We start from the raw sequence: 230686 nt of genomic DNA, 5'->3' as shown, positions 1-230686 counted from the left end.
CAGTAGGGGATACTTTAACCTTGTCACGAGATCCAGCTCATAAAGCATTAGCTGGTTTTAAAAAAATCCAACAACAAGTGTATGCTGGTTTATTTCCGGTAAGTGCAGATGACTATGAGGCATTTCGAGATGCTCTCGGTAAGCTTAGCCTTAATGATGCTTCTTTTGTTTATGAGGCAGAAAGTTCAAGTGCACTTGGTTTTGGGTTTCGATGTGGTTTTCTTGGTCTTCTCCATATGGAAATAATTCAGGAGCGTCTTAAGCGAGAATATGCTCTCGACCTTATTATTACTATCCCAACGGTGATTTATGAAATTTTGACAACAAATAACATGAAGTTATATATAGATAATCCTTCAAAGCTACCAGTCTTGAATTCTATTTATGAATTTCACGAACCTATCGCAGAATGTAATATATTGTTACCTAAGATTTATTTGGGAAACATAATCACCCTATGTATTGAAAAGAGGGGTATTCAGACAAACATGATATATCATGGAGATTATGTAGCCTTGACATATGAAATCCCGATGGCAGAAGTAGTAGTCGATTTTTTTGATCGATTACAATCTATTTCGAGTGGGTATGCATCATTGGATTATAGATTCAAACGTTTTCAAAATGCCAATATGGTGAGAGTGGATATTTTGATTAATGGAAAACAAGTTGATGCGTTATCGCTAATCTCTCATAGAGATAAAGCGGTTATCCGTGGAAAAGAATTTGTTGACAAGCTCCAAGGAATAATTCCTCGACAGCAGTTTGATATTACTATCCAAGCAGCTATTGGTAAGCATATTATTTCTCGCTCGACTATTAAACAACTACGCAAAAATGTTCTAGCAAAATGTTATGGTGGAGATGTAAGTCGCAAGAAAAAACTTATAAAGAAACAAAAAGAAGGAAAAAAACGTATGAAAAAAATTGGTGATATAAATCTTCCAAAAGAAGCATTTTTGATAATGCTGAATGCAGGTAATAATAAAAAATAAGTTTTAGGAGCTGACATGGCTAATATATTTACTTTAATGTTAGCAATTGCGACATTTAGTAGCGGCATTCTTTGGTGTTTATTTAAAGTTAAAGAAAAGTTGATTAATCCATTCCTAAACCAAAAAGTCGCGATGAGGCAAAAACAATATGTCATAAATGAAATTTCGAAGAATAATAACACACTTTATATGGATCGTAATCTAATGCGGCTTCAGAGTTGTGCTTCAATCTTTCCTGTATTATGCATAATTTTTTTAGTCCGTTCATTTATTTTAGAACCATTTCAAATTCCTTCATCTTCAATGAAGCCAACATTATTAGTTGGTGATTTTATTTTAGTAAAAAAATTTGCCTATGGTGTGAAAAATCCTATCACGCAAACAACTTTAATGAAAACTAGTTATCCTAAACGCGGTGATTTAGTTTTGTTTAAATACCCCCTCAACCCCAAGTTAGATTATATTAAACGTGTCGTAGGATTGCCAGGTGATCATATTATTTATGATTATGTTAATAAGCATTTAATAATATATCCTTATACTGATAATAGTGTAATGAAATTAAAAAAATCACTAAAAATTACTTATAATGAACTTCATTTTGATAATTTTGATAAAAGTTTAGATTTAAATAATATTCAAAAAAAGAGAACTGATTGCCTGCAGGTTTTTCTTGACAATGAAACAAACATTCCCTCATTAGATCAGACAAAGAATAAAGAATCTTTAGGTGATGTAATCCATGAAATTTTAACCGTAAAAGGAAAACAAGATAATATAAAAAGTTATTATCAACAGCCTGGTTATTGCTTGGGAGAATGGGTAGTTCCCGAGAAATCATATTTTATGATGGGGGACAATCGAGATTGTAGTGCTGATAGTCGTTTTTGGGGATTTGTTCCCGAGAAAAATTTGGTAGGAAAAGCAACAATGATTTGGATGAGTCTGGATAAAGAAGAAGGAGAATGGCCTATAGGAGTTCGTCTCAATCGCATTGGAGCTGTTCATTAATCAGTTTTTCAAACATTATATTGTTTGGTTAATTATAGAATAGTTTCTATATAAAAATGATTTCTTCTTCTTGAAGAAGAGTACAAAACTTCTTTAAAAATTTATGTATTGCGGTTTTTTAAAGATATTTTTATTTATCAGTAAGTTATTGGTAACGCATGAATTCTATTTCAATAAATACGCTTCAAAAAAATCTAGGTTATTTTTTTCAACATCAAGAATTATTATTCCAAGCTTTAACGCATCGTAGTGCTAGCAGCAAACATAATGAGCGACTAGAATTTTTAGGTGACTCTATACTCAGTTATGTTATCGCAAATGATTTGTATCAACGTTTTCCTCGAGTCGATGAAGGAGATATGAGCCGAATGCGAGCAACGCTCGTCCGTGGTTATACTCTTGCAGAATTAGCACGTGAGTTTAATGTGGGCGATTATTTACGACTTGGGCTTGGAGAATTAAAAAGCGGTGGTTTTCGTCGTGAATCTATTTTAGCTAATACAGTAGAAGCATTGATTGGTAGTATATTTTTGGATAGTAATATACAAACTGTCGAAAAGTTGATTCTTGAATGGTATTGTTTCCGATTGGATAAAATTAGTCCTGGTAATAAACAAAAAGATCCGAAAACTCGACTGCAGGAATATTTGCAAGGATGTCATGCACCTTTACCAACCTATCATGTTGTTGAAGTAGAAGGTGAAGCTCACAAGCAAAATTTTACTATACATTGTCAGGTGGTAAGTCTTCCTTATCCCGTAATCGGTAATGGATCAAGTCGTCGTAAGGCCGAGCAAGCCGCAGCAGAACAAACTCTTAAGTTGCTGGAGATCACATGAGTGAAAAACATAAGACTTATTGTGGTTATGTTTCTATAGTAGGTCGTACAAATGTTGGAAAATCGACTCTACTAAATAAGTTGGTCAAGAAAAAGATATCGATTACTTCGCGAAAACCATTTACTACGCGTGAGTTAGTCATAGGTATTCAAACAGAAGGTATATATCAAATTGTTTATGTAGATACACCAGGATTGTATGTTGAAAAAATACAGACAATTAATAAATTAATCGATAAGTGCACTAGTAGCAATGCAACTTATAATGTAGAATTAGTAATTTTTGTAGTAGATTGTATAAATTGGACATCAGAAGATGAAATGGTTTTAAAAGCACTAAATCAGATTCACCGTCCAGTTATCTTAGCGATTAACAAAATAGATAATTTAGAAAAAAAAGAGTCTTTGTTACCATATATATCTTTTCTTAGTCAAAAAATGTCGTTCTATGGTATATTGCCTATATCAGCCAAAAACGATATGTATATTGATGCTGTAGGAAAGATTGTACGCAAAACTTTGCCGGAATCCATACATTATTTTCCAGCAGGTTATGTAACTAACCGTTCTAAAAAATTCTTAGTTTCGGAAACCATACGTGAAAAACTTATGCGTTTACTTGGCGATGAGCTTCCTTATTCCATTACGGTAGAGGTATCAGATGTTACTAGCAATAATTGCGGCGATTATAAAATTCACGGATTGGTCTGGGTGGCGCACAATAGGCAAAAAAAAATAATTATTGGCAATAAAGGAAAAAAAATTAAAAGAATTGGCATTGAAGCTCGAAAAGACATAGAAATTATTTTTAATAAGCGCGTGCATCTTAAATTATGGATAAAAGTTAAACCAGTTATCTTATCTGATAAGAATAACTACAATAATTTTAAACATATTAATAAGTTGTATGTAAGCACAGAAGACTATTTAAAAAATAACTTATTAACAAACGAAAACGTTTCATATTCTTGAGGATATGAAACGTTATTCAGTCCCAGTTTCCATTTATTCTTTTATGAAAAAGTTTAATTAAAAATCTTTTATTATAAGTTTTAGTCAATTTTGGGTTTAAAAAAATAGAAATATATTTTCATGATATTTCTTTTCAGTGAAGTGTAGTTTTACTGACTAATTTTTTTATTTTCAGTAAACCTTTAAGAGTTAGTCTTATTGTAAAACAGAGATGTTAATTATAAGTAATTTTATTAAAAGTATTAATTTATTATATAAATGTTGTTTTTTTATTATTTAAATCTTCTAAAGTGTTTATTCGTTATTTTACACTAAATATCTTAATAGGAATTCAAATTAAATTATATCGATTAAATATGAAGATAGTTTTATATTTTCTACTCTCAAGAGTTTTTTTATTCATTATGCTTTTAAAGCATACCCTTTTGTGTTGAGAGTATGTTTTAAATTTGAATTTAAGATCGTGTGAACTTTTAACAGAAATGATTCGATCAGATAAATTTTATTAGATAAAAAATATCGTTAAATTTAACTGTTAATATCATAAAATTTTGATTTTTATCAGATGTTGATAACTAATTAAGATCTTTATATTAAAATTTTACATAAAAAGTTTTAGTTTAATAGTCATTAAGACTTATTGATTATGGTTTTAATGTTTTTATGATGTTTTATAGGCTTATCAGAAATAACTTAACGTCTTACTTTAAGAGTAGTATTACTTTTTAAGGTTTATAGAAACTTGTAAAGGTCTATTTTAGCTATAAGTAAATACTATTATTTTAACATGAAATATTTTATTTGTCGAGATAATAATTATCATTATTTCTGACTAGAAGGAATAAGTGTATTAAATTTTTGAGATTAGACCTTAATCAGTTAAGAGACGTGATTTTAATTTTCTTAAATTTAGTGGTATAATAAATTGATATTAACATGTGCTTTAAATTAGAAATTGATATTTTATTAAGCTTTTAAAGCAAAGTTATTACTTAATATTTTTTGGTTGCGGCCATTAAGGCCGCCATACTTATTAATAAAATTGATATACTATCAAAATATAAATCTATTTCTTCTTAGGCAGGTTATTTAATAAAGTATTACACTTCGACGGTTTTTAGCATAAGAAGATTCTTCATGTCCTATTGCAAGTTGTTTGTCTTTACCGTAAGAAATAATAGTCATTCTATCTTCGGATATACCTTGAGTTTGTAGGTACATTTTCACGGCATTAGCACGGCGTTCACCCAGAGCGATATTATATTCTGGGGTGCCTCGTTCATCTGTATGACCTTCAATGGTTATTGTACAATTTGGTTTCGTTCGAAGAAAGTCAGCATGCATGTCAAGAATATGAGTATCTTCAGGTCGAATATCATATTTATTAAATTCGAAATAAACGATGTTATTTTTCTGAACATCTTGTTTTTGAAGAAAAGCATCTTGATCGGAAATACTGGTAATAGCATTTTCTTCTCTATTTATATTGCTTTCTATTTCTAATTTATCTTCATTGTTTACATTTTTATAAGAACTACATGCAGCAATAGCCATGACAGGTAGTACCATTATTATTTTTTTTAGAACTTTTTTTAATTGCATATCATATTCCTTTTATTTTTTGTTATATCTATATTATAGATAAGGTCAACAGACAGGGAATTTAGCTTGCCCACCACATTTTTATCAAAAGATGAGTTTTAAAACTACCATTAGTACAGAAACAACATGTAATACGGAATGTGATTCTTGTGATGAAATGGTGTAGATTACTAATGTATCGTTTAGAGTAACGCTAATTATTTCATACAGGAATGTGTTAGTTAATATCTAGATTGATCGTGTGTGTAGATTTAGTTTACTTTTGTGTAATTTGTAATAAGTTCTGCTAACTATAACTAGAAACATACTGTCTGCACTGATTTTTTTTTGCATCTTGATTGTGGTATCAACCTCAAAAAAAGATATTGTATCTATTGTTGTATTTGTAAAGATGCATGTTGCAAACTTATGAGCATTTTTCTTGCTCGGGAGTATAAACCAGTTTCAGGCTATCGAAAAAAAAATCAAGTCGGCTCCGTATTATTGTTGCGTTCTTCGGTTAATTGATTAATCTTCCGTAAGGAAATATCTCCATTATATACAAATGAAGACTTCCTGTCTTCGATAAAGAAAAAGCTAGTTTTTTTTATTAGAAGACCAAGTTGGTGCAATCGTTAATTCAGACAAACGATATATGAAAATTGGATTGTAATCATCGTAATCTAAAACATGTAATTCATAAAAGGATGCTCCTGTGTTTTTTTTACAATGTAAGTTGTATGGGTGTAAATAGTTCCTCTGTTGTTGATATTAAATAGGTTTTTCAAAATTTTCATTATTTCTGGCATAAATAGCATAACGTCGCCATTTTTCTTTAAAGTTAAAATTAATTTTGGATTTAAGACAGTTTCTTGATTACTATGTAGTTTTTTTCAAGAAAAACGAATTCGATTTCAACAACATAACAAATATGCAACATCAGTGCTGAACGAGTGTTTAGATCGTGTATGTGACGTGTAGGTCACATCACTAGCAATAATATAAAGTAGCGTCTTTAGAAAAACTTTTCTAGTCTAGCCCAATTAAATGGTACGATATCTATGAATCTTTCTTTATCTGATTTTTTAGTAATTTTAACACTTATGTTTTTCATGTCGTATAGAATTCCATAAAATAAAGGATATTAATCCTATTCTCAATATCTAAGTTATTTCTTTTCCTCAACACTGATTTTATGGATATAGGCATTATTGTAGTATAATAAAATTTATAAGTTAAATAATACTAGATTATTTAATTTGGATAAAAATTCAAGTTTGATTTTTGAAAAAAACCTTATATAGTCTAGATCGTTTAAGTATTTGTGTTGTGATTTTCTTTAACTATACTGAAGATATTGTTGTTTCACATAACATTCTTTCGTTAGAGATGAAATTAATTAATGCCAGAATACGATTAAAGAACAATATAACTTAACGCGCTTTCAGGCTTTTCTATGATCACTATTATCATCATAGAGCTTTACTGTCTATTTTGAAAATCTGTTTTTTATGAATACTAATTTGTAAGATTAATGAGATTGCTAAATTCAATCTTCTGTTTTCCCAAAAAAAAATAGCATGAAAGAGAGTGTCAATGATGTTGAATCATATTATTATAATTTTTTGTATAGATTAATAAATTCTTGTTTTTTTAAATAGATTCTTGTTATCAGTATAAGATTTTTTTAATAGATTCATTTGCATGTTGATTATACTTTTTTGTTTTTTTTAAGATGATGAAGCGATTTCGTTATTTGTTTTAGGGTTAGTTTTTTTTGTTTTTTTTATTAAGGAAGAAGCAGTTGTTTATTACCACTTTTTTATTATCTCTTTTAAAGATAAATTAGTTTCAACTCATTCATAGTTACTTTTTTTTATGATGATAAAATATTCTATAACGTTTTTTTGTTCAGAATTAATTTTCTTGGATTTCAAAAGGAGTCGTTGCTTAACATATCATTAATGATTGTTATAAGCGCTTTCATTGTTGATTAATAATTTTAATTCTACTAATCGATTGATTTTAAATAATTTTTGTGTTGATTCTTTAAGTCGGTTTTAAAATGTTTTATGTAAATTTTATAAGTAGCACTGTAGATTTATATAATAATTCAAAGAAGTTAAAGATAAACTCTCAAAGAGAGCATATTACTATGAAGCTCGTAAAGTTTTACAGGAACTTACTATAAAATTGATTATCAATAAGATTTCATTGGATTTAAGTATACTTTATGAAAAAGCTTTTAGATAGAAGCGTTTAATAAAATTAGCATATTTCGTCTTAATATAATAATTTTAGTATATTAATTATGTCATCATAGATGATGCAACCCTATTCTTGTTTATAGAAAAATTATTTTTTTTCGAAGAAACTTCATTGGATATTTTATATTGTTTGTAACAAAGAGATTACATTCATCAATTTTATTAGTTTTTGTAACAACATAAGAATGTTGTCATTAAAAATAATTTTTGTATTTTTATTTTAGTCAAGTACGAGGATATTATTTTGAATTATAATAACATGTCTTTCCATTATAACATTAATCCGAAAGTATTGAAATTAAAATGTATATATTTAAAACAAACAAGATGGATATATGGTTTTAGTATTTTTTTTGATTGAGAAGATGTTGTGATTATTATTTGTTTATATTGATTTTGCATATTTTCTATAAAAAAGTTTAATAGAATAATTGATGTCATCCATTAGTGTTGAAACAGACATAAATATACAGATTAGTATGATTAGTGAAGTAATTGCGGTTGTTTTTTTTCTCGAGACTAACATTTTTTTTAAAATCAGTTTTTTATTTGAAACATCTTGCTAAAGTGAACAATAAATTTTATCGAATGGTGTTAATGGTGTTATTAAACCTTAATATGGCTCTGAATTTTTTCACGTACTCAATGTATTAAAATAAGTGTCTATTGTAGGAAAAAAGTAATACGTATCTTAATGATAAGGGTAGAACAATGTAAACTTAAACACATAAAAATCTTTTACATCTAATTGCTTTTTTTCAAAAAAAAAGAGTAAAGAGCATCTATTAAATAGTTCTTTCTGTTATCTGATCAAAATTAGAATATACTAATTTTTAATTAAAAATTTTATTAATCAGTGATTAAAAATTTTGCTAGATAGTTTTTTTTAAAATAAAAAAATGTTTATTTTGTCACTATTTTGAGGGTTTAATCAGGAAAAAGAAATAAAATTAATTTTAGATTTCTTCTAAAAAAAATATTTTTTTTTAAAAAGATAAATAACCTTTCTTTTAATACAATCAAACATTCTCTATTTTTATAGAAAATATTTTTTTACATAAAAATTTTTTTATGTACTCACATATGTATAATAGTCGAAATTGAGACAAGAAAAGACTCATAATTATTTATTTATATGCTTGATAAGCATATGTGTAGGAATATTAATAAAATAATTTTATAAGAGTATTGTATCTAATTTTAAATATTTACAGTATATAGAGATATTTTAAAACAAACTGTATAAATTAATCGAATGAAAAAATATCTTTTTCTGAAAGATTTCATTGTGTGTTATTATTGTTAATATTTATTTCCAAGTAACACTGACTCTAGAGTGACAAGAATCATGTCGTTAAAAGTGCTTTGACGATCATCATGACTTAAAGATTCCCCTCTGCGAATGTGATCTGACACAGTACAGATTGCCAAGACACGAGCACCAAATTCCGCTGCAACTCCATAGAGCCCTGCTGCTTCCATATCTACGCCAAGAATTCCATATTTCTCTAAAAGATCAAATATTTCAGGATGTGGTGCATAAAAAAGATCAGCAGAAAAAATGTTTCCAACATGTACTGGAATATTTAAGGCTTTAGCAGAATTAACTGCATTACGTAGTAAGTTAAAATCTGCAATGGCAGCTAAATCATTATCTTTAAAGCGAATACGGTTAACTTTAGAATCAGTACTTGCACCCATTCCGATAACAATATCGCGCATACGAATATCCTGTCGAATAGCTCCGCAAGAACCAACGCGAATAATCTGTGTGACTCCAAAATCAGTAATTAGTTCTTTTGCATAAATTGAACAAGATGGGATTCCCATTCCGTGTCCCATAACCGAGATTGGAAAGTTTTTATACTTCCCTGTATAGGCTAACATGCCGCGAACTCGATTTACTTCTCTTGCTTCAGAAAGAAAGGTATTAGCAATATATTGTGCTCTCAATGGATCTCCAGGCATTAGCACTACTTCTGCAAAATCACCTTTCTCAGCGTTGATATGCGGTGTTGACATAATTTAATATTCCTTGTGTAGTGAATAATTTACTACTATATCTTTAATGCAGAATGTGATCAATTAAACCTAATATTTATATTATTTACGAGCACGAATTATTGATTGAGTATTAAAAAATCGCTGTTCCGTATTCCATTGGAGAGAGGGAAAAGTAACGTGATACTGTTTGCCCAATATCAGCAAAGGTGCTACGATGACCGTAAAAACCTGGAAGAATTTTATCTCCATAAATCAAAATTGGAACGTGTTCACGAGTATGATCAGTTCCTTTCCATGTAGGATCACATCCATGATCGGCTGTGAGGATCATAATATCATTCCCTGTTAGTTGAGACATTAATTCCGGCAAACGACGATCAAAAAGTTCTAATGCATTCGCGTATCCGGAAACATCTCGTCGATGACCATAATCAGAATCAAAGTTAATAAAATTAGTAAATATAAGGGTGTTCTGTCCTGCAGAGTTTATTTCTTCAATTGTTGCATCAAATAAGGCGTCTAATCCGCTAGCTTTAACTTTCTTGCTAATAGCAACTTTATCATAAATATCGCTAGTTTTACCGATAGAAACGACTGTTCCACCTTTTTCTTCAACCAACTTTTGCAAAACTGTTACTGATGGAAGTGATATGATCAAGTCGCGTCGGTTGCCAGTTCGAATAAAATTTCCTTGTTTCTCCCCAATAAAAGGTCTAGCAATAACGCGTCCGATATTGTACCCTCCCTCGATTAATATTTCACGTGCAATCTGACATAATGAATACAGTCGTTTAAGTAAAAATGTTTCTTCGTGACACGCTATTTGAAAGACCGAGTCTGCTGATGTATAAAAAATTGGTTTTCCAGTGCGCATATGTTCCTCTCCCAGTCTATCGAGTATTAAAGATCCTGAAGCGTGGCAATTTCCCAAAAAACCTGGAAGGTTAGCGTGAGATATTAATGCACTTAAAAGCTCTGGTGGAAAAGTATTTTTTTGCGATGGAAAATAATCCCAGTCGAATAGTACTGGAACACCCGCAATTTCCCAATGCCCTGATAGCGTATCTTTTCCAAAAGAAATTGTACTAGCATACGCATAAGCGCCAATAATTTTTGCTTGTATATCTAGCCCGGGGGGGAATCGTCCGCTAGATTGTTCCGCGGCTTTCCCCAAACCAAGACGAGTTAGATTAGGAAGATTCAATTCTCCTTCTCGTTCTTGAATGGCAGCGCTCTGATGACAGAATTCAGCAATATGCCCTAACGTATTTGCTCCTTCATCCCCAAACCGATTAGCGTCTTTTGACGCTCCGATACCAAAAGAATCTAGCACTATGATAAATGCACGTTGCATTTTTTTCTCCAGTTTGAGATAGCATATCTGTCTCTGCGTAATATCAGACGAATAACTGTTTTAAATTGTAGAGTAGGATATGGCTTGCATAGAAGAAAGAGTAGATAAAAACATACGCTTTCTTTAACTTACGGCATGAAGATACTTAGGTCAAAACTTATTTTTTTTTAAGAGTTAATTATCTATTTTTATTTACATAAACAATTATCAGATTGTTTTATCCAGATATTGTATATTAAAGTATTAAATATTTTTTCTCATTGTCTCTTGCAGGTTGTAAATCTTTAAATTTTAAACTTATCTCAACAGCAATTGAATTGCTATTTATTATACCTAATATTAACTATGACAAATGATTAATTTATTAACTATACTAGGAACAACGGAAATTGTTGTGGAATGATTATATTAAGTCTTGATATTAGGTTGTATTTCATCTACAAATAAACATTTGTAATTGAAAAAATGTTAAAACTTGTCATTGTATAAATAAATTAATTTATACAATTAGTTTTTTAGTGGTATAACATCTAAATTTGTTAAATTATAAATTTAGATAGAAAAGTATTAAAAATTTTTATAGCTGCAATGCTTGATGTTAGTGAGTCGATTGATAGAATTTATTTTTTTAGGCAGATCTATCTAACTTTAAGGAAATTAAAACTTATATTAGTGGTTATAAAAATAAGGTATCACAGCATACGATCCAACTAAAAATATTGTATAGTTTATATAATATTAAATAAGCTAGAAAACATTTTAATAATTCTTTTAATGTCGATGCGAGCATTAATTTGATATGCTTTGTGACTCCCAGGATAATACTATATTAATTTACTCGATAAATATTTTTTTGGACGGTTTTAATAACTTATTAACGTGTGTACTATACCTAATATAGTAAGCTTGGATGTTGAAAATTATGTAGGCGAGTACTGTCTAGATATAAGTTATTCAGGTTATATAATTGATCATATGTATATTTGATCATATTAAGAAATGAATGGGATGAAATCTGTATATAGTTCTTTTAGACTTTTAACATCTTTTTATTAAAATTACCGGTATTATTTTTTGCACTCTCTCAATTGAGATATTAGATTTTTAACTTTAAATATTTAAGATTTATTTTTATTTCAACCAAAAAGCCTAACAGGTTTATAAGTATTAATGTTTAGTTTTTTTTATAAGTATTATTTTATATCTTAAGGTAAGAAAATGTAACAAATATTTTAAAAATAAAGTACATAACAAAATTGTTATATAATATATCGGTACTTTGTCTTTTTATTCTAATGCTGCTTGAACAAAATGAGATATTTCTCATCCAAAATACTTGAGGGTAAAGAATGGATATTGAGTTAATTAGAATATACGGATAATTGATTTTTTCTATTCTTTATTAAATATGTTGATATGTTGTCAATGTTTACTTAATATAACTATATTATTAATTAAATAATTTAGAAAAAACTATTCATATTATTTATTGTAAATCTTAAGAGATTAAGTAGTGTGGCGTTATACAGATGTATATCCGCAGGTAATCTAGAAGTATATTCTTGTCATAAAATTTTTTATTACATCATAAATAAAACGTTTTTCCTGATTCTATTCATGGATAGAATATAACCTTTTTTATTATATTTATTAAATATTTTTATTTTGTTCTTTATACTTGTTCTGTTTTTTTTAGTAAGGATAGAATAGATAGTAATCTAGATCTTTTGTTTGTGTTAAAATAAAATCAATATAAATAGTTATACTGTTTGTTAATACATTAATGGGCGTATTAAGTCATCTTCATTTATAGTTAGAGATGCTTAATAAGATTGGTTTATATATCGTTACAATAAACTAATGCGATGAAGATATATTGTGGGTTTAACAATTTTTAACGCTTTTCGTTAGTTATAAATTTAGTAATAATAACACATATAACATTTTAAACTTAAATGGCAAGATATTCCTCAGACTAAAATTAAAAGTCTCTGCAAACTATGTTTTTTTAATCCTAGTCTTAATTAAGAAGATTTTATTATTTAATATCAAATTATACTTAATATTAAAATTCCATTTGTAGGCTTTTATAGTTTTTAAATGTTAGTTATGATTTTTTATTTTTATAGAGACAAAAAAAACAGTTTTTAGAAAAAAAGATGACAGATAAAATATTTTTTTTAATATAAAGTTAGCGTGATTTTCGAGCTTTTAAGACTTTAAATTGAAAATAAAAATTTAAAAAAATAATACTTTATGTTTTTTTATTAAAATCTTTAAATCAAATTGTATCATAATTATGATGTAATAACAGTGAAATGAGAATAAATTATCTCATTTTAACAGAAATAAAGTTATATAAGAACATAAATAATTCGATTTTCGTTATTCATTTGATCATGATGAGTTTGTTATTAAGTTTAATTTGTAAGAAAATTAGTTATTACGTCAATCCATCTTTATTGTGAGATTGAATAAGAGATAAAGAAAATAGTAATAGCAGGTTAAACAATTTTTTTTACTAGTGATTATAATAAACTAATTAGTCAATTTCAGCAAAAAAGTGGTTAGGTTTTTTAGAAAAAAAAGGAACTTATTTTTATAGATCTACTATAATGTTTTTAGCTAAATAAATTATATAAATGAGATTACTGTGCTAGATAAGATAAAGGTAACTTTACAATATTACTTATTTCCTAAGCTTTGGTTGACAGAGTTAGCTGGTTGGATTGCTAAGTGCCAGGGTGGTTTTTTTACTAGAGCAATCATTACGTTATTTATACGTTGGTATAGAATAAATATGCAAGAAGTGCAGGAACAAAAACTTGTCAACTATAAAACGTTTAATGATTTTTTTGTTCGTACGCTACGACATGAGGCTCGTTCTATTAATGCTGATCCATCGACACTAGTATGTCCGGCTGATGGTATCATTTCTCAATATGGTATGATTGAAGATGGGAGGATATTTCAGGCAAAAGGACACCAATATACTTTAGAAGCGCTTATGGCGTGTAATCAACCTATGCTTAATAAATTTCAAAATGGTAGTTTTGTTATCACTTATATTTCTCCCAGTGATTATCATCGTGTCCATATGCCTTGTAATGCACTATTACGTGAAATGTTATACGTGCCGGGTACACTATTTTCGCTGAATCCCCTCATGTCAGCAAATGTTCCTAATTTGTTTGCACGAAATGAAAGACTTATTTGTTTCTTTGATACCGAATTTAGTTTCATGGTACAGATCTTAATTGGGGCAACGATTGTTGGAAGTATTGAAACAGTATGGGGAGGGACCATTACTCCACCTCGCCAGGGAATTCTCAAGCACTGGAATTATCCTCAGGCAGGTGAACGGGGTGCGATCATACTATTAAAAGGGGAGGAAATGGGACGATTTAAACTTGGTTCTACTGTAATTAATTTGTTTGAAGGTAAGAGTGTAATATTAGAGAAAAATTTGCATCTTAACTGCGTTAGTCGTGTTGGTCAGCCTTTAGCTCGTGGCATCAAAAAAAACAATATCCCCCTGATGTGAGCGTTTTCCGGTGAATTTTAGAGTTTTCATTTTGCGTCTAATTATAATTTGCTTTCTTCTATTTCTGGTGTCTCCACTACTTTTTGCTAGCACTCTACCTAATGAGGAACAGATTAAACAAGAACTTCAGTATATACAGGAAAATAAAAATATACAAAGTCAAGAAGCAATCATTAAAATATTACAATCAGTGTTAAAGATTATTGATAAAGGAAAAGAATCCATCGTTAAAATAAGTGAATATCATAAAGCTATTGATGATTTTCCGGCGCTTACTCAACAGCTGCGAGATGAAAAAGATATTGAATTAGAAAAACCTATTCTATTTGGTAATAAATTGAATAGTAATGAATTAAATCAGCAACTGTTAAGAACAAATAGCCAGCTTATGGATGTATCTGCTCAATTAAAAAAACAAAAAGATTTAGTGCGATCTATTAGTAATTCACTAAGCTTATTACCCCAAAAACAAACTGATGCACGAAGGTCTCTCAACCATGTTGAGAAACATCTTCAGTTGCTTGGAACGAGTATGCCAAGTTCACTGTTAGAACAGGTTCAATCTACGGCATTACAAGCAGAAGAAGTAGCGTGTCGTCTGAAAGTTGAGGAATTAGATTTAGCTCAGTTAAGCGCAAATAACCGACAAGAGCTATCCCGTCTACGTGCTGAAGTACTAAAAATAAAGCATAATCGTGTCGATAAAGAGCAACAATTGCTCCGCCACCGCTTGAATGTTTTACACAAGCAAGAAGCTGAGCAGGCAATTGAGCAGACGGAGATATTTGTAGAGCAAATCGGAAAATTACCTAAGTCAATTGCTATTCAGTTACACAGTAATCGAGCATTATCAGCCGAGTTGAGTCAACAGGCCGAACGAATGGATATTATTACTGTGCAGCAGCGAAAAGCTGCTTCACAAAGTTTACAAGTATATCAAACACTTACAACGTTATTAGAACAGGCAAAATGGTTAGATGCATCACCAGCACTAGGAGAAGCTTTGCGTGCTCAAGTATCTAGATTACCAGAAATGCCAAAACCACAGCAACTCGATAGCGATATGGCTCAACTTCGTGTTCAACGCTTATATTTTGAAGAATTAATGAATAAGCTACCGAAGCTACGTAAAGTAACTCAGAACAATGTCTTAACTATGACACCACTTCAAAATCGGATTCTTGAAGAACAGATTACTACTCAACGAAAGCTTCTGAATGCACTCTTAACCGGATGTAATATGCAAATTCTTGAGTTAACTAAGCTAAAAGTGGCTAATAGTCAATTAGAGGATGCGATGAGAGAAATTCAAACAGCAGCTCATCGTTATCTTTTTTGGGTGGCAGATATTAGTCCTATTACACTTTCTTATCCATTGGATGTTGGAGTTGATCTGAGAAAAATGGTGACACAGGATACTTTTAATCAGTTGACTCAGGCATTTGGGATGATGCTGACTAGTCGTCAAACGTTAATTCCGATTTTCGGAGCATTTTTTTTAATCAGTTTTAGTCTTAGTTCACGGCGACATTATTATACTTTTTTAAGTAGATCCGGCTTCCGGGTTGGGAAAGTTAATCAAGATCATTTTTCTTTAACTCTTTACAATGTTTTTTGGTCAGTATTAGTTGCTTTACCACTTCCTATTCTTTGGGCTGTTTTAGGGTATGGATTGTGTCATGCCTGGCCATATCCAGTAGCTGTTGCTATCGGAGAAGGTGTCAGCGCGACAATGCCTATTTTGTGGATATTTATTATCTGTGCTCACTTTGCTTCTCCTCAGGGGTTATTTATTGTTCATTTTGGATGGTCTAAGCCGCAAGTTAAGCATGCTTTCCGTTATTATACTTTATCCGTAGGAATGATTGTGCCATTGATTATGGCTCTTGTTTCTTTTAATCATTATAGTGAAAAAGACTTTTCAGGCACTCTAAGCCGATTATGTTTTTTATTACTGTGTGCATGTTTAGCGTTGGTTACTAGTAGCCTAAAGCGTGCTGGTCTACCATTATATTTAGATAAGCATGGAATAGGGGAGAATCTTATAAATCGTTCATTGTGGAATCTAATGATATTTGCTCCTATCCTTGCTGCTGTTGCGGCGTGTTTAGGTCACTTAGCTACGGCTCAAGCTTTATTAGCTAGACTAGAAACATCGTTATTAATTTGGTTTTTATTATTAATAATTTATCATGTTATTCGTAGATGGATGTTTATTCAGCGACGGCGTATTGCTTTTGAGAGAGCCAAACAGCGACGCGCTGAAATACTAGCTCAGCGTGCACGTAATGAAGAAGGTTTATCGCAATCACAATTAAATGAAGTGGCCGCTGAAGTAGATGAAAAGGTCTTAGACCTTGATACAATCAGTGCACAATCTTTACATTTAGTCCGATCAATTTTAACGTTAATCGCGCTTTTATCTGTAATTTTATTATGGTCAGAACTACATTCTGCATTTGCATTTTTAGAAAACATTACCTTGTGGGATGTAACGTCAACTAATCAGGGAATCGATAGTATTCAACCAATTACTTTAGGTGCAGTATTTATCGCTGTCCTTGTTTTTATTATTACTACTCAGATGGTGCGAAATCTACCGGCATTGCTGGAATTAGCATTACTACAGCATTTAGATTTAACTCCTGGAACTGGTTATGCGATAACCACCCTCACTAAATATGGATTGATGCTTTTAGGATGGTTAATTGGTTTTTCCATGATTGGAATAGAGTGGTCAAAACTACAATGGTTGGTAGCAGCTTTAGGCGTTGGATTAGGGTTTGGTTTACAGGAGATTTTTGCTAATTTTATTTCAGGTTTGATCATTCTTTTTGAAAAACCAATTCGTATTGGAGATACAGTTACAATTCGTAATCTAACGGGTAATATTACCAAGATTAATACCCGCGCTACAACGATCACTGATTGGGATCGAAAAGAAATCATTGTTCCTAATAAAGCTTTTATTACGGAACAGTTTGTTAATTGGTCGTTATCAGATACTGTCACACGAGTAGTCTTAAGTGTACCCGCGCCTGTAGGCGCTAATATTAAAGAGGTAACTGAGATATTGGTGCAGGCAGCACGTCGTTGTCCCCTCGTTCTGGAATTACCTTCACCTGAAGCTTTTTTGGTTGATTTGCAACAAGGTTTACCGTTATTTGAGCTGCGTATGCATGCAGCAGAAATGGGGCATCGTATGCCGTTGCGACATCAAGTTCATGCATTAATTTTAGAAGGTTACCATACTCATGGTATGGTATTACCTTTTCCACCCTTTCAATTTCGAAATGATCAAATGCAAAATAATCACACATTTGGACAATGTATTAAAGAAAGATCTAGTTTTATTTGATTTTTTATTTTTTCTTCAATACAATCGATTTTTATTGCATATCTATAAAGTAGTTGTCTTTTTTTTTGAAACATGATTCATGAGTTACTCTATTGTATTAAATAGATTGATGATTAGTAATTTTAAATTATAGTATATTTAATGTTTTTGCTTTTCTTATTTTTATAATCAATGGTTATTTAATAATTATTGTGTAAAGTTAGTGTTTTTTTAAAAAATCTTGCATTAAATGTATTTTTTTATAAATTATTTAATATGAATGAAGTTTGATTTTTATATATTATTAACTTTAATTATCAATTTATGTTTCTATGATGACATCTAATCATATAGAATATTAATGTAAGTTGTTAAAAAAAATAAAATTTTTTATGAAAATTTTTCATAAAAATTTGAGTTAAACATAATATATAGTTCGATAAGTTTGATTTCAAGATAAAGAATATGAGTATTTTAATGAATAATGATTTATTTAAAATGTTCACGCAACGTAGTAATATTTTCTTCTTGTTCGACTGTTTATACATGCTTTATAGATTTTGTTTACTTAAATCATACTACGATTTAAACTTTTTATTTTAATATTAGTCTTTTCAATAATTTTTTCTTGCTTTATAAAAAATATAATAGATAAGCTAAATTATTATATGTATATAATTAATAAGTTTATACAACTTAGAGAATTTAATTTTATCTATCAATGTTGATAATAATATTTAAAGAATGATTAATGATCAAGCAATAAAATATCTAGCATTTATTGTAAAGATACATTTAATTTTTTATTTAAAAAAATATAATTTAATTATTGATGATATCAAAAGACACTTTGATAAAAATACTAAAATATAAAAAAAATTATTAGAGACTTAATTTGTAGTAATAGGGAAGAAATCTAGATTGTTTCTTTTTTTTCTTTTTAGTTGTGCGTGTAGTTGTTGTACATATTGAATTTATTATAAATAGACAAGAATATAGTTTTTATCGAAGTATTTAGAATTTTTGATAGAACGTGTATTTTTTTAAAACATCATTTAAAAAAAATAATAACTTAAATGATTTTAATCAATAATTTTACTTTCAACCATGTATTTCTAGTTTCTTGATTATTAGCTTTTTTAATTATTATAAATTTTTCTAATATATCTTTCCAATATTATATATTTCATATATCAAATCTTAAGAATAACTCTAGATAAGTGGAAGATATATGAAATGGTTATTATAGAATTTAAAGTTCTTCTAATGAATTAAAACCATAATAGATCAGTGTGGGGATTAGGTCTAGCACATCTGGTGTAATTGTAAGACAATAAGCTTTATTGACTCTTCTACTTTGTAGATTAGAGGTTTCATAATCTATGTTATGGGCTGCTAGCCAGCATGCGCGGCGGGCAATAGCTGATCCAGAATCAACTAAAATAGTTCCTTTCTTTAATACCATTTGAAGTTCCATCTTGAGAAGTGGAAAATGAGTACAGCCAAGTACGATGGTATCAGGTGGTTTTTTTGCAGATATCCAAGGGTTTAAAATATTACGTAGAGCTGATAGTGGAACTAATTTACCATGTAATTTAGCTTCTGTGATTTTGACTAATTCAGCTGTTCCTAATTGTAAAATTTGACAATGGCTGGCATATTTTTTTATTAAGTTATGGGTATAATTGCTTTTTATTGTGGCGTTAGTTGCTAATAATCCTATATGGCCGTTATGTGTAAGCTGCACTGCTGTTTTGATTGCTGGCACTACGCCTATAATTGGGCAGGAAAAAGTTTTTCGTAAGATTGATAATGCAATGGTGCTGGCTGTATTACACGCAAGAATGACTAAGTCAATTTTATGGTGTGTCCAAATTTTATTGATAATCCATAGGACTCTTTTTACAATAAATGCTTCTGGCTTTTCTCCATAAGGGAAAGCTATGTTATCAAATAGATAAATGTAACAGGCTCTAGGTAATCTCTTTTTCACTTCATTGTATATGGACAACCCTCCTACACCAGAGTCAGCAATAAGAATCGTAGGATTTATTTTTTCTTTGTGATTAGACAGCATCATAGTTAGTTGATTGTATTTTAATCTGCTTATCTATTCATGATTTTATGTTTTTTCTATCATATTTAAAATCTTGATTAAAATTATCAGAGTAGAATTTATTCGTGTTTATTGTAAGTTATAAAAAATAATTTTTAATATTGTATTTTTGGATTAATAAAAAAATCATTTTAATAATTCTCTTGAGGATTTTCCATTTGTTTGACGCAATGATTTTATTGAATGTTCTATTTGTCACTTTACTCTCGAATAGAGTGCGATGAATTGGAACTTCAATCTTCAGAAAATTTTATTATAAAAAATTTAATAAGAATATTAAACTAATAACTAATTATTTTAATATTAAATTTTATAGTTGCTAACTAGTATGAAATTGTTCATATTGTATTGAAATATATTGATATGATTGTTTTTTTTTGCGAATTCATGCAACAAAAAAAATATATTCTTAATTTATCTTGATGTTAATTTTTTTTAATAGTTTATGATGCCGTGAATATTGTAAGTTTACTAATAATTTACATAAACAGTCTTGTATGGTATGATTCTAAAAAATAGTTATTTTTTTTATATTTAAGATAATAATCTGACCTTACAATAAATAATTAAACTATATACTACAATATTTTAATTAAGACGGTAAGATGTTTTTTTATTTATTTATTTATTTTGTATGCAAGTTTTTTATTTTATTATTATTTTTTTTGTGTAAAAACGTAGAGGTGATAAACCTTAGATTTATTGTTTAATAAAATAATGAAATTACATTTTTACTAATTATTAGTTTATATATAAAGATATTTATCTTATTTCAGTAACTGAGTATATTGTTTTTTTAATTTTTTAATTATGAATCAATTTCCATATTAATAATTTATATTTTTATATTATCTAAGGTATTAACATTATTATTAATTAACATGAAATTAAAATATAGATATTAAGCACAAGAAAATTAAAGACATTCTTTATATTTTTTTTTAAAATGTCTATAAAAATCAATATAATTCTAGAAAATTTATTAATTAAAATAATGATGTTTTTGTTGTAATAACTAAAAATACTAAAATTTTTATAAAAATTATATGGAAGTATATAATCTTGTCTTGATGCAGTGTCAAAAAAATCTGCTATTAATAATATTAATTAGCATTTTGTAAAAAAATCAGTTTATTTAATAAAATTAAATATTTTGTATCGAATCATATAAAAGTAAGTCAACCTGTATTTTGTTACCTTATTTCATAAAAATAGATCATTAAAAAATGAAAGAAACTTTAAACAATTGGCAACCAAGCGCAACTGTTTTTAATTTATTAAAACGTGCTGAAATTCTTAAAAAAATTCGACAGTTTTTTAATACAAGAGGATTTTTGGAAGTAGAGACTCCATCTTTAAGCCAAAAAACAGTGACTGATATTCATCTTGTACCCTTTAAGACTGCTTTTACATATCCTGGTATGCTCAAGGATAACAGTATAGCTCTTTATTTAACACCCAGTCCTGAATATCATATGAAGCGCTTATTAGCTGCTGGAAGCGGGCCTATTTTCCAGCTGTCTCGTAGTTTTCGAAATGAAGAAGCAGGTCGTTATCATAATCCCGAATTTACCATGCTAGAGTGGTATCGCCCTAATTATGATATGTACCAGATGATGAGCGAAGTAGATGAAATGTTACAAAACATTTGTGATTGTGATTCTGCTGAAATGTTTTCTTACCAAGAAGTGTTTATTCATCATGTGGGAATTAATCCTTTATCGGTTAAAAAAAAAGTGTTATACAAAGTAGCACTTGAATTAGGTCTTTCTTTATGTGTTTCCTCGGAAGACGAATGTTCTACTCTCGTAGAGTTACTATTTTCGATAGGAGTAGCTCCAAATCTTGGGAAAGACAAGCCAGCATTCATTTATCATTTCCCGGCAGATCAAGCTTCATTAGCTAAAATTAATTCTCGAGATCATCGTGTTGCAGAGCGTTTTGAGGTGTATTTTAAAGGTATTGAGCTTGCAAACGGTTTTCGTGAATTAACCAATGCACAAGAGCAGCGTAAACGTTTTGAACAAGATAACCTCAATCGTTTAAAAATGAATCTTGTAGAACAGCCTATTGATGAACTGTTTCTAACAGCGTTAGATAGAGGAATTCCAGAATGTTCCGGAGTTTCATTGGGAGTTGATCGTCTAGTTATGTTACTGTTAAAAGCCGAATCTTTAAGTAATGTTATTGCCTTTTCTATAGATCGTGCTTAAGGAGATCTTGTTCTTAATAAATATCTCTGACTTGATGAAAATATTTAATTTCGGATATTTTTTTGTTATACAACATGATATTTACTTTAAAATATTAAAAATAAGTTTTATTCACACATGAAAATTAAAATAATAAATAAATTGTAACTATAATAAGGTGCTATAGGAAAATAAAACTTACTTAGAGATGGTCTTATTGATTTTTTTAAATTTATGAAATTACATTTATGTAAACGCATTTAAAAAAAAGATTTAATATAGAGAAAATCGATTGTCTGTATTTTCGTGGTTCTCTAATAATCAGTCTATTAAAACATTTGCTAAATGTTTTTTATAAAAGGAAGTCATTATGGTTTTTTCTGATAGATCTCAATTATTTTCTCCTCAAATAGGTAATTAGAAATGTTGCCGCTCATAATCAAATATGGTGATATATTAAAAAAACAAGAATCTCTTGAATTAAGTTTAATATAAACTTGAATCCTTGATTTAGAATTAACAATGCTATAGATTGTATATAAAATGTTTTGATCTTTAATCAACTAAATAAAAAACATTATATCAATTATATAGTATATTTAATATTGTTAAATTAATGGTATTTTTTTAATTTAGTATAAATTCTGTAAGTTGATTTTTTTTATTTCAAAAAATTTAAATATATTTTTTTTAAAAAAAATATATTTCATAACTTATTTAAAGAATTTATAATAACTAATATGTTTAGGTTAATTATGTGAGAATTTTAATGGTGAGTTGTTTGATTGTTTAGCATTACTAAAAAGGTAGAATTTTAGTTTCAAATCCATTTGAAAAAAAATTCAAAATGGTATAAAAAATGTTTATCAAACAGTAACAGTCAGAAAATAATAGATGCAATAAAATAAAGTCTTTTTTTTTGTATTCTAGACACAAAAACGCACAATATTGATCAATTAAATTTTAAGATAAAAATATACTTAAAATACTTGAATTGATTACGAAATGTAATATTATTAAAATAATAAGAATTAATTTTTCATATTTTAAGAGACTAACTAAAGGATCCAAGTATTTTAAAAAAAAATAAAAATTACTTTAATAATCTTAAGTTTTATTTTTTTTTGATACTAAAAATCCCTAGATTATAAGTTGTTTTTAGCAATAATACAACTATATGTAAATAAGATAGTTGTTGGGTGATTTTTAATGAATACTTTTGAAGTAGTCATGAAAGCATTGTTTTATGATTTTGGAAAAATATGATGCTTAATTACTTTAAGTATAAAAACTAAAATAACTTTGAAAAAAAATAATGAAAAATAAATAAAAAGATTTGACTTTATAAAAAAAAGTACTAATATTTACCCTATTAGATCGAATAAAAATTAAATATGTATAAAAAATTTTAAAGTTTTCAATAAAAAAATAAAATTTAGTTATTATATAACGAAGTTTATTTAATAAACTAAGCTCTTTAACAATTCGGAACAAGCTGCATAACAACAATTTTGTTTAAAACAAGTACAGATTGAATTATAATATTCATAATCTTTATGTATATGTTTTAATGAAAACAGCTTAGGGTTGTAAGGTTAAGTGATTAAGCGTACACGGTGAATGCCTAGGCAGTCAGAGGCGAAGAAGGACGTGCTAATCTGCGAAAAGCGTCGGTAAGCTGATACGAAGCATTACTAGCCGGCGATTTCCGAATGGGGAAACCCGATGCATATTTGCATCATTACTAAGTGAATTAATAGTTTAGTAAAGCAAACCAAGGGAACTGAAACATCTTATTACCTTGAGGAAAAGAAATCAACCGAGATTCCCCCAGTAGTGGCGAGCGAAGAGGGAGTAGCCCAGAGCCTTAATCAGTTTTCTCATTAGGAGAACGGTCTGGAAAGTCCGGCAATAAAGGGTGATAGCCCCGTATCTAAAAATGGTTTTTCTGTGAGCTCAATGAGTAAAACGGGACACGTGGTATCCTGTTTGAATATGGGGGGACCATCCTCCAAGGCTAAATACTCCTGACTGACCGATAGTGAACTAGTACCGTAAGGGAAAGGCGAAAAGAACCCCGGTGAGGGGAGTGAAATAGATCCTGAAACCGTGTACGTACAAGCAGTGGAAGCACAATTAATGTGTGACTGCGTACCTTTTGTATAATGGGTCAGCGACTTATATTCCGTAGCAAGGTTAACTGTATAGGGGAGCCGAAGGGAAACCGAGTCTTAACTGGGCGTTAAGTTGCGGGATATAGACCCGAAACCCGGTGATCTAACTATGAGCAGGTTGAAGGTTAGATAACACTAACTGGAGGACCGAACCGACTAATGTTGAAAAATTAGCGGATGACTTGTGGTTAGGGGTGAAAGGCCAATCAAACCGGGAGATAGCTGGTTCTCCCCGAAAGCTATTTAGGTAGCGCCTCGTAAATTCATCTATGGGGGTAGAGCTCTGTTTCGGCTAGGGATCCATCCCGGATTACCAATCCGATGCAAACTGCAAATACCATAGAATGTTATTACGGGAGACACACGGCGGGTGCTAACGTTCGTCGTGAAGAGGGAAACAACCCAGACCGCCAGCTAAGGTCCCAAAATCATGGTTCAGTGGGAAACGATGTGGGAAGGCTAAAACAGCCAGGATGTTGGCTTAGAAGCAGCCATCATTTAAAGAAAGCGTAATAGCTCACTGGTCGAGTCAGCCTGCGCGGAAAATGTAACGGGGCTAAATCATGTACCGAAGCTGCGGCAGCGGACGCATCACTTAAAAAGTGCTCATTTTATATAACTTATAAATGCATCAAGTGTTTTTAAGTGATGCGTCCGCTGGGTAGGGGAGCGTTCTGTAAGCCTGAAAAGGTGGTTTGTGAAGACCACTGGAGGTATCAGAAGTGCGAATGCTGACATAAGTAACGATAAAGCAGGTGAAAAACCTGCTCGCCAGAAGACTAAGGGTTCCTGTTCAACGTTAATCGAAGCAGGGTAAGTCGACCCCTAAGGTGAGGCCGAAAGGCGTAGTCGATGGGAAACAGGTTAATATTCCTGTACTGGGTGTAGCTGCGAAGGGGGGACGAAGAAAGCTAGGTTCGCCAGGCGACGGTCGTCCTGGTTTAAACGTGAAAGTGAAAAAGTAGGTAAATCCGCTTTTTATAACACTGAGGCGCTATGACGAATCACAGTAGTGATGAAGGAATTAATGCTAGGCTTCCAAGAAAAGCCTCTAAGCTCCAGGTTACACTAAATCGTACCTCAAACCGACACAGGTAGTCAGGTAGAGAATACCTAGGCGCTTGAGAGAACTCGGGTGAAGGAACTAGGCAAAATAGTGCCGTAACTTCGGGAGAAGGCACGCTGGCGTGTAAGTAAAAGGTTTTACACCTCAAGCTGAAGCCAGTCGCAGATACCAGCTGGCTGCAACTGTTTATTAAAAACACAGCACTGTGCAAACACGAAAGTGGACGTATACGGTGTGACGCCTGCCCGGTGCCGGAAGGTTAATTGATGGAGTTAACCGTGAGGAGAAGCTCTTGATCGAAGCCCCGGTAAACGGCGGCCGTAACTATAACGGTCCTAAGGTAGCGAAATTCCTTGTCGGGTAAGTTCCGACCTGCACGAATGGCGTAATGATGGCCAGGCTGTCTCCACCCGAGACTCAGTGAAATTGAACTCGCCGTGAAGATGCGGCGTACCCGCGGTAAGACGGAAAGACCCCGTGAACCTTTACTATAGCTTGACACTGAACATTGAGTTTTAATGTGTAGGATAGGTGGGAGGCTGTGAAGTGTAGGTGCTAGCTTGCATGGAGCCTACCTTGAAATACCACCCTTTAATGCTTATTGTTCTAACTCAGACTCGTTATCCGGGTCGAAGACAGTGTCTGGTGGGTAGTTTGACTGGGGCGGTCTCCTCCTAAAGAGTAACGGAGGAGCACAAAGGTTAGCTAATCACGGTCGGACATCGTGAGGTTAGTGTAAAGGCATAAGCTAGCTTAACTGCGAGAGTGACAGCTCGAGCAGATGCGAAAGCAGGTCTTAGTGATCCGGTGGTTCTGTATGGAAAGGCCATCGCTCAACGAATAAAAGGTACTCCGGGGATAACAGGCTGATTCCGCCCAAGAGTTCATATCGACGGCGGTGTTTGGCACCTCGATGTCGGCTCATCACATCCTGGGGCTGAAGTAGGTCCCAAGGGTATGGCTGTTCGCCATTTAAAGTGGTACGCGAGCTGGGTTTAGAACGTCGTGAGACAGTTCGGTCCCTATCTGCCGTGGGCGTTGGAAGATTGAGAGGAGCTGCTCCTAGTACGAGAGGACCGGAGTGGACGCACCTCTGGTGTTCGGGTTGTCATGCCAATGGCATTGCCCGGTAGCTATGTGCGGAAAAGATAACCGCTGAAAGCATCTAAGCAGGAAACTTGCCTCAAGATAAGTCTTCCCTGAGGCTATTAAGCTTCCTGAAGGGACGTTAAAGACTATGACGTTGATAGGTCGGGTGTGTAAGCGTTGTAAGGCGTTGAGCTAACCGATACTAATGACCCGTGAGACTTAACCTTACAACACCTAAGTTGTTTAAAATAAAGTTAATAGTAAAATTGTATAAGCAACGTTCCGGATAAAAAAATTTTAATAATAGGATCAAATATCCAATTTTCTTTAATTTATAATAAATGTTATAATATTTTATAATATTGTTAGTAAAACTAATCAAAAAACTAGATTTTTTATTACTTTAAATTTTAAAAAACCATACAATAAGTTCATAAACATTTCTATAAAGTACATAGAATATTTTAATAAAATTTATTTTTTTAATGGATGGATTATAAATTTCTCAGTCATTTTTTATTATAAAGATTTTATCATAGTTAACAAATTTGTATGAAAAAAAACAGTGTATCAAAATACGATGATTTTGGTAACCTAGTTTCATCAAAATATAGTGCATCAATACAAGGGCGATTTAGTGTTGCTCCTATGCTAAATTGGACTGATCGTCATTGTCGCTTTTTTTTACGATTATTTAGCCGTCAAGCCTTGTTGTATACAGAAATGTTAAGTGCGAATACTTTGTTATTAAGTAAAAATGATCATTTAGTTTATAATAATGAAGAACATCCAATTTCTTTGCAGGTTGGTAGTAGAGAGCCAAAAATATTAGCCCGTTGTGCTAAATTAGCAGAAGAAAGAGGTTATGATGAAATTAATCTTAACGTTGGCTGTCCATCAAATCGAATGAAAAAAGGTTTTTTCGGCGCCTATTTAATGAACGAAAAGGAGCAGGTTGCCAATTGTGTTTCCGCTATGCGTGAAGCAGTGAATTTGCCGATTACAGTAAAAACTCGTATTGGTATTGATGAGAACGATAGTTATTCTTTTTTATCTGAATTTGTTGATACGGTTTCAACGAAAGGTGGTTGTAAAACCTTTGTAATTCATGCTAGAAAAGCATATCTTAATGGTTTTAGTCCCAAAAAAAATAGAGAGATTCCACCATTAAATTACGAGCGGGTTTATAAATTAAAACAAGATTTCCCGTCAATTAGGTTTGTGCTAAATGGTGGAATTGTCAACTTATACGATGCATTACAACACTTAAGAAAATGTGATGGTGTTATGATAGGTCGCGAAGTTTATAGAAATCCTTCTATATTAATGAAGGTTGATAGTATTTTTTTTGGAAAACTTGATCCTGTAACAAATAGAAAAGAAATTTTTGAAAAAATCTTGCCTTATATTGATAACGAACTATCTCAAGGAACATCATTAAATCATATAACTCGTCATATGTTGGGATTATTTCAGGGATTACCTGGGGCTGGACATTGGCGTCGGTATTTGAGTGAGCATGCTCATCGTCCTGGTGCGGGAATTAATATTTTAGTTCAGGCATTATCAGAGCAGTTATTAATCTAATAATAGTTTTATTATAAATATAAAGAAATAAACAAAGTGCAATTTAAAATCTAAATAAAAAGGTATTATATGAATTTAATTTGATCAATTATTATATATTAAATATTTGTTTTATTATTTAATATATACTTGTATTTTAGATAGAATAATTTAATAAAAAATAACTTTTTTAAAGTTAATATTAAAATAAAGTACATTTTTTAATTTCACGAAACTTGCAGATGTAGATATAAATTATAATGTGGTATTTTTTTATTTTTTAAGTCAGTACTAACTGAAGCACTTTCTTCATTAAAATCAAAATAATGTCTTAAATACTAAAAAAATAAGATATCATTTAAGTAAATGATATAAATTTATAAAAATGTCACCTATTAATTTAAATAAAGTATTTTTTTAAATTACGATATTCGATAAATATTTTATATATTTAAGGAAAATCAGTAAAAGAATTATTATTCAGAATAACCTAAAATATGAAAAAAACATATTTTGTTTGTCATTTAATAATAATTTAGTTTCCGATTTGGTTATATTTTTAACGGATATTTATTCTTATAAAAGAGCTAGATCGATTTTTTTAAAGTATCACAAAAGATTTTCATGATCCTTTTTTTACTTGAAAATAAAGATTTATTATGAAATATGTTTATTTTTTTTCAGTAAAAAATATTTTGCAGGAATTTTCTATAATTTTTATATAGATATATAATATTATATATGAAATAAGTTTTAAAAAAATGTACTATATTATATAGATACTATAATTTTGATTTATTTATTAATCGATATCATCGCACATATCTATATATATATTGTTTTTAACAATATTTTAATAAAAATAAATAGCAAATTATATTCATTAGAACTTTAATATAAAAAATATGTTCTATAAATTTTATTATTAAAATAATGTTTTAACAAAAAGTTTTTATAAATAATTTTTCTCAAGACATGTTTTAATAATACATATCTAAATATGTATTGAAATGTTTTTTTAATTTTTTCGATAATGTTACTTTATTAAAAGTATTATTGCTTTATTGAAAAATTGTATTATAGGAACTTGCTTATAAAAAGTAAAAGCAGTTTCAATAAAATTGAAAATTAAAATCTATTTAATTTGACTATCTTTAAAAAAAAAGAAAAACCTTTATTTATCTAAAATTTACTGATTTTCGTTTTAACTTCAATTTTTTTATTTTACCTTATCATAAACATTTAAATTTTACTTTCATTTTTATAATAATAAAAATTATTTCATTAATTTAAAAATTATATATTATATATAATAGTATATAATTTTATTATTTATGTGATATGAAGCATTAAGAGTACACTATTTAATATATTTTTATAGTTATAAAACAAATGGTTTATAAAACATGCCATTTAAAAATAACCATCTAATTTATATTATATAATATGTGGATATTATGAGAGAATGTCTGTTATTTAAAATAATATATATTTAAAATATTAAGTAATAGTTATTTTTTATATAATAAATTCACTTGTATACTTAGAATTTCTAGTTTCTAAATTTTAATTTTTATGCTTGAAATTCATTAACTATTTTTTCTTATAAATAAGAATTTGTGATTTATGTTTGAAATTACTTTAATTAAAAATCGTCTTCAAGATTTATTGCACAAAACAAGTTTTTTGAGGGGGTACTTTTGACTATAATCTTAAAAAAGAAGATTTAGAAGAAACACGTATTGAGTTAAAACAACCTAACATTTGGAATATACCAGAACGTGCGAAAAAAATAAGAAAAAAACTTTCGTCGTTAGAGGAGATTATTAATACTATTGATCAGTTAACTCAGGGTTTAGATGATCTTAATATTTTGTTAAAAATAGTAACTCATGAAGATGATAAAGAGAGTTTACTGTTTATTAACACTGAATTAGATGAGTTAGAAGCGATATTAAATAAGCTAGAATATCGGCGTATGTTTTCTGGTAAATATGATGGTGCCGATTGTTATGTTGATATTCAGGCTGGGTCGGGGGGGAAAGACGCACAAGATTGGGCAAATATGTTGCTTAGAATGTATTTACGATGGGCAGTATCTCATAAATTTAAAGTTCATATTATCGAAGAATCTGAGGGGGAAAGTGTAGGCCTTAAATCTGCAACGATCAAGATTACCGGAAATTATGCTTATGGTTGGTTACGGACTGAAACTGGCGTTCATCGCCTGGTAAGAAAGAGTCCTTTTGATTCTACTAGACGACGTCATACTTCATTTAGTTCTACGTTTGTTTATCCGGTTGTAGAAGATGATATTGACATCGATATTTCTTTAGGAGATCTCCGTATTGATGTTTATCGAGCTTCTGGTGCAGGAGGGCAACACATTAATCGAACTGAATCCGCAGTACGTATTACTCATTTACCTACTAATATTGTAACGCAATGTCAAAATGATCGTTCGCAGCATAAAAACAAAGATCAGGCAATGAAACAATTAAAAGCTAAGTTATATGAATTCGAATTGAAGAAAAAAAATTTAGAAAAAAAAGTTTTAGAAGATACTAAATCTGATATTAGCTGGGGAAGGCATATTCGATCATACATATTAGATGATTCGCGAATTAAAGATCTGCGAACTGGTATCGAAACGCTTAAAACACAATCTGTTCTTGACGGAGATTTAGATCAATTTCTTGAAGCGAGTCTTAAGTTAGGGTTATAACAATATTTATAACGTTATAGCAAATTTACTATAAATTATAATTATAACAATTAGCAAAGTTATTATTAAATAATGTTTATTATTAGTTTTTTTAAATAAATAAAGATAATATTTGGTTTTTACATATGTTTATATTATATGTAATAATAATTATAATGTATATTATACATAAAAATTTTAAATATTTTTTCTAAAATCACCGATATAATAAAATGTTTCAAAAAAAAATAATATAATTTTTATATTTGTTTTATTTAAAATAAGTAAAAAATAGAATTATTCTAATTTAGAAATACTAAAAACTGAAGGTATTGCTATCTTTGGATAATATAGTTTTATTTTCGCTTCATATTAAAGATAAAATAGATCTTTTCCTAGTTAAAGTGAAATTAATATAAATAAAAATATTAATAATTAGGATCTTATCTATAGTTAATGTTATTAGAAATCACTTATTTTTAGAATGTGATTGATAAAAGACCTACATTTACAAATTTAAAAAAAATAAATATGATTAGAATACTTATTAGTATTTAACTAAAATACTAGTAATAAAGTTATTAAAAAAAACAAATTGCATCTGAATATTATAAGTTTTTTAAAAGTATTCTATTATTAATATAATTGCATTCATATAACAAAACAATTATAAGTTTTTATTCGTAATAAATGGTATTCAATTTTTTAGAGTGCATTAGCTAAGATACAAAAATCCTTTATGCTGACGTTCTCTGCTCGTATTGTTGGATCAATACCTAAATGTATCAATTCTCGTGAATTAAAAAATTCATTTAAACTATTTCGCAATGTTTTACGGCGTTTATTGAAGGCTGCTTTAGTTAAAATAGCAAGTTTTTCTACATTATGCACATGAAATGGTGGTTTGGTGTGAGGTGTTAATCGTATTAACGCGGAATCTACTTTTGGTTTTGGATAAAATGAATGAGGAGAAACTTCTATTAATTGAATTATATGAGCGTGATACTGTGCCATGATGCTTAATCGTCCATATGACTTGCTATTTGGATGAGCTAATAATCGTTTAACTACTTCTTTTTGTAGCATGAAATGCATATCCTGAACAATATGAATATAGTTAAAAAGATAAAAAATAAGTGTTGTAGAAATATTATAAGGTAGATTACCAAAGATCCGTAACGATTTTTTTTCTTCGGAAGCTAGAGTAGAAAAACAAACTTTCATTACATCTTTTTGAATAATTCTTAATTTAGAAGACAAACAAGGATTATGAATAAGGCGGTTACATAAATCACGGTCGATTTCAATAACAGTCATTTTGTTTACATACTTTATGATTTTTTCTGTCATGGAACCAAGACCGGGTCCAATCTCTACTATTGCGTGATTAATTTGTGGATTTATAGCGGAAATAATGTTGTTAATAACAAAAAAATCATGTAAAAAATGCTGACCAAAACGTTTTCTTGCGATATGTCTTTTTTGACATACAGAAAGATTATTTATAGTCATGATGTATCATCTCTATAGCATATGTAAGTGCTTTTTTAATACTATTAGCCTTTGCTTGACCGGAACCGGCAAGCTCTATTGCTGTGCCATGATCGACAGAAGTACGAATAAATGGGAGTCCTAAAGTGATATTTGCGGCACGCCCAAATCCATGGTACTTTAATACAGGTAATCCTTGATCATGATACATGGCCAATATAACATCTGATTTTCGTAAATATTTTTTTTGAAATAACGTGTCTGCAGGAAGTGGACCTACTAAATTATAACCACTTTTACGTAGAGCATCTAAAGTTGGAATTATCACATCTATTTCTTCTTTTCCAAGATAGCCCCCTTCACCGGCATGGGGATTAAGACCACAGACGTAGATACATGGTACAGTTATACCGAATTTTTTTTTCATACCCTGTGCTAAAATTGTTATAGTATCTTTTAGTGAATTTCTGGTAATGGCTGAAGATACTTTTAATAAGGGTAAATGGGTAGTAGCCAATGCAACGCGTAGTAGTTTAGTAGCTAGCAGCATCACGACCTTATTACATCCACTACGTTGAGAAAAATATTCTGTATGACCACTAAATGCTAATCCACTTGTATTAATAATACCTTTATTTACTGGTCCTGTAACTAAAGCGGAGAATTCACCATTTAAACATCCATCATGTGCACGTTCTAAAGTTTTTATAACGTAATCACTGTTTAATGCGTTTAATGTTCCACTGACAACTGGTTTTTCTGTTAAAACTGGAAGTATTGAAAGTTCTCCTGATGGTCTTAAAGTAGGCGCTTGTGTTGAGCAATAAGGTCGAAGCCGAAGCGGTAAATAGAGTTGTCTCGCTCGCGCTTCAAGCATAAAAGGATCAGCGCAGATAACTAGCTCTACGGGCCATGTTTCTTGTGCGAGCACAGATACAATATCAGGACCTATTCCGGCTGGTTCACCTGGAGTAATAACAATTCGATGATAATTAATCATAGGTATTAAATATTTTCACGTAAGTAGAAGTAAGTTTTTCTTGTATCCATTTTTTTTCTTCTTGATTAAACTTTTGATTAAAAAGTATATGATAAGCGTCTTCTTTTAAGATAGTGTTAGTATAGTCTGTTTTTTTGCTTTTCGTAAACTGAATCAAATGCCATCCAGAAGGGGAGTGTATTGGTGTACTAATCTCCCCTTCTTTTAAGGATGTTAATGTATCTCGAAAAATTGGTCCTAAGGAATCTATAGGAATCCAACCGAGGTCTCCTCCTTTATATGCTGTTCCTAGATCTTCAGATGTTTTCTTTGCAGCAGTGGAAAAACTAAGAGTTCCATTATTTATTTGTTCTCTAATATTAAGAAGAATCATCTGAGCTTCTTCATTAGTTCTCAAAACTGAATTACGCAACAAAATATGCCGTAAGTGGTTTTCTTTGGTTACTAGTTTTTGGTTATTATTGTAGATATCATTTATTTTAAGTAAATGATATCCAATAATAGAACGAATCGGACCTATAATCTTTCCTTTTGGATATCTTTCCACTTCTAACTTAAATAATAATGGGATTTCTTCTATTTTTTTCCAACCTGCTTGATTACCTTGAATTAATTTAAATTTTTTAATGTCACTGTTTGAAACATTAAATAAATTCTCGTTTTTTTGACTATTTTTAATAATGAAAGCAGCTATTTCTTTTGCTTTTTCTAGTTGCTCTTGTGTTGGTTTTTTTTCTAAAGGGATAATGATATGACTAAGATTAAATATTTTTCTGTTGTTGCTGTGAGAAATAGTTTGTTGGACTACTGTATCTACTTCTTCTGGAACTATCTTAATGCGATGTTTGACAGAAGCTTTGCGAATAACATCAATTAGGATCTCTTTGCGAATTATTGCGCGATATGCATCTTTATCTATACTATGATAATAGGAGAATTGATCGTATAGTTGAGAAACTGAAATATGGTGTTGAGAAGCAATATTTTCTATAACCTGATCTACATCTTCGTCACTGATAGTTATATGCTCACGTTTAGCAAGTTGCAAGAAAATTTTTTCTAAAATTAACTTATTAAGAATTTTGTGGTATAAATCTGAGGTTTCTTTTAAGTATTGATTTGTTTTTTTGTCAACTTTTTCCATTTGGAATAGTATCTTGTTTATTTCACTTACGAGGATAACGTCTGTCTCTACTACAGCAGCGATTCTATCGATAAGCTGAGGTGCTGCAATTAGATCGTTTGTAAAAAAAATCAAGCTAAAGATAAACGTTTTCCATTTTTTCATAAATTTTTTATCATTTTTTTCCGTAACGCGCAGATTAATTATTATTTAATAACAAATTCTAGATTTAGAATGCTTTTTGATATGGCAATTTTCCAGAAATTAACATTTTTTGATTTCCTAAGTGATCATTGTTATGTAAGTTTCGCAATGAAATATTAAAAGATAATTTATTATCGTATTGTCTAGCTCTATTGTTTTCTATGCAGCTGGAAATTTTCTTTTCATATCCTACATTAATTCCCCAGCAGCAACTTTTATATTCTAGTCCGACAAGTTTATTTGTTAATTGATTTCTATTTGTGTTGTAATAATATGAATAACATAGTGACCACTGGTTTGTAAGCAACCAATTTCCTGTTATTCCTAGTTGTGAAATGTTTTTTTGATCAATGAGGTTAATCTGAGTAGATAGAGCTTGCTTAGTGTATTGGGGATTGGAGTAACGATAATTTATCTGAAAGATATGATTGTTATCTTTACGATATTCTAGGACGGCATTACCCAATGTTATGCAGTTCAAATGGGAATGATACTGGAAACCACCACGAATTCCCCAATGATTTTTGAGATGCAAGTAACTTTCTCCCACTAATAGAAGATTGTGATTTTTACACTGATCTATGTTTTCGATTATATCCGCAAGGCTAGTTTTTGAAAAGTAGTAAATTTGACCTAGATGAGCGCTAAACTGCTGAATAGACTTTTTGTTATAAATGCGAGTGCTAACACCTGTCACTAGTTGGTTAGCGGGCGATATGTAGTCTAGACCGGTGTAAATATATTCTCGGAAAAGACTGGAGTAGTCAGTATATAAAAGATAAATAGAGTCATAATGCTGGATGTTACTTTGGTTTTTGTAGGGTGTAAATAGGTATTGAAAGCGTGTTTCTAGTGTTTGAGTATAGCTTGGTAAATAACTTATTTTTCGTTGAAAATGCATTTTTTTATTAATTGAAAACATAGGTAAAAGACGAAATACAGATTTTTGTAAAAAATATTGTTTGCCAATTTGCGCATTATATTGTTCTATGTTTGTTTGTTGATAATGCGTAGCCATTAATTTAAATTGGCTATCTAAGTTGTATCTGTCATTTCTTAAAGAGAAGCCGATTGATGGTTCTAAATGTAATCGTATTGCTTTAGAATAACTATTATTATCATAAATAAATTTAGTTGCCTGATGATATAATTTGAAGTTAATCGGTTTAAATTCGTGCTTATGGTATGTTACAGATAATTGTGGAGCAGTATGATAAGTTCTATTCTTACTGGTTAAAAAGATCGGAAATCGTTGATATGATAAAGACGTGTTCCAGTTTTTATTAAAATAGCCAACACTAAACTTCTGGTTAGTGTGCTGGGTTGTAGTAGTAATAGATTTTAAATCTAAATCATCGAAATTTTCTAAATTACTATTTTTTTTGTAATCGACATCAAGTCGCCAAGTTTGATTTATGACGCCTTGGTATTGACAAGACAGTAACCAGCGATTAGTGTCGATTTCTTGCATTTTTTTATAAACGAGGGTTCGAGGAAAATAGACACATTCTATGAATCCCTCACCAAGTAATGTAAGATAATGAAATTCAGTTTGAATATGTATTTCTCCGTTTCTTATACAAGTTGGAATGATTGTAATGTCATAATTAGGTGCCAGATTTAGGTAGTAGGGTATACTGAATTCAAAGCCGTTATTATTGCCGTATTTAATGTGAGGCATCAAAAATCCGGAGCGTCTTTTTTCACCTATTGGTATTTGTAAATATGGACTATATAATACTGGTATTTTACCAACTTTAAATCGTGCATTCCATACTTCAGCGATTTGCTTATCATGATTTAGGATAACCTTTGATCCTACTATGCTCCAGCTATCATCTCCTGGTAAACATAAAGTAAAACTACTGTTTTTTAATAGAGAATAGCGGTTATTTTGACGCTGTTTTATACTGTCCCCTTTACCTCGCCCTTGTCGACCTACTAACTGGTAACTACCGTGATAAAAATCTATATCTTTAGTTTTAAGATTAGACCAAGCTTTAAACCCTTGTAGTTTGACTTCGTTACTAAAATATTCAACGTTTCCTATAGCACTAAGTATAAAGAAAGGTTTTTTATTTTCTTCTTGTTCTTGTCTTAGATAGACCTTATCTGCTTTTAGCGTACTATTGCCATATTGAATATTTACTTTCCCGCTAAAAAGCGCATATTTTGGGTAATCACCTATGACCTGTGTGGATTGAATATATAACGGAAGGGCATGTGTATCTAGGTTCATTAGTGGTTTATTGTAAATGGGTATACCTAATAGGCATTGACTTTCTGAATTAGCAAGAATGTTCTGACTATAAAGTAAGGAGCCGATAAGACTGGTTATTAATATTAGTAAACGTTTTTTCATAAGCTCTGCTAGCTATCTATCCTGTGATTCAAATATCGATCGCATAGTAACTGGGCAGAGACTATATTACTCATAAGTATTTTGCCACTATTAAATTATAGTTTTGTGCTGTACATCATTAGGTATACCCTTAAATGAAGGGTATTATAAAGTTATTTTATCTATGGGATAAACAATTGAGAAGTATATGCATTATTATGGGAGAATTTTTTGTCTTATGTTGGGTCTTTCGACAGGAGCTGGTTTATGGGCGGTATTACTAGGTCTTTTGATAGGATATATAGTTGATAAAGTGGGTGAAACCAGTGTTAGTGGGTCTGGTTATTTTTCTAATCAACAAACTCGGCAAAGTATCTTTTTTCGAACAACGTTTCAAGTGATGGGGCATTTAAGTAAATCTAAAGGGAGGGTCACTAAAGCTGATATTATTAACGCGAATAAGTTAATGCAGCGCATGCAGTTAAATGTTGAATTAAAAAATGAAGGGCAGAAAGCATTCCGAGAAGGAAAAAATAGCAATTTCCCTTTACGCATTCGATTACGTGAGTTTCGTCAGGCTTGTTTTGGTCGTTTTGACTTGATTCGCATGTTCGTAGAGATTCAAATCCAATCGGCTTTCGCGGATGGTTTTCTACATCCAAATGAAAGACGGGTATTATACGTAATTGCTGAAGAGTTAGGTATTAGTAGAAGTCAATTTGATAACTTCCTTAGTATGATGGAAAGTGATGCAAAGTTTAGGGGAAATGCAGAGTTTAACCAGAGTGGTTATAGCTCGAAAGAACGGCCTAATGAACCAACTTTAGCCGATGCTTATAAGGTGCTTGGAGTTAGCTCTCATGATGATGGTCCGACGATTAAGCGTGCATATCGGAAATTAATGAACGAGCATCATCCAGATAAACTTCTGGCAAAAGGTTTTCCACCAGAGATGATGGAGATGGCTAAACAGAAAACTCAAGCAATTCAGAAAGCCTATGATTTTTTAAGAGAAGAAAAATTTCGATAAGTCTATGTAGATTTATACATCTGTGCTGTAGTTGAGTATTGTTTTATGATCTTAAAACTTAGTATTTTTTTTTGATTAACTATTAATTTAAAAAATAGGGATGTTGCTTCTTAGTAGAGAGTAGCTATGTTGTATAAATTATAAAGTTAGTATATTTATCAAATACAGTGATGTTGTAAAAAGTCAAAAATTACTATAATTTTGATTTGTTAATTTACGTGATTATATAACGTTATATATTCTTCTTATAGAATTTTAAGTCTGAAATAGTCAGTATTTTTTGTATTTTAGTTATCTATTAAAGCATTGATTAATAAAAAGTTTATATAAAATATTATAGTTGCGTTATTTTATTTTTTTTAAAAATAAAAAATTTTATTTTATTAATGTAACTACATTTTTTTGATTATTAGTTTTACATAAAGAGCATTTTCATTGTAGAGTAAAGTGTTTTAGTAACTAAAAATAGTAAACAAAAATTATTCATAATTTATTAATACTAATTGAATTACATGTATCATGTAAATAATTAATTTTCCATTAATTTAGTTATTTTTTTAGTTGATGTTATGGAGGGATTTTATGTTAAATAACCGAGCTTTTAGCGTACTGCATAAGATATATTGCCAATAATTTTGTATATAGAAAGAATTAGAAAAGTGAATAAAATAAAATTTTTTTAATTAAGATATCTATCTCTAAACAGATATAGATAAAATTTTATGGATTAATGGATTTTATCAAATCCATTTTAAAATGTCATTTTTTTAATCTAACTGAATAATAAATATAAGAAAATTAAGAAATACAAAATAATAGTATTGGTGATACTGGTCGTTGCCCTCAAGCTTAAACGTAAGGATAAAGTATTCTTATGGTTTCATTTTAGTCAAGTAATAAAGAAAATATTTATTAGATTAAAATCTTAAATATTTAATGAGATAAAACTAGAAAGATTTATTAGGAATACCGTAATAATTATTAAGATTTCATTTATTAAAATAAATATATTTTAATCTAAGGTAATTAATTTTGCCTAATGTTAGAGTAGCCAAATTTATATTTTTAATATATCAATAAAATACTATTTTTTACTTTATAATAGAATCAATTTAGTTAATGAAAAATTTTTTTATCATTTTTTATATTAATTATAAAAAACTAAAAATTCTGATTTATAAAAAAAACAAACATACAAGTTTTAGTAGAATTGTCAATTGTGTCCCCGACAGGAGTTGAACCTGTGACTAACCCTTAGGAGTGGTTTGTTATATCCGTTTAACTACGGAGACATATTATAAATGCTTTATACTGCATACAGATTTAATCTAAATTTATAAATATTTGTTTATTCTGAAAGAAAGTAATTAACTTCATATCAAAAAATTCTTAATTTAAAGAGTATTTTTTTAAGACTACTCTAGATTCACTTAAATAAGATTTTGTTAAATTTGATTTTAATTATTATGAATATAACATTTTTAACTTGAAAAGTTGAAAACTTGAAAAGTTGAGAATAATTATATTTTTTCTAAAGAGCTTCTAGAGTAGAATATAGTTTTTTAGATTATTTAGTATCAAAATAAGAAATATTTTTGAAATATTACTTAATTTTTTAGATAATAACACTAGTTTGTTATAGTGCTAATTTATATAGAACAATAAAACTATTTTTAAATTTTTATCGAAACTGTTTTATAGAGTGATAAATAGTTTTATACATATTGTTAAAGACTAAAGAAAAACTGTATTGATACAATATTGCACATTATATAGCTGGAATTAACTTATTACTATTTGTTTATTTGATGATTTACTAGATCAATATAAGAAAGTAGCATTATTATTAATAGTTTAAGTAATCAATAATAATAGATTATTTTTATGTCTAAATAAAGTTATTTATCATATAAATTTAATTTATATAACACAGACTTCTTCTAATAATCTAGATTGTTAGTCTTTTTAATCTTTCAGGATTTACATGCTCTATACTTTAAATTATATAGCAATATACTTTATAACTTAAAATAAATTCTTGATTAATTTTTCTTTTTATTTTTGGAATTTTTATATAAAAAAGAAGAAATATGCATATTATAAGAAATAATGTTATTTAAACAATAAACTTAAAATACGTTTATTCTATACATGGAATATTACTTGAATATTTTTTTATTAATAATTATATTATCAGATATATAATTATTTTCTGAGATAATAAAGTCTCAAAATTAGAATATCGAAGCAATTTTGATTTACGCTGTAATTCTTTTCTAAATAAAAATTTTAAATAACAATGTTTAACTATAATATTAGTTCTTCTTCAAGCAAGAATAACTTATTACTCTTGAAGAGATCGTGAAGATAAATTATTAAGAAAAGTATAAGTAGTAAAATTTTTAATATTTTTATAAAAATAAATTTATTAATTAATATTATTTACTTTTTCAAGTTTAAAAATATTCCTCTAAGTGTGGGTTGTATTGAATAGATCATTTTATTTCCGTTATTCCTGTTATGAATAATACTTGCAGAATGCAATAAAGTCTGTTGTAATTTTAGTAGAGTTTATAAGGATCTAGTATCATGAAAGATATTGGTAGTTATCTATTTTAAATATTTAAAAAGAATATAGTGAAAAAATATTTCCAATAGATTGTGTAGTAAGAACATCCTTTAATTTACCTGTAACAGTTTTCTATAATTTTTTGAATTTCAATATATAATTCTCCTCTGGAGATAAGAAAGAAATAGCAAGATAACTCCTAGAGAAAATGCATTAAATAATAAAATTTCCATCTACTAACTGCGAAATGGTGATGATCTATATTCATACCTATTACCATCTGAGTGAATAGTGTAACTAATTTTACCAATAAAAACAGTTTGGTTTAATCTCAAGTGTTTAGGGGGAGATTTTATCTGTCGACTAAAATTCTAAATAAGATAACTTGGTTGACAATGATATTACATATGTGTAAAAGATTATTATAGTTGACACCTCAACATAATATACATATATAAATTAACTACACTAAAGACTGTAAGGTTAAATAAGAATAATAATAGCCTTTAGTAAATTCTCATACTAAATATCGTCATTGCTTTTTTTCGTTAGTATTCGTTATTAACATGAATATGTATCTACTTGAGATGGCATGTTTGTAGAATCAGTATTAACTTAAAATTCTGAATTTAATTTTTCTCACTAAAATTAGGTTTAGCTGCGTATTGCGGGAAAGATAATTTTATTGTTCTTAGTGGTCGATATAAAATCAGAGAACTTAAGAGGTGTTCAATTTTACCAAGAATAAAGACAATGTATCAACTTTGATTCTTCGCTTTCCCATGTGAGCAGTCAATGAATATTAGAATATAATTTTTATTAAAAATAGTATCAGAACAATGTCGTTTCTCAGTTTTCTGACTGGTTGTTTTACCGAATAAATTTGAGTCTCCTGACTACCATAACTCTTATGAGGAGGTATAATAAGGTTATAGGCCTTTAGAGATTAGTGTAGTATTGTATAGATTATCGAACATGTCGATTTTTTTTAAACACTATCAATTAATCTTTAATTTATTTTTTTTGTGTGTTTTTATGATCTAATGTATTCTAAAACTTTAATAATAAAAATATTTTGCAAATATTTGATCTGTATAAAATACGATTTTAAAATCATGATGAGTATAAAATTTAGTGATGGTTTAAAAAAAATGTTTGACTTGTTTTGAAGTAGTTTTTATGTTCCACTACTTTTATTTATTATTTGGATTTTATGAATAAGTTAATTCTTGTTATTGATTAATAGGTTAATATTTTATTTTTAGTTTAACTGAGCGGTAATGTAATGATAAATATAACTTTATAGTCAAATCGCTTCAGACGGATAAAGTAACTTTACTCATAAATTATTTTTTATTTATTAATATTAATAATGTTTATATTTTAAGAAAGTTTTTTATTAATCTAAATATAAATTGTGTCTATTTATAACTTTTATAAATTGAGATTAATTTCAATATTTTATTGAAGATGCTGTATGTTATATCTATAAGTTAATATTTTGTGATATTGTAGAGCGATAATGTTTTTAACTTGTATTTAAATAAGAATATTATTCTTTAATGAATTTTACATTGGTACGTCAAAACATATGGTATTGATTTACTTGCTCATGTAAAATATTAATCGATTAAAATAAACAAATTCATAAAATTTATTTACAACAAATAAAAATTACATTAGAAACAATAACATCTAAATATCTAATGTGTTTGTTTCTGAATATTCTATGTTTTTACTTAGACCTTTATTGAAAGATACCTTCATATAGATAATTATCTTTTTAAGAATTTTTATGTTTGTTATATTACTGAAGGTTGTAAAAGTTACAAACTGCTGAGGAATAATCCATGGGCAATGATTGCAGAGATATGACAAATATGCTATATTTAAACGGATAGTTATATAAAGATATTTGGATATAAAAATAATTAACTGTATTTTTTTTGTATTAAAAAATAGTTTAGGTTAAAAAGTTTTTTTAAAAACTAATATTATTTAATAACTTACCTTGAAAAGTAGATAAAAATCTAGATTATAAAATTTTTTAAAAAATTTTATTATCCTAAATAATTTAATTTTTTAATTTAAACATGTTACCATACATTACTAATGTCTACATTACAATATAAAATTTAACATCAATAAATATTTTGAATAAAACCTATTAAATTTGTGAGGTTTGATAATCAATTCCATGGATGTTATATATGTTATAAATAAACTGCTTTCGTTCTTGTATTTAACCCTCCAGATCAGTACACTTTTGTCTCATCTTAGACAATATGTTTTTTTTGCATTCCTTGCTTCCATTGGATGTGTGTTATCTATAATTAGTAGGCTAAATAATCCATAAGGAGCAATTCTATGCGTAATTACGAAATCGTTTTTATGGTGCATCCTGATCAAAGTGATCAAGTATTTAGTATGATTGAACATTATCGTAATTTAATTGCTAGTGATAAAGGTGAAATTTATAGATTAGAAGATTGGGGTCGGCGTCAGTTAGCTTATCCTATTAAGAAACTACATAAAGCTCATTATGTTTTATTAAATATAGCAGCATCGCAGTCAATAATTGATAAACTAGAAACAGCTTTTCGTTTTAATGACGCGATAATTCGTAGCATGATTATGCGTGTTAAACATGCTATAAGAGAAGCTTCACCCATGGTTAAAGTTAAAGATGAACGACGTGATCGTCGTGAAGATTTTAACGCTGAAACAAATGAAAATTCCAACATTAGGGATTTTAAATAAATATCCATGATGAAAGAAAATTGTTTAACTTTATCGGGTATTGTATACAAACAACCTATTATTAAAGTTAGTCCATCTGGAATTTTTCATTACCATTTTATTCTTGATCATTGTTCCATACAACGGGAAGCTGGTTTTTATCGAAAAGCATGGTGTCGACTCTCTGTAATAATAAGTGGTAAAGAATCATTGAAAATTACATCGAATATAATCAATAAGGCGAAGATCACTGTACGCGGCTTTATTAGTTGTCATCAAGGGCGTAATGGTCTTAATAAAATAGTTCTACACGCCAAGACTGTTGATTCAATATATTCTGGAGATTAATGTTATGGCACGTTATTTCCGTCGTCGTAAATTTTGCCGTTTTACAGCGGAGAAGGTTGTTGAGATAGATTATAAAGACATCTCTACGCTCAAAAATTATATTAGTGAAAATGCTAAAATTGTTCCAAGTCGTATTACTGGAACTCGTGCAAAGTACCAACGACAACTAGCACGTGCGATTAAACGAGCGCGCTATCTTGCGCTTTTGCCTTATACGGATTGTCATCAATAATAGGAATGTATCATATACAATCTTTTTAAGAGGCGCAGGTAATGCAGATTATTTTACTTGATAAAATTGAAAATTTGGGTTCTTTGGGCGATCAAGTCAACGTTAAAGCAGGTTATGCTCGTAACTATCTAGTTCCAAAAGGAAAAGCGGTACTGGCCACGAAAAAAAATATAGAGCATTTTGAAGCGTATCGTGTTAAACTTGACGCTGAGAAAGCTGAAATGCAGGCTATTGCTGAAACTCGCGCTAAAAAAATTAACAAACTTCAGATAATCACAATTTCATCTAAATCAGGAGAAGCAGGTAAACTTTTTGGATCTGTGGGGGCGCGCGATATTGCTCATGCTATTACTCTTGCGGGTGTTAATGTAGAAAAAAATGAAGTTCGACTCCCCCACGGTCTTATACGCATGCTCGGAACACATGAGGTAAAGATCCAACTTCATAGCGATGTTTTTTCTACAATAAATGTAGTGATAGTTCCAGAATTGTAAGTTTAAATGTATTAAAAAAGTTAAGAGTGTACAGTTCTACTAGAAGTTTTAGTGATATTTTTTTTGTTTTTAAAGTAATTTTTACATAAAGAAGATCCAAAAAAATAAAATTGATATTTAGCAACTTTTTAAAAGATTAAGATTAAATAAAATTTTACTTTTATAACGGTATAATTGCATGTTTATTTTGCTTACTTTTAGTAGAACCATTATTAATTACTATTTTTATGTTTAAATTGATGTATATAGCTATTGAATATTAATAAAATACTATTAATTATTCAGTTTTTTTGAATTACAAAACAAATATTATATTAACATGATTATTTTCGAAAGATTAAATTGTTATTTGGCGAGGTTGTTAAAGAAATAGAAAATTGATTTGTTCAAAGAAATAAAACATTTAAAATATGGTAGTTATTTTAAAATAAAAAAATTGTTTATATATTAATTGTAAGAATTTTGACATTTTAAAATTTACTATGTTAGTAAAAAAACTGTATTATTTTAATAATATGAATTCAATAATTAATAATTAAATATTATTTTTTTTGTAAAAAATATTATTAATAATTATTTAATCTATTTGATTTGATTAATATTATATTTGAAATAATTAAGATAATAGAATTTTTATAAACATGCAATTACCATATTAGAATTTGAGTTACTACTATATAAAAAAATAAACCTTAAAAATATGATTTATATATGTATTATAGTTTTTTATTAAAAAGGTTTTTAATTATAAAAATCCGGATTATTCCGTATTTTTTATATTTTTTTTTTGATATCATTAAAAAATATCTAAAAACATTAAATTTAATAAATTGATTAGTCGCATACTAAGATTGTGGTATTTTTTTTATATATTGTATGTGTTTTTTCAACTTGTGTTAAATGTACAAGCTTTACAGCCAATAAGTTATTATTAATTTGAAATAACTAACAAATTTAGTTAAATCGTTAATGACTAATTAATTCGCAATTATGCGTATTTCGACAACAAATGCCCCTGAGTTACAAAGAGAAATAAATATATTAATTTAAATCAGGACTGATGATGAGATACCATATAAGCAATAAAAACTAAATATTTTTAATTTAATGTATGGATATCTTAAATATTATTATATTAACATTTATTAATAAAATTATATCGCATAATTTTATTTATTGATAAGATTTCTTTTGATCTATCAGATATATTTGAACCAACCTAATCATTAATTAATAAGTTTGTTTAAATGTCTAAAAAAGATAGATATTGCAAATATCACAAGTAATAACTATTTGAATCTGAATTTATCATAACTCTCTCAACAAAAATTAAAATTAATAATATTCATAAAAAGATAAATCAATATTTTAAATTTAATACAACAATTAACAATTTTTTCGGTTTTCTTAAATAGGATTTTCTAGCAATCAATAAAATTGGTTTGCAACGGTAATAGTATTATAGGTTCCGAATAAAGATCTAGAGTTTATAACTAATTTTTAGTCAAGAGATTATATTTATCAGTATATGTTTTTATACAAAATACCCTTCAATAGGATAAAGGTATAATTCAATTAGCTATTGAGGCCGTTTTTTTACTATTACCCCTTGATGCAGAGCCGTATGACCCCATCTTAAGTTGCATCCAACGTTATTAAATCTGGGATATGGGTAAGCAGAAACAACTTGAAAAAGATAATTTTTAACCACATATTCAGGTTTACGACCACAATGAAATCAAACTTTATAGTGGAGAGGTCTAGATGGGAAAAATTATTGGTATCGACTTGGGTACGACCAACTCCTGTGTTGCAATTATTGAAGGTAACAAACCTCGTGTACTTGAAAACAGTGAAGGAGATCGTACGACTCCTTCTATCATTGCTTATACGCAGGATGGTGAAATTTTAGTTGGGCAACCAGCTAAACGTCAGTCCGTTACTAATCCAAAGAATACATTGTTTGCAATAAAACGTTTAATTGGTCGTCGTTATCAGGATCAAGAAGTACAGCGTGATGTTAGTATTATGCCTTATACAATCATTTCAGCTGATAATGGAGATGCTTGGTTAGATGTTAAAGGTCAGAAAATGGCGCCGCCACAGATTTCTGCAGAAATTTTAAAGAAAATGAAAAAAACTGCAGAGGCTTATCTAGGAGAATCAGTTACCGAAGCAGTAGTCACTGTTCCTGCTTATTTTAATGATACGCAACGTCAGGCGACTAAAGATGCTGGACGTATAGCTGGCCTAGATGTTAAGCGTATTATCAATGAACCAACTGCAGCCGCATTAGCTTACGGTTTGGATAAAGAAACAGGTAATCGTACGATTGCGGTGTATGATTTAGGTGGTGGGACTTTTGATATCTCTATTATCGAGATCGATGATGTGGATGGTGAAAAAACTTTTGAAGTTTTAGCAACTAACGGTGATACCCACTTAGGGGGGGAAGATTTTGATAGCCGTCTTATTAACTATTTAGTTGACGAGTTTAAAAAAGATCAGGGAATTGATTTACGCAATGATCCTTTGGCGATGCAACGTTTAAAAGAGACAGCTGAAAAAGCTAAGATTGAGCTATCTTCTACGCAGCAAACTGATGTAAATTTACCTTATATCACAGCTGATAGCTCGGGTCCTAAACACATGAATATAAAAGTTACTCGAGCTAAACTTGAGTCACTAGTAGAAGATTTAGTAAATCGTACTTTAGAACCGTTAAAAGTTGCTTTAAAGGATGCTAGCCTCTCTGTTGCTGAGATTAAGGACGTTATCCTAGTTGGTGGACAAACTCGTATGCCTTTAGTGCAGAAAAAAGTCACTGACTTTTTTAGAAAAGCTCCGCGAAAAGATGTTAATCCAGACGAAGCAGTAGCTATTGGTGCTGCAGTTCAGGGTGGTGTTTTAGCTGGAGATGTGAAAGATGTGTTATTATTGGACGTTACTCCTCTATCATTAGGAATTGAAACCATGGGTGGTGTAATGACACCACTAATCACCAAAAATACTACGATTCCAACAAAGCACAGTCAAGTGTTCTCTACTGCAGAAGATAATCAATCTGCTGTGACTATCCATGTTTTGCAAGGAGAACGTAAGCGTTCTTCTGACAACAAATCTCTTGGTCAGTTTAACCTCGATGGAATTTTACCAGCAATGCGAGGTACACCACAGATTGAAGTTACATTTGATATTGATGCAGATGGTATTCTCCATGTTTCTGCAAAAGATAAACAAAGTGGTCGAGAACAGAACATTACCATCAAAGCTTCTTCGGGTCTTAATGAAGACGAAATAAAGAAAATGGTTAAAGAAGCAGAAGCTAATGCTGTATCTGATCGCAAATTTGAAGAGTTAGTACAGACGCGTAATCAGGCTGATCACATATTGCATAGTACCCGTAAACAGTTAGAAGATATAGGTGATAAATTATCTTCTGAAAATAAGGCCGCTGTTGAAAATGCGATAAAAAATCTTCATATTGCGTTGAAGGACGAAAATAAATCTGATATTGAAACTAAAATGCAAGATCTTGTTCAGGTGTCGGCTAAACTGCTTGTAGAAGAATCTCCGAAGAAAGATCAGCAGGTATATGAACAAAGTACAACAGGTGGTAATGCTAAAGACGATGATGTGGTTGATGCTGAGTTTGAAGAAGTTAAAGATAAAAAATAATCGGCCTTAACAGAAAGCATAAATTTCAGAAAACTCTGATTCTTGTGGAAAGACCTGTAAAGTAGGAAGAGACAATAATGGCAAAATTAGACTACTACGAGATTTTAGGTATTCCTAAGGATGCGGAAGAGCGTGAAATCAAAAATGCCTATAAACGTCTCGCAATGAAATTTCACCCGGATCGCAATCCGGGAAATGCTGAAGCTGAAGCAAAATTTAAAGAGATTAAAGGAGCTTATGAAGTTCTAGCTGATCCAAAAAAACGAGCAGCATATGATAAGTATGGTCATTCAGCATTTGAACAGCGATGTATGGGTGAAGGGGGAGGATTTGGTGGGGGTTCTAGTACCGCAGATTTTAGTGATCTTTTTGGAGATGTATTTGGTGATATTTTCGGGAGTAATCGGCGTCAACGTAATCGTGGTGCGGACTTGTGCTACAAAATAGAACTTTCTCTTGAGGAAGCGGTTCGTGGTGTTACGCGACAAATCCGGATCCCAGTACTTATCATTTGTGATGCTTGCAAGGGTAACGGTACGAAACCAGGGACAGCGCCTATTACTTGTTCGACTTGTAATGGGCAAGGGCAACTTCAGATACGTCAGGGTTTCTTTGCAGTACAGCAGACATGTCCTAATTGTAAAGGCAATGGAAAAATAATTAAATATCCCTGCGAAAAATGTAAAGGTCATGGTCGAGTAGAGCATGCTAAAGCATTAATGGTGAAAATTCCTAGTGGTGTAGATACAAGCGATCGTATTCGCTTGTCAGGAAAGGGAGAAGAAGGAGAACATGGCTCTCCGTCAGGAGATCTTTATGTGCAAATTCAAGTACGTAAACATCCTATTTTTGAACGTGAAGAAAATAACTTATATTGCGAAGTTCCCATTAATTTTGCTATGGCAGCACTTGGAGGTGAAATAGAAGTACCAACTCTCAATGGTAAAATAAAACTAAAAATACCTACAGAAACTCAAACTGGAAAGCTTTTCCGGATGCGTGGTAAAGGAGTAAAATCAGTTCGTGGGGGGGCATATGGAGATCTTCTTTGCCGTGTTGTTGTAGAAACACCTGTAAATCTCAATTTAAACCAAAAAAAACTTCTTTCTGAATTGGAAGAAAGCTTCGGTAAAACTACTGGGAAACAAAATAGTCCACGTTCACAAAGTTTTATTGATGGTGTAAAAAAATTTTTTGAAGATTTAACCCGTTAAAGAGGGTTTTAGCGGGTATTTTTTTTAGTAGTTATTATCAACTTTTGGGTGCTTAATGTAAATGATTTTTTTATTGTCATGAATTTTTTAGTTTATTTTTATATAACGCACAATATAATATAATTATATTGATTTATATATTAATTATATAAAATTTTTATAAAATTTAGATGTTTCTTTAAATTTAATATTGATTGAGATTCAATCTTATTTTTTTACTATTTTTTAGTAAAAACAAGAGTATTTTTTATGTTTTTGATAAAGTTTTATTTTTTTTATTAAAAATAAATATTATTTTTTCTATAATTTTACATAGTGTTATTCTATAACATTAGATTATATTTAACGTTTTGTATTTTTTCTAAATAAAGATCTTATAAAAAATAATTTTTCTACAATAAGAAAACTATTATTCAATATTATTTTTTTTATTGCGATACATTTAAAAAATGTTATATAAAGAAGTCTAAGCTAGTTTTGTTATATTCTCTCAGTGTAGTTTAAATACTATAGTTTTTGATTAGATTAAGATAGAGATGTTTTATTTTTTTTTACAATATAATAAATTTTATAAAAATTAAAAGTTAATATGCTAATAAAAGTAAAATGAAAGAGCATTTCAAGTTAATATTGATAGTTACTTTGTTTAAAGTATATGGCTAAGTTTTATTTAGTTATAAGTAAAATGAATTTATATTATTAAATAAATACCATGTAACACCTTTATTAAGAATTTATTGTTAGGGTTATGAATAAATAAATTTCAATTAACTATATTGTTTGATTATTGTATAAGCATAAGGTTTGTTTTTTTTTAGGTTTTTATTAAATGATCTATATTTTTGTTAAAAAAACATTATTTAATTTTATTAAATATATTTGTTTGATCTTAGTATCTAAGAATCACGAAAAAGTAAAAATCATTTTTTTGTTTAAAATATTTGTAATAGATAAATGATTTATGTTAAAAGTAACAAAGTGCTTATATGTAAATAGTGATATCTTATGGTTTTTTTTAATAAGTTGTTTTTTTATATTACAGATTGTCTTTTTCATTGATAATGTAAAAAAATTTAATGTCGTGATAAAGTAAATATTAGCAAGAAGATAATCTTATTTAAAGTTTAAAAAAACTTTAATAAACATGTATTTCATCAGAAATAATTTTATTATAACTATATAAGTAAATTATGTAGTGATTACCTATTAAATAGGAATTTTTAAATAACTTTAATCACTTCTTTATAATTAGAAACAAGAAAAAGATAAAAATAATTAATAATAAAAAAAAGATATATCTTATTGTGTATTATTTATCATTAAGTAAATCGTTAACATAAATTTAGATTTTTTTTTAAAACTATTAGTAAAAGCAGTATGTTATACTTATAAAGTATAAAGAGATATTTCTCCAAAACAATAAGCTTGAATTTTTCCTTTTTGTTCTAACAAGAGAGCTCCTTTTGTATTAATGCCACGAGCGACTCCATAAATTCGTTGTTTACCTTGTAATAGTATTACTTGTCTATCAGATAAGTGATCTAATGGTTTCCATCGGTTAAAAAATGGAGCGAATCCATTTTCTTCGAATTCTTGTAATGCCCTTCGTAACGTGCAGATCAATGTAGCTGCCAGCATATTACGATCAATCTTAATCCCTGTTTCGTTTAAATTAATCCAATTTTGGCTAATTTTAATTCCAACACTTTCAGGCATAGTTAAATTAATTCCAACTCCGATTACAGCATGAGAGTAACCTCCTGCATTACTGGAAGTTTCTACAAGAATTCCTGCTAGTTTAGAATTATTTAAATAGAGATCATTCGGCCATTTAATGCGCACTCTTATAGCTCCTATGTTTTGCAATAACTCTGCTATTGCAATAGCAATTATAAGATTTAACCCTCTGAGCATAAGGCTTTTTTTTAGATGCCAATATAAAGAAAAATATAGGTTATAACCAAATGGTGATATCCATGTTCTCCCGCGTTGTCCGCGTCCTTTAGTCTGAAATTCTGCTAGGCAAGCATCTCCACTTTGTATGGTTCCAATACGTTTAATAAAATACTGATTTGTAGAATCAACAATTGAAAGAACTTTTATCTGACCTTCAGGTAAGTAAGTATGAATTATGCTTTCATTTAGTAACTGTAAAGAAGTTGATAAAAGATACCCTTTATTGGGTATGATCAAGACATCTAATCCCCAGTTGCGTATTACTTGAATGTATTGTTCAAGAACAATGTAGGTTTTTCCTAAAATTAAAGTAAACTCTTTAGGGGAATGAATGTTACCATCAGCTAATAAACTGATCAGTTTTATCGGAATAATAACATCTTTCATATTATTTCTGCTATTCCATCTACTTCACCCAAGGGTCCAATAAATCGGACCTCAGGTTCAAGTAAGATCGCAAATTTTTTTTCAACTTTTTTACGTATATAACGTGCCAGAGTGGTGATATCTTTGCTCGTTGCATTATTAAAATTAATTAAAATAAGTGCCTGTTTATCATATGTTGCTGCTCCTCCAATGCGATATCCTTTAAGTCCACATTGATCAATCAACCAACCTGCGGCTAGTTTTATTTTACCTTCTGGTTGAAGGTAGTTGGGTGCATCAGGATATTCTTTTAACAGTTGTTTTGCTTTTCCGGCATTGATAATAGGGTTTTTAAAAAAACTTCCCGCATTTCCTGTGAGAACTGGATCTGGTAATGTTGTACGACGTATCATACAAATAGTGTCATAAATAAGTTGAGGAGTGGCGTGTTGAGGATGTATTTTTTTTAGAACACCATAAGTCAATGTAGGATTCCAGGATTTTAAAAGTTGAAAGCCAACTCTAACAATAGCGTGATTATCACGTAAGGTGTGTTTAAAAATGCTGTCTCGATAACCAAATTGACATTCATTGGTATTTAAACGTAGTAAAGTTCCGGTTTTTAAGTGTAGAACATCTACATAGTTGCAAAACTGACAAAATTCTACTCCATACGCTCCAATATTATGAATAGGAGCAGCTCCAACGCATCCAGGTATTAATGCAAGGTTTTCTAAGCCTGGTATTTTTTTTGAAAGACAGGTTCGTACTAAATTATCCCAAATCTCTCCTGCACCAACATGTAAATTCCAAGCTTGGTGTTGTTCTTCTATTTCTATGCCCGCAATACGGTTAAGCAATACGATTCCAGTATAATTTTCAAGAAATAATACATTAGTTCCTCTACCTAGCATTAATGTTGGTGTAGATTGATTTTCAGCGTTTTTCCAAACTTTGTATAGTTCGGCTTCGTTATGTACTTCGACTATATGTCGTGCGCTTATATTAATAGAAAAGCTATTCAAGGGTTTTAAATTTTTGGTGTTTGTCATGATCATTACATAGTCTATTATATTTTTTTATCTTTAATTTTTTAGAACATCTGTAATTGTAAAAAAATGTTACGTTATATCAATTAATGCTATAAGTGATTTACTTAAGTAAAGGATACTTAACAACATGTATAAGTGCTTGTAATCAAATTTATTGTTGTCAGAATGAAAATGTTTTTTAAATCCCTAAACAATCATCTAATTTTGATAGAGTTTTTTTGACTTATCGCGATAAGTTTAAATTGCTATATCTTTATCGTGTGTAGAGGGGAAAATTGATAATATATTTTTATATAATCTTAAAGTGACATATAGTCGTTTTTTTTTGATTAAGATAGACCTAAAATAGATATCGTATTTTGGGATTTCTTATTTATTTTAATGAACTGATCTTTTAATAATTATTTTGAATAACTTGAATTGTAAATCAAGCTTAATTAAATGGTGCATTGTTTTATGGAAAAGATATTAGTGTCCATAAAACCTATTTTTTTAAGAATGTTATTTCGTGGGTTTTTATTGTCAAAAAGTTATATGTAGATAATAATTAAGATTGATTAGAAGATAAATATTATTTTATAAAAGTTTTTTACATACACTAATTTTTAGGTAATTATATATTAATAGCTTAATTGTCAACTTAATCTTTTAAAAAATTATATAATTAAAGTTTAAAATAAAAAAGGTTTTTTAGAATTTTTTAAATAAAATAACTATGGAATGGTTCCATTTAAACAAATAGCTTTATTAAGTTTTTTTATCATAAATAATTATTAAAAATAAAATAGTATCTTCTTGTGTTTAATCATATATGGTTATTATTATTAATTTTAAGTGATTAAAAATTTTTAATAATTATTAGATTAAAAAAACATATCATTGTTAATTTTTTTTGATGAAATCAGATATTTTAATTAGGTTATGCAGAAAATGTTTATGATAAAGAAGTTAATTTTCACTAAGAACAAAAATGTATTGATTAGTTAATAAAAAAATTTTAATAAAAGTATGGAAAAACTTAATAAAAATTGAACCTTAACATGAGATATATAGAGTAAGATTTAGGAATGATTAAGAAAGATTATGGATGAGTTGTTTTTTTTGATATTACTTTTAGTAAGCAACTAAATTTATTCTTTTATAATCACCATAAATAGAATCCCGAATTTATTAAAGTTTTTTTTAAATTTACTTTAGATTAAAATTTAAAATATATAATCTTATTAAAACAGACATAAAATAAATAGTGATAATATTTAAAATATGTGTCAAGTTTTTTTTATTTCATTGTTTAAATAACAGATTTTTATTGATAATTTGAATAAGATTATTGAGTGTTATTTAATAGGATTTAAATGTAATTTATAGGGATATTGAAATCAACTTAGTTAGTTGGCATTTTTTTAAAAAAATTAAGATCATATTACAATAGGTATATTTTTATATATAAAGTATTTTTTTATACAAAAATATGATCCTATCTAAAATAGATTATATTAATAATAACAAAGATTTTACCTAAAAATATTTTTATAAAGAAAAATGTTAATCTTTATAAGAAAGTATTTCAATTTGACACTTCGATTTTCAAAGTAATGACATAATAATATTTAACATTTTATTTTATTAGAAAATTCATTTTTAAACAAGATGGTCTGATAGAAAAAATTTAAGACACGAAAAGAAACTTAAAATTATAATAATCAATTTATATTAGGTGGCTGTTTGATTAAGAGTAAGATTTTTATTTATTTGATTAATTAAATAGTTGCTACTTCTATGTTTCTATCAAAGCAAAGAAACATGAAATACTATTGATTTACTAATACAGCAATTATTAATGGAGTTTTATGTAACATAATGCCGAATGATAAAGAATTTAAAAAACTGCGTTGTCGTGTTGTCAGGAGACTTAAGTATTATCAAAATATAGTTCTAGCTTTTAGCGGCGGCTTAGATTCATCGGTCTTGCTAGATCTCTTAGTTTATATTAGAGAGGAAACACGTATATTGAGATCTCATGAAAGACGCAGATTGCGTGCAGTTCATGTGCATCATGGTTTAAGTCAAAACGCTGATCAGTGGGTAAATCACTGTAAACAAGAATGTTATTTACGTAACATTCCTTTTAGTACAATATTTATTGCTATAAATAAAAAATCGGAGGGAATTGAATCAACTGGGAGACGATTACGTTATCAAGCGTTAGTATCAACATTAACTCAAGACGAAATTCTAGTAACAGCTCACCATAAAAATGATCAAGCAGAGACACTCTTGCTGGCTTTAAAACGTGGTAGTGGACCAGCAGGTTTAGCTGGAATAGCAGGGGATACATCGTGTTTCAGTTACCGTCTTGTTCGACCATTGTTGGATGTTACTCGAATAGAACTAGAAATATATGCTAAGAGACGTAGATTGCATTGGATCGAAGATAATACTAATACCGATGCTCGGTTTGATCGAAATTTTTTACGTTTACATATTTTTCCATTATTACAAAAACGATGGCCGGCATTTTCTTGTAGCGTAGCGAGAAGTGCTCAGCTTTGTTCAGAGCAAGAAGAACTAATTGATGAGTTGCTTGAAGAAACGCTAAATCAAATCATAGATCAAGATAAATCATTACATGTAAACACATTAAAAGAAATGAGTAAAAATAAGCGTATGGCTTTATTGCGGCGCTGGTTAGTGAGTCTTGGAGCAAGAATGCCTGCGCGAGAAAAATTATTACGGATTTGGAAAGAAGTAGGACTTAGTCGTCAAGATTCTCGTGGAGAAATGAAATTAGAACATCAATATGTCAAACGTTTTCGAAATCGCTTATATCTCGTTCCATTTTTACTTTCTCCACCTGAGGATACATTTATCCTATATTGGAATAGCAACATTAAATCTCTCGTATTGCCTAGAGATTTAGGATGTCTTTATCGAACTTCAATAACTACTAAACAGCAAGAACAAAAAAATACTGGTATAAATTTTTCTTTAAATCTGAATACTATTCAGAGTCGGATAAATGATAGTAGTGGTGCACTATTTCCGTTTTCTATCGTTCGAGCACCTATCTTTAGTGAGAGTATATCGGTACGGTTTGGTTCTGTAGATGGCCTTTTGTATATTGTAGGGCGCTGCCGAGGACGTAAATTAAAAAAAATATGGCAAGAGCTTTCTGTTCCACCCTGGTGGAGAAAAAGAATTCCATTGCTTTTTTATAACGATCAACTCATTTCTGCAATAGGGGTTTTTGTAACATGCTTTGGAAAAGCAGAAGAAAAAAATAAAGCATGGAATATTGTTTGGGAAAGAGAAAGTAATAATGCGATAACTAACATTATGTTAAAAAACGAGATTTTTCAAGATTCTTGTAATGAAAGAACAGATACCATAGATGAGCAGTTTTCTGATTTACTGTTTGATTGAAAATAGTATTCTGAATTATTTGATTTTTATTTTTTAGATATTTTTTTAAAGTTCGTTAGTGATTTTTATTTATTGTAATATTTAATATTGATAGATAATAATTAACCTTGACAAACCTTTATCTTTATTGAGTAATAGAGAGTTATCTATATTTAGATAAAATTAAATATTAATTCTTTTAAAATGCTTATTTTTTTCTATAAAATCTATTTAAAAAAAATAAAGAGTAGAATTTAAATTCTATTTAAGGTTGGTATAAATTGGTCGTTACATGCAAATCTTTCTAAGATATTGAAAAAATGTTTTTTTTTAAAACGTAAGGATTAGATATCTTTATCTTCGCATTAATTGTGTTTGTTTAATGTAGAATTTTAACAAATTTATGTTAAAACATTGTTTAATATATTTTTATATAAAAAATATATCATATTAAATGATAAGGATGTTTAATTAAAATATAGATGTCGTATGCTACTAATTCTGATTTTTTTTATAAATAAAAAATTTAATATAAGTTCTTTTAGATTAAAAATACCTCAATCAGAAAAAAAATTGTTTTTTTTATTTGACATAATATGGTGATTGAGTAAATAAATTCAATAAAACATTTTTTTTGCTTGATTTAAATTATTCTATTTATTGAATTTTAATAAAAATATAAATTTTATATTAAAATGTTATTTTTGTTGTATAAATTTAAAATAATCAAAAATTTTTAATAAAAGAAAAATAAAAAATAGGATAAAGTAGTTTTATAAAAAATATTATGATATAAGCTATATAAAAACGATTTTATATAAAAATTAGGATACAATCCGACATAAAGATTTTTAGATAAGTAAAAATTTAATTAACTAATTTTGTTGTATTTATAAAAAATAAAGATAAAATAATTTTATTAAAAAATAATAAATATATATTTATGTTTTTAACTAAAAATTCTTAAAAAAAAATAGTATTTTAGTTTGTGTTTTAATGTATAAAAAAAAGATTTGTATATGTTAATAAGTAAATTGTTGAAATTAATAATTAACCATATTGGTAACTAACACTTTGCATATATCTACCGCCCTAAGATTTATAAGTACCTTATCTTTAATAAGATAATTCATGATAAAGAATAGATGAAAATTACTTTATAATATATAGCAAAAGCTAAATTTGAAAGATAAGAATATAAGTATGGGTGAACAAGATGATTTAACCACCCTCTCTACGCGTTTCAGGGGGTTTTATCCAGTTGTTGTTGACGTGGAAACAGCAGGTTTTAACTCATCAACTGATGCTCTTTTAGAAATTGCCGCCATGACTTTAAAAATGGATAAGAATGGATGGTTGCAAGTTGATTCTTCTTTGCATTTTCATATCATCCCTTTTCCTGGAGGAAAGATACAACCAGAATCGTTAGCATTTAATGGAATTCAACCAGATAATCCTTTACGTGGTGCTATAGAGGAATCTAAAGCCTTAGATAAAATTTTTAAAACAGTGCGTAAAGGGATGAGAGATAATAATTGTAAGCGCGCGATTATTGTCGCGCATAATGCTGCTTTCGACCATGCTTTTTTGATGGCGGCAGCTTCTCGTTCGGGTTTTAAAAAAACTCCATTCCATCCTTTTGCCACTTTTGATACGGTGTCGTTAAGTGGGTTAGTGCTAGGTCATACTGTATTAGCTAAAGCGTGCGTCATAGCCGGTCTTACATTTGACAATGAACAAGCTCATTCTGCTTTATATGATACAGAACGTACAGCGACTCTTTTTTGTTCATTAGTTAACCGTTGGAAAAGTTTAGGTGGATGGCCCCTTGAAGTGCTTGCGTCAACTAATAATAAAAAAGAAGATACTATTAATTTATAATATTATGGTAAATAAAATATTATTAAATAGATACTTGAATTATCTATATTTTTTAAATACATATTATCAAAGATAATTACTACATATTTTAAATACAAAATGATTATTATATAATCAATAGTTTAGTTAATACTATGATTGTATTTATGACGATTTTTTATAAAATGAAAAGATGAATCTCTATACTAATTAAAATTCTAGAAAATATAAAATATATTTTTTCATTAGATACGACACAAGGTGTTTATCTTTTTTTTATATACATAAAACTCTCTAATTAGAGTGATTATTCTTTTTTTTAATGTTTTTTTAAAAGTTAATAAAAAGATAATATATGTTATTTGCTAAATATTATAAATAGAGCATCTTTTATTCTTTTGTTGAGATTTATATCCTTCCATAAGAAAGTTATAAAAATAAAATTAAATGACTACCATTCAAAAGATTTTAGTTGTAATAAAACTAATTTTTATGATATTTTTTCATTTCCCTCATCTATATTTTATTTTTAAGCGTATTTTATTTAAATAATAATTTTCTGTCCAATACTCTTTTTAGAGTAGAAAGACAAAAAGCATTAGATGTTAGTTATAGACATTAAAAGCGTACGTCCAAAAAGTCTATGACTTGTATCGCCTAATATTAACTAGTGTAAATTAGTTATTATCGATTTCGAGGGTGTAGTTTTATTTTAAAGCATATTTAAGTGCAGTTTGTTGAACAAGTATTTGTAGTTCACCACTTTTATATAAATTAACAATTATATCACATCCTCCAACAAGCTCGCTATCAATCCATAATTGAGGAAATGTTGGCCATTTAGAAAATTCTGGTAGTTTCAAGCGGATCTCTGGATTGATTAATATATTAACGTAAGCAAAACGCTTACCACATAAAGCTAATGTTTGTACAGCCTGTGCAGAAAAACTGCAACTTGGTAATTTTGGAGAACCTTTCATATATAGAAGAATAGGATTTTGGATGATTTGTTGCTGAATTGTTTCTAAAGTTGTACTCATTTTTTTATATGTCGCTTTTTTTAAATCAGTTAGGGATTTTTAAAGGTGATGTTGAATGATCTTTTTTTTGTTTCTTAATTTGAGTTATAGAATATTTAAATATTCTAAATAATCAACTAGTTTTTTTTGATCTTTTATTACGAATATCAAGATTTTTATTTAAAATTAATTTATATTTCCTGATTGTAGGTGCAATATGAATTTCTGTTTAATTAAAGATTTAATCTTTACCCTTATAAATATTAAAATTTTTTCATCTTTTTAAATATCTATAACATACATATTAGTACGTTGTTAAATAAGTTATAAAATTATACTTTTGACATTTTTTTATATTATAGATAATGTTTTTTGTTAAAAGAATTATTTTTTTTTATAATATTTTTTATATAAAAATATAATTATATTACCTATATCATATTCATGAAATAGTTTTTAACTACCATATTGTTGTAATTATTAGTTTTGAAAATTTTATGTATTTTTAATAAAATTAAAACTGTTTATTTATAGCAAATTGCTTGTTTTTTCCAAAAATTACATTTTCTATTAAAATAGAAAATATATGGTTTTATTAAATTTAATATAATACTTACGAGTATTTTGCAAGGCTTTTAGTCATTTTTGCAATCATATACCAAAAATAATGTGTTAAAATAAAACTACAGTTTTATTGTCTATCACTTAATAGATTAAATTTACTTAAAATTTAAGAAATATCAAGAATATAATATCTAAGTCGACAATAGTTTCATTAGTACTAGGTAGAATAAGATGAATAAATAGGTTTGGATTTTTTTTCACTCAGAAATAGTAGAGATAATCATTTAGTTTCAGATTAGCACTTAATTAGATATTTAAAAAAAACGTACAATAAAGATGGGGTTTATAAAAAAGTTTAAAAACCTTTAAGATGTTTACTAATTCGTAATAATGGTATTTTAATAAAAATTTTTGATAAAGAGCAAAGTCTACAAAATTAAATTTGGAGATGAGTTAAAGTTATTAACATGTTAAATAAATTTAAGAAGATGGCACGATAAATAAATATTTATTATAAAGCCAGAGACTTTATACAGGTGATCTAATTTTTATTAACCACCAACATAGTAGTTTTTACGTATTCAATAAAGCAGGGACATAAGTAAACATTTTATCTTCCCATCGTAATAATGTCATTTTTTTTCCCCAGCAGCAACCTGTATCAAGTCCGTAGATATTTGTTGGTGTTCCGCGACCCATCAGCGAAGCCCAATGACCAAAAATAATATTATAGTTCCCTAAGATTTCTGGTCTTATTAGTTTAAACCAAGGAAATAGGTTTGATGGAGCTTCCCTTGGTATCCCTTTATAGGACATTTCTAGTTGACCATCAAGAAAACAGTAGCGAATGCGAGTGAAAGCATTGGCGATGAATCGTAGGCGTTCTAATCCACTTAACTTTTCGCTCCACTGATTTGGTGTGTCACCATACATAGCTTGCAAAAAAAGATGATAGTCGTCACTTTTTAACATTGTTTCTAATTCATGTGCACATCGTCGGGCAATGGAAATGTCCCATTGAGGGGTTATGCCAGCATGAGTCATAATTATATATTTTTCTTCATCTATTTGTAACATCGGTTGATTTCGAAGCCAGTGTATTAATTTATCGATGTCAGTTGATACTAGAATATTAGGGTTAATAAGAGTTGTCTCATGATTTTGATTCGCACAATAATATAGGGACAAAAAATGAAGATCGTGATTACCTAAAACTAATCGCACACTTTTTCTAATAGAATATAGTAAGCGTATTACTTTTATTGAATTTATTTTTCGTGAAATTAAATCTCCAGTTACCCATAGCGTATCTATTTCAGGGTTGAAACTAACCTGATCTAAAATCATGTTGAATTCATTATAACAGCCATGAATATCACCAATTAAATAAGTAGACATAAGAAGAGTGTACCTATTTTATAATTTAACTATAGATTTATAAAAGAAACAATAAGAAATATAAAAATTATAGCAACTACTTTTATAAAAAAGTAACTTGCTTTTGACAAGTAATAGACATTATATATTCTTATATAAGAACTTTTTAAATATTGGTTTTTACAAGAATTAGTATCTGATTTCTTATTTTAAAAAACGATAAAAACCTCTATATAATTACAAAAAAATAGTTAGGATGAAAGATATCTATTGAAATTAACAAATGCAAATTTGTACAAAATTTTTTTTATTTAGCACTTTCTTGCTTCAATTAAGTCGAGTTTATAGTTATTTAATGTATTTTAAATTATTGATATTTGTATTTTTAATAATATACAAATTATAAATATAGTTATATTTTATAGTTTAATATAAGGTTTTTTCTTTAACTTTAGAAGTGGATTCTACAATAATAGTTATTTTGTAAAAATAAACAACTTAGAAAAGAAACTCATCGAAGATTTAAATGAATAAACACAAATTATATTAAAAATAAATTATTGAATTTTTTAGTTTCAATATTCTTAAGATGTTATTTATGTAGAGGTTATGGTAAAGCAACCCCCACATTTTGATCATAACAAGAAAACTTTTCTAGATCCTCAGGTGTATCTATATTACTATTTGGTATATTATTTATTACTGTTACATAAATCTTTTCTCCGTGCCATAAAACACGAAGTTGTTCTAGAAGTTCAATGTTTTCTAATGGACTAGTAGACCAACTAATATACTGTCGCAAAAAAGCAGCACGATAACCATAAAGCCCAATGTGCCTGAGTAAATTATATGAAAAATGTTCGCGTTCTGGGTAAAATCTTTCTCGACGCCAAGGAATATATGCTCTGGAGAAATACAGGGCATGATTTTTTGAGTTAATAACAACTTTTACTACATTAGGGTTGTATGCTTCTTCTTTAGTCGTAATAGGTGAAGCTAACGTAACCATATCAGCTTTATTTCTATCTACATCACGTGCTATTTGATGGATAATTTTTGGAATAATAAAAGGTTCATCACCCTGTACATTGACGATGATCTGATCGTTGGAAAAATGATAACGTTCAACAACTTCATATATTCTCTCAGTACCAGATTGATGATCTAATCGAGTTAAGCATACTTCTCCTCCAGCACGTTCAACAGTTTCTGCTATCGATTGATGATCCGTAGCAACAATAACACGATCAGCTCCAGAAGCTTGTGCTTGTTCCATCACTCGAACAACCATAGGTTTCCCGTTTATATCAGCTAAAGGTTTCCCTGGAAAGCGACATGCAGCAAAGCGAGAAGGTATAATGGCGATAAAATTCATGAATGTATCTCATTTGTAAAGATTTATATGAACTTGACCGTTTAATAAAGTAACTACAATCTTATATAATTTATAAGAAGTGTTATAAAACAAGTAGCATAAATTTTTAATTTGTTTAAGTTTGATTTACCGTGAAAGAACGAAATAACGAATATCTTAATAAGATATACTCTTATTAGATAGATGTTCGATGGAATATAAAATATCCGAAATAATATCATAATGCTATAAAACAAAAAATATTTAATATTAAAAAAAATTAAACTTATTAAGAGTTGAAAAGAATGTGTTTTTTTGTTTTATCTAGCTGTTTGTTATAAGGGTAATTATATTTATTTTATATAGATTGAAATTTATTATAATAATATTTTTTTTATAATTTATTATTAATAATAAATTTGCGTTAAGCGTTTTCGTAAATTGATAATACTATTTTGTTATGATAGTATATTTTTCACACTAAAATATTTTTTTAATTGTAATTAAAATTACAATATTAAGCTCAATGAATTATTTACAAGGCAATTTTGAAGTATTCTTTTTTTTTATATTTAGTTTTTTAATATTTTATTTTTTCTAATTATTTTAATATTAAAAAATATTATTTGTTCTTATCTGAAAGAATAATCGATTTTTTAAATTATTTTTTATCGTGAATATTTTTATATGATCTATTATAGATAATAATAGAAAATTATCGGTTAGTACAGTATTGATTGTATTTAATGATTATAGTTTATACAGGTTGTAATAATTTTATTAAACTTATCATAAATACTTTTAATATATTAAAATATTTTGTATCATTGTTTTAAATCAGGGATATTATATTTCACCAAAATAATACACTCAGTGTATTTTCTATAAATAAAAAACATTAAATCAGCATTTTGATCTACTTTACTCATTAAATGTATTTTATTTATTGTCTTTGCTTTAAAAAGTAAATGTAAGAAAAACTAATATTTTAATTAGAAGCAATTAGTATCTACAATATATATATCTAACATTGCTTCATATAAATATCTACTTTTATTTGATATTATTTTAATATTTATCTCTATTAAATATAAATTGAGATCAACAAGAACGATTTATTTATAATACTAAATTATGTTACAATATATTCAAGGATTTTTCTTAAAAATAGATTAAATATTAAATAAGAAATGTACGATATCACCATCATTTATTATATATTCTTTCCCCTCCAAGCGCATTTTACCAAATTCTTTTGCCCCCTTTTCTCCTTTATAAATAATAAAATCAGAAAAAGAAATAATCTGAGCACGGATAAAGCCTTTTTCGAAATCAGTGTGTATTTTTCCTGCTGCTTGCAATGCGGTAGAGCTAATTGGAATAGTCCAGGCTCGAACCTCTTTAATTCCTGCTGTGAAATAGGTTTGTAGTCTAAGAAGTTTGTAACCAGCTCGAATTAAGTGTTCTAAACCACTTTTTTTAAGACCGAGTTCTTTTATAAATTCTTTTCGTTCTTTTTCTTCAAATTCAGCAATCTCAGATTCAATTTGAGCAGATATCACAATTATTGCTGCATTTTCATGTGCTGCAATCGTCCGTACTTCATCAAGATAGGGATTGTTGATGTAATCATAACTGTTGACGTTTGCTAAATACATCGTCGGTTTCAACGTCAAGAGGTTGAGAAAAGATATGGCATTTCTTTCTTTAGAAGACAAATCAAGCGTACGAAGAGCTCTAGAATTATTTAAGTGAAAAAGGCATTTCTCTAACGCTAATATTTTTACATTGATATCACTCTCTCGAGCCTTGGTTTTCTTCATCCGAAAAATAGCACGCTCACATGATTCTATATCAGATAAAGCTAGTTCGGTGTTGATAATGTTAATATCTTCTGTAGGGCAAATTTTATTGGAGACATGAATAATTTCCTTATTTTCAAAACAACGGACAACATGACACAAAGCGTCGGTCTCACGAATATTAGCTAAAAATTTATTACCTAAACCTTCTCCATGAGAAGCACCTTTAACTAAACCAGCGATATCAAAAAATTTCATGGTTGTTAAAACTGTACGCTTAGGTTGGACGATTTTTTCTAATTGTTCAATGCGTTGATCAGGTACAGGAACAATGCCGACATTTGGTTCGATCGTGCAAAATGGGAAATTAGCTGTCGCAACCTTCGTGTGTGTTAACGCGTTAAATAAGGTCGATTTTCCTACGTTAGGTAATCCAACAATACCGCATTTGAATCCCATGTTTTACCTTAAAATATTAATGTTATTAAAATATTTGTAGTTATAATACTTTATTAAAGTAGTTTAGATAAAATATATGTGTAGGCTTATCGCGAAGATATCAATAGCGGGCGATAAGCATGTAAGCGATTCATGGCCTTCATTAGATTTTGAAGTATAAGAATTTTAGTGCAAATTATCGCTTCATCAATAACTCCATTAATTATTTGACGTTCTAGTTTAGGTGGTTTCTCAAGCACAAAACGTATGACTTTGTTTTTTTGATCTGGTCGACCAATTCCAATCCGTAAACGGTAAAATAGATTATTCCCATTTAGAGAAGAGATGATATCTTTAATACCATTATGACCGTTATGGCTACCTCCTAATTTCAAAGAGGCGCGACCAGGTAATAAATCAAGCTCATCATGTGCAACTAAAATATATTCCGGATCTATATGGTAAAATCTAGCTATAGCCGCTACTGATTTTCCGCTCAAATTCATAAAAGTCGTAGGTAGTAACAAGCGGATATTTTGATTAATTAACGTGATTTGAGTCGTATAACCATAGAATTTTTTTTCTTTTTTTAATGTTTTACCGTACTGTTTAGCTAGTAACTCTAAATACCAAGCACCAGCATTATGTCGGGTTGTTTTGTATATATCTTGTGGATTAGATAATCCTACAATTAACTTTATTGTCATATTTAATTTTTTAGTGTGCGATATGAAGCTTTTCTATATCTTTTGTTTACTAAAACGAAATAAATAGAAAAAATTCTATATTATTAAAACGTAATTATAGTTTATATATTTTAGGATTGAAGTTATTTAATATTTCTTTTATTTTAAAGTTAAAAATAGATTTGCGTAATAAAAAATATTTAAACAAAGCGTTTAAAACGTTCTATTATCAATAGATAAGCAATTTTTTATTAAAAGAAAAATTGAGATTACATAGTGATATTTTAACTATGTAATTGTAAGTTTTTTATTATGAACATGTATAGGTTTTTTTATTTCCTTCTTTGAGATGTTTTATGTTGTGAATTTTATGAACGTTTTGATCTAATTTAAGATGATCACCTCATTATAAGGTGAATTAAAATATTTTAATTTAATCATATTAAGATGATTTATATTTTAATAAAAAATAGTGATAAACGTTCTCATTTATTAGAAAAACTTCTAATTGTTTATATTATTATTAAATAATAATTTTATTAATTATGTATTTATAAATGTATTATAAAAAAAGTTTAACCTAATAATATTATAGCATTTAATTCTATATTTAAAAACCTCTTTAATAAAAAAATGCTTATTTTATTACATATAATTATAGAGTATTTGCTGCATACAATATATCCTTATTTTGGGAATGTATTGCGTTTAATTAAATTGATAAGGTTGAATTAATTAGAATCTCCACTCTAATAGATTAATAATAACGAGAGTTGTAATGGATCATCCGAGTACTAAATTTGTAGCTTAACGATTTTATATGTTTTACCAAACAATCTTTTTTGTAAAAAATAAGGATAAGTGTTGTAAGAATATATGTTTAAAGATTGATGTTGATTGAATTTTATTATAAATACATTAAATTTTGAAGTTAAAACTTTAAGATAAGTTGAGATTTGCAAATATATTATGATATAACAATATCGAATATATTATAATCTGTAATTAATTTTTAAAAGTATAAACTTATGATAAAATAATCATCACTACTTAATAAATTAAGATTGGATTTACTAGTCTAGTTGTGATAGTGCGAAGAATGATACTAAAATTATCGATATATAAATTTAGGTTATAAAAAACATAAGTTAAAATTATCCAAAGAATTTAAAATAGTGATTTTTTAAACAAAAAAAAACACAGTAAAAATTATTAATTCTTCTTTATAATATTAATATGCATAAAATGCAATATTATGTTTTTTTTATTGTGTAGTTTCAATTTGAAAGAGATTTCAAGATAATATAATAAAAAATTATGTGTTGATTAGAGTATTTCTTAGAAACTAAAAAAATATTTTTTTATTTAAACGTTTGTTATAAAAGTATATTTTCTATTCCTAGTTTAAGGTAACAACTAGTTAAAATCAGCACAACAACATAACAATTTAACAAAAATCTATAATTAAAAAATTAGTTATAATTAAAATAGTTTATTTTTGATTAAAATAGTTTAATAAATGTGACTAATAACTGTTAAGTAAGTATTATCATAATTAATTAATTATAATAAAGTTTTTCCGCACCATCTTCTAGAGTATCTTACCCATCTTAACTTTTTTAAAAGAAAAAAATCTTTTGTTAATCAGGACTATTTAAAATGAGTCACCCAATTGTATTTAGTGGTATGCAGCCATCTGGAAAACTCACTATTGGAAATTATATTGGTGCATTACGTCAATGGGTGAAGATACAAGATGAATATAATTGTTTCTATTCTATTGTTGATCTGCACGCTATTACGGCTTATCAAATTCCTAACAAATTAAGTCAGGCAACGTTAGATACGACAGCTATTTATCTAGCGTGCGGAATTGATCCCAGTAAAAGTGTAGTTTTCGTTCAATCACATGTGCCTGAGCATACTCAACTTAGCTGGTTGCTCAATTGTTATACTTATGTTAGTGAGCTTAACCGAATGACTCAATTTAAATATAAATCAGCTTGTCATACTGCTAATATTAATGCTGGTTTATTTGATTATCCAGTATTGATGGCGGCAGATATTTTGCTTTATCAAACCAATCAAGTCCCGGTGGGAGAAGATCAGAAACAGCATCTTGAGCTAAGCCAGGATATTGCTAAACGATTTAATTCGCTTTATGGAAATATTTTTACTATTCCGCAACCATGTATTCCTACATCCGGTGCACGAATAATGTCATTGCTAGATCCATTAAAAAAGATGTCTAAATCTGATAATAACAGCAATAATCTTATTCTTCTTTTAGAAGAACGTAAGTCTATCTTTAAAAAGATTAAACAGGCCGTAACTGATTCTGATGTACCAGCAATAGTGCAGTATGATCCTGTTGCGAAACCAGGAATATCAAATTTGCTAAACATTTTATCAGGTATAACAGGTTCTTCAGTAGAAAGATTAGAACAGGAATTTGCTGGAAAAATGTATTACTATCTAAAATCTGTTGTAGCTGATACATTATGGGAGATGCTAAGTGGACTACAGGCCCGTTACTACATATTTCGTGATGATGAAGCATATTTACGTAATATATTACAAGATGGAGCGGAGAAAGCTAGAGTTAAAGCGAGTATAACTTTGAAAAAAGTCTATGAAGTTATCGGTTTTATTTCTAATAAAATATAATTTTTTTGTTCTGTAATATTTATATATTTTATTAGCGAGATATATACACCGTTTCTTTAGATAAGTAAAAACTTTGGTGTGTTGTTTTAGCTTTATCGTAAAATTACAAAAGTAATAACCATGCCTGGTTGAACATAATAGTGCTTATATTATCTCTGATATTTTTTAAAAAAATTAATAAAATTGTTTATATAATTATTATTAACGTTGTAATTTTAATATTGTATTTAATTATATTATTAAATAATATTTAATTGTTTTAATTATAATTAATGTTAAAATAATTTAGAAAAAATCGATTTCATTTAGATGAAATTCAATTTTTTTATAATTAAGAAGTATGTTAATAGTTTATTTTTAATAATGTATTTAAAATAAATTAACTATGATTTATTTTTTAAAGATGAGCTCAATGTGGTTGTTTTTAATGTAAACTCAAACACAGTTTTTTTACTGACCTATGCTTCGATTGCTATCGTGCTAGATGAAAAAATATTTATAGGGTTAGATCCTAAAATGTTGATATGAAGAACTTGATATGAAATAAAAAGCATGCACTCATAATGAAAGAACAAACAGATTTATTAAACCATAAATCTATAGATTGATAAGAAATGCATTAAAAAGTACAATATAAAAATACAGATTATTCTAGTGTAGATCTCGAGATCTAATGAGATATTTTAGATATTCTTTACAACTAATACATAAATATTTTTATGGCTTAGTGATGTTGTGAACATCGATATAACCAGCTTAAAACTGTACAATAACAAAATTTTTTTAATCAAAAATTGTAATATTTTTGATAAAATTCATTTAATTTTTTTTAAATTTTTATAAAAAATTGAGAAGAAAATTATGGATTTTAACATCAGTTGTATAATTAATCTATAGCCTTATCAAACCAATCTTCTTTTTTGTTGGGTTTTAAGCTTGTATATAAATTAAATTAAACTGTTTATAGAGACGTTCTGCAAGAATTTTTTATTCTTCCGCTCTAGAATAGGAGCAATCTTATATCATTAATAAAAGTCATAAATCTTACCGTTAACAATTATTTTGACTATTTTACGGTATTCATTAAGAAGATTCTAAATACAACAACAATTGTTACATACACTGTGATAAAATTTAATTACATTATTTATATGTTTTCAACATACATATTATGAGTTAATAAAGCAACTTTATTAAAGATTTAAGTTATTTTAAGGGGTTGTACCCAGGCTAGTTTATTTTTAAAAAAATGGAATATAATACTATTCATGGTAATAGTAGTTTTATAAAGTTTCAGTTCTGATCATCTAATTAGGGATGATTAGAGGATAAATATACATAACAGACGAAAATATTTTTTTATTTAAGAGATTAGTTCGAATAAGGATTTTTAATAGAAAAAATTAGATTAATATAGATCTTTTAAAAGTAAAAATTTATTTCATTTATTTAAAAATAATAGAATGTTCTATAATATGAATTCGTAATTACTAAACATGAAGATATTTTTTTAATTAAAAATATTCATAGAATGCTCTTTAAATGATAAAAAAATATTTTCTTAAATAAAATCTTGGTGATTCTAAAATATAAAAAAAATAAACCCTTTAAATATGTTAAATAATATATTATTATTTTTAGTTAAGTAAAACCGATAGTCATAAAAAAGATAAAAAACGCCGGGATTAAACGTTTCCGGCGTAGGGCAAGATTAATTATTTATTTAACAATAAACGTGCTTGTTTTATAATGTTTTCTATTGTAAAACCAAATATTTCAAATAATTTTTCTGCTGGTGCTGATTCACCAAAGCTATTCATACCTATGATCTTTCCATCAAATCCAACATATTTATGCCAAAAATCAGCGATGCCAGCTTCGATCGCAATCCGGAATTTTACTGCTTTCGGTAGCACTAATTCACGATAAGTAGCGTCTTGTGCATCAAAAATATCGGTAGAGGGCATAGATACAACTCGTATTTTATAACCTTCAGTCTGTAATTGTTTATGGGCCTTTACCGCTAGCTCTACTTCCGATCCGGTCGCAATCAAGATTAGCTCTGGTTTATTTCCGAAGCAATCTTTTAAAACATATCCGCCTTTGGTTATATTCTCCAACTGTTCTTCTGTTCGATCTTGTTGTTTTAGGTTTTGACGAGATAAAATAAGCGCAGTAGGACCATTGGTTTTTTCAATCGCGTTTTTCCAGGAAACCGCAGTTTCTACTTGATCACATGGACGCCAAACACTTATATTTGGTATTAAGCGCAAGCTAGCTAACTGTTCTATCGGTTGATGAGTCGGTCCGTCTTCACCTAAACCAATAGAATCGTGAGTATAAATCATAATATGGCGGGTTTTCATTAACGCAGCCATACGTACTGCATTACGTGCATAATCAACAAACATTAAAAATGTAGCGGTATAAGGTAAAAAACCACCATAATGAGCTATCCCGTTAGCGATAGCGGTCATAGCAAATTCGCGTACCCCATAATGAATGTAATTACCATCTTTATTATCAGAAATAGATGTAGATCTCGAAGAAATTGTTAAATTACTTGGTGATAGATCTGCAGATCCACCTATTAGTTCTGGTAGAATAGTACAAAAGGAATTTAGTGTATTTTGACTAGCTTTTCGGGTCGCAATATTTTGCGGTTGATCTTGGAATCTTTTGATGATACCTTGAATTTCCATCTTCCAATTTAAGGGTAATTCATTTTTTATACGGCGTTTAAACTCACTTGCCATTTTTGGAAAATCTTTTTCGTACGCACTAAATCTATCATTCCAAATCTTTTCTTTCTTTTCCCCTGCTTCTGTAGCATCCCAATGTTGGTAGATTTCATCTGTAATGATGAATGGTTCATCATTCCATCCTAGTGCTTTTCGGGTAGCGGTAATCTCGTCTTTTCCTAAAGGGGCGCCATGAGCCAAACAGGTTCCAGCTTTCGTTGGCGCACCAAACGCGATGATTGTTTTACATATTAATAGGGATGGTTTATCAGGAAATAAGAGTGTTTGCTCAATGGCTTCTTTAATAGAATGACTATCATGACCATTTACATCGCGTATAACATGCCAGCCATAAGATTCAAAGCGCGTAGCAGTATTATCATTAAACCAACCTTTTATGTTACCGTCAATAGAGATACCATTATCGTCATAGAAGGCTGTTAATTTTCCTAACTTCATTGTCCCTGCGAGAGAACAAGCTTCATGCGAAATGCCTTCCATCATGCAGCCATCACCAAGAAAAACATAGGTGTTGTGATTAATAATCTCATGACCTTCACGGTTAAATTGTGCAGCTAGTGTCCGCTCACTAATAGCGAACCCCACTGCATTAGCAAGTCCTTGTCCCAAAGGGCCTGTGGTGGTTTCTACTCCAGGGGTATAACCATACTCAGGATGTCCCGGTGTTTTAGAATATAACTGACGAAATTTTTTTAAGTCTTCTATTGACAGATTATATCCAGTAAGATGTAACAAGCTGTATAGCAGCATGGATCCGTGACCATTGGAGAGTACAAAGCGATCTCGATTAACCCATGTTGGATTAGATGGATTATGATTCATATAATTTCGCCAAAGAACTTCCGCAATATCCGCCATGCCCATTGGCGCGCCTGGATGACCAGAATTAGCTTTTTCTACAGCATCCATACTTAACACACGAATAGTATTAGCTAATATTTGTTTTGATAGCATTCTATGCTCCAGAGGTTACAGGTTTTTTGCTATAAGATTTTCTAAGCTTTCTTGGTCAATTGCGAATTGGCGAATACCTTCTGCGACTTTTTCGACGGCCATGGCATCTTGGTTATGCTCCCATCGGAATTCTGATTCAGACATTGGTGATGGTTGATGAAGACTCTTAGGTAAAGGAGATAGTTTACGCTCAACGTTTCCGAATGTATTTTGTAATAAATTCAGAAGAGGAGGAGTGATCGTCAAACAATCGCAACCAGAAAGAGCTAAAATTTGATCTATGTTGCGAAAGCTAGCACCCATGACAACTGTTTGGTAACAGTGTTGTTTATAATAATTATAGATTTTTTTTAAAGACATCACCCCTGGATCTTCGTTTACCATATAAGGTTTAAGAGATTTTCGTTGACTGTACCAATCATAAATTCGACCTACAAAAGGTGAAATTAAATAAACTTTAGCTTCTGCACAAATACGGGCTTGGGCGAAAGAGAAAACTAGAGTTAAATTGCAATTGATGCCTTCTTTTTCTAGTTCTTCAGCTGCTTTAACACCTTCCCAGGTTGCAGCTATTTTTATCAAAATTCGAGCTTTATCGATTTTTTGATCTCGATATAAAGAAATCAATTTTCTGGCTTTAGCTACGCAAAGGTTTCGGTTGAACGAAAGGCGTGCGTCTACCTCGGTAGAAACGCGACCTGGTATGTTTTTTAAAAGTTCTACACCGATATTAACTGCTAAGTGGTCAGAAGCGTTAACAAGTTGGGTGTTATGTGTTCCACCTTGTTTTTTAGCATATTTTATTGCGGACTCAAAAAGATTTTTGTAACAACTTAAGTTAGCGGCTTTTAAAATTAGAGAGGGGTTAGTAGTCGCATCTTGTGGAGCATAATGGCGGATAGATTCGATATCTCCACTGTCAGCCACGACACTGGTAAATTGTTTTAAACCTTCTAATTGGTTCATTGATTTATTTCCTTAAATAAAAAAAACTGTTACATGTATAAGTAAAGTTTGTTATTAATAATTATATTATATTAAGCAAGACTTATCATTGATGTAGGAATTTTAATTTTATTTAAAATGATCTATTCATCTGTTGTACGAATTACTTTATCTTATTTTAATTACTTCAATAACAAATAACCTGTTTAAATATTTATTTATTATAATATATTATATCATATATTGTATGTTGTATAATTTATATAAATTGTTTAAGCTGTTTTTTTTAATGTCTATATTTACCAGATAATATATATTTTGATAATGGAATGTGGTGAAAAAATTTCTAAAATTTGAATTTTTATTAAGATAATAAAATTTTATCACTATAATCATGATAGGTATTGATGATGATTAATCATTAATTGTTACATTGGTTTCTGTTATTAATATTATACATGTTTATCTGTGTTTGCAGGTTTTTAGATTATTTTTACCTAGTGTTATGATATTAATCATAATATACAAAATTACTATAGTTGTATCTATAGAGGCATTTTTTCCAAAATAATAAAAATATATTTTTATCTATTAGAGATCTTATTATAGAAAGATGTTGTAATAAAAACGAGATAAAAAATCTCATTAAAATTTTGATCTAACTATTTTGTATTAAAACTAGATTAAATTGGATACATTTCAGGGAGTAGCTAAAGATAAGATTTTTTTTTATTGTTATAATGACTGGTTTTTTTCAATGAAAGATGGATGTTTCTAGTTGTTATTAACTGCAGTTACTTAGAACAGAAAGTATAGAAATAAAGTTTATTAGATTAATGGGGGGGGGAGGATAAATCTTTAAAAAAATAGCCAGTATGTATTATATTTGTTAATATCAATGATTAATAAAAAATAATTTTCTAGAAAAATAAAGATTAGATTAGTACTACAAATAAAAGACTATTCCTAAGAAATGAAAAATCAATTGATTTCTTTGATAGGTTTTTAAAAACTTATGAACATTAGGGCGTTATAGATATTATTTATTATTTAATTTTAGTGATAAATGAGAAGATTTATTTAAAGTAGATGTTTTTTTTGATCAAGAATTTTTAATCAATCCTAAAAAAAATAGGTAAGTATAATTTTAATTAAAAATGTAAAATACATATTTTTAGTTGAAAACCCTTATTGATATTTGGGGAAATTGTAGTTTTAATTACATTTTAATGTAATTGACGTGAATTAATTTTTACTAGCAAAAGAACAGTTAAAATATAATTTTGTGTGATAACCTCAAGAAAGTTTTTCCTTGACGGTAGAATTAAAATAATAATTTTAAACATGTCCATAGTGTAACAATACAGGTTGTTATCCTAGTGACATGTAGATAATTAATCTATATAGATATATCTAATTTTTTAGATAAAACGAGTAATAGAGGTTCATTTCGTTAGTTAAAAATTTCAATTTGCTCATAATGTAATTTGCTGTTAAAGAATTTATGTTTCTATTAATTTTCAAAAAACATATTTGTATAAATAATATTAGTTTTTATACCAAATATATGTTGACCATAAGATTCGATTGTATACTATATTTATTTTTATTCTTTTATCGATCGAATTAAATATATGTACAAACTGTCACTATTTATGGTGTTGTATTGTAGTTAAGAAGATTTCTGTCTTAAACTTTAATTTTTAATGTTGCTAGATCTGTAAATCATAGTAGTATAATAAAATCTAATAATATTATAGGTGTTGAATAAATTAAATAAATAAATGCTGGAGGATATAAGTGCGATCGCTTGTTTATTCTATAGAGCCTTCTTTTCTTTTAAATTATCTAAGGCCTTTTCCCATTTTCACTGCAAAACATAGTTTCATCGGAGGTCTTATGATGGCAAGTAAATTTAGCATAGGGCAGCAAGTTCGGCATAAATTATTAGGATACCTTGGAGTGATTATTGATGTAGATCCGGAGTATTCGTTAGATAAGCCTTCCTTGGATGATATCGCGGCTGATAATAGCCTTCGAAGCTCTCCATGGTATCATGTGGTGATGGAAGATGAGGAGGGAAAACCAGTTCATACCTATCTAGCTGAAGCCCAGATAGCTTATGAAGCTTTCTCAGTTCATCCTGAACAGCAGACATTAGATGAGTTAGCTGAATCTATTCAGTTACAGCTACAAGCGCCACGCTTACGAAACTAAATAACATGCTGCGCGATGGCGCGCAGTTTATTTTTTTTATTAAAATTTTTTATAGAATAAAATTAATATTTAATTAAATTAATTTAATTAAAGTTAAATCAAAATCTGAATGTTTTTTTAATTAAAGGAATTTAGAGAAAAAGTATTAATTACATTTTTAAATTTCTATTTTTATTAAAAATATCTTGTTTTTTTAGACTACTTCTAATATTACTATTTTTATTATTAATTACCATGAACTTAATTTTTTATACATTATAATTAGTGATCATATATTGTTTTGATGGTATTGTTTTTAAGTTAAGTGTTGCAATTAACTAGTTATGCAAGTTCACTAATTGGTAGTTTTTATTTTAAAATTTGTATTTGCATTAAAGTTGTGCATCTAATTATGTTAACCAATATTATTAAATTATATTTATTTTTTAATAAAGAATTGAGTCTATTGTAAAAGATGAATTGTTTGTTAACTAGAGATATAGTGTTAGTCTATCATATAATATGGTATTGAGTCATCTCTATTACAATACTACATAAGTATTCATTAGTTTTAATAGAAGATTGTTAGTTCTATTTTACCTCTCTATTTTATAAACTTAAGGCGTGTATTTAAGTGGTAATTTTTAACTAACATTATTTTTTTTCTTTATAGTTAAAAAATTTACATTAATATTATAATTCACATAATTCTTTTTTTTTTAATTCATTATTCTATAAAAGATTGTTTCTGTATTACTTGGATTATTCTTATATATAAAGAATTTATGAGCGCATCAAAGATATCACTAACCTATATGTTTATATTTTATTGTTTTTTAAATAGAATTTTCTTTATTCATATATTCAAGTTAGAGTTTTATAACTTTAGTGTAATATTTTCGATGAAATGTTCAGAGTAGATATTTTTAGAAAAAAAATAATGTATTTATATCGTGAAAAAATTTTTCAATATAATCGATCTACCATGTAGGTATCTTGGTTTAACGTTTGAAGTTATAAGTAATTTGTTTATTAAATAACATATTTTTTTAAATTAAGGTATGTTAGGTGTTAATGTGTGAGATTTTATTTAAGGTCATATCTATAGATGTTATCATTTTTATTTGTCATTATAGATTTATCAAATTTAGTTATCCTTGTCATGGGATATTAGTGGTTCATATTTTTTGCTTTATATTACATTGAATTAGATTTTTTTTGATATGATGTTTTATAATAGTTAGAAACTGAGGACTTTAGAAATTGAATAAGATAAAAAATCTTACTATGTTAATTAAGTGAAAAATTTATATTACAGGTTAGAGAATTGATAAAATAATTCTTTTTAACAAAACCCTAAAATACTAAATACAAAATTATTCAATAAAATCATAATGATTAGGGTCGTAAAAATAAATATTTATTTAAAATATATTTTTCTTAAATAGGTCAATAACAATTAATGTTTTGTTTTTAATGCAGATTGAAAAAGGGTAGGTTAATATTTTTTTTAAAGATTCAGTATACTTTTCACAAATGGAATAGTTAACTTGCGTTTAGCGCAAATAGAAGCATGGTCAAGTTGTTCTAGCGCTACCGATAAGGTTCGCATATCTCTTTGCAATCTCTTTAACAGAAAACAACTAACATCTTCTGTTAACTCAAATCCGCGTAATTTTGCTCGCATTTGTAACGCATATCCCTTACCTTCATCGGATAAAGGGTTCAGACGGTAAATTTGTCCCCAATCTAAACGAGATGCTAAATCTGGTAAGTGTAGATTTAATTGTCGAGGAGGGCAGTTACCGCTAATAATAAATCTTGTATAACCAGTTTCTTGAATTCGATTATAGAGATTAAAAATGGCTATTTCCCATGGTAAATCTCCAGCGATATATTCTATATTGTCAATAGTGACAAGAGCTAGTTGCTCCATGCCTTCCAATACTTCCGGGACAAGCCAAGTGCGTTTATCCAGAGGTACATACCCGACGGCTTTATCTTGAGAAGAAAGTTTTGAACATGCAGCATGTAGTAAATGAGTTCGTCCACCTCCTTTACATGACCAAAAATAAAGATAGCTCCCGTGTTTATCGCCAAGTATATCTTGCAGTGCGGACAATAATACATCATTATTGCCGGGATAAAAGCTGGAAAAAGTTTTGTGGTCAGGTAAGTAGAGTGGTAAAGAAAGCTGCATCGGTGTGTTCAAAGATACCTCTTGCTTTCCAAAAGATATAACAGTAAGTTATTTAGAATAAACATACGCGTTAAAACTACATGATATAGATCGTGTGTAGGGGTGACGTTTTTATATACTAGTGTAGTTTTAGATTTCATTAAGATATAGTGATAAGCAGAGTATGAGCATTATGATTTATTTAACCTTAATGTTAAAATCTGGAGCTATTAGTTGTAATACATAAAATGTAGTGATTCTTAAATAAAAGAAATATTTACTTTTATATTAGCAGTTTAAATAGACATTTTAGTAATATTATTGCATAACTACACGTTTAGTAAATAAATATTTTGCATGGATAAGAGTATGATAAGATATTTTGCAAAATAAGATTCTGTGTAGTATTTTAAATACGATTGTTATATTTACTTTTAATGCGCCATGTAAATAGATCAAAATATTTATATCAGTATTTTAACATAATCATTATTTTTTTAATATAAAATTTATAATGATTTTTTTTTAACTTGTATTTCGAAGTAATAAGAATATCTTAATCATTTAAATTTAATTTTTATGTTAAAATATAAATATGATGTTGGTGTTGGTGTTGGTGTTTCTTGACCATTGAGCATTAGTTGTAAATTATTTTAATCATAAATCCAATTATAGAATCTTGCTTCAAAATCATTGAAAGCTTCAATTATCATGAAGTACTCAAGAAATAAATAACTTTCTATAGAGATTGAGAGTCTTTAAGTTAAAAAAAGATTTTTTTATATTGAGCTGTTAATTTAGTGTTTTATAAAAACTATGGTTTAATCTGCTTTTATATAGCAGTAATTATCAGTAAGTCTATTCTAATTAATTTCCGGGTAATATTAAAAAAATATTTTTTGTTATATGAGTAATAATGGATTATAAATACAAGAGTAATTAAATGTTTGTTGTTTTTGCTCAATAAATAGGTTTATATTTCTGCTCATAATTATTTAATTTAAAGTGTACGTATTAACAAAAAGAATAATCTCCAAACTTAAAAAATTAATACTGTTACCATACACTTAGACTAAGTTAGTAAAAAAACTTAAATAGTAGATTCAGGGTATACTAAACTAATCATTTTTTTATAAATTTCTTTTATTTAGTGACAATCCAAGTTTATTTTAATATTTCACGCATGGAATGTTGCTGTAAAAAAAAATAAAAAAATTTAAAATAAGTACATTTGTTATGAGTTTTTCGTTAAAAATAAAATATAAAATTTATTAACATTATACTATGATGGTTAGTTTTTTATAAAAATATTACTTGTTTAATAGCTACACCTTAAAGTTATTAAATTTTTACATTTTTCTTATTTTGCAGGATCATCTTTTAGTTATGTTTAAAAAATTTCGTGGCATATTTTCTAACGACTTATCCATTGATCTAGGTACTGCAAATACTCTAATTTATGTTAAAGGGCAAGGAATTGTCTTGAATGAACCATCTGTTGTTGCTATTCGTCAAGATCGTGCTGGTTCACCTAAAAGCGTTGCAGCTGTAGGCTACGAAGCAAAACAAATGTTAGGACGAACTCCTGGGAATATCGCAGCGATTCGACCGATGAAGGATGGTGTTATCGCAGATTTTTTTGTCACTGAAAAAATGTTGCAGCATTTTATCAAACAAGTTCACAGTAATAGTTTCATGCGGCCAAGTCCACGTGTTCTTGTCTGTGTTCCAGTAGGAGCAACGCAGGTAGAGCGTCGTGCAATTCGGGAGTCTGCACAGGGTGCAGGTGCTCGCGAGGTGTTTTTAATTGAAGAACCTATGGCTTCTGCTATAGGTGCTGGTCTTCCAGTTTCTGAAGCTACGGGATCGATGGTAGTTGATATAGGAGGTGGAACTACTGAAGTCGCTGTTATTTCGCTTAACGGCGTAGTGTATTCATCTTCCGTACGTATTGGTGGTGATCGTTTCGATGAAGCTATTATTAACTATGTTCGTCGTAATTATGGATCTCTCATTGGAGAAGCTACAGCAGAACGGATTAAACATGGTATTGCTTCCGCATATCCAGAGGATGAAGTAAGAGAGATTGAAGTACGTGGTCGTAACTTAGCTGAAGGTGTACCTCGTGGTTTTACATTAAATTCACATGAAATTCAGGAAGCCTTGCAGGAAGCATTAACGGGTATTGTAAGTGCAGTAATGGTGGCATTAGAACAGTGTCCTCCAGAGTTAGCTTCTGACATTTCAGAGCGTGGTATGGTGCTTACCGGAGGTGGTGCGTTATTGCGCAATCTCGATTGCCTCTTGTTAGAAGAAACAGGTATTCCAGTTGTTGTAGCGGAAGATCCATTGACTTGTGTTGCTCGAGGAGGAGGTAAGGCACTAGAAATGATTGATATGCACGGTGGCGATTTATTTAGTGAAGAATAAGAAACTCTTCTTATAAAAGAGGTACTTCCTGTTTGAATACAGAAATAGAAAATCTATGATATACCTCTTTTTTTTAAGGAAAAGCATATTATGAAGCCAATGTTCCTCAGACCTCCGTCATTGCAACTAAGGTTTTTTTTAGCAGTCATGGTAGCTATTACTACCATTATTGCTGATAGCCACTTAGAGGTGTTTATCACACTTCGATCCTATATGGATACGGCTATTAGTCCTTTTTATTTCTTATCAAATACTCCACGTCAAATATTTAATCATTTGTCGAAAATAATAATACCACCTTTTAGGTTAGTTTTAGAAAACGAAGCATTACGTCAGGAGTTGCTAATAAAAAATAGTGATCAGCTATTGTTTGGGCAATATAAGAAAGAAAACGCTCGACTACGTCAGTTGTTGAATTCGCCTTTGAAAACGAATGAAAAAAAGATAGTTGCCCAAGTTATTTCAATTACTAATCACCCCCATAAGGAACAAATAGTCATTGATAAGGGTGTCGATAATGGTGTATATATCGGTCAGCCAGTTATTAGTGATAAAGGCGTTATAGGACAAGTAATTTCTACAAGCAAGTTTACCAGTCGTGTACTTCTAATATGCGATCATTCCCATGCACTTCCTATTCAGGTGCTTCGCAACAATATACGAGTGATTGTTTCGGGTAATAGTTGTAGAGATAATCTACAATTAGAGCGATTACCAATCAACACAGATATTCGTATTGGTGATTTACTTGTGACCTCTGGATTGGGTGGACGTTTTCCAGAAGGATATCCAGTAGCAGTGGTATCTTCAGTTAATATTGACTCTCAACGTGCCTACATGCTTGTTCGAGCTCGCCCTACTGCTGATTTGCGGCGATTGCATTATTTACTATTATTGTGGGATGATAAAATGTGTGATAAAACACATGAATCTTCTGATGTAGTAAATAGGGTGGCAAATAAGAGATTAATGCAAATAATATCTCACTTGCTAGTTTCTAATATGACAAACCATACCACTGCTTAACTTATAAGAAGATCGTTAAATCGTGCGAAGAAATAAGTTTGTTCAAACATTAATTTATTAAAGAAATAAAAAGATAAATATTTTTTATATAAAAGATTAATAGGTAACTTTCTTTAAAAGAAACGATTTTTTATCGCTCTTCATGAATGAGAAAGGGACACTTCTTCTATTTTCAGAAAAAAAAGAATTAAGATGCCAATAGTTTAATTTTTAAAGATCTACTATTCTGAATATGATCGAATAGTTATGAGACAACATAAATGAACGAGTATCACCGTGATAGCGGCTGGACTATTTGGTTTTCATTCCTTGTAGGGATGATTTTACAAATTATTCCTTGGCCTTTTCAAATATGCTTCTTCCTTCCTTTTTGGACAAAGTTGTTGCTTATTTATTGGATTACGGTTTTGCCTCATAGAGTCAACATTAATGCGGCATTTATTCTTGGCTTGATAACAGATATAATATTTGGTATTACAATAGGAATACACGCATTGGCGTTTACTATTCTTTCCTATTTAGCATTATTAAAATTTCACTTATTTCGAAACCTAACTCTTTGGCAACAATCACTTTTAGTATTAATGTTTTCATTAATAACAGATATAATCATATTTTGGGCGCAATTTTTAATAATGAATGTTGAATTTTCTTCGGAAACATTTTGGAATAGTGTAATAGATGGCATATGGTGGTCGTGGATATTTTTAACAATGCAGAAAATACGGCGTAAATTAAGCATGAAATGATTAGATGATGTTTTCTTTAAAAACATTAAATGGTTTTTTTAAAAAAATAATTTTATAAAAATTGATACGTTTGTTGGCTCTATACTGGTATTGTTAGTAATTTTATTTAAATTAATTAATTAAACATTATGTTTCATGTAGAGTTATATGTTTATCTATTAAGAACTTAGAGTTAGAAAGTGATTGTTATACAATACAAATAAATGATTAATTTAATTTTTTATTCCTTGTTGATTTTAAAAAGTTAATTTTAGAAAAATTAGTGTAGTCTATTAATATAGAGAATATTATTTTTCTTCATTTAAGTGTGTAAATATTCAAGATGTATTTTTGTCTTTCAGAATTCTTCTAAATTATAATTTTTTAAAACATTAATGCCTATTAAGTCAAGATAATAAGACGAAAGTAATCGTCATAGTTTTTGCACTTAGTCTAATTAGATATGAGTTTAAAGTTTTTGTGGGAATTTTCTTTCATTTAAAATGGAATAAAATGAATGTATTAACGTTTTAACAAAATACTAAAATATTGTTTTTTGTTAATTTGTTATGTATATCAATATATTTTATCATAACTTGTTTATTAAATATTTAGTTTATTAATGTATATGTCACCAGTTATAAACATTGCTATAAAAAATGAATTGCTTTTATGAGCACAGTTATTGCGCTAATAAAATTAACCATGAATTAATATTCAATATTATTTAGTTTGATTTAGAAAGAAAAGCATAAATATCTATATTAACGGTATACGAGACAATTAATTTACATAATATGTAAAATTGAAAATCAAGATTTTACAATATATTAATATTTTAATTACCATTAAAATGGTCGTAATTTAATTATTTAATTTTTTTATAAAAATTAAGTAATTAAATTTATATATTATTTAATATAATAGGGCATGTTTTTTTATTTTTTAAATAACTTGGTACCATAAGAATAAAAAACTCTTACATAGATATTTATTTTTAAAAATAATTATTAATGTTTTTTATGGATATCACTTTTAATCTTCTCTTAAATTGTAGTGTATAAAATATTTCTTTAAATATTTTATGTTTATATAGTATTGTTTTTAATAGGTATTATATTACTTTTTAAGTAGAAAACTCATCAATATTAAGAATCTTTTGAGAAAAATATAGAAAACACAATGACAGATTACCGTATTATTAACAGATTTTTATGAGAAAACATGTGTTATTAACATAATATTTTCTACTTCTTTTAAATCTCTATCTAATGATAGTAGATTAGAACATTTATATTTGAAAAATAAAAAATCATTATTAGATGTGAAAACTCTCTTCGAGTGGCGATAAATAAGATAAAAAAGGGCTATCATAGAGCAGTAAAATATAAAAATTGTTATAAATCATATTTTAAAATATATTATTATTTTTTAATAATTTTAATAAAAAAGATTAATTTTATAATTAATAACGCTCTATTTAACAACATAAAAATTGAATAAGATAAGTTTATAGTAATTCTATATAATATTTAGATATGGATAGATATTAATCTATTTTTTTAATTTATAAAAAAAATGGTATTGTTGTTAACAAATTACAATATAGGTTCAGATAGTACAATATATTTATTTTTTATTCTTTTAGAAAGCATTAATTGTAGTGTTTTCCATACAGATTCTACAGTTAAGTTTCTCATGTTGCCATCTTCTGCAATTAAAGATTTCTGATAACGTCCATAACTACCTATAAGTCTTGGGTCAGTTGGGCCGTATAATGTTAAATTTGGGCAATTTAAAGCTCCGGCGAGATGACTAAGACCTGTATCTACGGATACAATTGCTTCTGCATTTGCTAATTGAGCAGCCAGTTCAGTTAAAGATAAAAAGGGGAGCACGTTTGCTGAAATTACGCCTTCAATTAAGCGTTGTGCACGAAAACGTTCATGTATTGTTCCCCAAGGTAATTTAATGCGATATCCGGCATCAGAAATAATCTTAATGAGAGAACGCCAATTTTTTTCTGGCCAATGTTTACTAAAACGTGTAGTAGAATGAAGAAAAATTATGTACGCTTTTTCATCACATTTTGTCGTAAATTGTTTAGAAATAGCATAATCAATGGGTGTGTTAGGTAGTGGATAGTTTAAGCTAGAAGAGAAAAGTTGACGTATTCGTTTGATAGCGTGTTGTTGTTTTTTTATAGAATGGCGTTTATGATAAAAAATACTGGCAAGACCTTCTCTAGCGCTTTTATAGTCCATGCCGTGTTTTTCTCCAAAAGCTATATGAGTAATAAAAGCAGCACTTTTTATGAGACCTTGGGCATCAATAATTACGTCATAATGATTACTTTGTATTTTATTTTTAAAGTTATAGCGTTCTTGGCGTGTATTTTTACTAAACCAGCTTCTTCTCCATCGGCGATTAGCTATAGAGATTACTCGACGTACGGCTGGATGCCATTTAGGAATTTCAGAAAAGTTTTCTTCTACAACCCAGTCATAACTAGCCCACGGCATTACATGCGACGCATCTGTTAGAGCAGGTAATGTATGCAAAATATCGCCCATGGAAGATATTTTAACAATAAGAACTTGCATCAACTCGATTCTTTTAAGAGACAAGTAAAGAGCTAAGAGTCCTGAAAACTTGATCAGGTTTAATTGCAATCAAGCTTTGATGATAGTCTTTTTTTTTGTTACCTTGACGAATTTTATGATAACCCCTTACTGGGCGAATTACTCGAGCCTGATGCGATAGTGGCGGAGTAAAATTTGGGCTAGTTGGGCCGTATAATGCGACAAGTGGACGAGATAAGGCACTAGCTATATGCATTAAACCAGAATCGTTGCTAACTACTGCGTGGCACGCAGCAATTAAACTAATGACTTCTTCCAGGGAAGTTGTTCCCATTAAATTATGGCAGTATTTTTGTATATCTTCAGTGAGAGAAAACCTGATCTCTTTACCTGTAGCTCGGTTTTTTATAGACCCAAAAAGTGCTATCTGATAACCACAGTGAATTAATTTTTTAGCTAAAGTAGCATAATGATAATCTGGCCAGCATTTAGCTAAACTAAATTCAGCGCCTGGACAAAAACCGATAAGTGGGTATGGATTTTTTAGAAAAAATGTTTTTAATGCCAACTCTTTGTCTTCATTACTAACCATAATGCGTGGCCAGAGTAAAGGGTTTGGTAACTCAGAAGCATCTCGTATTTTTTTGTTTTCAAATGCTAGAGCTGCATAACGTTGAACCATAAGGGGAAAAGCTTTTTTGTCTAGTTTACGTAAATCATTGATAATCCCATAACGCATTTCTCCTCGCCAGGCTGTTCTTTGAGGTATATTAGCAAAAAACGGTATTATTGCTGATTTAAACGAATTAGGAAGAACTATCGCTTGTTGATAGGTCTCTTTTCTAAGAGATTTTCCTAGTCTATAACGTTTATCTAACGCAAGAGTGCCATGATTTAATGGGATTTCGAATATTTGATTAATTTCAGGCATATGTTTCAGTAAAGGAAGAGACCATTTAGGAGCCATCACATCTATTTTAACGGTGTCGTAATATTGGACTAGATAACGATATAAGCTCTGGGACATCATCATGTCACCGATCCAAGATGGACCTATTATTAGTATTTTCAAAGTGTTTTATATGCTTCTTTTAGAAAAAATAATTTTTATCTAACCAGTTTAAATATTCAAGGATTCCATCGTCAATGTTTTTTATGGTTTTTTTATAGCCAGCAATGCGTAGTTGGGTTAAATCTGCTTGAGTATAGAATTGGTAATTTCTTTTAATTGTTTTTGGAAACGGAATATATTCTAATTGTTCTTTTTTATGATAATTTAATACCATATTTGCAATTTTTTTAAAGGATACAGCTTGGCCTGTGCCACAATTAAAGATCCCGGAGATATTTTTTTGCCAGCACCATAGATTTATTGCAACAATATCATTTATGTAAATAAAATCGCGCTTAAAATTTTCGCTATTTGTAAATAATCTTGGAGTTTGTCCACTTTTAATTTGATCATTTAACTGAAAAATGATACTTGCCATTTTTTCTTTATGTGACTCACCTGGACCGTAAACATTGAAGTAACGTAAACCACATACTTGCGATTTTATTTTTGGAAGCAGCATTCTTACATGCTGATCAAGCAAAAACTTTGAATAACCATATATATTTAAAGGTTTTTCATTTTCTGTGTTTTCAATAAAATTGTTTGTTCTTTGCCCATAAGTTGCGGCAGAAGAAGCGTAAATAAAAGGAATAGTATTTTTAATGGAGTAGTGTAGAACTTCCTTAGAATATTGATAATTATTATACATCATATACTTACAATCCAATTCAGTAGTAGAAGAGCAGGCTCCTTCATGAAATATCGCGTTGATGTTGTTAAATCCATCCTTTGAAAGCAAAAAAGAAAGAAAGTCTTGTTTATCTAAATAATCAGATATTTTTAAATCGATGAGATTATTATATTTATTATTTTTATTAAGATTATCTACGACTAAAATATTTTTATAACCAATTTTATTTAATCCTTTGATAATATTACTTCCGATAAAACCAGCTCCACCGGTAACAATTATCATAAATTATCCTTGATATTATGTTATGTTAAAAAATAATATTGATCCGATTAAAATAATACTAGGATTATTATTTTAAATTTTATAATTTCTATTAATTAAAAAGATGTTTATCTCTTATTATATTTTAGTATGTAACATGCTTGTAATAATAAAGTTATTCTAAAATGATTCTGAGTGGTCGTTTTTTATAGTTGCCAATATACTAATGTAAGATATAGTCTTAGACATTTTTTATTTATAAAATAAATTCAGTTAAAAAATTGATTAATTGCTAGATAACTTATAACTAAATTTAAATAATTAGATGAATTTGAATTTAAACTTTATCTATTAATAGTAACCATACTTTCTATTGAGATATTTTGATGTTATGTTGTTCGACAGTTATTTTTTATTAAAAATAATGATGTACTGTTAAATATGGTTTAATTAGTTTTGAATTCTAAACATAGCTGTTACAAACAATGCTTTTAATTAAATTTTCGTTTTTATCTTTCTTTTTCTTTTAAAATTTTGATATAGCTGTGATTTTTTTTAGGTTTTTATGTTTAATCTGATTAGACTAACTGGAATGTATATAATAATTATGTTTATAAGATAACCTTATATTAATGTTTCTATTGCTAGTTATGTCAACTATATGAAATAGATTGCTAGAAAGATAGTTTAAGTAAACTTACTTTATAAGCTTTTTTGTAAAAAATACATAATTAATATTAATATAGGTTAATATTTTCTTTGTAAAGCTTGAAAATATAAAAAAGTAACTTCTTCATAAGAAACAATTAAATTTTTAATTCATTATTAAAAATAACAAAAATAAAAAATAATTAAATGAATACAAATAAATATAAAATATTTAATTAATATGATTAATGCCACTGTTAAGCATGCTTGCTATTGCAGTATGGTATACGTATAGTCAATTTTTTTAAATGAACAAAGTTTTATAAGTGTTTTATTCTAATAGAATCCCCATAAAAAAATTGGAATAAGTATAAGAAAAAAATAGAAATAGAAACTTTAAATCAAGATGAAAAGATATATTTTCTAGATTTTTATCTCTTCATATATTTTATGGAGGAGATTAGAAATTTTTGATGAGGGTAAAATAAAATAATCATAAAATATAATAAATATCAAGTTGCTGTATTTTTTTTGAGTATAAGAAGAAAGAAATGATTATAAAGTTCTATGTTATATAATGTATTATAATTGTTAAAGCATTTGGAAAAGTTTTGGTAGGAGGGGGTAAAAAGATAAAATTATATTTTATTTAAAATTGAATAAAAATGATTAAATTAATTTGTTAATTATCAAAAGTTATTTTTTTATTAAAATTTTTATATATACAATATATGTACATTTATTACGATTTGTTTGTGTTCAGCAAACGTTTAATATTTTCTATAAAAGCTTATAAAGCGATTAGATCATTTTAATAAAATGTCAGTTATTGATAGTATTTTTTCAAATTTCTATTAATAGATAGTTTGAAATAAAAAAAAGAAATAAATTAAAAACCAATTTTACTATATTGGTATATAATAAAGACTAATAATAAACATTAGTTATAAAATATAAATTATTATGATTGTTTTTCTCTACTCTCAATAAAGTGATACACCTTTTTGAGGTTTAGATACGTTTTTTAATATAATTCAAGTTTCTAAAAAGATAATATCAAACATATAAGACATACAGTTGTCTATTCTTATAGACGTTTTTTATAAAACGGATGCATAACTTTTATATTTTTTATTTATGCTTTTTATAAAATATTTGCTTTATTTAGTTTAATATGAATTGTCGATATGGTAATTCTTAATAGTTTGGTTATTACTTCCTAGGAAGAAATTAAATAATTAATTTTTAATATAGTTTGCTTCTTTTTTCTTGATCAACTCAAATAACCGTCGATTTTCAGGTATATCAAGTCCGTGTATACATGCACGTTGAAGTATATAACCTGTAATATAATCTATTTCCGATTTTCTTTTAGCTTGAATGTCTTGTAACATTGAAGAGATATTATTTTTAGTTCTGAGTATTATTTGTTTAACATATAATAAAAGACATTGATCATAAATTTGATGACCTTCATATGTCATTACTAGTGCTATTTCGTAACAAATTAATTTGATTTTCTGTAGGTAGTGTATTAACTCTCCGTTTCTACAACTATAAACGGTAGTAAGAGGGTTTATTACAGCGTTTACAGCGAGTTTCATCCAAATTGAAGCCATTACATCCTGATGCCATATGACTGGAGGAAGAGCTGTATGTAATACTTTTGCTATTGCGCTACTTTGTTGCGCTTGATTATTACCCGGACCAATACGAGTTATACCTCTAGAGACATAGTAGATTTTCTCTTCTTTACTATAAGCGGCGTGTGTTGTATTCCCGATAATCAGTGGTTGAGTTAGTGCAGGAAGCTCTTCTTGAGTTCCAAATCCGTTATGTAGTAGAATGATGCCGCAATCAGTTCGCAATTGCGGCAGTAATCCTTGAACTCCAACAGATACTTGCCATGCTTTTAATGTGACGATTAATAAATCACTTTTTGCTAAATGACTGGAATTGTTAGCTGAAAATTGTAAATGATTTTCATTTCCGATTAAATCAATTAGTACTATATTAAGTTGCGATTTGTTTGTTTTCAACCAGCCTTGGATATTATGTCCATGAAAGCCAAGTGCTGTAAGCCAAATTTGTCCCAACGCGCCACAACCTAAAACGGTAATGTTCATTTTTTTAATCTAAAATTATTTATTAATGTAAATATAATATACTTAAAATTCAAATTTACATAGCAAATTTATAGCTTGATTAATACCAGATAAGGCTTCTAGATATAGTTTAGATATTAAACAATAACGAAATGTTAAAGTTGTTAAAGAATCAAAAATACCGATATCGTATTTGATTTGTAAACGAGGAGAGAGATATCCTCGCACTACAAGTTGAGTATTGTTTCCAAATCCTTGAGTATCAATTTCTAGATTGTTTACTCCCAATGTTTTTCCAACTTTATTAATAATTTTAGCACCTTTCATAATACCCATAGAGATTAATATAGATGTAATGATATTGCTATCAGATCCAGGAGAATTAATCTTCTGTCCAAGAAGTAAATAAGAGAGAGCTTCTTGATGGGATGTCAAAGGTTGAGTAAAAACTTTTATCTTGAGTTGATCAACCACTCCACTTACCTTAATTCCCACGGTGATATTGTCTTCTGTAAAATCTGGGTTACGAATAGCTTCAATATTTAAATAAGGTTGAGTAAGTGGTCCCGAAAAAACTAATTGACCTTTGTTAACAATAAAATCCTGACCGTATGCGTGGAAACGACCGGAAGGAATATCGATACATCCATTTACTCCAATTTCTTCTATATCTTTTTTTATATGTAAATTTCCTGTTAGAACAGATTTTAATCCAAACGCATCAAGATTAACATCTTGACCAAGGTGAATTACCAAATTTAAATTATTCGGTATTAGGGAAGTATTTGTGGTATTGAGAAGTGGTTGTAAATTTTTGTCTAAAAGTACTTGATCTTTAGAAATGCTGATCTCGTTTTTTTTGATATCTAGCATTTTAATATGTCCGCAGGGAATATCAATTTTTCCTTTGCAGTGAAAAACTTTCTGTTTGATATGAAAAATGAGGTCTGGTGATATATCTAGGTATGTTGTTGGAAGCGGGGTAATACGTATTCTTTTACCTTGTGCATGCACACGCATATACCAGTCCTCCATTGTTTGCCAGTTAGCTGTACCTATTAGCTTGATTTGACCATGATTTGTACTTATAACTCCTTTTAAATCGGAAGAGTTTCCATTAAATTCCAATAAGAGTTGACTATCTATCATAGAAAAAGGAATAGTGTTTCTTTTAATAACGAAGTGTTTTAGTTTTAATTTTCCATAAAGTTGGGGTATATTGAGGTTGCCTCCTAATTGGAGCGTAGCATTTATTAATCCAGTAATATTTTCATGACTTGATAGAAGTGGATTAAATATTGTTAAGGAAAGATTTTTAATGTTTATTTTACCTGATAGCCTTTGGTTTCTATATAATTCTGTGAGTTGGATATAACCGTTTAGCAGACCTTGATTATGGATTTTAAGACACCAGTTTAGACGTGTTTTCTGTTTATCTAGCGAAGTATAAAATATGAGTGATTTACAACTTAAGACAGATAAAATTTTATTGTTTGTGGCATCGCTGAATGATGTAGAGTTTTTTGTTATTGCAAATTCATGTTTTGATATATTGCGACCTTGACTCCAATTTCTATTAGTTAGGTAATTAAATAATATTTTAATTTTGGTATTAAAAAAAATAAGTGATTTTAAAATGGGGAAATCAAAATGATCAAGTATATCGATTGTGTGCTTTTTGTTCAGAATGTTAATATTATTTCCAATATACAATTGAACATGCATGTTGTGTAAAAAACAGTGTGGTCTAACTATTAAATTTTGGTTGTCCGTTAAGTGATCTAGAGTTATGGAACGTTGTAATGGTGATTTGCAAAGATGCACATTAAAGCAATTGTGATTTATAGTACTACTCCAATATCCACTTTTTCGATCGAAGCTTCCTTTGAGTTGGAATTGATCAGCTAGGTATTCAGTGTTTATTGCTATTTTAAGTGTATGTTGTTTTTCATTACCGAATGCGTTTAAAATAAATTTTGAAATTAATAATGTAGTTCCGTGTTTTAGTTGATCCATAGCTAAATTTAAGTTTCCTTGAAAAATATCATTTAAAAGAAAGCTTCCATTTAACACTATGTGAGAAAGACTAAATTGTTTAAATTTTAGTGTATTTGCTTTGATATTAATGAGTAACTGTGGCGATTGAATGTTACCTCTTAATCTTATATTCCCTCTAAGTTGTCCTTCTAGCCCAGGAAAATAACTGTGTAGTAGGGGAGCGTCAAAAATGGTGTTTAACGAGAATTCATGGCTTAACTTTCCTGTAATTATTAGCTTGTTTGTTTCTGTTAATAAAATAAGTTGTGGTATTTTCCAATGATTATCGGAGTTAGTTTGAATCGATCCTTTAAGTGTTAACATGTGATGAGGAGTTTGAGTGTATAGTTCTAATTCTGGAAATGCTAATTTCCATCGATCATTATTTATTATACCTTTACTGGTTATTTTTCCCCCTATTTTTTCAGGCCAATTTGGCCATTGATGATTGGGATTAATACCGCTAAACAATATTTTACTATGCCATTTAAAAGTATGTAGCCAGTTTATTGCTATACTTAAATCGATTTCACCAAGTAAGCTTGATATGTTAAGGTTAGACAGCTCAAAACTATTGGTATTACCTGTGGCATGCATTCTTATATTTGTTGTGGGAAGGTTTTTTCCGCTGAATGCTGCTGTGAGTGCGAATCGGTAATTTTGTGGTTTTCCTGCTAGGTCTAATTTTAGATTGTGTAGTTGATGTTCAGCATTTCCAATCAAAGGCCATTGTAGAGATTGACTACTACATGTTAGTATAAATGGAGTCCCTATTTTCATCAATTGTGCTTTGAGAGATACATGCGCAGTGAGTGGACCAGATAATGTAATTTCAGCGTGAAGTTCATCACGTAAATTACCATTTATGGTGAGTTTAATTTTTTCATCTACTAAATCTAAATTTTTTAAAGCAACTTTTAGGGTTATTGTTACAGGCCATTGTCCCTTTAAGCTAATGTGTCCGCTAGCACTTATTAAACCTAAAGATGAATCAATATTAAGAAGTGTTAATTCAGCATTTTGATCATAAATGTTTCCTTGAATGCGTAATTGATTGATAGTTAAATCGCTGGATTCCCTGATTAGGAAAATATTTTCTATATCAATGTTTTCGAGAATTATATTACACGGTAATGTAAATGATGGTAACGATGATAATAATGGCTTTGAAAAACAAGCGTTTAATTTCTCCGATAATGTTTCTTTAGAATGTAGTGCTAATTTTTGAAGCTTGTATTTATTCTCTTTATTATAAATATTATTTCGTATGAAATCATTGAGAAAAGATTTTTTTAAAAATGCTTGTATTGTCGGTGGAATTGTAATTAAAAAAGAAGAAATATGTGTTGGATGAACTATTAATTTTTTGTCTTCGAATGACAGACCTGTTGTAATTTTTTTTAGAGCAAAATGGATGTTATCTGTATGAACTTGAATATTCTTTATTATCAAGCGTTCTAATGGTACCTGCTTTATTATGGATAAAATTTTTTTATTGTGTATATGTGAGAAGGTTAAAGAATTAATTTTTTTCATATCCAAATTAACAATAACATCTTCTAGTAATAAATTGTTTATAGATAATTTATTCTGACGAAAATAGCTAGAATTTAGTTTTAAATGACATTTTTCAGCAAAGAGAGTGATCCCAGGCATCTGATAGCGTAGTTGTTGTATTGTCAGATTGCGCCAGTTTCCACTAAAGGATCCAATTTCTAATCCAGGAACCCATTTTTTTACACCGTTTATCAATAAATGTAGACCGTCAGTAGTACTGATTAGATATACTAATACGCTGAATGTCATGATAATAAGAAAAAGAATATAAAAAAAAATTTTCTTAAAAATTCTCATAATTGTTGGTCTAAACCAATATAAAATTGCACATTTTGATCATTGGAAGCCTGAATGGGGCTAGCTATATCGAATTTAATAAAACCTATAGGTGATTGCCAGCGTAGTCCAATTCCGGCACTACGGTTAATTTTACTATCTTTAAGCTTATTCATAGCTTGACCTCCATCAATAAACACTGCTCCCCACCATTGATCGATAATTCTATATTGGTATTCTAACGATCCAGTTGCCAGTTTATACCCTCCTGTTAGTTTTCCAGAATCATCTTGGGGTGACAGTGATTTATATTTATAGCCCCGAATGCTTCGATCTCCTCCTGCAAAAAAGCGAAGTGATGGTGGAATACGTTGAAAATCATTAGTTTTGATCCAACCAAAATTCCACTTGGCAATTAAGCGATGTTTTTCGACCAATGTTCTAATCCAAATATTCTGAGTTTGTAGGATAATAAAATCGACATCTGAACCCCAGAGTTTTTTCGAAATATCGAGAGAATAGTATTGACTGTCGCCCCACTTTGAAATTAGCTCACCATGTTGGCGTATACGGTTAACACTGATACCGGGATATATTAATATGTTTTTATTAGTGATTCCAGGTTGTGAAAAGTGTCCTTTTCTCCAATGTAGATTTATAGCTTTTTTCCAACCATTAGACGTTTTCCAAAAACGTGACATATGTAGTTTTATTTCATGAATTTTAGTGTTATTGAGATCCTCTCGTTTAAATTGGCCATTAAAGTGATAATATTGATGAAGAGGGGATTTAAGTTTTGGGACTTTATAAATAATGTTAGCTGATTGCTTTGCTGCTGATAGATTTATATTTGTTTGAAAACTTTGTCCATGAGAGTTGAGATAAGGTTTATTCCAAGTATTTTTTACTCGAGTTTCTATGTTTGTTTCGTAGCCTATGCTAGACTCTATTCTGTTGCGAGGGGATGGTGTAACAATTATATCTAGCAATAATGTTTTTTTTTCTTTAGTGTCTAATAAGATCGGTGAGATTACTACAGAATTAAACCAGTTGGTAGATAGCAGTAATCTATGAAGTTTCTCTAATAATTCAGTGCTATAGTATTCTAGTGTTTTTATTTTGGTAATGTTATGTAAATATTCTTTACGGATGTTTGTGTTCCGAAAACGTATTTTTCGAATACGATAACGTTGACCACTATTAAAATCAATATCCCAATAAGCTTGGAGGCGTTCTGGGGATATACATAATTGGTGTTTTTTAAAGGTAGCATCGAAATATCCTTTTTGTATTGCTAAACTAGATAGACCGCTTTTAAAATGATCGTATGTATTGTGATTTAGTATGGTCCCGAGTTTAGGTGTGTTATTTTTAACCCAGAGTTGGTAATCCTTATCCTGTCGAGCTTCGCCCCGTAAGATAACATTAACATTCGCAATTCTAATCGGTATACCAGGTGATACGTGAACAATTAAAATTCTATTAGTGTTTTTTAGCGATGGTTGAAATTTAAAATCAATCGAAGAAGAATAGTAACCGAGTGCTTGTAGGTTTTCTCTCAGTATGCGTTCTACCTGTTTTTTTAGATTATTCGGATTGTCGCTTATTTTATTTCCTTGTAGAATAGAAATATTAGAATTTATTTTATGTTGAATTTCGTCGCTGAGCCCTTCTAATTTTAATTTTATATGAGGGGAAGTGTAAGCTGGAGATAAATATAATAATATACAGAAAAATAAACATGTTCGATTATGCCATATATTCACATTAATGCCTTTTATATCAAAAACGTTTTAAAATATACGATTTAAATTTGTTCTATAAATTGATTTTTTAATAGTTAAGAATTCACAATACTATTATTATTGATTTAATATTAGATTTCGTAGAAAAGTACAAGTTATAGTGTTCTATTAAAGGGGTTCTGGTGTGTTAATAAAGAAAACTTTGTTAAAAATGGATTTGGTAAATCAAACATTTTTTAATATTATAGAGAATAACATCAGAGTGTCATTCTTTTCAGTTAGTTTAAAAAATCCGATAGAAATTTAATTTTTTAACTTATTAGATTATATTTGTGGTTAAAAACACAATATAGTAAATTTATATTTATTTTAACGAAGTTGATTTATTAAAAAATCTTGATGGAAATATGAAGACAAAGTTTTTTCGTATGTTTTATGTTTTTAAATTTTTTAATAATTAAAGATATAATAATATTACTAAATATTTTTATTATAAGTAAGACTTAATACGAATACCATAGGTTTAGTTGAACCATTAAGATATTCGGTTATTAATAGCGATGTTTTTTTCTTTATTTTGTTGGAATGACGTAAGTTTACTAGTTATTGTATACATGTAATTGATTGGATGACAGACATCATTAAATTGCGAAATAGAAAAATATTTTTGGTTAAATTGTGTAAGATTTAGATGTAAAAATTAATTTTGGAGAATAAAAGAATATATTTAAATGTATTTTATACATCTTTTTATGGGATAAGAATATATTTTAATAAAAAAAATAATAAAAAGATTGCTGTTTAAAGAAAAATAGTTTAAATTTTTTATTTAAGATTAAATAATACGTTTTTGTTAAAAATAAATTTTTAAATAATTTAAAATTTTGTATTAAAACTTTTTATGCGGGAATAGCTCAGTGGTAGAGCACAACCTTGCCAAGGTTGGGGTCGCGAGTTCGAGCCTCGTTTCCCGCTTAAAAGTAAAATTAAAATTTTTTTATAAGTTTTACATTAAAAATCATAAAAATAAGTAAAATATTATTTCTCAAGATAAATACACTTTAATTATTTTGTAGGAAACAAAGTTAATTAAGTTGATAATTTGAAGAACAATATGTTTTTTACATTCAAAAAAAAATATGTACATGTTTTAATTTATGATTTAATATCATATTAATCAGAAAGTTAAGATTTTTTTTGAAGAAATTTTATAATCCTTATTGATTAATTTTTGAATAATTTGTAATAGTTTACATGGAATACTTATTCAAAATATATTAACTTAATAAAATTAAAAACAAAGTTTATTTACATTTTTTAATTTGCAGGAACACATGAAAAATTGGTTCTAGTTGGATTCTTGCTCTAATCTTTTCGTTTTAATTTTTTATTAGGGTGTAAATCCTATTATTAGATGAGACTTAATGTTTAAATATTTGTTATTTAGAAATTAACAGTTCGCGGACTGCGTGGAAAAGGAATTACATCACGAACATTTTTCATCCCTGTTACATATATTATTAAGCGTTCTAAACCTAGTCCAAAACCCGAATGCGAGACAGTTCCATATCGACGCAGATCGCGATACCACCAGTAATCTTCTTGGTTTAATCCTTTTTCTTCCAGACGTTTATCTAGGTAATCTAAGCGTTCTTCACGCTGTGATCCACCAATGATTTCACCAATTCCTGGAGCAAGAATATCCATAGCTGCGACAGTTTTCCCATCTTCATTTATACGCATATAAAATGCTTTAAGATCTTTTGGATAGTTTTTGATTACCACTGGCGCTTTAAAACACACTTCTGATAAATAGCGTTCATGTTCTCCAGATAAATCTCCTCCCCACAAAGGTGAAAGTTCAAATTTTTGATCGCAGTTTTTTAAGAGTTGTATAGCTTCGCTGTAGTCAATTTGAATTAAATCTGTATTAATGAATCGTTCAAGACGCTTAATTGCTTGTTTGTCGATCGTTTGACTAAGGAATTGCATTTCTTTTTCGCATTCGGTTAATACCGATTGAAAAAGGTATTTAAGCATACTTTTTGATAAATCAATTATATCGGTGAGATTAGCGAATGCGAATTCGACTTCAACCATCCAAAATTCAGCAAGATGACGACTAGTGTTGGAATTCTCAGCTCGGAAAATTGGGCCAAAAGTATAAACTTTTGATAGAGCGCAAGCATAACTTTCAGCATTGAGCTGTCCTGATACTGTTAAAAACGTTTCTTTTCCAAAGAAATCTTGATGAAAATCACATTTTCCGTCAGGGGTTTGAGGGGGTGTTTTTAAATCAAGAGTTGATACTCGGAACATGTCGCCTGTTCCTTCACTATTAGAAGCGGTAATTAAAGGAGTTGATACCCAGAAAAAACCTTTTTCATTCATAAAACGGTGAATAGATTGTGCTAAAGTATGACGAATTCTAGTAACAGCTCCTATAAGATTTGTGCGAGGCCGAAGATGAGCTACGTCTCGTAAATGTTCAAGACTATGACGCTTAGGGGCTATAGGGTAACTATTGGGATCTTCTACCCACCCGAGTACTTTAATGGTTTTTACTTGAATTTCATAATTCTGATTTTTACCAATAGAATTAATAAGTTGACCACTTATAGACACGGAGCAACCAGCAGTTAATCGTAATACTTCATCATGATAATTTAGTAAGGTATTATTTGCAACGGCTTGTAAAGCATCAAAGCAAGAGCCGTCATAAATCGTGAGAAAGGAGATCCCAGCCTTAGAATCTCTGCGCGTACGAATCCACCCTTGCACAGTTACTTCACTTTCAGTAGGCACGCGTCCTTTAAAAACATCTAATACTGTGGCTGTATTCATGTAATATACTCTTAATTTTTCAATTAATAAAATATTGCATTATGCATCATGAGTTAATCTTTAAGTTTTTATTTTTTTTATGTTTTTTTTAAATATATTAGAGCATAAAAACTGTATTACTTTTTGTGTTTCGAAAGCGTGCTGATTTTATTTATATATATAAATACAGAAATATTATGTTTAATATTTTAAATAATTGAATTTATTAATAAAATTATATAAAATTAGTTTTTAATTTTAAGTTTTATTAAAATATATTTATGATATTATCTGCTACTTAAATCGCGGTTTTCTTAATTGATAAAATGAATTTAAAAGCGTTAGTAGTAAAGAATATTAACTTTTTTCAATTTCATTTGCAATTGGTAAATGTGAGATAATAGGAAAAGTGTTTAACTAACATTAAATTCTAAAAAATAAATTTGATAAGAAAATCATATACTATATTTTTTGTTTGATTTGATTAAATATCAAAATGAAGCATAAATATGATTAATGAAATTTATGTGTTTATCTGAAGATGACAAATAAAATTATGCTATATATTTAAATATATCTTTTTATTAGATTATAGCTAATACCATAGATCATCATGCCTACAATTGTTTTTTTAGATATATAATATTTGCCCATTAATTACATAGATCTAGAGATATAGACAATACGTCGAAGTATTAATTTATAGATTACTTAATAATGTCTATGACTTGTATATTATTTTATGTAAAGTCTTTTGCTTTTCTGTGATAATTTTTGTTAAATAAAATTTGGATACCAAAGAAAACTATATTTAGTTTAATTTAGATATTGATGAAATTATTCATAATTTGAAAAAAGTTTTATAATTAAGAAAAGTGGTAACAAAACGAATTTAGTAAAAAAATGAGCTCTTCTTGAAATCTTAACTAACAAAAAATCATATAATATTCAATAATTACTTGTGGTCAAGTATTAAATAAAATTTGTTTAAATTTAGTTAGATAGTTCTAAATTTCTAGATTAAAGAAGTTTTCTAATAGAATTTATAATTATTTCTTTAATTTTATTGCAACAAATGCTATTTCTTTACATTATGAATGTTTTTTTGCATTGTTTTAACGAAAATCAATTTTTTATATATGGAGGGTTCAATGGCTAAAGAAGAAAATATTGAAATGCAAGGTACTGTAATAGATACGTTACCTAACACCATGTTTCGGGTAGAACTGGAAAATGGACATATAGTCACTGCACATATATCTGGTAAAATGAGAAAAAATTATATTCGCATCTTAACTAGCGATAAAGTAACTGTTGAGTTGACTCCGTATGATTTAAGTAAAGGGCGTATTGTATTCCGAAGTCGTTAAGAGAATGTAATTTTAGGTCTTAATAGAATCTTAAAAAGAAATGTTGTTTATATTATTGCATAATTATTTCCTTTACTATTTTTATAAAGATATTTTCTATCACGATATATAAATTAGGAAATAATGATGTAAATTAGGGTTTTGTGATATTATATTGTTAATTATCATTATAAAATTTTTATATAGAAAAGATATCTTCTTTATACAATAAAAAAACACTATTATTGCGTATGTTTTTTTATTAATTAATCAAATATCTTGCTTGATGTTTATTTTTAAAAATTAGGGAGAAATGTGTTAGTTGTATAGCTTGCTTTAGTAATCGATATGTTGTTTAATAACAAAACCGTTACAAACTAGTAACAAGAAAGATTTTCTTAATAAACTTAAGCAATGCAAAATATGGATTTTAGGTAGCATTGCACATTAGAATAGATTACTTTTTATTTAAAAAAATGAGTACGTTTTAAATCTTTTTCTATATACCACTTATGATAGATAATGTAGAAATAGATTCTATATTTGTTAAGTTATTAAATTGAAAGATATAGATGTTTTAGTATTGAGGGAAGATTTTATTTTTTTTCTAGATGTTCATATTTTATTAATTTAAGATAAACATACTTTTTCTGAATTTTATTGAAAAGTGAAGTGACATATTATCTTGTTTATGTAATATTTAATCTTTAGTGTTTTATGTGTAGTTTATTTTTTTTAGTTTAATGTATTTATATATAATATTAATTATATGTTAAGTTTATTTTTAAAAAATTGTTTCTTTTAAAAAAAAGAAGGAGAGATTAACTAGTTTAGGTAAAGTTGTAAGTAGATATAGATAAACTATATTTATCTTATTAAGATAGAAGTAAATTAGGGATAAATAATTCTTTGTTTAATAAAAAACATTGCTGACAAGTTATATTAAATTAATTATAATAAAAATTATATTTTTTATTATAAGATAATAATCAAATTAACAACTAATTTATTAAAATTAGCATGGTTAAGAAATAAAGATATCAATTGTTGCTCGTAATTATAATTCAATTTTTTAATAGTATAAAATTGAATTATAATTTTTGTGTTTATACGATACAGATTTAATTATTAACATTTAAAACAATATTTATATCTTCATATAAAGATATAGCTTTTTAATAAAATGTCAAAAAACAAATAATATTTTTTTAAAAAAAATCAAAATCTTTCTACGAGTGTCTTTATGTTAAAGATCACATACAACATGTTATGTTTGATCTTTATTTTTCTTATTATGCAAAATTGCGATTAAACAAAAAGAGTATGTGCTAATAAATAAGGTTAACTGAACAGTTAAAAAGAGTTTTATTCATAAGAATGATGTTTAAATGAAAACAATGGGCTAAAGTAAAATCTTTATTATTAAAAACTATTCTAGTTTCTTAAATTTTATTGAATGAATCTTTTTTTTATAGTTTTTATTTTTAGAGATTACCTCTTCTTTATTTTTTTAAGTTGAGAGTATTTTTTTAAGATTCGGTTTTTTCTTTTTTTTCGGTTTAACTTATTTTTTTCTTTCTAAAGCAATTTTAACTAGTATTGAAAAAATATCAGGATTTAGTGATGCGGAACCAATGAGAGCACCATCGACATCTGGCTGATTAAAGAGTGCAGCAGCATTGTCAATGTTTACTGATCCTCCATATTGAATAATAACTTGTTTTGCACTTTCTGAATCATATTCATTAATATAACTACGAATAAATTCATGGATTTTTTGAGCTTGACTTGGTAGTGCAGCTTTACCAGTTCCAATAGCCCAAATAGGCTCATAGGCAATAACAGAATTTTGAAATGCTGTGATACCAACTTTATTGATTATTGCATCAATTTGATTAATACAAATTTTTTGAGTTTGTCCCGATCTTCTTTCCTCTTCACTTTCACCTATACATAATACTGGAATTAAACCACTTTTTTTTAATACCGCAAATTTTTCGGCAATAAGTTCATTATTTTCTTTATGATAAAGACGGCGTTCAGAGTGACCAATGATACTATATTTAGCGCCAATATCTTTAAGCATTTTAGGGGAGATATCACCAGTATAAGCCCCGGAGGTGTGGATGTCGATGTTTTGCGCACATAGCGCAATGTTGGTATCTTTCAGATAGTGCTGTGTAAGGTGAAGATAAGGGAGTGGTGGTGCAACTGCTACATCACAATTAATAGTGTTATTTATTTTACTGCGTAACATGAGTGCGCGATTATTGATTATTTCTTTAGTACCATTAAGCTTCCAATTACCGATTATTAAATAGTTTCGCATTTTTATTCCCTGTGTTTAAAGAGAGCCTAATTGTTAATCAGGTCTTATGTGATTGAATTTTAAAAAAAACGCCTATATGTTTATATTTTTTTTGTATACAGTAATTGATTGATTAACTTGTTTGCAAAACAATATATTTAATTATGAACTTATTGTTTAGTGGTAGTTTATAGTAAAATAGAAAAAAAAATAAAATGAAAAGTAGTGTGGTCAAAAAAAATAGTTAACGATCAATACAAAAAAAAAGAATTGTGACCGAAAGAGCTATTTTATTCTACAAAATAGAATAGCGCTTAAAAACCCGGAATGGTAGACTTGATGATTTAAAATTGAGTTCTTATTATTTAACTTTCATTTTTAAATGAAACTGTTATTAAAATCTTGAAAGAAAAATTAGTTTATAAGCTATTTTTTATAATTAGTAATGGAGTTAAAGTTTTTTCTGATATAAACAGGCTGTGTTTTTAACACACGTCTTTTTAGACGTTGTTGTCGATAAAAAATGTATTTGTTATATAAAACAACATTAGTTGATTGTAAGTTTAATAACTTATTGACGTTTTTGATTTTATTAAATCATCAAGTGTTAAAGACATTATTTTTATTATGTAAATAATTTAAGAGTTATGATAACTTGTGGGGAGCTAAGATAGGTAGTCTAAAGTTATTTACTAAATTTATATATTTACCTACAAGAAAATGTTTGATCATTACATGTATAATAATAAAAATCATACTATATTTGTAATATACACGTTGTGTGTTTTCATGTTAGAGAAGTATATGAAAGCACTTAACTGTTAAATTACTTGATTGTTTTTATGGAATGATCTTTCCTGCTAATGAGCAATCTGGAGAATAGTAAAATTCACAATAAGATTTTAACTTTTTATACAGGATGAACTGCTGTTTATTTAAGTAGCAGTACGTTGAAAAATAAGGCAAGTAAAAAGTGAAATATTTTTTTTTGAAATAGAATATAGAAAGTAATCAAGTCCAGCGTTGTAAAAAAATAACTTAAATGGAGAAATTTAGTTTTTGTTATAATTAGGCTGAACTATCGTTGATAACGGTACTATATTTATTATTCTTTTTTATCATAGTTTTGTGAATATCAAGACATCTAAAAGATATGAATTTTTTTAGGTAATTAAAAAATGTTTTTAAGCTAAGTTTTACATATAAAAATAAAGAGCTAAATTTCTATGGTGATACTATAAAAAATGGAGAGGCTTTCTAATAGAAAGCTTAAAACAAGTGATTTTAACAATATTGACGAGCGTTAAAATTTATTTTTTACATAAATAAAGAGATATAATTATTAAAGTTTTATAAAGTGAATATATATGATTAAAAAAATCACTTTATGGTTTGTCTTTAATGTGTTTTTAGTTTATAAGAGAATTACATGTTTTGCAAGTGTTTTAAGCGAAACCCCATTATCCATAGTGCACTAAAATATACTACTCCGCTAACAATAATGATACCGATGAGTTGCAATTGTTGTTGCCATCTTTCTCCGATAGATAGGAGGTGATTAGTTCTAAAAATGAGGAGCCCGATGAGTACCGATCCCATGATAATAACAGCCAGTAATACCCGGAAAAAAAAACCAATCCATCCTGGTTGCGGCTTAAATAGTTTTTTTCGGCGTAATTGCCAATATAAAAGAATGGAATTTAGACAAGAAGATAGTCCAATAGATAAAGATAAACCGACATGTTTTAGTGGAATAACAAACATTAAATTCATTAATTGGGTGGTAAAAAGTGTAATGATTGCCATGCGTAGAGGTGTTTTCATATCTCGGCGGGAATAGAATGCAGGTACAAGAACTTTTCCTAAAATTAAGCCGACCAATCCGACCGAATAAGCGAGTAAAGCTTTTTGAGTCATGAGGGTATCAAATTCAGAGAATTTACCATATTGGAATAATAAAACAGTTAATGGATAAGAAAGAATTGCTAATCCTAAGGCACTAGGAAGTGCCAGTATTAAGCATGCTCGCAAAGCCCAGTCTAATAGTCGAGAATATTTATCGTGATCATTATCATGAATGCTGCGTGATAGAGAAGGAAGTAAAATAGTTCCTAGAGTTGCACCAAGCACTCCAGAAGGAAATTCCATAAGACGATCGGCATAATACATCCAAGAAACAGAACCGGAGAGTAGAAAAGAAGAAAACAGTGTATTGATTATGATCGATATTTGACTGACTACCCCTCCTAAGATAGTTGGTCCCATCTTTCGAAATACGTGATAAATGTCTGGTTCGAAAAATTTTATTCTGGGGAAGATTAACATATTAATTTTTTTTAAAAATGGTATTTGATAACTTAATTGTAGGATACCTCCAACTACGACCGCCCATCCTAATGCCATGATTGGTGGATGAAAGAGTGGTGTTCCCAAGATTAAAAATCCTAACATGCTTATGTTAAGCAATGCTGGTGTGAATGCTGGCACCAAGAATTGGTTCCAAGTATTAAGAACTGAGCTTGCTAATGATGTGAGAGATACAAAGAAAATATAAGGAAATGTGATACGTAATAATTTTGTAGTTAACGCAAACTTTTCTGATGTGTTGGCGCTAAAACCTAACGAGGTAACCATGATGATCCATGGTGCAGCTAGAATACCAGTAATAGTCACTATAGATAAAATGAGTGTTAGTAAACCTGCGATATAAGCAAGGAATGTTCGCGTTGCTATATCATTTTGCTTATTTTTATATTCTGCTAAAATAGGAACGAACGCTTGCGAGAAAGTACCTTCTGCGAAGATTCGTCGAAGCATATTTGGAATCTTAAAGGCAATGAAAAAAGCATCACTTGCTATTCCAGCACCAAAAGCTTGAGCAATGATGATATCTCGGATCAGCCCTAAAATGCGAGAAAAAAATGTGATCGAACTGACCACTACCAAGGATTTTAATAAACTCATAGTATGAACGTTTTTCTACCTAAATGCTTTATATGTTTTATGGTGATGCTATGTATAGAGAATAGCCGGTTGTACAACATTAATTGGTTATTATTCATTTAGAATTGATAAATTTAATACATGAATTAGAATAATAATAACCAATCTTAAAAAGGTTGTTTATGTAACATACACAAGCATAGATGTGACTTAATATCTCTCAATTTAGAGTAATTTGATTTTTTTTGTATTTGTAACTTAGTTTTTCGTAGTTACGAAAATATAATAATTATAGAATAATGGTTTTTTTGTTCACATTAAAGAGCAGTTTTAGATGCTTAGTTTTTAATGGTCGATTTGTGTATAGTCCAGAGTGATGATTTATAGAGTGTCAGAGATTTTTCGTTAATAGTTAAGGTTAATATCATTAATTAATGCAATAGATTGAGAATTTATATCAGTTATCTATTTTTTTAAATCAACATAGATAACATTGATTTCTGTTAACTCAAAACGATGTTTATATATTGCTGTACATTTCTTTTTTTAAGAAGTTATTTACCTAATGTTTGGTATCGTTAATAAGCATGTCACTTATTATGTAATATGACTAATTTAGAGATCTGGAATATTAGATTATCTTAGCTTAAAATTATATTTTTCTGCGCTTATATAGTTTTATCGATAGACTACGCTTTACGGGTAGAAAAAGGCTAGTCGTTATCATAAGTCTGAAGTGTTTTTAAAAACACTTTAAGTTTATCATAAAATTTGTCATCTATAAAATATTAAAACATTTAAATATCAAGAATAATTAGCATTATTGTGCTATTGGATAAATCACTAAAAAAATAGTCTGATTATAAGAAAATTTAAGCGCATCATGAAGTGTAGTATTTGTATAATTTTAGTAATATTCATATCTACAAATTTTATTAGTCTGTCAAAGACAATATGTTATAGAGATAATGATATTGATATCGCAGATCACGATAGTTGATTAACTTATAAAATATCTATTTATTAAAATGTTTATTTTTATAGTTTTACATATTGAGGGCAAGAGGTGTTTCGTTTAATTATAAAATAACTATTTAATTACTTTAAAGGGTAGTTTACGAAACCCCTTCATATGAAGGGGAAATATGGATTTTTTTGTTTGTGCTTGCAGTAAGAATATGATTGGTATCAACTAAATTGTTTTTAGTGCCAACCAGTATAAGGCGCTAGCTAATATAATGGCTACTGGAAGCGTTAATGCCCAGGCTAGAAGAATATTCTTTACGGTTTTCCCCTGAACACCTCCGCCGTCTACCAGCATAATACCGGTGATGGCAGATGAGAGTACATGTGTGGTGGATACTGGCATACCAGTATAGCTAGCGATACTTATTGAAAAAGCTGCGGTTAATTGAGCTGATAATCCTTGAGCATAGGTCATACCTTTTTTTCCAATTTTTTCACCGATTGTTGCAGCTATCCTGTGCCAGCCTACTATCGTTCCTAACGAAAGAGCTAATGCTACTGAGATAATGATCCACATTGGTGCGTATTCTATAGTATGAAGTAGATCTTTTCGCACATTATATAAGAGTCGTTTATCATCAGAAGATGTTTCTGGTAGTTTGGCTACTTTGTCGGTAGTATCGGCAAGACACATTAGAAGATATCGTATCTGAGAGCGTTCGTCCGCATTCAATTCATTGTAATTATCTAGATTTTTTAATAGTAACGAAGCATGGTTAATAGAAGATAATATGCTAGAACGAGTTAAATGGTTTTCTTTTTTGTCAGATAGATGATTTTCTATAATGCTCGTTTGTTTTTTATGCGAGGTTGAGGTGTTATTAGCATCGAAATTGTAAATACCTTTATTATCTTCTTTGATAGTTGATGATGTATCAACAGATCTAAGAACATATGTAAATGCACCTTGGTGCTTCGTATAATACATCTGTAAGCGTTTAGTCGCATTATGGGTACGGTTGATTTCGTAGTTACTGGCATTCATATTGACAACAAATCCTGAAGGTACAACACCTATTAGTACTAACATGATAAGTCCAATTCCCTTTTGTCCATCATTAGCTCCATGAGAGAAACTGACACTAGCAGCTGAAAAAATTAGGGCAATACGAGTCCAAAAAGGAGGATTTCGCTTTCCATTTATTTCTTCGCGTTCGGCTGGTGTCAAATGGATACATCCTCGTTTTTTTGTACAGTCCCAATAACGACGTAATACAAACACCATCGCTCCTGACAATATTAAACCTACTAAGGGTGAAATAATGAGTGATAAAAATATCTCAGTTAATTTAGATATATTCAATGCATTTACTATGGAAGTGTTTCTTACAATTGCGTTAGTTATACCTATACCTATAATAGCTCCAATAAGAGTGTGTGAGCTTGAAGCTGGTATACCTACATACCACGTAGCTAGATTCCATAGGATAGCTGCTAGTAACATAGAGAACATCATAGCCAATCCATGAGCTGAACTGACATTAAGCAACAGGTCAGTTGGCAAGAGATGAACGATGGCATAAGCTACACTTAACCCGCCCATGAGCACTCCTAGAAAATTAAATATTCCAGACATGATAACTGCTACTTGTGCACGTAGGGCTCGGGTATAAATTACGGTAGCAACAGCATTAGCTGTATCATGAAATCCATTAATAGCCTCATAAATTAGAACAAAAATTAATGCGATCACCAATATTAAACCGGTATGGAATTCCAAGCCGGTGAATAGATGTAGCATAGATAGTTACGCCGTTGTTTAGACATGAACAGAGGGCATTATCTGCGACAATAGGGTTTTGGTAAAATAGAAATATAACCTTTTTTTGAATTCTTTTTATAAAAATTGATGAACGTATAATACATTACTTTTAAATTCAAAAAGATACTGCTATTTTAATCAGCGAAACAAATATCAATTAAAGTTAATGTGATTCGTTTATTTTTGACAAGGTTAGATTTATTTTTAATAGAAACGTGATGTAGTTGTGGGTATTCATGTAGATGCATCGCTATAAGATTTATATGTTTTGTGGAATTCTTTTTTTTTTGATTTTATTGTTATCAAGTCTTTTACTATTTTTATTTTTTTAATGAGATGAGGCAGGTTTAAGAAGGGTTTTGTAAGATTTTTTTATAGTAGAAATAGATTTTTGCTAATGTGATAAAAGATGATAGTTAAATTTTTTAGATAAAGTTATTGTTTTTTATAAAAACGTTCATGAGATTGCGTATTAAAAGTATTTTTTAGTAAAACAGGTTTTTTCTGTTTACTTTACATCTTCTATCTTAGATAGAAAAAATAAAAACCATTGTTTTAACAAAATTATGAGTATTATTGGAGGTATTTCTAGTAATTTATTAGTGAGTTTTATCACTTTTATGATGTATTTTAATTGATATTTTGCACAATGAGCTTTATTACTAAAAAATTAATTAGTTAAAGATAATATGATAAAATTAACTAATTTTCTTGATAAATAAAAAAAATAAAAACATATTGCAACGTAATTTTTTCTACAAATATTGGTATTATTTATTTTTTTTTGATTTTTTTTGGATGTTTTATTTTGCTTGAAAGAACATGTTTTTTTACTAAATAAACGAGATGTTCATAAAATGCAACAATTATCAAATATTAACTTGTAAATAAATATAAATTTCTTTTTTTAAAGAGCTATAGAAAAAATTAAGTAATTATGGTTGTTTAAAAAAAAATAAAAAAAATAGTACTAGACATTTGGTAGTTTGGCATTTTAATAATATATTGGTTGTTTGAATAGTTTTTTATATTTTTATCATCTATCAAAATTCTGTGTCAATTTATTAGTTTAATAATGGCAAATTATTCCGATTTAAGTTGGTGTTGTAATTAGTTGTGATTCTTTAATAAAAAGTATTTTTATCCAAATTGGGTTTTAAATGGCAATATTCAATAAAAAACTATAACAATAGAATTGTTGGAAGTGTTGTCTGATGTATACTAGTATAGTACGTAAACTGTTGCTATAAACATTTATGTATCATATTACTACTATTATAGTAGATATCGGTTATTCATCGCTTTGTATTTGAATTTATTTAATTCTAATATTTTATTTTTTTAATAAAAATGTAAATTGAAAGTAATTTGTGTGGATTTAGAGAAAATTTTAGATGATATAAAAACCACAATAATTTAATAAAAATGCAAATAATACATTTTATCAGTTCAGCTATAATATTATAAAATTTATTAAAGTAATATTAGCTGCATAAGGGGTATTATTAAAGCAAATAAAATTTAAAAAGTAGACCATGAAAATTGAAGAGAGTTAGTAATTTGTTGTTTGCTTTATAAAAACTTTCGATTTTTTCATTTTTAATCCTTCACTTATATAAAATCACGATATATGTGTCACCGTGTAATGGTATTTGGAAAGAGTTAAATTAGATTTAAAAAAATCAAGTTACATATCTGCAAATAAGTTGCTAAGATTGTTAATATATTTAAATTGAAATAATTTTTCACTATTGTTTATAGACTTTTTATGTTTTTTATCAGCTATCTATGGGATATAAGTCTTGTATTGTCTTTTTTTTAAATTGTTGTTTTATCAATTTTATTAAAGAGTTGTTAAACTGGTTTGTCGTAGATGTCTCGAATTTATAGTGCTTGATAGGTAGTGTGTATATTAAAATGTTTTATCGACTCTTCCAAGTAATCACTTATATGCTTTTATAGCATACTAACATATTAATTTATTTGGTATTTTTGTTTGTAAGAGATAACTCTATCTTGGTTTTTTTTAAAAGTGTTTTATGTCAATAAAGAGTCTTGTTAAACTATGCGGTTATTACCATCGTCTAATGAGAACAAGTTTTTATACGTGATTTATTATTATGTAGTAATTAAGAATGATCGTTGATTTATCTTTGATTGTATATTCATAGTCTTTGAAAGTGTAGATACTTTGTATTATTGAAGACTAAGGTTATTGTATTTTTTCTTCCAAGAATAGATAGATAAATCATATTGTAAGAATAATATTTTTATTGGGAAATTTATTCAAGACAACTTATTTATTTTTCAACAGTAGATGCTTTTACAATAAAGATAAATATGTATTATGTAAAAATTTCATTTACGACTAATTTTTTAAGTTAGATACTAGAATTAATGACTAATTTTGTGTAGTACCATTAATTGTTAGTGACGGTTTCTCATAAATCTGAGGTTTTATTGTCCATGTTTCATATTGTTGCGTCTGATCTAGATGGTACATTGCTCTCTCCATCACATAGACTGACTCCTTACACAAGACAAACTCTTCAATTATTAACATCGCGTGGAATTCATTTTGTATTTGCTACTGGGCGTCACCACATAGACGTAGCGCAAATGCGGAACAATTTAGAAATTGATGCTTATATGATTACCTCTAATGGTGCACGGGTGCATAACTATACTGGAGATTTGATTTTTTCTCATAATCTTGATGAAGATATTGCTGGTGAATTATTTTCAGTAGTACATAAAGATAGAAGAATTTTAACTAATGTTTTTAGGGGAGATGATTGGTTAATCAACCGTTTCCCAGTAGAGCAAGAAGATTTTTTTTGCGAATCTACCTTTAAATATCAAGTTTATCAGCAAGGAAGATTACCTACAGATGGTGTGTGTAAAGTTTATTTTACTAGCGAGGATCCTTATCGGTTGCAGTTGTTAGAAAAAGAACTAAACTCCCATTGGGAAAATCGGGTTAATGTAAGCTTTTCTACCCCTCTTTGCCTTGAGGTGATGGCAGGAGGCGTTTCTAAAGGGAGTGCGTTGCAACAAGTGGCTGGGTTTTTAGGTTATAAATTACAAGATTGTATTTCTTTTGGAGACGGAATGAATGATCAAGAAATGTTATCAATGGCTGGTAAAGGATGCATAATGCAAAATGCGCATCTACGTCTTAAGCTAGAATTACCTGAACTAGAAGTGATCGGTAGCAATAAAGAAGATGCGGTTGCTCATTATTTGAGTTCAATGTACCTAGTAAATGAATAAAAAATGTTGGCAACATATAGATGATCATGAATTTAGCGTGAATTGATTGCAATATTTAAATTAAAGTTTAATATTTTAAATATTTTTTTTATCGACCAAATTAGTATGGATGCTAATTGTTTTTTTATTCATAACTTATTTTTTCATATAGGTATATTTATTGTTAATAAATTTATTATATGTATAAATAAAATAGTGATGAGAATAATTTTTTTAGTTATATTCTCACTATAAATATTTTATCTTTCATTCAATAACGAATAAAAGTTTTAATTGGTGGGGTGTTCTGCTAGTAACGTTTTTTTTTGATTAGTTTAGATGTTTTATTTATTATGGTACGCAAAGCTGGTTATTTTCTTAAATGAAAACTAAGATATTTATGTAGTATAATTTAAGTATCATTAATTTAAGTGCACTTATTTCCTTGTTTCTTAGTGAATCTTTTTGTTCTTTATTGTGTTTATTGAAGAAAAAAAGTGTTGTTGATTTTTTATTAATTTAAGAAGTTTTAAATATATCGTTCAGATAAAAACTAACTATTGATTACAATATGACTTAAATTAGAAGTGAAATGAAAGTTTGAAATTAATATTTTATGTCTAAAAAGCAATATAACATCATCAAAAATTTTAAGGGAGGAATAAAATATAAGACAATAAAATAAATTCTATTACATAGAAATCATTATAATGCGTAAATAACATGTTACTTCTTTTTATGTAAATAAATTTAGTGACTAAGATAATCTCTTAGAGAACAAAAATCATTTATTGGTAGACTTTATCATTTTAAACGTACGAATTTTTTATTAAAATCTTTCTTAAAACTATTTAAAGTTACTTAGATAGTTTTTTATGATAATATGAGCTATAGATTTTTAAGAGATTAAAATAGAAACTAATATAGATATAGATAAAATATACAACAGAGCATAATTTAACATTGTATGTTATAAAAAATAAAAAGTTATTAAAAAGAGTATAAGGTTGAATTTAATTTTTATTGCAAAATATGTAAAAATAGTATTGCAACACTAACAAAGTATGGATATCTTCAAAAGATTGTTATTTTAATATGCAAATAATAATCTTTATATAAGGCAGGTGTTAAACTCTATACAGAACAAGCGTGTTATAGTGCATAAAAATACGTTATTTTTCTAACAAAATAATCAATAGAAGTTAAAATGAAAACTAATAAATCTAGCAGCGATAAAAATATAGAAAAAAAATAAATATATTTTTTTCAAATTAACCTAATACATTACAATGAAAATATTAAATATTAAGAATGTTGCTTATAGTAAAACAATTAATCTGAGATAGATATCTTGCAATAAAGTTATTGAAAAGAAAAGAAGCTGATATAGCTACAGTTGGTAGAGCGCACCCTTGGTAAGGGTGAGGTCCCCAGTTCGATCCTGGGTATCAGCACCAGTTATTTTTTTAAAAAACTGTTGAATTAAATATCTTTAAAAATTTTTTTATAGAAAAAATAAATTTTATTATAAAACCTAAACAAAGTTTCTTACAGAAGAGATGAAATTTTATGTATTATATGAATAAGTTTTTTCTAAAACACCGGTATTATATATTGTAACTATAATTAGTTGTTTGATATGAAAAATTAATATAGGATTTCTTGTTTAGACTCGTTAATTTTTAATTAATTAACTTTTGTATGTTAACGATAAATGGAGGTATTAATTTAATTTCTATTATTTTTTTCTTGTTCGTAAATGAAATAAGGTCTAGTAGTTAAGAATTGAGGATAATATAGTAAATTATATTTAATATATTTTAATCATAAATTATTTTTACTTTTTTAAATTATAAAAACATTGTGATAAACATTAAAAAAACTTGTAAAACGTTTTATTAAAAAATCGCTATATTGAATATATAGTAAAATGTAAAGTGATTTTAAAACAAATGAAATCTATTTGATGATTTTATAAAATTAGTCAGTTAAGATTCACATGAAAATTAATCAATATAGCAATCGTATTTGAAATAACATATATATTTTTTATAACCGACCAGGGGAATTATAGTGGATTATATTTTTTTTATTTATAAATTTTTAAAATAGTCTGATTTAAAAAAAAGAATATTTTAGCAATTAATGCCAATTTAAAATTTTTATATTATTTATTATATAAATTTTATTTGTAGTGTTTTGTGGAATGAAAAGATAAAAGAGAGTATATATATTCGTAAATGTTTATTAGTTGTCTATGTTTTATTTATAATTTATTGTACAAACTGAGGGTGATAATATAACAAATAATCTATCAGAACAATAGCAAAATTGATTCAGAAATAGGTAAAGCACGGATTTTAATACAGGGATCGTAATGAGCATGACTTATCCTTTATATTTCTAGTTTCGAGTTCGGTTATTTAACACAACACTAGGAGTTGACTTTGAGGCGACATGAGTGACGAAATTGGATTCATTATTAATCCCATTCGGTATGGTTTATTTGAAAGATTTTTCAAAGGTGATTTCGTTTTTTATCTTCAGTTCCCAGTTTTATAACTGAATGTTTCTTCTATATTTTTACTATTTTCTTTCTTTTGGAATACTCATAGTTAAATGAGATAGATCTGATATAAAAACGATAAAACACCGGTTTTTTAATATCGGTGGGGATTCGTTATAAGCTATAATTGTTATTTTAGGGTCAATAGAATCGCCTTGTTTTATGTTTCATATTAATGAATATAATTTTTTAAAACAGTCAATATATTAGAAAAATAGATTCTTCTTTATATTTCGACTTTTGAAAAAAATATTTTTGCGATGGCGACGGTAGTGTATCGTATTATTTTTTTTCGTGCTGAAACCTGACTACCGTTGCTATAATTAGGTTTTCCATATTTTTATTATCAGTATAGTCCATGTGACTAGGACGGTAGAGATGAGAGTAAATAACTATTTATAGTTTGAATAAAGTAATTTAATATTTAAAAAAAATATATGTTAACAAAATTGTGGAGCTAAGCGGAATTGAACCGCTAACCTCCTGCGTGCAAAGCAGGCGCTCTACCAATTGAGCTATAGCCCCATATATTTTCTTACTTAAGAAATCATGTTTTAACAAAAAAATCAAGTTTATATAAAATTGTTTTTTTAAAACTTGATTTTTCAATTAATTTACTTTTAGATTTTCTTAAATGTAAGAGATACCAATTTATATTGGTAAAACCAATACGTGGTAGGCTTGAGTGGATTTGAACCACCGACCTCACCCTTATCAGGGGTGTGCTCTAACCATCTGAGCTACAAGCCTTTATTTTTTTTTATAAATGAAATAAAATATGATATATTTTAAGCTAGTTTTTTTATATACATAGTAATATAATTATCTTAATTTTTAAAATAAATTATGATACTTTAATGTTAAAGATAATTATACCACCATTTCCAAATTTAGTCAATTTATTTAATACTTTTTCTTAATTATTTTACTTTTTTTTAAATAGAATGATTCATAAAAAAAAGTTTGTTTATAACTATAATAGCTAGATTAATTTATTCAGATTCGATTTAAATTATTTAAAACTTTAATTTTAATTAAAATTTACCAACAAAACTACTATGTATTTTTTTATAAAGCAGTAGAGTAAAATTATATTTTATAAGATCTTGGTCTTGCTTGCTTCCAATAAAGTGTTTTATTTATTTTTAATAAACTTATCCTGAATTACACCATAAAATTAATTATAATTTTTTAGGTTTTTTATAAAACAGATATATTGATTTTTATAAATTAAGACAGTAAGTTACTCAGATCCCTTAAAGTGATTGTCAATAAACTTAAAATATTATATTAAGAGTAAAATATCGTGTAATGTATGTTGATTTTTTTCACTAAAGGACTTATGTATGATAAGATAGTAAAAATTTTATAAATTCTGACAACATTTAATGTCTGGTTCAGTTTTAGGAGGTATAAATAAACAATTTATTTTCACTTTTTTCATGTTTAAAAAACTAAGTAATAGGTGGATACCCTCTTATAGAAATGTCTATTCTAACTACGTTGTTTTCGATCAGGATATAAATTATTGCGATATTTTCATTATGCAGGATTTATATATGTAATTTTGCATAGATTGATGATAAATATAAAAATCTATAGATTTTTATATTTAATAATAAGAAAACTATCAGTTTCGTTAAATAGTTTTAACAATCTTTTCGAATAAAATTTGAATTGTTTTAGCCTATAAAATAATAAGATAAATTAATATCATTCTATCTTAAAAAGATAATTTTAAAAGAGAAAGTTGATTTTCGTATTATTTTAATATAGTAAAATTCTAATTATGGTTAAAACTTAGTATAAATATAAAAAATATTTTTACCTCCTTACAATGTTGTTTATTTTAATTTAAAGTTAATTGAATGAATATAAATAATATTTAATGATTGTTTTGAACAATATTTAAATTCATCTTAAATTGGAATATGATGATGCTAAATATTTTTATGATATTCATTTTTACAGGGGTGGAGAGACTTGAACTCCCAACTCCCGGTTTTGGAGACCGGTGCTCTACCAATTGAACTACACCCCTATGTAGTATGGCGGTGCGGACGGGATTCGAACCCGCGACCCCCGGCGTGACAGGCCGGTATTCTAACCAACTGAACTACCGCACCATCTAAATTAATTATAAAAATAAAATATAGCGTTATGTGATTTTAAATGATTTTTTATTTTCTTTATATTTCTAGATTTGTCTGGAATTTAGTTGTTTTTAAAGTTTTAATTGTTTTAAAGCGTTACATGACAAAAACGAGGGAATTCTTCAATGAATTTATATTTCATATTTATTTAATTTTATTATTTATTATATTTAAGGTTATTCATATTCGGTTTTTATTTGATATATGCGATTATAAGTCGTCAATATTAAAGTTTTTTTTATACATTTTGTCAACATTTTTTTTAGTTCTTAATTTTTTTTCTTACAATATAAATCATAAGATTTTGTTTTAATGTTATATAAAGATAATTTAATATGTTTGTTTAGTAGGTTAACTTGCTCCAATTTTAATATTGAATTTATATTTGTCGACATAAACATCATTCAGGTTTTTTTATTATTTTATACGATATCAAATGATGTTAATTTAAAATGAAGCAATAATTTATATATTATTATTCTAAATAATAACTATTTGTAGACTATCTATTAATATGTATTACATACCAGTGATTTTGTATTTTTTTGGTTTAAAAAGAAACAAATCAAGATGTAACTTTCAATCTTATTTTAAGGTCATAAAATTTATCTATATTATAGAGTATCTTGACTATAGCTCAAATAAGTTGAATTTATTCTAAAGTCTCGAAAGAAGAGAATACTTAAACAACGCTATTCTTTTAAATATATAAATGCACAAAAATTATTGGATAGTATGTAATGATCATTTATACTACATATTAGTTACAAAAATATTATAAAGAATTATACTAATTTTTATATATTTTAATTTTAATAAAGTTTAAATTTTATACAATCATTGCCTAATCGCTGATATCAATAAACGAATAACATTACTCGACATAAAGTTAATCTAGTAGTTGCGAAGCAGATCGGACATATCTATAATAATTAACTAATTAATTTAAATGAATAAATTTTATTAAAATCGTTAAAAATAAAAAAAATAATTTAATGTATATTAATATTATTAAAATAATTATTTATAATCAGTTAACAACGTATATAATATAAAAATACTTATCTTCTAAATCGTACCTGATTGGTTAAATTTAGGATAAATCTTAATGATTGATTTTTATAAATTGTAAAAGTTACTTTTAATTAGTATAGTAGAGGAGGATAGTTAGTATCCCTTAAAAGGGATATTTCTTTGATTACTCTACTAACAAACACATATCATATTATTAATATTTCTATAATGAGTAAAAATTAAAAAATTAGATTAGATTATTACGTAGGTGTGATTAATTAAAAGATACAATATTCTTTATATAACTTATGATAAATATAGTACAACGAAAGCAGTTTGTTTATTAGTCATGAGTTATTGATGCGTGGGGTTACATGCTGATCTGGTAGTGTTATGCACAGCATATCTTAATCGATAAGATAGTTATTTATAAAGATAGTTATTTATAACTAAATTGAATTTACTGTATAACAATCAAATAATTTAATAAATTAATATCTTTTAAAAGTATTAAAACTTGACTCATATTTAACAATAAATATGGATTATCAATCCGGGTTGAGTATTTTTTTTTAATTGAAAATTTGTTAAAGAAAATTAATTACCAAGCTTAAGAATCTAAGGAAGTTTTAAATCTTATCCTTACTAAATTAATTGGTGTATAGCTAGCAAGTGATCTAATAACTGATATTTTCACAAAAGGGTAAAGATGACCCCATTGATTGTAGCGTTAACCGGTGGTATTGGAAGTGGAAAGAGTCATGTAGCTAATATTTTTTCTAGGTTTGGAGTACCTTTAGTAGATACCGATGTAATCGCTAGAGAATTATTACAACCAAAAAGTCTAGTGTTGGACATGATTGTAGAATATTTTGGTTTAAGCGTTATAAGAAAAGATTATTCATTAGATCGCTCTAAATTACGAGCTCGTATTTTTAGAAATCAAAAAGAAAAAACATGGTTAAATAGTTTTTTACATCCAATTATTTTAGAAAAAAGTGAACAACAATTTCGTACTATTAGCGCTCCATATTTACTATGGATAGTACCACTTCTCGTAGAAAACAACCTGCAACAACGCGCCAATCGGGTATTGGTTGTACATGTAGATCCCGAAATCCAAATCGCTCGAACGGTAAGTCGAGATAAAATTAGCCGAGAGGAAGTAATAAAAATTTTGAGAGCTCAAGTGTCGTCTCAACGACGTTTAGATTATGCAAATGATATTATTCATAATAACGGGCTTCCTGAAGAGGTTATTGAGTCTGTTACTATGTTGCATCATCTTTATCTTAAACTTGCACATCAATAACCTTATAGTAAGTTATTAACTGAATCATTTTCATTTAGAAATAAAATAACATATATGACTTTTTACATTCGCTCTACGGTTTGGATTCCTAGTAAATCCAGGCCTTGTTTTATTGTGCGCGCAGTAAGTATGGCTAATTGTAGTCGACTTTCACGTAAAGCTGCATCTGCAGTTTTCAGGATCGGACATTTTTCGTAAAAAGTAGAGAACAATACAGCTAAATCATATAGATAAGAACAAAGAACATGTGGTGTTCCGCGAGATGCAATAATAGTAATCGTTTCTTCTAACTTTAATAAATGAACTGCCAGTTGATGTTCTGAGGTTGTTTTTAAAAAAAATTGTTTATTAAGATTTTGATTGTCTTCCTTAATGCGTTTAAATATTGAGATAATACGAGCGTAGGCATATTGTATATAGGGAGCTGTATTACCCTCAAAGGTAAGCATGTTGTCCCAGTTGAAAACATAATCAGTATTTCTATTTTTCGATAAATCTGCATATTTAAGCGCACCAATTCCTATTATTTTAGCTAAAGTTTCTAACTCTTTAGTATCTATTGCAGGGTGTTTAGCCAATACCACACGACGGGCACGTTCTAGCGCTTCATCTAGTAGATCGACTAACTTAATGGTGTTTCCTGCTCGAGTTTTAAAAGGTTTTTTATCTTTTCCTAGTATCATACCAAACATATGGTGTTCAAACGATACCGATTCAGGGATATAGCCCGCTTTTCGCGCAATAGTCCAGGCTTGAACCAGATGTTGGTGTTGTCTGGAATCAACGTAATAGATTACCCGATTAGCTTGTAATGTTTCATAACGATATTTCGCGCAAGCGATATCGGTGGTGGTATACAGATAAGCGCCATCTTTTTTTTGAATAATTACCCCCATGGGGTTACCTTCTTTATTTTTAAATTCATTTAGAAAAATAATGGAGGCTCCCTTGTTGACGACAGCCATCCCTTTTTCTTTTAAGTCTTCAACAATATCTGACAGCATTGTGCTATAAAGACTTTCTCCCATAATATCTTCGCGTGTTAATGTGACATTCAGGCGTTCGTAGATTTTTTGATTTTGTGATATAGTTATATCGACTAATTTCCTCCAAAGTTGTCGGCAATATTCGTTACCTTTTTGGAGTTGAACTGTATAGCTGCGCGCGCGTTTAGCAAATTCTAGATCCTCGTCGTAATGCTGCTTAGCAGCACGATAGAAATTTTCTAATTTTGAAAGATTTATTGTTGTTTCATTAGTATACTGAACTTTTTCTAAGTAAGCGATTAGCATTCCGAACTGCGTTCCCCAATCACCTATATGATTAGCTCGAATAACCGTATGACCCAAAAAAGATAAAGTACGAACTGAGGCATCACCGATAATAGTTGAACGCAGATGACCAACATGCATTTCTTTAGCAACGTTAGGTGAAGAATAATCCACTACAATAGTTTTTGGTAAAACAGCTTTAATGCCAAGTCGCGGACAGGATAGAGCTGCAAAAAGGTGTTTTTCTAGCCAACTTGATTGAAGAAAAATATTAATAAAACCAGGATCTACAATATCAACTTTATAGGCGATATCATTTAATTGTAATAAATTAACGACTCTTTCTGCTAGAAAGCGGGGTTGTAAACCAATATTTTTGGCGATCTCCATAATTCCATTAGCTTGATAATCGCCAAATTGAGGATTCGATGTTTGACAAACTTGTGGTTCACAATCGGGGTTTGCGCCAGCGGTGAGAAGAGCTTGATAGATTTTATTTGAAAGAAGATTCTGTATATTCATTATAAATACCTTTATTTTCAAGAGGATAGTGGTATTTGTAGATATAGTTGTATACTATAATGATAAGTTTTATTTATTTAGAGAGTAAACATGAACGTCTCGATGTAATATTTATTTTTTTTATGAAGTTTACATTTGATTAGCTGATTTTTAATTATATTAAGTTATTAATTTACTTTAATATAATTATATTTAAAATATTATTTTTTTGAGAAGTATTTTTTTAAATGATCTCTTAAAGTAAGACTTACTTATAAATAATAATTTTATTATAATTATTATAAGTTATTATCTAATTATTTTTGTGTATAGAAGAACATTGATTGTAACTTTTTTTTAATAAAGTTGGTAGTTTGTAAGCTATAAAATTTATTATGGATTTAATAATTGGCATATTGTTCCAAAATGTAATCTACATTTTATTGGTTTCCATAACTTTCTGTTTTTTAAATATGGTAATCAGACACTCAAAGTTTTTAACTAAAATGAGTTACTAAATTAGTATGTATTGCTATAAATAAAGAATGAATTTCTAACCAGAATACTTGCCCTTATTTATTTCTAAAACATGTTATTTTATCTATATATTGATTAATAATAAAACATCGTTATAACCTTGATTGTATAAATTAAATCAGTGCATTAAATTAGTTTATCATAGGTGTGATTTTTATTAACAATAGACAATTCATGATTAAGAAGCAGCGATTAATAAAAACAGTTAAATTAAATATAAAAAATATCTGTGGTAAATCCGATTTACTTTTGGTGAATACAAGAACCACAAGATCTTTTTTAGAATGTATACATAAGAAAAATAGTAGATACCTGAAGATTACAAGGTATGTGAATATTAAATTCACGATATAACTACTTTATAAAACACGTTATAGTAAGACTGACATACAAGTGCTAATTTTATATAATATATCAATATTTACCAGAAATCTTAATAAGTGTTTTCTAACTGTTATTACTATATAATGTCGATGACATTTCCAGGAGAAAATCACCTAATAAAATTTCTTATTTCTTCTTATGGATACTATAGGAATATTCGGTTATAAAATAAAAGTTAATTATCATTAGCATTTAGTGATTTAAATTATTTTTAAATGAAAAAAATTTTATAAAGTATGTAAATAAAGATACAGTTTATAAAAAACGATTTCAATCCGATCAAGTAGTAAAACTATATTACAATGATATTATAAATCATGTAGGTGCTTTGATGAATTATGTAAAATTTTTTATATTGATCTATAATAGCTATATTTTTTGTAATAGATCTTTTTTTTGGAGTGAAATTACTATTTACAAGTAAGTGTGATTTTTAAGATTTTCTTAAAGGTAAGTTATAAGAGAAAACAATGATAAAAAAAGCTATTTATCCAGGTACTTTCGATCCGATAACTAATGGACATCTGGATTTATTAACTCGTGCTACAAAAATATTTGATATTGTTGTGCTTGCCATTTCTGCTAATCCACAAAAATGTCCACTTTTTAATTTAAAAGAACGTCTTTCCATGGCCATCCAAGTCACTTCGCATTTGCCTACAGTAAGAGTTGCAGCTTTTAGTAACTTGATAGTAGATTTTGCTCGGCACCAGAAAGGAAATATACTTATTCGAGGGGTGCGTACAATTATGGATGTCAATTATGAAATGCAGCTAGCAAAAATGAATCGATATTTTATGCCGACCTTAGAGACGGTTTTTATGTTGTCGGATCAGGATTGGTCTTATGTTTCTTCTAGTCTTGTAAAAGATGTGGCGCTGCACGGTGGAGATGTAGATTACTTTTTGCCCGAGTTTATTGCTAAGGAACTTCAGGAAAAGTTAAGTATTTCATGATAAAATCAATTATTTTTAATGAAAACCGATCAAACGGATAACAGTAGCCACTGACGCTTTAAGTGGATTGTTGGTCATTAAAGAGATAAAGATGCTATTAAGACTTGTTAAAATATTATTTTAATAGATAATTAAATTTATATTTATTACTATTACATTATATTATTTTCGTTTGTCTATGATCATAGAGGTTTTTAAGTATTTAATGAAGAGTGAAAAAGTTAATTTTAATTAGAATATCTGCATATTACAGTATTGATGAATTTTATTTGTTCTACAATACAATTCAATATGATAAGTTTGTATTTGTTTATTATTTTAAATCAAAATTATCTAGTTGTTTTAATAATATGTTTAATTGATTAAAAATAAATAAGACATCAGGAGTGATTATTAATAAAGATATAATAAATCTATTATAGATAATAACATATGTTTTTATAAAAAAAATACAGTTTACATAAATATAAAATATTTTATATATTATCAATGTATATTAATTATTTTAATAATTTATTATTATTTAAATTTATTTTTTTAACAAAAAATCATATTTATATTAAATATTTTGATGTTTATATTATTAATATAATGTTTTAATTTTGAAATGTAGAATTTTTTTGAAAAAGTTTACAATGAGATTAGTGTATTTAATAGATGAAGTATTTAGAAAGGAAGTTTCTTAACAATATATTTAAATGCATTAATTATTTAACAAAAATATTCAAATAGCACAATTAGGTGCTTTGTATATAAATAATTATTAATAAAGCAATATAACAACATTATGTTTGTCTATACTGTAAATATATATATGCACATTATTTTATTTTGATTTTTAATTCGACTCAGATTTAATTAAAAAATAGTAAAGTGTTTACTTATTACCAAACGAATAGGATAAGCATAAGATATATTACCTTAAAAGTTAAGCATGAACTTTAAATGTTTTGTTAATTATTAACAAAGATTGCTAATTATTCTTAATGACAGTACGTATAACTAATATAATAACGTATTATAAAAGAAAAAATCAACAAACTAAAAGTAAGAACTATAGAAACAGTGGTGTTTACGATATAAAATTTATTATAACTGATTACGAATTGATAGAATCAGTGTTCATGTTTAATCCCTTTTGTAGATCACTTAAGTTTAAAAATATAAGAAGGATGCGGTAATAGTGATTATCATGCTTCAATTTATTAGTGATGTATAAATAATTAATTAGATAAAAACATTTATTTTTTTCTTGAAGAAGACTGAATTGCAATATTAGACTAATTTATACTATGGGGAGTTAGTGGTGAATAAAAAAATAAAATTTACAGAGTAATTGCGCATAAAAAAATAAAAAAATAAAGAATGATTATATATTTTAATATCTATAACAACAATTGTTGTATAAATATTTTTTCTTGAGACTATCTAAAATTCTTTGAAAGAAAATATATCAATAGTTATAACTATTTCTTTATATTAAAGAGTATTAAGGGAATAATTTTCTTTACAAATAGACAAAAAAGATCTGTATATTTATAGGAGATAATCTTTATCTAAAAAAAAAGAGCTAATTATCAATATTTATTTCGAAGAGATCGCTATATTTAACGTTATTTATGAACGAATAATAACAGGGTATAAAATTATAAAATGAATACGATTATAGATAATAATTACTAAGGAGTAATTCTATGAGCTTTCTTGCAGGTAAGCGTATTTTAGTCACTGGTATTGTAAGCGATCGATCTATCGCGTTTGGTATTGCTCAGGCAATGCACCGTGAGCAAGCAGAGCTTGCTTTTACTTATCAAAGTGTTAAATTCAAATCACGCATAGAAGGCTTTGCTGCTAAATTTAATTCTAAAATTGTATTACCGTGTGATGTGGCACAAGATAGTAGTATCGATGCTCTGTTTAGTAATTTAGCAGATATTTGGCCTAGTTTTGACGGGTTTGTACACGCGATTGCTTATGCTCCTAGTGACCAATTAGAAGGTGATTATGTTAATGTTGTTACTCGAGAGGGTTTCGCAATCGCACATGATATCAGCGCGTACAGTTTCGTGGCTTTAGCTAAATCTTGCCGAAAAATGCTACGCCCTAATGCTGCCCTTTTAACATTAACTTATTTAGGTTCGGAACGTGCCATCCCTTACTACAATGTTATGGGTCTTGCTAAAGCTTCTTTAGAAGCTAACACTCGGTATATGGCTAATGCTATGGGGAAACAAGGTGTTCGAGTAAACGCTATATCTGCCGGTCCTATTCGTACTTTAGCTGCATCTGGTATCAAGAATTTTAAGAATATGCTTGCTGCAGTTAAAGAAGCAACTCCTGTTCGAGATGTTATTACTATAGAAAACATTGGAAATGTTGCTGCTTTTTTATGTTCTGATCTGTCTTCGGGGATTACTGGTGAAGTGATACATGTAGATGGTGGTTTTAATATTGTAGCTATGAATGCACCGGATCTAGATTGATGTTTCGGAAATTTAGAACATTTAATGTGGTTTTATCATGTTTTTATTAACAACAAATCAAATTTTTTAGTTTAAAAAAAATAAATATTATTTAATTATAATAACGTTTGCGCTAAGATTTTTTTATTAATAATAAACATTATTGAAAAGCTGCATAATAAAGTTATTAACTTAAAAATAGTTTTTGGGTATTTTTTTTTATTAAAATGTTCACTGAATATATTACTTTGAAAATCGATGTTGTATTATCAGTTACATCTATTTGATTAAAATAATTTCTAAAATTATATTTACTTATTAAGATATTATTATTTAGTTGTATTTTGATCCGAATCTTTAATGAGATTAGTTAAAACATGAGCGATTTTTTGTTATTACTCCGTATTTAAATATAGAGGATTGCTTGTTTTTGTATAATATTGCGTAAATAATTTTATTATTTATTAAGCAAAATAGTTTTAAAATCTAATTAAAAAACAATTAATTATTTTAGTGACTGGTTACAATGAGTTTGATGAGAAAATTTTAATTTTGTTAATTTATGGATAAAATTTATACTATATGACATATAAAATAGAATATTTTTTAGAAAAATTTAATGTCAATTATCTCTACTTAAAGAATTTTTTTAAAGATGAGATAACCTTTTTTAGATCTATAAAAGTAATTGTAAAAAGATGGTAGTACGTTAATTTTCTACGTTTTTAACTTTTTTTATTTTCATAAAAATACTTTAAAAGTTATTCTTTTCTGATTTCTTAGCGCGACGAAGCAGTGTTAAAGCTGCTTGGTAAGCGTCTTTCCCCTGATAAAGCACTTCATAAATTTGCTCAGTAATTGGCATTTCGATGCCGTATCGAGAAGCCACTGCTAATACTTCTTTGGTATTACGGTATCCTTCTACTATTTTTCCAGCAGTTTTTTTTGCTATTTCGATAGTAATACCTTGTCCTATCAATATACCGAATTGGCGGTTTCGTGACTGATTGTTGGTACAACTAAGGATTAAATCTCCCAATCCTGCCATTCCCATAAAAGTTTCTGGGTTTGCACCCATCGCGGTTCCTAGTCGTGACATTTCAGTTAACCCCCGCGTAATTAATGCTGTTAAGGCGTTAGCGCCAAAACCGATACCATCAGAAATTCCGGCTCCAATGGCAATAACATTCTTTACTGCACCACCTAATTGAACGCCGATTATATCGGAATTACTATACACCCGAAAATTTTCATCACAGTGTAACAAACGCTGTAAATCGATGCTAAATTTTGAATCGGTAGCTGCCAGAGTGATAGCTGTGGGTAGTCCTTCCGCTAACTCGGAGGCAAATGTTGGCCCCGATAGAACTGCTAGGGGTATTTGTTTACCTAAAATATCTTCTGCCACTTCTTGTAAAAGTCTACCTGTTTCAGGATCTAATCCTTTTGTAGCCCAAACGATTCGAGAATCTGCCCGCAAATATGGCTTTATTTGTTTAAGTATAGAGCTAAACATGTGACTCGGTACTACAATTAGAATATTGGGACTAGCGGACAGGGCTACAGGTAGAGATATTTCTAAGTGTAGTGATGGTGGAAAAGCGATATTTGGTAAAAAAGCTTTATTGCAGCGTGTTAGTTTTAATTGTTGGATATGAGCGGGATTGTGCCCCCAAAGCAACACACTATGACCATTTCGAGCTAGGCTAATGGATAGAGCTGTTCCGTAAGCACCTGCGCCAATAACACTCATGGAAGCATTTTTGTACATAATTAAGTATTCTGCTAAATGGTCTGGTTATCTTTTCTTTTTTCTTGTTGAACGTATTTCATAAATAGGGTATCAAAATTAACGGGCGCTAAGTTTAATTGTGGGAAGGTTCCACGAGATACTTGGCTTGTAATGCACTCGCGAGCATATGGAAATAGAATAGTTGGGCAATATGCACCAAGGCAATGCGTAATTTGATTAGAAGTGATTCCGGAAATAGTGAATATACCTGCCTGATTGACTTCACATAAAAATGCAACATCTTTTCCTAACGTTGTTACTACGGTGACTCGTAGTATAACCTCATAAATCTTTTCCTCCAATTTTTTAGAGGTAGTATCTAGATCTACCTTGATTTCAGGATGCCATTCTTGGTGGAAGACTTGAGGGGAATGAGGTGTTTCAAAAGAAATATCTTTGCTGTAAATTCGGTGAATTTGAAAAACCATTTCAGTATGACTTGGTTTTGACATTGCAACACCCTTTATGTAAATCGCTCGATTAGACGCGATGATTAAAGCGGTCGACCTATTAGGTCAGGTAATGTAAGTAGTTGGTCAAGTTGGCCATTTATATCGAGTGCATATAAATCATCATATCCTCCTATATGTTTATTATTGATAAAGATTTGTGGGACTGTGGTCTGGCCGCTTATTTTTATCATCTCTTCTCTTAAGTCAGAACGTCCGTCAATAGAGATTTCCTTAAAAGAAATTTTTTTAGATGTAATTAATTCTTTTGCTCTATGACAAAATGGACAAGTTATTTTAGTATAAATTTTTATGTTAGCCATATTTTCTTTCTTATTTAGAATCAGGTTGATTTAGAACTTACTAGGGGTAAATTTTCTTTTTTCCATCCGTAAATCCCTTCTGTAAGAACATAAACTCGATTGAATCCAGCTGTGATTAGAGTTTTTGCTGAGGAATAAGACTCATTTCCGGTATTGCAGACAACAATAATGGGCTTATGTTTTTCTTTCCCTAATGTTTGTAAATTCTGACACTTAAGATCTAGCTGACTTAAATTTAAGCTATTAACGATATGTCCTTTTTGGTAATCATAATAGTCCCTCAAATCAATAATTACTGCATCTTCTTTATTAATCAATTGGATAGCTTCAATACGGGTTATTTTTTTTAACTTAGAAAAGTAGTTTTGAAAAACAACGAAAATAAGCGTGCAAAAAATAAATATCCAGGAGAGGCTAAGTATGAAATGTTTTATAAAAAATTGAATAAATTTTTGCATTTTATCAAAAGACTCCTGTTTATTTTATAATTTGAAAAAATTACTTGCTAGATTTATTCGATGATAAGTTTATCAACATGATAGTAAATTATAGTTTCTAGCCATTCTAAGTAGATCTAATTTGTATTAATTGAAAAGATGTTCATTGGTACTATCATAAAACTACCCTTATTTAACTTCGGCTAGAATAGTTATTGCTATATAAAATTTGATTAATATATTTATATAAATTTTCTATAATAATTGTAATTATTAGGCTTATACTGCAACAGTATATGTGCTATATATTTAGTATTTTTAATACTAAAATTATATCGATCAAATAATATTTAATTATTAATAATTTAATAAAAATTATTTTTTAAAATACAGCTTGTGAGTGCATTTTTTTTTGATTTTAGGGTGTTTGATATCTTAGCGGTTAGAGAGAGATATAGATTTATAATTTACTTAACAGCATCTCCCAAATCCTATAAAAATCAATATATATTTTATAGGTCTAACATTAATGATAGCGATATTATTTTTATTTTTTATACTTAAAGATGATTTTTCATGCTGACTGAGAAACATATTTTTTAGACGTATAAAAAGTAGTCTACTTATCATTTAAAGATATCGTAAAACACTCTTGAATTTCTTTTCTTTAATAGACGTGTTCATGTAACGAATATATAAAGAACCATATGTTATTTTAAGTTGTGATTGCTATAAAATAGTACAGTAAGTCAGAATATTGAATTAATGTTAGTTTAATAAAAATATAATTACTATATACCTAGTTTAACAAATAACCCGAAATATGCGATTAGCGAAACTTATACATAAAAACAAACTTTAAGGGGGTGTGCTTAGAGATTGCTCTAGAGTAATCTAGATTAGCAGATAAGTGGTCTATAATAGATTATTACATATACGTATATATTAAAAGAACGATTTCTTTAATCGATCAAGATTAGTTACAGCGTAGTAAAGTCGTTCGCTGTGTCGGTTCGGAATAAATAAAAACATACCACATTAAAACAACTAAAATAAATTTTAGATAACATAGTAGTTAAATGTATATAATAACATTAGGTGAATAAGATAAGGTCATATAAAAAAAGTAACCGTTTAACAATAATGTTATTAAAAATGTGAAAAAAATATTTGTGTTTTACGCAGGTAGTTCAGCTAGTGCAGTCAGTAAGATCTTTTTAATATTAGAAGGGGGGGTGGTTGTAGAGACAATTTTTTTATAAACATTATTAAGCTTGAGAAACGATTCTATACCTTGAACCTAAGAGTAGCATAGCGTATGATGAGATAAGTAATTTTTTTAGATCTATAATAACTAGACATTAAATATGCTTTAGGAAAATATGTTTTTAATCCCATCTCTCGAATTACAATTATCGGTAGTAAAAAAATAGTGATTTTTAATTTAAATAATAAGTTATATTATTAAACATAATGTAGAGTCATCGTTCATAACATGATGGCTGTTTAGAATATTATTTGGAATAAAAAGATGGACAGAGTTAAAAAAAACAGTCTTAAAGAAATTAACGGTACTATTCCAGTTCCAACCGGGAAAAGCAGCGTTTTTAAGAAACTGTTTGCTTTTTCAGGACCTGGAGCATTGGTTGCAGTAGGTTATATGGATCCCGGTAACTGGATTACCTCTATTCAGGGCGGTGCCCTCTATAGCTACCTATTGTTGTCAGTGATTTTAATCTCCAGTCTTATTGCTATGTTGTTGCAAGTAATGTGTGCAAAGTTAGGAATTGTGACAGGTATGGATTTAGCTCAGGCTACGAAAGCCTTAGTTGGAAAACGTGCGGCTATAGTACTGTGGTTTACGACTGAGTTAGCCATCATTGCAACAGAAATTACTGAGGTTATCGGTAGCGCAATCGCCCTTAATTTGTTATTTAATATTTCACTCTTTCTTGGGGTAATAATTACGGTATTAGATGTTTTTATTTTATTAGCTTTAATTAAATTCGGAATTAGAAAAATTGAAGCATTAGTTTTCACTTTAATTGCCACTATTTTTTTTATTTTTGCGTATGAGGTGGCATTAGCTCATCCTGATTTTAGTCAAATTATTCGTTATTTTATTCCACATAGTGATATTTTTACAGCACAAGTAGCAGGAGGCGATTCAGCTTTTTTTATTGCGTTAGGTATTGTAGGGGCTACTGTGATGCCACATAATTTATATCTTCACTCTTCAATTGTTCAATCTCGTCAATATGATCGGAGTGATGAAGTAGCGATAAAAGAAGCAATTCGATATGCAACTATTGATTCTAATTTACAGTTAGGTTTTTCATTCATTATTAATTGTCTACTTCTTATTCTTGGAGCTTCACTGTTTTTTGGTAAAAATCCAGATGATATTGGCCGTTTTGCTCAACTTTATGATGCTCTACAAGATCATACGATGGTTGGTGCTATTGCTAGTTCTACTCTTGCTACATTGTTTGGAGTAGCCCTTTTAGCTTCGGGTCACAATGCTACTATTACCGGAACTTTAACCGGACAAATTATTATGGAGGGGTTTATTAATATCCGTCTTCCGTTATGGCAGCGTCGGATGCTTACTCGGTTAATTGCTATTTTACCGGTTATAGGTTGCATTTATTGGTGCGGGGAAAAGGGAGATGTAGTTGAAAAAATACTTGTTTATAGCCAGGTTTTTTTGAGTATTGCTCTACCAATTTCCATGATGGCACTATTATATTTAACCTCATCAAAAAAAAACATGGGAAAATTTGTCAATTGTATGCCGTTTATTTTTCTTGGATGGTTAGCAACTGCGCTGTTGATTGCGTTAAATGTGCAATTAATTATTGAAACAGTAAAGATGTTATTTAGTTAACAGGGGTGTGAGTTTAATGATAATTGCTGAGTCGCAAGGATCGGAAAGGTTTAGTCAAATAAGTTATTATGTGGAGTTAAAGTTACATATTTAATTCTATATTTAAAATATATATGCATTATATAGTAAAATTTTGTCATATTTTAACTTTAATGTTATCACATTTTTATACCTTAATCTAAATTATAAAAATTGAGGTTTTGTGTTTTAAAGAATAAGTAAAAAAATTTTTTTCTTGTGCTTTTTTTTAACATTTAACAAATTAATAATTTGTTTTAAAAACCAAGTTATAGATAAAATGTGAAGTTAGCTTCTCTGCTTTGAATATAGACCGTTAATTGTTTTTTCTTCGAAGACGATTTAAGTTTTTAGTGTTCTTAGTTTTTTTTTCAAAAGAAAATCTTTAACAATAAACACTGTAAATGATGGTATATGCGATAAGTATCGTATCTGTGATACTAAAATTTATGTGATGTGTTATATTTCATCAATGATGCAGATGAATGTAAAACACAACTGAATATACTTTAGAAGTAAAATTTACGTTAAAGCGAGTCAAAGCGATGCAGGGTTATAATCATAAAACATAGCAACAATTGTGTCGGAATTATAAATAAATATATTTCTGAACATAAAAACTTTAAAACTGCTAGTAAAGTAAGATATAAGATGGTTTATTTTTTTTCAGGAAGTGAAGAGGCAGGAATTTAACTTTATAATTAAATTTTTATGACAGGTTCATTAAGAAATGAGGTCTTCTCAAAAAATTAAGGATTTTAGAATCATAAAAAATTACTTATTGAGTAAGTAGTTGAAGTGGTGAGATCTTGCTTTCCTTGTGTTTTATAAATGGATATTAGTTTCTATCACTAAAATTTTTTAAAATTAATAGATTGTAGGTTGTCTGAGTATAAAATAAATTTTATGATTAAAATTAAGTATTTAATTTTTAATTATAAGTAAATAATTGCCCTATAGATACTGAAAGTTTTTTTATTAAAAACAATGTTTTTTACAAAAACTAATTGTACTTACGAGTATATTATGTTATACAATTCCTTTTTAAGATTTTAAAAAATAATTGTATTTATTTACAGAACCTAGATTCCAAGATATGTGTATCTTTATATTCTTTGGAGAAGAAATACAATCAATTTAGACTTGACATAACCTCTCTTTACAACGCAAGAGTTTTTAATAAGCAAAAATCAGAATAAACCGAGGTCTTTGTGTGTTAACTGTAAATGAACAATCTACCGCCTCGCGCGTAACGGTAAATGCTTTTAAACAACCAAAAGCGTTTTATCTAATTTTTTCTATTGAGTTGTGGGAACGTTTTGGCTATTACGGCCTGCAAGGTATATTAGCTGTTTATTTAGTAAAAATGTTAGGATTATCTGAAACTGATTCTATTACCCTTTTTTCTTCTTTTAGTGCTCTGGTATATGGTTTTGTTGCCATCGGTGGTTGGTTGGGTGATAAAGTGTTAGGTACTAAACGCGTTATTATCTTAGGTGCTTTAGTTCTTACAGTCGGTTATAGCATGGTAGCTTGTTCAAACCATCAGATATTTTGGGTTTATCTTGGTATGGCCACGATTGCTGTTGGAAGTGGACTGTTTAAAGCTAATCCTTCTTCTTTATTGGCTACATGTTATGAAAAAAATGATCCCCGCTTAGATGGGGCTTTTACTATGTATTATATGGCAATTAACATCGGATCTTTTTTTTCAATGCTTGCGGCTCCATGGCTAGCTAGTAATTATGGGTGGTGTGTAGCTTTTTCATTAAGTGTTGTTGGCATGCTTATTACATTAATAAATTTTATATTTTTTCGTGGTTGTGTTAAGAATTATGGATCACCTCCAGACTTTATGTCTATCAAATGGTTCCAGTTGTTAGGGGTTATAATTGGTGTGATTGCACTTATCCCCTGCGCTAGTTTTTTATTGCATCACCAAGAGATAGCGCGTTTAGTCCTTGGAATAGTGACAGTAGGAGTGTTAATAGTTTTTTTCTACGAAACGTTGTGTTTAGCAAATGTAGAAAGACGTCGTATGTTAGTAGCACTAATGATGATGTTAGAAGCTGTAGTTTTCTTTGTTCTTTATAGCCAAATGCCCACTTCCTTAAACTTTTTTGCGATCCATAACGTAAAAACATCTTTATTGGGATTAGATTTTGAACCTGAACAGCTTCAAGCTCTAAATCCTTTCTGGATTATGCTTGCCAGTCCTTTGTTGGCGGCGTGGTATAACCGTCTTGGTGATAAGCTTCCAATGACATTTAAGTTTGCTATTGGTATGATACTTTCTTCATTAGCGTTTCTTTTGCTACCCCTAGGTGCTATATTTGCTAATGAAAGGGGTATAGTTTCACCTTATTGGTTGATTTTTAGCTATGCTTTACAAAGTATTGGGGAGTTAATGATCTCAGGTCTTGGTTTAGCTATGGTTGCTCAGTTAGTTCCTCAACGTTTAATGGGGTTTATTATGGGTACTTGGTTCTTGACAACTGCGGCAGCAGCGATAATTGCTGGATTTGTTGCTAATCTGTCGGCGATTCCATTAAATGTAATTGAGCCTCATCATTCTTTAAAGTTATATAGCGATGTATTTCTTCAAATAGGTCTTGTTACTGGGTTGATTGCTTTGCTAATGCTTCTATTTGCGCCGAAACTTAATCGTTTATCTTTACATGTTTATGAAGAAAAATAATATTAGTAAAATTATTATTTTCTTTAATGTCTTAAAGAAAAAAAGTTTTTAAAAGTATTTAAAAATAAGGAAAAATAGTTTTTATTTACATAAACATCAACAAAATAATAATTATAAAAACTTTATTAAATATCATACAGAGTATTTAATTTTTTAAGAAATAGACATTCTTCTTTTTATAGAAAAAATTAATTTGATTATGTAAGTTGGTGGTTTCTTCAAGTTCTAGGTTTCTCGCATATTTTTGCATGTTTTTTCTAACTGCAAAAGTTTCTATTTTAGCATTTTTTCTATTAAATTTTTATATCTATCTTCTAACTTATGAGAAGCGGTTGAGAGTCTAAGTTCCACAATGTCAGAAATTCGTTTATTTATTATTTTTGGTGTTAGATTATATGTTATACATTATAAGCATGTTGTTTTTCTCTTCTTCGTTTTGTTTCTATGATTGCACGCTCCGTTAAATAGATAATATTATTAGAATGAAAAATAGCTTTTCCATTAAGATTGCATGTTGCACACCCACTTATTTTTATAAGTGATTGATCAGAAAAGTAAAAATCCCTATAGATTAGCATCTAAGATTGCTACTAAAGACACTTCGGGTGTGTCTAATCTTTCACGCACAAGATTAATTCCGACTAGGATATCAAACGCACCTAAACGTAAGTCTCGTATAATTTCTATTCGTTCCACCGTTTCTATATCTGAATGTAAATAGCGTACTTTTTCACCTTGATCTTCAATATATTTGGTTAAATCTTCTGCCATTCGTTTTGTCAATGTCATGACTAAAACTCGTTTATTTATTTTTATTCGATAACGAGTTTCTGATAGTAAATCGTTTATTTGCGTGCTAGCCGACTTCACTTTGATTTGTGAATCCAGCAATCCTTTTGGTTGAATTAATTGATCGATGATTCTTTTAGAACATATTTTTAATTCATAAAGTCCGGGTGTTGCAGAAACGTAAATTGTTTGTGGTGCTACTGCGGTAATTTCCCTAAAATTTCGTTGGTCGGTTATCTAACGCTGAAGGTAACACAGAATCCGTATTTTACTAAAGTTTCTTTATGGGTTCTGTCGTCTCGACACATAGCGCCAATTTGTGATATAGTAACATCATGGGGTTCATCTGATATCAGTAGACTCTTATTCGGAAAATAAGCAAATAGAGTTGGTAGGAGGGTTGTTTTCCTCGCGAGCGGATAGATAATGGGAGTAATTTTCCATTTCAGAGTAATAGCCTAACTCATTCATCATTTTCGAATCACAGGCAATACGCTGTACAAGCCGTTGCTCTTCTATTATTTTTCCGGATTCTAATAATAAGTTACGCCGTTCGGCTAATTCTTCTTTGATATACTTCATTGCTTTTATTAATCCTGAGGTGGAGTAACATAGTGCGTTTTTGGATAAATTGTATAACAAACTATTTCCTCCATGATTTTACTAGTAATTGGTTGAAGTAAAAAAAAAGATACTTTACTTCATCGTCAAAAAGTTTGATATGAAGAGCTTTTTCCTTAGATTCTTCAGGAAAATATCGATAATTTTCCCACATGCACGAAATGTGCCACCTTGAAATGCCTGATCATTACGCTGATATTGTAGTTTTTCAAGACGTTTCATGACATTACATCGGGAGATTAATATTCCTCGACCAAGATATAATATTGTTTTAAGATAAATTTTGAGATTTCCTAACCCATAAACAGAAGAAACTGAAGCGATAAGGATAACGTCGTTTAGTTATAAAAGAACTTTACTTGCAGATAGACGCATTTGTTCAATATGGTTGTTCACCAATATGTTTTTTTATAAAAATGTCGGAAGAAGGTGCGTAGGCTTCTGGTTGAAGATAATCATAATAAGAAATAAAATATTCCACTGCATTACCAGGGAAAATGTTTTCATTTCGCTGTATAATTGAGCTGCTAGTGTTTTGTTTGGTGCTATAATTATCGTAGGATGGTTTAAATTTGCGATTACGTTAACTACAGTAAAGGCTCTCTGAGCCTGTTACGCCTAGTAATATTTGAGGTTTAAAAACTACTATTACTTAAGCTTTTTTGAAGAAGGCGAATGGCTTTTGATTGATCTTCAGATGGCTTAAAAAGTGAAACTAATTTAAAGGTTGTGTTTATCTTCACTTACTACCTGATAAGAAAGTGGATAGCAGACGAGATTAATTAGTCTATAGACAATTAAATATATTTAATAAAAATATAACAGTTTTATTCATAAGGAACTAATAATAACTTACTATGCATGAGTATATTTTTATAAAAATGATACTTAACAGTATATTTATTATTATTTTTTTTTGATTTTTTTCATGGTATGTTTAATTTTGTTGTACTATTCATACTGGTGGTAAGGTATGCCCTAAAAAGATTGTTGTTTGAAAAAAAAGTTATTTCATTTACTAATTAACGATCAGTTTTAATCATTTTTGAGTTTCCTGTTCTTTAGATATAATAGAGTTTTTTTATAATATTGAGTATAGAAATTAAATTTGTAAACATTTTAACCTAAAGAATATCACTTTTCATTAAAAGGGCTCTACCCTCACTTTCAAGAAAAGAAAGTTTTAAATTATAAATTTATATATTTGTAATATAGTGTTTAGATAAGGAAGGTTTGTAACTACACGATGGAGTCATGTAATTGTATTACACGGAACCAGAAAATTTTCAGCAGAGCAGTTGTGTCGTGCAGTACTTACAAAATACTATTGTTATCATGATTGATATTTTTTTATCTGTATTTTAAGAAAGTTATAGCTTTATTTTGAAGTAAATAGAGATTGTAAATAAAATTTATATTTTTTACCACGAAAATAAGAAAAGATTAATTTATTATTAAAAATAATTTGTATAAATATTTGTCGATCTAGATGTTGTTAGGTTGTCAGCATAGTATATAAAAATCGTTTATAACGTAAATAGTAAACTCTCAGTTTAGATACTATGCTAGATAGTGTGATATAATCACTTATTTTTATTCATTTTTTATAAAATAAGTGAATTAAGTTTTCGTTTTTTTTATCTATCTTAATTAGTAGTAGAAAACCTACTTAGTGTTGATTGTAGAGATGACACGTTTACAAAGTTATGACATCGCAATAAGAAAAAAAATATAAGACTATTTTTATAATTTTAATTTAAAATTAATGATTTTATCATGCTTCTTTAGCGTACTAAATATTGATATATTAGTTCAAAAACTATCAGAAGGAGCAGATGAAGTATATAGAACAGTTTATATTTTTGTGAAATTTTCAAATAAGAGTGTGTCAATTGACAGTAGTTTTTAATTTAATTGCTTAAGAATTTTAGTCATTAAAATAAAATTATTATTAATAAGATTAAATAGTGTTTTTATACTAAAATAGTAAAGCAATTTTAGTTGGATATAATAGATTTTTTATTTAAAAAAAAGTAAATTTATTTCTTTCAGAAAGCCTCGATATATAGAGGCAATTTCTGTAAAAAAAAATCTTTTAATACTTTTTGATGGTTATACTGCTCTTTGTCTGGTCTAGGATAAATAGAGAATGATGTTTAGCTATCAAATAATCTTTATGGCGATTCTACTAATTTGATTTGACTTCGTTTCTATAATCTTCCACATAATTCCGTCTGAAAACCCATGGTCGCCGACTGTGGGTTTTTTTCCATCGAGCAATTTTGTTACAAATTCGTTAAGAGTTAACTTATTATCTTGTTCTTTAAAAGGTATTTTTAGACCATCATATCGGGATGAAACATCATGTAAACGTATACTACCTTCTAGTATAACATAATTTTTGAGAGCATGTTGATCTAATGTGATAGATGGTGATTGACTAAACAAGTTACCTAGTTTAGGTAAATCTCGCTCCCGCCCGATAATACACAGAATATCTCCTTCGTCTAATTTAGTTTTATCGTTGGGATGAAGTAATATATTATTCCGAAATAAGGCAGCAATTCGAGTATGAGGAGGCATTTTTAAATCGTTGATTTTTAAGCCAATACACTTGTTTTTTTCTTTTAGTTGATATATAAACTGTTCCCAGGGGTTTTCGGGGTGAATATCCAAACCTACCCGAGAAAAAGGTAATGTAATGGGTGGAACAATAACTTTTGCTAATTTAGCAGCAAGTCCAAGTGAGGTGCCTTGTAACAATAAAGAAATAAGTACAATAAAAAAAGCGAGATTAAAATATAGACGAGAATTATTTAATCCTGCCATCATAGGAAACACTGCTAAGATAATTGGTACTGCTCCACGTAGTCCAACCCAAGAAAGAAAAATACGTTCTCGGTTTTTATATTGCCGAAATGGTAACAAACCAATAAAGATCGATAGGGGGCGTGCAAAAAACATTAGCCATAGAGACAAAATAAGAGCTGGTATAGCAATGATCCATAAATCAGTAGGGGTTACTAGTAACCCTAAGACGAGAAACATACAGATTTGACTGAGCCAGGCCATACCATCAAATGTTTGTAAGATACCGTAGCGATTGTGTATAGGCCTATTACCTAAAACGAAACCACATAGATAAACTGCTAAAATACCACTAGCTTTCAGAGCGGTAGTTAGGGCAAAAATCATAATTCCTCCACTTACTGCTAAAAGAGGATATAAAGCATTCGTTAGCGTTATGCGATTTATGATTTGTTGCAAAATAAAACCACCTCCTAGTCCCATAATCACTCCGAGACCAAATTCGCGGATTAGATGTAATAGAAATAGCCAATCTAAGTTATGTCGATTGTGTTGAATCATGGCAATTAATGTAATAGTTAGAAAGACTGCCATAGGATCATTACTTCCTGATTCAATCTCAAGAGTAGAAGTTACACGCTCGTTTAATCCCTTATTACCTAATAATGAGAAAACAGCTGCAGCGTCGGTAGGGGCGACAATCGCTCCAATCAGCATTCCTTCAATTTTATTAAGTCCGAATAGCCAAGCAGCAGCCATACCAGTTAAACCAGCAGTAACAACGATACCAATCGTTGCAAGAGAAAGTGATGGCCACAGCGCAATACGAAAAGCCGTGGTACGTGTACGCATTCCGCCATCTAACAAAATTACTGCAAGCGCTAGGTTACTGATAAGATAAGCTATAGGATAATTATCAAATGCAATGCCAAACACACCATCAACTCCAGCTAACATACCGATAGCTAAAAAAATCAACAGAATGGGAATACCAAGACGTGAAGAAAAGGCGCTAAGAAGAATACTTCCGCCTACTAATATCGAACCTATAATAAATAAACTTATAATAGCGCTGCTATCCAAATTCGTTCTCCTTATTAATTGTTTTATTTTATAACATCGCTTAGCTTATTTTGCATAAGGATTTTAATATAAAATTCTTACCATGACATTGAAAGGGTCGGTAGCACGAGTTTACAGAATCAAGGAGACGACCAATAATTGTTTTGGAGATCATCTAAACTAGCTCCGAGTTGAAGATCAAGATTAGTAGGTAAATTTTATCCGGAAGATCTTATCAGGTACTTATTTAAACCACCATGTTGGTGATAAAAAAACTGCTTCTAAATTACACCCAATTTTATTACATAAGTTTATTTAATGCTTTAATTGCAGAATTAATTGTGTAAATAAAATCATGTAAATAATTTATGATCAAAACGGTAATCTATAATATTAAAATTTAATAAAATATAAAAAACCAGTAAACGCTTTCCGCTATCAATTAGAATAGTAGGTTCAGTTTAATAAGATTAAAATATTCTCAATATTTTCTAAGAAGATTTTTTTAAGGTACTACCTTTAACTTTTTAGATGATTTATGTTTATTTTTAACTAGAACTAGGTAGATTTAGAGATTTATTGTGTTGATTGTAAATAGTTTTAAGAACTTTGATCAAAGAAAACCATAATCATTACTAATGTTTTATTTTTTTTAATAGTTTATAGATTATTCTGTAATTCTATTTCAATATGTTTATATATGTTTATATGATATAATTTTTATATTATTTCGGATGTATCTGTTTTTTTTGATTATCTAAATCATAAATAAATAAAATTTTTATTGATGATTGCTTTTTGATAGTCATGATAAGTAAAAGTACTATTATTGCTATCGGTCAACCTTGATTAAGGGTTTATAATCATTATGATTGATGCATTAGGTATAGTATTTTTTAGTTTTGGATAGCATACATTTAATGTTACGTAAGAAAGTATAGATAAAATTTCTTAAGATTTAGTTGGTTTCAACTAGATGGTAACATCTATCTATATTAATGAAAGTTTATAAAGATATATAAAGATCATTAGCGGAATGTTATATTAAAAACACAATATTAACTATGAATTTTAAATTTTTAAAATAATATTTAAGTAGGAATTGTATCATAAGAACACTATCTAATACCTATTAGATTTTAGTAATTTAAAGAGTATTAAAGTAGGTTGTTCATAGATTTTCAGTTATTGTATCAAGTTGTTTACATATATAATTTATATCTTTAAGCTAAATCTATTGTGTATCTTTTATAAAATACTCTTTGTTTTTTTTTCGTAAGATGTTAAATTTTAGACAATAAAAAATTATTATTATAAAAAAATATCACTAGAGATAAAATATTTATATTTTTTAATTTGAATATATTCGGGTTCTCTGTTTTTATGCTTATAAAAAAGTTGTTTTATATTTTTTAAAAAGTTTAAAAATATTAAAATTTGTTTTAGATAATTTAAGAGTTTTATAAAATATATAAATTACTTATTTTTTTCATAAAAATGAGAAAAATTTATAAAAAAAAGATGATATCGTGGTCATATTAGAGACTCTCTTATAGAGGGGTATATAAGGTTATGTTAGAATAATTCCACTAAATTTAACTCGCTCTAGTTGTATAGGATATATTTGATAGCTCTAAAGATAGGACCTTTTTATAACTGAACTTTTTAGAAAGATTTGGTAAACATCAAATATCTTTAATAGTTAAGATATTCATCCTTAGCATTCGATTTTAAAGCAACGAAAAAAATCAGATAGTTGTCTCTATAATTATATAAATCATATGTAAATAATCAACATTAGGGTTGGTAATATGATTTTAAGTTTTATTTATTGATTGCAGCAATTATATTTCGTAGAAATCAATAAATTCGACATAATAAAAAAATTTTTTAATTTTACAGATATCGTTTTCTTAAACGATTTATAGTTTAATTGAACGCTAAGTATAAGAATATCAATTTCATCTAATTGAAATGCGTATATGATTAACAATATTACGAGATTAAACAATATTTAATTATAATTTTATTAATTATTACAATAATAACTTTATAATTTATTATGGAAATATATTATATAATGAAGGATTTGTTGTCTATAAATAGAATTAATTGATCTAAACTAAAAAATTTAAATTATTATTTTTAATATTATTTTTTTTATTAAACTTTAGCTAATATTTAGATTACCTGTCATAATAATTTCGGTACGTGCTTTTTTTAAATAATTACTTAAGTATGATATAAAACTACGCAATAATTAGCAAAAGAAAAATTAGAGTTAATGATTTAAAAAAATATTGATTAGAAATTTTTAACTTAATCAATATTTTTAGCGGTTTAATAATACTGTTAAAATTAAATAGGTGAAAATGAAAGATGTTGTGATTAATATCAAGGATATTCAGGTAGGGAATAAGCTTCCTTTCGTTCTCTTTGGTGGAATAAATGTTTTAGAATCGCGAGATTTGGCAATGCAGGTTTGCGAACACTATTGCATCATTACGGAAAAACTTGGAATTCCCTACATATTCAAGGCTTCATTTGACAAAGCTAACCGTTCTTCAATTTATTCTTATCGTGGACCAGGTTTAGAAAAGGGTATAAAAATTTTTGAAGACCTAAAAAAACACTTTGGTGTGAAAATAGTAACTGATGTTCATGAAATCGAACAAGTAAGCAGAATACAAGATGTAGTAGATGTTATTCAATTACCAGCATTTCTTGCTCGGCAAACTAATTTAATAGAGGCTATGGCACGAAGTGGAGTTGTAATAAATATAAAAAAACCTCAATTTATCAGCCCAGAGCAAGTTGGGTATATTGTCGAAAAGTTTCGTGAATTCGGAAATACTCAAGTTATATTATGCGATCGAGGAACTAATTTTGGTTATGATAATCTCATCGTTGATATACTTGGATTTAACATAATGAAACAAGTATCCGGAGGATGTCCGGTTATTTTCGATGTTACTCATGCTCTTCAGACCCGTATAGCGTATTCTTCAACCTCCGGTGGACGGCGTAAACAAATAGGTGAGTTAGCTCGTGCTGCTATGGCAGTCGGTATTGCTGGGCTATTTATTGAAGCTCACCCCGATCCAGAAAATGCAAAATGCGATGGTCCTTCGGCTTTGTCGCTTAATAATTTGTCATCTTTCTTGCAACAGATTCGAGAAATTGACGACTTAATTAAGTCTTTTTCTTTGCTTGATGTTGAGAACTAAACTTTTTAATATTTTTAAGTAAATGTCTATTATATAGAGCGCGTCTTGATTTGGATTAATATTTATTACGAATATTTTATTTAATAATGTTCAATTTTTTATTGCAATCGTGATTTATTTAGATTAAGTAAAAATTTAGCATTAAATTATCTCTTTTTAAGAGATTACCTATATTATATTCAAGGTAATATTATTTGTTAATATAATACAACGTGGTTTTGTTTAATGGAATCATTAGTTTAAGTTTATTTAATTGTATTTTTTCTATCCTTTCTATCTAGAGAAAATTCTATCTTGTCGGACTGCAGATTCATGTCTACAAATATATCATCCTAAAATTTATATAAATTGCTAATTTCTTAGTGGTTAGGATATTTGAGCAAAATTTTATAAGAGTAAATTTTTAACATTCAGCAATGTTGTTCCTTTTCTATAAAGGAATATGAAGTAAATAGTTCACTAGAAATGAATAACAAAGTAAATTATATTTAAATTTACTTTGTTATCAATTATATTATTTAAGTATGTATTTTTATATAAAGTAGCAATAGTCAATTTATAAAGTTAGCTAGTTAATAAAGTTTAATCTGTATTATATCTATGTAATAAAATCTTAATTTATTTTTAATTTTAACTATATTTGTATGGTAAATAAATTTTTGAAATAAGGTTAATTCATACATTTTCTAACAATTTAAAGTATTTAAAATATTAAGAAGAAAAAAATAGTAAAGGCAGCATAAATAGTTATTAAAGAGATTGATATTGTTTAGAAAAATCTTTATTGTAAACGTTATAAAGGATTTTATTAATATTAAAAGTAATATAAAGATATGTTTCTATTTTATTACACTGTTTTAAGGTTATTATTTTTAAGCAGTGTATTTAGCAGTTTATTGCTTGGAGCTTGCAGTATTCACACAACCTGTCTTACCAGAAAAGATCAGATTTTTTCAAAATGGTATCTTCAAAAAGATTCACCTTCTGAGTTAAGTGTTTATCAGATTTGTGGCGAGTTTTCCTATTTTTCTGGCAAGAAAAAATTTTACTCCCGCTTCCATTGGAAGCAGAGTGGTTATGATTGTTATTGCGTAACTTTAATTAATCCTTTTGGTATCACTGAAATGATTCTTCATGTGCAATTCGGTTTGGCAGAGTTTATTGATAATCAAGGGAAGTGCTATAGCAGCGATAATCCGGAGTTATTAATAGAAAAGGTGTTTGGAATATCTATTCCACTTAAAAATCTACAAAAATGGATATGGGGTTTTTCTGGGGATGCTACTAATATTAGACTAAATTCTCTGGGATATGTAGAGAGAATGAATTATTCCTATAATGGAAGGAATTGGATTATACAATATAATAGTTATCATAAAGATATCATTCCAATATTGCCGCATAGTATTGAGTTGTATCAAGGCAATAATCGTATTAAATTAAATATAGATACTTGGTCTTTTAAATGAAAAAGCAGTGGTTAGCTCCAGCTAAGTTGAATATTTTTCTGTATATTACCGGTCGTCGCGCTGATGGGTATCATTTTCTTCAAACGTTATTTTATTTTTTAGATTATAGCGATCTAATAACTATTACTCCTACTTGTGATAGCCGTATTCGCTTATTAAATACAATCGACGGAATAGAAGAAAAAGATAATCTTATTATACGCGCAGCAAAATTATTACAACATTACTGTTGGTCAGTAGGTGATCCTAGTGCGCCAGGGGCTGATATTGAATTAAAAAAAAATTACCAATAGGAGGTGGTCTTGGAGGGGGATCTTCTAACGCTGCTACAATATTAGTGGCGCTTAATGTTCAATGGTGCTGTGGTTTAGATGTAGCTACTCTAGAAAACCTGGGTCTTTCTCTCGGGGCAGATGTTCCGTTATTTATACGTGGTGTAGCCGCTTTTGGGGAAGGGGTTGGAGATCAACTTACATTGGCCAGTTTTGTTGAAAAGTGGTATTTTGTCGCCGTACCGCCAATTGGTATTGAAACACGATCTATTTTTAACGATCCTGAGCTTAAAAGAGATTCACCCCGTCGTTCTTTTTCTGAGCTCATGAGCTTACCTTTTTATAATGATTGTGAACCAATTGTAAGAAAACGTTTTTCCATTGTTGAAAAGCATATTTTATGGCTATTAAAATACGCACCATGTCGACTTACGGGAACAGGTTCTTGTGTGTTTTCTGAATTTGATGATGAAGCTTCTGCCTATCAGCTTTTATCAAAGATTCCCGACTGGATGCATGGATTCGTTGCTCGAGGTGTACAAGTTTCTCCATTATATCGTGCGTTATGGTAAGATGAAAAAAATAATTTAGCTACAAAGAAAACGATATTTTATCTATTTGAAATTATTTTGCATCATTTATCTATTTTATGATATTTTTCATTTTTAATAAAACATTTTTATATGACATTAAAGAGTGAGGTTTTTTCGTGACTGACATGAAGCTTTTTTCTGGAAATGCGATTCCAGATCTAGCGCAACATATTGCTAATCGTTTATATACTAGTCTCGGGAATGCTGCAGTGAGTCGTTTTAGTGATGGCGAAGTCAGCGTACAAATTAATGAAAATGTGCGCGGTGGTGATCTATTTATTATTCAATCTACGTGTCAGCCGACTAATGATAATCTAATGGAGTTGGTGGTTATGGTTGATGCACTCCGGCGTGCTTCTGCCGGTCGTATCACTGCAGTAATTCCTTATTTTGGTTATGCACGACAAGATCGTCGTGTCCGTTCTGCTCGTGTTCCAATTACAGCCAAAATTGTAGCTGATTTTTTATCTGGTGTTGGTGTAGATCGTGTTTTGACAGTAGACTTGCACGCTGAGCAGATTCAAGGTTTTTTTGATGTTCCAGTGGATAATGTATTTGGTAGCCCAATTCTATTGGAAGATATGCTGCAGCAGAATTTAGAAAATCCTATTGTTGTTTCTCCAGATATTGGGGGCGTTGTTCGTGCAAGAGCAATAGCAAAATTACTTAACGATACGGATATGGCAATTATTGATAAACGTCGTCCGCGTGCTAATATATCTCAAGTTATGCATATTATTGGTGATGTGGCGGATCGGGATTGTATTCTTGTTGATGATATGATTGATACAGGCAGTACTTTATGCAAAGCTGCTGAAGCGTTAAAAGAGCGTGGTGCTCGTCGTGTATTTGCATATGCAACGCATCCAATTTTTTCGGGACAAGCGTGTCAAAATATTAGAGATTCATTGATTGATGAAGTTATTGTGTGTGACACTATTCCTTTGTCGCCAGCTATTAAGGAACTTTCAAACGTACGAACTTTGACACTTTCTGGTATGTTAGCAGAGGCGATTCGCCGGATTAGTAATGAAGAGTCTCTTTCAGCTATGTTTGAATATTAATTACATTTTAGTATTTTATTTGATAAGTAAAAGTTAGCAAAATTAAATTGTTCTTAATTTAATTACGTTAGTACAGTTTATTTTATATATGTAATTATTTTTATTTCAATTATGTTTCTAGAATAAATTTTTATTTAGTATGCTACTATTTATCATTAATAGAAAATAGTGTCTAACTAAATTTTAGATAATTCATATTACTATTTTTAATGTTTTTTATTTTAAAACACTAACTCGATTAATTAAGTAATCATTTCTTTTATCTTTTTATATTATAAAATGATAATATCATATGTTTTGTTAAAGTTTTTATTGTTTTAAGATTAGATTTATATTTTTTAATAAAACGAAGTCTTAGTTTGTATTTTAATTTTAATAAATCAATAAAGATTTAATATTTAGATATTCAATTTAATATTTATTTTATAAATAACTATATAGATTTATATAAACAAGTATGTACATTAAAACGATAAGTAATTGTTTTACAATAGAAATATCAGTATATTTTAAAGATTGTATAGACTTTCTTTATAAGAAAAAATTTTTTAAAATTAAGTAGTTTATATATAATATATCATATACTAATTTAGTATATGATATATACAAGAATATAAGTCGGTTCTTATATTAAATTTAAATGTATAAAATAGTACTTTTATTATTTAATAATATTTATTAAAACTTTCTGTATAATATAAATATATTTTATTATTATCTTAAAAATATTTCATAACAGTTAAGAATTTTTAATTCTTAATGCTGTTTTTTATAAAAAAATAAAATGATATTGCATTGAGCAATAATATAAGATAATTACAAGACGGTGTTTTATTAAAAAACTTGATGTTATTAATTTTACAATTAAGATTTATATCTTTTTATATAAGTTTTTTAAAAATTAGAGAGATATTTTACAATCAAACTGTAACTTTTCAAAAAGTTGTATATAGAGGTAGGGATTTTAATGTATGAAATAACCGTTTCTGATTATTATATTAGTAATTAGGTTTTATAGAACATGTTTATAAGAAAATTAAAATAGTTTTTCCTAGGATATAAAAATTTTTGCAATATTTGCTTTTGAATGAAATTCAATGTAAATAAATATTTAATATTAAAGAGATGATAGTATAACTATAGATAATTGCGTGAGATTCTTTATTTAAAAAATGGATGAAAAAGAATAATTTTTCTATATTTTTAGTTACTGGGCATTGAAACAATATCTAGGAAATGTGGTTCGATTAAAACGATTTGTTTTTATTATTAAATATATAAACATTATATTTATTTATTATTACTTTTAAGCATATAAAAACACTCTCTTTACAAGAGTTTAGAAAATTTTTAACCAATGTCAATTGTGCATATAAATATTTGATAAGTTATTACTTATAATATATTTCTTTGTTCAGACTAAATTTTTCTAGTGCTCCTTTATCTAGCTGATAATATTCTCCTCTTAATTCTGCGCAGAGTTTGCTCATAAATGTTATAAGATAGTTAATATTATGATGTGCCATTTTTTTTCCTTTTTCTGTTTGCATTCTATTAGGTAATGTTAGTAATTTGGTTTGAAAATGATCAAAAGTATAATTAAGGTCATCTAAATATCTATGTTGTGCTAGAGGATCTTCTATATGAAATAAACTTCGTCCTAGTTGGCCTCCTACATGAAACAAACGTGCTAATCCTATCGCTCCTAAAGATTCTAATCGATCCGCGTCTTGAACAATTTTGGCTTCTAGGGTTTTTGGATCAATGCCAGCACTAAAGCTATGCGCCTCGATCGCATGTGTTACTCCATCATAAAGCTTGGCAGGGAAACTCGGAAAATGTTCAGCAAGAATTTTTCGAGCACGAATTGCGGCTCGACGCGAAGCTAAATGACGATCAGGATGATTTTTAGGTAAATTGACAATATCATGAAAATAACAAGCTGTTAATACAGTTTTTTCATCAGCATCAGTAAACTGCATTATTTTATAGGCTGTTTTCCAAACTCTATTAAAATGAGCAATATCATGTGCTTTATCACCTTCTAGGAAATATTGTTCTAGATATGCTTCAAAACAGCTTTTCCAATCTTCTAAAGTCATATTTATTCCTTTTTTTTTATTAACTGCGATTTGAAATATAAATTTCACTTTTAGGTGATGATAGTTTTATTGTATGAATAAAAGTTATCAACTATTTACTTTAAATTGGAATTGATAAAATTGTTTGCACACATTTTAAATATACTAATTTGTCGCTAACATTGTATGTTAATAAACAGACAATATTGTTTATTCTATTATTCTCTAGATGTAATATTTTGGTAAAATATTATATTAAGTATAATCAAGTTATTAAAGATCATTGAATGATAAATTTAGGGTATCTATACAAGGAAAGTTGAACATTATTGATTTGTTGTTGTCAAATTAGCAAGGTAGATAACCTTTAAGTCTTTGCGGTAAAAATCGATTATTTATAATTGTTTAGTATAAACGATGAATCTAGTTTTTTTTGATATTTATCGAAATTAATGTTTTTGGATTACATCCAATAAGATGCTTCTTTGCGTAAGGAGACATTTTATCTAAATTAGCTGCAACTTCTGTAATAAGCGTGATTATCTAAGAATTTTAATATAGCTTTTAAATTTAAAGTTAATTTTTTATAAAATTAATTAGTCCATTATGTGTTTCTATATAATTTAGTGGTTGTAAATTAGTAGATTTAACATATTCATTAATTCTACGAAAAGTAGAGTTTAATGGTTTTAGTTTTATAATTTTTGTTTCTAACGGAGTAGTAAATTTTTTAATTAAAAGCACCTTGAGTGATTTCTAGACTCAGTCTTGTTGCACGAAAATTCTTTATCGCTAGAATCGTTGATTTAGCAAGATAAATGAGTAGTTTATTCTTGATGCTGAAATAAAAGAAAAATTTTTCCAATTGATTTAGCAGGATAGCCTTTGATACTTTAATAAAGATGATAATCGTTTTTTTTAATAATAGTATTTGTATAATATCTGCATTGAAATGAAAGTAATCAGGATAAAAAATCTTTTAGATTAAAATTGATCTTCTTTTCTATATCCCTGTATGAAGGTCAGTGGTTTGGATTATGGTAGTTGAATAAGGGTCTTGAACTTATTTTTTATTTTGTTAGTGACTGTTTTTAGAATTTTGATTTTTAATATGGATAGATGTTACTTTTTAAATGTGGATAGACAATATGTTTTTGGTTGTTTTATATTAGAGGTTGTTCATTTAACAGGCGTAGTTGATTGTTTTTGATAAATATTTCCCGTCTGATATTAACTGGACAGTTAACTAACTATTCAGTAATTTATTTATTTGTAATAACCTGAGAATGAGTAAACTGTTTCATTGTACCAATATAAGACTTTTTTTCTTACGGGAGGTTTTAAAAAAAATAGTTATCTTTTATGTTGAGGATGTAAAATAACAAAACAATTAGTAGGTTAAGTATAGTAGCTAGAGTATTTTTGATATCAACTGTTTCTGTTCTATAAATCATCCCCTTATAAAACATGGTTAAAATAATGTAATTTTATAATAGTTATTGTTATAAGTTTTACTATATTTGTATTTCTAGGAAATTCTAGCATAATTCTTGATCCTCTATTAGATCAGAAGTTAATCAGTGCTACTGAATACATTTTTTTTCAAAATTACAATTTATTTTAGGTGTTCTACTATAAGTTGTTAATGATGCGCATTGTGAAGATTGAGATATAATATTTTTTTTAAATAATTAATTGTTTATTACATTTCTAATGTAAAGCGAGGCATTTACAATTGCTTTGATAATACAATATAGTATTTACTAAATAAATTTAAAAAAAAGAAAAAAATTTTATTAAATAGAATAATTATTAAAAACATGTTAGTTTGCTAATGGCGTTTTTTAATAAGATTTTTTTATTAATAGTTGTGATTGTTAATATGGTTTTATTTATTGGTGTAAGAGAGGAAGGTAGATATAGATGTTTATAGTTAGTTGTCTTTTTTATATAAATACTATTTGTTTTTGAATATATTAATTATAGAGATTTTATATAAAAATTGATCTGTGTATAATGAAAAGAAATTTTTTTCTCATAAAAAGGTAATCTTTTTTTTTATTTTTTTATTAGCTGATTGTAAAAAAACGTTTTTATAGTTTTGCGCTATTTTGAATAAAATTGCCTATTTCGTAAGTTTAATTTATAAAAATGGATATATAGTTAGAATAAGTCAGAGTTAGCAAGAAATAATCATTTAGATTAAATATTCGCATATATTATAATATCTTTTCTGGTATATATTTTATATTTATATATTGTTTATTCAACAATTATAATTATTAATTAGTTATCTTGAGTTTTGAAATCTTTTTTTTGCCTTAATCCTAAAATTTGTAATTTAATTGCGTTTATGGTTTTTATGTTAATTTAAATTATATTTAGTTTATTTTTTTATTACATATACGGAATTAAATATCTATCTTTAGATAAAAATAGGTGTGTTGTTTTTTTTAGAAAAATTTATAAGAGAGCTTCTTAACTAATTAGAGAGATAGTTAAGTATAATATTTAAATATTATCAATATTTTAGAAATTTTGATTCGTTGAGGTTGTTTATAAAAAAAATCATATAGATTTAAAACGATGTATAAGTAGATTGTTTTTATTTTAAATTTATTTTAATAATTAAAATATGAATAGATTTTGTACTGATAAAATATAATGTTTTATAATAATTATTATAATATATGACTCATAAAGAAAAATCTATAACATTACCTAGTTTTTTATATCTATAGATAGAAGCTATAAATGTCTATTTTATAATAATATATTATAATCGTTGTTCTTTTCGAAAAAAGTGAATTAGGTTTTTATTTTTATATATCTAAAAATGATTCAATATAAAATGATTCAACATAAATTAATTGATCATTAATACTCAAGAAAATAGTCAGATTGAAATAAAAAATTAATTGTCGTTAATTACATGTCATGTGATTAAATTGAATAAATGTTGAAAAGTGTCGGTAGAAAATAAACTCTATAAGATTGTAGAATAATTTAAAAAGTTTAGAATAAAAGTATATTCAAGAAAGTTTAATTGTAAGTCTAATCGTTATTAGCATTGCTGTATGTTAAAAAATATAGATAATTTCAGTAAAATATTATTTTAGATTTCATTAATTATAAATTCTTTTATTATAAATATTTACTCATATATAAATATTTTAAAAATTAGTTTTTAGGAAAAAACAATAGTTATTGTATCAAATTATTTAGTGATAGTTGTAGAATAACAGTAATTTTTTATCATAGATTCTATCTAAATCTAGATTTTTTAATAAAAATTGAACAATATGATATTATCATATAAAAAAATATTAATAGGTATCTATCAAATATAATTTTTTTAAAATTTAATGCGATGTATTAGTATCAATCATACATTATCAGACAACATCTGGAAGGCGTATATTATAAATGTATTCACTTTAAATATAAAGTTAGATAATCTGTATTAAATACAAGTTAGTAAATTGTTGCGTCACTAGTGAATATATTTTTTTTGATTTATTAAAAATTAACTTTTTATTATTTAATTTGCATTAAGAAGAGATATAAATCTTTTGGGTTGTTTTGATCAGAAGAAATGTTTGATATATTACAAAATTTAAACAACCGATTAGTTTAATTATAAGATGTCAACTTATAGAGAAAATTTCGTGTCATTGATAATTTATTTTGGATTTTGATGGTTCTTAATTCTATCCGATCTTCAAAATAGAACGTTGTTTCTTAAAAGCTTTTATTGTTCATCAGTTATAGTAAAATTATCAGTTAATTAATTGCGGGGAAATAAGGGTCTTGGTATTAGGAGTAACAGGATAATGATAAGTATTTTTCTTAAAGGAGTTATTTCTCTTTGTATGCAAAAGAGGTTTAAAAGAGGTGTTTATTTGGAATCTTTGTGTTGATTTTGAAAAAAAATATATGAGATTTTTTATTTTGATATTAAATTGGTAATGCTGAATAACATATATACATGAATTATATTTAATGTTTACTTGTCAAAATCGTAAGATAGAATTTGTTTGTAAACAAAAGAAACAGGATGTCATTGATAACTAATAGGATATATTTTTAATTATTTAATTAGATGAGCAAAAAAAATATGGAAGAGTATTAATTTTTAATGCTTAAATATAGTTATGTATTTTTTTTTTTGAAAGTAATTTTCTTTTTTTTTAATGTATGACACAGGATGTACAATTAACTTTATTGCTTGGAATAGTTAGATTTTTTATCTTTTTTACAAAGGTTAATAGTAGCTTTATAAATTATATTTTATATTAATCACTATAATTATTATAGAAATAATATATTATATATAGAGTAAATATAAACAATCAATTGGATTTTCTATGTAGAAAAAAAAGTTTTTTTGAATTTCAACAAATCTTTCATTCTCATCTTTGTTATTATTGAGCTTTGTATATAATAATTTCAGGACAGTTTCATTCGAAAAATGATAATTAAATTTAATTTTTATATTCATATTTCATAAATTTGAATGTCTATTTTTTAAGAAATTTTCTGGATAAAATTTTTCCTATGTCTTCTTAACTATTATTTTATTTGAACATAGTATTAATGATCTTGAATAGCATTCAATGTTCTTATTAAAACTTATGCAAAAAAAATTTTTTGTAGATAATTGACGTAATATTAAATTTTTATTAGATTAAACAAATATTGATTAGTTTTTTTTAAGTGCTTCAGTACTCTTCTGTATGAAAATAAAAAAATAGAAAGATATAAAGCATAAAGTCGGCAGGGTTGCTCAATATGTATATCAAGTTGATAAGAAATTTTTTTTGATAGAGGTATTGGTAAATTTATTCATGTATTTTGTTGTCTCGTATATATAATTACTTATTAATAAGTATCAAAGATATGATCTTTAATCATATATATTAATATAATCATGTAATATTTGATATATCAAAAACTTTTTATATAGTTAGATTGTAGCTGCACTTATCCAAGGGTAGTTAAAGTGGTTTCTTTAAAAAAATCTTATATATTGTAAAATGGGTAAAATTTTACTATGAGTAGTGGTATATAAATATTAAAGAAAATACGATAATACTGTTTATATATTTCTGAGGATAGAGGTTGATTGCTAGAGTAATTTACAATTCATTTAATTCTGATAAGTAACTTAATCTAGCTTTTAGAAAAAGATATAATAATTTATTTTTATTGAAAGATATCTATATTACCTTTAGCTTCTATCGAAGCTATATCTTTTCTTGCGGAATTATTTTCTGATTTATGCTTGGCAAATGAGTGTTTTTATCGAATGTAATTGAACTGTTTTGCTTTATCTAAACAATTAAATACAAAATTCTTCATCGATATTTTTATATAAAATATACATATCTATAATTTAGAAAAAAAATATTGCATATAATAGATTATCGTGATGTAGCTGCGTAGTTTTGTTTTTTTTTGTTGCTATCAACAATAAAACAGTATATGTAGGTTTTATTATTGATTTATATCAATTTTTAATTAAATTATTTTGAATGAAATTTACGTCGATTTTATAGAAAATTGTCAATCTTAGTTAGCGGTGGAGATGTATGTGCTAATAAGTTTCTCAATTTAAGGTTAAATAGTATTTAAAAAGAATTATATGCATGATATCGTAATTTTTTTTAATTTTCTTGTTTATTAGGTAGTGGCAGATTTTATGAATAAACTTAATATTTTTTTCTAAAGATTTAGTACCTGTCAGTTCTACATAAATTTTTCGTTATTATTTTTTTTAGATTTATATTTTTCAACATTGAATTTAGAAAATACATTTTTGGATAATTCTGATTTTTATGTATAAAATTTTTTTGATATTTCGTTAGAAAAGTTCTGATAAAAAATACTAAAGTTTATCTGTCTTTAACAAGAGTAGTATAAGTTTTATTTAATAACGGAAGATCGTTAGGTGCGGGATTGCGAAGTTATGTATTTCGAAAATATTATTTCGGTTGGGTCAATAGAAATGGTTGAATAATAATTCATTTTTTTATTTATATGTTTGGATATGTGTTTTTTATTCAATTTTGTCGTCAAGTGTAGAAGATTACATGCGATTTAAGTTGAATTTTTAGCATTTATTTTGATAATTTTGTCATTAATTTATAAACTTTATCTTTTAATTATTATACTAATAATTAGTATATTTTATCGTTATGTTTATATATGTATATAGAATAAAAAATATTAATCAGTAAAGTTCATGTGTATTTTATTTTGCTATAGTAATTTATATTTAAAGCAAACACAAAATATTTATTTTCTTTTATAGAAATTTTAAAATTATTTGTAGTGTAAAATTGCGGATTAAACGTGATATATTCCTACTTTTGGGTCAGGACTCTACCAATATGGAAAATTTTTATTCAAGGAATTAGGTTCGATATTTATCGTATTATTATTTACTTTCCACCCCTTATTCTAGAGTTGTCCTTTATTAATATATCGGTAAAAATTCATTGTTTTGGATTCCTTAAAATAGATATTGATACATTAGAATTGTTAAAATGTAATTGTAGTTATAATAAAGAGGCATATTTTAATAAATTTAGAATTCATATATAAGTTGAATTTATCATTATATAGCTTAACAATTCTATTAATAAGTTATCCACTTTAATAACTATAAAATTAGTAATTATAAAAAAATTTTATTAATATTAAAACAGAGAAAATTATTTAATTTTAAATATATTGATAATAAGTAGTGAATATTATGTGGAGTTTTAGCTACAAAGTTACATTAAGCATGTTTCTTTAGAATTTTCTGTGCTCTGCTTATAACATTCTGGTGCATGATTAGAGTTTACTCTAAATTAATATTTTCAAAAATAGATATTTTATTTATTAAATATCTATTTTAAGCAATTATTTTTAAAAATTTAAAATTTTTTACATATTATATTAAAAATTATTGTTTTTTTCTGTAAAAAAATATTGATCAAGATAGTGTAGTATTACTCTAAGATTTAGAGTTATTACCAGCGTTATTTGATAAGGTGTTATCTAGAATGTTGTAGTATCATGCTAAATATGATATTAAAGTGTAGAATTTTCTGTACTAATTATAACAATAAAAAATAGATTAAGAAAGGTGTTCGTACATGTAAAATTAAAGATCTATATTATATGCTTTTTATGGTTTTGTGTTGTTATCTATATTGCATATTTTATATTTTTAGGTAATACTATAAGTAGATTTCAGATCAATCATATAAGGACATATAATTCTTTATATAGCAATCTACATTTTAAAATAAAAAATTAGTTTAGTGGCACGGAGTAAATATTACAGTATCTTTAAATAATTAAATTACTGATTTACATAATCACTTATTGACAATAAATATCGAAAATAAAAAATATAAATTATAAACATTAAAAATATTTTTTAATCATTTTTTTAAATATTTATTAAAACAATCATTTAAGCTAACTATTATAAAGTTTAAGTGCTACTATGAAACTAGTAATGCTTCATATCAGTTATTTTTAACACTTATTAAAAATATTTTTTAGAAATATCTAAATAACATTCATTTTTTTTTGTATACTTTTTGTATTTATTAATTAGTTTAGTTTTTTTGTGTTTTTTATTATTGAAGCTTAAGTAGAGTCTATATTTTTTTAATAATATCTCTTATCTATGATCAAGATATTCATATGAAATTTAGTTATTATCAAAAATCACTATAATTAATAATGTTTACATTAATTTTTTTTTGGAATACATATAAATGTCTAGAATTTGTCAAGTGACAGGAAAGCGTCCGATGAGTGGAAATAAGCGTTCTCATGCAATGAATGCGACAAAACGTCGTTTTTTTCCAAATCTGCACATTCATCGTTTTTGGTTAGAACATGAAAAACGTTTTATTAAATTACGGGTGTCTGCCAAGGGTCTTCGTTTAATTGATAAGAAAGGTATTGAAAATGTTATAGTTAATCGCGGTTTTCGTAAAAAAGCGAGTAGTATTATTTAGAATAAAAGGTTAAATCATGGCTAAGAGTATTCGCGAAAAAATAAAACTAGTTTCTTCTGCTGGAACAGGACATTTTTATACTACCACTAAAAATAAACGTAATAAACCTGAAAAAATAGAACTGCGGAAATTTGATCCAGTAGTGCGTAAGCATATATTTTACAAAGAAGCTAAAATTAAATAACGAAAGAAGTTAGATTGCAATTTTATTGCATTGTTTAATGTATTATTAATTTCTGATTGATTTTAATTTTTTGATGAAAAAATCAATACATCTCCTTATGCTACAATAAAAAATAAAATTTTGTTTTGTCAATAATTATTGATAATTTGATATATAAATATAAACTATATTTAATTACTAATTATGGTTAGTAATAGTTATTAATATTTTTATTAAATTTTTAATTATAAAATTTATAATATTAAAAATATACAGCATATAATAGTCAAAAAGTTAGATTAGTTAAACCAGCTACATAAAATGTTAATTAACAATAACACGACGTAAATATTGAGCTACAGCTAATCTAGCTACTCCTGATCCGATCAGTGTTGAAATTGATATTAAGAAAATGGCTTCATATAAGGATAATTTATATAGAAAACAGGTAGTATGACAGATTAACGAAGTATCTTTTAGCGCCACGAATAGAGTATTTAACATCATTTTAGACGAAATAATGGATAAATTTGCTCCTATTAATCCTAATAATGCGCCTCTACAAATAAAGGGTTGTAAGATAAACTTATCGGTAGCGCCAATTAATTTCATGAGATAAATTTTATCGCGATTTTTAAATATAGTACTATATATACTGTTTTTAATTATTATTAGTATCACAAATATGATAAGAGAGATAACGATAAAAGATGTTTTTATTACAATGTTGCTTAGCAATATTAATTTGCTAAAACCATTTTCTTCTATTTTTACTTCTTCTATACCTGCCATTTTAGCTATTTTATCACGTAGTATCTTAATATTTTTTATGTTTTTTATATTAATTTTTGGAGTGATTATAATTACTGCCGGGAGTGGATTTTCTTCTAGTGTCTCCATAGAATCAGGAAAACAAGACCATTGTCGGAATTCTTGTATAGCTTCTTCTTTAGAAATATATGTAATTGTAGCGATATCATTTTCTTTCTTAATAACACTAAGTAATGTTATTGCTTGATTTTCATTTACAACTTTATATAAATAAGCAGTTAATTTTGGTCTAGGATGCCATGATTTATCCGATACGTTCATGTTTTTCCAGGTCATATAAGATAAATTAATTAACGTTAATAATATAGTGATATTAACTATTGTTAATAATGTTGCTAGTGGTTGACGTAAAATATCAACTAATGTATCTAACCAGGCATATAGCCATTGTTTTGTTAAATTAATTTGTTGTGTATTAGCACTTATATCCTGTTTTTCTTCTTTTTTTTTCGGTAATTGTTTTTTTTTGTTTTTTTTATATTGTTTAAATTATTTCGCATGTAAGTTTTCTGTGACTTTTCCCTTGTGGAGTGTTAAAACGCGATAATTTCGGTTTGCTATTAGTCTTGTATTAATAGTTGCCATTAGTATTGCTACACCTATGTGATTAAACTCTTCAAATAAACAGAATATAGTATTAGATACTATATCATCTAAATGATTTGTCGGTTCGTCGATTACTAAAACTGCTGGTTTATTAATTATAGCTCGTGCAATAGCGATAAGTTGTTTTTCTCCCCTAGATAATTGTATCGGAGTATTTTTGGCTTTATCGAGAAGACCGACTCTATCTAGAGCTGCAGGTACACGACGGCGAATAATATTTAAACTTTCTCCACAAACAATCAATGGTATCGCAACGTTATCATAAACAGTACGCTCTAAAAGAAGATGATGGTCTTGAAAAATTATTCCAATTTGACGGCGAAGAGACAAAATCTCATTTGTTTTCAGACTACTAAGATTATAACCGTTAAAAAAAATATGACCTGTAGTTGGGCGCTGAATGCCACATATCAATTCTAGCAGAGTAGTTTTTCCAGATCCAGAATAACCAGTAAGACAGATTTTTTCATTTTCACGTACATGAAAATTTATTTCTTGTAATGCTTGGTGTCCAGTATGATAGGTTTTTCCTACTTGTTTGCACCGAATCATATTTTGTTCTCTCTATTGAACAAAAAGTGCATTTATAAAATCATTAGCTTTAAATGATTGTAAATCATTTAAATTATTACCTATACCGATAAATCGTATTGGAATTTTAAATTGATCTGCTAAAGAAAAAATGATACCCCCTTTAGCTGTACCGTCTAATTTGGTTAGAGTTATTCCAGTTAATGTAACTGTGCTATTGAATAATTTAGCTTGACTAATAGCATTTTGTCCAGTGCTACTATCCAGAATTAGCATAACTTCATGAGGAGCTTCAACATCTAGTTTTTTTATCACTTTAACAATTTTTTTTAGTTCATCCATTAAGTTTTTTTTATTTTGAAGGCGACCTGCTGTATCTGCTATAAGGACATTAATGTTTTGTGCTTGAGCTATCTGTATTGCTTCAAAAATAACTGAAGCAGAATCACCACCAGTTTTCTTTGCTACAACTGGAACTTGGTTGCGTTTACCCCATATTTGTAATTGTTCTACGGCTGCTGCACGGAATGTATCTCCAGCCGCCAGCATAACAGTTTTCCCTTCAGATTGATAAATATGGGCTAATTTACCGATGGTGGTCGTTTTACCAACACCGTTAACACCAACTACTAAGATAACAAAAGGACTTTTTCTTGTTATTTTGAGTGGTTTTTCAACACTAATAAGAATTGATGTCATTTTTAACTGTAATTGTTTATATAGCTCCTCAGAATCTTTTAAGTGGTTTCGATTCGAGTATTCCATTAAACTACTAATTATATTGTAGCTTGTATTAACACCGATGTCTGCTAATAAAAGCCTTTCTTCTAATTGCTCGAATAGTAGGTTATCAACTTTTTTCGAATGAAATATTTGATTAAATTTAAATCCAAGATTTTCTCGCGCTTGAAGTAGGCTACGTTTTAATTGGATAAAGAATTCTGTTGATTTAGAGTTTTTTGAAATATTTTTGTTATCTACACTAATATTGTTAGTAGAGAAAGATGTTGTGTGTATCTGGGATGCTAATTTTATCTGCTCTTCAAATGGTTCAGATTGTATAATTGTTTCTAACTTAGGTATTATATCTGCTTTCCCTAATGTTGATTCAGATAAATTTATTTCGATAACTTCTTTGTTTCTATCAAGTTTTTTTTTCTTTGTGATTTTTTGAGTGTTATTATTATTTTTGGATATGTCATTATTTTCTTTAATCTGAATATTTTTTTCAGAAATAGGCGTTTTACGCTTAAATTTTAATAATGATAAGAAATGATTTTTTTTTCGTGTCATGTTACAAACATACTCCTTACCTGATTAGTTGAAAAAAATAAATAAATAAATTTTTTCTGAATAGTATAGATAATTCTGATTTCTCTACACCACGAGAGAAGTTAGTTTTCTATTCTAAGTAGAATATTATTCTGTAAATCGCGATATGTGTTATTTTATTAAATGTTTTTCTATTCTTTTTCAATTGCTTGATGAATAAATCTGTATATACATTTAATGGTGAATCAAAAAAATACTATAATTTAGCTGTTATATCCTGTTATCATTAGTTACAGCATATTTTTTTAGATAGTTTTTAACATATTATACGTGATTTTTATCGTTAAATTTATTTTCCAGATATATATATATTTATATTGATGTGATGTAATCTTTGTTACAGGTAAGGAAAAATATAATTATATATTATATTTAAATAGTTATATATATTTCTAATTAACATAGTTAAGCAATTAGTTGTGAAATTTTCGGTAAGTTTAATGTAAATACTGAAATGAAGAGCTTACTCTATGTTGTTATGAACAAATCAAATTAATCAGATATTAAGATTAATAACATTAAATTATTCTTTCAGTTATTGTATAAACTTACAATAAAAAAAATTATTTAACATAGTGTGATCTTAGGTGTTTATACTGTAATGTACTTTTATTTATTAAAAATATATACTTATAAAATTCTATTTAACTATCTTAAAGTATTTTTTTCTATGACCCCGTCTGTAACGTAAGAAATTGAAAGAACAATATGTTTCATTATTAAAATAATGATTAAAAATTCTTATGAAGTATATTGATTGAATATTTGATTTTGATGAGGTTTATTTATACAAAAATAAAGCATTATCATTAATAATGTGAAATTAGTTTTATCTATAAGCTGAATTCAAATAATAATTTTGTTATAAAATGAGGCTATATTTAATAATTTAAAGTTAATGTTTTAGCATAAGCACCTTATTTTAAATAACCATATAACTTTAAATAAATTTAATATTTTTGATGATTGTTTAGGTGAATCTAGTTGTTAAATTTCATAATACAAGAATTTGAAAAAAATAAATTTTGTAAAAAAAAGCATTACTAAATTGAAATATTCATTAAAAATTAAGAAATATCGTTTATCTCTATTTTAGGTTGAAAAAAATCGTAATATTTAATAGACAATATTTCAAGAGTTATGTAAAATCTTATTTTAAGAGAGGGTGCCGTTCATGTTCTAGCAACACTGCCTTGTCAACTCGGTCAGGTCTGGAAGGAAGCAGCCGTAACGAGATATGTGTGTGAGAGATACTTGGAGACACCTTCTCCTTTTTCCATAAAATAGAAAAACTTTTTTCTTTTAAATGTCAATTTCAAAAGAATTTATTAAAGTTAGATATCAGGTTAGTTGATTTTAGATTATTATCCATGGATAAAGAACATTAGGATTGATGATGTAGATAAAAATTTAAAGTTGATATAAACGCTATGGTATAGTTTATATATATTAAGAGATGTTGATACTCTTTTAATGTATACACATTAATAATTCAATTTAATTGATATAAAAGAAATATTTTCTTCAGTAAAAGTTTTTGTATAAAAACGTTGATTTTAATTGGTTATTCAACAGATGTAAAATTTTTTATTAGATTTTAGAAACCCTTTGAATCTTCTGTACGATCAAGCATTAAAATATAAAATAACAATAACTATCATATAGTGATTTATTTACAATAGAGATTGTTAAGAATGTTAGATATATATTTTAATAAAAATTAACTTTTAATCATAAAAATTCGTTGATTTTTTTTCAATAGGTCTTCTATGTTATGAAGAAATTTCTTTACCTATTTAAAATGACTGATATATTTATAAATATTGATTAACAAATTCTTTTATCTGTTTTTTAGATATAGAACCGCACTTACTATCTAATACTTTATTGTTATGGAACAGTAATAAAGTTGGAATACTTTGTATATGATATTTTGTTGTAGTGTCTGGATTTTCACTGACATTTAATTTCGCAATAGTTAATTTTCCGTCAAATTCATTAGCAATTTCAGATAAGATTGGTAAAATTGTTTTACAAGGACCACACCATTCTGCCCAAAAATCAACAAGCACCATTCTTTTAGACTGCAATACGTTTATTTTAAAGTTAGTATCAGTTACACAAATAATTTTATCACTCATATTTTCTGTTTTCTCCATTATTTTACCTATAATTTTTTTATTTTAATACGAATCGAATTTTATAATATACATTATTGGATTAATAAAGTTAAATATTTAATAAAAAATTTTGTAATTACTTAGAAGCATTCTGGTTTAATAAGGAGCGATACGGGAATCAATAAAAATAAAAAATCTTTGTGATATATTTTTTAGAAGCATGCATATTATTATTTTAAGTTATTAACTTAACACAATTAAATAAGTATTTTTACTATCACTATAATTTCAGTAGATACAAATCATATTTATTTACATTTAAATTTTTTGTTTTTGGAAAGTTCAAATAAAAAAAATGCTATTTTTAATGTAAATTACCATCTTACTTAAATTTTAGTAGTGTGCATATTTGTAATTTATAGATAAAAGATTTATATAGACATTTATGAAAAAGTAAGGTGAGTTTAAAACTATCAATGTTAAAATTAAATAAGAATCTATTTATTAAATAAAAATATATTTTTATTTAATAAATAATAATAATGTTAGTTATTTTTTCTTTAAGAAATTATTTTTATATAGAATTATATATTATAGTTTAATTATAAAATAAACTTTATTCAAGATGTGTATAATTAAGGATAAGAATTAATTTATTTGTTAATTTAATGTATAAAATTATATGTTTTTTAAAAAATATAGATCTTGCAACAAGATGATTTGAGCAGTATTCTTAGAATACATATAGAGTATAAAAATAAGAATATTTATATACTCTATATTATTGTGTCTTTTTTTTTCTTATATCTAGTAGATATACCACAGTAGGTTTTATTGTAAAATAAATAGTACTTTTTTAAAAAAAATCAACTAATCAATTTAATGTCATTAATGACTAAATTAATGATAAACAATTTTCTTTATTAAACGTAACCATTTAAGACTTTACTAATTTTAAGATTGGAGTTCTTAGAAAATGGCGCAGCTTTATTTTTATTATTCCGCAATGAATGCTGGTAAAACAACTGCGCTTTTGCAATCTTCTTACAATTATCAAGAAAGAGGTATGAAAACATTAATTTTTACAGCAGAAATTGATAATCGTTATATCCGAGGTCAAGCTTATTCCCGTATCGGGTTATCAGCTCCTGCTGAGATGTTTTCTGCAGCAACTGATATCTATAAAATCGTATCAGATGCACATAAAAAAAACAATGTACACTGTATTCTTGTTGATGAATGTCACTTTTTAAATCGTAAGCAAGTAATTAGTTTATGCACTGTGGTAGATACATTAAATATCCCCGTTCTTTGCTATGGTTTACGTACTGATTTTCGTGCTGAACCTTTTACAGGTAGTTTATGGCTTTTAGCTTTAGCAGATAAGCTAGTAGAGTTAAAAACAGTTTGTTATTGCGGTCGCAAAGCTAATCATGTATTGCGTATTGATAATGAAGGTAAAGTTATTCATGATGGTCAACAAGTGGTTATTGGGGGTAATGATTGCTATGTTTCAGTTTGTCGTAAACATTTTAATATGGCTTGGGTAATGTCAAACTCAGAATCAGGTGTTAATATTTTATCTGATATATAATAAAATTTATTTTAACTATAAAAATGGTAATTTGAAGTTTGTAATTATAATTTTTTTATATTGTAGTTAAAAGAGAAGTTATTATTTTTAAAAATTTAGTTAATTTTTATGGTCTTATTAATAATAGAATTATCGTGTTAATTTTATTAAAAATTAATAATGTAAACAATATAAAATCTGTTAAATATAGAATAATAACTCCATAAAAAAATAATATAAATAATGTATTAAAATTTATATAGATTGTTATATAACGACTTTATAAGATTAAAATCGTCGCATTTTTTTTGATAGATCCTCAATTATTTATGAATACAAATAGTTGACTATTTATTTGAATAGATTTTTTTATAAAAAAAATTAACATATAATATTTGTAAATATTTATAATTAAATATAATAATTTAATTAAATCAATAAATCTGATTATCTTGCTTGATTTTTGTTAGATAATTTGAAAATAAACATTTTATTAATGATAATTTTATTGAGGTAAATTTCGTTAAAATTAACAGAATCTAAAATAAATTTATTCACTTTTTCTCATCTATAGAACATATAATAAGATTCGTATGATCTTATTAAGTAACAAGATATCAAGATCTCTTTGTGATCTATAATATGAAAATGTTGGAGACTAAGATTTTCCAAACATAATGTTAAAAATATTTTTAAGAATATTAAATTAATGTTACATACTTAAAATGAGATCTTTAATTTAGGAAAAGTTGATGATTTTATATTAATTTTTTTTATAAACACTAATTATTATTTTACATAATATTTTTTATCATATTCACATAAATCTCTAATTATGCAAACGTTACATCGAGGTTTTTTGGATGTACAAGTATATCGGCCATGACTAACAAACCAATGATGAAAAGTTTTTTTAAATTCTCTAGGAACTACACTTAAAAGTTTTTTCTCTACTAATGTTACATTTTTTCCCCTTGCAAAACGGGTACGATTTGAAACCCGAAAAACATGCCTATCAACCGCAATAGTAGGCCAACCAAACGCACTATTTAACACTACATTTGCAGTTTTTCGTCCAACTCCGGGTAGTGTTTCTAGTTTTTTTCTATTTTGAGGAACTTTGCTTTTATATTGTTCTAATAAAATTTGGCATGTTTTGATTATATTTTTCGCTTTAATGTTAAATAATCCTATAGATTTTATATAGATTTTAAGGTTGTCAATACCTAGCGTTATTATATCTTGAGGAGTATTAGCATATGAAAATAGTATTTGTGTAGCTTTATTTACACTAATGTCAGTTGCTTGAGCGGATAGTATTACTGCAATCAACAGTTCAAACGGCGATCTATAAACTAATTCCGTCGTAGGGTGGGGGGTATGATCCTGCATACGTAAGATGATTTCATAACGTTTGTCATTATTCACGATAATTTCGTTTTTTTAGAGAATTTATATATAAATTTACTTTATATTTCTATTTTAATAAATAATTTTATTCTAAAATATGGACTTAAAATAGATTTAGATTATTAAGTGTAAGCATGCTATCTTAGATAAAGGTTGTTGGTAGAAAAATACTTGATTTTAGATCACCTTTATTTATATATATAAAATGTGGAAATCAAAACTTCTTTTGCTTAATTTAGTTAGGATAGGATTGAATCCTATTCAATATGATAATTTAGAAGTTTTCTAAAATCATGTTTTTGTAATTATTATGAATATAGCTATTTTTTATAGTTACATAACATTTTACTTTCGTTCTATAAACTGTAAAAAAAACAATGTGACTTCATTTGAGGGAAAAAGATATAGTTTTTTAAAAATATTTATTTTCTATAATTTTTCTTATGTTGATTGCAATTATATACGCATCACTATAGTGATTAAAGATAATTTAGTTTTATTTTTTTTATTAATAAAAATTTTTATAAAAAAAAGAAAACTCTTTAATTGAACATTCGAATAATTTCTATATAGTTAGGAATCGTGAGAAAGTTTAAATATTAATTGTATATTAAAAAATAATTAAGATTATATAATTCAAATAAGATAAATTACTATATTAATAAAAGATAATTACATTATTATTTTATGTTTAATCTATTTTTTCGGACATTTTATTATGTTTTATCTAGATTAATATAATGTTAGTTAAATGAATAATTAAATATAAAATAGCGCTTCAATTTAATTTTTAATATATTAATAACTTAGATTAAGTAAATTTTCAGTCTTCCTTAGATTTAAGGTATGTGTTGCAAATTGTTAAACAGAGAGATTCAAGGCGTATTTTAATAGTATGAAAGTAGATTAAATATTGTTACTTATTAGTATAGTATAAAGAAATCAAGAGTATAATGATTTGTTAATCGATATTATCGAAGCACTTTTTTATTTAAAACAAATTAAACTTTTTGATTATAAATATTTTATATAGAATAATATTCGCTAGCGAGCGAACTCGCTTTATAAAAAAAATCACGATTTTTGATTGGACTTCAAACAAAAATATTATATATTAAACATATTAATTGCATTAGTAAGGAATTCTGTGACACAAACTACATTAAGAAAGAAATAGCGTTTTGCAATTCTATTTTTATATTTGAGATGAATTCATTAACTTGAAATGAGTGTTTTATAACTTTTTATGTGTAAAATAATTAATTATTTACAACAATTTGTTTTATTTTAATAATAAAATCCGGATTATTGGTGGCTGTTGGCGTGGTCGAAAGATATTAGTTTCGGATATTCCTACGGTACGCCCTACCCCAAGTCGGGTACGAGAAACAGTTTTTAATTGGTTATCACCAGTTATCAAAGATGCTCGATGTCTTGATTGTTTTGCAGGTAGTGGTGCTTTAGGATTTGAAGCTATGTCTCGTTCTGCTGGTAGAGTAACTTTATTAGAAAAAAATTCTAGAATTAGCGCATTGATTTCTCATAATTTGCAAAAATTACAAGGAAACAAAGCAGAAGTTATTACTACAGATGCTCTTTTTTGGCTTGCTCAGCCTGGAATTGTTTTTGATATTGTGTTCATAGATCCTCCTTTTCGATCTAAAATGATCAATCCTACATTGGATATTCTAGAAAAATACGGTCGTTTATCAAAACATGCGTGGATTTATATTGAAACAGAAATAGAAAATTCTTCTCTAATCGTTCCATCTAATTGGCAATTACATAGAAGAAAAATTGCTGGTAAGGTGCTCTATCGTCTCTATGTTCGAAATGATTATAGAAAATTAAAGCAAGTTATACCGATGTATCTTAAATAAAAGATTTTGTTTTTATACTTTAAACATTAATTATGTTAGAAATGAGTGGTTTGATGCTAATAGAATTAGTTTTTATGTTTATAAGTTAATTTTAAAGATATTATCTTTAATGCACTACATGAACCATGCATGTAGCATATGTATTATAAAATATAGAATATCTTTTTTTTAAAATCAAGAGTTTAACATAAATTCATGACGTGTTGTGTTGTTGTTCAGTATTTGTTGTTAATAAAAGAATTTTATAAGTTTATATGTAGAGATAATGTTTATTGTGATAAGTAAGTTGTTGGTTTAATCTGTTAAGAATATTTTTATAAAGACCTTTGAATTAAGAAATCTTGGTGTTTAAATTAAAGATATTAGTGTTGTAAGTAAGGAGTGTTGAAGTGTAGATCTAATCTAATATTTTATTGAAAATAAAGAATTACTCTTTCTTAAATAGCTATTATTTTTTTTAATCTGCACTTTAAAGATGATTAATATAATTAAACCAATATTTTATTTTATTATTATGATCTTTTTTCTTGTTTCTATAAATGACAAGTTACAACCTGTTATGAGTTACAAATTAATAGAAGCCGTTGATATAATCTTTGCTATCTCAAATTACTTTATTGTTTTTCTTTTTAAGAGTACAACAAGAAAAATATTGCCTTAATTTTTTCAAATAAAAATCACTTTAGTTATTGATCAGATTGATTTTTTTTGACCAACATATAATTAAATTAATTTATAAATTTCAACTTTTTTTTGTTAATGATAAAGATCATATTTAATGTAACTATATACGGGATGTTTTTTTGTTAAGCAACTACTTTTGTTTTAATTTTATAGGCTAAAAGGTAACACTAGATATAAGTTTATTCTTTAAGTAGAGATAAAAACAGTACTTTTTATTTTAAGTTTGCTAATAATTGGTTATTGATGTTATTTGATATGTAATTGAGCGTCTTAATTAATTTGATTAAAATATATCTAATTGCAATAAGAACTATCAGTTAATTAAAAATAAGTTTGATGTAATATATATAATTGATACTATTTAATTTAAAAAAAATCTTTGTTATGATTTTCGTCTTTTTGGAGTAGTAAATATATATTTAAAGACATTTTTAATGTTTTAAGAAAAGAATTACATTGACAACCAATGTATTTAATGTTCTTGACCTGTAATGTTAAATAACTTTGATGATTATAGTAGGCTGCTAATTCTCGTAGAGTGGGAACTAATAATTCCGGTATGTGATGAAAATTATTCGTGTAATTTGTAAGATCTTTTTCTTTCCGTTATTAACGTTAGGTAAAAAAAGAATGCATAAATATTAAACTAACAGCTAATTTTAATATATTTTTTATTTATTTGTTGAATCTATATCTAATTATTTTGGATCAATGGTTTGGGTACAGTTAGTTTTATGATCATAAATATATTAATTTTTAATAAAAAAATGGCATAATAACTATCATAAATATTATTAAATATGAACTATAGAATAAAGTTTATGATGTTAATTGAATCGTTAGTACGTTCATGATTTTTTTTAAAATTGTTATATTATAGAATATCTTATTGTTTTTTCACCTGTTAGCTAGATGTGGAAAATTAAAAAAAATAAAAGTTTAATTCTTGTTAAAGTTATACTTTTCTATGATAGGTGCTATAGTTTATTTATATTAATTTTTACTCAATATACTTCGGTTGTTTTAAAATATATCAGTACAAATTAGTTAAATTAGTTAGATTAACTTTATTTAAAATTATACTATTAGTTTTTTTAGTATGTTGAATATTAATATAACTAATATTGCCTATTAAACTTAATGTTATTGACGAGAAAATTCTTAAGGGAACCGCGTGCTAAATATTTCAAATATAACTGGTGTTGAAAAAACGAGGATCAAGTAGAAATATCTAGAGATTATTTAATGGGTAACTGAGTTGTTTATGATGGATATTTTCTGTAGATGTGACAGTGATTTAAAAAAAGTTGGTAATTAAATCTAAATATTCAGTGTTTCGAGGTGTTGATAGCTTAAGTTAATAATTATTGTTTATAATCTTTTTGAGAAGATCTGTAAATAACTTAAGAAAAAGTTCTATTGATCTTTATTTTTAAATCTGGTGATTTCATGAACATTTTTCATGTAAAATTTTTAATAATTTAGATATAAATATAAGTATAAGAAGCTCTCAAAATTACTTTTTAATATTTAAAGATTCGCTTGCTTTTTTCCTAGATTTTTTTTGGAATAGTATTTTAATAAAACTATTTTCTTAATAAAAACTAGATATTTTGAAACTAAATAAACGTGATGTAAGTCTGAAAAAAAATGACAACTTTTCAGTTGTTGCGAATTTCGGTATCAAGTCAGACGATCATGAATCGCGTAGTATCAATGTTATTTTCTGGAAAATATTAGATTTCAATCTTCATGTATTAGGCAGGTTGATTACCATTCTTAGCATGCGTGTAAACTCCGTGGCGTGAGGAGAAAAAGCTTTTTTTCTGGAGATTGTTTTATAAATAGTATATAAATTATTGTTTTTATGAAATATCATAATAGACTTAACTTTTATGGTTAAATTAATTTAATAGTCGTTTGTGGAGCATGAGTAAAAATATCAAATTAAAAAAGCATAATTTGACATTATGTTAAATTCTAACAGCAATGTCGATTTCTTCACTAATAAATATTAGTCCTTCATTGTGTGTTATTTGTCATCGAATAAAATTTTGTTAAAGAGAACAGTATTTTTTTTAAATTAGTCTTTTTTATTAAAATTATGTTATAAAGTATCTAAAATAATAGTTTGAGTTTATTGATTCTATATTTATTTAATATGATTTAGTTTTTTTTGAAATGATGTTTTTAAGATTGTATTTTAAGTTATATAGTTTTTTATATTAAATGATAATGTATTATTTTATAATAGTGATTACTATCATTTTTTAGAGAAAAATAGCTCAATTAGCGCTAAAGCATCATAGTATAGCGCGATTTCTAATTTCTCTTATCTTGATCAAGATGATGGCGTTTTTCTTCTGAACAAACTTATTAATAGTGATGATTTTAATCATGTTGATTTTATAGTAACTAATATAGTGTATTTACTTTATATTATTAGTATTTTAAATATTATAAAATAGTAATTATAAGTCATGTTTTTTTAATTAATGGAATTTCTTTAAGAAAACAATCATCAAAAGAAGTTAACTCTTATTTAGTCACAAAGCATATTTAATACTAAAGTAAACTAGTTTATAAAAATCGATATTTTTACACCCTTTACATTGATTTATTTTTTTTATAGATTGATAAATTTCTTGTTTTTTTTGATTATTAGAAAATAGTAATATTAATTTTAAAAACCTATTTTACTAATAATGCACATCTAATCTATTCATTTTTATATTAGATATTAGATATGCTTATTGTTCTAATCGTTTTTTTTTGATGATTGTCAAAATAATTACTTTTAGTGTTATGCTTATTATTTCATTTTAAATAAATTTTTCTATTTTTATTGTTTTCTCTCTAATACATTAAAAACATTTTATTGTTAATCAGTAAAGTATTAGTCTTTTCTATATAATAAAACACTAACAAGGGGATAATGATTCATAAAAGAGATGTATTATTATGTAAGCATAATTTATATCTGAAATATTTATATTATTTCATTGTTTTTTTATTAATAAAGATTTATCTATTTATCATTAATTAATTATTAGACAGAAGTCTATATTGGTTTTTTTATAAAATTGAATAGAATTTTGAAAGAAAAGAGCTAGTGATATCACCATACGTTTAGAATATCTTATAAGTGTTTATCAACACAATGGTTCTTATCTTAAAATCCGTGTTGTTATTGCAAAGCTAGATCTGAGTTTTAAGAAAGTAATTTATTATTAGTGAAATAACTTTCAGGTGGTGCTAACGTTAAGCATTATTATAATAATATTTTTAGTTATGTTTACTTTTATAATTTTTAAATCTGATAGTACATTTATTAATAATATTAGATTACTTACTAATCAGTAAGTAAAAAAATAATACTTTTAATACTATAACATTTCTCGGAATTTAATTATCTTTTCAACTTATTTCATAGTTACATAATTTATTCTATGTTCATGTTTGACTGAACTAACCAAACTTATGGTAAATTGTTGGTAAGGATTGCTTAACGATATTTGTTATATCCGTTTTATTTAAATCAATTTTAAAAAAAAGATAAAATCTATTATTACTTTTATAGGTACAATAAAATCTTTATCATATATATGCTTAGAAAAGTAAGTGATGTTTAAAACGTGTATTTTAATGACTTATACAGTCATAATATCTATAAAAATAAGTAATTAGAACTCGGGTTAATTAGATAGATATCTATGCTTCTATTTACTGTACAAATAAAGTATTGGAGTGTGCTAATTATGCGTACAAGTATTTATGTTTATAAGAATCGTGATGTATTTGTAATACAAAAGAACATAAAGTTAAATAAAGTATATTTATTATAACATCAATTTACTTTCTTAAAGAAGGTGGTAGTTTTTCTAATAACAGATCCTGATTTGTACTAACTTAAGGAAAAGTTAACTTGTTGTTAAGTAATGTTAAAAAGCTCAATCCATTAACGTTGTGTCTTAGGGGAAGCAAACTTTTAGAAGCTTCAGCTGGCACAGGTAAAACTTATACCCTATCTGTGCTTTATCTGCGTTTATTGCTCGGCCTTGGAGGTGAAGCTGCATTTCCTCGTCTTTTAAGAATTGAAGAAATATTAGTGGTTACTTTTACTGAAACTTCTACTAAAGAACTACAATATCGCATCCGTAATAATATTAAACAATTCCGATTAGCTTGTATAAGAGGTAAAAGTGAAGATGTGTTATTCACAGAATTATTGGAGCAGATTCAAGATCGAGAGCATGCTGCCTTACATCTTCTAGAAGCTGAGAGACAAATAGATAAAGCTGCGATATTTACTATTCATGGTTTTTGTCAACGAGTATTAAATTATAGTGCACTTGAATTGGGTGTTTTTTTTCAATACACTCTTCTTGATGATGAAGCGACGCTGCAACAGAATATGGTTTTTGATTTTTGGCGTCGCCACTTCTATCCTCTACCATTAGAAGTGGCTCGAATAGTACATCAACAGTGGGAAGGGCCAAAAAAATTACTGGAAGATCTACAACCTTATCTTCGGGGAGAATTACCAAAGATATTTGATCCTCCAGAATTGAATGAATCAATTTTATCATGTCATAAACGAATCATTATTAATATTGATCATTTGAAAAAATATTGGCGTGAAAAAGTAGTAAATATTCCAGATATTTTAAATAGTTATAAACTTAATCGGCGCATTTATAATTCTAAAAATTTAGCATGTTGGATAAAAAAAATCAATTCTTGGTCAGTGCAACCTACTGTCGATTATTATATTCCTGAGGAACTTGAACGTTTTACAAGTACAGTTTTAGCTAAACAAACAATTGTAGGTGATCCTCTTAACAATGCTGTATTTTTTTCGTTAGAGGTTTTTTATCAAGATAGAATATCGCTTAAAAAGTTAATTTTTGTAATGGCATTAGTAAAGGTTCGTCGAGATCTTGAACAGGAAAAAAAAAAGCGAGCAGAATTGAGTTTCGACGATTTACTAAGTTATTTGGATAGAGCTTTAAAGGGAAGTGAAGGTAAAACTCTAGCTCAGTTAATACGTTCACGCTATCCAGTAGCAATGATTGATGAATTTCAGGACACGGATCCTCAACAATATCGTATTTTCCATTTTACATATTGCGATAAAATTAATTCTGCCTTATTGCTAATAGGTGATCCTAAACAAGCGATCTATGCTTTTCGGGGTGCGGATATCTTTACTTACATCCGAGCTAAAAATGAAGTAGATTCTTGTTATAGTCTAAGTACTAATTGGCGATCTTCGCCAGGAATGGTTAATGCAGTAAATCGTCTTTTCCAGAATATACCAGATCCGTTCATTTTCCGAGAGATCCCTTTTATTGAGGTTTCTTCAGCAAAAAAAAATGTTTGTTTAAAGTTTATTATAAAAAAACACTTACAGGCAGCGCTATGTATTTGGTTAGATTCAAGGGATTCTGTAAATATAGTTGAATATCAAGAATATATGGCGAACAAGTGTGCGACTACTATACGTGATTTTCTTTGTGCTGCAAGCACGGGAGAAGCATGGTTAGAAACTAATCTGGGAAGAAAAGCCCTTCAGGCTTCAGATATCACAATACTTGTGCGAAACAGTTATGAAGCATCATTGATGCAGGCTGCATTGAAAAAAATATTGATTTCAACAGTCTATCTTTCGAATAGAGATAGTGTTTTTGATATTCCAGAAGCACTTGAACTTCTATGGATTTTTCAAGCAATATTAAAACCAGAAAAAGATATTATACTGCGCACAGCGTTAGCTACCAACCTTCTTTCTGTCGATTTTTCTGTTATTGATGCTCTTAATCAAGATCAAGATCTTTTTGAAGCAATAGTAGAAGAATTTGATGGATATCACCATTACTGGAAAAAAAATGGTGTTTTTCCGATGTTGCGTAAAATTATTATCAATTACCGTATCGGTAAAAACATTGATTTAAATAAAGGTTCTACATGTCGATTAGCCGATATTTTACATTTAGGGGAATTACTTCAGGAAGCTTCATTAAATATTGATAATGAACATGCGTTAGTTCATTGGTTTGCATTACAAATAGAATCTTCTACCACACACTCTCCAAATCAACAATTGAGATTAGAAGCAGATCAGGATGTTATAAAAATTATCACTGTACATAAATCGAAAGGACTGGAATTTCCGGTAGTATTTTTACCGTTTGCAGCGGATTTTCGAATTCAAAATCGTGCAGTATTTCATGATCGAGAAAATTATTTGCTTTGGTTAGACCTTTGTTCAAAAGAAGAGAGTCTAAGACTTGCTGAAGAGGAAAGATTAGCTGAAGATGTGAGACTATTATACGTAGCAGTAACGAGATCTATTTATCATTGCAGTCTCGGGATTGCAGCGATATGTCGAGGTGGAGGTAAAAAAAATAGAAGAAGCGATTTACATTTAAGCGCTTTAGGTTATTTGATTCAGAAAGGTAAGAGTGGAAATCTTGATGATTTACGCAAACAGTTATCATTATTAGTAGAGCGCGGAGGCGGAGATATTAGAATTTGCACATCGAGCACTTTATGTATGGAGCCATTTATACCTAAGATGATAGTTCCAGAAAAGAGTTTAAATTCTTGTCAGTGGTCTAAATTACCGTCTGATAATTGGAGAATCACAAGCTATACTGGACTAAAACAACAGATTGCTTCAGTGTCGATTGATTTAGAACAAAAGGTAGATTTTCAATTTGCCTCTAAACAAGAAGAAGTGGAGACTTTGTTGCCATTGACTCAGCATACTTTTCCTCGTGGTATATTTTTTGGTAAATTTTTACATACCTTACTTGAAAAAATTACTTTTAACAAACCATTAGATGAAAAATGGCTTCGTTTACAATTAATGGAAAAGAATATTGATGAGATTTGGTGTCCGGTTATATTAGATTGGATGAAAACAACTATCAATGTACCACTAGATAATAGTTCGCTCTCTCTTAATCGTTTAAAACCTGAAAATCAATATCATGAACTAAAATTTTATTTATCTGTTGATGCAACAGTTAATGTAAACGAGTTAGATCAAATTTTTAAGCGTTATGATTCTCTATCGTTAATCTGCCCGCCGCTTGATTTTCCTCACTTTAAAGGAATGCTAAAAGGGTTTATTGATCTAATTTTTTTCTGGAAAGGACGATATTACTTATTAGATTATAAATCTAATTGGTTAGGGTCAGAGAGCATTTTTTATAATCAATTTGGAATAAAACAAGCGATGATTGCTCATCGATATGAATTTCAATATCAAATATATGCCTTGGCGTTACATCGATATCTGCGTCATCGTATAAAACAGTATCATTATTCAACTCATTTTGGTGGTGTGTATTATCTATTTTTACGGGGTGTTGATATAAACAATCCGGGAAATGGTATTTTTTTCTGTCGTCCAGATAAAAAATTAATTTATGAGTTTGACAAGTTGTGTGTCGGGAAATATAACAACTAATTAAAAAAATCAGTCAAAACCTGAAGGTTAATGATGAAATCTATTCTTTCAGAGGCGCAACAATTATCTTGTTTTCGATCTATAGATGTTCAATTTGGTTTAATGGTAGCAACAAGATCTGATGATAATCAGGGATTGATGCTACTAGCTAGTGTGTGGGTAAGTGCTAATACCGCTATGGGTCATGTTTGTTTACCCTTGAAAGATTTGAATCGAAAAAATCTATTTTCTGGTCGAATGCCAGAATTGGCACGACGAGCATGGATACATGCTGGCAACCCTTCTCTAAAAGATTGGAAGAAATGTCTTCTAGCGTCACAAGCTGTTAGTGACGGTTCTCGACCTACCCCGCTTGTCTTAGAGCATGATAATCTATATTTACAACGCATGTGGGAATATGAATGCATAGTAGCAAATTTTTTTAATCAACCAAGGATAATACCCATAAAGCTTGATGAAGTTAGAATTGCTGATGTTTTAAGACGTTATTTCCCTGGTGATACACATGTAGTTAATTGGCAAAAAGTTGCTACAGCGATTGCAATAACAAATTTCGTAGTTCTTATATCCGGAGGGCCTGGGACTGGAAAAACCTCTACGGTTGCAAAGGTACTTGCATCACTATTGCAAATTAGTAATCAACAACAGCAGTATTTGCGTATTGTAATGGCAGCCCCTACCGGTAAAGCAGCTATACGGCTAAGTCAATCGTTAGGTTTGGCATTACAACATTTAGAATTAAATGAAGAACAAAAAAAACAGTTACCGCGTGAAGCAGTAACACTACATCGTTTGCTTGGATTAGAGACTGATAGTCAACGTATGCGTTATCACTCTAATAATTTATTGAATTTAGATATTTTAATAATTGATGAAGCTTCAATGATTGATTTACCAATGATGGCTCATCTTGTTTCGGCTGTTCCTGCGAAGGCTCGGGTAATTTTTTTTGGGGATCATTGTCAACTGTCTTCTGTAGAATCAGGTGCAGTTTTTAAAGATATTTGTCAGTTCATAAAATCAGGTTATAGCCTTAATCGGCGAGAACAATTAAAGCGATTAACTGGTTTTACATTGCCAGGAGAGAAAGTTCGTGATGTTTTTAGAGTTTCTGATAGTCTTTGCTTATTAAGGAAAAGCTACCGTTTTAATAAAAATTCTGGTATCGCAAAGTTAGCTAATGCAATTAATTCCGGGAACGGGAAAACAGCATTAAAACTTCTAAAATCTTCAACGGTAAAAGATATAGATTATATATCACTTTATAATTTAAAAGACTATCAAAGCATGATAGATAACTGCATTCAAGGTTACCAAGACTATTTAAGGTGCCTACATAATAATGATGAACCGAGAGTGATTTTAGAATCCTTCAATCGTTTTCGTTTACTTTGTGCTCTACGTAACGGAATTTTTGGAGTTGAAGGGCTTAATTGTTCTATTGAACAGGCTTTGAATCGCATTGGTTTGATTACTCTTGATAACGGTAATTCTAGTTATTTAGGTCGGCCTATAATGATTATGGAAAATGAGGTTTCGATGGGGTTGTATAATGGGGATATTGGTCTTGTTCTATCAAAAAATATATATTCGTTATGTGTTTATTTTCCTCTATCAGATGGAGGTGTAAAAGAAGTGCCGATAAGTCTGTTACCAAAACATGAAACGGCTTTTTCGATGACAGTTCATAAATCTCAGGGGTCAGAGTTTGAGCGTGTTGTATTAGTATTACCTAATAAAACCTCTTCTTTACTTACAAGAGAGCTATTCTACACTGCAGTAACACGAGTACGCAAGCGATTTTCTCTCTACGCTAGAGATGATATCGTTCGACATATTATTTCTAATCGGATTCAGAGAAATAGTGGTTTAGTTCAACGATTATCTATTAAATTAGTATAGCTAATTTCCTCTAAGATATTTTTTTAGAATTTTTTTAAAATTATCTATTGCATATTAAATATTAATATATTTCACAGTATTAAAATTTCTAAAAATGTTATTGGGGTGTTTAATAAATAAATTTATCTTATATAAGATTGATCTACAATATATCATAATTTAATTTATAAATTGTTTTTTTATAAAAACAGCGCTATTAGTCAATTAGCGCAAACCTTTTTTTTCTAGAGTCTTTCTGTTATGACTGAGGGAATATGATTTTTTATCTTAATTTATCAAATATTATTTGTCGGATAAGTTTTTATTTTTTTTATAAACAGTATGGTGCATAATATTTGCGTCTATTACAAGTCTGTCAGATCAAAGTTTCTATTTTTAAAATTAATAATTGTAATTTTTAGATCAGACGGAGATTTGAATTTATTGTTGACTAATTATAAAAATTTTTTCTTGTCTGCGCTTTAAAGTCTTCAATTCTGTTATATGAATCCTGTTAGGATATTAATTATTAGATAAATTAATATTTTTATATATGCACTAAAATATTTTGTGTTAAGAATAAAAAAATAATTTATAGACTTTATTTTTTTAATATATTCAACCAACAGGTTGTGATACAGATAGTTTTTTTTAATTTTATATATAAATATATCCTTATACTATAAGTAAATAGTTAACCATTGATCTAAAAGAATTTATTTTTATATACAATTAATTACTTATTAATATTTTTTTGTTATAGATTTATTTTTTATATAATGTTTATACATAAGGTTTTTTCGATAAAAACCAAATAATAAGTCAAGCATAAATTTGAGTATTAAGTAAATTGGTATTAATTTAACTGTGTAGTTGGGGAATTATTGTTTTAATCTTATTAAGGTATTCGCTACGATCGTGTCCAGTTAGACTTTCGTTTCGTGGTAGTGTAGCCGTTAGCGGATTAATAGGTCGTTGATTTAACCATACTTCATAGTGTAGATGAGGTCCTGTAGATCGACCGGTATTTCCTGATAGCGCGATACGTTCACCAAGTTTAACTTTTTGACCGGGTTTTACCAGAAGTTTGTGGAGATGCATGTAACGAGTCATATATTGATGCCCATGCCGTATAGCTATATAATTTCCAGCGATATCGTCATATTTACTAATAATGACTTCCCCATCACTAACTGCTAATATCGGGGTTCCGACTGGAACAGCAAAATCTACTCCAAGGTGAGTTGTAATGCGACCGGTGATAGGATTAAGACGTTTAGGGTTAAAAGTAGAAGATATACGGAATTGTTTTAATGTAGGAAGCCGCATAAAAGATTGGGTAACCCCCTTTGCATCGCGATTATAGAACTTACCATTATCTGCAAGAAAAGCGTAGTAATCTTTACCAGCGGTATGTAAATAAACAGCAAGCAATTGGGTTCGAGCGCTTTTACCGTTTAACATTTCTCTTGCAATTAACACCGAAAATTTATCACCTTTATGTAGTTTTTTAAAATCAATTTGCCACTGAAGAGCGGAAATGACAGCATAAGTATCGCTGTAGCTTAAGCCAGCCGTTTGAGCGCTGTTAATAAACGTTCCGTTGAGATATCCAGTTAAAGTCGTATTACACCATTTTCCTTTTATATAAGTGATATTTTCTTGAAATTTACCGTAAATGCGGTTGTAGGTGCGGATTTCTCGCTGAGAAACATTCCAGATCAAATATTGCAAATTACCATTAACTGTCATTTTCCAGGACAGTGATTGGCCCACCTTAATATTTTGTAAGTCGGCATGTTCTCTTGATAGAACTTTTATGTCAGCAATAGGAACATTGTGTTGACTAAGAATTTTACTTATAGTATCGCCACTAAAAATGACGTATTTATTTGTGTTCGATGTCTCATGGATTTTTATATTCGAATTATTTTTTTCTATATCTTTTTCATTTTCTTTTGAAAATTGACTACTATGTCCAGTAGTATCAATAGGCTGATCAATAAATTTTCGTTTTTCAGGAGAAACGATAGTTGTATTAAGTCGCCCAAAAAGTGGGAAATAAATGCTATTTTTCCAAATAGCAATAATCAGTGTGAATATAGCTAGTGACCCTAACATAATCCGATTAAGTCGTGACAGATAATTAAACATTAAGGAAAAGGATCGAGTTAATTGTTGCACTAACGATCGTCCTCGTATGTTTTTTCTAGGCAGTTTATATATTGCTTCGATAAATTTAGAAGAAAACGCATGTAACTTCCCTTGTCTAAAGAAATATCTATACCCAATGGATCTAGCATGCCGATATAAACATCTTGTCCGCGGGCAACGGATTTAATTGAAGCTGAATTGAATTGTGGTTCAGAAAAAATACAGATTGCTTTTTTTTTAATCAACTGTTTTCTAATTTTATGTAAAGTCTGTACGCCTGGTTGTATTTCAGGAGTGATGCTAAAATAACCTAAAGGCATAAGTCCATAATATTTTTCATAATAACCGTAGGCATCATGTAATACGTAATATCCTTTATTACGAACCGGTGAGAGTATATTAGCAATTTTTTTGTTGTTTTCTATTAATAAATTTTTAAAAATTTGTAAATTTTCGTCTAAAAGTTTTTTCTGTGTAGGAATCAATTCTAATAGATGTTCATATATTATTTGAGCTATATGCTCAGCAATAATAGGAGAAAGCCAAAGATGCATGTCATATTTACCGTGTTGATGACCAAAATTGTAATTCTGATTTATATCTGACAGAGAGTATTTATAGGTGTTTAGTCTGCTTTTTTTTAGGAGAGGGATGATTCGCTTCTCTTTGGAAAGAGTAATGCAGCGCTTAGTAGGCAGGGAAAAGGTGAGTCCTGATAAAAAGGATTCTAGTTCCGGCCCCACCCAAATTAAGATATCTGCTTTTTTTAATCGTAATCCATCTGTCGGTCGTAGAGTATAAGTGTGAGGAGAAGCATGATCTGGTAACATTACCTCTACAGGAATAACTTTATCAGCTATTGCAGCAGCGATAAATCCTAGTGGGCGTATAGACGTTAAGATTGCAGCATGGGCATACATGTTGGTTATTATCCCGAATATGCTACTCCATAAAATAATATAATAGGTAAAGCAAATGAAATGCAAGACAGTCTTAGAAAGAGATGCAAGCATAGCAAAATTCTCATCATCAACGAAGTTGATTGTTATGTTACAATAAAGTCGTCATTTAACAACCGTAATTATTATGATCGACTTGATAGTTCTTAAACAAATTAGTGTTATTTTTGGGGAAACAGTAGTTTTGCATGATATTTCATTTACTTTGCGTCATGGACGGATCCTGACTTTACTTGGACCTAATGGTGCCGGCAAATCAACTTTAATACGAGTAGTACTTGGTTTGATTGCTCCTAATACTGGAACCCTCATTCGTCATCCAAAACTACGTGTAGGTTATGTCCCCCAAAAAATTTATCTTGATCCTACACTTCCGCTAACTGTAGAACGTTTTTTGCGGTTAGGGAAGAAGAAAAATGATATTAAATCAGTGCTGGAACGAGTTCAAGTAGAATACCTGCAGCAAGTACCGATGCAGAAGTTGTCTGGTGGTGAGATGCAAAGGGTTTTATTGGCACGCGCATTACTTAATACCCCAGAACTTTTGGTTTTAGATGAACCTGCTCAAGGAGTAGATGTAAACGGTCAAATAGCACTCTATGATTTAGTGGATGATCTGCATCGTACACTTATGTTTGCTGTATTAATGGTGTCTCATGATTTACATCTTGTGATGGCGAAAACTCATGAGGTAGTTTGCCTTAATCGTCACATATGTTGTTCTGGGACACCAGAGGTAATTTCAGACCATCCGGATTTTATTGCTATGTTTGGTCATCGTGAAGCATCACGGCTTGCCGTTTACCAACATGATCATAATCATAATCACTCCCACGACTTTTAAAGAGTTTTTTTAATTATCTCGTTGAGAGTTGATTGGAGAAGAGAAAGGGGGCGTGAGGAGAGAATACTGTTATGATTGAATTATTGTTGCCTAGTTGGATTGCAGGTCTCTTGCTTTCTTTAGCTGCGGGACCGCTGGGTGCTTTTGTGGTATGGCGAAAAATGTCTTATTTTGGCGATGCTCTAGCGCATGCCTCTCTTTTAGGCTTAGCTTTTAGTTTTTTATTAAACATGAACCCTTTTTATGGTGTAATTATAGTTACTCTATTTTTAGCTTTTGGGTTAGTTTGGTTAGAACAGTTTCCTCAATTTGCTATGGACACTCTATTAGGAATTTTAGCTCATGCATCGTTATCTCTTGGACTGGTGATGGTGAGTTTAATGCGAGAACTTAGAGTAGATTTGATGGCCTATCTTTTTGGTGACTTACTAGCAATTACATTGCACGATATTAAGATATTGGGGGTGGGTGTTGCGGTGGTATTAATTCTAATCACATGGAAATGGCGTTCCTTGTTATCTGTTAGTATACATCCTGAATTAGCTCATGTTGACGGAATTCGCTTATCCAGAATTAAGCTTCTATTAACGTTAGTTACTGCACTGACTATCGGGCTTTCCATGCAATTTGTCGGTGCATTAATTATTACGTCGCTTCTCATAATCCCAGCTGCGGCTGCTCGACGTTGTGCACGTACTCCGGAACAAATGGTGTTATTTGCTACTTTAATAAGTGGGCTGTCGGTAACTGGTGGTTTAGCATTCTCTGCAATCTGCGATACACCGGCTGGTCCATCTGTAGTACTTTGTTCTTCATTAATGTTCTTGTTTAGTTTAATGTTTAAAATGCGCTCATAACGCTCGTTTAAACATAACAATAGTTAGTTCGAGTTTTTAGTGGATATTTTTTTAAATTAATCGTTGATGTAGAACTGTGAAGTGAAATTTTTATTTTATATATATCTTCTTAATCAATTTAATATACTTTTTTTCACTACAACTAAAACATATAGTTCTTGATTAAAAGGTGTTATATACATTATAAAGTTAGTAAAAATTACCGAGAAATGTGTTAACTGTTTAAAAGTTTTTACATATTTGAATTTGTGTTTTTTTTAAAATTAAGACCGCTTAATTCAAGTGGTGTTAGCAACGTATAATTAACCATATACTGTTGACAACAATTTTTTAAAAAAGACCCTAAACTTTCGATTATTAACAATCAATGTAAGGTTTTTGGTGATTTGGTTTAAATAAGTAAAAACATTTATTTAATCTAACATAAGATATAGATAAATCAATCTTTTGTTGCGCTTGAACTATGTTGATTACACAATTCATTGTATGATTTTATAGATTTTGGCTTTATTTAATTAATTTTTATTAAACTCATCACGTTATATTGCGACTTTTTTGGTTAAACATCAAGTTAAATGTTTAAAGTAAAGCATTGTTTTTATGCTTGTTAGTAAGTTGAAAGATCCTATAGTATATTTAATTGATAATAATAAAAAACTGTGATTCGCATATTTGCGACAGGTTAATAGATAGCATATTAACAATCATGGAATCGATTCTATATTATAGTGAAAATGATTGAAAACGTATCCGTTTTATATAATAGTGTTTACGTGGTGCCGAAGGCCGGATTCGAACCGGCATGCAAAAAGCGGTTGATTTTGAATCAACTGCGTCTACCGATTTCGCCACTTCGGCACTGATTGAATCTGAGCTTTTTTTTGCACTCAGAACTAAAGAAATATTATATTTAGATGTTGCATTGATATGAATCTAATTAAATTTTTATTAAATTTTATTTGTTGTGGTTAATTTGATGATTTTGATTTCTGCGGTATCACTAAAGATTCCGTATAAGTTATTTATGAGAATAATCACTATCTTTGGTTGAATCAAGCATAAAAATCAATATTTTAACGTAGAGCTCAGAGTTATAGTACCACAGATGTATTAACTATTGCTATATTAGTGTGGAAAAAATCTGTTAATCTTTTTTGGTTCGAATGCAGATCAGATTTGTACGTTTGTCTTATAACAATTATAGTGAAATATAGAGGTAGTTTTTATATTTGATTAATAAATAATATTTTTTAATTTTAATTTAAGCATCTTTAATTAAGTTTTTAAAAAGTCAGTTTTTCAAATGTGTTCTTAAGAAATTGCATCTAGAAAAAATAAATCACAGCAAAAGATACAATAGTTTTTAACGTATTTTATTTATTTGTATTTAGCTAATATATCGTGATGGACATAATAATATTTTATAAACTTGTGGTAAGTATATGATCATTACGGTAATATAAAAATGTAATGCATATGTGTTGTTTAAATTTTTATTTAGTTACACATTAAACTCTATTTAAAATATAATGACCATTAGTTTGTACGGATGAACTAACTAGTGGTTTTTGAAAGATTAAAGAATTAAATGGCATATATTGGATCTGTGCATTACTCACATTTTAGATCAGTCTTCATTTTTTTTAGAACTTATGAACACATAAAAAAGAGATTTATCTTACATAAGTTTACAAAAAACATCTATTGATAAAAATTATTGAAGACATATAGATTTTGTTACTAAAGCCGATTTATGCAATAATTTGCAAAAAATTACAGAGCATAATTTAGTATATTTTAACTATCATTACTTAGTTTAGAGAGTAATATTATGTTGATAACTGTTTAAGTGTCTACAGAATAAAGAGATTTTCAATGACAATTTATAATTTTTAATTAAATTTTATCGTGAAGTAAAGTCGATTTATATGAGTTTCAGTTTTGAGTTGATCTTTTTTTTTGCAATTAGATTTACTGCTACCACTAAAGTTTTAAGGTTTTTAAGAAATGATTATTAAAATTCATTAGAATTATATTATTTAGTATCAATACCCTGCACCAATACAATTACTAACTATAATTAGATTCGTGATTTTTATCCGTTAAAGTGGCATTATTATACTCTGAACGTATTTAGCGATACTTAACTTAATTCACTGCGATCTTCCCTATACAGCAGAAGCATTAATTCTTAATGGCAATTTTAAAGTAGTAATTTATATAAAATGATATTTACCTATAAAATTTAGTAAGAATATTTTGAGGGTGTAACTAAATTTAGCATAGCCTAAAAGGTTAGCATGTTTAATACTTAAGATAAAAAGTTATTTAAATAAATATTCGATATGTTGTTTTATAATACAATTGTTTTGTTCTTAACTTGTTTAAGATAAATATTTAGATATCAATAAAACCACTCCATTTTATATCATATGTAAGGTCGGACGGTAGTAGAGCTTAATTTATTATAATTATAATGATTTAAAGATATCGATGTGGTTGGTCTTACTTTAAGAAAGACTACAGGTTCTACTTCTCTAGATCATTAATGGTTAAGAGTAGAAGAGCATATTTTAAAACCATCCGCTCGACTGACTGGTAGACGTAATCAGAAGGATTTTGCATGAAAGCGATACTGGAACATCTTTATCATGGCGGGCGTATGAGCCGCGAACAAAGCCAACAGCTTTTTAAAGCTATAATTCGCGGGCAGTTAGCTTGCGAAGAACTTGCAGCTGTATTAATTAGCATGAAAGTACGCGGTGAATGCCCCGAAGAAATTGCAGGAGCGGCTAGCGCATTGTTAGCTAGTTCGAGTCCATTTCCTCGGCCTGATTATCTTTTTTCTGATATCGTCGGTACTGGTGGAGACGGAAGTAATAGTATTAATATTTCAACTGTGAGCGCTATCGTCGCAGCTGGTTGCAATGTCCGTGTAGCCAAGCATGGTAATCGGAGCGTGTCAAGTCGTTCAGGCTCTTCTGACTTGTTAGCAGCATTTGGTGTTCGCCTCGACATGCCGGCTAATATATCACGTAAGGCTTTAGATGAACTTGGTATCTGCTTTTTATTTGGCCCACAATACCACCCTGGTTTTCGTCATGCGATGCCGGTACGTCAAGTACTAAAAACACGTACATTATTTAATGTGCTCGGTCCTTTAATAAATCCTGCCCGACCACCACTAGCTTTGATTGGTGTTTATAGGCCCGAACTTTTATTACCATTAGCTGAGACAATGCGAGTTTTAGGTTATGAGCGTGCTGCAGTAGTGCATAGTGGAGGTATGGATGAAGTAGCTTTGCATGCACCAATAAAAGTAGTAGAATTGCATGGTGGAATAATTGACAGTTACACCTTAACTGCAGCAGATTTTGGATTACCGGTGCAACCGCTCAAGTCTCTAAAAGGGGGTACTCCAGAAGAAAATCGTGAAATTATTACCCGTTTCTTAAAAGGGAAAGGTGAAAAATCACATGAATTTACTGTTGCTGCCAATGTAGCTCTTTTGCTTAAATTGTTTGGACAGGACAATCTTACTGAAAATGTTCATCGTGCACTTGAAGAAATTCATAGCGGTAATTCCTATCTTCGTATAATGGAATTGGCAGCAAGAGGATAAGAAAGGTATGCAAGACACAGTACTTAAAAAAATAATTCTAAATAAATATGAATGGGTTGCCAATAATAAGCGAATTACACCATTAGAAAGTTTCTTTCATAAAGTAAAAGTTAGTTCAAGAGATTTTTATCAAGCACTTTCTAGCAAAAGAACAGAATTTATCCTAGAATGTAAAAAAGCATCGCCGTCTAAAGGTCTTATTCGTAAAGATTTTGATATAACAGCTATTGCAAATGTTTATCGCAATTATGCGTCTGTCATTTCTGTATTAACTGATGAGAAATACTTTCAAGGCAGCTTTAATTATCTAGGTGAATTAAGTGCGCTAGTAAGCCAACCAGTATTATGTAAAGATTTTATAATTGATCCTTGGCAAATTTACTTTGCACGTTTATATCAAGCAGACGCTATATTATTGATGTTGTCTGTTCTTGACGACGATACTTACCGTAAGTTATCTTCCGTAGCCCACAGCTTGAATATGGGTATATTAACAGAAGTAATTAGTGTGGAAGAGTGCAAGCGGGCTATTTGTTTGGGAGCAAAAGTCATTGGTATTAATAACCGTGACTTGCGTGATTTATCAATTGATTTAAATCGGACTCCTATGCTTCGTTCGGAACTACCTAAAAATGTGACGGTCATTAGCGAGTCTGGTATTGATTCTTATAGTAAGGTACGAAAAATCAGTCAGTATGTGAATGGTTTTTTAATCGGTAGTACGTTAATGTCTGAACCGAATTTAATAATGGGAGTGCATCGAGTATTATTGGGTGAAAACAAAATATGCGGACTTACTCGTGTTAGTGATGCGCGCTCTGCCTTAGACAATGGTGCAATTTATGGTGGGCTAATTTTTGTTCCAAATTCTCCGCGAGATGTTGATATAAAGACTGCTAGAACTATAGTAGAGAGCGTAGATTTAAAGTATATTGGCATTTTCCGGGACAAGCCTGTCAAAGATGTTGCTTTGACCGCCAATATTTTATCTTTATCTGGAATTCAATTACACGGGAATGAAGATCAAAATTATATTGATTCACTTCGTTATATTTTGCCGCCTGCATGTCATATTTGGAAAGCAATAAATATGGACAAGATGTCATTGCAATTTCGAGAGATGTTCCACGTTGATCGTTATATTTTAGACAATGGTGGGGGTGGTACCGGAAAACCTTTTAATTGGTTACAATTAGAGCAAGGTAGACTAGATGATGTTATTCTTGCCGGTGGCATAGGAATAGATAACTGTTCATTAGCATCCCGGTTTGGTTGTGTGGGACTGGATTTTAACTCTGGTGTAGAAAGTATCCCCGGTATTAAAGATCACGATAAAATAGCTAAAGTATTTCAGATTTTGCGAGATTATTAATCTACATCTCGTAATTTGACATTGTTAAGAGATAATTGAGTATGACAAGACTTAATCCGTATTTTGGTGAATTTGGTGGGATGTATGTACCCCAAATCCTCATGCCTGCACTAATTCAGTTAGAAGAAGCGTTTGTTTTTGCTCAAGCTGATCCAGCATTCCATACTGAATTTAGTAGTTTATTAAAAAACTACGCTGGTCGACCCACCCCTCTTACTCTGTGTCGGAATTTAACGGTAGGTACGTCCACGAAACTATATCTTAAACGCGAAGATTTATTACATGGGGGGGCGCATAAAACTAATCAGGTTTTGGGGCAAGTATTGTTAGCTAAGCGAATGGGTAAAACTGAAATTATTGCGGAAACTGGAGCTGGTCAACATGGTGTAGCTTCTGCGTTATGTTCTGCATTATTGGGATTAAAGTGTCGTATTTATATGGGTTCCAAAGATATCGAGCGTCAGTCACCTAATGTGTTTCGAATGCGATTGATGGGTGCGGAGGTTATTCCAGTACATAGTGGTTCTTTAAGTTTAAAAGATGCATGCAATGAGGCGTTGCGTGATTGGTCCGAAAGTTATGAACAAGCTCACTATATGCTCGGCACTGCAGCAGGGCCACATCCATATCCAACGATTGTTCGTGAATTTCAACGCATGATTGGCGAAGAAACACGGATACAGTTGCAAGAGTACGAAGATTGTTTGCCAGATGCAGTTATCGCTTGTGTTGGTGGTGGATCCAATGCTATCGGCATGTTTGCTGATTTTATTGACAAACCATCAGTGCGTTTAATAGGTGTAGAACCTGCTGGTTTAGGTGTTGAGACTGGTCAACATGGAGCATCCTTAAAATACGGTCGTACAGGTATCTATTTTGGAATGAAGTCACCCATGATGCAATCTAGTGAAGGACAGATTGAAGAATCTTATTCTATATCAGCGGGTCTAGATTTTCCGTCAGTAGGTCCGCAGCATGCTTACCTTGACAAGATAGGGAGAGCAGAGTATGTGTCTGCTACTGATGAAGAGGCTTTAGAAGCGTTTCGTTGCCTTTCTCGACAAGAAGGTATTATACCAGCACTTGAATCATCTCATGCACTGGGATACATTCTAAAAATGATAAAGAAACAACCAGAAAAAAAGCAAATTTTGGTAGTTAATTTATCTGGGCGTGGAGATAAAGACATTTTTACTGTTCATGATATTTTAAAGGCGAGGGGAGAGATTTAATGGAACGCTATCAGCAATTATTTGACAAGCTAAAAGAGCGTAATGAAGGTGCATTTGTTCCTTTTGTAACGCTTGGCGATCCTAACTTTAGTGTTTCGTTACGCATTATCGAGACACTAATTGATGCTGGTGCTGATGCGTTAGAAGTGGGCATCCCCTTCTCTGACCCACTAGCTGACGGTCCTATCATCCAAAATGCCAATTTGAGAGCATTTTCTTCTGGAATTACAAAGGAGTGTTGTTTTAAAATTCTTCAAACAATTCGCGAAAAGTATCCGGTTATACCGATTGGTCTCTTAATGTATGCAAATCTTATTTATAATGAGGGAATAGAGACTTTTTATCGGCGCTCCGCGGAAATTGGCATTGACTCAATATTGGTTGCAGATGTTCCTTTTCAAGAAAGCTTGCCCTTTCGACAAGCGGCTTTGCGCTATAGAATAGCGCCTATTTTTATATGCCCTCCTAATGCTGATGATACTTTAATGCGCGAAATTGCTTTACATGGGCGAGGATATACCTATCTTCTCTCACGCGCCGGTGTGACCGGAAGCGAGAAGCGTGCTAATGTTCCCATTAAGCATATTGTCGAAACTTTAAAACAATATAATGCTCCACCGATATTACAAGGATTTGGTATCTCCCAAACAAGTCAGGTGAGAGTTGCACTTGCATCTGGAGTAACTGGAGTTATTTCAGGTTCAGCTATAGTCCAAGTTATTGAAAAATACCTCGATAATTTAGATATTATGTTAGAAAATTTAGCACAATTTGTAAATAAACTGAAAGAAGCAACAAAATCTAGTTTATGTAAAAATAAATTGATAATTTAAACAATCAAGAGATGTTGTAAAAAAATCAACATAATCGGCATGTATAGAATATTTCTTTTTGCGATTTAAAGTGTATAAAGAATCATTAACAAGTTTAATTATTATTATTTTTTTACTTAATATAAACAAGGTTGTTAAAATAAATATAAATAAGTTTGTTTTTTTTATTAAAAGTATTTTAATACTTATTTTTTTTAAGTATCGTCTAGTAGACGATAGACGAGTTTTATTTTTATAAAAAAACAATTATTTAAGTTTTTGGAATAAATTTGCGATACTTATCTTTTTAATTATTTGTAGATTTTAATCGCGATATTAAGAATTTTTTTCTTAAAAAGAGTTTGATAGAGGAAATAATTTTATCAATTATTAAATTGGACAATTTTATTTTTATATTTTGCTGTGATTATCAACATGCTAACTTTTTATGTTTCTAGTTATATAAAAACTTGAGCGATTTTTTATTTTACTTGGTTTATCAAAATCCGGGTTTTTCTATATTGAACAATTAAGAATGATAAGTTTGTATAAGATTACACATTGAGGCTGCTTGTATGACACGCTATATTATACACAATATTAATCTAGTCTTGAAAAAGAACGTTATTCTTAATGTCGACTTTAACGATATGAACACTGTTGTATCTGGGTTTATCTTATAATTTTGTATTATTTTATTATAATGCATTTTATTCGAATTATCGTGTATTTTTACTTTTAGTAAATTGTTTTACTATATGACTTAATGTTTTATCGTATATAGTAGTATATATAATTTAGTCTTGAGGGAAATTTTCATTAATATACTTAGATGTTAAAAACTTGATTTTTTATTTATCAATTTTTTTGCAGATAAATTATTTTTTTTATTTTTTTAGATGAAACGACTTTAGTATGAGATCGTTTTATAAAAAAACGTGATTGTTTATATGATTTTAATCAATATTATTTATAGACAATAAATTAAATTAGAGTTTATATCTTGACCGACGAGATGTCCGGATTTTTTTATTTATGTATAAACTATTTATTTTAATACTTATTTTTGTTAAAAAAGAGCTCTTTTAAAACATTAAACTTTTCTAGTCTTTGTGATTTAGTTAATTAATAAAAAGTATTGTTATCAAATAATTAATGTTAATATAAAAATATTTGTTTTCTGAGATTGATTTTTTTAGGATTAATCGTCACTGATAATAATCAGTAATGTATGTACAACTTACTTGTAAGAAAAAGGTTGTAGAAACTTAGAGAATCTTCCTTTTCGTTTTATATCTAAAACATACACATATATAAAAAACAGAATAATTGTTTATTTCAATAAATTTTTTTTAAAAAATATAATATAACAACTTGTTTTAAATTGACTGAATTGTTATTCAATCATATGCTAAATGTATATGAAAAAAAGGATTTTTATTTATTATTTAGATTAAACTTAAACTTTAATACATAAAAAATAGTCTGGAGTGATTCTAATAAAGAATATGTAAATGGGTTATACAAACTCATTCTTCTCGAAAAAAAAAGCATTCTATGATTGATTTTGAATATACTCTTGAAGATAAGTCGTAAAAAAGTACATGCAGGTTTGAAGTATTATCCCAGCATGTTAAGCAATTCTGTATGCACCTCCGATTTAAGCTATGCGTTACGCTACTTTTAGTGGATGGTAAAAGACTCAGTCCGTTTTTAGCTTATAATACAGATTTTTTTTGTTTGGGTTAAGATTCGAAAGTCTTGATGCTCTCACTGTGGTAGTTGAATGTATCCATTTATTCTTTAATTCATGATAATTTACTGGCAATGGATAATGATACGCGTTACGTAGAGGGTTTCCAATTTGTCACATTCAGTTTGGATAAGTGACAGCCATTTTAGCTGAAAATGCATTATAGACATTGACGTTTAGTATTTTTTCTAATCAGAAATAGCAGAGGTTATCTCCACAGGATAGACTGAAATTATCTTGGTGCTCACTTCTGCTCGTGGTGTCGATGGTATGTCTCTCGGAGAGTTCTGAGATTTATTAGATGCAAATAAGAAAATTTCGAGTGAAAAATTTAAAATAATTTATGGTTATAAAACAGGAACGCTTATTATGGCTCCGGTTTAGATTGGGATATTAGTGGTAGGGAAGCGTGGTGGATCGATGTTAATTAATTTAGATCATTTTGCCTCTTTTTGTTGGGCTTGCTTTTCAGATACAAGAATGACATTCTTGACATTGTTGGGGCTAGTCAGAACTACAGGAAAACAAAAAGGAGCAGATCAGCTTTTAGGTAAAAGGATTTATTCGGAATTAATGGGTTTAGAGATGGAGCGTTCTAAAACTCAAGATTTGTATTATGTGTCAATATATTTCTTAAAATGTGTTTCAGCGCTAGTTTATGGTGCTGATGTTTTGTGGCGTTAGCACGTTATATTATTGAGCATGATAAACAAGTAATACGGTCTTTCTATCTTAGGTATGAGTATATTTCATGATCCTTGATATTAAAAAATATCCAACATTATTTTTGGTGGACGACCCTAAGCAATTACGTCAGTTACCCAAAGATCGCTTGGTGGAATTATGCTCTGAGTTGCGAGAATTTCTGTTGGATAGCGTGAGTCGTTCTAGTGGACATTTTGCTTCTGGGTTAGGCGCCGTAGAATTGACGGTAGCTTTGCATTATGTTTATAAAACGCCTTTTGATCGGTTGATTTGGGATGTTGGGCATCAAGCTTATCCTCATAAGATTTTAACTGGTCGACGTGACCGTATTTCTACTATTCGACAACGTTATGGTCTTCATCCTTTTCCGTGGCGTGGAGAAAGTGAATATGATCACCTTTCTGTAGGACATTCTTCTACCTCTATCAGTGCTGGTCTTGGTATGGCAGTGGCAGCTAAACATGAGGGGTTAGGTCGTCGTATAGTGTGCGTGATTGGTGATGGAGCTATTACTGCTGGTATGGCTTTCGAGGCGATGAATCATGCGGGTGATATCAAGTTTAATCTATTGATGATACTCAATGATAATAAAATGGCTATTTCAGAAACTGTTGGGGGCTTAAATAATTATTTTAAAGCAGTTTTATCTGGTGACGCATCTTCTGATTTATTTGAAAAAAGTAAAAAAAATCTTTCTAGTATCCCTCCAATTAAAGATTTATTTAAGCGTACTGAAAAGCATATTAAAAGCATAGTAGTTCCGGGTGCCTTATTTGAAGAGTTAGGGGTAAATTATATCGGTCCAGTAGATGGGCATGATGTTCAGGGGTTAATTCAGACATTAAAGAGTATTGAAGATAAAAAAGGACCACAGTTACTTCATATTATGACAAAAAAAGGCTGTGGCTATGCGCCAGCTGAAAAAGATCCCATTAGTTGGCATGCAGTACCTAAATTTGATCCTGATGTAGGCGTTTTACCGAAAGTAAGTACTAGATGCAACCCTACTTACTCAACAGTTTTCGGAAACTGGTTGTGTACTACTGCTGAATACGATAATAAACTTATGGCTATCACACCTGCTATGCGAGAAGGTTCTGGCATGACTTCGTTTTCACAAAAATATCCGCATCAGTATTTTGATGTTGCTATCGCAGAACAACACGCCGTTACTTTTGCGGCTGGTTTAGCTATCGGTGGTTATAATCCAATAGTAGCTATTTATTCTACTTTTCTGCAGAGAGCGTACGATCAGGTTATCCATGATGTTGCTATTCAAAATTTACCCGTACTCTTTGCGATTGATCGCGGTGGTCTTGTTGGTGCTGATGGACAAACTCATCAAGGTGCATTCGATCTTTCTTATTTACGATGTATTCCAAATATGGTGATTATGACTCCGAGCGATGAGAACGAATGTCGACTAATGTTACATACAGGATATTGCTATAAGGGAGGACCAATTGCGGTTCGTTATCCTCGCGGTAATGGTACAGGTGCTACCATTTCTGATTTATATGAATTGCCATTAGGTAAAGGGATAATACGTCGTCATGGAGACGACATCGCTATTCTTAATTTTGGGGCTTTGTTGCCTCATGCCAAAGAGGTAGCAAAAGCCATGAATGGAACTTTAGTAGATATGCGTTTTGTGAAGCCACTTGACGGTTCCTTGATTAGTGAGTTAGCGATGACTCATCGATCTTTGGTTACAATTGAGGAAAATGTGATTATGGGTGGCGCTGGTAGTGCTGTAAATGAGCATGTAATGTATAAGAGACTCACAATACCTGTCTTAAATATTGGTTTTCCTGACTATTTTATTCCATCGGGCACTCAAGAAGAAATGCGAGTAGCATTGGGGCTTGATGCAGTGGGCATTCAGAAAAAAATTGAAGACTGGTTAACTTAAATTAATATATAGAATATAAATAGGGATTTATTTTTTTAAAAGAATTTTTATATTTATTAGGATTGTTTAAACTATTAAGTTAATTTTCTTAATCTGATCATCAATCAGATCGATTTATTTTATGAGATTTTTATGGAAACTTATATAAAAGTTTTATTAAATAAACACATTAATAACTTTTTGCATTAAATTCAACCATGCAAGGATTTATTTATTATCCTATTTTTTTGTAACAGCTTGATTTTTTATTTTTTATAGAAAATATTTATTATTACACGCGCATGACATCAAGTGGAGATGCAGGTATTTTTTTTATAACCAGATAGGGTTGGTCTTATTAAGAGTATTCTATTTGATAGGTGTTTTGTTAATTCTTTGTTTTTTTAGACATAATAGGATTATGTTTTTTTAAACTGATTAATTATCTAAATCTATATAATGATGTTAATTTTTTTTATAATAAAATTATTGCGATTATATGATTTAAGTTTTTAACTAATTAATGTTATGTAAAATTAATTAAACGTTTTAGTTTTATTTTTAATAGAATTAAACTATAAAACGAACAGTTGATTTAATTATGTTACTAACATAATCAATGATATTATCTAACTATATTTGTTAACTTATTTTTTTTAAATATTTATTAAAAATCAATTAATAAGTATACTTGTTACGTAACAAAGTGTTTTAGAGACGAAGTATATAGTTTATCTCTATTTTGATAGTGAATTATTTAAATATTTTGTAATAACTATTATACATGATTTATTTAAACATTTAAATTATTACTATAGTTAATAGGGGTATATTACTTTAATTTGATTTAAAAACATTTATTGATTACAAATTATTTATTGTATTATTTACTTAATAGATTTAGAGATAATATTCCAATCTTAAATTAAGAAGATACCTATAATAGGTATAATATTAAAACAATCAAATTTATAGTAAATATTTCTATAAAAAGTATTATAAATAATATTAGGTTTTGTTTAATTACTTCAATTTTTATAAAAAAATAAATATAAACTTATCTATTTGCTTGAAAAACAGATTTCTTTAAAAATAAAGAGATTATATAAGAACACGTTCTTAATATTTGTAATATTTATGTTGTTTAATGAAAAATATATTAATAATAATATCAGTTTTTATTTTTTTATAAAATAAACAAAATTTATAACTAATTATTTTAAAATCAAGATAACAATAATTTTATAAAAATATTTTAAAGTTTAGATTTTTATTAAAAATAACTACTTATATAAAAGTTTTTATGAAAGATTATATACATCAATTTGAGTTTCTTTGAATTTTATAGATATCAAAAAAATTATAGAAATATTCAAAGATCAATTTTTATTGAGATAGCTTAAATTACCATAAAACTATATAATAACTAATATGCTTAAAATATAATAGTACTGTCTAGTAAATATTGCTTTAAAGGTTAATTGAAATCAATAATAAATAACTTTTTTTAATAATGTATATCTTGTTGATGCAGTTATTTACATAACTAAAAGTTGAAGTTTAATAAATGAAAAGAAGTTTATTAGATAGTGCTATTATAAAGAATAAATGTAAATTTTAGTTTTATTTCATATAAGTTTAATAAACTTACTTATTATTCCTGCTTTAGTTAAAGTCATAAACTATTTTTTAGTTAGCTGGTATGGCTATGGTCACTTTAAAAAATTAATGGTATTTATTGTTGTATTTTTTTTTAATTCGTATTGCTTATTACGTAATAAATTATTTTATAGGTCTTAATCTTAAGGTGTCTAATCATTTTAGATGCAAGAATAGCTTGTTATTTTGATGGGAAGTGTAAATATTAGAGAAGCTAAATTTGGATTTAATATCCAAGTAGGGGATTTCTTTTTTTTTGCTTAAAATAAAAATTTAAATAATAAAGTTATTCTAATTGCAATAATAACTGGTATTTATTTTTTTATAAAGCGCGGTAAATTATTATTATAATTTATATACTGTAGAGTACGTCGTTGGTTTATATTTACAACATGTAATCAAGTGAGTGATTTCTTCAGCGACGTTGTTAGTTGTTACTTCTCATCAATATTTTATTGAAATAACTTATGCTTCTGAATATACGAGGATAAATTTAAATTATGATTTACGTGTTAGCATAAAATATATTTCAATTTTTGAAAGTTTTATAAGGTTTTCATAGAAATAAGAAAATAATTATTTTTTTTTATATATTCTTATGTAGTAGAAATATTGACTATATCGTTAGTAGAAGTCAGTATATTTTTTATTTAAAAAAAGCTTATTTTATCAATATAAATAAGAATCATATTTTGTGTTTCTTAAAAAAATAATTATTTAATTGCAATGTTGATTTTATCGGGAATGTTCGGGTTTATTTTTTTTAAAAGATTATAAAGGTTAATTTTACTAGATTGACGTATTTATCTTCTCTAATCTTAACAATTTATTTATAATAGTAATGCAGGTTTATAATATATTAATCAATGTTTAATTAATATATTATTTTTATCTTGTGTAAAATTACTTAAAATTTTTTATCAAAAACTTTATTCCTTTAAATGTTCGATTCATTATCAATATATATTTTTTAATTTTTTAATAATTTTTATTATTAATAGGAAATGTCATATAGGGTTTACATCAATAATCTAAATAAGTTATAAACATAGATAGGTTTACATGCTTGACGTTATCTTTAGGTAAATTTAAAATACGTTATAATCTCTCTCTTAAAAAGAGATATTTAATGTTCTTGTTATTTATTTTTACTTTAAATATTTCTTGTTAATTATTTAATTAATAATTATATGATTATTTTAAAGACATATATTTAAAAATATACTTTTAACCTGATTAAGTGGTAATTTGATCTATTAAATTCATGTTTTTATATCAAAGATGGTTTTAACCTATGGTTTTAAAACTAAAGAGTTTTATATATAGAAGTATCTTCAAATTTCATTTTGAGGATAATTAAATAATTATTCTTTTTAGAAAGGTTTTATTTATATGTAGTATTTTCTAATTTATTAAGTTGTCATAAGTGAAAATGTCTATTTTTGATTGAGCCTTATCAGCATAATAATTTTTAGCATTCAGAAGATCTCTTAATAGAAAACTTCCAATAGGTTTGTTAAGGTGCGCTGTACTTAACAAACCGATTTACAAAATAAATTATACAGATAGAGACTTCCTTATGAAGTAGTGTCATATAAAAACATATTTCTTAGGAAGTGCGATATAGCCGAATGTTAATCATAAAAAAACAGTTGTTTTAAGTTCAGAAGATTTTAATATTTTTATATTACATCTAATAAGTTTTTATATTAAGATATAAATATAATATTTAATATATCATCAGTAAAGTTAATTTTATTATTTTGATGTAGAGTGTATTCTATATCATTATATAGATAGTCTTTAACTATACAAATATAGATTTTAAACAAAATAAATAGTGTATTTAACATTATTGTTTCATTTAAAGAATGGAATTGTTGTAGAGGATGTTTAGATGAAAACAGAGTTATAGATGAAATTGTATTTTATATTCAAATAAAGCCATTTTCTTAATAAGAGGAAAGATAGTTATTGTTTTTTTTGCTTAAGAAAAAACTATTGTGATATTATGATCATCTCTTATTTCATTCTATTTTATGAAGCATTGAAATAACTTTTCACATGTCTACTTATATTTTAGCTCTTGATACTACAACTGAAGCTTGTTCTGTTGCATTGATGTGCAACAAGGATGTCCTTCTAGAAAATTTTATTGTTTCTCCAGGTGAGCATACAATACATATTTTATCAATGATAGATAGCTTACTAGCAAAAGCGGAGATAAACCTAAGAAAAATAGATGCTTTAGCATTCGGATGTGGTCCTGGTAGTTTTACCGGTATTCGTATAGGATTGGGAATTGCTCAAGGTCTTGCTTTGGGGGCGAATCTTCCCCTTTTAAGCATATCTACGCTTACTGTCTTAGCAGAGGGAGCTTGGCGAAAAACAGGAATTAGTCGAGTATTAACAGCTATTGATGCACGTATGGGAGAAGTTTATTGGGCTACCTATCAGCGCCATGGATCTATGTGGATAGGAAAAGAGCATGAATTGGTCGTAAAAAGTGAAGATGTACAGTCGTTGGAATCACATTTGTCAGGTTGTTGGGCTACCGCAGGAACAGGATGGAAGACTTATCCGAAACTCCTTCATCATAAAGGATTAGAACTAATACCTGGAAATGCTTTACTACCTAACGCTCGAGATATGTTACCGCTTGCTTTAGATTCTTATCGTGATAATAAAGCGCAACATGTATCAGTTGCTAAACCTACCTATTTGCGTAATAAAGTGGCATCAAAGATCGTTTAGAAAGCAGTTGATTCATCCATGCAAATATTAAGTATACAATTAAAGTAATCTAAATTAAAATGTCATGAAACTCAAAATTAGACTTTCACCTGATTTTGTTTTTTATTTTTTTTTTTGTAAAAATATATCTATATTATAGATCTATGAATTCATAAAATATCTATAAATAATAAAATAGCTATTTGATTAACATATTGGTTATTTTTTTTGTTGGTGTTTAAAAAATTTTATATTTTATATAAAAATACTATTTTTAATTTTTCTGTATTAGGAAATTATTTACTTAAAAATATGTTGTTTAAAACTAGAAATATTATGTTGTAAATGATTTGAAAAAAAACGTCTTGAGCGGAGCTACTGATTCAGTATTGACAATAATCAACATCACTTTGTTTTTACTATCGAAAAATAATTTTTTTGCAATTCTTAATTATTAAATTTAATCATTAATTTAATTAACATGATTTTATAAATTTATAGAGAGTTAAATATTAATATATTTTTTATAAATAAAAAATAAAATATTATATAATGTATGTTATATAATATATGACGAAAAGATAAAGTGAGGATGTCATCCTATCTGTTTATGTATCTTATTTTTATATCTCTTTATTGCATTGTCAATTTTTCAATTACAATTTATGATTTTTATATAAAATATAATTTTATAATTTATTAGCTAAAGATATTCTCTACTATCTTTATTGATTATTAATGAGTTATGTATGTTTTAAGCTTTTTATTTAATTATTTATACAGTCACTTGATTTTTTTAAAAAAAAGCATAAGAAATAAATATATAATTCATTAAAACAATCTACCATCGAGTTTTTAGTGAATAGTAAAAGATATCAGTGTTTTCTGTATTTATTAAAAATATAATAATTTTTGTATTATATGTATAATATATTTTATCGTATTAATATAAGCAATGTATTATATAATTTTTTTTGTTTTTTTTGCTTCTTATATACTTATGAAGTATAACAAGAGTCATATAACTATAAATATATAAATTTTTAATTGAAATGATTAATAATTGTATTAAATTATCTGAAAAAAATTAAAAATTTTTTTTTGACCACCCTAATTTTAAATTGAGCACTTTAAAATAATTGTAATCATCAGGATGAATTAAATTAAGATAGTAATTACTGCGACGAATACAAATTTCTTCGTTATCCACTATCGGCACAGTTATCTGACTGTCACAGCTAATTTTTAAATCTGGTAGTAGTTTAGGAAATTTTAGCTGTATTGTGCTGTTACCGTTAATTACGAGTGGTCGAGAGGACAGGGTGTGGGGAAACATCGGAATCAATGCAATAGCATCTACTAGCGGCGTCAGTATTGGTCCACCCGCAGACAAAGAATACGCCGTAGACCCTGTTGGCGTGGCAATAATTAATCCATCAGAACGCTGAGAAAATGCAAATATATCATCAATATATACTTCAAATTCGATCATGTGTGCAACTTTTCCTGAATGAAGTACGATTTCATTAATTGCGCTACTTAAGTGAGGAGGCACGTTTTGACGACATACCTTAACTTCTAGTAAAAAACGTTTTTCACTTCGAAAGTGACCTAAAAGTACATTAGATAATTGATTTAGCGCAGAATCAGGATCGAGGTCAGTTAAAAATCCAAGATTTCCGCGGTTGATACCAATGACTTTAATGTTATATTTTGCTAGAATACGCGTAGCACCTAACATATTTCCATCGCCGCCAACAACGATAGCTAGATCTGCTTGTTGTCCAATATCCAATAAACTACCAGTTGTAGCTTGATGTAAAGCTAAAGCGCGGGCGATACGATGCTCTACGATAACATCGTAACCTTTATTGTTCAGCCAATGATATAGCATCTCATGCATATCCAGTTTATTAGGATGACGTGGATAGCCAACAATGCCGATAATGCGAAAAGTGTTAGCCATTTATTTGGTAACCCCGGCTATCTATTAGATTGTTTTTGGAAGAATGGTACAGGTGTTTGTTTGGTTTATTTATTATTTTATAAAATATTTTTGATTAAAATTTTTTAATTATAATTATTTTATTAAATGATTCTTTTATATGCAAAATAATCATTTAATAAAAGTAAGTTATAATATTTTTAGTTAGTTGAAAATAGAGATTGTGTTGTTTATATAAAGTTATTTAGCATATTTATAAGATTTTTTTTGATTAATTGTTAATCATTAAAATTAATCTCTACTTATTGCGTATATTTATTGAGAATAAAATATTTTTTTATGATAATTTGAAATAATAAGTTTTCTATAAATTTATTAAAGGTAGATAATAATAGATTTTTTAAAAAATATATTTATCAATCAATTCAATTTTAACGAATTAATTAACATGGTATCTAACTAGACTGTTTGTTCAGAATTTAGTTAATTAATTTTATATATTTATATAAATACATTAATTTTGATTTTATTAAATTAAAATAAAGATAGATTTTTTTATAATTAAAGTTAAATTTATCTTTTTTTATTAAAATTAATTTGTAAATACTTGAAAAGTAAATAAAAACTAACTAGGATGCTTTTATCTGATCTTTTGTATATCTTATCAAAATAATAATTCATCATTTTATATGGGTTATTTTTTTTATAAGGTTTTTTTAAATTTATTTTTATTGAAAACAAGTTTTATAAGTCTAAATATTTTTATAGTATAATTATACTATTTAATATTATCGTATTTTACATCAATACGCTTAATATTATGATGATTTATGAAATTACATGTTAGTCTATCAAAATATAATAGTTTTATAAATTTTAATTAACTTATAAAAGATCTTTCAAAAAACACACTAAGATAGTAATGTTGTGTGATTAATGGGAAGATTATTAGCGCCATTTATAATAAATATATTTAAAATACATACTGTGTCGATATATTTTTTTTAGTGGAGGGTGAGATATAATTCGTGGAACAAGATTTTTTATATCCATTAATTTTATGAAAGATTTATTGAACCTCTCAGTATTTTATAGGTTGTTTTAGAAGTATTAGTTTTTCTATTATTTTTTTACTCTTGCCGATCTAGTGAAATTAACTATTTCATAAAATTGCTTAATTTTATGAACGTCATAATATAATTAAATTATTCATTTTAAATAATAGTGATTTAAGTCGTATTGTAATAAAAATATGTTAAGTTTTATACTTGTGTTTATTACGAAAGAATTAAAGTAAAGTATTTTTGGTATAAAAATAATATAAAAAATATAAGTATTTCATAGGTTATGAATAAAAAGTGCGTTTCTCACACAGCTATTAACAATATAAATAAATTTATATCTGATCTCTGCTACTTAAGGTGTGTTGGACTTCACTCTTTGAAATAAAGTGATTATTACAACCTAGCAAAAAATATTTTTATTATTTTTATATAATAATTTTTAGTAATCATAAAACTAGTTAATTTTATTTCTTCGAACTGTTTCGTTTTTCGTTATTTTTTAATACCTCAATGGTTAATACGCAAATAATGCTTAAAGAGCACGATAAAAAAGTTCCTAAGATCCAATAAAAATACCACATAGTTTTATTTTTCCTTCAGTTAATATAAAGAATGTGTATTCTTTTGAATATATTGTGTAGTTATACGACCAAGCATTTTGTAATAACACCAAATAGTATAAAAGAGTACTATTGGCATAAAAATGATTGTGATGATAGCCATGATTTTTAGTGTTTGCAAGCTGGAGGTTGCATCCCATATAGTTAAGCTTCCATTTGGCATTGTAGTTGATGGGATGATAAATGGAAAAAGCGTAATTCCCGCAGTAAGAATAATGAATGTTAAGCTTAAAGAAGAGCTAACAAAAGCAGAAACACCGCGACAAGAACGGCTAAAAGTAATTGTAAATAACGGTAAAATCATACCAAGTGCTGGAACGATCCACAAAATTTTATTAGATTGATAATTACTTAGCCACGCTCCGATTTGATATGTCACTTCTTTTTTTAGTGGGTTTGAACACGCATTTCGATCAATTACGGAAGTAATGGTAAAACCTTCGATATAGTAGATTACTAAAATGCTCGCTAATAAAAACGTTACTATTGTAATTAGGCTAGTATACTGCGTAATAATTCGCATCCGCATTTGTAAATTTCCGGTTGTACGTATTTGCAGATAAGAGGCACCTTGTGTTACAAACATCGATAGGCTGACAACTCCTAACAGAAGACTAAATGGATTTAGCATTTGAAAAAAATAACCATTGTAATATATATGACAATACTCGTCTATATAAAATGGTATGCCTTGTAATAGATTGCCAAATATAACCCCAATAAGTACTGGAGAAACAATACTTCCAATAAAAATTCCCCAATCCCAAAGATTTCTCCAGTAAGAGTTGTTAATTTTTGATCGATAGTCGAAACCTACTGGGCGAAAAAATAGCGATGTTAATATTAGAATCATTGCAGTGTAAAAACTAGAAAATGCTGTTGCATAAACTATGGGCCAGGCAGCAAAGAGTGCTCCACCTGTAGCAATAAGCCAGACCTGATTACCATCCCAGTGCGGAGCGATAGTATTTATCATGATTCGGCGTTCGATATCGTTGCGACCAAAAAGACGCATTAATATACCGACACCCATATCAAATCCATTGGTGATCGCGAATCCGATGAGCAGTAGACCAATAACCACCCACCAGAAAACACGTAATAGCTCATAACTAAACATAAGTTATTATTCTCTCTATAAAGCGTTGTTTTTTAAAGAAATTTGAGATCTTTCAAAATGATACTTTCCAGTTTTTAGACTGCTGGGGCCGAGTCGTGCAAATTTAAACATAAGATAGATTTCAATTATAAAAAATAAGGTATAGAGTGTGCAAATTAAAAACATAGAAAATAAAACATCTCTAGAAGTTAAGTTTGAGTGAGCAAAAAAAGTTGGTAGAATATCACTAATAGCCCAGGGTTGGCGTCCATATTCGGATATAAACCAGCCAGATTCAATAGCAATCCATGGTAAGGGTATTGCATAAAGCGTTATTCGATATAACCAGGTGGTTTTACCGATACGGTTTTTTAGTACGTTCAAAAAACAGGCAGAAATTAGTACTAACATCAATATACCGCAACCTACCATGATTCGAAAAGAAAAATATAGTGGTGCTACGCGTGGTATAGAATCTCTTACTGCTTGACGAATTTGTTCCTCACTAGCCTTTGTGATGTCATTTATATATTTTTTAAGCAGAAAACCATGACCAAGATCTTTCTTATGATGATTGAAATCCTTTTTAAGGTCGGGGTCACTGCTTCCTTTTCGTAATTCTTTAAGAAGGCTATAAGCCTTTATTCCACTACGAATACGTAGTTCATGTTGTAACATCAAATCTTTAATACCAACAACTTGACGATCAGTAGATCGTGTTGCAATAATACCGAGCATGTATGGGATGCGAATAGCATAGCGATTGGTTTCTTCTTCCTGGTTTGGAAATCCGAACAAAGTCAGAGAAGCTGGTGCTGGTTCGGTATTCCATTCAGCTTCGATAGCAGCTAGTTTGGTTTTTTGTATACGACCCATCTCGTAACCGGATTCATCTCCTAAAAGAATAACAGAGATAATAGATACCATACCGAAAGAAGCAGCGATTGCGAAAGAACGTTTAGCGAATGGAATATCCTGTTTTTTTAACAAATAATAGGAACTAATACCGAGAATAAACATAGCTCCAGTACAGTATCCTGCAGTTACAGTATGGACAAACTTTACCTGTGCAACTGGATTTAGGAGAAGATCCACTAGGTTGGTCATTTCCATTCGCATAGTTTCGTAATTAAAATCAGAGGCAATTGGGTTTTGCATCCAGGCATTGGCTACAAGGATCCAGAGAGCAGATAAATTAGAACCGAGTGCAACAAGCCAGGTAACTGCCATATGCTGTACTTTTCCTAGGCGTTCCCAACCAAAAAAGAAAAGTCCGACGAAAGTTGATTCTAAAAAAAACGCCATTAACCCTTCAACGGCCAACGGTGCACCAAAAATATCCCCGACATAATGGGAAAAGTATGACCAATTGGTTCCAAATTGGAACTCCATAGTAAGACCGGTAGCTATACCAAGAGCAAAGTTGATTGCAAACAACTTTCCCCAAAATTGAGTCATATCTTTATAAATCTGTTTACCAGACAGAACGTACACTGTTTCCATAATAGCTAGTAAAAAGGCCATACCTAACGTGAGGGGGACAAATATAAAATGGTACATTGCTGTTATAGCAAACTGTAATCGAGATAATTCGACGACATCAAACATGATAACTCCTCGCTTTTCTTGTAGGAAAAACTTTACATGCTTCGATACGATTATTTTCGTGAAACTTTTTTAGTCGATTAGCATGACTTTACTAAAATATAACAGTTATAAACCTTGCCTGACTATTTAGTGTTAGTATATTATAGATGTTGTAAGTATATATTCAATAAATCAATATTAGTTAAAATTCGACTTTAGTTGTTTTCATTATACTATAAGTTCTGAAGTTTTTTAATAAATATATTTTTTTTAGTTTTTATATTAATATGATCTACATTTAAACAAATTTAGCTTTAATTAATTAAAATTCATTGTTCGCAATGTATTAAGTGGCTAATTATTAGATTATATTTTTAAAAAAATTATAATTGTGGTTAATGAGAGTTGTAGATAGAAAATGTTAAAAATAAATTTTGATTCAAAGTAACCACTTAACTGTGGTGAGCTATTATGGTGTGAGTTAATGCATTAAAAACTATTGAATTAGCTATAATTTGTTTATAGATCAATAGGCTTTTGTTGTCTAAATAAAAATTTTACATTCAATGTGTTTCACACTTAAAGTGTTTTAAATAATATTTTTTAATAACCTTTAGCTAATATTATTAACCTATTAATTTTCAAATGATTTATTAACTTTACTCGTCGCGTTTACATCATGTATTTTAAATATGGCAGTATAGTTTTCGCAATAATTGAACAAACCAAATAAATTAAATAATATACTCTAAATTAAGTCAATTATCTTGTTAGTCGTTGAGATGTTTGAATGAGCATTTAAGGATTAAATATAATTTATGTTTTTGAACCTAATATTAAGTGTATGTTTTCTGTGATGCTTTAATTATAATTAAAAATCTTAAGTTATAAGAATAATTATCATGCGATCTTTCCGTAATGTTTTTGAGTACTCTGACCTTTTTCTCGTAAATTAAAATAGGTTTTTAGCTTTTACGGTGATTCATGGTAGTAATAAATATCAGGATATAATATTAAATATTTATTATATATGTAAGATATTAATACGGTTTAAATTTAAATTGCGCGCAACAAAAAAAAAGTAAGATTAATTTTGATGAAAAAATCTGCAAAATCGGTAATAATAGCTCATTTAGATTGAATTATGAGCTAGAATAATCAAAATTTAGTTAGTTGCCAATTGATTTAAAATAACGTAAATTTAAGAAAAATTTATATTACTATAAACGATATATTTTTATATGTTTTTTCTTTAGAAAATTTAAAGTGTGTTTTTACAGAAAATATTTAAGAGCAGACTTAGTGGATATGATGTTTATAATTGGTTTTACCGTAATTTGATATACAAGATACAAGAGTGATAAATATCTTGTTTGTGATATCTGCTTATCTACAATTTACATATGCGGGTATTTTTTTCTCATTAACCCTCTTTCTTTATTTTTTTCGATTAGCATGATGTGTAGTTTTGAAGTAAATGGAGATTACTTTTCTTAACAGAAGGTATTTAATTGCCTGTTTAGATCGAATTAATTTAGAGTATGGAAAAGCACTTATGGATCTTCGTAAGATAAAAAAACTAATTGAAATAGTTGAAGAATCTAGCATTTCTGAGTTAGAAATTTCGGAAGGTGAAGAGTTAGTTCGTATAAGTCGATCTATGAAGCAATCTGTGTGTTCGATGATGCAAAATACTTATGATATTACTTCATCCACTAAAAAACAATCGGTTATTACGCCAGCTATAGAAGAGCCTACTGAGGTGCGGTTAAGTATGAGTGGGCATCTAGTACGTTCACCAATGGTAGGAATATTTTATCGCACTCAAAATCCGGGTGGAAAACCTTTCATCGAGGTTGAGCAGAAAGTCAATGTTGGTGATACCCTTTGTATTGTTGAAGCAATGAAAATGATGAATAAAATTGAATCAGATAAAGCCGGGGTAGTAAAAGCTATCCTGATTGAAAATGGTCAACCGGTTGAATTTGATGAGCCACTGGTCGTCATTGAATAACGGGGCATTAAATGTTAGATAAAATTCTAATAGCAAATCGCGGTGAAATTGCATTGCGTATTCTTCGTGCTTGCAAGGAACTTGGTATCAAAACTGTAGCAGTACATTCTACTGCTGATCGTGATCTAAAACATGTGTTGTTAGCCGATGAGGCAATTTGTATAGGTCCCCCGCCATCGATAAAGAGTTATCTAAATATTCCTGCTATTATCTCTGCTGCCGAAATAACGGGATCCGTTGCCATTCATGCAGGATATGGATTTCTATCTGAAAATGCTGATTTTGCTGAACAAGTAGAACGATCAGGTTTTATTTTTATTGGGCCTCTTCCGGAAACCATTAGGCTTCTTGGTGATAAAATTTCTGCTATTAATGCGATGAAGAAAGTTGGTATCCCATGTATTCCTGGCTCTGATGGACCAATCGCGGAAGATATAGATATTAACCGTGCTATTGCTAATCGTATTGGATACCCAGTAATTATTAAAGCTTCTGGGGGTGGTGGGGGGCGTGGAATGCGGGTAGTGCGTACTGAAAAAGAACTAGAACAATCAATTCATATGACTCGAATTGAATCTCGTGCTTTGTACAATACCGATACAGTGTATATAGAGAAGTTTTTAGAGAATCCACGTCATATTGAGATGCAGGTATTAGCTGATAATCAAGGAAATGTATTACATCTTGCTGAACGCGACTGTTCTATGCAGCGCCGTCATCAGAAAATCGTAGAAGAAGCTCCAGCTTTTGGTGTTTGCGAAGAACTGCGATATTTTATTGGAGAATTATGTGCAAAAGCTTGCATGGAAATAGGATATCGGGGTGCGGGAACCTTTGAATTTCTTTATGAACATGGCGAGTTCTTTTTTATTGAAATGAATCCTCGTATTCAAGTTGAGCATCCAGTCACGGAGATGATTACGAGGATTGATCTTATTAAAGAGCAGTTGCGTATTGCTTCTGGAATTCCCATTTCATTAACACAAGATGAAGTTATAGTGTTAGGTCATGCAATTGAATGTCGTATTAATGCGGAGGATCCCATTACTTTTTTACCAAGTTCGGGAAAAATAACTCGTTTTCATGCACCAGGCGGTTTGGGTGTGCGTTGGGAATCGCATATTTATGCTGGTTATTCAGTGTCGCCTTATTATGATTCTATGATTGGTAAGTTAATTTGTTTTGGAGAAACTCGTGAAGTGGCTATTGCAAAGATGAAAAATGCACTATCGGAGCTTATTATCGACGGTATTAAAACTAATATTAATCTACAATTGAAAATTATAAATGATCAGTATTTTCGGCAGGGTGGCACTAACATCCATTATCTTGAAAAAAAGCTTGGAATACAGAAACCTACTGCTAAAGAGTAGGTTTGTCTGATGTATTGCAAATAGATTAACATTGATAACAACTTACTTTATATTAGAATTTCAATTAAAATTAATTATAGATGTTATTCTTTTTTTTAAAAATACAATTAAAGTGTAATTTAAAAAAATATGTTGATATGAAAAAAATAATTTTTAAAAGTATGGTTGATGTTTAAAACAATTTTTCTATTAAAATCGTTGATTGAATTTCTGTTAATTGGTAAATAAAAATATTTTTAGTTTATTATGCTTGATAAGCATTAATTTGACTAACATTGATATTTTAATTGTATTTATAAGATTTTTCTATAGTAATTATTATTACATAATTTTTTCTAATAGCGGTTATATACCTTTTCATTGAATTTAATAGTGTTATGTTAAATGTGTAATTTACGGTCATGTTTATTTTCTGTATAAGTGAACCTAATCTTAAGAACAATATTTTTTTATTGTCTATTCATATTGATCAAAATAAAAAAATGTAAAATTTATTATAGACTAATTTAATAAAGTTTAATTATATAAATTGCAAAGTAATTTACTTTTATTAAAAATATTACATTATAAGTTATATAAATAAATACTTTTATAAATTAAATAATCTTCTACGTTTGTAGAATTTGTTGATTGTTATATGTTAATAGGTTTTGTGAGTGAAAGAATAAAGGTATATTCCATGGATATTTTTTCATAGCGTTGAAATCGTCCAATTTTTCCACTATGCCCTGAGTTAAGATCACTGCATAGCAATAAAAGGTTATTGTTTGTTTTTAATTCGCGTAATTTAGCAACCCATTTCGCTGGTTCCCAATATTGCACTTGTGAATCATATAATCCTGTAGTTACTAGTAAATTCGGATATTGTTGTGCAGATACTTTATCGTAAGGACTATATTGTAGAATATAACGATAAAAAGCTTTATTGTTTGGATTTCCCCATTCTTCATATTCACTAGTAGTTAATGGAATAGATTCGTCTAGCATAGTTGTAAGAACGTCTACAAAAGGAACTTGCGCTATAACTCCTTTAAACAAGTTTGGTTCTAAATTAATAACTGCACCTATTAATAGACCACCAGCACTTCCACCCACACCAAAAGTTTGTGTGGAATCCCCATATCCATGCTGTAAGAGACCTTGGGTAGCGTCTATGAAATCATTAAATGAATTTATTTTTTTTAATAATTTTCCATCTTCGTACCATTCTTTTCCCAGTTCTCCCCCCCCTCGAGTATGAATGATGGCATATATAAAACCTCGATCGAGTAAACTAATTCGACTCGCGCTAAAGCTTGCTTCTAGACTAACACCGTATGAACCGTATCCATAAACTATTAAAGGATTAGTTCCAGATTTAAATAAGTTTTTCCGATAAACAAGCGATACTGGTATTTTTATTCCATCACGTGCCGTGATCCAAAGACGTTCACTATGGTAATCTGTTTGTTTAAAGTTATTAATTTGAGTTTGTTTGAGTACTTTATGTATACCTGTATTAAGATTCATCTCTAATAAGGTTGTTGGAGTAGTCATGGAGGAGTAACCGTAGCGTACATATATACTTTCAGGGTCAGGATTATAATCTAGCCAGGCTACGTAGGTAGGATCTTTAAATGGAACATATTTTTCTTCACCACTTGATAGGTTGATATAATGTAAATGAATTAATCCCAAATGATGTTCTTCCAAGACAATCCATTCTCGGAATAACGTAACGCTTTCCAACACTACGGTTTTTTTTCCTGAAATTACTTGTTTCCAGTTTTTTTCATCATTATTTTTGCTACGATAGAGAGAAAAATTCTTATGATCTCGATTTGAGAGGACATAGAATTGATTTTGATAATGGTCTAAAGAATATTCGTGATTATGGCGTCTCACTAGAAAAGGTTTCGGTGTCGATTGGAGGTTATCATTATCTATCAATAGAATTTCAGTAGATGTTGTTTTGCTAAGCACAATTAATATATAGCGCTCGGAGGTAGTTTTATGAAGATTAATACAAAAGCTATGATCTCGTTCTTCATAAATAAGTACATCTTGCGTAGTTGGAGTGCCTAAGACATGGCGCCATACTTGATAGGGTAGTAAAGTCTTTTTGTCGTTTTTAACGAAATAAAGGATATAGGATTTATTGCTCCATTTGCAAGAAGAGGATGCGTATTCAATTACTTCGGGAAACCAAGAATTATTTGTTAAATCTTTAAAGCGCAGTTCGTAGAGGCGACGAGATAAAAAATCTTCTGCTATTGCCATAATTTTATTATCGGAAGTAATTTCTAAAGCACCCATATGGTAAAATTTACTTTGAGTTGATCTGTGGTTACCATCAATTAGTATTTCCCAGGAATCTTCTAATGTACTTTTTACAGGTTGACGAGTATAGATAGGATATTCATTCCCCTTGTTATAGAGGGTTTGATAACGATAGCCATATTGAACATAAGGGACAGATTTATCTTCTGCTGCAATGCGTCCTATCATTTCTTCTAACAATTGATCCTGTAATACTTTATATTGAGCAAGTATATTTTTAGCATAATTATTTTCTTGTTTAAGATAATTTAACACGTCAGAAGATTTGCGTTTATCATCACGTAACCAATAATAATTGTCTATACGAGTATCACCGTGTAATGTTAAGGAATACGGCCTTTTTTTTGCTTTTGGTGGTGAGGTCATATAATAACTCCTTATTAATTAATTCTTTTAGCAAAAATATAGATAAAGAGATAAAGATATTTTATACATTAACTAGTTTACACTTTTAGTGTAATTTAACCTTTATCGTCAATTTCAAAGAAACTCTAAGAAGATAGAACTAGAATAGCGCTTTAATATCCTAAAGAATTAAATTAATATAAATAATCTTTTCTTTTGTTTTACAATAAAGCTACTTTTAGATCATATTGTTTACTTTATAGAAATATTGCATATTTTTTAATATTATTTATAGGAGTTACGATTAATTGTATATTTTTAATTTTTTTACAAAAAGTACATAATTTAATAATGAAATAAAGTTAAAAAAAACAAAAATTATTTTATTAATAATATAAATCTATAACAGAAAAAAATGTTTAATAATATTCAAAATTTATTATAACAACATGAATGTAAAAAAATTATATTCTAATCTAATATGTACTAGTTGAGTGTTTATACTTTAACCTTAGAAAGGTTTTTCTATTGAAATGACGCACATATTTAGATTTTTTATACTGCAACTATTGGTCCGATTTGATTTAATTTTCTTCAAAACGAATAGATTGTTTGCTAATGTAATATTCAATAAAAAAGTAGTGATAATGTAGTAATAATTTACGATTATTTACGGTTTTTATGTAGATGCTGATCTAATAAAATTCTAGTCTTTTTTAGAAACAACTTAAGAAGTGTCAAAGTGTAATTTTATAAGATAAAAATTGTGGGTAGAATAACATTCTAAAGTCTGTAATAGATATTCCGTGATTGGGATTATCTATCCTAATTTACTTTATTTTTTAATTTAAACAAACAAGTATTGTCACCTCATGCTACAGTTGGTTTAGGTTTTTTTTGTATAATAAGGAATGATTTAAATATAATATTATTTATTATAATATAAAATTTTATCTAGTTAGAAGTTCAAGATACAAATTCCTTTATTTTGTTGTGAAGTAGAGCTTGATATTAGTTAGTTTAACATTTTTTATGACTTGTAAGGTGAAAGTGATTTATTTTATAAATATAAACAAAGTTAACAAATACATTTTCTTGTTTAATTAATTTAAAAATATATATTTTAATTAAGACATTATTTATCGAACACTGTCAAGGTTTTCAAATTATCACTTGAATCTAATAAACGTTATAGTAAAAAAGATAAAATATTTTATAAAAAATCGTTAGGACTATTGAATAATATTTAGTTTAGCTAGTAATTTTTACTAATAGATATATTACTGTTTAATAAATAAGGTTTATGTTGTCAGTTGATGTTTTATAACATATTGTAATAGTAGTTAATTTTTAAATTTATTTTTAAGATATGGAAATAATTATGATCCGTAGCATGACTGCTTTTACTCGGCGTGAGATAAAATGTAATTGGGGAAGAGCAGTTTTGGAATTACGATCTTTAAACCAACGGTATCTTCACCTCAGCATCTTTTTATCAGAACAATTCCGTGATTTGGAAAAAAATATCCGAGAACGTATCTGTTGTCGTCTTACCAGAGGTAAAGTGGAATTTAACCTCCGTTGTTACTTGAATCCCACTATAAAAAATACGGTGTTTTTCAATAAGAAATTTGCACAACAGATAATAAAATCTATAGCCCTCTTAAAAAGACATAGCAGTAAAACAAAGACAGATATTATGTCTATTTTGTGTTATCCTGGCGTTATGTTACATGCTGAAGAGCAAGGTTTCGAATTCATTCGCGCTGATTTGCTATCTGCTGTTGACGTGACGATTGAGGATTTTATAAGAACTAGAGAAGATGAAGGTAGTGTATTATGTGAATTAATTAAGCAACGACTTACAAGCATTAAAGCCGTTTTGCTTAAGATTTATGAGAAGATTATGGAAATATTAGATTGGGAACGTAATAGATTTATTAATAAGATATTATCTTTAAATATGCAACTAAAGAGTGATAGTTTAGAGAAAGAAATAGTAAAAATGGCATATACAACAGATTTTTTAGAAGAGATGAATCGATTAAATTATTATTTAAAACTAACTTATTTTATTTTAAATCAAAAAGGGGCAATAGGTCGTTATTTAGATTTTGTCTTTCAGGAATTTAGTCGTACTGTAAACTCACTAGCTTTAATATTTATTAGTCCTATCATTGCAAAAAGGTTAATTGAATTAAAAATATTAATTGAACAAATACGTGAGCAGGCTAAAAACCTTGAATGAGATCTCTTGTTTTTTATAAGTACTTTCTATTCTTTTAATAGTTTTATTTTCAATAAAAAGTTTGCTGGTTTGACATGAGTAAGTGATTTTTTAGTCTACTTGAAACTTAATAAATTTTTCTTGATAAGTTTGTTTTAATTATATATAAAATTAAAATTTTTCTATCTATATAATTAAATTTAATTGAATATAATAATATTATTGATATTGTCAGGATTTTTAATATGTTTATTTTTTTAAGTAGCTTTTATATTATTTATAATAAATTATATTAATTTGTTTTTTTATCAATACATTCTGGAACTTATTTAGTCACATTTTAAATTTTAACAAACTTTGAATAAGTAAGAAAAATTATTTCTTAATTAAGAATTAAGAAGGTGATAATCATTATTATATTTTTTTGTGACTAAACTTAAATATCTTATCGTTAAGATAATTTAAATATTTTTAAAATTGAAGTTAATCTTGTTGCGTAAGATATTTACAATATTTTTATATGGAAAAGCAAATGAATCAATATTCATGAGGGGATTTTTAAGAAGATAGTTTTTCACTTAGAGGTCAGCCAGCTTATATCATGGGAATGTAATCCGGTAATTATTCTTAAGTGTTCCTTGTCTTGAGTGTAGTTGATTTCTTAAATATATATAAGAGTATAACTATACTCAAGATTTTTTTTTGAGTAGATTTAAAATGTATTTTTTAAATATTAATAATATTTAGATAAATATAATTTTGTTTAATATCAATTTAAAAATTTTCGTCTTTAGCAACAGCGGACGCAAAAGAAAAGCGTTCATTTGCTTCTTCCCAGTTTACTACATTCCAAAATGCTTTAATGTAATCTGAACGGCAGTTTTGATATTTCAGGTAATAAGCATGCTCCCAGAGATCGAGTCCTATAATTGGATAACCGCAATTTTCTAAAATTATTTTACCCATCAGTGGGTTATCCTGATTACTAGTTGATATAATGTCTAATTTGTTTATTTTTTTTATAAGCCAAGTCCAACCAGAACCAAAATGAGTGGTAGCGATGTGTTCGAATTTTTCTTTAAACGCATTAAAACTACCGAAGTCAGATTGGATGGCATTTTTTAAGTCACCTCTTAAGCAAGTACCCTGTTTTAACCCTTTCCAAAATAAGCTATGATTAGCGTGGCCACCTGCATTATTACGTAGTATTCTTTGTATTTCTATCGGAAATGTATCTATTTTTCTTATGAGCACTTCGACAGGTGGTATGGTGAAATTTGGTATATTTTTTAAGGTGTCATTAGCATTATTGATATAAGTCTGATGATGTTTCGTGTGATGAATTTCCATTGTTTTTTTATCAAAAAATGGCTCCATAGCATCATAGCTATAGGGAAGAGAAGGTAAAGTAAAATACATGTTGATTTTCCATGTTAGTTAAAATTTATTTACAAGTTTATGTTTAAATATATCATAAAAACATGTTGTAGTCATATTAATACCTCTATAATTTCTACGCAAAAAGATCTTAATTAATAGTGTGATTAAACAAATTTAATGAAGATATAGTTTATATTATAAGTTTTAAATAATATCATGTTTTTTGAATTTCTGCTGTTAAAATCTTATCTTTTTATTGAATTATTTAAAGTTAGAAAAATTAGAATGCTTATTTTTAATAAACTTTTTGTTTATTAAATGGAAGATATTTTTATAACAATTAATTAGATGTTATTACATTGTTTAGTATTTTTTAAATATCTTTAATATGTAAAGTAAATTTTGATGTAAAATATTAAATTCCTATCTTGAAATAAGAAAGAGTTAGATTATTTATTTTATGTTATTAAAATAAAAGTTATTTTTTAATCATCTTTGTTTATCGAGTAACATCCTTTAGCTTTTTTTATAAAAACACAAATCACTCAATTTAAATTAAAAATGAGCATCACTTCAGTGTAAACAAAACTACACTTTTAAACATGCAAAGGGAGTTGATTAATCTTTTATAACTTTCTATACAAATAAGCGTGTTCATTAAACACAAATTAGTTTTTTTAAATAAATTATTTTTTTATTTTAACCTTTAATTTAAAATAAAGCGTATTAAGTGTGGTTAATCACTATAATGATTATGATGTCTAGTTGTTTATAGTGAAAACTTTATTTAATAAATATTAAAAGATAAGATGTTTTTATTAAAGATAAACTTTGAATAACAATATAGTATAAATTTACCGATTAATAGAATTTGATTTTTTTTAAAAACAACATTTACAATATAAAAATAAGTAAATTTATTAATAAATATTGATGAGTGGTTTTCTGCAATCCTATGTTATTAATTGTAAATTATTTTGTTGACATTAGAGATGATCGAGATCAAATAAATATTATTTACTAATAAGCACTTTAATGCTTGAATATTTTATATTGATGAATATATTGCTTTTTATTTCGATATTCTATTTATCTATTTATTTAAATAATATTTTTATATTTTTTTAAGAGAATATAAAAGTGCGATAAACATATTTCCATAATATTATATAAATAAAGTGAAATATTACTAGTAAATTAACTTTAAAAAAATAATATTAATTATTTTTTTATTAAAAACGTTTGTAAATTATTTCATTATAATATAAATAAATTGCATTTAGAAGAATTGAATTGCTAATCAGAAAATAAATTAGGGTATTTGAACAATATTTGTTTGAAAATAGATAAAGTTTTTCATTTCTATCGTAGCGAGAAGATATAGAATTTTGATGTAATTAATATGATCATGATGCAGTAATCCTATAAAATTAAAGTGTTAACTACAATAATAATAAAATAAAAAATGAGATATATTAATTAAATATAACAACTATAATTTTATGTCTTATTTATTTCTTAATTGTAGGAAGGAATTTAATTTCGAATAATTTTAATGAAATATTAGTGAAAAATAGAAAAAAATATATTTAACAATGCATTTTTTTATTTTTATTCTATTATTGGCTAGCTGTATTGTAAAATAAAATTTTTTTTATTTGTAGTTTTATAAATGAGAATTTTAGCAGATTTTAATAAATTGATTTTAAAATAGGGATATCTGGTGATGTCGGTGCTGATGGTATAGTTCTTTAATCAAAGATTTTTTCCGACCAGGTTAATATAAAAAAAGTTAGATATAAATTTATCAATCTTATTAAAATATTATTGGAGTATGAACATGCAGTTTGTTGATTCTATAAATATTCTAGTGGCAGGTGGTGATGGCGGAAAAGGATGTATTAGCTTTCGTCGGGAAAAATATATTCCCCGAGGTGGGCCTGATGGTGGAAATGGTGGTGACGGCGGTGACGTATGGCTACTAGCGGATGAAAATCTAAACTCTCTCGTTGATTATCGTTTTAAAAAAAAATTTTTTGCCGAAAGTGGTCAAAATGGAAAAAGTCGTGATTGCACTGGAAGGCGTGGTAAAGATGTTGTTATTAAAGTTCCTGTAGGAACTCGGATTTTAGATGTGCGTACTCAAGCGGTAATAGGTGATATGACCTCCCATGAACAACAGTTAATGATAGCAAAAGGTGGATTACGTGGATTGGGAAATGCGTGCTTCAAGTCATCGACGAACAGATCTCCACGAAAAAAAACCAACGGTTCTCCTGGGGAGATTCGCGAGATAGGCTTAGAGTTAATGTTATTGGCTGATGTTGGAATGGTTGGTTTACCTAATTCTGGTAAGTCTACATTTATTTGTGCAGTGTCATCGGCTAGACCTAAGGTAGGCGATTATCCATTTACTACATTGATTCCAACTTTAGGTGTAGTACATCTAGATAATCAACAACGATTTGTGATATCAGACATTCCAGGGCTTATTGAAGGGGCAGCCAATGGTTCTGGGTTGGGACTTCGATTTCTTAAACATTTAGAGCGATGCCGAATTTTACTGCATCTTGTTGATTTAAACCCAACAGATGGATCAGATCCGATTAATAATATCCAGATTATCATAAAAGAAATGACACATTATAGTGAAAGTTTAGCTATTAAAGCACAGTGGTTAGTTTTTAATAAAAATGACTTGCTTAAATCAGGAGAGGGGGTATCTCGTGCTAAATCTATCTTAAAAGACTTAAATTGGACAGAAAAATATTATGTGGTTTCTGCTAGGAGGAGAGAAGGTTTAAGTGTACTATGTCAGGATCTAATGGCATTTGTTAATGCTCAACAGAAAGATTAAATAAGATTTTTTTGAAAATAAGTTTAAGTAGATTTATTAATAGATTTAAATTGTGATGTTTATGCTTTAAACAACATATTAAATTAATTTTATTTATATCAGTTTTTTAAAAAATTAAGTCATTGGAATTAAATATTAATTGATAGTAATACAATAAGTATTTTAGTTTATCTAATAGAAATATGGGTTGTTTATAAATGAGTTTCTTGTGTGAAATATTTTTTTTTGGATTTTAAATAAATTAATAATAATGATTGAAGAATTTATTTTTCTATAAAATTGAAAAAATCAAAATATAGGTTTTGTATTATGAAGAAATCTATGATTTCATTAATTTTATGTTTTAGAGATATTTTTAAATAACAATTTAATTGCGTAAATATTTTTAAAGAGATTTTCGTTGATTTAAATTTATATTTTACAATCATGAAAATGGTTTTTTTCTAATTAAAAAGAATAATTCTTTTGATGCAGCAGTTTATAAATTTGCAAAGCTTTATAGGTAAATTATAAAATTAGCATATAAATATAGTATTCGCTAGATATAACAAAGAGCTTTTTAAGTAAACTTAGATGTATTGGATATTCTATTTTTTTTCTGTGTGGAGCTAAGCGGGATTGAACCGCTGGCCTCTTGCATGCCATGCAAGCGCTCTTCCGTCTGAGCTATAGCCCCATACTATTAAGCAACAATAAATTATAAATTATAAAAAATATTGTCAACAGCTAAATTAGTCAAATATGGTTAATTTTAACAAGTTTTTCATAAAAAGAATAAAAGTGATTTTATTTTTTATTGTTTAGTAGGCAGTTTTAGTATGTTACTAATAAAATGTGACTAAAAACATTTAGTTTTCCTTGTTTTTTTAATGATGTTATTTAAGAGTAAATGTTTATCATTAGTTTGATTTTCAACAGAAAAGAAAATATTAAACAACATTACATATTAATATTTTTTTGTAGATTGTAAAAAACTTTTGTCAATTTTAATAATTATGTTTTTTAATAGGTATTTAAACTCTAGTAAATACAAAAAAAATGATGTAAGTTAAAATGTCATTTAACACTGAAGTAAGAATTCAGAATTTATTTTTATTGATATATAAGGAAAAACACATTTAGAAAAAGGGAAATATAAGTGAAAATTTCACTATAAGATTGAGGAGTTTTTCCATACATACATACGATTAGGGTTGTTTTAATTTTAAATATTTTTAGATACATGCTTAAGTAAATATGTTAATATAATAAATTATTAAATTATATTAGTAATAGAAAATGCTATATTGTATTTAAGAGTGATTGTTTTAGATTAGGACATTCACTCTATGAGAGCGTGTTGTAACAGTTATCAAAAATATATTTTTGATATGAAATTACCTTATAACAAAAAAAATAAGTATGTTCATATTTTCAATAAAATTTTAAATATTTTACATGAAGATCATAATTTATCAAATCTGGTGTGTTCAATTTTTTTTTGTTGATAATTATATGAACTTCATTTAAAAAATCTTGTAATTTAATGTTAAAAAAAAGTAGATAGCACTCAATCTTAGTTTGAGGAAATAAGAAATGTTTATTGTAATTTTTTCTAACTCTTTCTTAAGAGAAGTTTATTAACTAAAAAAAATAACACGGAGGGGGTTCTTTGATCACGATTATATCGTGAATATGAATTTTTTTAGGCATATATCTTACTAATTCGAAGGAGGTTAATAGAAGTAAGTTGTTAATGTTAGACAAGAAAGTAATAACCCTTCTGTATATTGAAGGATAATTTTCATGTAATAGGCTTGCTAAGCAATACATTTTTACTGTTTTTTTACATTAGTTTGTTGTAGCGTTATTAGTTTAAGAATGCAAGTTTGTGGCACGTATAGATATAATCACTATCGATTTTGTTTGTGCTTAGGTATAAACATCGATTTTTAAAAAAAAGATCTATTTTAGTCGCAAATTATTTAATTCTGTCCAGTAATGATTTTGTTATTGAATTAAGAAATTTTATTGGAAATAATTTTTCTATAATTGCTAGACAAATAAAAATCATACATTTAGCAATAATAGATTTTTTATATTATAGCATAGAAACAGTTACATTAAATTATAAAGTATCTAACTGATAACAACATCGGCAATATAAATATAACAAGACCTTATTTAAGTTTTTTGTTTTATGAATTTTTGGTTGTAATTAGCTCAAAAAAACTTTAAACTCGGTTGCTATAGTATACTACTGATATTCAGCATTTTAAGATATATTTTGTAGGTATTATATTTACGATGTAAAGAAGCACGCCTTCAAAAGAGTAGTTATAATAGGAGCAGATAAGAAAAAAAGAGATAAGCGATTTAATTCTTATTAGAGGTAGCAGTATATTTTTAATAATTTTCTCCTATGTTTATTATACTGTAAATATGCTAAGGATTCATTTTTATTTTTATAGATATTAGGTTTTTTTGTTCGGTTTTTTTTAGATGTCTTTAAACGTGTTTATCATGTTTTTTCAATGTTGTTTCTTCTTTTTCATATTTCATGAGTGTGAGTAAAAGTTTTTTGACCTCAGAGCTTTAAAAAAAGGTTGGTTTAAGTTAGCAAGAAATCTAGTTTCTTAATTAGTGATAATATTTATTAGCTTATTTTTATGGATTATCATTAGGTAGTCAAAAAAAATTATTTTTATAGATATGTTTTTAATAAAACCCATATTATTTTTTTTGGGTAAATGCGATCACATAAAGTGGATTTTGTTATATATATATTTATTCCTGAGGATAGGACTAAAATCTTCAGAACATTTTTGAACTAATCGTATTGTGATGTTTTGTATATTCAGTGAAGAAGTATAGACTAGAAAAGTATAAGAAAAACATTCTCCCACCTTAAATCATTTTTATCAACATGCAACACAGTAGTTTATTGTTAAGATAAACTATGAAATTAAGATAAAATATTGTGAAAATATAAAGAATATAATTGGTTTTTCTATTATTTTTTTTGAAATTTTTATTTCATAAATATGATCTAAAGAAAAATAATTTTAAGTATATATGTAAATTAGTTAATATCTTTAAAATTAAAGTATAAGTTTAAAATAAAGAATAAATATGATTAAAAGTATAAATTTCTATTAGTATAGTATTAATATTGAATTCTTCTTTAAGGCTTTCATGGTTGTATTTTTTTTGCTATAGCTGAATCAATATTTTATTTTTGATGGAATGAATAATTAAGAAGTATAACTTTTTTTGTTTATGATATTGCTATATTAGCAAATTTGTATGTATGTTGATCATGCAGTATGGGGGGGTGAATATTGATAAGATTGATATTTTATTTATATATTGGTTAATTGCTATAAGAAATAATTAGTACTATTTATATTGCTAATTAGTAATATGTTTTTTAATCTTTTGGTTATTTTAAAGATGGTTGCATAGTGTTATATGAATATTTTTTTGTACTATCTTTTTTCTTTAAAATGAAGAAAAAAGTAAAAAGTTGTTTGTGAAATTAAAGTAGTCATATTGTTATAATATAATTTTTACTTTAATACTATACTACACATAGTGTATTTTATATTTTTTACGTATTTCCATACAGATTTCTTTAAAATTGTCATTAAGAGTTTTTTATAAAAAAACATACAATATCTACTAATTTTTTTTGGTTGGTTGATAAAAACTGATATATTGATAGGGATATATCCTATAAAAACACTTTATAATAAAATTTATAAAATAGTTTAGACAAGAACAAACTCTAATCTAGAGATACCTTTCTGGAGAAAAGCATAAAAGCGAAGAAATATGATCAAATTAGATTGAACAGTAAAACAACAAACTATGATTTATACGATTTTTTAATTTTTTCTTGGTTCGCCATCAGATCGCAATATAGAGATATTTATTAATCTTTTTGTATTACTTAAGAGCTTTATGATCATTTAAATGATTTTTATGAGAGCTCATAACTTTAACAAGTTGTTGATGAAAAGATAACTTTAATAAAAATGTTTTTTTAAAAAAAATCATTTATGCAATAAATGCAATCTGTATTTTTATGTTGATTAATTAGTAAATATATATAAAACATATTATAACTTATTATGTTAATTATTGACGCAATGTGTAAATAATTATTAATATGTTTACGTTTATTTGTTTTTAATATACATTGATAAATGGTTTTACATCATAATCACCCGTAATTTTTTTATAGTTGCGTTAGCTTATTAAAGCCATTTTTTTTGTTTAAAATATAAATATGGTGCTAATCCAGCTATTATCATAAGAATGATTGCGGCAGGGTAGCCAAAAGACCATCTAAGTTCAGGCATGAAATTAAAGTTCATACCATAACTGGAGGCAACTAAAGTTGGGGGGAGAAACACTACTGAGACTACCGAGAATATTTTAATAATACGATTTTGTTCGATGTTTATAAATCCCATTGCTGCCTGCATCAAGAAATTTACTTTTTGAAATAATGATTCGTTATGAGGTAATAACGATTCAATGTCGCGTATAACTTCTCGTGCTTGTTCAAGCTGGTTTCCAGGAAGCCGTGTTTTTCGTACTAGAAAATTTAATGCTCTCTGAGTATCCATTAAACATAATCTAACTTTCCAAGCGACATCTTCTAGTTCAGCAAGAGTGGAGATTGCGTTATCATACTCATCTCCTAGATGACCATCCATGATCACGAGACTTACTGCCTCTAAATCGCTATAAATATTTTCAATTTCATCTGCCAATTGTTCGATTTTTGTTTCAAACAAATTCAACAATAATTCATAGGCGTTACCGTCTATAAGTACCTGGTTTCGAGTGCGCATTCGATACAAACGAAATGCCGGCAGTTCTCGTTCTCGTAGCGTATAGAGTCTACCATCACGGATGGTGAATGCTACGGTAGCATTACCTGCATGATCTTCAGCGTCAGCATAAAAGAAAAAAGAGTGAATATGTAGCCCGTCATCATTTTCAAAAAAACGAGCAGATGCTTCTATATCTTCTAGCTCTAAACGTGTTGCCAGGCTTTGTCCGAGCTCTTTTTCAACTCGTTTTCTTTCATGGTCTCCAGGCTCGATAAGATCTATCCATACGGCTTTGGACAAGGAACCAGAGTTGTCAGAGTCAAGACGCGATAAACGATGGTTTTCTAGTTGAAATGCATTAAGCATATGCTCTCGTTTCCTTCACGGTAAACTACGGGAAATGCATTCGATCATAGAAACACGGGGAGGGGGTGACAAATGTCCACTCTCGTTTTTTAGACTGTTTGCAGATCGAGCTTTATGAAACCTATCTTTGATAATCAATGATATTTTATTAAAGTTACTAATTCTCTACAGGTAGTTTTAGTGATATATTTAAGCAAAATAGATTATCAATTTAGTATCTATGGGGATAAGGTGTAATTCTCTCCGCATAGATAGTTCTATCATGTTACGCTTAGAATAAAAAGTCTGTCAATATGTGACGTAACTGGGTTTGTTGTGTTTAGTTAAACTTTTGTTGATTTTATAGGATTAATCACGGGATGTTTTTTACAATTTTTCAGTTTAGTGACAAAGAAAAAGTTTTATAAAAATAAGTTATTGCCTTTTTTTTAATAACTAGAAATTGAAACAATGGTTCTTGTTAATAAACTTGAAATGATTTGTTTCAGTACAAGAACTTATAAAACAAAGGTTTATTACTAATCTATTAAAATAAGTATTGTTATAAGGCTACTGTTATAGGCATAGAGAAGAAATTTGTTTTTTTATTTTTTACATGATTTTTTTCTTGTTTTTATTACAAATAGACTTGTTTGATAAACAAGGACCGACTGCTAAATAATAATTAATAAAATATCGATGTTTAATGAAAACCACCACGTTTTTATAGATAAAACATTAGGTGTAAATAAAAAATATGTGATTTTTGTGATACAAAATTATTAAAAGCTACTGTAATCTATAATGTTGAAAAATTTTAATTATAGTATTATTTTAATTAGTTGTAATGCATAATAATAAAATTATTCATGTTGACTTATTTTTCAACTGTCTAAGTGAAGTTTATATAGCCTTAATTATAATTGGTAAAATTTATCTAGAAATATTAATTATGTAAAATTTTTATTTTTTAAATAGTTGTTAATTATAGTAATTTACTAAATATATAAAAACATGAATCTACAAACTTCCACAAAGAAATTTAGAATGATATTCATAATGATTAAGAATTATAAGTGTAATGTGAGTATTGAAGATGAGTGTTTATATCGAGAAACTTTGATGAAATTTTCTTAATAAAAATTTTATACTAATGCATCGTTTAATATATTTATAATTAATTGGTTATTTTATATATTATATAACTTTTTTTGGTTTTTATGACCAAAGTAAATAACGATTACTTAAACATTCTTCAATATTATCTTAACCTATGCTGAGGGTAGCATAGATTAGTTTTTATATTTTTCAAGCATCTCGGTGGGGAGATCATCAGAAAAACATGAAATTCTTTGATAAAGAGGTGTTAGATTTTTGTATGAATAATGATTGGTATATTTGTCGTGCGTTATGATCTCAACATATTTTAGGTCGTATTCTTCTTTTGGTGTCGAATCACTTGCATATGTCAATATGTTTGGTGGAGGAAAGAGAGCTTCTTCCGTGCCAATGGTGAATACGCGAGACAATACTAGTTTGTCTTAGATTCATTTAGAGTTATGACTTTGAAATGTATCCTAGATATATCTGAACGGGAATTACTTCGATTTTCAAATTAGTCTGAACTAGGAAGTTTTCTAATGGTGGTAGATTTTGATCTTTGTGGCGAAGGGGATTTATTATTTGATAACGAGAAATTTTATTAAATTTTCTCTATGATGTTTCTTGATTTTTTATTATCCTCTTAACATGATATCTAGCAAATGTTAAAGTTTTTAACAATTTGTTTTGTTTATATAAGTAACGGTATAAAAGATTTTATTTTTTTTAGAACATCAAGGAGTTTAAAAAAAAGGTTGCAGGGTAGTTTTAGTATAGTCAGTGATTATATACTCTAAAATTAAAAGTATATCAGTCGGTTGCCACAATGTTATTTAATGTTTTGCGGCGGTTGAACAAACGACATCTAGCGAATGAGGATTGGGGTCAGTTTTTTTGGAGTGTCGACTGTTGTTTTATAGGTAACATTGTGCTTTTAGTTTTTAACTAAATGTAAATATACCATAGTATCTTTGATTTCTTAATATTCATAAAAAAACATGTTTTCATAAAGTTAATAAGATATGCACATTGATAAGAACGCCTCTTTTTTTTTGTGTGAGATTAAATATTAGCACAGTATTAAAATACTGTAGTTTTTTATATTTTTAACTTCTTAATCTTAGCCTATTTTTAATACAGTTGATTACAAGTCATGCTTCATTTGCTATATTAAAATTAAAACAGAGGTTAATTATGCTACTTATGTTGTTTTTAGTTTAATTTTTTCTTAAATTAAGAGTTATTGTATTCAATAGATGCATAATAACATAATAAAATGTTACTATAAGATTTATGATTTGACTTACGTTTAATATTTATAGTGGTAAAAAACTTTTAAAAAAATTAGATACTATTTACTTCATTTATTTTCAGCCATAGGTTTAATCGGTTGTCATCACCGACAAAAGTTATATTTTTATGACCCACCAATATCTAAATCCAAGCATATTGAATTTTATTAACGTATTTAAAATATTACCTCTATCAAAAGATCTAGTAAAACGTTTGTAATACGATTTAAGATATTAGCTTTATTTAAGAATAGTTTAAATGTGACAATATTGTTTCATTAAAATAGACCAATCCGGCGCGATTGTATGTTCCTTGATAATAGTGATAGATATATTGTTAGATTGTTGCAGTTAATTTATTACTATGTGTGAGATGGTTTCAATGGATACCTGTATCTTTTCTTTTCAGAGACACTTGAGTTGTTTCTATGTTGATTGTTTTTATTATTTATATTTATAAGGCGTATCAGATATATTAAGAAGTGATCTTAATTTCATTGATCGATAAAGATAAACCTTCTTAGGAATATGGATAAATATTATAATCAGTTCATAACAGTTGATAGGCAAGACAATATAAAATGTTCATTTAAATACAAACTGGATCAGAGTGACTAAGTATATGTTTTTATAGGACATTGCATTTGATTCGCTTGTAAACCTAACAATTATTATTGAGGTGGGGGGGGTACAGACGGCAACTGTGTGGTCTAATGTATTAGTGGTCGTATTTTCTACTCTTAGCTCCGGTTAGCGGTAGTAATTTGATATCTAAAGTTATTATAATTATTTGTTGAGTTTAGTTTATATAATTAAGTATATTAAAAATTAAATATTTAATATTAAGATAAATGGCTCTAAATTATTGTGATAAGAATATTGTGATGTGTATGTATTTTAAATTTTAATTCACATTTTTATTGCAGTATGTTTAATTAGACTTCAACGATAACGTTAATTTAGATAAGATGTTGAAATATATATGGTAATTAACAATACTTTATTGAATATTTTTCTTTTTTTTCTTTTTAGATAAGAATTTTATAAATAATAATCTTGTAGAAGTAAAATCTTTTTTAAATCTGAACTAAAAAACGATAAAATAGTTATTTTAAATGTTTATTCATCTATTGAGTAGTCTATAGAAACTTTCTTTTTTTAAAGATCTTCTTTGATTGTCTAGATAATGAATTTTGTTTCTGATATAATCAAAAAGAGATCGTATGAAGATTATTATGTAAAAAATATTTTTAGTAGATTAAATAATAAATAACTTAAACAAATAGATTCATATAAAAATATTTTCTGATAGTTTTTTATTAATTGTACAACAAGATTTGTTTTATTTGACTTCTTAATAAGAATTCCCTTCTTAAGAAAGAAGGAGTAACGTTTTATCGTTGGCTTTAAAACCATTAAAAATAAATTAATTTGCATAAGCCTATATTTTAAACTTCCATCTTCTGTATTAAGTTTCTAAATTCTTTAGTTTATTGAATACAATATAATTGTATTTTTTTAGTTTTTATCGTAGATTTTAATTGATTCTGTGCAAATAAAAAAATCTAAAATAGCGTTTTAAAGATAAAAATTGTTATAAGGTTATCAATGTATTTTACTCGCTTATTTATTTTTAATTGATTAAAATCTTTATTTTTTTAATCTTTAGTAGGTAACAAAACAATCTAAAGAAGTTGAGTAGAGGGCGACTAATAAAAAAATCATGTTGTTTTATGACAAACAACACGATAGATAAACTAGAGTATGTAAATAAATTACTATTTCAGTGAAAAGTTTTCTTTAAAGAAAAACATTTGTTGATTTTTTTTAAAAATACCTACTTATTAGTGTTATTTTGTAGTTTGGTAATTAAATTTATACGTTGTTGTATTCTTTAGTATGAGATCAGATTATTACAAATAAGTTGATTTTAAGAAAAATGGGAACTAGAAAATGATTAAATATGCAAAAACATTGCTTACTAATACTACAGGTTAAGAAAAGAGTTATTGAGAAGATCATAATGTATTTTTTAAATACATTTTCTGGTATCACTACTATTAAATAGTATATTTGAGTTAAATACTTTTGAAGAATTTATACAACTATAATTTAACATGTTTTTTAACTAGTGCACCTAATGTAAATTATTTACCAGGTGATAGTAGTATTGAAATAGCATTTGTGGGGTATTCTAATTCAGGTAAATCTACTTTAATTAATACGTTAACTAATCAAAAAAAATTAGCTAGAACAAGTAAAATCCCTGGATGTACTCAATTTATTAATTTATTTGAAGTAACGTCTGGTATAAGACTAGTTGATTTACCCGGATATGGTTATGCAGCAGTTCCAAGAGTATTAAAACATTGTTTAAAACAGACTATTAAGGAATATCTACAAACGCGCTCTAACTTGAAGGGGCTCGTAGTGTTAATGGATATTCGACATCCTTTTAAAAAGCTCGATCAACAAATTGTGCAATGGGCCGTCAATATGAATATGCCTATGCTGCTTTTGCTCAATAAAGCTGACAAGCTTTCTTTAAGAAAACAAGAGGAACAATTGAGCCAGACTAGGATAATGTTAGGAACTTTAATAGGAAACTTTCAAGTAGAAGTGTTTTCATCGTTACAAAAAAAAGGGATGGATAAACTACAGCAAACATTAGAGAAGTGGATTTCTGATAACAAAGAAAGTTAGATTTAAATAGTTATATTACTCATATTGTTTTTAATTAAATTGTTGATTTTATGTATATATTTATAGATAAATGTAGTAACAGTTATAATTATTTTTTTATTGGGAGCAATTTTAAGAAGCAAGAACATTAGATCAATTAAAAAAAGAACATTTAATCAACAAATCCATATAATTAGGAAAAAGATTTAAAAAGTACTTTCTAAATATTTTATATATTTAGATATAGTCAAAATTTTTTATTTACTGATAAAATATATTGTTTTAATTTTGTATAAGAGGTCTTAGTAACAATTTTCAAGTTTATTTTAGATTTAAAAAAAATACCAACATCATTTATACTATATTAAATTAATAAAAAATATTAAAAACTTTACACTTAAAATTATAGTTATCTTTAATTGATATTCCGTATTTTTTTGAGTTTGATAGGAAGCTTCATCTATATAATCATCTATATTATATGTATTATTACAAGAAAATCAAGTTTAACGTACATTGTATATGGTTAGCAAAAAAAAACAATTCAACACTTTAAGGTTATATTATTTATATTTTTATTATTATCTTTATTTATTTCAAATAAATATTCTTAATCTTGATGGATAAAATTTCTTAAAACATTTAAATTTTTTTGAATTGTGATTGCGTTACTATAGTTATATTTTTTATTAGAGTAGAACGAAGGAACAAATAAGAGTATTTTTTTTGTTCTTAGAAAATAATTATTAGTAAAAAAATATTAGTTATATAAATATAGTCCATGCAATTTAGTAGTGTAAAAATTAATTTTTGCGCAATAATTATGTTTTTAAAAAAATATTATTTATAAATAATTTTATGTTCTGTTATAGCATTTTGTTTTTCAAAAAAAGTTATAGAGAAAATAGTATTAGTCTCATAATATACATCTATGTACACAGATTAAACAATATTGACAATAATGATAATGAATAAAATTACTCAGATATTCATTATGAATAGTAAGACAATCTTATGCAGATTGACTGCTTTGGTGGGCATCAAAAAAAACAATCAAATATATTGTATTAATCTAAGATAAGTAGATTTCGGGTTTTTTCTCAGTGTAATCCTAAATGGTGAAGTGTTTTTGCTATGAAAAAGTGCCTCTTATCTTGATTATCGATTTGTTACTTTTTTCAGGGAATCCCCTATGCGTATTGAAGAAGATGTAAAATTAGGTTTTAAAGATGTTTTGATCCGCCCTAAGAGGTCTACTTTAAAAAGCCGGTCTGATGTTGTGCTTCAACGAGATTTTAAATTTAAGTATCCTGGAATTAATTGGTTTGGTGTGCCTCTCATTGCTGCTAATATGGATACTGTTGGTACTTTTCACATGGCTGAAGTATTAGCTAGATTTAATATAATTACAGCAGTGCACAAGTATTATAATATAGTTCAGTGGCGTGAATTTATAGAACGATCACCAAAATCGGTGCTAGATTATGTAATGGTATCCACAGGAACTTCAGATGCGGATTTTAATAAATTGCAGCAATTCATGGCGTTATCATCTAACCTGAAGTTTATTTGTATTGATGTTGCGAATGGTTATTCAGAATACTTTGTAACTTTTGTTCAAAAAGCTAGAGCAACTTTTCCAGATAAAGTAATTTGTGCTGGTAATGTAGTTACGGGTGAAATGGTCGAGCAGCTTATTCTTTCTGGTGCTGATATTGTAAAAGTAGGTCTTGGTCCTGGTTCGGTCTGTACTACAAGAATAAAAACTGGTGTTGGTTATCCTCAAGTATCGGCGTTAATTGAATGTGCTGATGCAGCCCATGGTTTAAGTGGTCAAATTGTTAGCGACGGTGGATGTGTAGTTCCGGGAGATGTTGCTAAAGCATTTGGTAGCGGTGCAGATTTTGTAATGTTGGGAGGTATGTTAGCAGGTCATGACGAGTGTGAAGGCACTATTGTTGAAGAAAATGGAAAACAGTTTATGTTGTTCTATGGTATGAGTTCCGAATCAGCTATGAAACGCTATATTGGGGGAGTTCCGGATTATCGAGCTGTGGAAGGAAAAAGTATTAAATTAGCTGTGCGAGGTCCGGTCGAATGTTCTATTCGTGATATTCTTGGTGGCCTTCGTTCTGCCTGCACTTATGTTGGTGCATCGCGCTTGAAGGAGTTAACAAAACGTACTACTTTTATTCGAGTTAGTGAACAGGAAAATGGAATATTTAGTTAGGTTTAATAAGGAGGATTAGACAATTTTTTCTCGTGGGCAAGTAAATAACTATTTGATTTTTTTGTTTTCAGAAAATCTTTTAGGATTTGATATGATTTGTGTCGCTGATTAACAATGCGGACAGATCTCTATTTTTGCAGGGGATTCAGTCAATACAATTGCAGTTTTCATCAGAATCCACTATGCCTTTGTATTTACTATTAGTGATAGTAAATTCTATCATAGTAGAATTTAGAATTCGTTTTTATACTTTTTATTCTTTTAATCCATTTAAATCTTAATATTTTTTTGTATTACAAATATAGATTGTTTTTTACTTGTTTTAAAAGTATTCTCTCATTGAGATATTATAGTGAGGTTTTAGTAATATTAGTTGTATTAAGTAATACTAACAGTATAAAATCTTTTTATATAAAATAGGATCTAGGTAATTGTATGCAGTTTAGTTAGATTGTAATTGACTCTATGGCGTTAATAAAACTGTCTTTTAAGATAGAATCTTAAAAGCTGATGAAAAAAAAGTTTAAAATAATACGATACTTTAGTATATAAGTATTACTACTATCGTAGCTTAATAATTCTTCTTGCTATTCTATGAAGTAAAAAAATTTGAATAAAAGGTTTTAACTATTTTGTCGCTAGATAAGCGATGACTAGTAGGATCATGAAAGAATAAAAATATTTTTAGTTTTCTCTTATAGATATCATATATCTTATATTAAAAAAATCAAAATGGATTGTTAATCCTAAAATTGTAAAGAATAACTAAATGATGGATAAAAATATCTACATTTCAATCAAAATTGTAAATTTTATTTTATTACTTTATAGGAATTACGGTTGTAATAATAATCAGATAAATGAAAAGTATGATAGAAGCGTATTAGAAGGCATAACATCAAAGAAAATTTCTTTATACATATGTTATTAAAATAAGGAAAGATTTTAAATTATTTTAATTTGTTAAACAATGTATATCCTAAAAACACTACTCACGTTAGTTAAGTTGCATTTTAGAAAATATGGGTAATTAATTTCTTTTTTTATAATATATACAATTATGTTATTAATTAACGAATAATTAAATTGAGTCTTTTGTTGTTTTATTAATATAAGGTTGAATTTTAATGAGAGAAATGTATTTTATGATAATAATTTATTCATAAGATTATTTTTTTAATGAAAGATAGCAATTTTTAAAATTACAAGTTCTATTTCTCTTTTTATGACATAAAAGTGAATAAAATATTAATATAAATAAAATGTTAGCAGCATAAGTTTCTTAGTGCATTTGAGTAAGTATATCTTAATGACATATAAAATATGTTCTTAGATTAGTTTTTTTTAGTTTGATATGAATCATATTTTCCATGTTAAAAGGTTGACTTTTTGCTAACATATTATTTTTTTATTTAAAAATAAAACGATTTATTTGGTTGCTATAATCTTTTTTTTATTTTTGATAGATAAAAATCTTTTCCTAACTCGAAGATGAAGGGGTCGAGGTGAAGTTATATATAATATTGCTCCTTCTATGTATTGCGATGATGTTGCAGGGATGTGTTAGTACAGTAGCAATTGGTACTACTGCAGTTGTGACTAAAACCGCTAGTGATCCTAGAAGTTTCGGTAGACAACTTGATGATGGTACCCTTGAAGCTCGTATTACTTATAGATTAGCTCAAGATTATCAGTTGCGGAAAGGTACGCGTATAATTAACACTGTTTATCATGGAAAGGTTTTGTTAACTGGTCAAGCTCCTAGTCGAGAATTAGCTGAACGAGCGAAAGATCTTGTGTTAGGTCTTGAAGGTGAGCCTGAGGTGTATAATGAAATTCGTCAGGGGAAGATAGTATCGTTTAAACAGATTTCTATAGATGTTTGGATTACTATACAGATCTGGTTTCATTTGCTGAAAAATACAGGAATTAAATCGTCTAACGTAAAAGTAATTACTGAAAATGGAGAGGTTTTTCTATTAGGGTTAGTAGCTTACCCTGAAGGAAAAGCTATTGCAAGCGTAGCTAGTAAAGTAAATTGTGTAAAACATGTTATTACCGCTTTTAGTTATTTGTAGTATTTAAAATATAAAGAAATCAATGTTTTTGAAATACATGTCGCATATTATATGTTTAGATATGATTTTAATATGTGTGCAATTTTATATCGTTAGCAATTATTTTGTAAAGTGTCTTAAAAAATAATTGCTAAATATGCATTTAGTATTAGTGGGTAATATTGATGTTTTTAAGAAATTTCCATGTGTTATAATCTTGATTAATTAAAAGTATTAATCAATATAAATTGATATATTTTCTAATGATAATATAGAGCGCCATTCTTTTATATATATCATCATTTTTGTTAAATAGTATTGATCATTAACGATATAGTTACATTAATAATAGTTATTATAAAATAATATTGTTTCTTTTTTTTAAAAAATAAGGAAAGTATTCATTTGATTATTATAAACAATAAAAACATGAATATCTGGTTAGTGGAAAAACAATGTTTTTTTAAACATTATTATGATGTGTTTATAAAATTAGATAATTTGTAACTGATTTTAATGTAATTAAAAGACAAAATTAGTATAAACAATTTTATAGATAAAATTATTTTTTTTAAAAAAATAATATTTGGGTAATGTTTTCATAGCAGTGTATTGCAAAATTCTTTATTATGAGTAGGTTGATCATTGTATTTTTGATTTTTATTAAATAAGTGATACATAGATTTATGTATTTTTATGACTTTTATCAAAAATAATGAAATTATTAATTTCATATCATGAAAAAGAAATTTAGTATTTTTATTTGTTATGTTATACAATTTTAAATCATAAAAATATGCGTCTTTATTATAACGCAAAAATTTCTGATATAAAAAAGCTATGTTCTTTATCGTATTATGTACAAGATAAATATGAATCAAATCATCTATGTTGCCAGTCCAGAAAGTCAAGAGATTCACGTCTTTCATATGAATAGACAGGGTATGCTCATACTACGTCAAATTGTTAACGCTCCAGGTAAAGGAAAACCGATAGTTATCCATCCAGCAAGAACGCATCTTTATTTGGGTATACGCCCGATTTCTAGTATAGTTAGTTATCAAATTGATAAATATGGATTACTAACAGAGGTTGCTATAACTGCGTTACCTGCTAGTCCAACACAATTAAGCATTGATTGTAAAGGAAAAATGTTGTACAGCGTTTCTTACAATGGTAGTTCTCTTGCTGTTTGCCCTATTGATAAGAAAGGTATTGTTCATATTTCAAGGCAGACTCTTAAAGGTTTAATTCATTGCCATTCTGCTAATGTTGATTCTAAAAAGAAAGTAGTTTGGGTTCCTTGTTTAACAGAAAATCGTATTCGCCTTTACAGCATTAACCACAGTGGTTTTTTAGCTCCTTACACCCCGGAAGCTTTAGATAGTATGGCTAATACAGGACCGCGTCATATGGTGTTTCATCACACAAGTAATTACGCTTATGTAATTAACGAATTAAGTAGCACCGTTAATGTGATTGCGATAGATAGTAGCCCACGAATCGTACAGACTGTGGATATTATGCCTCCTACTTTTCAAGATGTTCGGTGTGCTTCAGATATTCATATTACGCCTGATTGTCGTTGGTTGTATTGTGGAGATCGGACTGCTAGTTTAATTAGTCAGTTTTCAGTATCTAAAGATGGTGGAATGCTTCAGTTAGTTGGGCACCTGTCAACTGAAACACAACCTCGAGGTTTTAACATTGATAGTCAAGGAAAGTTTTTAGTAGTTGCTGGTGAAAAGTCTAATTATATTGCTGTCTATTCCATTGATGAGATATTTGGTACGTTATCATTATTAGCGCGTTATCCTGTTGGACAAGGTCCTATGTGGGTATCTATTTTAATGCAACATTAATTTTTTTACTCTGTGTTTCTTCTTAAAAAAAATATTTCTATTAATTAAATAATATGATTGCTTAATTTTTTTATTAGAAATCACAATATTTTAATATTAAAAATTTTTATAAAAAATTAAATTTTAAACAAAAATAGTAATTTATTATCAAAGATTTTTTTTTAAAAATTTTAGTCAAGTTAATTATATAACTCACTTGTTTCTTTTCTGTGTTTACCCTTTTTATATAGATTAATAGCAATCTAGATAGATTTTATATGCTTTGGTTATTCATATATTATTTTAATCTTTTTTTTAGAATTGTAAAGTTGCGAAGATTCTATCTTTTAGCAAATTAATGTTTGATGAATTATCGCTAGATTACTCATTCATTACTAACGAAAAGCGAACAGTATCAAGTAATATGAAAAAATATTTTTCTGGAATCTCTCTTTCTTCGTTTTTTTATACGGTAACTTACTTTTTGCTCTAATCGATACATGAAGAATGCAACAATATACTTCAATACTCTCCATTGTGCAGCATAAAATATATATGTGCATGAAAATAAATTTTTTATCACATCATTGTTTCTATTATAGAAATAAATTATTTTTTAATTTTTAGATTTCTTAATAAAGAATGTTAGGGATGTGCTAATTAAGTCGAATATTAGTTAATATAACTATAACTGAATTCTTTTCCTCTAATACAATAAATAGATAGATGTAAACTTACTTCCTTGTTAGAAAGTATTAATATATTAATGATTATTTTGTTGTGAATGTAATTATTAATCTTAATAAGATTATATGGGTGTTTCGGGTGGGGTATATAGATACAGATATATTTTACATTATTTTTTCGTATTAAGTGGTTAATTAAAATATATTTTTATTAAAAAAAGATACACTAGATTATTTATTTCTTTATAAATTACTTGTCTTGTGCTTAAGGAAGGAACAATGTTGTTTTTTTTCAACCAATAATCTTATTTGTTTTATATATCATCTAATCTATATTTAATAAATAAATCAATTTTTGATTTTAAGGTTTTTTAAAACAAGAAAAGTCTTACTATAATAGTAGTTATATAATTTATTATTTATATCAAGTGTGAATAATAATAAAAAATTTCTAATTACTTTAATGATATTTAAACATTTATTGTTAAAT

Annotated in this window: 107 protein-coding genes, 9 tRNA genes, 1 rRNA gene, 1 other RNA gene and 2 pseudogenes (1 of these 120 running past the window's edge); 63 read left to right on the top strand and 57 right to left on the bottom strand. The window is 28.1% G+C overall.

What is annotated here, in order from left to right; genetic code table 11:
- The 4 genes from lepA to era all read left to right on the top strand — a co-directional run.
- Window positions 1-995, top strand: the 3' portion of a protein-coding gene (gene lepA / locus A35E_RS00715; RefSeq protein ID WP_014888760.1) for a translation elongation factor 4. The gene continues 805 nt to the left of window position 1, outside the view; only the last 995 of its 1800 coding nucleotides appear in the window; its start codon lies off the left edge, out of view; the stop codon is at window positions 993-995.
- A 15-nt stretch (window positions 996-1010) separates the two neighbouring features.
- On the top strand, window positions 1011-2006 hold the full coding sequence (gene lepB / locus A35E_RS00710; RefSeq protein WP_014888759.1) for a signal peptidase I: 996 nt from the start codon (window positions 1011-1013) through the stop codon (window positions 2004-2006).
- A 158-nt stretch (window positions 2007-2164) separates the two neighbouring features.
- A complete protein-coding gene (gene rnc, locus A35E_RS00705) occupies window positions 2165-2845 on the top strand; it encodes a ribonuclease III (protein WP_014888758.1) in 681 nt (226 codons plus the stop codon).
- On the top strand, window positions 2842-3816 hold the full coding sequence (gene era / locus A35E_RS00700) for a GTPase Era (RefSeq protein ID WP_014888757.1): 975 nt from the start codon (window positions 2842-2844) through the stop codon (window positions 3814-3816). The genes rnc and era overlap by 4 nt, the downstream gene beginning before the upstream one ends.
- A 1089-nt stretch (window positions 3817-4905) precedes the next feature.
- Here era and pal read toward each other — a convergent pair.
- The 3 genes from pal to A35E_RS00685 all read right to left on the bottom strand — a co-directional run bounded on the left by pal (window position 4906) and on the right by A35E_RS00685 (window position 11022).
- Complete coding sequence (gene pal, locus A35E_RS00695) at window positions 4906-5418, bottom strand: peptidoglycan-associated lipoprotein Pal (RefSeq protein WP_014888756.1); 513 nt, start codon at window positions 5416-5418, stop codon at window positions 4906-4908.
- A 3548-nt stretch (window positions 5419-8966) separates the two neighbouring features.
- Complete coding sequence (gene deoD, locus A35E_RS00690; protein ID WP_014888755.1) at window positions 8967-9686, bottom strand: purine-nucleoside phosphorylase; 720 nt, start codon at window positions 9684-9686, stop codon at window positions 8967-8969.
- A gap of 112 nt (window positions 9687-9798) precedes the next feature.
- The gene (locus A35E_RS00685; protein ID WP_014888754.1) at window positions 9799-11022 is read right to left on the bottom strand and encodes a phosphopentomutase; all 1224 of its coding nucleotides are present in this window, start codon (window positions 11020-11022) and stop codon (window positions 9799-9801) included.
- 2653 nt (window positions 11023-13675) lie between these two features.
- Here A35E_RS00685 and asd point away from each other — a divergent pair.
- Entirely contained in the window at window positions 13676-14566 is an 891-nt protein-coding gene (gene asd / locus A35E_RS00680; RefSeq protein WP_014888753.1) for an archaetidylserine decarboxylase, read from the top strand.
- 31 nt (window positions 14567-14597) lie between these two features.
- Window positions 14598-17924 carry a miniconductance mechanosensitive channel MscM gene (gene mscM / locus A35E_RS00675; protein WP_044105078.1) on the top strand — a complete coding sequence of 1109 codons (3327 nt, stop codon included), beginning with the start codon at window positions 14598-14600 and terminating at the stop codon, window positions 17922-17924.
- Window positions 17925-19155: 1231 nt separating this feature from the next.
- Here the strand turns inward: mscM and murI are convergent.
- Complete coding sequence (murI, locus tag A35E_RS00670) at window positions 19156-20013, bottom strand: glutamate racemase (protein ID WP_407635088.1); 858 nt, start codon at window positions 20011-20013, stop codon at window positions 19156-19158.
- A 1232-nt stretch (window positions 20014-21245) separates the two neighbouring features.
- On the opposite strand from murI, the gene epmA reads away from it, so the two are divergent.
- The 4 genes from epmA to prfB all read left to right on the top strand — a co-directional run bounded on the left by epmA (window position 21246) and on the right by prfB (window position 30831).
- A complete protein-coding gene (gene epmA / locus A35E_RS00665; protein WP_014888750.1) occupies window positions 21246-22232 on the top strand; it encodes an elongation factor P--(R)-beta-lysine ligase in 987 nt (328 codons plus the stop codon).
- A 1572-nt stretch (window positions 22233-23804) separates the two neighbouring features.
- A 23S ribosomal RNA gene (locus A35E_RS00660) occupies window positions 23805-26767 on the top strand.
- Between the two features lie 325 nt (window positions 26768-27092).
- On the top strand, window positions 27093-28127 hold the full coding sequence (dusA, locus tag A35E_RS00655; protein ID WP_014888749.1) for a tRNA dihydrouridine(20/20a) synthase DusA: 1035 nt from the start codon (window positions 27093-27095) through the stop codon (window positions 28125-28127).
- A gap of 1605 nt (window positions 28128-29732) precedes the next feature.
- A protein-coding gene (gene prfB, locus A35E_RS00650; RefSeq protein ID WP_160142531.1) for a peptide chain release factor 2 occupies window positions 29733-30831 on the top strand; the annotation gives its coding sequence in 2 pieces (ribosomal slippage) (window positions 29733-29804 and window positions 29806-30831; 1098 coding nt in all).
- 684 nt (window positions 30832-31515) lie between these two features.
- On the opposite strand, the gene rsmA is transcribed toward prfB, so the two are convergent.
- The 4 genes from rsmA to lptD all read right to left on the bottom strand — a co-directional run bounded on the left by rsmA (window position 31516) and on the right by lptD (window position 36990).
- Window positions 31516-32322: a 16S rRNA (adenine(1518)-N(6)/adenine(1519)-N(6))-dimethyltransferase RsmA gene (gene rsmA, locus A35E_RS00645; protein ID WP_014888747.1), complete on the bottom strand. Its 807-nt coding sequence runs from the start codon at window positions 32320-32322 to the stop codon at window positions 31516-31518.
- Window positions 32309-33301, bottom strand: a complete 993-nt coding sequence (gene pdxA / locus A35E_RS00640) for a 4-hydroxythreonine-4-phosphate dehydrogenase PdxA (protein ID WP_014888746.1) — start codon at window positions 33299-33301, stop codon at window positions 32309-32311. The genes rsmA and pdxA overlap by 14 nt, the downstream gene beginning before the upstream one ends.
- A complete protein-coding gene (gene surA, locus A35E_RS00635; protein ID WP_014888745.1) occupies window positions 33294-34589 on the bottom strand; it encodes a peptidylprolyl isomerase SurA in 1296 nt (431 codons plus the stop codon). Before surA ends, pdxA begins: the two co-directional genes overlap by 8 nt.
- A 64-nt stretch (window positions 34590-34653) precedes the next feature.
- Entirely contained in the window at window positions 34654-36990 is a 2337-nt protein-coding gene (lptD, locus tag A35E_RS00630; protein WP_014888744.1) for an LPS assembly protein LptD, read from the bottom strand.
- Between the two features lie 187 nt (window positions 36991-37177).
- Between lptD and djlA the strand changes: the two genes are divergently transcribed.
- A complete protein-coding gene (gene djlA / locus A35E_RS00625) occupies window positions 37178-37999 on the top strand; it encodes a co-chaperone DjlA (protein WP_014888743.1) in 822 nt (273 codons plus the stop codon).
- A gap of 1220 nt (window positions 38000-39219) precedes the next feature.
- Here the strand turns inward: djlA and A35E_RS00620 are convergent.
- Window positions 39220-39291, bottom strand: a tRNA-Arg gene (locus A35E_RS00620).
- A 3644-nt stretch (window positions 39292-42935) separates the two neighbouring features.
- On the opposite strand from A35E_RS00620, the gene rpsF reads away from it, so the two are divergent.
- The 6 genes from rpsF (at window position 42936) to dnaJ (ending at window position 49273) form a co-directional block, all read left to right on the top strand.
- Window positions 42936-43328: a 30S ribosomal protein S6 gene (gene rpsF, locus A35E_RS00615; RefSeq protein WP_014888742.1), complete on the top strand. Its 393-nt coding sequence runs from the start codon at window positions 42936-42938 to the stop codon at window positions 43326-43328.
- 6 nt (window positions 43329-43334) lie between these two features.
- On the top strand, window positions 43335-43655 hold the full coding sequence (priB, locus tag A35E_RS00610; protein WP_014888741.1) for a primosomal replication protein N: 321 nt from the start codon (window positions 43335-43337) through the stop codon (window positions 43653-43655).
- Between the two features lie 4 nt (window positions 43656-43659).
- The gene (gene rpsR, locus A35E_RS00605) at window positions 43660-43887 is read left to right on the top strand and encodes a 30S ribosomal protein S18 (protein ID WP_014888740.1); all 228 of its coding nucleotides are present in this window, start codon (window positions 43660-43662) and stop codon (window positions 43885-43887) included.
- A gap of 41 nt (window positions 43888-43928) precedes the next feature.
- A complete protein-coding gene (gene rplI / locus A35E_RS00600) occupies window positions 43929-44381 on the top strand; it encodes a 50S ribosomal protein L9 (RefSeq protein ID WP_014888739.1) in 453 nt (150 codons plus the stop codon).
- A gap of 1764 nt (window positions 44382-46145) precedes the next feature.
- Entirely contained in the window at window positions 46146-48059 is a 1914-nt protein-coding gene (gene dnaK / locus A35E_RS00595; RefSeq protein ID WP_014888738.1) for a molecular chaperone DnaK, read from the top strand.
- 77 nt (window positions 48060-48136) lie between these two features.
- Entirely contained in the window at window positions 48137-49273 is a 1137-nt protein-coding gene (gene dnaJ / locus A35E_RS00590; protein WP_014888737.1) for a molecular chaperone DnaJ, read from the top strand.
- Window positions 49274-50659: 1386 nt separating this feature from the next.
- Here dnaJ and birA read toward each other — a convergent pair.
- Both birA and murB read right to left on the bottom strand, forming a co-directional pair.
- Window positions 50660-51616 (bottom strand): bifunctional biotin--[acetyl-CoA-carboxylase] ligase/biotin operon repressor BirA, encoded by a 957-nt coding sequence (birA, locus tag A35E_RS00585; RefSeq protein WP_014888736.1) that lies wholly within the window; start codon window positions 51614-51616, stop codon window positions 50660-50662.
- Entirely contained in the window at window positions 51613-52653 is a 1041-nt protein-coding gene (murB, locus tag A35E_RS00580) for a UDP-N-acetylmuramate dehydrogenase (RefSeq protein WP_014888735.1), read from the bottom strand. The genes birA and murB overlap by 4 nt, the downstream gene beginning before the upstream one ends.
- Window positions 52654-54507: 1854 nt before the next feature.
- Between murB and tilS the strand changes: the two genes are divergently transcribed.
- Together tilS and rnt are read left to right on the top strand one after the other, a co-directional pair.
- A complete protein-coding gene (gene tilS, locus A35E_RS00575) occupies window positions 54508-56070 on the top strand; it encodes a tRNA lysidine(34) synthetase TilS (RefSeq protein WP_014888734.1) in 1563 nt (520 codons plus the stop codon).
- A gap of 1182 nt (window positions 56071-57252) precedes the next feature.
- Entirely contained in the window at window positions 57253-57930 is a 678-nt protein-coding gene (gene rnt, locus A35E_RS00570; protein WP_014888733.1) for a ribonuclease T, read from the top strand.
- A gap of 686 nt (window positions 57931-58616) precedes the next feature.
- Here rnt and grxD read toward each other — a convergent pair.
- The 5 genes from grxD to pth all read right to left on the bottom strand — a co-directional run bounded on the left by grxD (window position 58617) and on the right by pth (window position 65170).
- Window positions 58617-58949 carry a Grx4 family monothiol glutaredoxin gene (gene grxD / locus A35E_RS00565; protein WP_014888732.1) on the bottom strand — a complete coding sequence of 111 codons (333 nt, stop codon included), beginning with the start codon at window positions 58947-58949 and terminating at the stop codon, window positions 58617-58619.
- Window positions 58950-60065: 1116 nt separating this feature from the next.
- Window positions 60066-60890 (bottom strand): bis(5'-nucleosyl)-tetraphosphatase (symmetrical) ApaH, encoded by an 825-nt coding sequence (gene apaH / locus A35E_RS00560; protein WP_014888731.1) that lies wholly within the window; start codon window positions 60888-60890, stop codon window positions 60066-60068.
- Between the two features lie 586 nt (window positions 60891-61476).
- Window positions 61477-62244 (bottom strand): 3-deoxy-manno-octulosonate cytidylyltransferase, encoded by a 768-nt coding sequence (gene kdsB, locus A35E_RS00555; protein ID WP_014888730.1) that lies wholly within the window; start codon window positions 62242-62244, stop codon window positions 61477-61479.
- Window positions 62245-63395: 1151 nt separating this feature from the next.
- Complete coding sequence (gene ychF, locus A35E_RS00550; protein ID WP_014888729.1) at window positions 63396-64484, bottom strand: redox-regulated ATPase YchF; 1089 nt, start codon at window positions 64482-64484, stop codon at window positions 63396-63398.
- A gap of 86 nt (window positions 64485-64570) precedes the next feature.
- Complete coding sequence (pth, locus tag A35E_RS00545; RefSeq protein WP_014888728.1) at window positions 64571-65170, bottom strand: aminoacyl-tRNA hydrolase; 600 nt, start codon at window positions 65168-65170, stop codon at window positions 64571-64573.
- Between the two features lie 1638 nt (window positions 65171-66808).
- Between pth and trpS the strand changes: the two genes are divergently transcribed.
- Window positions 66809-67816 (top strand): tryptophan--tRNA ligase, encoded by a 1008-nt coding sequence (trpS, locus tag A35E_RS00540; protein ID WP_014888727.1) that lies wholly within the window; start codon window positions 66809-66811, stop codon window positions 67814-67816.
- 1715 nt (window positions 67817-69531) lie between these two features.
- Here trpS and tkt read toward each other — a convergent pair.
- Both tkt and tal read right to left on the bottom strand, forming a co-directional pair.
- Window positions 69532-71532: a transketolase gene (gene tkt / locus A35E_RS00535; protein ID WP_014888726.1), complete on the bottom strand. Its 2001-nt coding sequence runs from the start codon at window positions 71530-71532 to the stop codon at window positions 69532-69534.
- Between the two features lie 15 nt (window positions 71533-71547).
- Window positions 71548-72498: a transaldolase gene (gene tal / locus A35E_RS00530; protein ID WP_014888725.1), complete on the bottom strand. Its 951-nt coding sequence runs from the start codon at window positions 72496-72498 to the stop codon at window positions 71548-71550.
- A gap of 1878 nt (window positions 72499-74376) precedes the next feature.
- On the opposite strand from tal, the gene hspQ reads away from it, so the two are divergent.
- Complete coding sequence (hspQ, locus tag A35E_RS00525) at window positions 74377-74694, top strand: heat shock protein HspQ (RefSeq protein WP_044105175.1); 318 nt, start codon at window positions 74377-74379, stop codon at window positions 74692-74694.
- A gap of 1489 nt (window positions 74695-76183) precedes the next feature.
- On the opposite strand, the gene hda is transcribed toward hspQ, so the two are convergent.
- Complete coding sequence (gene hda / locus A35E_RS00520) at window positions 76184-76873, bottom strand: DnaA inactivator Hda (RefSeq protein ID WP_044105174.1); 690 nt, start codon at window positions 76871-76873, stop codon at window positions 76184-76186.
- Window positions 76874-78238: 1365 nt separating this feature from the next.
- On the opposite strand from hda, the gene mreB reads away from it, so the two are divergent.
- The 3 genes from mreB to mreD all read left to right on the top strand — a co-directional run bounded on the left by mreB (window position 78239) and on the right by mreD (window position 81057).
- Complete coding sequence (gene mreB / locus A35E_RS00515) at window positions 78239-79282, top strand: rod shape-determining protein MreB (RefSeq protein WP_014888722.1); 1044 nt, start codon at window positions 78239-78241, stop codon at window positions 79280-79282.
- A gap of 90 nt (window positions 79283-79372) precedes the next feature.
- Entirely contained in the window at window positions 79373-80308 is a 936-nt protein-coding gene (mreC, locus tag A35E_RS00510) for a rod shape-determining protein MreC (protein WP_014888721.1), read from the top strand.
- A gap of 260 nt (window positions 80309-80568) precedes the next feature.
- The gene (gene mreD, locus A35E_RS00505) at window positions 80569-81057 is read left to right on the top strand and encodes a rod shape-determining protein MreD (protein ID WP_014888720.1); all 489 of its coding nucleotides are present in this window, start codon (window positions 80569-80571) and stop codon (window positions 81055-81057) included.
- Between the two features lie 1577 nt (window positions 81058-82634).
- On the opposite strand, the gene rfaC is transcribed toward mreD, so the two are convergent.
- The 6 genes from rfaC to tamA all read right to left on the bottom strand — a co-directional run bounded on the left by rfaC (window position 82635) and on the right by tamA (window position 94016).
- The gene (gene rfaC, locus A35E_RS00500; protein ID WP_014888719.1) at window positions 82635-83639 is read right to left on the bottom strand and encodes a lipopolysaccharide heptosyltransferase RfaC; all 1005 of its coding nucleotides are present in this window, start codon (window positions 83637-83639) and stop codon (window positions 82635-82637) included.
- A 13-nt stretch (window positions 83640-83652) separates the two neighbouring features.
- A complete protein-coding gene (waaF, locus tag A35E_RS00495) occupies window positions 83653-84690 on the bottom strand; it encodes a lipopolysaccharide heptosyltransferase II (protein ID WP_044105071.1) in 1038 nt (345 codons plus the stop codon).
- A gap of 19 nt (window positions 84691-84709) precedes the next feature.
- Window positions 84710-85648 carry an ADP-glyceromanno-heptose 6-epimerase gene (gene rfaD / locus A35E_RS00490; RefSeq protein WP_014888717.1) on the bottom strand — a complete coding sequence of 313 codons (939 nt, stop codon included), beginning with the start codon at window positions 85646-85648 and terminating at the stop codon, window positions 84710-84712.
- A 1865-nt stretch (window positions 85649-87513) separates the two neighbouring features.
- Window positions 87514-88401 carry a 2-dehydropantoate 2-reductase gene (gene panE, locus A35E_RS00485; RefSeq protein WP_014888716.1) on the bottom strand — a complete coding sequence of 296 codons (888 nt, stop codon included), beginning with the start codon at window positions 88399-88401 and terminating at the stop codon, window positions 87514-87516.
- A gap of 42 nt (window positions 88402-88443) precedes the next feature.
- On the bottom strand, window positions 88444-92223 hold the full coding sequence (gene tamB, locus A35E_RS00480) for an autotransporter assembly complex protein TamB (protein WP_052306318.1): 3780 nt from the start codon (window positions 92221-92223) through the stop codon (window positions 88444-88446).
- A 44-nt stretch (window positions 92224-92267) separates the two neighbouring features.
- Window positions 92268-94016, bottom strand: a complete 1749-nt coding sequence (gene tamA, locus A35E_RS00475) for an autotransporter assembly complex protein TamA (RefSeq protein WP_014888714.1) — start codon at window positions 94014-94016, stop codon at window positions 92268-92270.
- Window positions 94017-94898: 882 nt separating this feature from the next.
- On the opposite strand from tamA, the gene A35E_RS00470 reads away from it, so the two are divergent.
- Window positions 94899-94970, top strand: a tRNA-Gly gene (locus A35E_RS00470).
- A 468-nt stretch (window positions 94971-95438) separates the two neighbouring features.
- On the opposite strand, the gene asnS is transcribed toward A35E_RS00470, so the two are convergent.
- Window positions 95439-96839, bottom strand: a complete 1401-nt coding sequence (gene asnS, locus A35E_RS00465; protein ID WP_014888713.1) for an asparagine--tRNA ligase — start codon at window positions 96837-96839, stop codon at window positions 95439-95441.
- A gap of 1130 nt (window positions 96840-97969) precedes the next feature.
- On the opposite strand from asnS, the gene infA reads away from it, so the two are divergent.
- On the top strand, window positions 97970-98188 hold the full coding sequence (gene infA / locus A35E_RS00460) for a translation initiation factor IF-1 (protein ID WP_014888712.1): 219 nt from the start codon (window positions 97970-97972) through the stop codon (window positions 98186-98188).
- A gap of 1543 nt (window positions 98189-99731) precedes the next feature.
- On the opposite strand, the gene tpiA is transcribed toward infA, so the two are convergent.
- The 3 genes from tpiA to pitA form a co-directional block, all read right to left on the bottom strand.
- A complete protein-coding gene (gene tpiA, locus A35E_RS00455) occupies window positions 99732-100496 on the bottom strand; it encodes a triose-phosphate isomerase (protein ID WP_014888711.1) in 765 nt (254 codons plus the stop codon).
- A gap of 1404 nt (window positions 100497-101900) precedes the next feature.
- A complete protein-coding gene (gene murJ / locus A35E_RS00450) occupies window positions 101901-103439 on the bottom strand; it encodes a murein biosynthesis integral membrane protein MurJ (protein WP_014888710.1) in 1539 nt (512 codons plus the stop codon).
- Window positions 103440-104610: 1171 nt separating this feature from the next.
- Complete coding sequence (gene pitA / locus A35E_RS00445) at window positions 104611-106185, bottom strand: inorganic phosphate transporter PitA (protein WP_014888709.1); 1575 nt, start codon at window positions 106183-106185, stop codon at window positions 104611-104613.
- A 2487-nt stretch (window positions 106186-108672) separates the two neighbouring features.
- Between pitA and yigL the strand changes: the two genes are divergently transcribed.
- A complete protein-coding gene (gene yigL, locus A35E_RS00440; RefSeq protein WP_014888708.1) occupies window positions 108673-109479 on the top strand; it encodes a sugar/pyridoxal phosphate phosphatase YigL in 807 nt (268 codons plus the stop codon).
- A 1359-nt stretch (window positions 109480-110838) separates the two neighbouring features.
- Window positions 110839-110915: transfer RNA gene (locus A35E_RS00435), tRNA-Thr, on the top strand.
- Between the two features lie 1561 nt (window positions 110916-112476).
- On the opposite strand, the gene A35E_RS00430 is transcribed toward A35E_RS00435, so the two are convergent.
- The 4 genes from A35E_RS00430 to A35E_RS00415 form a co-directional block, all read right to left on the bottom strand.
- A tRNA-Ala gene (locus A35E_RS00430) sits at window positions 112477-112549 on the bottom strand.
- A 148-nt stretch (window positions 112550-112697) separates the two neighbouring features.
- Window positions 112698-112774: transfer RNA gene (locus A35E_RS00425), tRNA-Ile, on the bottom strand.
- A 1218-nt stretch (window positions 112775-113992) separates the two neighbouring features.
- Window positions 113993-114065, bottom strand: a tRNA-Trp gene (locus A35E_RS00420).
- 8 nt (window positions 114066-114073) lie between these two features.
- Window positions 114074-114150, bottom strand: a tRNA-Asp gene (locus A35E_RS00415).
- Window positions 114151-115900: 1750 nt separating this feature from the next.
- Here A35E_RS00415 and coaE point away from each other — a divergent pair.
- Entirely contained in the window at window positions 115901-116503 is a 603-nt protein-coding gene (gene coaE, locus A35E_RS00410) for a dephospho-CoA kinase (protein WP_014888707.1), read from the top strand.
- 62 nt (window positions 116504-116565) lie between these two features.
- Here coaE and argS read toward each other — a convergent pair whose 3' ends face one another.
- Window positions 116566-118296, bottom strand: a complete 1731-nt coding sequence (gene argS / locus A35E_RS00405) for an arginine--tRNA ligase (protein WP_014888706.1) — start codon at window positions 118294-118296, stop codon at window positions 116566-116568.
- 1370 nt (window positions 118297-119666) lie between these two features.
- Here argS and coaD point away from each other — a divergent pair.
- Both coaD and A35E_RS00395 read left to right on the top strand, forming a co-directional pair.
- Complete coding sequence (coaD, locus tag A35E_RS00400) at window positions 119667-120152, top strand: pantetheine-phosphate adenylyltransferase (RefSeq protein WP_014888705.1); 486 nt, start codon at window positions 119667-119669, stop codon at window positions 120150-120152.
- A 1694-nt stretch (window positions 120153-121846) separates the two neighbouring features.
- On the top strand, window positions 121847-122635 hold the full coding sequence (locus A35E_RS00395; protein WP_014888704.1) for an SDR family oxidoreductase: 789 nt from the start codon (window positions 121847-121849) through the stop codon (window positions 122633-122635).
- Between the two features lie 733 nt (window positions 122636-123368).
- Here the strand turns inward: A35E_RS00395 and gpsA are convergent.
- The 4 genes from gpsA to A35E_RS00375 are packed head-to-tail and all read right to left on the bottom strand — an operon-like array spanning window position 123369 to window position 125636.
- Window positions 123369-124385, bottom strand: coding sequence for an NAD(P)H-dependent glycerol-3-phosphate dehydrogenase (gene gpsA / locus A35E_RS00390; RefSeq protein ID WP_014888703.1), 1017 nt, complete (start codon window positions 124383-124385; stop codon window positions 123369-123371).
- A gap of 14 nt (window positions 124386-124399) precedes the next feature.
- A complete protein-coding gene (gene secB, locus A35E_RS00385; protein WP_014888702.1) occupies window positions 124400-124858 on the bottom strand; it encodes a protein-export chaperone SecB in 459 nt (152 codons plus the stop codon).
- 41 nt (window positions 124859-124899) lie between these two features.
- On the bottom strand, window positions 124900-125178 hold the full coding sequence (gene grxC / locus A35E_RS00380; RefSeq protein WP_014888701.1) for a glutaredoxin 3: 279 nt from the start codon (window positions 125176-125178) through the stop codon (window positions 124900-124902).
- 20 nt (window positions 125179-125198) lie between these two features.
- Window positions 125199-125636, bottom strand: coding sequence for a rhodanese-like domain-containing protein (locus tag A35E_RS00375; RefSeq protein WP_014888700.1), 438 nt, complete (start codon window positions 125634-125636; stop codon window positions 125199-125201).
- A gap of 1510 nt (window positions 125637-127146) precedes the next feature.
- On the opposite strand from A35E_RS00375, the gene A35E_RS00370 reads away from it, so the two are divergent.
- Together A35E_RS00370 and dtpA are read left to right on the top strand one after the other, a co-directional pair.
- The gene (locus A35E_RS00370) at window positions 127147-128502 is read left to right on the top strand and encodes an Nramp family divalent metal transporter (protein WP_014888699.1); all 1356 of its coding nucleotides are present in this window, start codon (window positions 127147-127149) and stop codon (window positions 128500-128502) included.
- 1231 nt (window positions 128503-129733) lie between these two features.
- Window positions 129734-131218: a dipeptide/tripeptide permease DtpA gene (dtpA, locus tag A35E_RS00365; RefSeq protein WP_014888698.1), complete on the top strand. Its 1485-nt coding sequence runs from the start codon at window positions 129734-129736 to the stop codon at window positions 131216-131218.
- A 145-nt stretch (window positions 131219-131363) separates the two neighbouring features.
- Here the strand turns inward: dtpA and uvrB are convergent.
- Window positions 131364-133365, bottom strand: a pseudogene (gene uvrB, locus A35E_RS00360) (excinuclease ABC subunit UvrB).
- Between the two features lie 1426 nt (window positions 133366-134791).
- Complete coding sequence (locus A35E_RS00355; protein ID WP_014888695.1) at window positions 134792-136519, bottom strand: potassium/proton antiporter; 1728 nt, start codon at window positions 136517-136519, stop codon at window positions 134792-134794.
- Window positions 136520-138870: 2351 nt separating this feature from the next.
- Here A35E_RS00355 and kdsA point away from each other — a divergent pair.
- The 4 genes and pseudogenes from kdsA to A35E_RS00335 all read left to right on the top strand — a co-directional run bounded on the left by kdsA (window position 138871) and on the right by A35E_RS00335 (window position 143123).
- Window positions 138871-139725: a 3-deoxy-8-phosphooctulonate synthase gene (gene kdsA, locus A35E_RS00350; RefSeq protein WP_014888694.1), complete on the top strand. Its 855-nt coding sequence runs from the start codon at window positions 138871-138873 to the stop codon at window positions 139723-139725.
- 896 nt (window positions 139726-140621) lie between these two features.
- The gene (gene lolB, locus A35E_RS00345; protein ID WP_160142530.1) at window positions 140622-141194 is read left to right on the top strand and encodes a lipoprotein insertase outer membrane protein LolB; all 573 of its coding nucleotides are present in this window, start codon (window positions 140622-140624) and stop codon (window positions 141192-141194) included.
- Window positions 141191-142038, top strand: a pseudogene (ispE, locus tag A35E_RS00340) (4-(cytidine 5'-diphospho)-2-C-methyl-D-erythritol kinase). Before lolB ends, ispE begins: the two are co-directional and overlap by 4 nt.
- Window positions 142039-142175: 137 nt before the next feature.
- Window positions 142176-143123, top strand: coding sequence for a ribose-phosphate pyrophosphokinase (locus A35E_RS00335; RefSeq protein ID WP_014888690.1), 948 nt, complete (start codon window positions 142176-142178; stop codon window positions 143121-143123).
- A 1391-nt stretch (window positions 143124-144514) separates the two neighbouring features.
- Here the strand turns inward: A35E_RS00335 and A35E_RS00330 are convergent.
- Window positions 144515-145225: a phosphohydrolase gene (locus A35E_RS00330; RefSeq protein ID WP_014888689.1), complete on the bottom strand. Its 711-nt coding sequence runs from the start codon at window positions 145223-145225 to the stop codon at window positions 144515-144517.
- Window positions 145226-152982: 7757 nt separating this feature from the next.
- Between A35E_RS00330 and rpmB the strand changes: the two genes are divergently transcribed.
- Both rpmB and rpmG read left to right on the top strand, forming a co-directional pair.
- The gene (gene rpmB / locus A35E_RS00325) at window positions 152983-153228 is read left to right on the top strand and encodes a 50S ribosomal protein L28 (protein WP_014888688.1); all 246 of its coding nucleotides are present in this window, start codon (window positions 152983-152985) and stop codon (window positions 153226-153228) included.
- 16 nt (window positions 153229-153244) lie between these two features.
- Entirely contained in the window at window positions 153245-153412 is a 168-nt protein-coding gene (gene rpmG, locus A35E_RS00320; RefSeq protein ID WP_014888687.1) for a 50S ribosomal protein L33, read from the top strand.
- 303 nt (window positions 153413-153715) lie between these two features.
- Here the strand turns inward: rpmG and A35E_RS00315 are convergent, their stop codons facing one another.
- The 3 genes from A35E_RS00315 to ftsY all read right to left on the bottom strand — a co-directional run bounded on the left by A35E_RS00315 (window position 153716) and on the right by ftsY (window position 156652).
- Window positions 153716-154483, bottom strand: coding sequence for a permease-like cell division protein FtsX (locus A35E_RS00315; RefSeq protein ID WP_014888686.1), 768 nt, complete (start codon window positions 154481-154483; stop codon window positions 153716-153718).
- A gap of 228 nt (window positions 154484-154711) precedes the next feature.
- A complete protein-coding gene (locus A35E_RS00310; protein ID WP_014888685.1) occupies window positions 154712-155380 on the bottom strand; it encodes an ATP-binding cassette domain-containing protein in 669 nt (222 codons plus the stop codon).
- 12 nt (window positions 155381-155392) lie between these two features.
- Entirely contained in the window at window positions 155393-156652 is a 1260-nt protein-coding gene (gene ftsY / locus A35E_RS00305) for a signal recognition particle-docking protein FtsY (RefSeq protein ID WP_014888684.1), read from the bottom strand.
- Between the two features lie 1208 nt (window positions 156653-157860).
- Here ftsY and ffs point away from each other — a divergent pair.
- An RNA gene (gene ffs, locus A35E_RS03010) (signal recognition particle sRNA small type) lies at window positions 157861-157955 on the top strand.
- Window positions 157956-158505: 550 nt separating this feature from the next.
- Here ffs and trxA read toward each other — a convergent pair.
- A complete protein-coding gene (gene trxA, locus A35E_RS00300; protein ID WP_044105167.1) occupies window positions 158506-158832 on the bottom strand; it encodes a thioredoxin TrxA in 327 nt (108 codons plus the stop codon).
- A gap of 955 nt (window positions 158833-159787) precedes the next feature.
- On the opposite strand from trxA, the gene A35E_RS00295 reads away from it, so the two are divergent.
- Window positions 159788-160405 (top strand): thymidine kinase, encoded by a 618-nt coding sequence (locus A35E_RS00295; RefSeq protein WP_014888682.1) that lies wholly within the window; start codon window positions 159788-159790, stop codon window positions 160403-160405.
- A 768-nt stretch (window positions 160406-161173) separates the two neighbouring features.
- Here the strand turns inward: A35E_RS00295 and nth are convergent.
- On the bottom strand, window positions 161174-161812 hold the full coding sequence (gene nth, locus A35E_RS00290) for an endonuclease III (RefSeq protein WP_014888681.1): 639 nt from the start codon (window positions 161810-161812) through the stop codon (window positions 161174-161176).
- A gap of 1259 nt (window positions 161813-163071) precedes the next feature.
- Between nth and rsmD the strand changes: the two genes are divergently transcribed.
- The 4 genes from rsmD (at window position 163072) to recD (ending at window position 173737) form a co-directional block, all read left to right on the top strand.
- Complete coding sequence (gene rsmD, locus A35E_RS00285; protein WP_014888680.1) at window positions 163072-163674, top strand: 16S rRNA (guanine(966)-N(2))-methyltransferase RsmD; 603 nt, start codon at window positions 163072-163074, stop codon at window positions 163672-163674.
- Window positions 163675-165971: 2297 nt separating this feature from the next.
- Window positions 165972-166166, top strand: coding sequence for a hypothetical protein (locus tag A35E_RS03180; RefSeq protein WP_160142529.1), 195 nt, complete (start codon window positions 165972-165974; stop codon window positions 166164-166166).
- Window positions 166167-168283: 2117 nt separating this feature from the next.
- The gene (gene recB, locus A35E_RS00280) at window positions 168284-171835 is read left to right on the top strand and encodes an exodeoxyribonuclease V subunit beta (protein WP_014888679.1); all 3552 of its coding nucleotides are present in this window, start codon (window positions 168284-168286) and stop codon (window positions 171833-171835) included.
- Between the two features lie 33 nt (window positions 171836-171868).
- Window positions 171869-173737, top strand: coding sequence for an exodeoxyribonuclease V subunit alpha (recD, locus tag A35E_RS00275; RefSeq protein ID WP_014888678.1), 1869 nt, complete (start codon window positions 171869-171871; stop codon window positions 173735-173737).
- Window positions 173738-174577: 840 nt separating this feature from the next.
- On the opposite strand, the gene mepM is transcribed toward recD, so the two are convergent.
- Window positions 174578-175900 carry a murein DD-endopeptidase MepM gene (gene mepM / locus A35E_RS00270; protein WP_014888677.1) on the bottom strand — a complete coding sequence of 441 codons (1323 nt, stop codon included), beginning with the start codon at window positions 175898-175900 and terminating at the stop codon, window positions 174578-174580.
- Window positions 175900-176790 carry a zinc ABC transporter substrate-binding protein ZnuA gene (znuA, locus tag A35E_RS00265; protein ID WP_230197095.1) on the bottom strand — a complete coding sequence of 297 codons (891 nt, stop codon included), beginning with the start codon at window positions 176788-176790 and terminating at the stop codon, window positions 175900-175902. The genes mepM and znuA overlap by 1 nt, the downstream gene beginning before the upstream one ends.
- Before the next feature lie 166 nt (window positions 176791-176956).
- Between znuA and znuC the strand changes: the two genes are divergently transcribed.
- Together znuC and znuB are read left to right on the top strand one after the other, a co-directional pair.
- Window positions 176957-177673, top strand: a complete 717-nt coding sequence (gene znuC, locus A35E_RS00260; RefSeq protein WP_014888675.1) for a zinc ABC transporter ATP-binding protein ZnuC — start codon at window positions 176957-176959, stop codon at window positions 177671-177673.
- A 71-nt stretch (window positions 177674-177744) separates the two neighbouring features.
- Complete coding sequence (znuB, locus tag A35E_RS00255) at window positions 177745-178530, top strand: zinc ABC transporter permease subunit ZnuB (protein WP_014888674.1); 786 nt, start codon at window positions 177745-177747, stop codon at window positions 178528-178530.
- Window positions 178531-179304: 774 nt separating this feature from the next.
- Here znuB and A35E_RS00250 read toward each other — a convergent pair.
- Window positions 179305-179388 (bottom strand) — tRNA-Leu (locus A35E_RS00250).
- A 1765-nt stretch (window positions 179389-181153) separates the two neighbouring features.
- On the opposite strand from A35E_RS00250, the gene trpD reads away from it, so the two are divergent.
- The 7 genes from trpD (at window position 181154) to tsaB (ending at window position 194330) form a co-directional block, all read left to right on the top strand.
- Window positions 181154-182152: an anthranilate phosphoribosyltransferase gene (gene trpD / locus A35E_RS00245; protein ID WP_014888673.1), complete on the top strand. Its 999-nt coding sequence runs from the start codon at window positions 181154-181156 to the stop codon at window positions 182150-182152.
- Window positions 182153-182159: 7 nt separating this feature from the next.
- A complete protein-coding gene (trpCF, locus tag A35E_RS00240) occupies window positions 182160-183524 on the top strand; it encodes a bifunctional indole-3-glycerol-phosphate synthase TrpC/phosphoribosylanthranilate isomerase TrpF (protein WP_014888672.1) in 1365 nt (454 codons plus the stop codon).
- Window positions 183525-183565: 41 nt separating this feature from the next.
- Window positions 183566-184756 carry a tryptophan synthase subunit beta gene (trpB, locus tag A35E_RS00235; RefSeq protein WP_014888671.1) on the top strand — a complete coding sequence of 397 codons (1191 nt, stop codon included), beginning with the start codon at window positions 183566-183568 and terminating at the stop codon, window positions 184754-184756.
- Window positions 184756-185589 carry a tryptophan synthase subunit alpha gene (gene trpA, locus A35E_RS00230; RefSeq protein WP_014888670.1) on the top strand — a complete coding sequence of 278 codons (834 nt, stop codon included), beginning with the start codon at window positions 184756-184758 and terminating at the stop codon, window positions 185587-185589. Before trpB ends, trpA begins: the two co-directional genes overlap by 1 nt.
- Before the next feature lie 2128 nt (window positions 185590-187717).
- Complete coding sequence (locus tag A35E_RS03110) at window positions 187718-188005, top strand: isoprenoid biosynthesis enzyme family protein (RefSeq protein WP_014888668.1); 288 nt, start codon at window positions 187718-187720, stop codon at window positions 188003-188005.
- Window positions 188006-188072: 67 nt separating this feature from the next.
- The gene (gene dxs, locus A35E_RS00220; RefSeq protein ID WP_014888667.1) at window positions 188073-189938 is read left to right on the top strand and encodes a 1-deoxy-D-xylulose-5-phosphate synthase; all 1866 of its coding nucleotides are present in this window, start codon (window positions 188073-188075) and stop codon (window positions 189936-189938) included.
- 3702 nt (window positions 189939-193640) lie between these two features.
- A complete protein-coding gene (tsaB, locus tag A35E_RS00215) occupies window positions 193641-194330 on the top strand; it encodes a tRNA (adenosine(37)-N6)-threonylcarbamoyltransferase complex dimerization subunit type 1 TsaB (RefSeq protein ID WP_014888666.1) in 690 nt (229 codons plus the stop codon).
- Between the two features lie 1066 nt (window positions 194331-195396).
- Here tsaB and nadK read toward each other — a convergent pair.
- The 4 genes from nadK to cydA form a co-directional block, all read right to left on the bottom strand.
- Window positions 195397-196275 (bottom strand): NAD(+) kinase, encoded by an 879-nt coding sequence (nadK, locus tag A35E_RS00210; RefSeq protein WP_014888665.1) that lies wholly within the window; start codon window positions 196273-196275, stop codon window positions 195397-195399.
- A 1507-nt stretch (window positions 196276-197782) separates the two neighbouring features.
- A complete protein-coding gene (gene cydX, locus A35E_RS03030; RefSeq protein WP_071818281.1) occupies window positions 197783-197899 on the bottom strand; it encodes a cytochrome bd-I oxidase subunit CydX in 117 nt (38 codons plus the stop codon).
- 19 nt (window positions 197900-197918) lie between these two features.
- Window positions 197919-199058, bottom strand: a complete 1140-nt coding sequence (gene cydB / locus A35E_RS00205; protein WP_014888664.1) for a cytochrome d ubiquinol oxidase subunit II — start codon at window positions 199056-199058, stop codon at window positions 197919-197921.
- A gap of 15 nt (window positions 199059-199073) precedes the next feature.
- Complete coding sequence (cydA, locus tag A35E_RS00200; RefSeq protein ID WP_014888663.1) at window positions 199074-200645, bottom strand: cytochrome ubiquinol oxidase subunit I; 1572 nt, start codon at window positions 200643-200645, stop codon at window positions 199074-199076.
- Window positions 200646-202179: 1534 nt separating this feature from the next.
- On the opposite strand from cydA, the gene accB reads away from it, so the two are divergent.
- The gene (gene accB / locus A35E_RS00195) at window positions 202180-202638 is read left to right on the top strand and encodes an acetyl-CoA carboxylase biotin carboxyl carrier protein (protein ID WP_044105062.1); all 459 of its coding nucleotides are present in this window, start codon (window positions 202180-202182) and stop codon (window positions 202636-202638) included.
- An 11-nt stretch (window positions 202639-202649) separates the two neighbouring features.
- Window positions 202650-204011, top strand: a complete 1362-nt coding sequence (accC, locus tag A35E_RS00190; RefSeq protein WP_014888661.1) for an acetyl-CoA carboxylase biotin carboxylase subunit — start codon at window positions 202650-202652, stop codon at window positions 204009-204011.
- A 633-nt stretch (window positions 204012-204644) separates the two neighbouring features.
- On the opposite strand, the gene A35E_RS00185 is transcribed toward accC, so the two are convergent.
- Entirely contained in the window at window positions 204645-206696 is a 2052-nt protein-coding gene (locus tag A35E_RS00185; protein ID WP_014888660.1) for a S9 family peptidase, read from the bottom strand.
- Between the two features lie 1360 nt (window positions 206697-208056).
- Between A35E_RS00185 and A35E_RS00180 the strand changes: the two genes are divergently transcribed.
- Window positions 208057-208923 carry a YicC/YloC family endoribonuclease gene (locus A35E_RS00180; RefSeq protein WP_014888659.1) on the top strand — a complete coding sequence of 289 codons (867 nt, stop codon included), beginning with the start codon at window positions 208057-208059 and terminating at the stop codon, window positions 208921-208923.
- 753 nt (window positions 208924-209676) lie between these two features.
- On the opposite strand, the gene A35E_RS00175 is transcribed toward A35E_RS00180, so the two are convergent.
- Entirely contained in the window at window positions 209677-210321 is a 645-nt protein-coding gene (locus A35E_RS00175) for a Fe-Mn family superoxide dismutase (protein WP_014888658.1), read from the bottom strand.
- Between the two features lie 1801 nt (window positions 210322-212122).
- On the opposite strand from A35E_RS00175, the gene cgtA reads away from it, so the two are divergent.
- Window positions 212123-213139: an Obg family GTPase CgtA gene (gene cgtA / locus A35E_RS00170; protein ID WP_014888657.1), complete on the top strand. Its 1017-nt coding sequence runs from the start codon at window positions 212123-212125 to the stop codon at window positions 213137-213139.
- Between the two features lie 603 nt (window positions 213140-213742).
- On the opposite strand, the gene A35E_RS00165 is transcribed toward cgtA, so the two are convergent.
- Both A35E_RS00165 and corA read right to left on the bottom strand, forming a co-directional pair.
- Window positions 213743-213815, bottom strand: a tRNA-Ala gene (locus tag A35E_RS00165).
- Between the two features lie 3562 nt (window positions 213816-217377).
- On the bottom strand, window positions 217378-218328 hold the full coding sequence (gene corA / locus A35E_RS00160) for a magnesium/cobalt transporter CorA (RefSeq protein ID WP_014888656.1): 951 nt from the start codon (window positions 218326-218328) through the stop codon (window positions 217378-217380).
- Between the two features lie 1389 nt (window positions 218329-219717).
- Between corA and A35E_RS03285 the strand changes: the two genes are divergently transcribed.
- From A35E_RS03285 to pgl, 5 genes are all read left to right on the top strand, one after another.
- Complete coding sequence (locus A35E_RS03285; protein ID WP_268257769.1) at window positions 219718-219852, top strand: hypothetical protein; 135 nt, start codon at window positions 219718-219720, stop codon at window positions 219850-219852.
- A gap of 2936 nt (window positions 219853-222788) precedes the next feature.
- Window positions 222789-223403 carry a ribosome biogenesis GTP-binding protein YihA/YsxC gene (yihA, locus tag A35E_RS00155; protein WP_014888655.1) on the top strand — a complete coding sequence of 205 codons (615 nt, stop codon included), beginning with the start codon at window positions 222789-222791 and terminating at the stop codon, window positions 223401-223403.
- A gap of 1171 nt (window positions 223404-224574) precedes the next feature.
- Complete coding sequence (locus tag A35E_RS00150; protein WP_014888654.1) at window positions 224575-225612, top strand: GMP reductase; 1038 nt, start codon at window positions 224575-224577, stop codon at window positions 225610-225612.
- 1505 nt (window positions 225613-227117) lie between these two features.
- Entirely contained in the window at window positions 227118-227690 is a 573-nt protein-coding gene (gene dolP, locus A35E_RS00145; protein WP_014888653.1) for a division/outer membrane stress-associated lipid-binding lipoprotein, read from the top strand.
- Window positions 227691-228541: 851 nt separating this feature from the next.
- Complete coding sequence (pgl, locus tag A35E_RS00135) at window positions 228542-229531, top strand: 6-phosphogluconolactonase (RefSeq protein WP_044105055.1); 990 nt, start codon at window positions 228542-228544, stop codon at window positions 229529-229531.
- Window positions 229532-230686: the final 1155 nt, after the last annotated feature.

Origin of the sequence: secondary endosymbiont of Heteropsylla cubana, from assembly GCF_000287355.1 — a bacterium.
GTDB lineage: Bacteria > Pseudomonadota > Gammaproteobacteria > Enterobacterales > Enterobacteriaceae.
The sequence above is the reverse complement of the archived record's forward strand: the minus strand, read 5'-3'. Positions and strand labels throughout refer to the sequence as shown.

Coding starts and splice junctions, on each gene's coding strand:
- kdsA (WP_014888694.1), top strand. CDS start 138,871: ATGAAAGATGTTGTGATTAATATCAAGGATATTCAGGTAGGGAATAAG.
- pdxA (WP_014888746.1), bottom strand. CDS start 33,301: ATGATTAATTATCATCGAATTGTTATTACTCCAGGTGAACCAGCCGGA.
- A35E_RS00310 (WP_014888685.1), bottom strand. CDS start 155,380: ATGATTCGGTGCAAACAAGTAGGAAAAACCTATCATACTGGACACCAA.
- lepB (WP_014888759.1), top strand. CDS start 1,011: ATGGCTAATATATTTACTTTAATGTTAGCAATTGCGACATTTAGTAGC.
- rfaD (WP_014888717.1), bottom strand. CDS start 85,648: ATGATAATTGTTACCGGTGGAGCTGGTTTTATCGGAAGTAATATTATC.
- pth (WP_014888728.1), bottom strand. CDS start 65,170: ATGACAATAAAGTTAATTGTAGGATTATCTAATCCACAAGATATATAC.
- A35E_RS00175 (WP_014888658.1), bottom strand. CDS start 210,321: ATGTATTTTACTTTACCTTCTCTTCCCTATAGCTATGATGCTATGGAG.
- A35E_RS00180 (WP_014888659.1), top strand. CDS start 208,057: ATGATCCGTAGCATGACTGCTTTTACTCGGCGTGAGATAAAATGTAAT.
- priB (WP_014888741.1), top strand. CDS start 43,335: ATGATGAAAGAAAATTGTTTAACTTTATCGGGTATTGTATACAAACAA.
- tilS (WP_014888734.1), top strand. CDS start 54,508: ATGCCGAATGATAAAGAATTTAAAAAACTGCGTTGTCGTGTTGTCAGG.
- dusA (WP_014888749.1), top strand. CDS start 27,093: ATGAAAAAAAACAGTGTATCAAAATACGATGATTTTGGTAACCTAGTT.
- tal (WP_014888725.1), bottom strand. CDS start 72,498: ATGAACCAATTAGAAGGTTTAAAACAATTTACCAGTGTCGTGGCTGAC.
- trpCF (WP_014888672.1), top strand. CDS start 182,160: ATGCAAGACACAGTACTTAAAAAAATAATTCTAAATAAATATGAATGG.
- rnc (WP_014888758.1), top strand. CDS start 2,165: ATGAATTCTATTTCAATAAATACGCTTCAAAAAAATCTAGGTTATTTT.
- A35E_RS00295 (WP_014888682.1), top strand. CDS start 159,788: ATGGCGCAGCTTTATTTTTATTATTCCGCAATGAATGCTGGTAAAACA.
- A35E_RS00685 (WP_014888754.1), bottom strand. CDS start 11,022: ATGCAACGTGCATTTATCATAGTGCTAGATTCTTTTGGTATCGGAGCG.
- trpA (WP_014888670.1), top strand. CDS start 184,756: ATGGAACGCTATCAGCAATTATTTGACAAGCTAAAAGAGCGTAATGAA.
- A35E_RS00330 (WP_014888689.1), bottom strand. CDS start 145,225: ATGACTTTAGAAGATTGGAAAAGCTGTTTTGAAGCATATCTAGAACAA.
- ychF (WP_014888729.1), bottom strand. CDS start 64,484: ATGGGATTCAAATGCGGTATTGTTGGATTACCTAACGTAGGAAAATCG.
- accB (WP_044105062.1), top strand. CDS start 202,180: ATGGATCTTCGTAAGATAAAAAAACTAATTGAAATAGTTGAAGAATCT.
- nadK (WP_014888665.1), bottom strand. CDS start 196,275: ATGGCTAACACTTTTCGCATTATCGGCATTGTTGGCTATCCACGTCAT.
- znuA (WP_230197095.1), bottom strand. CDS start 176,790: ATGTATGCCCATGCTGCAATCTTAACGTCTATACGCCCACTAGGATTT.
- A35E_RS00375 (WP_014888700.1), bottom strand. CDS start 125,636: ATGCAAAAATTTATTCAATTTTTTATAAAACATTTCATACTTAGCCTC.
- rpsF (WP_014888742.1), top strand. CDS start 42,936: ATGCGTAATTACGAAATCGTTTTTATGGTGCATCCTGATCAAAGTGAT.
- hspQ (WP_044105175.1), top strand. CDS start 74,377: ATGATGGCAAGTAAATTTAGCATAGGGCAGCAAGTTCGGCATAAATTA.
- rpsR (WP_014888740.1), top strand. CDS start 43,660: ATGGCACGTTATTTCCGTCGTCGTAAATTTTGCCGTTTTACAGCGGAG.
- cydA (WP_014888663.1), bottom strand. CDS start 200,645: ATGTTTGATGTCGTCGAATTATCTCGATTACAGTTTGCTATAACAGCA.
- A35E_RS00395 (WP_014888704.1), top strand. CDS start 121,847: ATGAGCTTTCTTGCAGGTAAGCGTATTTTAGTCACTGGTATTGTAAGC.
- A35E_RS00150 (WP_014888654.1), top strand. CDS start 224,575: ATGCGTATTGAAGAAGATGTAAAATTAGGTTTTAAAGATGTTTTGATC.
- epmA (WP_014888750.1), top strand. CDS start 21,246: ATGAAAGAAACTTTAAACAATTGGCAACCAAGCGCAACTGTTTTTAAT.
- era (WP_014888757.1), top strand. CDS start 2,842: ATGAGTGAAAAACATAAGACTTATTGTGGTTATGTTTCTATAGTAGGT.
- tsaB (WP_014888666.1), top strand. CDS start 193,641: ATGTCTACTTATATTTTAGCTCTTGATACTACAACTGAAGCTTGTTCT.
- murJ (WP_014888710.1), bottom strand. CDS start 103,439: ATGAGTTTATTAAAATCCTTGGTAGTGGTCAGTTCGATCACATTTTTT.
- rnt (WP_014888733.1), top strand. CDS start 57,253: ATGGGTGAACAAGATGATTTAACCACCCTCTCTACGCGTTTCAGGGGG.
- apaH (WP_014888731.1), bottom strand. CDS start 60,890: ATGTCTACTTATTTAATTGGTGATATTCATGGCTGTTATAATGAATTC.
- asnS (WP_014888713.1), bottom strand. CDS start 96,839: ATGAATACAGCCACAGTATTAGATGTTTTTAAAGGACGCGTGCCTACT.
- dnaJ (WP_014888737.1), top strand. CDS start 48,137: ATGGCAAAATTAGACTACTACGAGATTTTAGGTATTCCTAAGGATGCG.
- rsmA (WP_014888747.1), bottom strand. CDS start 32,322: ATGACTATAAATAATCTTTCTGTATGTCAAAAAAGACATATCGCAAGA.
- pal (WP_014888756.1), bottom strand. CDS start 5,418: ATGCAATTAAAAAAAGTTCTAAAAAAAATAATAATGGTACTACCTGTC.
- trxA (WP_044105167.1), bottom strand. CDS start 158,832: ATGAGTGATAAAATTATTTGTGTAACTGATACTAACTTTAAAATAAAC.
- A35E_RS00185 (WP_014888660.1), bottom strand. CDS start 206,696: ATGACCTCACCACCAAAAGCAAAAAAAAGGCCGTATTCCTTAACATTA.
- secB (WP_014888702.1), bottom strand. CDS start 124,858: ATGTCAAAACCAAGTCATACTGAAATGGTTTTTCAAATTCACCGAATT.
- accC (WP_014888661.1), top strand. CDS start 202,650: ATGTTAGATAAAATTCTAATAGCAAATCGCGGTGAAATTGCATTGCGT.
- pgl (WP_044105055.1), top strand. CDS start 228,542: ATGAATCAAATCATCTATGTTGCCAGTCCAGAAAGTCAAGAGATTCAC.
- djlA (WP_014888743.1), top strand. CDS start 37,178: ATGCATTATTATGGGAGAATTTTTTGTCTTATGTTGGGTCTTTCGACA.
- pitA (WP_014888709.1), bottom strand. CDS start 106,185: ATGCTACATCTATTCACCGGCTTGGAATTCCATACCGGTTTAATATTG.
- rpmG (WP_014888687.1), top strand. CDS start 153,245: ATGGCTAAGAGTATTCGCGAAAAAATAAAACTAGTTTCTTCTGCTGGA.
- tamB (WP_052306318.1), bottom strand. CDS start 92,223: ATGACATTCAGCGTATTAGTATATCTAATCAGTACTACTGACGGTCTA.
- argS (WP_014888706.1), bottom strand. CDS start 118,296: ATGAATATACAGAATCTTCTTTCAAATAAAATCTATCAAGCTCTTCTC.
- surA (WP_014888745.1), bottom strand. CDS start 34,589: ATGAAAAAATGGAAAACGTTTATCTTTAGCTTGATTTTTTTTACAAAC.
- grxC (WP_014888701.1), bottom strand. CDS start 125,178: ATGGCTAACATAAAAATTTATACTAAAATAACTTGTCCATTTTGTCAT.
- yigL (WP_014888708.1), top strand. CDS start 108,673: ATGTTTCATATTGTTGCGTCTGATCTAGATGGTACATTGCTCTCTCCA.
- dnaK (WP_014888738.1), top strand. CDS start 46,146: ATGGGAAAAATTATTGGTATCGACTTGGGTACGACCAACTCCTGTGTT.
- kdsB (WP_014888730.1), bottom strand. CDS start 62,244: ATGAATTTTATCGCCATTATACCTTCTCGCTTTGCTGCATGTCGCTTT.
- trpD (WP_014888673.1), top strand. CDS start 181,154: ATGAAAGCGATACTGGAACATCTTTATCATGGCGGGCGTATGAGCCGC.
- znuB (WP_014888674.1), top strand. CDS start 177,745: ATGATTGAATTATTGTTGCCTAGTTGGATTGCAGGTCTCTTGCTTTCT.
- tkt (WP_014888726.1), bottom strand. CDS start 71,532: ATGCTATCAAAACAAATATTAGCTAATACTATTCGTGTGTTAAGTATG.
- recD (WP_014888678.1), top strand. CDS start 171,869: ATGAAATCTATTCTTTCAGAGGCGCAACAATTATCTTGTTTTCGATCT.
- dxs (WP_014888667.1), top strand. CDS start 188,073: ATGATCCTTGATATTAAAAAATATCCAACATTATTTTTGGTGGACGAC.
- ftsY (WP_014888684.1), bottom strand. CDS start 156,652: ATGACACGAAAAAAAAATCATTTCTTATCATTATTAAAATTTAAGCGT.
- deoD (WP_014888755.1), bottom strand. CDS start 9,686: ATGTCAACACCGCATATCAACGCTGAGAAAGGTGATTTTGCAGAAGTA.
- coaE (WP_014888707.1), top strand. CDS start 115,901: ATGACCCCATTGATTGTAGCGTTAACCGGTGGTATTGGAAGTGGAAAG.
- grxD (WP_014888732.1), bottom strand. CDS start 58,949: ATGAGTACAACTTTAGAAACAATTCAGCAACAAATCATCCAAAATCCT.
- lptD (WP_014888744.1), bottom strand. CDS start 36,990: ATGAAAAAACGTTTACTAATATTAATAACCAGTCTTATCGGCTCCTTA.
- hda (WP_044105174.1), bottom strand. CDS start 76,873: ATGCAGCTTTCTTTACCACTCTACTTACCTGACCACAAAACTTTTTCC.
- panE (WP_014888716.1), bottom strand. CDS start 88,401: ATGAACATTACCGTTTTAGGTTGTGGCGCGTTGGGACAAATTTGGCTT.
- trpB (WP_014888671.1), top strand. CDS start 183,566: ATGACAAGACTTAATCCGTATTTTGGTGAATTTGGTGGGATGTATGTA.
- corA (WP_014888656.1), bottom strand. CDS start 218,328: ATGCTTAATGCATTTCAACTAGAAAACCATCGTTTATCGCGTCTTGAC.
- cgtA (WP_014888657.1), top strand. CDS start 212,123: ATGCAGTTTGTTGATTCTATAAATATTCTAGTGGCAGGTGGTGATGGC.
- A35E_RS03285 (WP_268257769.1), top strand. CDS start 219,718: ATGATCTCAACATATTTTAGGTCGTATTCTTCTTTTGGTGTCGAATCA.
- gpsA (WP_014888703.1), bottom strand. CDS start 124,385: ATGTACAAAAATGCTTCCATGAGTGTTATTGGCGCAGGTGCTTACGGA.
- tpiA (WP_014888711.1), bottom strand. CDS start 100,496: ATGCGAAACTATTTAATAATCGGTAATTGGAAGCTTAATGGTACTAAA.
- rplI (WP_014888739.1), top strand. CDS start 43,929: ATGCAGATTATTTTACTTGATAAAATTGAAAATTTGGGTTCTTTGGGC.
- birA (WP_014888736.1), bottom strand. CDS start 51,616: ATGAAAGATGTTATTATTCCGATAAAACTGATCAGTTTATTAGCTGAT.
- murB (WP_014888735.1), bottom strand. CDS start 52,653: ATGATCATGACAAACACCAAAAATTTAAAACCCTTGAATAGCTTTTCT.
- coaD (WP_014888705.1), top strand. CDS start 119,667: ATGATAAAAAAAGCTATTTATCCAGGTACTTTCGATCCGATAACTAAT.
- rfaC (WP_014888719.1), bottom strand. CDS start 83,639: ATGCAAGTTCTTATTGTTAAAATATCTTCCATGGGCGATATTTTGCAT.
- mreB (WP_014888722.1), top strand. CDS start 78,239: ATGTTTAAAAAATTTCGTGGCATATTTTCTAACGACTTATCCATTGAT.
- mreC (WP_014888721.1), top strand. CDS start 79,373: ATGAAGCCAATGTTCCTCAGACCTCCGTCATTGCAACTAAGGTTTTTT.
- infA (WP_014888712.1), top strand. CDS start 97,970: ATGGCTAAAGAAGAAAATATTGAAATGCAAGGTACTGTAATAGATACG.
- trpS (WP_014888727.1), top strand. CDS start 66,809: ATGAGTCACCCAATTGTATTTAGTGGTATGCAGCCATCTGGAAAACTC.
- cydB (WP_014888664.1), bottom strand. CDS start 199,058: ATGTTTAGTTATGAGCTATTACGTGTTTTCTGGTGGGTGGTTATTGGT.
- rpmB (WP_014888688.1), top strand. CDS start 152,983: ATGTCTAGAATTTGTCAAGTGACAGGAAAGCGTCCGATGAGTGGAAAT.
- mreD (WP_014888720.1), top strand. CDS start 80,569: ATGAACGAGTATCACCGTGATAGCGGCTGGACTATTTGGTTTTCATTC.
- A35E_RS00370 (WP_014888699.1), top strand. CDS start 127,147: ATGGACAGAGTTAAAAAAAACAGTCTTAAAGAAATTAACGGTACTATT.
- A35E_RS00315 (WP_014888686.1), bottom strand. CDS start 154,483: ATGAACGTATCGGATAAATCATGGCATCCTAGACCAAAATTAACTGCT.
- znuC (WP_014888675.1), top strand. CDS start 176,957: ATGATCGACTTGATAGTTCTTAAACAAATTAGTGTTATTTTTGGGGAA.
- cydX (WP_071818281.1), bottom strand. CDS start 197,899: ATGTGGTATTTTTATTGGATCTTAGGAACTTTTTTATCGTGCTCTTTA.